Below are 230,686 nucleotides of genomic sequence, written 5' to 3' on the forward strand. Positions count from 1 at the left end.
ATGCGAGATCTTTTTAGATCCACCATAACCATTGTATTCAATAGTAGTAGGTCCGGTCACTCCTTTTTTTGTTGTGATTAAAATAACCCCGTTTGCACCTCTTGATCCATAAATGGCACATGACGCAGCGTCCTTCAAAATCTGAACACTGGCAATATTGTTTTCATCAGGCATCGCTCCGCCAATCATACCATCGACCACAAATAGCGGATCTGTATTATTAATGGAACCGACACCTCTAACACGTATACGGCCATTATTAATTTGAACCCCGGGCGCATCGCTTTGAAGTACTGCGGAAAAGCCTCCTGGCACTTCCGTCATTTTTTTAGGATCAACAGTTGTAATTGCAGATGTCAAATCTACCTTTTTCTGTTTTCCATATCCAATGACAACGACCTGATCCATTGTATTAGTTTCTTCTGGTTTTAATTCTATGGAAAGTGGTGAATTGTTTATTACTGTAATTTCCTGTGTAACAAATCCCAATGAGCTGATAACCAGGGTAGCGCCCATATTGACATTCAATGTAAACTTTCCATTTTCATCAGTCACCACACCTTGCTTTGTACCCTTTATTAAAACAGAAGCGCCTGGTACAGTAATTTCACTTTCATTATAAACCGTTCCGGTCACCTTGATGGCCTGCGTTTGAGCATATGCGACTTTCTCTGAAAGGCATAGCTGGACTAATATCAACATCATTATAATGCTGAAAATCCGTAGTCTAGAAATTTTTAAATAATTCATTTTCTGATTTTAATTTTTACTTCTTTTGAAATCTAATTCACCTAGTTTATGTAGATTAAACCATATCTCTGAATCAGACGATTTACGAAGTATCCATCTCGTTTTTAATTAACATAATCTCAATTTGTATTTGAATAAATGGGGGACCTTGTAATTAACAATAAATGGTTAATTGTGAATAGTACAATTTAATCTAAAACAAATGTAATGTTAATTTGTCGTAATTGCAACCGATTGCACACATTTTTTTATATTTTCTTTTGATTTCTATTATATTTTAATTTAGGAAATCGATTTCATAAATGTACGAATGACATTATAATGTACAATTCAGGCTAATCGTGCTTTATATGAGCAGAAAATGAAAATATTCAATGACTTAGGGTTGGTCATTGCAGGCAAATATTATTAATATTTTTAAAACATACTTGTTATCAATCATAAAAACCTTCCATGCAATCACCTTAACTAATAAATAAAAAAATCCGAAGAAATTAAATAACCTCACGGTTATAAACTTCCTCGGATTTTTAATAAACCAATTAACGTTCCAGTCTAATTCGCTATTCAGGTCATTGACCTGAAATTGTCACTTTGATGCGCAAGATGATGTTTACCATATTGATCCACTAATTATATAGGAGTAATCAAAAATCGATACCGATAATATTTACGACCTCTTTTTCCAGAACAGTTCTATTTCCTCCAAACTACGCCCTTTCGTTTCGGGGACAAGCCTCCATACAAAAATGGCAGATAATATAGACATTATCCCATATACCCAGTATGCAAAGCCGTGATGGAATTTATCCACCAGTGCAATGTTATCATTCATCATGGGGAAGGTAAAGGATACGACCCAGTTTGCGATCCATTGAACTGCTACGGCAATTGACATTGCGCCTCTGATTGAATTTGGAAATATCTCTGAAAGTAATACCCAACACACAGGCCCCCAGCTCATCGCAAAGGCTGCGGTATAGAGTAACATAAAGACCAGGGCCCAGATGCCTACGCTATTAAAATAGAAAGAGAGTCCCAATGCAATCATACTAATGGCCATGCCAAGGGAACCAATAATCATAAGTGGCTTTCGACCAAATTTATCCACTGTAAAAATGGCTAATACCGTAAATAACAAGTTAACAATCCCTACAATGATCGTTTGCAATAAAGAAGCATCAGTAGAGGACCCCATATTGCGAAAGATATTACCTGCATAGTAGAGCACAACGTTAATGCCGACAAATTGCTGGAAAACAGAAAGCAAAATACCAATTATAATAATTAATGACCCGTAGGATAGCCAAGGGCGGCTGTGGTCTTTTAGTGTGGCCTTGATGGCATTTAATACTTGTGGTGCTTCGGATTTACCTCCAATTTTCTCCAGAACTTTTAAAGCCTCAGACTCCTTTCCTTTCAACGCCAGGAATCTGGGGGTTTCCGGGATAAAAAATAAAAATATAAAAAATATACCTGCAGGTACAACACCTGACAAGAACATCCATCGCCAGCCGATCTCTATGAGCCAGGCTTCATCCCCTTGTGCGGCGATTCGATAATTTACAAAATAAATAACCAGCATTCCAAAGATGATCGCGAACTGATTAAAAGAAACCAGTTTCCCACGCGTCTTGGCTGGGGCAATCTCTGCGATATACATCGGAGAAATCATGGAAGCGAGCCCTACACCAACTCCTCCGATAATTCTGTATATCACAAAAGAGAACACATCCAAAGTTCCAAAAATATTGAATAGCTCAGGCCTCCAAGAACCTATTGCTGACAATATAAAACAAATTGCCGAAATAAACAGCCCAATCCTTCGACCAAGACTTTTTGAAACCATGCCAGCCATAGCCCCCCCCACAACACAACCAACAAGAGCACTGGCAATCACAAAGCCTTTTATCGTATCTGCCATTCCCTGGATAGCCAGGCTATCCGTAGGAATGGTTTCTCCAATAAAGGACCAACTCCAGATTGCCCAGCCAATTATTGCCACTGCGGTAAAAATACCACCGCGCTTTTTACCCAGCAATTTAAACATCTGAATGGAAATGATCACTGCCACAATCAGCAGAACAACCACCATCAGTATTCTATACTGCGTTATAATCGGATGGGTCAACGCTCCATAATTGGCGGGGTCCAGCATCGGGGTGATATAAAAATCCACCAATGATTTTTCTGCGCCATTTACCACCGCTGTATCATACCCAAATAACAGTCCGCCAAATGTGGCCACAAGAGTCAGCAGCACGATATAAAACTTACTTCCCTGTTGTATTCCTGTGTCGGTGGAACCACCCGTATTTATGAAAGCCATAAGTATGGTTTAATTGTTTGGTTTTAACTTAAAGGATGCTATTTCCCGAAAGATCTAGATATATTGATTGATGATGTTTTCATACAATTCCTGCTGTCCACTGATGATAGCAGGCTCACCGTTTGCTGCCGCATAATCGCGTAATGCCTCGAGATCCAGTTTGCCAGCCTCAAAATCCGCACCAGCCCCCTTATCAAATGAAGCATAACGTTCTTTTCGAAGTTTTGCAAAGTCAGAATGTTCTAAAATATCATCTGCGACCACTAAAGCTCTTGCAAAAGTATCCATACCTCCAATATGTGCATAGAATAAATCTGCAGGATCTGTTGAATTTCTTCTGATTTTTGCATCAAAGTTAATCCCACCTTTATCAAAGCCGCCTGCTTCCAGGATAATCAATAATGTTTCAACCAGTTCATTTACATTCGTTGGAAACTGATCAGTATCCCAGCCATTTTGATAATCCCCTCTGTTTGCATCCATGGAACCCAATAAGCCAGCCTGTGCCGCAACCTGAACTTCGTGTTGGAAGGTATGACCAGCCAGTGTGGCATGGTTCACCTCCAGGTTTAATTTAAAGTCATTTTGAAGTCCAAAATGCTCTAAAAACCCAATCACGGTTGCCGCATCATAATCATATTGATGTTTAGTCGGTTCACATGGTTTAGGTTCTATTAGGAAGGTACCGGTAAAACCAGCTGCGCGTGCATAGTCCTTCGCCACATGAAGGAACTTAGCCAAGTGTTCCTGCTCTCTTTTCATATTGGTATTCAGGAGACTCATATAGCCTTCTCTGCCACCCCAAAATACATAATTCGCACCTCCCAGCTTGATCGTAGCATCTAAAGCAGACTTCACCTGAGCTCCGCCATGGGCCAGTACATGAAAATCAGGATTGGTCGCTGCTCCATTCATATAACGGGTATGCGAAAACAAATTGGCTGTTCCCCAAAGCAATTCAACACCGCTAGCCGCCTGTTTTTCTTTGGCATAGTCCGTAATCTGAGACATACGCTTTTCATTTTCAACCACATCATTCGTATGGTCGATCAGATCCACATCATGGAAACAATAATAAGGCAAATTCACCTTAGTCATAAACTCAAATGCGGCATCCATTTTATCTTTAGCACGCTGCAGTGGATCACTATTGGTATCCCATGGGAAAAAATGCGTCCTTCCACCAAATGGATCTGAGCCATCTCCATTAAAAGAGTGCCAGTATGCACAAGCAAAGCGTAACCACTCCTTCATGGACTTACCTCTTACCACCCTATCAGCTTCGTACCACCTAAATGCAAGTGGATTTTTTGAATCACGTCCTTCGAACTTTATTTGTCCGACACCTTTAAAGAACTCTTTGTCTCCAGTAATAATTGACATATCTGTTTTTCTTTAATTATGAATGAATATTATTTTTTTCAAGTTTTGTTTCCAGCAGCGTTTTCCAATCCTGATAAATCTTTTCGTAGCTAGCCACCAACCGGGGATCGGGTACAAAGACTTCCAGTTTCTCCAACTTTTCAAAGGCTTCATTAGGAGACCCATAATATCCCTGACCGATACCGGCACCTAATGCCGCACCGACGGAACCATCTGTATTATATAACTCTAAAGTAAGGCCAGTTACGTTGACAAATGCCTGAATAAAAGTTTTATTCAGAAACATATTAGCCTTTCCTGCTTTAACAATTTTAGCAGCCGTTCCACCTTCCCGCATAATATCCAATCCATATCTAAAAGAAAAGGCAATACCTTCATGGACTGCACGATATAAATGAGGTTTATGATGCGTATTTAAATCAATATTTTCCATATGCGCCCCCAAATATGCATTACAAAGCACCCGTTCAGAACCATTACCAAAGGGGAGGAATAATAATCCTTTAGCCCCGACAGGGGTCGCATATGCCAAGTCATCCATTTGCCCATAAGACAGTCCAGGATCAGTCATTTGTTTAATCCAACGGTTACTGATACCGGTACCATTAATACAAAGTAAAATACCAAGTCTTCGATGATCCTTCCCATGATTTACATGAGCAAATGTGTTCACCCGTGAAAGAGGGTCAAAATAACGCTGATCTGTTACCGCATAAATTACACCACTTGTCCCGGCTGTGGTGGCGATTTCCCCCGGTTCCAATACACCCAGCGATAATGCATTATTAGGCTGATCTCCTGCCTTATAACTAATAGGAATCCCTGGTTGCAGTCCCAGTTCTGCTGCAACTGCTTCCAGCAAGACGCCGTGATTCGAAAAAACCGGTTGAACATCCGCGAGCAGCGATTTATCCAAACCCATCGCATTAAGCAATGCATCCGAGATCTCTTCCTTCTTGAAATCCCAGAAAACACCCTCAGAGAGCATAGAAGGACTTGCGGTGATTTGTCCGGTTAAGCGCATGGCGATATAATCGCCAGGTAACATCATTTTATAGACTTGTTCATAAATTTCAGGTTCATGAGCCTTGACCCATCCCAATTTGGCCGCCGTAAAATTCCCCGGAAAATTAAGTAGTTGAGTCAAACAATAGCTATCACTCAGCTGCTTGCGAGCTGCATTGCCCACATCAATAGCTCTGCCGTCACACCATATAATTGATGGACGCAATACTTTGCCGGCCTTATCCACGATTACCAGTCCATGCATCTGATATGTAATCCCAATTGCTACAATCTCTTTTGGATTAAATTGTGGAGTGCTTAGGAGCTGTTGAATCGCATTTTTAACATCGCTCCACCATAATTCCGGATCCTGTTCTGCCCAGCCATGTTCAGGAGATTGAATCTCTCGTTCCGTATCAGCAGGGTAACTTATAGATGCCACTGATCTTCGTGTGTCGGCATCCACAACGGACACCTTAATAGAAGATGTCCCTAAGTCAATTCCAAGTAAAAGCATACTCTATTTTAAAAGTTAAATGACAACATTTCTCCCAATCTGGCCACAATTTCTATACGCGCTGGAAGTCCTGACAGCTAAAGTAGTATTATTTTTTTATAAATTGCAATCGATTGCAACTTATTTTTAATTTTTTGAGATATTTTTGTAGGAACTATGCAAAAAGAAATAACCATTTATGACATTGCCGAACGCCTGAGCGTCTCTGCTACCACAGTAAGTCGGGCATTAAGTGACAATCCCCGAATCAATAAGAAAACCAGAGAGAAGGTCCATGCGCTGGCCCAGGAACTAGGCTACCGGCATAACACGCTGGCCGCAAATCTCAGAAAACAACAAACAAAAACCATTGGCGTCATATTGCATGAGGTCAACAGTTTCTTTGCCACTTCTGTGTTGGCGGGCATTGAGCACGTCACCACACCGGAAAACTTTGATATTCTGATTACCCACTCTGCAGAAACCGCGGATCGGGAAAAAGCCAATATCAAGAACCTGCTCAATAAAAGAGTGGATGGCATTATTGTATCACTGGCCATGCACTCCCATGATATTGAACACTTTTCTCCTGTTTTTGAAAGAGAAGTTCCACTGGTGTTTTTTGACCGTGTACTCCAAGGCGCTGAATGCACCAAGGTCGTAATCGATAATTTTCAGGGAGGGTACGATGCCACGAAGCATCTCATTAGTCAGGGATGTAAACGTATTGCCCATATTACAGGAGACCTGGATCTCAACGTATATTTGGATCGTTATAACGGTTATCAAAAGGCATTGAAAGACCAAAAGGTTAAATTTGACAAAAACCTGGTTAAAGTCTGTGGATTGAACAAAGCTGAGACAACACAGGCTGTAACAGAAATGTTAGAACAAAAACCCGACGCATTCTTTATCCCAAGTGACTTTGCAGCAGCCGTTTGTATGGAAATACTACGCAATAAAGGCCTTCGGATTCCGCAAGATATCGCCGTCTTTGGTTTTAACAACGATATGTTAAGTGATCTGATCACCCCTAAGTTATCGACTATTGACTATCCGGGATTTCTAATGGGAGAGATGGCTGCAAAAACCCTCATTGAACAAATCAAACTACGACGCAAAAATAAAAATGTAAAGGATCATACTATTGTAATTCCAACGGAAATCATTTTGCGGGAATCTTCTGTACGTAAAAAAGCAAACAACCCCGTTACAAAAAAGAAAAACTGACACTTGGGTAAAGGCGTGGATTTCAAACCAGTTTCATTTTAGCAACTGTCTTTAAAATCAATAAGAAGCCATCAGGATGGCACAGATCGAAAGTACTTTTCAGATTCAAATCATTGACCTTGAAAATTTGCCTTCTGAACTTGTGCTTTAATATAGAGATCTGGCTTGCATTTAGCACATTCTATCCTGTCGTAATATTTGACTGTAAATTGACGTCACTCTACATATATCAAGTACTTTTATTATATGATAATACAAAAAAGAAAAAATAACCGAGTTAGTCCTTTTATGCCTATTCTCTTGGCTACTTTTCATTGAAGCGCCAAAGGCATTTGATTCCAAAACAAAAAATCTACATTTGACAAAAAATTTCTGAATATATTACTAATTCAAAAAGCAGCCAATTCCCTTTTCCATTACTTTGTCACCTCAATTTCAAATGGGGAGGCCGGAAGGCCGTTCTCATTCTCTAAATTCGCCCTGATTGGATTATCACTCCAGCCGTAGCGAACTTTCTTGGGAGCCTTTACATCAGCACTATAAACCCAAACCTGAGCGCCTTTTATCCCTGCCTGCGCCCAACTGTATTTCCCATCCGCCCCTGCGATAGCAAAATGTTTCAGGCGATGATCTCCCTTTCTAACCTGTAAGATCTGACGGGGCCCAAAATCAATATAAACAGTGTCGCCATTCGCAATCGCTCTTTGAGCGACAGGACTGTGGTGGAATGGAATTAATTTAGGCCCACGTCCTGATAAACCCAGTGACCTGTTACCCTGATAACACATATCTTCTGCCAATAAAAACAACCGCTCTCCAACCGGCTTTTTATTCAAAGGGTGTATATCATTCCACTCTCCCAGTTCAAGGGTAACCGCCATAGCCGTATTAGGTATAGAAAGGATTTTACGCTGTTGTTCTCTTAATATGGCCCAGCCACTGTTCGCATTAGGATTCCAGCTCTGTTTCATAAAATTCGGCAGTTGAACGACTAAAAACGGTAAGGCTTCATTTTTCCAACCTTTTCTAACCGTTCCCAGTAAATCTTTCAGCTTTGTACCATATGTATTTGCATTATCAATATTAGACTCCCCTTGATACCAGATGAATCCTTTTGTACTATAGCTAAATGCTGGTGCCAGCATCCCATTATATAACCCACCAGGCATCCAGCGAATAAACGTCTGACCGGGTGCGGTCGGCATAAAGGCACCAACCTGATACTTCCATCTTCCAGCCAGAGAAACAGTATCTCTCCCTCTTACCAACGCATAGACCTTGTCGGACACAAAACCACCCTTCGCTGTTTGGCTAACCAGTCGGACTGTAATGGTATTTTCTCCCAGCCGAAGTAAATTCTCAGGAAAATCATATCTTCTTCTTGGATATTGATAGCCGGTACTTCCTATAAACTGACCATTCACAAAAACAGAATCTGCATCAACCATTCTGCCAAGAACAAGTCTGGCCGTATTTTGAGTATTTGCGGCCCGATCAATCGTGACAGACTTTTTCAGCCAGACCACACCATTCAATAAGCCCAGACCCTGATCTGCCCAGTAGCCAGGTACAGACATGGATGGCCAATTCACAACAGCGGGACTACTAACCGGCAGGCTCCGCCATCCAAATAACAGCCCTTGGTCATTGCTGTTCAATAAATGATTCCAGGTGGCCCATTTTTGCTGATCATTTTTTTCAACCGCTGCGACAGTGCTGTCATTTTTGAACTTTTGTAACTCGTTATATTCCTTCGGATATTTTTTAAGAATAGATTCCGGCAACCAGGCTTCGATGGGAGAACCCCCAAGACTGATATTTATGAGACCAACCGCTTCACCCGTTTTTTCATGCAACTTCTGCGCAAAGAAAAAACCGACAGCCGTGAAGGCGCCAATATTATCATGCGTGGCTGCCTTCCAGCTTCCACTGGCATAATCTACTTCCGTTTTTTTGAAATTATAATAGTTAGGAACTTTAAATTGTCGGATATCCGGGTAATTACCCTCGGCCAGCAATTTAGGATACTGCTCAACAACACTGGTAAGATCATGTTCCATATTAGACTGACCGCTACATACCCATACCTCACCAATCCGTATATCTTTCAGGTCAATTTTCTGAGAACCACTTATGATCTGCATGTCATAAGGGCCACCGGGTTTTTGTGCCGGCAATTTGATTTCCCAGTGGTTGGTATCAGTCGCTCTTGTTTTATAATTGTGTCCCTTAAATGCTACTTTAACGGTGCTGCCATTATCTGCCCAGCCCCAAATAGTCAAAGGCATTTCGCTTTGCAGTACCATTCCATTACTGATAAGCCTGGGTAGCTTTAATTGTGCTTTTAAAACGAAACAAGGTAATAGTAATAATAAGCCACCCACTATTTTTTTAATCATGATCAGGTTCTTAAGGGTTAAAATAAGAAACAGGTGCTCCTAGAAAACTCTGCTTTTCCATCCCAAAATCCAGCACCATTTTTTGCAATACGACGCCGGGGGAGATAGCCCAAATTTTTAAAGTATGCAACCCCCTTCGGCTCAATTGTACCGCCTGGCTGATCTTCTTGATGCTGGCAGCAACTTCTTTTCTCCATGTGGGTATTGATTCCGAACCTTTATTGATATTCACAATTTCAGGCTGTCCGTCATCTATTGAATAAGCAAATTTAAGCCCGTCGTTATTCCATATATTTAAAGTAGGAGACAGGTAAAAGCAGAGTTTTGCAGCACCTTCATCTCTTGTAAAAAAACGGTAGCAGATATTTGGATTTTTCCCATCTAATTTCAATTCCTTAAAAGTAACCGGCATTGGCGTTACTGCGCCATTCGTCTTGCCAAACCCCGGAAGTGCGACCCATCTGATTCCCTGTCCAATTTTGGAAGAATCGCCTGCAAAACCCAATGCATCGATACTAACGATATCACCCGATTGAATGAATGCCTGATGAGGCAAATCATTGATTAATTCAGGCCGCAGGATTACACAAATACGTTTAAACGTACCATCTGCACCTTTTATCTGTACAAATGCAGTTGGTATATTGCCCTTTATTTGATTTATTTTCTTCCAGTCCACGGACAAAGTAACCTTCAGGTCATCCATCTCTGGGCTGACCATCCCTTTATTCTGACTTATTTTCAGGTAATTGGCGGATGCCTTAAGCATATATTTCACAGGTTGAGCCCCTTTGGCAAATATAGAAATAACGCCCTGCCGCCCATAGCCAGTCGCGCCTTCAACTCCTTCTTCCAAAAACAAAGTATCTGGTGTTGCTATACCAAGTATTGCCTTATTATCCAGGTGAATCTGCTGAACAGCCGGAACACTATTGTGTTCAGGTTGTTGCCAGTAAGTATACCCAATATGGGTCTGATCCATAAAATGATTCCATTTTCCACCAGCATTGACTTTATTATACCTGTGACTCAACAGACTATCAACTTTATAATAATACAGAACGCTGTCTGCATACTTATTGGTGGTGGATCTATGCTGGCTCGCATATAAGTGATTTAGCGCCTGGGCGCGATATAACTTATATAAATTGGCACTGGCGGCTACTTGATAATCTACCAGTTCAAAATAAGCGGCCTTATAGGCTTCAGGAAGATTATCATATAGGGCATTGCTTTTAGCTGCCAGGGCATTATAATCGCGCACTACCAGATTCCACTCATCATAATTTTTAAGACTATATGTTTTGCTATCCAGGAGTTCTGGTTTAACCCGGGCATTGTATTTAGTATAGAGATGGATAATATTGGCAATCGGCTCAGCAAATAAGTCGCCAAATTGCTGTCTCGACCATTGAACGGTATAGGCAGGCAGATCACTATATCCCATCTGGTCAGGATTACGTGCGTAATCCAGAAAAAATGAGATCGGAAACTCCATCGGCTTTAAATCTCCCACATTTACAATCCAGATCTGGTTAGCCCCATAGGCGTATGCCATGTGCATTTGTTCCCAGGTTCTTTCTATCGTGTTTGTATTAATCCACTTATAATTCCTTGGGCCACCTACATAATCAAAATGGTAATAGATGCCATAACCTCCGCTTCTGTATGTATCGTCTAACCTGGGAAGTCTTCTTAAATTACCCCAGTTGTCATCGCAGAGCAGCAGAGTAACATCATCAGGCACGCGCATGCCTTTATCATAATAGTCCTGTACCTCCTTATAAAGAGCCCAAAGCTGGGGCGTTTTAGCAGCAGGCTTACCCGTTACCTCCTCTAATATCGTTCGCTGATCCTTAACAATATTCTCCAATAGAGCAATATTGCTTCCTTCAGTCATAGGCATGTCCCCGTCTCCACGCATTCCAATGGTCACAATGCTTTCATGCGTTCCCATATGCTCAATTCCCTTTTTCCAGAAGTCCTGCAAAACCCGCTTATTTTCTTGATAGTTCCAGGCACCTTTGCCATACCGTTTCCATTCCTGCTGAGCCCTCAGCATCGGTTCATGATGTGAGGTTCCCATCACTATCCCATATTGATCTGCCAAAACCGGGTTCAGTGTATCATCGTCATTAAAAGCATTTCCCCACATGGCTGGCCATAAATAATTAGCCTTCAACCGAAGCAATAATTCAAAGACTTTTGTATAGAACTTATGGTTAAATCCACCGAATTGCTCATGGACCCAGCCCGACAAAGCGGGCGCTTCATCATTTAAAAAAATGCCTCTGTATTTAACTTTTGGAGAAGGTAAGACCTGCGATCCCTCCAAACAGTAGATACGATCGTGTTGTACTACGGGAACATCTGCCCAATAATACCAGGGAGAAACTCCTATTTGCCTGGAAAGCTCATAAATACCATAGATAGTCCCTCTTTTATCACTGCCCGCAATGACTAGTGCTTTTTTAATACCAGGCAGTGGCGCTTCCACCACCTGCATTAGCGTGCTTTCCCATTTCCCGCCCACATCACTTACTTTGATAACACCTCGGCGTATCAATCCGTCAATAAGTGTGCTATGACCAATAGTTCCTGCAATTATAGCGTATTCATTATTTCCGGGCGTTTCGATACCATGCATTAGCGGTGCGGCAATTCCGGTTACTCTTTTAAAATCCTGACTCAGATTTTCACTTGCGATAGCCACGCCTTTCCAATCATCCGCCGAAATCATTATTGGCGTCACCCGGCTGTTATCCGCCAGCACAAACGCACCGTCTCCCTGAACACTCTTCATGGAAAAGCTAATCATCTGCTTTTGTGCTTTCAGGGTAGTCAAGAAGCCCCCTGCTACCGTCAACACTAAAAAACAAACCTTTAATGTTTTTGTCCTTACTCTTTCATGCTTCATAATGGATTCCAATTAAATTTAAAAGCAGGCATCCAGCTAACACCATTTTGACGTTCAACAACATAGGTATTAAAAATCAGTGACAGCCTGATAAGCAGCCTTTCTGTGAAGCGCACTGTCAAATAATAACGGATAATTTCTACGTCCAGGCACCGGATAGTTATTGAGCCAACTGTCATTATCTGATACATTCCAGAAGGTGACACTGGTAATTACGCCTTTATAATCCCTAAATACGTTAAACACCATTTTGTAAAAGGCGGCTTGTTTTTCTTCCAGTGCTCCCTCATATACCACCTTATCCTTGGGTAAGAGTGCCCGACGGTTTTTCTCCCAAGGAAATACAGAAACATCCAACTCCGTAATCTGTATTTTAAGTCCCAGACTCTTATACAAATCCAGTGCGGAGCGCAGCTCCGCTTCTGTCGGCTGATAAATTGACCAATGTGCCTGAATGCCAATACCAGTAATAGGAACGCCCCTGCTCTTCAATCCCTTAAGTAGTTTATAGATCCTTTTGGCCTTCTCCGGAATGACTGCATTATAATCATTATAATAAAGCGCTGCTTTCGGGTCCACCCTGTGCGCATACCAAAAGGCGCTATCAATGAATGAAGAGCCACAGATTTTGAGCCAGGGGCTGTTTCTTAAAAACTCAGAGGGATTATCACTGATGGCCTCATTGACCACATCCCAGGCGTAAATATCTTTATGGTAACGGCCTACAACCGTCTGTATATGGCTTTTTAACCGGGCAAATAAACTGTCTTTTGACACTTGCGCGCCTTGTGCATCTTTAAAAATCCACCTGGGCGTCTGCTCGTGCCAGCAGAGATTATGGCCCCTTATTTTCAATCCGTGCCCGCGGGCAAAGGCAACGATTTTATCAGCAGCACTAAAATTATACTGATCCTGTCTTGGATGGATAGGTCCCATCTTCATATCATTCTCTGGCGTAATGCTATTAAATTCCTTAAGAATCAGGGCCTGGGCCGGTCCATGGATATTATAACTATTTACGGCTACTCCAACAGGAAAATAGCCGCTGTAATAATCTTTAAGCCCTTTGGATGTTTTGGACTGGTTGTCCTTATTGTCCGTCCTGGATTCAGAAGCAGAAACGGCGCATCCAGTTAATACCAGACTCACAAATAGGGCTGAGGACACCGCTACAGTTATTGCCTGAGCTGCCCCCAAGAACCTATGCCGTATTGCAGGTCTCTTCAAATTTAAATATTGTCGCATATTAATTCGGTTAAGATCGCTTAAAAAGAAAGTTCGTTGTTAAATAATATGACCGAGGAATAGCCTTCCATCTCATCGCCGCTCAGCGACCCAATAAGGGAGCCTTCGCAATACAAATGGGATGTCAGCCAAGACGTCATTACGACATCCAAATGAAAAGATATTGATAAGGTTACTTTATAAGCCCCCTACCTGTTAATGATTCTCAGTGTTCTAAGGAATTACTTTACCTCAATAGTGAGGGTACGCAAAGCTGGTGCACCCAACTCCTGACTCCTGGCTATTGGTGAACTCCCGCCTACATAAATTTTATAAGTGCCTTTGGGCAATACTGATTTTCCCTCTTCGTTATAGACTTTTAAATCATCTGCCGTCAAGGTAAAGCTTACTTGCTGATTGGCGCCCCCGCCTACCTCAATGCGCTTAAAAGCTTTAAGTGAATAATTAGGTGTTTCAAATGACTGATCCGGAACTGCTACATATAATTGCACCACTTCATCACTCGCGGTCTTCGCTTCATTTTTCACATTCACTGTCAGGTTTATTTTTTGCTGCCCCTTGTTTAGGACTTTACGGTCTGCTTTTAAATCCTCATAAACAAACTGTCCGTAGCTCAAGCCAAACCCAAATGGATACATAGGTGCTTTTTCCATATACCGGTAGGTACGGCCGGTCATGTCATAATTTTTATAATCTGGCAAATCATCCAGGCTCATCGGAAAGGTTACCGGTAATTTCCCTGATGGTGATTGGTTGCCAAAGATAATATCGGCGACCGCATTTCCACCTTCTTCACCCGGATACCAGACCATCAAAACTGCGTCAGATAATTCATGCACTTCTTTTAAATTCATTGGGCTGCCACCTGTTACAATAGTGACAATTTTCCCTTTGTAACCTTTACGTAATTTCTCCAAAAATGCCACCTGATTCGCTGGAATATTATAATCCAGACGATCTCCAAAATGCTTAGAAGCAATGGCCTCTCCTTCTTCTCCTTCCAGCGTGCCATCAATACCCAAAACTACAAAAATAGCTTCCGCCTGCTGCGCATCACCTGTTGTCCAGTCAATGGGGTTATCATTGGGACGGTCCATCAGAATACCCTTGCGGTATTGCAGCTGACTGCCCTTGGCAATATGACCCGCGATACCTTCCAAAATGGTGCTCATTTGATTATTTACTCCATAATAATTGCCAATCAAGGCTTCCATATTAGTAGCATTAGGGCCAGTGATATAATATTTTTGCAGGTTATTTGCCAGTGGCAGCGTATGATCACTGTTTTTAAGCATCACCACAGACTCTACCGCTGCTTTATGCGCCAATTTACGATGGGCTTCACTATTTAATTCATCGGGGCTGATTTTATCATAAGGATTACTACCAGCGGGATCTAAAAGCCCGAGTTTAATGCGCGTGCGGGTAACAGCAGCCAGTGCACTATCCACCTTTGCTTCAGTAGTTAATCCCTGTTTAATGGCATCCACCAAAGCATAATAAGTCGTTCCACAATTTAGATCAAGCCCCTTATTAATGGCAAGTGCGGCGGCTTCAGCTGGCGTCTTCACTAAATGATGCCCAGTATAAAGATCTTGTACTGCGTCACAATCTGAAACGATATGTCCTTTAAAACCCCACCAGCCTCTGAGCACTGTATCTATTAAGAAGTCGCTGGCACTACATGCCTCACCGTTTACGCGGTTATAAGCTGACATAAATGACTCTACACCGGCCTTTGTCAGTGCATGAAAGGCGGGAAAATACGTTTCCTGCATGTCCTGCAAACTTACTTTAGCATCAAATTCATGACGTAGTTTTTCCGGTCCACTATGAATGGCATAATGCTTGGCACAGGCAGCGGCCATCAGGTGCGCTGGATCATTGCCTTGTAGTCCTTCAACAAAGGCCACTCCCATCTGTGAAGTCAGATACGGATCTTCTCCATAGGTCTCCTGACCGCGGCCCCATCTGGGGTCTCTAAATATATTAATATTGGGCGTCCAAAAGGACAATCCTCCATATTGTATCTCGTAGCCGTTTTTGCGATTGATATTAAATTGTGCCCTGGCCTCCTTGCCAATGGCGGTGGATATCTGTTTAAGCAGTTCTGGATCAAAGGTTGCCGCTTCCCCGATAGCCTGAGGAAAAATAGTCGCAACTCCTGATCGGCCCAAACCATGCAGCGCTTCATTCCACCAGTTATATGCAGGCACTCCCAAGCGTTGTATGGCGGGCGTATTATTCATTAATTGATCCACCTTTTCTTTTAGTGTCAATTGAGAAATGAAGTCGTTCACGCGGACATCGACAGATTTGGAAGGGTCCTTAAAATCCTGTCCACTGGCGGCTCCTGCCAGGATAATGGCTACTGTAAGAATACCCAGTTTAATGCTGATTCGTTTCATGACAAATGAATAATTTTAAGGGAAGGTAATAAATAATTTGAAATTGCAATCGATTGTAATAAATAAAATTAAACTTAATGCGTTTATGCATACGTTTGTATACCGTGAATATGAACTGTTTTACAAGATGTGGCAAACGGGATTTACTTTTACTTTTTTTTGGTTTACCTGTTTGTTTTCTCCTTAAAAATAAAATCGATTGCCCCTGTTTACACCCAAAGCCGCTGCGAAAAATAAGCAGCCGGCACCACAATAATTTGTATATTCGGGAAATAACCTGTCTTACTAAAATCAACTTCAATCATGTCCAACATTGATATCATATTACCCGAAAAAGCCGCGGATATCGGTAATTTTCTGGTCGGGAGGTTATTGCCTTTCCGGCAAAAACGCAGTGTAGGCCCTTTTGTGTTTATTGACCATATGGGACCGGCAAAAATGTCCGCCGCCGACAATCTGGATATAGGCCCGCATCCCCATATCGGCCTGTCAACACTGACTTACTTATTTGAGGGAGCTATTATGCATAGAGACAGCCTGGACAATGCGGTGGAGATCTATCCCGGGGATGTAAACTGGATGACCGCCGGCAAAGGAATCACCCATTCAGAAAGGACTCCCGACGGACTCCGTCACCAGGATAAATTTTTGCACGGCTTACAGATCTGGATCGCCCTCCCCAAAGACAAACAGGAAATGGATCCTTCTTTTGTACATATTAAGGGGGATAGCCTACCGGTCTGGGAGGAAGGCGGAGCAAGGCTAAAACTGATTGCCGGATCCATCGGGACACACAGATCTCCCGTTCCCGTTTACAGTCCGTTATATATGCTGGAAATCAAATCCGACCGTGATATGACCATTGATCTTACTGACCGCCTGTACGGAGAAAGCGGGCTGTATATCGTCAAGGGCAGTATCGAAAATCAGGGGCACAATTATGGACCCGGCCAGCTGTTAATTACCAAGGATGCCCATCTGTGCACCTTCAACATAACAGCGGGCAGCGATATATATCTATTTGGCGGCGAGCCTTTCCCGGAGGAACGGTTTATATACTGGAATTTTGTTTCTACTGACAAAGAAAGAATTGAGCAGGCCAAGGCAGACTGGACAGCAGGGCGTTTTCCCAAAGTCCCCCATGAAACGGGCTTTACACCCCTTCCCGGGACTAAACCTCCGGCAACTTAATCTAGGTTATTTTTCCCGGCCTGTACCCGACGTAACTTTGTCCTATTAAAAATCTGAATCATGAAAGAAAATCAAGTAATAGGACTGCACCATATAACGGCCATCGCAAATGAGGCTAAAAGAAACCTGGATTTCTATACCAAAGTATTAGGATTACGCATGGTCAAGAAAACCGTGAACTTTGACGACCCGGGTACATATCACTTTTATTACGGTAACGAGTCAGGCACTCCGGGAACCATTCTCACCTTCTTCCCCTGGGAAGGCATCGGCGCCGGCCGTAACGGTTCAGGCCTGGCCACTCATATTGGATACAGTGTGCCAAAAGGAGCCTTAAGCTTCTGGAAGCAAAGGCTGACACAGTTTAATGTACCCTTTGACGAGGGAGAAGTATTTGGCGAGCCCCTCATCTCATTTAAGGATCCGGACGGGCTGCAGTTGCAGTTTGTTGAAGCCGCGGATCCGGACAACCGCCCCCCCTGGCAGACACCTGAAATCAACGGTGATGTCGCACTAAAGGGGTTTTACAACGTGACCCTCACACTGGATAAAGCAGACGCCACAGCCAAAATACTGACCGACATCCTTGGTTATGATTTACAAAAACAGGAGGCGGGCAGACTCCGCTTCGGCACTTCAAACATCGATACCGCAAATATCGTCGATATACTGGAAACTCCGGACGGCCCCAGAGGGTATAATGCTGCCGGGACTAACCACCATATCGCTTTTAGGGTCAAGGACGACAATATCTTGATGGACTACCGGGAAAAAGTACTGGCTGCCGGTCTGAGCATCACACCTAAAATCGACCGGGATTATTTCTTTTCCCTTTACTTCAGGGAACCGGGAGGAATCCTGTTTGAGCTGGCCACCGACAACCCCGGATTTACAAAAGATGAACCCTTGTCCACTTTAGGCACGGAGCTCAAGCTACCTAAACAGTATGAAGGCTTGCGCTCAAAAATCGAAAAGGCATTGCCTCAACTTTAAAAAAAAGCAAAATGGAAACAACAAAAGTCGTATTAGATGACAATGGGTTTGGTGAGGTTGAGCTCTTCAGTGATGGCATCAAAGCGGGTAAAATGGATATTTCCGTGGAAGGCAACCTGCTTACCGTATACCACACCGAAGTAGACGAAACTTATTCGGGCAAAGGTTTTGGTAAAATATTACTGGCCAGTCTGGTCACCTATGCGAGATCCAACAATTTATTGATAAAACCGCTCTGCCCCTATGTACACCTCCAGTTCAGGCGTCATGGAGCGGATTATGCCGACATCTGGTATAAAGAAACCAAGCACTAAACAGCATGAAAGATCTAATCACCGGCATTCATCATGTAACCGCCGTTTCAGGCGACACCCAGGAAAATATAGATTTTTATACAGCCTTCCTGGGCTTGCGCCTGGTCAAAAAGACCGTCAACTTTGACGATCCAAAGGTGTATCACTTTTATTTTGGCAATGAGACCGGCACACCGGGCAGCATTTTTACCAGCTTTCCATACGGTAAAGGCCTCGCCCAGGGCCGCCACGGTAAAGGCAAAATCAACACTACCGCGTTTTCACTGGCACCGGACAGCCTGGATTTCTGGCAGCGGCGGCTGGACGCCTTTAACATTGCCTATAAACACCCTCAGCAGCGTTACGGCGGAGAGGTTTTTATCTACCTGGAAGATCCGGACGGGATGGGACTTGAGCTGGTTTTTACGGATAAGGAGATCAGGCCGGGAAACGGTTTTAATAAAAACATTCCTGAGGAGCATGCCATCCGTGGCATCCATCATGTAGAGCTCTGGCTGGAACACTTTGAAAAGACCGCCGCCCTGCTGACCACCGTCTTAAATCACCGGCTGATCCGGGAGAGTGCCGGGCGCTTCCGGTACGGAGTGGACGACAGGCCGGGCCAATATGTAGATATCCTTTGGGATATGGAGGGGCTAAGAGGCCTCGGCGGGCGCGGCATGGTTCACCACGTAGCCTTCGCCACGCCGGATGCCAGGTCTCAGTCAGACATCATGCAAAAACTGAGGGCCTTTGGACTAAAAACAACAGAGATCAGGGACCGGAAGTACTTTTCTTCCGTTTACTTTACAGAACCGGGTGGCGTTATTTTTGAGGTGGCGACCCTGAGCCCCGGATTCACAATCGATGAAGACAGCAGTGAACTCGGAATGCAGCTGCAACTTCCCGCACAGTTTGAACAGAACAGACCGGAGCTGGATGCACATCTCCCTGCTTTTAATTACCCGGTAGAAAATTTTAAATAATGACAAACAACACCCATACGCTGGACATACATAGGTCAGGCACAGCCTTAGAAAAAGCCGAAAAGGCACTGATTATGCTACACGGACGCGGCGGCTCTGCCGATGACATCCTGTCGCTGGCGCCGCATTTGAATGTCAGGGACTATGCATTAATCGCACCGCAGGCCACGGGCAATACCTGGTACCCGCTGTCATTTATGGCACCTGCCGCGCATAACGAGCCCTGGCTTAGTTCAGCAATCGAAATGGTCAGACAGACGGTCGAAAAAATAACGCAGGCCGGCATTTCCCCCGAAAACATATATTTCTTCGGCTTCTCCCAGGGCGCCTGCCTCACGCTCGAATTTCTGGCCAGATATGCGATGCGCTATGGCGGCGCTGTAGCTGTCATCGGCGGGTTAATCGGCGAGCAGATCAATTCCGTAAATTATAAGGGTGATTTTAAACAGACACCCGTCTTTATCGGCACCAGCAATCCTGATTTCCACGTACCGATAGCCCGGGTGTATGCCACTGAAAATATCCTGCAGGATATGAATGCCGACGTTCATCTGAAAGAGTATCCCGGTTTTGGACATTCGATCAATCGCGATGAGATCGATCAGGCCAACAAGATCGTTTTTAATACAGACGCCCGTTAAAAACTCGGGCCTGCAGGAACCGCAAACGAACTGAAGCGATGAAGTATATACTAGAGACACCGGTCAACGGATTAATCGGCGACCAGAAATATCAGACCCAGATCACCTGGAGAAATGGGAAGTTCATTACAGATGAGCCCGAAAGGCTCGGCGGCATGGACATCGGGCCGGATCCCTTCACTCTTTTGTTAAGTTCGCTGATTACCTGTACACTGGTAACGCTGCGGATGTATATAGATCATAAAGGATACCATATCCCGGAAATCAGTGCCCGGGCCAATATGTATTACCAGATGGATAATACCGACCGCAAAACCATTATCGAGCGGCAAATTGAATTTAACCAACCTTTAGACCCGGAGATTAGCGACAGATTGTTAAAAATTGCGGAGCAGTGCCCCATTTCTAAAATCCTGAAGCAGGAAGTTATTATCCGTACTGTTAAAGCCTGACTGATTTTCTAATTTAGAAGCGCATAGGTGACCAGGCTGCAGACATAGGCCAGCGCCGTCATGTAGACCAATTGAATAGCCGGCCATTTCCAGGACTTGGTTTCTCTTTTGACCACGGCGAGCGTACTCATGCACTGCATAGCCAGCACATAAAAGATAATCAGAGACATGGCAGTTGCCAACGTATACACTTTGGAGCCGTCAGGACGTTTCGCATTTTCCATTTTCTGCTGTAAAGTAGCCGTATTGTTCTCGTCCACACTATAGAGGGTGGCCATGGTTCCGACAAATACCTCCCTTGCGGCAAAGGAAGTAATCAATGCGATACCGATCTTCCAGTCATAGCCCAACGGGCGAATCACCGGCTCAATGGATTTGCCCAGAATACCGGCGTAGGAATTCTCCAGTTTTTCAGTGCCATGTTCTCTATCCAAAGCCGCCATCGCGGCTGCATTGTCGGTCCCGGTAGCCATGAGCGACGTTTTAGCCGTTTCATACTTTTGGTCAAGTGCATGCATTCTTTTCGAAGGGCCGTAGGAACTTAAGAACCAGATAAGCAGGCTGATAACAATAATGACCTTTCCGGCCTCCAGTACGAATATCTTTGCTTTTTCTACCATCGTTACCCCAACGTTCTTCCATCTGGGGGCCCTGTATACGGGTAGTTCCAGGATAAAGAAACTTTTCTCTTTGATTTTAATGATCCATTTAAGCACTAAACTTACAATGAGAGCCATCACCACTCCGAGTAAATACATGAACATCATGATCAGGCCTCTGGCCGAAAAGATACCCAGATAATAGGTATCCGGTACGACCAGACCGATAAGAATGGTATAAACCGGTAGCCGGGCGCTGCAACTCATGAGCGGTGTAATCATGATCGTCAGCAGCCGTTCCTTTTTATTTTCAATATTTCGGGTGCTCATAATACCGGGAATGGCACAGGCAAATCCACTGATCATCGGCATAACGCTCTTACCATTCAGGCCAACTTTGCGCATCAGCTTATCCATCAAAAAACTGATTCGGGCCATATAACCCGAGTCCTCCAATAAGGTGATCAACCCGAATAAAATCATGATCTGCGGCACAAATATGATGATTCCGCCTAAACCGGCCAATAACCCGTTACAGAGCAGATCACTCCACCAGGTATCGGGCAGCACAGAAGAGGCCCACCCTGTCAGCTCAGAAAAGCCCCAGTCGATGGCATCCATCGGATAGGAGGCCAGCCAGAAAATACTCTGGAATAAAATAAATAATACAGCCAGCAGGATCACATATCCCCATACTCTGTGAAGCAGAAGATTATCCAGTTTATCGGTAAAGATCTTTTTTTGCAGCGGGTCCGGCTCCACGACGAACTGCTGCATGATCTTATTGATCCGGGTATAGCGCTGCAGGATCTCATTTGCCTGCACTTTATTGGGTGAAAAATTGTTTCTAGCCTCTACTGCTGCCACCTGGCTTTTGACGGCTGCAGAAAACGGCAGATTTTTATAATTGGCTAAATAATGAATAGCCAGATAATCATTGACACCGGGCATCAGCTTTTGAAGATCTTCAATAGCACCGGGAGCCAATGCTTTATTATCAATAAAATCCGGAGCGGTTGCTGTTATTGTCTGGGAAAGTACGTGGCTGATCACTTTTTTTAGCTCTCCCAGCCCTTTATTGGTTCTGGGGTTGACAGGTACTACAGGAATATTCAATTCCCGGGAGAGCTCATCCACATCAATACGGATGCCCTTTTTCTGGGCCAGGTCATTCATGGTCAGTGCCACAACCACCGGACACTTAAGATCCACCAGCTGGGAGCAGAATAACAGATTTCTTTTCAGGTTACTGGCATCCATGACCAGTAAGAGCAAATCCAGATCCTGGATTTTCTCTACATCCATCATCACTTTATAGGCTACCCATTCATCTTCCCGTCTGGGATACAGACTATAGGTCCCCGGCAGATCAATGATCTTGGCCTGACCATGGCCGCTAAACTGCGTAGTGCCGGTTTTTTTATCTACCGTAACGCCTGGAAAATTACCCACCTTCTGATTAAGGCCAGTGAGGGCATTAAACAGAGATGTCTTTCCGCTATTGGGGTTGCCCGTCAGCGCGATCTGAATTGTCTTCTTTCCGGTTCTTAACATTGCGGGGCAAATTTACCATTCCTCAGCCGGATTCCATTTACGATTTTGGGAAACTATCCGTTTTGGGGCATTCTTTTAGCTTTTTAATGGGTTTTTTGTGAAAAGCCCCCGAACCTGCCTGGCCAAATATCAAACGGCCAAACGGGTTTTAGCGAATTGGTTCTGAATTCGTTGAAAATATACTGGCGCGTGTACACTCAAGTAAGCGGATTCTTTCGAAACATTGTGCGGTGACAGGCAGGCATGCTCATTTCCGGAGCCTGCAATTATTACTGTAAGCCTGGCGCATTGACGGGCCCTGAGGCCTGCCCCAATCAAGTCTCTTTTCTCATCTGGCAAAAGATCTTCTTTGCGGAGAATACAAAGAAGGCTTAACTTTGTCTGAGAAAGCGGACAGGCTGCTGTTTTTATACAGGCGAAGATGAGGATATCTGGTGCCTGGCGCCTTCCAATTACATTAAAACCGGCAGATGGCAGCTTTTATGCTTTGCCGGCTCTGAGCAGATACAACATCAGGTTATGAAACCGAGCAAAAGCTTTTTACTGGACACCACTGATTCCTACGATGAATTTTTCGAGGATAGCTGCCTGATCGGCCTGGTCACGTCCGTAAAGAGCTATAAATTTTGTCTGCAGGTCAATAAACTGCTCAATTTTGACTTCAGGCTGAATACAGACATTGAGATCCTGCTGAATAAAAAAAACAGAAATTATTATTTTCCGGTTTACCAGTCTAATGTAAAGCACAGTTTTACAAAGCATTATCTGTACAGTAATCGTAATGACGGGGAGGTTTTACTGCCTGAATTCAAACATATTGACTTTATCTGGCTGATCAAAGGCCAGGTAGGGGTTCATGAAGAGTTCGGCCATATGCTTTCGCTCGTCAAATCCATACAAGATGTGCAGCTGGCCACAGAGATCGATTATACTTATCTGGACCATAAAGAGCATCTGATCTTTTAACGGGCGATCCGGCGGCTGTCCGCACCTATTCAACCAATGATCCGGCTATTCCTTTCCTTTTCAAATCCTTTTCAAAAACGCGATCCGCATGTCTTTCCCTACTATCTCTTCGTTACCATCCATCGAGTTTTCTTTGGCGCAGTCCAGTGAACAATATGATCAGGGGCGTATATTATTCAGGGAATATGCAGCCTCTCTGGGATTTGGCCTGGAATTCCAGGACTTTGAAGGCGAACTGGCGGGCATTGAAAAAAAATACGGTCTTCCGGGTGGGGCGCTGATTCTTTGCCGGGAGATTTCCGAGGCACAATATATTGGCTGTGTAGCGATCAGACAGCTGGATAAACGGACAGCAGAGCTCAAACGATTGTATGTCCGGCCGGATTTCAGAAGATTAAAACTGGGCAGGCATTTACTTGAGGGGGCTTTTCAGCAAGCCCGGTATTTGGGCTATGAACGCATCAGGCTGGATACTTTGCCGACTTTTCAGGCGGCCTTGCAGCTCTATATTCAATACGGCTTTTATAAAATTCCGGCCTATTACAGCAACCCCATGGAAGGTGTTGTTTATATGGAAAAGTCACTGTAAATACGCCCTGTCCCATTGTAGCGCAGGCATTATCATTAAGATAGCAACAACAGTCTTAGCGACAACGTTCAAAGCCACCTGTGGACAGCCGGAGGCCGCTTTCCGGTTACACCGGAAAAATAGCCTTATTGCAATCGAAAGCCCATAAAACCGGCGCATTTGTCTGTCCCTTCTTTACTACAGCGTTAACAGTATGGTCTTTTTTAAGTCCTTAAAAAAGACCTATATTGCGGGCAATCAAACGCCCTTTTATGACGCAAAATGAGCAAATCCATGTTGAAACAGAAATCGGCAGACTAAAGAGACTTATTATACACAGCCCGGATGGTGGCATCGGCAAAGTCGTTCCCGCAAAATTCAAAGAGTGGCTATATGATGATACCGTACATCTGTCGCAGATGCGCCGGGAATACAACCAATATGTGAAGTTACTGCTGCATTTCACCGATCCGGAGAAGGCAGCGTATGTGATGGACTTCGAGAAAAGCCAGAAAGATAAAATACAACCTGATTGTTATAAACCGGACAATCCCGCCTATTTTAACAGCAAGAATGTTTTAGATACGCAATTTTTGCTTTCTGAACTTTTACAGGAAGATAGCCTTCGTCAGCGGCTGATCTCCGCCGTTTGCGGCTGGGAAGGCAGCAGTTCCAGGACTGAAAAGAAACTAATGGCTGTAGACCGGTCAGAAGACCTGGCCAAAGCGCTGATTACCGGTATTATTAAAGAAGGCGGTGAAGATACAGGCGAATTCATTTTTGCACCTTTACCTAATTTTATCTTTACCCGGGATATCGCCATTGCGGTGAATGATCATTTACTGCTCAGCAATGCCGCCAGCCCCGCCAGGGAAAGAGAATCCCTTTTAATGAAATTCATTGCGCAATATGCGTTATTCAAAAATCAAACGGAGAAACTGATCGAAATCTCTGAACCCAGTAATTTCTTTTTGCTGAGTCAGGAAGAACAGGCATTGCAAAAGACCAGCCTGGAAGGAGGGGATGTCATGATGATCTCACCCAATCACCTGCTGATCGGCTGTAGTGAACGCACCACGCCTGCAGGTATCAATGAGGCCATCCATAATATCTTCGCTGATGCCGGTACCGGTATTGAAAAGATCTCCGTCATTAAAATTCCGCAGCACAGGGCAATGATGCACATCGATACGGTATTTACACAAGTCAGAAAAGATACCTGGGTCCTGTTCGGCCCTTTCTCTGAGAAGATTATGAAACTGGACAAACGAAGCCAGTACAGCTATATTAAAAGATTACATCCTGATCACCATGAAGATAGCGGCTTTAAGATTGAGATACTGCGGTTTCAGAAACCACTCTCGGAGACCTATGCGCCTTATAAAAATTATGAAGTCAGCATCAAACCGCATATTACCGGCCTGGAATCCCTGCTCCGCGATATCAGTATCCATGACTTTGCCGTGGATCCGGACAAAGTACAGATCATCTACAGCGGAAATAACACTTTTCCATATGATGAGCGGGAACAATGGACGGATTCCTGTAACCTGCTGGCACTAAAAGACGGTGTCGTTGTCGGTTATGACCGCAATGAGCTTACGATTAATACTTTTAAAAAGAAAGGTTTTCAGATTAAAAATGCAGCTACACTCAATGAGGAGCTCGGCGCCGGCAAACTCAGTGTGGACGACATCGAAAACACCTTGATTTTACTACCTTCTGCGGAACTCTCCCGGGCCAGAGGCGGTTCCCATTGTATGAGCCAGCCTGTGCTCAGGGAAATACTTTAAACCGGACAACAAGATCCGCAGATTATTTTAACTTTATTGCGATTTAGATTTTTGAATTATGACAGATAGGCAGATCAGTGCTCAATTATTAATGGTGCGGCCCGCCAGTTTCGGCTATAACAGCGAAACTGCTAAAAACAATACGTATCAAAACAACCTGAATGAAGCAGCAGGAGCAGTACAAAAGCGCGCCGAGGCGGAATTTGACAGGTATGTAGAAAAATTAAGAGACCATCAGATAGAGGTATTGGTGATTGAAGACACCATCAGGCCGCCGAAGCCAGATGCAATTTTCCCGAATAACTGGTTCTGTACATTACCCAGCGGTAAAGTCATTATATTTCCCATGTATGCGCCCAACCGCCGGGAAGAAAAAAGAGACGAGATACTGCAGGAACTCTCGGTCAAATATAAAATTACGGATGTAGAAGACTGGAGCGAATATGAGGCAGAGAATTTCTTTCTGGAAGGAACAGGCTCTATGATCTTTGATCACGAAAACAAAATGGTATATGCCTGTCTGTCTGCCAGGACACATAAACCGTTACTGGAAACCTTTGCCCGCGCCCATGGCTACCGCCCTGTTTATTTCGAAGCCAGTGACGAAGCAGGAACGCCGATCTATCATACCAACGTCATGATGCATATTGGCACCACTTATGCGGTAATATGTCTGGAATCCATTAAAAACATGACTGAAAGGATCCGGGTCGCGGAGCAGTTGCGCAGCAGTGGTCATGAAGTGATCGCTATCAGCCTGGAGCAGGTCCGCCGTTTTGCCGGCAATATGATTCAGGTGAAAAGTACCGCCGGCAAGCCGTATACCATCATGAGCCAATCGGCATATGACTGCCTGAGCGAGGAACAAAAAGAGGCCTTGTCCATCCACTCAGAAGCGCTGCCGGTTGATATTTCTACTATTGAGACTGTTGGCGGGGGCAGTGCCCGTTGCATGGTCGCGGAGATCTTTCTGGAGAAACAATAATATTACATACAACAATATTACATACAACCGGCTCAAATACTATTATTATGAAATCACCTATCACCTCATCTAAACAAGTATCTGTTTACAGTACACTGATCTTCAGTCTGGTTTTGCTGATAGGCTGTACTTGCAACGGCAATAAACAAGGCCAGCATACAAAGGATAGTCTTGAGCGTTTAAAAGCGGACAGCCTCACAACAGAAGGAAGAATGGCTAGCCGTCAATTTGTCTTTGACAGCCTCACCACCGACTGGCTTTCCAGCGCCATGGGTGGCCGGAAAGTTGATACCGCCGCTTTTTCCAATGGCCATGCACCCGGCCATAATTTAGATAGTACGGTGGAGGGTAGCGCAGATGCCGCCGTTGGAACTTTTACGGATTCCTCAACCTTTCAGGCAGATGCTTCTTTTTATAAAGACTATGCGTCAGTTTTAAGATGGTCCCCCGACAGCAGTTATTTGCTGGATTTTGGCTCCTATGGCCATATCCCCGTTAAAGGCAAAGAAGGCAGGAGCTCCCTGGAAGGCGGCGAGCCGGATACTAAAATCATGATAGCGATACCAGGCGAACATAAACAGTGGCTTGTAATGTTTGCAGGCCCGGGTACGTCCATTTTAGATGCCAAATGGAAAAATGACCACCAGTTCATGCTATTATACGCCTTTCAGCAAGAACATAACGAGGCAGATACTACGTTAATTATGGGTGATATGAAGACCAGAACCCTTCATTGGTATGAACTAAACAACCAATAGGTAGTTTTTGCTGAAATTCCCCTATTTTTAGGAGGTGAAAAGACCTCTTTTTATACGAAATAGACGTTTAGCCATGCTATCCGGCATTTTGGTGCTGACTTTCAGTGGCTGTGCGTTAACAAGACCGGCTATTCAGGAAGATCAGGTAGCGGGCACCTACAGTGCCGTTACCGACTTTTCCAGAGATGTCCAGAATATGAATGGCGCTAAGGAAACAATGGTCTATAAAAACGGACGGGAAGAAAAGCTTAAATTCCTCCCCAGTCACAAGTTCATCAAGACCATCCATTACTCCAGCGACCGGGTGGCAGATCAGATTGTAATAGGTCAGTGGGAACTCGCTGATAACCAGCTGATCCATGCATTTGGCAATGAAGCTGCCGGAACTTTTTCTGAGTATTATCAGATAGAAGGTACTGCCCGCAACCTGATCCGGCTCGACGAACATAAGCAAAAACTGGCACCGGAATATGCACCATATTTTACTTATTACAGACAAACGACTGCCAGTTTACATGCGGAATCAAAATAATTTTGTTGATTACTCTGTTTATACATACCTTTGCAGTCCTTAAAATTTTTAAGCTATGAACGCAGCAGTGAACTATGTACACGAGCAATTGACACAAGTCAAAGAATTTCCGAAGTTTAAAGCTGGTGACAATGTTACCGTAAACTATAAAATTGTGGAAGGTGGTAAGGAAAGAATCCAGAGCTTCCGTGGCGATGTACTGAAAATCCAGGGCAACGGCGCTACTGCAACTTTCACTGTTCGCAAAATCTCCAACAGCATCGGCGTTGAAAGAACCTTCCCATTCTCTTCTCCAAACGTTGACTCCATCGTTTTGAACAAAGTCGGTAAGGTTCGCCGTGCAAAACTCTACTTCCTGCGTGAGCGTAGCGGTAAGAGTGCCAGAATTAAAGAAAAACGCTTCTCCAACATCTAATCTGACTTCGGTTCTTTGGCAAAGCATACCTACACTGCTGCATAAGCAGATTTGTTGAGCAAAGAAAAAAGCAGAAAGACCGGAAAGAAAATAGCGGCCAGGGCTGCTGTCTACATATCAGCGTTTCCATATACTAGAGAAACCGACCTGAATTACTTTACTCGTGTTCAGGTCGGTTTCTCTATTTGCGACAGTCCAACGAATAGATACGCAAAGATTATTCTTTCCGCATGATCAAATGACCGCTGTACTGGTTATCCACAATAAGTATCAAAAGCGGATGTATGGAGAAACTCATGTTCTCGCCCTCTGTTACCTTGTAATCAAAAATAATATCAGCACCGCTTCTTGTTAAGTGTACCGGAATAATTTCTGTTTTCTTCTGGGTGGTAGGGTGATCCACCACAATCACATACGCCTTGTCAAAATCTATCGGAGTAGGTTGACCACCTGCGCCCATAGTGGAGGCCATTCCAAAGTACTTGTCAAAATCAGCTTTGCTGGTAATTTTATGCGGAACTGAATCTTTTACGCTGTTATTGACAAAATAGTTTTCTGCTACCGTGTAGGGAACGCTTTGCTCCGCCTGGCTGTCAGCGTGGGGCACTTGCCCGCTTACCACAGAATCTTTGTTCTTATTTGTTTCATCAGATGAACTGTTACAGGCAGCCAGCACGAGACTGATTCCCCCAAGTGCAAAAACGACTGACTTGACGACTCTTTTCATATGTGTATTTTTTATTGAGTGTATCATATAAAGATACAAATTAATATTCAAAGATCGTGGCACAGCCGCTGACGCCCTTTAGTCAAACATAATACGCTTGTAAGATACAGAAACGAGAGGAGCGACTTGCTTTATTTTCTTAAAGCAAGTCGCTCCTCTCAATTTATGACGAATTTAATTAATACAATCCCATACCGGCTTAGGATACCAGATCCTGATACGCGGCTGCATCCAGCAGGCCTTCCAGGTCAGCCGGGTTTTCCAGTTCAATTTTAACCATCCAGCCCTTTTCATAAGGATCCGTATTCACCAGTTCAGGCTGATTTTCCAGGTCTGGGTTCACTTCCAGAATTTTTGCGTTAACAGGTAAAAACAGATCACTTACTGTTTTTACAGCCTCCACGGTACCAAATACATCATCCGCTTTCAGGGAATCCCCAACAGAATTAATATCAACAAATACAATATCTCCGAGCTCACCCTGGGCAAATTCAGTGATGCCTACCAACGCCTGATTACCATCCAGCGCTTTAATCCATTCATGGTCTTTCGTGTACCTTAATTCAGAAGGAAAATTCATAGTAATTGATTTTAATTGCACAAACGTACAGGAAATTTAAAAAAGATGGAGCGGAACAGGCAAAATATTTTTACCTGTTCCGCTTTCATTCATTTATTTCAGTTTCGCCAATGCCTCCTTGATCCTTGCCCAGCCTTTTTCAATATTCCCGATGCTATTGGCAAAAGAAAAGCGGACACAGTTCGGCTCTCCGAATGCGGCGCCCATCACAGAGGATACATGCGCGGTATTCAGCAGATACATAGAAAAATCTGCAGAATCCTTAATGGTGATATTCCCATCAGATTTGCCATAAAACGCATGTACATCCGGAAATATATAAAATGCCCCTTCAGGTTCCGCACAGCTAATTCCCGGAATTTCAGCGACGAGTTCCAATACTCTTTTCTTACGACGGGTAAATTCTGCTGTCATATCCCTGGAAGGCTGGAGATCTCCTGTTAAAGCGGCGATGGCGGCTCTCTGAGTGATAGAGCAGGTTCCACTGGTCGTTTGCCCCTGGATTTTTTCCATGGCTTTAGCCACCTGTACGTTGGAAGCTGTATAACCCAGCCGCCAGCCGGTCATGGCAAATCCCTTACTCAGACCGTTAACGATGATTACTCTGTCTTTCAGGTCATCAAACTGAGCAATACTCTGGTGCGCCCCGACATAATTGATATATTCATAGATTTCATCAGAGATGATAAAGATATCAGGATGGGCGCGGAATACCTCCGCCAGGGCTGTCAATTCTTCTTTACTATAGACTGCTCCGGAAGGATTACAGGGAGAAGAGAACAAAAACGCCTTCGTTTTAGGTGTAATAGCCGCCTCTAATTGCGCGGGCGAGATTTTAAACCCACTTTCAGGGCTGGTGCGCACTTCCACCACCTTACCCCTGGCAATTTTAACCAGTTCAGAATAGGTAACCCAGTAAGGAGTAGGGATGATCACCTCATCACCGTCATCTGCAATAGCAAGAATCGCATTGGCCAGACTTTGCTTGGCGCCGGTAGAGACAACGATCTGCGTAGGCTCATATTCAAGCTGATTATCTCTTTTCAATTTGGTCACAACAGCTTCCCGGAGATCCAGGAAACCCGGTACCGGGGTATAATGACTCCAGTTATCCTCAATGGCTTTAATGGCGGCATCCTTGACATGCTTAGGTGTATCGAAATCAGGTTCACCCAGGCTTAGATCAATGACATCGATCCCCTGAGCCCTTAACTCGCGGCCTAATTTGGCCATTTTGAGGGTTTCCGGTTCCGCAAACCGGTCCAAAAGAGAAGAAAGTTGCATAATTTTTATTTGCTTATTGATGATTGAAGCAAAGATATAGAATAATTGCGCTTCCCGGTGGTATTCCTGCTCCCATTTATTTTTATAGACCCCTTTGTAATTAAGTAAGACGGCATATGATAATTGCCCCCAGTTTGCCAGTCAGTATCGTGAATAAGCAAGCGGTCAGTACCCTTTAACACCGGTGAAAAGAGATAACGTGCCCCGTAACAGGCAGTATGCCTCACCTGGCCATCGGCCCTCTACAATTCAGATACCCGGACTTTCAGTTTCCGTCTGAATTCACCTGTCTCCAGGCTGTCGTATCCTTCAAAATAAAAGGTATAGAATTTTCCTTTCTCTATAGCTACAGACTTCGATTCAATGAGCACACCCGGATCATTGGTCTTTAAAAACTCAAATAAATAAGTATCGGTAAAAATAGTTGTATACTGCCCAAGCTGGCTGTTCAGGCTATTGTCCAGGTAGGTTCTTCCTACACCCAAATAAGGATAAATGGTATCATACCGATCGCTGGTCCCCCTTCTTTTCAGCCGAACAATGGACATAGAGGTTGTGTCCGGCGCAAAATTAAAAAACCTGAATTTTGCGGAATCAAATGAAGGGATTTCGTCATCGTCCGTCACAACGGACAGTTTCACCCCGTTGACCCGGTTGCTGCTATCCGGTATTAAAAACAGGGTATATTTTTCCCCTGCCTGAAGATACTGGTTACCATTGATCAAGGTATCATTACTACCATTCTCATGGATCAGCAATTTATAAAAGCCGGCCGGCCCGTTTAAAAATTCGGTGGCACTGTCATAAGCGATATTCTCCGCCAGGGTTTCATCATTCAGGATCAAATCAAAACTTTTACCCGGCATGGCATTAATCATACGGATACGTGTCGGCGCCTGGCTGCCGGTTACAGAAGATTTGGTGCAGGCCCAGATCGTTATGCCTATAAAAACAACAAGTATATAAAAGATGCGTTTCATCTGCCAGTTTTAATTTGCTTGAACTCAGCAAATATAAAGAGAGATACATAATATATAATGCTAACATTCACTCAACCCAAGTGGAATGTGGACCGCCAATCCACCATCCGAAGTCTCTTTGTATTTGCTGTTCATATCAAGTGCCGTGTCCCACATGGTTCTGACGACTTTATCCAGGGATACCTTAGCATAATCCGGACCGCTTTGCAGTGCCAGCTGCGAGGCGGTAATGGCCTTAATGGCCCCCATTGTATTTCGTTCAATACAGGGAATCTGAACCAATCCGCCGATCGGATCACAAGTCAGCCCCAGGTGATGCTCCATGGCGATCTCCGCCGCCATAAGGCTTTGTTTCTGGGTGCCGCCGAGCGCTTCAGCCATGGCAGCGGCGGCCATGGCTGAAGAGACGCCGATCTCTGCCTGGCAGCCGCCCATGGCGGCAGAAATCGTAGCGCCTTTTTTAAAAATACTTCCGATTTCCGAAGCGGTGAGCAAAAACTGGATGATTTTTTCTTCATCCACGTCTTCACAAAATGCGATATAATACATCAACACAGCAGGGATGACACCGGCTGCCCCGTTTGTCGGTGCTGTTACAACTCTGCCAAACGCGGCATTTTCCTCATTAACGGCCAACGCAAAGCAACTTAGCCAGTCCAGTATTTCATTAAAATTTCCTTTGGATCTCCTGACGATCTCCAGCCATTGGTCATAATTTTCGTATGCTTCTTTTTTAGTAAGCCGCCTGTTAAGCTCAAAAGCGCGGCGTTTAACACTCAGCCCCCCCGGTAAAATTCCCTGATGATGGCAGCCTCTGTAAATACAGGCCCTCATGGTTTCCCAGATGTGCAACACACCTTCTTTGGTCTCCTCTTCCGGGCGCCAGGCGGATTCATTTTCAAGGACCACGTCGTGGATCGGCATTCCTGTCTTCATGCACCAGAAAACCAGGTCCTTGGCATCCTGGATCGGAAAGGGCAATTCTACCAGTTGATGGGCATCCGGTCCCGTCTGACCTTCTTTTACAACAAAACCACCACCAATCGAATACCAGGTTTCACTCAGATTTTCTCCAGTTGTAAACTGAACCAGAAAAGTGAGCGCATTGGGGTGAAAAGGCAAGGATTCGCTAAATAGAAAAGCTACATCTACACTCGGGTCAAAATCAATACAATGACTCCCTGCCAGGTTTAATTTCTTTTCTGCCGCAATGGTGTCCATTTTTTCCGTAATCAAGCCCACATCAGTGGTCTCGGGGTCTTCTCCCAACAGGCCCATCTTAACAGCGATATCCGTTCCGTGCCCATGCCCTGTTTTGGCCAGGGATCCATAGAGTAAAACTTCTATATGACTAACCTGTTCCAGTAATCCACGGGAACGAATTTCCTCCAATACCCGCAGAGCCGCCCTCCAGGGACCTAAGGTGTGCGAGCTTGAAGGCCCTACGCCTATTTTAAACATATCAAATACCGATATTGCTTCGTTTGCCATATAATACCGAGATAAAATCTGTAAATGTAGGTTGTATCAACCATCAAAACTAACTATTGTTTTTGGTTTTCCTATCCGGGATCCGTTAAATTAATCCTCTGATACGCCGGTCGGCTCCTCCGTTGCCTTTCATGCTTGTCGGCTATCCAGATCCTGTAAAAACGCCAGCAGTTTCAGCCGGTCCACATGCTCCATTACAACAATTTTATACCAGTCAGCCGGGCTGTTATGCTTATCGGGAACCAGATAATATTTATCTGCGACTTTTTTTGGAACATCCACGGACCGGATTGTTACAATATTCATTTTCTCATGTCGATAAAACCGGATCCCTCTTTTTTCCAGCTGCCCGCAAAACCAGTCGGTGCGGTTAATCAGCACCTGTATCTTTTCCTGCCAGCCGTAATAACCGTAAGTCATCAAAATCATCCAGACAGCGACAGCGTTAGCACCGGACCTACTGCCGGAAAGGGTAATATCCATTCCATTCACATATTGTGCCTGCTCGGTATACACAAAATGCATCAGGTTCTTTCTTATCAGAAATATACCGGTCCCGTAAGGAGCCTGCAACATCTTATGAGCGTCCAGCGTGATGGAACTGATATCCGGATTGGTAAAATCCAATTGATTGTTTTGTTCTGTAATGGGATAAATAAACCCGCCAAAAGCGCCGTCTACATGCATTTTAAAAGGCCGGCCAACAGATTTCAAAATCCCGGCATATACATTCGGGTCGTCAATACTGCCAAACATCGTGGTAGCCATATTAGCCACCACGATAAAATAACCGATACCTTCTTTCACAGCGTTATGTACCAACGGCTCCAGGCGGTCCTGCTGTATTAAGCGGGTAGACTCCTCTACCGGCACTTCCAGCAATGGAAGCCCAAAGATACCGGCACCTTTAGCAATAGAGTAATGGGTGTCTGAAGAACAGATAAGCGCAATTTCTGACGGTTTCGCACTGAATTCTTTCTCGAAATAATTGCGGTAAATCCAGATCGCCTGCAAATTGGCCTCGGTTCCCCCGGCGGCTATGTAGCCATCGCAACCTGCCTCCGGCGCGCCCAGCATATCTTCACCTAAAAGCTGGATCACTTCTTTTTCCAGCGCCTGTGTGCCTTTAAAAAAAGGTTCGGAGTCACCCAGGGTGTGGCAACCGATATGATTCGGGTTCTGTACATAAAGCCTAAGCCAGGGCGAATCTTTTAAAAAGCTGGCCTGGCCATAAAAAACTTTATCGTCCAGTGTAGAGGCCGGTACCCCCAGCGAGCCGCCCTCTGCATAGTTGACATTCTGCTTCAGCGCATGACTAATGATCTCATCTTGCTGCAAAGCGCTTAGTTTTCTCCAGTATTTCATGGTCATACATTGATGTTCTTATGTTGTTAGTGATACTTGAGGTAAGGCGGTTTACACCAGATATGTGACCCCTTCCTGGCTCAGATCCGTGTAAGGAAAGACTTCTCTGGCTTGCTGCTCAAATAGCTGTACCTCTTTGAATTTGCTGCTAAAATGCCCCAGCAACAGCCTGCCTGCTTTTGCTTTGCCGGCAGTCATCGCAGCCTGCCGCGCCGTAGAATGGAACCGGCTCCTGGCCTGTTGTTCAAAATCATCCAGATAGGTGGATTCATGATAGAGTAAATCAACATGGTTGATATAGGGCAGAAAGCTATCCGTATACAGCGTGTCTGCACAATAGGCATAACTCAGATTCTTTTTACCTGGGGTGGTCAGATTTTCATTTTTAATAATTCGGCCATCTTTTGTCTGGTAATCTGCTCCCCATTGCAGCTTTTCATAATAGGCATGGGGAATTTCAAATGAGCTGGTCTTCTCCGGGTCGATTTTCCGGGGAGCATGGTTTTCCCGGATCAAAAAGCCATAACACTCAATCCGGTGCTCTACAGGAAAGACATCAATCCGGTATTTAGATCCCTGCACCAGCGTCGCTGCGCCACTAAGGGGATGAAAGATCAATTCATAAGGTAACACGCTATCGGAAACATGTAGCTGCAAGTCGATCAGCTCTTTTAATGCAGCCGGCCCATAGAGATGTAAGGGAGTATTACGATTGATGAGTGCCATAGAGCTCAGCAGGCCTATCAATCCGAAATAATGATCTCCGTGTAAATGAGAAATAAAGATGCGCGTGATGCGGCTGCGTTTAACATGGTAATTCTTTATCTGCAGTTGCGTACCCTCGCCGCAATCTAATAACAGCACTTCGCCTGCAATGGTTACAGCCTGTGCAGTAGGATGCCGGTCATGGGCCGGTACAGCAGAGTTATTCCCTAATATTGTTACGCCAAACATAATAATACTTATCTGCCTTCACAGGCTTTATTAATAATCTTCCTGATGCACCCGCTAAGATGCTCCTGTCGTCCTATTTGGCAGCCGGTGCATTGAGTTTTAACCAGAGCTGATCTTTAAGTTCTACCAAGCCGGCACCAGTAACAGAAGAGATAAAAATATGGGGAAGGTTTTCAGGCAGCTCTTTTTTGATCTCTGCTTTTAACTCTTCATCCAGCATATCTGATTTACTGATTGCAATCAGCATATCCTTTTGCAGAAGTTCGGGATTGTATTGCTCCAGTTCATTGTATAATATACCGAACTCCCTGGCATGGTCTTCACTATCGGCCGGAATTAAAAACAGCAATACCGCGTTGCGTTCGATATGACGCAGAAACCGGTGCCCCAGCCCCTTTCCTTCAGAAGCCCCTTCAATAATACCTGGCAGATCTGCCATACAAAAGGAGCGTCCGTCTCTGTAAGGAACCATCCCGAGATTAGGGATCAGGGTCGTAAACGCATAATTGGCGATTTTAGGCTTAGCCGCACTGATAACCGAGAGCAAAGTGGATTTACCTGCATTAGGAAATCCGACCAGCCCGACGTCAGCCAACACTTTTAATTCCAATAGCTTATACCCTTCTACCCCTTCTTCCCCCGGTTGAGAATGTTCCGGTACCTGGTTGGTCGGTGTCGCAAAATGCTGGTTGCCCAGCCCGCCACGCCCTCCTTTAAGCCAGATCACCTCTTGTCCATCTTCCAGGATTTCTGCTTCTACTTCTCCCGTCTCTTCGTCTTTAGCAATAGTACCCAGGGGTACTTCGATTATAACATCCTTGCCAAAGCGGCCGGTACAGTTATTTTTCATCCCGTTTTCCCCATCTTCAGCCACGACGTTTTTGAAATACCGCAGATGAAGCAAAGTCCACAATTGTTTATTGCCTTTCAGAATGATATGCCCTCCCCGGCCGCCATCACCACCGTCTGGTCCTGCTTTGGCATTAAATTTCGTACGCATAAAATGCGTAACGCCTCTACCGCCATTGCCGCTGTGACAGAAGACTCGGATATAGTCAATAAAATTCTTTTCTGACATAGACACACTTTCTATTGTAGCAGCGAAGATATATCAAAATAGGCGTTTTTGGCTTTTAGCGCCGGTTTTCGGTCGCACAGATGAGCATTTTACCACCATATGATCATAGCCTTTTTAGCAAAAAAAGAATTATTTTTAACACCTTCTACAATAAATGAATGATTAAGGGATATGCTGCACAAAGGCAAAATAGGCTATTTTTTTTTGGGAGGGTTTCTGTTGGTACACCTATCCTGTTTTGCATTGCAGCGACAACTCGGTTTTACCCGCCTGGATATTAGTGATGGCCTGATACACAACCAGGTCAACTGTATTATGAAAGATGCCAAAGGCTTTATCTGGCTGGGAACCCCTTCCGGGTTAAGCCGTTACGACGGCAGACATTTTATTGATTTCAGGCATAACAGTGCTGACAGCAACACGCTGGCAGACAACTATATAGAAGATATTTTTACCTTGCCGGGCGGCTGGCTCTGGATTAAATCCAGGTCGGCGAGCGATATATTTGATCCCCGAAAAATGGTGTTCAATCATGACGAAAATACGCTGCTCCGGGGACTTGGGCTTCCAAAGGGACAGGTGCTGCAAATCCGGCAACTCTCTGCAACCAAATATTTATTTGTCTATAAGGATCAGGGAATTGCGCTTTATGAGGCCCCGAGCATTCCCAGTATTTTACCGCGCGTCACCTGGTGGCCCCTGGCCGGTTCTTTTATCACTTCAGATGCGACAATGGACAGGGCAGGTAAGATCTGGGCAGTATCTCAGACCGGCGTCTTAAATTGTTTCGATCCGCAAACCGGCCATTGGCATACGGCCGTTTCCCTGTCTGGTCGTGACGGCAGAAAGAAGAACCTGCCAACAGATGCCTACCGTCTTTTTGCTGACAGTAAGGGGTCCCTCTGGGTATACACGGCAGGTCTTCCCGGTCCGCTTTTTTGCTTTCATCCTGCAACGAATTTACTGGCAGAATACCAAGAAGAAAAAAACCATCGGGAGCGTGCAATCGATCTCAATAATAATATTATTAATGCCATTACAGAAGATGAGCAGGGCAATATCTGGGTGGGCACGGACCATGGGGGCGTTAATATTATTGATCAGGGAAAACGGACTGTCCGATATCTGATGAATAACCCGGAAAACCAGAAATCGCTGGCACAGAACTGTATTTATGATCTTTACAAAGATGATAACGGCCTGATCTGGGTCGGGACATATAAAAAAGGCGTCTGCTATTATAATGAAAGAATGGACCGGTTTCCTCTATACAGCCATGACCCCAATACGCCGGATCAGCAACGTACATTACCTTATGAAGATGTCAACAGGTTTGTAGAAGATGAGCTCGGCAATTTATGGATCGGCACAAACGGAGGTGGCCTGATCTATTACAATCGAAAAGACTCAACATTCAAAAGATTTACCCACAACCCGGCAGACCCTTCCAGCCTATGTGCTGACGTGATCGTCGGACTTTGTTATGACAGCCAGCACCGGCTTTGGATCGGGACTTACTATGGGGGGCTGGATTGTTATCAGAACGGCCGGTTTACACATTATCGCCATCAGGCGGGCAATCCCGCAAGTCTCAGTGATAACCGGGTCTGGGATATTATTGAGGATCATAAGAAGGGTATCTGGGTCGGCACATTGGGTGGCGGCCTTCAGAAACTGGATCCTGCTACGGGCAAATTCACCACTTGGCCGCCCAGCCAAAACAGCATTGACGGTATTGAATATATCCTGACCATGGACCAACTGGAAAACGGGGATTTGTGGGTGGGTACGGCAGCTGGAATTGAAATCTATCCTGCCGGCGGGGCCCCTGCCCGGCATCTGGGTAGTGTACGCGGAGATCAGGCCTCACTCAGCAATGACAATATCAATGCCATATATGAGGATAAGAAAGGTTATGTCTGGGTAGGTACACGCGAAGGGCTGAATTGTATAGATACCCGTTCAGGACATATCAGACGATATACCACCCGGGAGGGGCTGCCGGATAATACCGTGCTTACCCTACTGGAAGATAAGACAGGTTATCTGTGGATGAGTACCCCCAGTGGACTCATCCGGTTTGATCCTCCGAAAACATTTTCCGGCAGCCTTTCGCCCGCGGCCTTTCGCAAATTTGATGAGTCTGATGGATTACAAGGCCGCGAGTTTAATGAAAAGTCTGCCTTTAAAACCAGATCAGGCGCACTGATATTTGGCGGGGCCGGCGGTTTTAATCTCTTTAACCCGGATTCCATCAGTATCGATTATCATACAGCTCCTATTGTCTTTACCGAACTGCAGATTGGCGGCAAACCGGCGAAGATCGGAGAAAAGTACAGCGGTCATATCATATTAAATCAGTCCGCCTCCTGGACCGGCAACCTCAAACTGCCCTATGGTGCCAGCGACTTCTCCCTTTCTTTTATGGCCCTGGGCTATGGTCACTCCCCCAGAATCAAATATGCCTACCGGTTAAAGAACTTTAATGATGAATGGATACTGATTGAGAGCAATGCCGATAACCGGGCCACCTATACGAATCTGGACCCGGGCGCATATACACTGGAGGTAAAGAGTTGTAATCAGGACGGCATCTGGAGTAAGCAGCCTGCAACCATGCAACTCAGTATCCTGCCGCCGTTCTGGAAATCTTCCTGGGCTTACCTGATCTATATCATATTATTGGCACTGCTGTTATACCTGGCCAGAAGTATTTTACTCTATAGGGCGCGGATGCGTTTCGCCTTAGAACAAGAACGGCAGCAGGCTAGTCATACACATGATATGGATATGCTTAAGATCCGGTTTCTCACCAATATCAGTCATGAGTTCAGAACACCACTCAGTCTGATCATTGCCCCACTGGATAAGCTCATGAAAGAGGCGCATGAACCTCATCTGAAAGGGCAGCTGGACATGGTCCGTCGCAATGCTAAACGATTATTGCATCTGGTCAGCCAACTGCTGGACTTCAGAAAAATGGAAGTACAGGAAATTCAGCTACATCCTACAGACGGAGATATCGTTTCTTTTGTGAGAGATACCGCTATTTCTTTTACAGATATTGCAGAAAAGAAAAATATCAATTTCTCCATTAAAAGTCAGGTGTCGTCATTGCAGGCCAGCTTTGATCCCGACAAGCTGGAAAGAATATTATTCAACTTATTGTCTAATGCCTTCAAATTTACCCCTGAGAGCGGTCAGATCACTTTGAGCATGCAGGAAGAAACCGACGCGCATCATAAAAAGTGGCTGAAGATCTGCGTTGAAGACAACGGCATAGGCATACCGGAAAATAAACTACATCAGATATTTGAACGTTTTTTCCAGCACGATCTCCCCTATCAAATGGTCAATGCCGGCAGTGGCATCGGACTTTCCATTACACAGGAGTTTGTGCGACTGCATGGAGGACGGATCGATGTCACCAGCAGCGAAGGACAAGGAAGTCGTTTTAATGTCTGGCTACCCGTTGTACCTGCTGCAACTGAACCTCAGGAAGGCACAGATGCAATAAAAGAAAAATCCGACACCTTTTTGCTTAATCCGGAAAAGAACAAAATACAAGTAACCGCTCTAAGCGCCTTTCCATCCACAGCCTACGCGCCTCAGGAAAAACCAGATGGCCGCAGGAAAACAATATTGCTCGTAGAAGATCATGAAGACTTTAGATTTTACCTGAAAGATAACCTCGGTGTGCAGTTTAATATACTGGAAGCTGCCGATGGACATAAAGGCTGGGAGTTCTGCCTGAACGCCAAACCGGATCTGGTCGTTAGTGACATTATGATGGAGGGGATGGATGGGCTGCAACTTTGCCGTAAAATCAAAAAAGACCCATGCACAGCTTCTATTCCGGTGATTCTGTTATCTGCGAAGGCCTCTCAGGAACAACAGGTGGAAGGGCTCCGGCAAGGAGCGAATGACTATATGACCAAACCTTTCAATTTTGAAGTATTGCAGGCGCGTATTTTAAATCTGCTGCATCAGGCAAAACAAACTAAAAAAGAAGCGCCTGCCAAAATTGAGATTGAACCCACACATACCACAATAGACAGCCAGCAGGATCAATTTTTACAGGCCGCCAGAGAAGCAGTGGAAACGGCCATGGACGACAGCGAATTTTCTGTCGAACAACTCAGCCAGGCATTATTTGTAAGTCGTGTCACCTTATATAAGAAGCTGGTAGCCATCACTGGCAAGACACCCATTGAGTTTATACGCACCCTTCGGATGAAGAGGGCGGCAGCCTATCTCCAAAAAGGCATGAATGTCGCCCAGGCAGCCTATGAAGTCGGTTATAATAATCCGAAGAATTTTACCAAACACTTTAAACAAGCGTTCGGGATCTTACCTTCTCAGTATAGCAAAGAACAACGGTTGGATGACCTGCTGGAAAAAGACAACGAATCTTAACCTGAAACAAAGCTCATGTTCCCCGCTTTCCCTTACATGACCGTCAGAATCATTTGTGACCGGATTTACATTTAGATCTTCTGTTGAGATCTACTGAAAGAAATAAGAGCCGGTAGGATTATTTCCAGAATTTTAAACAAACACCATAATAGCCAGCCATCGGCGGCCGGTGGCCCGGGGATCGATTTTCCGTCTAAAACGACCTTCTTTTTGCATAAAAAAGCCACGGTTAACAAATGTGACCCTTTATATCAACATGCGTATACCATCCCTTAACAAATGCAACCCCAATTCTGAACGCCAGATCTGACCGTTAGTGTATGTTAACGATAGCTTTGGATTGTTAATATAAATTTAATGCAAAGGCATTAAAGCCATTTATCATAACAATCTAAATAAAGCATGCGAGATATTGTACGTATCAACAAAAGGCAAAGCAGAAAACCTCCCGTCCTACAGCAAATTGGGCTATTGTTTTTAACAATCCTGGGATGTTATGGCGTCCGGGCACAATCAGTGACGCCTCCCTACAAGAAAATCCCCAATGGCATAGCAATTTGCCTCAACCAGTCCGGGACACCCCCTCAGTATCTGAGATTACAATTCGTAACACCATCCATACTACATGTGATCGTCAAGCCTGACAGCAATTTTATTACGGCACCCACCTTAATGATTCAGGCCAGACCCCTTGAAAACATCGATTATAAGGTATCTACACTTAAAAACGGAAGGGAACTGGAAATCAAATCCGGGCGTTTACAGGCGGTAGTAGACCTGATCACTGGTAAAATCAGTTATCTGGATCAAAACGACCATGCCTTACTGCGGGAAACCGGCAATGCCCGCAGCTTTAAACCCATAGAGATCGCGGCATCCGGGTATTACAATATCGTCCAGCAATTTGACAATGTGCAGAACAGCCCTTTATTTGGTCTGGGAGGCAATCAGCTAGGCTACACGGATCTCAGGGGAAAAGACCTGGAAATGATCCAATATAATTCCAATGTCTTTAATCCTTTTCTGGTTAGTACCGGTCATTTTGCCCTGCTCTGGAATAACAGCTCCATCACTTATTACGGTCACCCTGAGCAGTATAGAACATTGGCAGACTTAAAGCTATTTGATGTAGAGGGGAAGCCCGGCGCATTGACGGCTACCTATATAACAGACACCACCCATCCGGCCGGCATGTTCAGCCGGCGGGAAAAATCAATTGGCTACCAGTTCGCAAAAGATTCCGCGTTGTTACCGGGGCGCTTTAAAATGACTACCCGTTCTAAAGTCATTTGGGAGGGGGCAGTTTCATCCGATCAATCCACGGCGATGTATGACTTTATTCTTAAGTTCGGCGGCTATGTCAAGGTCTGGCTGGATCATCAACCGGTGGTTGACTGGTGGCGTCAAGCCTGGAATCCTGCAGAAGTGCCTTTTAAGCTCCAAATGGAGTCTGGCAAAAAATACGATATCAAGGTAGAGTGGGCTCCGGATGGAACCTCCTCCTTTGCTGCGCTACGGCAAAAAAGACAAATTAAGGATCAAGACCGTCAGATTCGCTTCCATTCCGAGGCCGGAAAACAGATCGATTACTATGTGCTCACCGGTCAGAAGATCGATAGCCTGATCAGCGGTTATCGTTATCTGACCGGCAAAGCTCCCATTATGCCAAAATGGGCGTACGGGTTCTGGCAGAGCAAAGAGCATTACAATAGCCAGAAAGAGATCCTTGCAACGGCCAAACAGTTCCGGCAAAAGCAAATCCCCATTGATAATATCGTACAAGACTGGTATTACTGGAAAAAAGATGACTGGGGTTCTCAGGAATTCGACCGTAGCCGTTATCCGGATCCGGCCGGTATGATCCGCCAGCTGCATAACGATTACGACTTGCGTTTTATGATCTCTGTCTGGCCAAAATTCTATGAGGGTTCCAAATATTTTAAACAGTTTTGGGACAATAACTGGCTGTATAAACAAAATGTGATTGAAAAACGCAAAGACTGGATGGGCTATGTCTCTACTTTCTATGACGCTTTTAATCCTGCCGCAGGCAGCGCCTTCTGGGATATTGTAAAAGAAAAGATTTACAGCAAAGGCGTAGATGCCTGGTGGCTGGATGCAACTGAACCGGATATCGTCGACAACATCACCAACGACCGCCGGATGGAGCTGATGACGCCGAGTTATGCAGGTGCGCCGCAGATTGATTTTAATGCTTATGCACTGGCCCAGGATAAGACCTTCTATACCGGGCAACGTGATGCGGATCCCAATAAACGTGTCTTTATCCTGACCCGTTCGGCCTTTACAGGTGCCCAGCGCTACGCCGCCGCCACCTGGAGTGGGGACATTGGCGCCACCTGGCAGGAAATGCATCGTCAGATCGCCACGGGCATCAGTTTCTCCATGGCAGGTATTCCCTATTGGAGCATGGACATCGGTGGCTTTGCGGTGGAAAGCAAATACCAGAAGCCCGGACCAAAATTAAAAGAAGCCTGGCGGGAACTGCAGACCCGTTGGTTCCAGTTTGGCGCCTTTAGTCCAATCTTCCGTTCCCATGGCCAGGCACCCGCCAGAGAAATGTTCAACATCGCGCCTGAAGGCCATCCTGCCTATAGCTCCATGTTATATTACGATCAGCTCAGGTACCGGCTGATGCCCTATATCTATTCGGTGGGAGCGGCTACTTATTTTAAAAATTATACACCTATGCGTGGCCTGGCCATGGATTTTCCCGAAGATCAGCAAGCCACCGCCATCACGGATGCTTATATGTTTGGCCCCGGTTTACTCATAGCGCCGGTGACCCGCCCCCATGTCACCACAAAAGCAGTCTACCTGCCTAAAGGCGTTCAATGGTACGGGTTCTATAACGGTAAGCACTTTAATGGCGGGCAGATTATTCAGGCAACGGCGCCTTACGGACGCATGCCGGTTTTTGTATCGGCAGGCACCATCCTGCCGACCGGTCCGGTTCGCCAACATACCGGCCCGCTGGCCGACACGCTGGACATTTATGTTTATGCGGGAAAAGACGGACAGTTTACCCTTTATGAGGATCAGGGAACCACCTATGATTATGAAAAAGGCCAGTTTCAGAAAATAGAGTTTAAGTACCGGGATACCACCGGCAACCTCGAAATCAGCGCACCGAAAGGGCGTTATAACGAAAAAGTACCGGGCCATAAAACTTTCAGAATATACTGGGTAAATCCTGCATCTGCGGTAGGAATAGATGCAAAAGCGGCACCAGCCAAAACAGTCATTTATAAAGACCGGCCCGTTAAGATATCACTTCATTAAATAAATACATAACGCTTTTTTTCACTATAGACCGACTAAGTGCAATATTCTACAGAACAAACATGCAAACATTTAATTCATTCAACTCATTTTAACTATTAAATCCCGATTCAATTATGCCTTATTCAAATTTAATCTTTAACCTGCTTACCAGGGGCGGCCAGCCCGGACAAAGATCCGGGGCAGCTGCTCCTGATCTGCATCTCAGCTTGCGGCGGCCACTCCTGATCCTGCTGATTCTCGCGCTGGGCATTTTTCCGGCTACGGCACAGACAGCCTTAAAAGGTAAAGTCGTGTCAAAGACAGATGGAGCTGCTTTGAGTGGCGTCTCGATTCAAGTGAAAGACGCCTCCGGCACTTTACATCAGGGTGTGATCACCAACGCAAATGGAGAATTTTCCCTGGAAGCGACAGCCGGCTCAACCATTCGCTTCTCCCGTATCGGCTTTTCCACACTGGAAGTGGCTGCTGCGTCCGTTCCGAAAATCGTTGAACTGACGGAGACCAGTCAGAATCTGGATGCTGTTGTCGTCGTGGGTTATGGCACGCAACGCAAAAAAGACCTGACCGGCGCTACCGTGCATCTTGGCGGTGACAACCTAAGCGAAAACCATACAATTAATACCTTACAGAACCTGCAGGGAAAAGCGCCCGGCGTACAGGTAACTTCTACCTCCGGTCAGCCAGGAGACGGGGTAAAGATCAGGATCCGCGGCATTGGCACCAATGGCAACACGAACCCGCTATATGTGGTAGATGGCATGCCCACTTCTGATATCTCTTACCTGAATCCCTCAGACATCGCTTCTCTGGACATCTTAAAAGATGCGGCTTCGGCGGCCATTTATGGCACCAGGGCAGCGAATGGCATTGTGCTCATTACAACTGTCAAAGGAGGAAAAGGCGGTATGCGCACAGCCCTGCATGGGTATTATGGTATACAGAATCCTTTGAAAAGGCAAAGTCTGCTAAATGCCAGACAATATGCTGTCATTATGAATGAGTCGGCACTTAATTCCGGTAAGGGGCCTTCTTATTTTTATACGCAGCAAGAAATTGATTCCATGGGCAAGGGAACCAATTGGCAGCAGGCCGCTACCAATAAAAATGCGCCGATCGAAAACTACGACCTAAGCTTTTCCGGTGGCAACGGCATTTCTACGTATGCCAGTTCGCTTTCTTATCAGAAGCAGGAAGGTATTATCGGACTCTCCGGCAAATCATATTATGAAAGATTTGGATTCAGGATCAATTCCGACCACAAAGTCTATAAAGATATTTTAAAGTTCGGGGAGAATTTATCTTATACACATTCCAATCAGAGCGGTATCGGAACGGGTAATATCTATGGGAATTCTATCAGAGGCCTGCTCAATACCAGCCCCACTTTCCCTGTCTATAATACGGACGGTAGTTATGGCACCTCCCAGATGAGTTCCGAAGAGGTGAATCCGGTAGCAGCCATGGCTACCCTCAATCAAAATAAAACGATCACGGACCGCTTCTTGGGGAACGCTTATCTGGAAGCAAAACTGCTGCAGCATTTTACCCTGAGATCCAGCTTTGGCATCGATTTATCCTTTTACTCCACCAATAGCTTCATTCCCATCTATGATCTGGCCGCCAATAGCTCTTCTACCACAACCACGGCCAATCAGGGCCTGTACCGCAACTTCACCTGGAACTGGGATAACACCCTGACCTATGACAATCAGTTCGGTCAGCATAAACTCAATGTACTGATCGGCACCAGCGCCCAGGAATTTGCAGGCTTCACCGTCAGCGGCAGTAAGCAAGACCTTTCCATTGAGGACTTTGAACATGCCATCATTGATAACGGAAAAGAAGGCACGCAGAAGGCCTACGGATCCAGAAGCGAGTACGCCCTGAACTCCTATATGGCCCGTGTCAATTACAGCTATGCAGAAAAATATCTCCTTACAGCGATTGTCAGAAGAGACGCTTCCATCAGTTTCGGAAGCAATCACCGCTGGGCAACCTTTCCCTCTTTCTCTGCCGGCTGGATTCTGACTAACGAAGCATTTTTGAAAAATACAGGCTGGCTGAACTTCCTGAAACTCCGTGCCGGCTGGGGCCAGAACGGCAATGACCAGATCCCTCACTTCGTTTATCTGGCCACCGTATCGTCTCTGAAAATGGGTTATTATTTTGGCGGGCAGGATGCATCGACGATCAGCGTGGGAGCAGCACCCGATTACATTGCCAACCCCGACCTGAAATGGGAGGCCTCAGAGCAGGAAGATATCGGATTTGATGCTACTTTGTTTGATCATTTTACACTGAACTTCGACTGGTTCCGCAAAACCAGTAAGGACTGGCTGGTCAGACCCCCCATTCCGGATATTGTAGGTACCGGCGCTCCTTATATCAATGGAGGAGACATCGTCAATCAGGGCGTGGAAATAGCCCTGAATTACAATGCGCAGATTGGCGATGTTAACCTCAGCGTCGGCGGTAATATTGCGTTTAATAAAAACAAGGCTGTGAGCGTCCCCAATACCGATGGCATTATCCATGGCGCCACCAATCTCATTTCCTCTAACACAGAAGAGTTCTACCGGATCCAGAACGGATTCCCCGTGGGCTATTTCTGGGGATACAAAACCGCCGGCATTTTTCAGACCCAGGCGGAGGTGGATGCCTACAGCGGGACAAATGGCCTCATACAGCCGAATGCCGTGGCAGGAGACGTCCGCTTTGTGGATCTGAACCGAGACGGTTCTATAACGACTGCAGATAAAACCATGATCGGCGATCCCAATCCCGACTTCACCTATGGCGGCAATATCACCGCCAGCTATAAAGGCTTTGACCTGAACCTGAATATTGCAGGCGTAAGCGGCAACCAGATCGTAGACGGCACCCATGCCAACGACAGGGCCTATAATAACTACAGTACAGCCATTCTGGACCGGTGGCATGGAGAAGCCACTTCCAATCGTATTCCAAGGGTGACCATGGGTGATGAAGCCAATAAGAATTATAAGAACTTCTCAGACCTCTACATCCAGAGCGGCTCTTTTATGCGCTTAAAAAGCCTGTCGCTTGGCTATGATCTCAAAAAAGGCTTTTTACCGAACCTGCCATTTGACCAGTTCAGGGTCTATATTTCTGCGACCAATCTGTTTACCATAACCGACTATACAGGTATTGATCCTGAAGTGGGCTATGGCAACACAGAAACGGATGGCAACAACTGGTCCTCGGGTATTGATCTGGGCTATTACCCCCAGCCCAGAACAGTGCTGTTTGGCCTGGATGTACGTTTTTAACCATGACCTATCACGATAAAACAGAAAAAATGAAAAAGATATATATGACGGCCGTACTGATCCTGGCGCTCCTGCAGCTATCCTGCTCCAAGAGCTTTCTGGATGACAAAAAGTCGATCAATAAAAAAGTAGAATCCGATTTTTATAAAACGCCGGAAGATGCCTTCCAGGCCTTGGTAGCGGCATACTCCATGCTGGATGTCAGTGGCAACGGAAATATCATGTTAAGCGCGGAGCTGGCCTCGGATGACTGTTTCGGCGGTGGCGGCACGGCCGATGATGGCGTGATTCAGTGGGACAGGTTCCAGTCCTATAATGATCATAATGCCGATGCCTGGAAAAAATACTATCAGGGGATTTATCGTGCCAACCAGTTTCTGAAAAAAGTAGACGGCGTAGATTTCAGTACGGAGCCGGATCTTAAAAAGCAATATACCGGCGAGGCAAAATTCCTCCGCGCTTATTTCTATTTTGACCTGGTGCGTATGTTCGGTCACATCCCTTTACTTACAGAGCCCATTGAGGGAGATAACTATCAGATCCCTCAGGCCAGTCCCGACAGCGTTTATGCCCTGATCAGCCGGGATCTGCAGGAAGCCATAACAGCACTGACGCCTTCTGCCGTCCCATATAGTCAGATTGCTTCAGAAGATTATGGCCGCGCGACCAAATGGGCTGCCGAGTCTTTGCTTGGGCGGGTCTTTCTATACTATACCGGCTATTACAGTAAAGCAACTTTGCCGGGCGGCTATACGAAAGATAATGCCACCGCTGCCATTGATGATGTAATCAAAAATAGTGGCTATGGCTTGGTACAGCACTTTAAAGATTTATGGCGCGCCGCCTCTCTTAATGATTTTGCCGGTCAAAATAACAAAGAGGCCGTTTTTGCCATCCAATACAGTGGCGCCGGCATGGGCAACTGGGACCTTCAGAACGGTAACCGCTTCCAGGTAATGATCGGCATACGCAACCAGGTCGTGGGGCCCTATTATAAAGGCTGGGGCTTTGGTCCGGTCAATCCCGGTTTATGGAATGACTACAAGGATGGCGACACCCGTAAAACGGCGACCATTATTTCTATTGATGGTGAAGGGCTCTCCGGTTCCTACAGTGTCTCCGACCAGGCACAGTATACCGGGTATTTCTGGAAGAAATACCAACCGGTCGGCGGCCCGGACAGACCGGATGCCAACGGTGGTGACTTTCAGATCGACAACTACGACAACTATGTCGTGATCCGCTTTGCAGACGTACTGCTGATGGGCGCGGAACTAAACCTGGACAAAAACCTCTCTAAAGCGCAAGGCTATCTCAATCAGGTCAGAGACCGCGCCTTTGAAGATGCCAGTCACCGCGTCACTCTTACTGCGGGTGCAGCGGGTTTAAAAACCATTATGGAAGAGCGCCGTTTAGAGTTAGCCCTTGAGGGGCAACGGTATTGGGACCTGCTGCGTCAGGGTATGACTGTCGCCAAAGCAGCCATTGACAATACTATCGGAGGGGCAGACTTCCTTGTCAACTTCCCTACAGAAACAAAAGGACTTTTTGAAATACCCCAGACGCAGATAGGCCTGTCCAATGGCACCTTGGTGCAAAACCCCGGCTATTAGTCTTTAACACTAAAACAATGATGATGCATTCATATAATAATATCAACAGTAAAATGAACCGGATGGTAAAAATCCGTCAAAACGCCGCAACACCATTGGGCTTGGTTGTCACTGCGGTCCTTTTTATTTCTTTGGCGGTGTTGGTTGGCTGTAACCCTTCCGAGAAAGAGGTTTCCCTGCCTCCTGCACTGAACAGTAAAGCGCTCAGCTATAAGGTCACACAGAATCCGGATAAAGACAATGAAGTCTATCTGGAAAGTCAAACTTCGCAGGCTATTCCTTTTTGGGATTATGGCAGCGGAACTTCTACCCGAAAACTGGATACCGTTATCTTTCCCTTTTCCGGCGATTATACCATCCATTACAGCGTCAGTTCTGCTGGGGGTTTTGTACCCGGTGATACTACCGTCATCCATGTAAGCAATACGGACCTGAGCTACCTGACAGATTCCAGCTGGGGGTATATTGCCGGAACAAACGGAAAAACCTGGGTTCTGGATATGGCAAAACCCATCGGCTGGTATGGACCTGATTACCCCAAACATAATGGTAGTGCAGATGACTGGTCCTGGCATCCTGATTATGCCGGCAATGAGTGGGTCATGCCGAACAGAGATTATGGCAATATGCATTTTGATCTGAACAATGGCAAAAATTATTCAGTGACGATGGTCGATGCTACCGGGCACGCCACCATTAAAACGGGAAGCTTCGACATCTCCACTTCAACCGGCATCATGAAGCTCTACGGCGCAGAACTCTTATATGGAGGTGATTATCATAGCCAGGCTTCTAACTGGCAATCCATATGCCTGCTTGACCTAAGCGAAACCTCTATAACGCTAGGTGTCTGGAGGGACCAGCCTAACCCCGGGGATGGCCCATGCTGGATCGGTTTTACGTTCAAATTAAAAAATTAGAATTCCACCCTGCACTTAACCTTTAGCCCATTCATGAACCAAGGGGCCGCCTGCCTGATGCCGGCGGCCCTTAGTTTTCTATAAAAGTCGTATTTCCGGCTAGCGTTGGCTATGATAGTGAATGGCAAATTCCTTTGAAAATTCAAGTAATGTCGTCCCTCCAGTCGAAAGTGATTTATTTTTATTGTAGTCTTCCATAAAACTGCCCTCCCTTAGCGCTTCACCTATCTCAATCATATAGACGGTGGCCATCTGCTCAGAAAAACCATTGTGCAACAAGGCCTGCAAAAGCTGCTCATCTGAAAATTCTACCCAGTTCAGATCAGGTCTGCCGATTGCCTTTCCCAATACCCGGGCAATCTCATTACCACTTTTTTCATCACTTACAATATACTGCACCCGTTTTCCGGCAAATGATAAATTCTTTAATGAAGTAAACGCCTCTTTGGCGATGTCTCTGGGATGTGTGAGCGGTATATTAACCAGTCCGCTGAAATTATTGCCCAGACTGTACTGATGCATTATCATCGGAATAGCCCCATAAAAGTTGGTAAAAAACATCCCCGGCCTCAGGTGTAACACATGTACGCCTTTCAGTCCGTTTAATGCCGATTCAACATAATAGTTGGAACCTGTCGGTCCTAGACCATTTTCCAGATGCGCACCGATGCTGCTTAAATTTACCACATAATTTACACCGGTTTCCTGAATAGCCTGTGCATACTGTATCCCGATTTTTTTAATGTAACCTTTCAGATCAGCCACCTGATGATTCGGCGGTATCATAAGATACACCGCATCACTTCCGGCGAAAGCCTTTTTTATAAATTCATAGTCTTCTACTGATCCGATAAAAGGCCTGGCACCTAAGCTAACAATTTCTTTTTCTCTTTCCGCTTTCGAGGTCACCGCCTTTACATCGTGCCCATCCAGGACCAGGGCCCTGACAAGAGTGCGGCTGATGTTTCCTAACGAGCCCGTTACTGTTATTTTCATATTTTTTGTGTTATTTAAGCCGTAAAATTAAATTAATACATACTTTTGTACAAGTACATACCCTAAAGTAAGTATACAATGACAGCTGTAAAAAAGGCATCGGTTATACAGGAAAATAAAAAAAATGCATTTGTAAACTGCCCGGTAACATTTGTGATGGAGAAAATCGGCGGCTACTGGAAACCCATTATTTTATTTAATTTGCTGGGAGGGGCCAAGCGATATAGTGAATTGAAAAAATCCATTCCCGCAATCACGGAAAAGGTCATGATACAGCATTTGAAACAGTTGGAAGCAGATGAGCTGATCATCAGAAAATCCAGGCCCGTTGTTCCCCCTTATGTCACGTATGAGCTTTCTAAAAAAGGAAAAGCGCTAAGACCTGTTTTGTACGCCATGGCTGAGTGGGCTGTCGCCAATGGAGGGAAGCAATCCAGACAATTTTCAAAACAAATGAAGGATTTTCCAAAAGTTGAATAAGAGAAGAGCCTGTCCATTGCTTAATTTGACTGACACGTCGTATTATAGCTATACAATCTAAAAAAACTGTACCACAGGGCTTTTGTCCTAATTTTCATTCCTCCTCTGACTTTGATTTTAATAACAGAAATCAGAACCAAAAACATTTTACTTTAATAACTGGCTATTATTATATGGCTATAAGATCAGTAATAATTAATGTTGAAAAAATGCCCTTTTATTATCGGCTCTAAAGGTAAATTTTCTTATACAAGAAAGGCTTTCTTTGCAAAAAGCAGTAAAGGCATACAACGAAAAGACCGGATAGCGGTCAATCATGAGCATAACGCTATCCGGTCCCAATTAAATATAGCTATACGGTTTTTCATTATTTATGCTCACTGCCCGCCATCTTCTCTGCATTTTCGGCGACCTGCAAGGCATCGATAAATTCATCCAGATCGCCACCGATAACGGCGTCCAGGTTATAAGAGGTAAGTCCGATCCTATGATCCGTCACGCGGCCCTGCGGCCAGTTGTAAGTCCGGATCTTAGCACTCCTGTCCCCGGTACTCACCAAGGTCTTTCTTTGCCGGGCGATCTCTTCTTCCTGCTTACGGACCTGCTCTTCATACAATTTGGTACGCATCATTTCCATCGCCTTCAGACGGTTACCCAGCTGCGTTCTTTCGGTTTGGCAGATGATAACCGTTCCGGTGGCAATATGTGTCAGCATCACCTTCGTTTCTACCTTGTTTACATTCTGCCCACCGGCGCCCCCACTTCGGGAAGTCTCCATCTTCACATCGCTATCCTTCAATTCAAAATCGATTTCTTCCGCTTCCGGCATCACGGCAACTGTTGCGGCAGAAGTATGCACCCGGCCTTGGGTCTCCGTGCTTGGCACACGTTGTACCCGGTGAACGCCACTTTCAAATTTCAAGGTTCCATAAACATCATCACCGATAACTTCGACCATCGCTTCTTTGTATCCACCCACAGTTCCTTCACTGGCACTGACGATGGATGTCTTCCAGCCACGTTTATTGCAATAGCGGATGTACATATCCAGCAGGTCTCCGGCAAACAAAGACGCCTCGTCGCCGCCGGTTCCGGCCCGGATTTCGATAATTGCATTTTTATTATCCTGAGGATCCTTCGGGATCAACAGCTGGGTCAATTCATCCTCAAGCTGATCCTTTTGCTCTTCGAGATCCGGCAATTCCATCTTAGCCAGCTCTCTGAGATCTTCATCCGAGCCATTAATAGCCTCCTTGGCAAAACTCAGGTTATCCAGCACATTCTGGTATTTTTTATATACCACGACGATCTTTTCCAGATCCCGGTATTCTTTACTAAGCTTGCTGAACTCCTTCTGATTACTGATAATCTCCGGATTGGTCAGCGCTACACCGAGCTGGTCAAATCTGGCACTTATGGCTTCTAATTGATCTAGCATATAAACTTTAACTGTAAAATAATCGTCCGGGCAGATTTGCTGCCCAGGCAGGGCGCAAAATTACTGTTTTGTTCCCTGAAAACAGCATCGCCTGACAATATTTCCTGTTTATGGCTGCCTTTATCTGCATATTCAGAGATAAGATCGTCCGGATCATTCAGGACTTTTATCAAAAATCCTGCGTTCATCTGCCGGAAGAATATCTATTTGTAACAGTAATGCGTCTTTCGGTAAAAGCAATGGGGCCCGTTCCGGCCATTCTACAAAGCAAAGATGGCCGCTGTTGAGCGTTTCCTCCACGCCTGCAGCCACGATCTCCTGTTCATCTGCCAGGCGGTACCAATCCATATGATAAATACTCCCCTCTTCGGGGCTGCTGTACTCATTAACGATGGCAAAAGTCGGGCTTGAAACAATATCCTTGCAGTGCAGCACGTTATTGCATAAAGTCTTGATTAGCGTTGTTTTACCGGCGCCCATCGGGGCATAAAAAGCCCAGATCTTTTTATCTTTATGTTCCCGCCACAGATGTTCGGCGACTTTGTCCAGTTGTGATATGTGATAGGTTATCTCCATAGGACAAATATCTGACAAAATCAGCATCAATTGATTAAATGTTAACAGATTTTCAATAGAAATATATATGTTTTCCTCATCTGATAACCTAATTTTTTTATATTTTTAGCACAGCAAAATTATTTCATCTAACAAAATCCAAAAAATATGCAGAGACGAGAGGCACTCAGAAATGTAGCACTGCTGGTCGGTGGCGGCATCGTTTTGTCCGGGACAACGATGAGCGTTTTATTCGACAGTTGCTCCAGCCCTAAAAAGAAAGCCGGCGCCCTGGTGACGGAGGATCAGCAAAAAGTCATCACGGAGGTCGCAGATATTATTATTCCTACCACCTCTTGTCCTGGCGCAAAAGCGGCCGGTGTAGGTCCGTTTGTCACCTTAATGATGAAGGACTGCTATCCGGAAGACGTACAGAAGGATTTTGTAAAGGGTCTGGAAGCCTTTATCAAAGATGCAAAATCTGAGCTGGGTAAGGATTTTCTCAAGGCCAGCCGCGCTGAACAGGAAAAAGCCGTGGCAAGTCTGAGAGAAAAAACCATTGCAAAGAAAAAACAGGACGATAAAGACCCTAACAACACCATTAAAATTGATGTTCCTACAGCGGGTAGCTTTGTCAAGACGGCTGCAGACACCAGTAAAAAGAAGAATCACTATTTCTTTGAATTGACAAGGGACCTGACAATTATGGGTTATTTCTCTTCTGAGATCGGTGCGACACAGGCCAGAGCATACGTAGCTGTTCCCGGCCATTATGACGGTTGTGTTGACTTAAAACCCGGCCAGAAAGCCTGGGCATAACAGACAGCTGCGATCATTTCACATCATTAATCATTTCTATCCCAGAAATAAAACCATTATTCAATGAATCTAAATACAGAAGCAAAAAAAGGCAGCACTTACGACGCAATCGTTGTCGGTTCCGGCATCAGTGGAGGATGGGCAGCCAAAGAACTAACAGAAAAAGGCTTGAAAGTATTGCAACTGGAACGCGGTCGCAATATTGAACATATTAAGGATTATACAACCGCCAACAAAGCACCATGGGAATTCCCGCACAGAGGTTGGCTGACAGAAGAAGAAAAAGCGTCTCATTACGTACAGTCCAGAGACTATCCCTACTCAGAACACAATGAGAGCTTCTGGGTGAACGACGAAGAATGTCCATATACAGAAATAAAGCGCTTTGACTGGTTCAGAGGTTATCATGTAGGAGGACGCTCCCTGATGTGGGGTCGCCAAAGCTATCGTCTGAGCGACATGAATTTTGAAGACAACTTAAAAGACGGTCATGGTTGCGACTGGCCCATCCGTTATAAAGATATTGCACCCTGGTATGACCATGCCGAAACTTTCGCTGGTATCAGCGGGCAGCCGGAAGGCTTCCCTGGTTTTCCGGACGGTAAATATATGCCGCCAATGGAGATGAACTGTGTGGAAAAGTCCGTTAAAAAACGCATTGACGAACATTATAAAAGAGCCAGAATTGTAACGATTGGCCGTACAGCCAATATCACGCAGGCGCATAATGGCCGCAGCGCCTGTCAGTACAGAAACCTTTGTAGCAGAGGCTGTCCGTTCGGCGCTTATTTCAGTACCCAGTCGGCAACGCTCCCGGCAGCAGTTGCCACTGGCAACCTCACCTTACGTCCCTTCTCAATTGTCAACAAGATCCTCTACGATAAAGACACAAAAAAGGCCACCGGCGTATTAGTGATCGATGCGGAGACGAATGAAACAATGGAGTATTATGCTAAGATCATATTTGTCAACGCTTCTACTTTAGGCACCACATTTATCCTGCTCAATTCTACTTCTGAGGCTCACCCTGAAGGACTGGGTAATGGCAGCGGTCAGCTGGGACACAATCTGATGGACCATCATTTTAGATGTGGTGCATCCGGAAGGGCAGAAGGGTTTGATGATAAATATTATTATGGACGCCGGGCCAATGGCATCTATGTTCCCCGTTATCGCAATATGGGCGGAGATAAGAGAGACTACGTACGTGGCTTTGGTTACCAGGGTGGCGCCAGCCGCGGAACCTGGCATGACAATATTCCGGAAATGGCCATCGGTGGCGATTTCAAGGACAAGATGAGTACCCCTGGCAATTGGAGTATGGGGCTCGGCGGGTTTGGAGAAATGCTCCCCTATTATGAAAACAAGGTCTATATTGATAAAAACAAAAAAGACAAATGGGGACAACCAGTACTTGCGATTGACTGCGAGTACAAGGAAAATGAGAAGAAAATGCGCGTAGATATGATCAATGATGCCGCAGAAATGCTGGAAGCAGCAGGCATTAAAGATGTTCATACTTATGACAGCGGTTGCGATCCCGGAATGGCCATCCATGAAATGGGTACTGCCAGAATGGGCAGAGATCCTAAAACTTCTGTACTGAACGGTTTCAATCAAATGCACGAGGTCAAGAACGTCTTTGTCACAGATGGTTCCTGCATGCCTTCAACGGCTTGCCAGAACCCGTCACTCACGTACATGGCCCTTACCGCAAGAGCCTGTGACTATGCCGTTAAGGAGCTGAAAAAGCAGAATATTTAATGTGTCATTCCATAAATTAGATTAAAACACCCCAGCGGGTATGGCAACATACCCGCTTTCAAATTACCGTATATTTTGAGTGAAAAACTAAGAATGGGTATGATCGGAGGCGGTCAGGGAGCTTTTATCGGCGCCATTCACAGAAAGGCAGCCGCTATGGATGGCCTCATTGAATTAAGCTGTGGTGCATTTAGTACTTCTGCAGAAAAATCAGTGGCCTCCGGCAAACAGCTCGGACTTCCCGATAACAGGATCTACCCCGACTTTAAGACCATGATCCAGACAGAGAAGCAGCTCCCGGCATCAGAGAGAATGCACTTTGTCTCAATCGTCACCCCCAATTTTGCCCACTTTGAGCCGGCAATGCTGGCTCTGGAAAATGGCTTCCATGTCGTGATTGAAAAACCCATGACCTTTACCTTGGATGAAGCCAGGCAGTTGGCCAGCAAAGTAAAAGAAACAGGGCTTCTATTATGCCTTACCCATACCTACGCCGGTTATCCGATGGTAAAGCAGGCACGTTATATGGTACACAAAGGACTGTTAGGAGCTATCCGTAAAATATACGTTGAATATCCCCAGGGCTGGCTAAGCGAGCTTTCCGAAAAGGAAGGCAATGCGCAGGCGGCCTGGCGCACCGATCCGTCAAAAAGCGGAAAGGCAGGCGCCATGGGCGATATCGGCACCCACGCAGCCCATTTGGCAGAATATATCACCGGCCAGAAAATCTCCAGCCTGTGCGCAGACATTCAAACCGTTGTTCCCGGCAGATTGCTGGACGATGACGGGGCTGCCTTGCTTAGATTCGATGGCGGAGCGAGCGGCGTATTGATCGCCACTCAGGTGGCAGCCGGAGAAGAAAACAGCCTCCATATTCGCGTTTATGGTGAAAAAGGCGGCTTAAGCTGGCATCAGATGGAGCCTAATACATTGGAAATTAATTGGCAGGATAAGCCAAAAGAGATATACAGAGCCGGTCAGGGCTACCTCTCGGAAGTAGCGCTCCATAACTGTCGGACCCCGGCAGGTCACCCTGAAGGCTATATAGAAGCCTTCGCCAATCTTTATCGCAATTTTGCCCTTGCCCTACAGGCCCGGCTCAAAGGAGAAACGCCGGATACCGATTTACTGGACTATCCTGATGTAGAGGACGGGGTCAGAGGCATGGCCTTTATTGATAATATTATTGCTTCCGGTAAATCGGAACAGAAATGGACAACATTTACGATCTAAAATTATTTACAAATGCAGACAATTAAAGGACCCGGTATATTTTTAGCCCAGTTTATTGGTGACGAGGCCCCCTTTAACAGCCTGGATGCCATTTGTGCCTGGGCAGCCGGACTTGGCTATAAGGCCATACAGTTACCTACAACAGACGATCGTTTTATCGATCTGCATAAGGCCGCCGAAAGCAAGACCTATGCCGATGAAATTAACGGTATCGTCCACAGCCATGGTCTGGAAATTTCAGAACTCTCTACACATATACAGGGTCAGCTGGTTGCAGTACATCCGGTATATGATGATTTGTTTGATGGATTTGCTCCACCAGCCTATCGCAAAAACCCTAAGGAAAGAACCAAATGGGCGGTCGGACAGTTGCACGACGCTGCAAAAGCCTCATATAATTTGGGCTTGAACGCCCATGCCACCTTCAGTGGCGCTTTACTCTGGCCACTGGTTTATCCCTGGCCGCAACGCCCGGCCGGTATCGTGGAAGACGGATTCAAGGAACTGGCCGCCAGATGGCTGCCGATCCTGGACAGTTTTGACAAGGCCGGTGTGGATCTTTGCTATGAAACCCATCCCGGAGAAGATCTGCATGATGGCATTACCTATGAGATGTTCCTGGAAAAAGTCAATAATCACCCCAGGGCCTGTTTGCTATATGATCCGTCACATTATATCCTGCAGGGATTAAAATACCTGGATTTTATTGATATCTACCACGAACGCATCAAAATGTTCCATGTCAAAGATGCCGAGTTTAATCCTACCGGCAAACAGGGCGCTTATGGTGGCTACCAGAACTGGGTAGACCGGGCAGGCCGGTTCCGCTCCCTGGGAGACGGACAGGTGGATTTTAAAAGTATATTCAGCAAGCTATCCCAGTATGATTTTAAAGGTTGGGCCGTACTCGAATGGGAATGCGCACTCAAAGATGCCCAGGTAGGCGCGGCTGAAGGTGCTGTATTTATCAAGGATCATATTATTCCGGTAACCAATAAAGTTTTCGATGATTTTGCCGCCGCAGGTACAGACGCAGGCTTCAACAAGTCTTTTTTGGGTTTATCTTAATCATATCCTTTCATCTTAAATCTGATATACGTTATGAACAACAAAGACGATAAAAGTATTCAGCGGAAAAACGCTGACTCCCGTCGAAAATTTATTAAAAATGCCGCCGCCATTGGCGCCGGCGTATGGATCGTACCCCGTCATGTACTCGGAGGCAAAGGGTTTATTGCTCCCAGTGATAAATTACGGGTAGCCGGTGTTGGCGCCGGAGGTAAAGGCCAGTCTGATATCGCTATGTTCGCCAAAAGCGGCAAAGCCGATATTGCTTTTTTATGCGATGTGGACGACCGCCGGGCAGCGAACAGTGTCAAAGCCTTTCCAAAAGCAAAATATTACAAAGACTGGCGTGAACTTTTTGAAAAAGAAGCCAACAATTTTGACGCAGTCTCTGTTTCTACCCCGGATCATAACCATGCGATTATTGCCCTGGGTGCCATGCAAAGAGGTAAGCATGTTTATGTACAAAAACCCCTTACGCATGACATTCATGAGGCACGGGTATTGACTGAAGCCGCTAAAAAGTATAAAGTTGTTACCCAGATGGGTAATCAGGGTGGGTCCAATGACGGGACACGCCTGTTGAGTGAATGGTACGATGCGGGGCTTATCGGAGATGTACATACGGTGTATGTATGGACAGACCGTCCGGTCTGGCCACAGGGAATTCCCTGGCCTTCAACGCCGGCAGCTGTTCCAAAAGAACTCAACTGGGATCTGTGGCTGGGGACTGCCCCCCAGGCTGATTATGTGGACAAACTGGTGCCCTTTAACTGGAGAGGTTGGTGGGATTACGGCACAGGCGCATTAGGCGACATGGGCTGCCATCTGATGGAAGCGGCCTTCCGTACACTAAACCTCGAATATGCTACAGAAGTGCAGGCAAGTGTGGGATCTGTCTATGTAGACGAGTTCAAGAGAGGGTATTTTCCTAAAAGCTGCCCCCCTTCCAGTCATGTAACCCTTAAATTTCCAAAAACGAATAAGACCAAGGGAGACATCGAAGTTCACTGGATGGATGGTGGTATCCAACCCACTCGCCCCGAAGAGCTCGGAGCCAATGAGCCATTTGGAGATGGCGGTAACGGAACGCTCTTTATCGGTACCAAAGGGAAAATGCTGGCAGATACCTACAGTGAAAATGCCCGGCTGTTGCCTTTGAGCCGCAATGAAGAGGTGAAGAAAATGAATATTCCGCAGAAATATAGCCGCGTTCCGGGTGGCGCCAATGGTCATTACAAACAATGGGTAGAAGCTGCAATTGCCGGTTATGGCAAAAAAGAAGTCAGTTCACCATTTGAGACTGCCGGGCCGCTGACTGAAGCCCTGCTGATGGCCAACCTGGCGATCCGTGGCTTTGATGTTCAGCGCAAAGTGGGCGACAAAACCACATTCCCCGGCCGTTATGTAAAACTTCTGTGGGACAATGACAACATGCGCATTACTAATTTTGATGAGGTCAATGCCTTTGTTAAACGCGATTACAGGGAGGGTTGGAAATTAGGTATGTAATATTTTATTGATTTTTACCAGTCATTTTGACAAGTAGAGGTCAAATAAAAGAAGTTTAATATTTAATATTTTCAATAATTATCAATAATTTAGCAGGGGGCCATGAGCCCCCTCGCTTATTCATTAGCTAAATAAAATTATTTTCATGAAATCATCGATCAGGTTTAAGCTTTCCTTTATGATGTTTCTGGAGTTCTTTGTCTGGGGTGGTTGGTTTGTGACCCTTGGTCTGTATCTGCCGCACAACCTCAGCGCGTCTGACGCGGAAATTTCCAGTGCCTTTGCTACCCAATGTTTCGGTGCGATCATCGCCCCTTTTATTATCGGATTAATTGCCGACCGCTACTTTAATGCTGAAAAGATCCTTGGCATATTACACATCCTGGGTGCGATCTTAATGTTTCAGATGTATAACGCCACTGATTTTGCAAGCTTCTATCCCTATGTGTTTATCTATATGATTTTATACATGCCCACACTGGCGCTTGTCAACTCTGTTTCTTTTAACCAGATGAGCAATCCTGAAAAGGATTTTGGCAATATTCGCGTATGGGGTACACTGGGATGGATCGTTGCAGGATTACTAATCAGTTATGCCTTCCATTGGGACAGCAAGGACTCACTGACGGCAGGGCTGCTGAAAAATACATTTCTGATGACGGCTATTGCGTCGCTGGTATTAGGCCTGTTCAGCTTTGTACTGCCTAAAACGCCACCCAAAGCCCGGAAAGGAGAAAAGGTCCGTCTGGGAGAAGTCTTGGGCCTGGATGCGCTTAAATTATTAAAGGACCGGAACTATTTGATCTTTTTTGTGTCCTCTGTCCTGATTTGTGTGCCGCTGGCATTTTATTACCAGTACGCCAGCCAGTTTCTGTCAGAGATCGGCCTGGCCAACCCTGCCGGTAAAATGACTTTTGGCCAGATGTCTGAAGTATTATTCATGCTGCTGCTTCCTGTTTTCTTTACCCGTTTTGGCCTCAAGAAAACTTTGGTGCTGGCCATGGCTGCCTGGGTCATCCGCTATCTTTGTTTTGCCTATGGCAATGCAGGAGAATTGTCCTTTATGCTGATCATAGGTATCGCGCTACATGGTGCCTGCTATGACTTCTTCTTTGTTACCGGTCAGATCTACACAGACAATAAAGCAGGAGAAAAATATAAAAGCGCCGCCCAGGGACTGATTACCCTGGCCACTTATGGCGTGGGAATGCTGGTCGGATTTTATATTGCCGGCATCATTTCCGAAATGTATAAAACCCAGGGAGGCGGAGTCGCTGAAGTCTGGAACCATATCTGGACCTTCCCGGCCATTTTTGCCTTTATCGTAATGGCTTTATTTGCTATTTTCTTTAAACCTGAAAAAAAAGTAACCATAGAGGAAACGGCTTAATCAATCTTACAAGCAACGATAACCCCTCTGACAATTTAGACACATCAAATTCACCATTATGCAAAATAGAAGAACCGCTTTAAAAAACATCGTTACAGGTACCGCTGCAATAGGCGCTGCCTCCATATTGCCCGGCCTGGTAAGCAGTGCCGGCGCAGCAACTTCCAAACAAATGAAGACAAATGATGCGACCGCCCTGAAAGGGAATATTCGTCACTCCGTCTGCGCCTGGTGTTATTCAGGAATTTCTTTGGATGAACTCTGTCAGTTTGCCAAAAAGATCGGGATTACGGGTATTGATTTAATGGGCCCCAAGCAGTGGCCTACACTTAAGAAATACGGACTGGACTCTCCCATGTGCAATGGCGCTGAGATCAACCTGACCGACGGATTTAATGACAAAAAATACCATGAGCAGTTGATCAAGAACTATACAGAAATGATTCCCAAAGTGGCCGCAGCGGGTTACAAAAACCTGATCTGCTTTAGTGGAAGTAAAAGGGGTATGGACGATGAGACCGGTTGGCAAAATTGTGTCGATGGTTTGTCAAAACTTCTCCCATTGGCGGAAAAGCACGGCGTCGTTCTTGTCATGGAGCTATTAAACTCTAAGGTAAATCACAAAGATTATCAATGCGACCGCACCAGTTGGGGTGCCGAACTCTGCAAAAGATTGGGCAGTGAGCACTTTAAACTCTTATATGACATCTATCATATGCAAATAGATGAGGGAGATGTTATTCATACCATCAATACCCATCATCAATTTATTGCCCATTACCATACAGGGGGCGTTCCTGGCCGCAATGAGATTGATGATACGCAGGAACTTTACTATCCTGCTATTATGCGTGCTATTGCTGCCACCGGATTTAAAGGCTATGTGGCTCAGGAGTTCGTGCCTAAAAACCCCGACAAGCTGGCTTCACTTCAAAAGGCGATCCAGATATGTGATATTTAAGTCAGCGCTGATAAGCATCTCACGTATATATCCAAACAAGCTCCTATAACTTCCGAAAAAATAAAATCATGACAACAAGAAGAAGTTTTCTGAAACAAGCCGGAATCGTTACCGCCGGCGCCTGGCTGATGCCTTCACTGGCCTGCAAGTCCGCTTCCCCCAAAGGAGAGGTCGGCATTCAGTTATTTACTGTACGGGATATTCTGACAAAAGATCAGAAAGGCGTACTCGCACAAATTGCCAAAGCAGGTTACACCAGTGTAGAACCTTTTGGCTTTTCTAAGGATAACGGCTATTTTGGCACCTCCACCAAAGATTTAAAGAAAATCCTGGATGACAATGGCCTGAAGGCTCCCAGTGGCCACTATGGGATCAATAGCTATTTTGATAACGGATCTACGGAAGATCTATATGCCTGTATCAAAGCCTGTCAGGACCTGGCCAGTGAATACCTGACCATTCCGAGCTTATCTGAGGAATCCAAAAAGGACCCGGATACCTGCAAAAAGACGGCAGAGACGATGACCAAAGTAGCTGAGATCTGTAAAAAAGAAGGTCTGAAGCTGGCCTATCATAACCACAATACAGAATTTACGCCCTTTGGCGATACTTATGGATATGAGATTTTCCTGAAAGAATCCGATCCTTCATTGGTCTTCTTTGAAATGGACCTCTACTGGCTGGTCAGGGCCGGCAAAAAACCGGATGATCTCTTCAAAGAGTTTCCGGGCCGTTTCCCTATGTGGCATGTAAAAGACATGGACAAAGCCAATCCTGAACAAAACACTGAGATCGGTAACGGCAGTATTAACTTCGGGGATATATTTGCGCACTCTGCGCAGTCGGGCATGAAGCATTTCTTCGTGGAACAGGAAAACAATTACAAACCGGATATTATCGGTTCTATTACAGCCAGCAATAAATATATCAGGGAAACCTTGCTGCCCAAACTGCCCAAAAGTTAACGGCACACGCGTTGGCGATATGTGATAAAAATCCGCACCCGGCAGTAAAATCGGCGTGCGGATTTTTATGTTACTAAAGCAGGCTGCTATTTCCCGTTGCCGCGGCCATAATCACCTTTGCCACGGCTTCCGGCTGTGAGATAAAAATCACATGATTTCCTTTGAGCTCCACGACTTTCGCACCTGCGCGTCTATACATCCTACGCTCGGTCACCGGACTGATCGCTTTATCTTCTGTAGCTACGATACCATAGCTGGGTTTGTCTTTCCAGGCCACATTCCCTACCGTTTCTTCAAAACACTTACCGGCAATCGGTGCCTGAGACCGGCACAGAAAGTCGCTTTCTTCCCGGCTTAGGTCACGGGCAAAACCACTATGAAATTTTGCCGGTTCAAAATACACCAGTCCATATTTATCCGGCTGCGTAAATCCGGCATCCCCGGTTAAAGGCACCTCCTGTTCCAGACCTCCTGCAGACTCTCCTTTATCAGGTGCGAAAGCGGCCACATAGACCAGAGAGGCTACTTTAGGATTGACTCCGGCTTCCGTTATCACCATTCCTCCCCAGGAATGACCTACCAGCACCACCGGACCATTCTGACGGTCAATAAGGCTATTAGCGCTATTGACGTCGTCTTTGAGTGAGGTCAGCGGGTTTTGAACAATACTGACATTATAATGATTTTTGACAAGAATGTCATAAACAGCTCTCCATCCGGAACCGTCCGCGAACGCGCCGTGGACAATTACGATATTTTTAACCGCCTTTTTGCCTGGCCGGGACGAAGGCTGTGCATCTAGCCGGCACACAGCGATTAAAAACATGGCGGCAAATGTCAGGAACATGGCTTTAATATATGAAAGCCTTACTGTTGATTTCATGATCTTTTGATTTTGAATGAATAATGTAAATTTTATTGAGTTAAAAGATATTGACAGGATATGAGCAGGCCCTTGTGCATTTGGCTACTATTGACTAATCATCTGTTTGGGCCGGCGATCTATCGTTTCATCATTTTTAATTGACAATTCAAAAGTAGGGGCTATCCCGTTGTATTAAAATGCGGTACTTCCTGAAGCAGACAACTTTAAACCTCAACCGGAAATTTCAGCGGGTGAATAGAGTGATAAGCCTTCCTTTAGGGCGGCGGGGCAAAGATCCAGGCACTAAAAAGAATTATAACGAATACTTGCTATTATGTAAACAAAAAATACCGGTTTTTAAGGATTGACAAAACTCGTGAACATGGCTATTTTTGTACCTGTCACCGTCTGGCATTTTAATATCAATTGTAGACATTGTTGTTAGCAGGCAAATGAAAAAGATAGGCTTAATATACTGAATGCGCCGGAAAATGACCTTGTACTCATGTAAAAACCCAATCAGGAGCCTGCGCTCATTTAACATATCACCCATGAAAGAGAAGCCAGAAACTTGCCGGCACAACTTGCAGCAACCGGTTCCGGTTGATTATTAGCCGGGCAAATCATCAGTCCTATGAAAAAGAAAAATAATATCCTAATATTCGCCTGTGTACTATGCTGGATGTCAAATGCGGGATGCAGTAAAAACAATGGCACACCCCAGGGTGGTGGCAGTAACAGAATTGATAGCGGGCTTCTATACTACAGTGCCGCCGACAAGCTGGTCCAATATGACTTTAGCGCCCGAAAAGAGACCACGATCTATTCGGATGGCGACCATTATCAGGTGTCTCCCCATGCAAAGCGTTTTATCTGGTACAGAAATGACTTTACTAGTGGCAGCACATACGTTCAGATACACAACCTTCTGCAACCAACACAATATCGTACCATTCTATTACCCTGTATACTGGAGGGAACGCCAAAATTCATCTCAGAAAGCAGCCATATTTACGCAGCACTTGCCAAAGCAGCGGACGGCGCGGTCAAACGGACAGATCTCATTGTGTTCAACGGTGACGACAGCAAAATAATAGGCCGCATTCCCCATGTCAAATCCTTCTGTGTGACCGCCACCGGAAAAGACCTGGTACTTTCTGCAGAAGCCTTCAGCAGCGATGGAACATCCATTGGCTACGCCCTGGCCGTCATTAAGAATTTTCAGTCTGCCAACGACCAGCAAAGTCTGACCATTCACGAATATCCGGACTATGGACAGTTACCGGAAGATATGGCCGCTTCACCTGCAGGAGAAGCGGAACAGGTTGTTTTTGTCCATCTTGATCATCTGTACAGTGTCAATATACAGGAAGGTGCTCAGCCCAGACAGTTGACCGGCTCAAGGTTCAGAGAGGCTGATCCGGGATGGAGCAAAGATGGAAAATATATTGTGTTTACCGCTAACACTCCAGACAGATCATTGGATTGCGGTGAGATCAGGATCATACCCGCCACAGCGCAAAACATCATATCTGTGCCGGAAGATCTGCCTGACAATGAACCGGCAGATTTACTTCAGCCCGTCGATATCAATGGAAAGTCAATCCACGGTTGTGGATCTGAATCCTATCTATGGCGCTAGCATACCTTACTAACCCTTTTATATATATCCATAAACAACAATATTCATAACGAAACAAATCGTCACGATGTTAAATGCAGCGAAAAAGATAAAGCGACAGACAAACGGGCCGGTTAATTAAGTTAACCCAGTAAGCTATGTAAAAACAACGGGCTGGCCGTAAATCGCCGGCAATTTCCGGCCGAATTTGCCGGCCATCACATTCAAAATTCTAAGATGAAAAAGATACTTATTTTGATGACAGGCGCTGTAATCTTCTTTGCCGCCTGCGGTAAAAGCGATTCTGATCCAGGGATACCAAAAGATCCGGCAATAAAGAATTTGCCGGGCACCATCTATTATCAATGGGCAGACGAAGGTGTTTATCAATACAATTTCACCTCTTTACACCGTAGTTCGTTGCTAGCGGATGACATCGCCCGAAACAGCTGGGATATTTCCGCCGATCAAAAATTAATCCTGGAATGTACGGATGTACCAGGCGATTATGAAGCCAGTCTGTTTACCGTGATAAATAGTGCAGATGGACATACAGTGAAACAATTTAAATATTATGCAACCGAGGGTGATATTGCGACAGGAACGCTTTCTCCGGACGGAAAACTAATCGCAATTAACCCCACTTTTAACGATGGCATCGTCGTCACCGATCTTAATGGACAGATGATCCAAAAAATACAGACTGTCAATGATGAGAAAATAACTGAGCCCCCTGTCTGGGCTGCTGACAACACATTGCTTTTCCCTTTTAAAAATTTATTGCTTAAAACCAATAAGACATTTACTGATGTAAGTGTGGTTAAACAATTTGAGTTTGCCAGTTGGGGTAAACCGGCAATTTCAAAAGACGGGAAGAAGATCTCTCTGGTAGCCGGCAATCATATCTGGCAGATGCAGGCGGACGGATCTAACTTAAAGCAGATTACCACCAGTTCCGGCGCAGAGACAAATCTGGCATTCTCTCCTGATGGCAGGTACTTGTTGATTGGTACCGATTATCATACATCCGGGCCTTTTGGAAAAATATTCTATCTAAAAGTAATCCCGGCAGACGGCAGGCAATATGCGGTAGACGATGGCGCCGAATCTAATGGCGTCATTCCAGTTACCGCGCCTGGTAAAGAGCAAATAGAAGCTGCAGACAGTAAGGCCGTCTGGCGTTAATGGACAAAAACGGAGTCCTCTTTTAAAAGCATTAAGAGAATGAGATCTGGCCACATGACTCATCTCCTGCAGAAAATGGAATAGCGTCAGAAACCGGGCTTCATAATTTACTCTTCGCCACCTCTGTCGAACCGGTAGGATATGCCCAAGGTTACAAATTGATCCCCGGCTCTTTCAGATCTAAAGATATCAGTCCCAAAAGCCAGATCTAACTACAGATTGTCTTTTAAGCGCCAGAATACGACAGGCAATATATGGCAGACGACGGAGCCGGATCTGATGGTGTCATTCCAACTACCGCACCCGGTAAAAAGCAAATAGAAGTGGCAGACAGTAAGGCAGTACCATCAATTAACGTATCGACTCAGAACAAACTTCCATTACTGCCTTTTCAACTGTACCTTTGTAACAGCTGTATACAATCGATATTCAACAATGGACAATCAAATAGAATGGAAAGTCCGCGGCATGACCTGTACGAATTGTGCCATGTCCGTTGACAAACAACTCAAATCATTAGGTGTCAAAGGGGTAGAAGTGGACTTCATGCAATCCCTGGTGCGTTTTCAGCATCCAGACCAGGACGGGGTTCCCTTAAAGAAAATCCGGGATGGCATACAAGGGCTGGGCTTCAGGATAGAGCAGGAGCCATCCGGTATGGCCGACGGATCGGCAAGCCTTTCAGAGCGCCTGCTGGGCACGCCATTTAAAAGGTTCATTGCCTGCCTGATATTTACCATTCCACTATGGCTGCATATGTGGCTAACGGCGCGTCTGCTACACCAGCCTGTATTTCAGCTGGTATTGTCCGTCATCGTGCTGATGATTGGCCTGGCTTATCTGGGGCGCAGCGCCTGGCATAGCCTTAAAAGCAGTGCGGCCAATATGAATGTGCTGGTTATTCTCGGCGCCTTAGCCGCTTTTGGCTATAGCCTTTACGGAACACTGACCGGCCAGCCGGAAAACTTTCTCTTTTATGAGACCAGTGCGACTATTATTACCCTCGTATTTATGGGTAACTGGCTGGAAGCCAGAACCGTTGCCAGGACCCAACAATCTATTAAAAGCCTTATGCTTCAGCAAAAGGTACAGGCTAATATGCTGACTTACGGCCCTGACGGTTCAGAAATGGTCTTTCAGGTGGAAAGTGAGGACCTGAAAGTCGGGGACCTTGTTCTTATAAAATCGGGGGAGCTCGTCCCCATGGATGCCAAAATTCTCTCCGGTGAAGCAGACATCGACGAATCTATTCTGACAGGTGAATCACTGCCCGTCCATAAAACAAAAGGAGAGGCTCTGATTGGCAATAGTCAGGTTCTGTCCGGTAATGTCAAAGCCTATATCACCGCCACCGGCAAAGACACGGTATTGCAGCATATGCTTCGCCTGGTAGAAAAGGCGCAGCAGCAAAAGGCGCCCATGCAGCTTCTGGCAGACAAGATCAGCGCCCTTTTTGTTCCCGCCATATTGGTATTAGCCGCGCTGGGCTTTACGCTGAATTTCTTTCTAGGAGGTGCCGGCTTTACGGCTTCTCTGATGCGGGCAATCGCCATGTTGGTGATTGCCTGCCCCTGTGCCATGGGGCTGGCCACGCCGGCCGGCATTGCCGTGGGCCTGGGCAGAGCCACTAAAAAAGGAATCCTGTTTAAAAATGCGCATGCCCTGGAAAATTTCCAACAAATTAAAAATATTGTCTTCGATAAAACAGGCACGCTTACGACTGGAAAATTGCAGATCGCTGATTTTCAGCACATAGCTTCAATGGAAACGAACACGTTTAAAACGCTTGTATTCAATCTTGAAAAATACTCAGGCCACCCGCTGGCGACCGCTATTATGCAGGCCTGGAAACCGGCAGCCGGCAGCTCAGCGAATAACGGCCCAGTCGCTTTTGCCAAAGTAGAAGAGATAAAAGGTGAAGGCATGAAGGGTATCACGAAAGAAGGCGTCATATACTTTGCGGTTTCTCCCCGCAAAGCGCAGGCGCTCCTGCAATCACAAGCCGGCCTGCAATCACAGGAAATGACTATAGAGCCCCATCATCATTTATATCTGATCCGGGAAAACCGAATTCTTGGGTGGGTCAGTTTTAAAGATACCATACGCCCTGAAGCACCCCAAACAATTACCCGGCTAAAAGAAGCGGGCTTTATAACATATCTGGTTAGCGGCGATAGCACTGTAAACTGTAAGGAAGTAGCCGGCGTCTTAGGTATAGATCATGTATATAGTGAGCAGACGCCGCAGCAAAAGCAGGCAACCATCAGAGATCTAAGACAAACGGGAGCGGTTGCCATGATAGGGGATGGCATTAACGACAGCCCTGCCCTGGCAGAAGCGACAGTAGGTGTTTCGCTCAGCAGCGCTACGCAGATCGCCATGCAAACGGCTGACGTGCTGCTGATTCGCGATGGTATCGGGCAGCTACCCCTGGCGCTTGGCCTCGGCAAGCATACCTATAAAACGATCAGACAAAACCTGCTTTGGGCCTTTGCTTATAATATCATTGCATTGCCTGTTGCAGGGCTCGGTTTGCTCAGCCCTTCCTTTGCCGCACTGGCCATGGGCCTTAGTGACGTTGTCCTGGGCTTTAACTCCATCCGCTTAAGCTGGAAAAAAGTTATATAGCCCCGGAAATGCGATTTTACCTGAAAAGCATTTTTCAAGGTTTTTAAGCAAACGTTTGTGTGAGGTAAATCAAGGCATTCCTCCTAAACATTTCTTATTTTCATGGGTCAGATATATTCATGAATTTAACATCAAAGTGAGCAGACGGCTGTCGCACCGATGACCGCCACCGGGCTTACTAAACCCATTTAACTATTTCGGATAACGATGAATCACAAAAAGAACTTTCTTGCCCTTGTTCTGGGCGTACTGCTGATCTGTGCAGCCGGCCAGTCCAGTCAGGCACAGCAACACAAGTCCAAACACAGTTTTGAAATCAAGAACGGCTCCTTTCTCTATGATGGCAAGCCTATCCAGATCCACTCTGGAGAAATGCACTTTGCCCGGGTACCTCATCAGTACTGGCGTCAGCGGCTGAAAATGATGAAAGCCATGGGCCTTAACACGGTTGCGACCTATGTCTTCTGGAATTTCCAGGAAACCGCCCCTGGCGTCTGGAACTTTGAAGGAGATCATGACCTGGCAGAGTTCGTTAAAACAGCCGGCCAGGAAGGCATGATGGTCATCTTGCGCCCGGGGCCGTATGCTTGCGCGGAGTGGGAGTTCGGCGGTTTCCCCTGGTGGCTGCAAAAAACCCCGGGAATGGTTGTCCGCACCGACAATCAACCCTTCTTAGATTCCTGTAAACTTTACTTCACCAAACTCGCAGAGCAGGTTGGTGATCTGCAAATCACGCACGGCGGCCCCATCATTATGGTGCAGGCAGAAAATGAGTTTGGCTCTTATGTGGCGCAACGCAAAGATATTCCGCTGGAGCAACACAAAGCCTATACTGCTGCCATTAAGAAAATCATCGATGAGGTTGGTTTCGATATCCCTAAATTTACCTCTGACGGCAGTTGGCTATTTAAGGGAGGAACCATTGAAGGCGCATTACCGACCGCCAATGGAGAAGGCAATATTCACAATCTGAAAAAAGTCGTTAATGAATACCATGGCGGCAAAGGTCCTTATATGGTCGCAGAATTCTATCCCGGATGGTTAGACCACTGGGCAGAGCCCTTTCCGAAGGTCTCCGCGGAATCCATTGTTAAACAAACAGAGAAATACCTGAAGGATACGGTCTCTTTTAATTACTATATGGTCCACGGTGGAACGAATTTCGGATTTACAGCCGGCGCCAATTACAATGGAGAACACGATATCCAGCCCGATCTGACCTCCTACGACTATGACGCGCCTATCAGTGAAGCCGGCTGGGCTACACCAAAATACAAAGCAATCCGCACATTAATGCAAAGATACGTGCATTACCCTGTGCCTGAGATTCCTCAACAAATCCCGGTCATAGAGATCCCGGCGATCCAACTTACCCAGTCTGCCAATCTTTTTGACCTGATCGGGAAAATGAAGCCTGTAGAGAATGATACGCCGATGACCTTTGAGGATCTGAATCAGGGTTACGGATATGTGGTCTATCAAAAAAAGTTTGTGCAGCCTATTCAGGGTAAGTTAAAAGTGGACGGACTGAGAGATTATGCCATAGTGTATGTCAACGGCAAACAGGTAGGGGAACTGAACCGCTATTTTAAAAACTACGAGATGGACATTGATATTCCATTTAATTCCACGCTGACGCTGGTCGTGGAAAATATGGGGCGCATCAATTACGGAGCAGAGATCGTACACAACCTTAAAGGCATTATCAGCCCGGTAACGATTAATGACATGGAGATCACGGGTAGCTGGCAGATGTATAAATTACCTATGACAAGCTTTCCGGAAATAACATCAGGCACTAGCCAGACCACAGGCAACCCCGCACTGTATAAAGGCAGCTTCGATGTCAAGGATGTAGGTGACACTTTCCTCGATATGCAGGACTGGGGTAAAGGGATTGTATTTGTCAACGGACACAACCTGGGCCGTTATTGGAAAGTAGGTCCTCAGCAGACATTATATCTGCCGGGTTGCTGGTTGAAAAAGGGCAAAAATACCATCGAGATCTTTGAGCAGCAGAATGATAAAAAACATACCGAACTCCACAGCATTAAAACACCTATTTTAGAGTCGCTCCGCCTGCCTGAGAAAAAAGGCGCGTAAGGCGTTTCTCATAAATAAAACTTATGGCCCGGCTACTGTACTAATCCAGTGGCCGGGCTTTTTTACGACCTGATTTTCAGACACTAGCAGACGCCATACTATGGACACAAGGCACTCTGAAAAAAATGATTAAATTTGGCTTATGCCACTTAGATTTATAAGACGGTTTACCAGAAGTATTCTACTAATCCCTACTATTTTAGTGGCCATACTCTTTGTGCTCGCCTGCCTCGCTTCGGAGCTCAATCCGGTGCGTTGGTGGTTTATAGGCGCACTCAGTCTGATGCTTCCTTATCTGGTGATCATCCTGGTCTTTGCCTTTATTTTCTGGCTGATCACAAAACCCAAAGCAGCGCTCATCCCTTTACTCGCGCTGCTGATTGGCTGGCGCCAGATCAAGGTAGTCTTTTCCTTCCATATTTTCAGCAGCTTTGAAACAGAGCAGAAAGCCCCGGAAACAATTCGTCTGGTTAGCTGGAATGTTGCCTCGATGTATGGCATCAGCCAGCAAAGCTCCAATAAGAAATACGACCGGAAAGAAATCGCCGCGACAATCCAGGGCCTGCATCCGGATATTATCTGTTTGCAGGAATTCAACCACAGTGAAACCCAGGGAGAGCATGCCAATAATATAGGGCTGTTTTCAGAGGCCTATCCTTATCATTTTTTCTCCAAAGATGTCAACCGCAGAAACGGGTTTTATCAGTCCGGCAGTATTATTTTCTCTAAATATCCTATTATCCGGACCCGTAAAATTCAATATCCGAGAGGTATTTCTGAAAGCTTTATCTACGCCGATATATTACACGGGATGGACACCGTGCGGGTTTTCAATGTCCATCTGCAGTCCTATAAATTTTCTGAGCAGGATTATCAGGATATAAGATCCATTAAACATCAAAGTGATTCCACTTTACAAGCTTCCTATAGTATTTTGAAAAAAATGCAGCTGGCCTACTCCAGAAGGGCGGTTCAGGCAGGTATGATCCGCCGTACTGCCGATAGCACCACCCTACCGAGTGTTATCTGCGGTGATTTTAATGATGTTCCCGCATCATATGCCTATTTTAAGATCCGCGGCCCAAGTCGCTATGACGCTTTCCTGAAGAAAAGCTGGGGGGTCGGCCGTACCTATTATGCCATCGCGCCAACACTCAGGATCGATTATATTCTTCCCGAAGACCGGTTTAAGGTAGAGCAGTTCGACCTGATCGATGAGAACCTGAGCGATCATTTACTCTTGGTAGCTGACCTTTCGCTAAAACCGGGAGAGAAAACTGTGCTTAAATAAGAAAAGACAAAGGCCAGCCGGCAAAAGTTCCGGCAAAACAACTGGTCCTGTGATCAATTCTCTGGAATAAAATTTACCTTCGCAGATATATAGCAGGCCTCCGGGTGGCGGGCCTGTCTTGATTAAATAGACCCTTCATGGAAGCATTACAGATATATAATTCGCTCACGCGTCAAAAAGAAGTATTTAAATCCATTACACCTGGCTATGTCGGCATGTACGTTTGCGGACCTACGGTAAGCGGAGAGTCCCATCTGGGGCACGCCAGGCCCTATATCACTTTTGATGTTGTCAATCGTTACCTCAGGCACTTAGACTATAAGGTGCGGTATGTCCGTAATATAACGGATGCCGGGCATTTTGAAGAAGAAGGGCGGCAGGCAGAAGACAAGATCGCCAACAAAGCTTTTCTGGAAAAGCTCGAGCCCATGGAACTGGTCAAAAAATACACAGATCTGTTCCATTGGGGCATGAAAGAGTTTAATACACTGTCTCCCAGCATTGAACCAACAGCCACCGGACATATCGTGGAACAGATAGAGATGATCAAAAAAATCATCGCTGATGGTTATGCCTATGAAGTAGACGGCTCTGTATATTTTGATGTGGAAAAATACAATCAGGACTTTTCCAAAAGAGACCTTCCTTATGGAATTCTGAGTGGCCGCGTATTGGAAGATATGCAGGAGAGCAGCCGTGAACTGGAAAATCAGGATGAAAAGAGAAACAAAGTAGATTTTGCGCTCTGGAAAAAAGCCCCTCCCAAACATATCATGCGCTGGATGAGCCCCTGGGGAGAAGGCTTTCCGGGCTGGCATATTGAATGCTCAGCCATGAGCACGAAGTACCTGGGTGCTGAATTTGATATTCACGGAGGCGGTATGGACCTGCAGTTCCCCCATCACGAATGTGAGATCGCCCAAAGCGCTGTCTGCAATGACAAGATACCGGCCCGTTACTGGATGCATAATAATATGATCACCATTAACGGCCGCAAAATGGGGAAAAGCTATAATAATATTATCAAATTCACCGAGCTGTTCAGCGGCAACCACCCCATGTTGGAGCAGGCCTATCATCCGATGGTTATCCGGTTCTTTATTTTACAGACACATTACCGCTCCACACTGGATTTCAGTAATGATGCCCTGAAGGCAGCCGAGAAGGGGTTACGCCGGCTGATGGAAGCATTTGAGACGCTTCAGCGCATGGATATAGAAAGCCCGGTTACAGCCACCGATAACACACTTGATAAAAAAGTAACGGATCTCGTTGCAGAACTGGATGATTTTATGAATGATGACTTTGGCACCGCTAAAGCGCTGGCCAATCTCTTTGAACTGGTTCCGGTGATCAATGGTATTAAAGACGGCCACATTAAGGCTGACGCTATCAGCAAAGCCACTATGGATACATTTAGGAAACAGATGCAGGTTTACGTAGAAGATATTTTTGGTTTGAAAAAAGTCTCAGAACATGCCGGAGAGCAACTCAATGGTGTGATTCAGGTATTAATAGAAATGCGCAAAGACGCCAAATCCAAAAAAGATTTTGTCACCAGTGACCGCATCAGAAATGAACTGGCAGCCCTGGGAATCTTGCTAAAAGACGAAAAAGGAGGAAACGTCAGTTATCAGTTTGAATAATTGCCAATTTTGAGCCATGCGTTATCCGGTAGACAAACACAATACAGAAACCTACGAGTGGGCATCCGGCTGTCAGGCCTGGGTGCTGAATGACAGTCCTGCGGCCACCGTCAAGGAAGAACGAATGGAAGCAGGTACCAGAGAGCAACTTCATCTGCATAAGCAGACGGAGCAGTTTTTCTATATTTTAGAAGGCCAGGCAATTATCTATATGGATGGTAACGCCACTGTATTAGATACGCAACAGGGACTTTGTGTCCCGGCGCTTACGACCCATTATATCGCAAACGAATCAGACGCGCCGGTGCGTTTTTTGGTGATTTCTGCGCCCGGTATGAACAACGCCGCGCCTGACAGAGAAAATATATCGTTATAAGTGACTTTCTGACCTTTCACGATACGGATAAGAACAGGGCATCCATCGTCAAGTCATTTTGAACAAATGTGTCCTTAAAACTGCGGCTTTTAACCCGAAACAAGTGATGCGTGTAAGAAAAAGTGCTTTGGATGTTTTTGTGGCCTCTCTGAATATTTCAATTTTTTGAAGAATTTCATCACCAACCTTTTTGGAGACCAAGATAAGGCGCCTTTGAAAACTTAACCTCACATACATTCACGGCTATCAATTAATAAGTTAATCTGACGCTCCTTTACATCTGCCTTCCCAGACCAGGTGACGGCGTGGGTCCGCAATTGCGTCAAAAATCGCCTATTTTTGGCGCAATTGACATTTTTCACCCCCTATTGCGCCAAAAATATTTAATTTGATACTGACTTTCAAGAAAGAAACTATAGAAATATATGCATATGCGCCATAACTGAATTGTGGCCTCATAAACCGGCAGGTTTGCCTCGCATGTTTCCGGCTCTTGGCAGATACAACCGTCCCTGCCAGTTATGCGTCTCCCCCGATGAATCAAACCGTTCAACCCGGTTGGCGCCCCCATCAAAAACGCCCCCGGCTGACAGATCAGCCGGGGGCGTTATATATACCGCTTTTTCTTCCCGTTTTTTATTAGAAGAAAGTAGAACGGTTATCTTCAATCTCTGCTGATTGCTGCAGGGCACTCAACATTCTGTTCTGGATCTGCTGAAACCAGGTTTGTTTCATTCTGTTCTTAACTGCATCGGGTCCTTCCAGCGAAGATTTGGCAGAAACACTTAAAGGCTTGATGGCAAATACCCCCATCGTTCCTGCAAAAGGCTTGCTTACCTTGTTCAACAGGTCTTTATTAAAGGCGGCACCTACCAGCGCGGGCTCATTGCCGAGAGAAGGCACAAACGAAGCTTCATAAGCTAAACTATCCAGGGTCTGTACTGCAACACCGGCGGATTTTGCGTAGTCCTCAAGAGAACTACCCTTGAATTTACTATCGATGATCATTTTCGCCTTTTTCTTGTTTTTCAGCATTTGCTCCAAATAAGGGCGTACAGTCGCCGCCGTTGGCAGGCCAGGTTTAGCGATATTGGTAATAGAAGCCACCACAAAGTTATCCCCGATTTCGACTGGTTGGGAAACGTCGCCGACTTTGTGCTCATAAATCCATTTTACCATATCTCTGCTCTCTCCGAGGTTGCCGACCTGGTAATCATTCTCCTTTATACCCTGCGCCGGCAAAACGGCTTTGTTTTCTTTCTTGGCGTTTTCTTCCATAGCCTTATAGGTCTGGCTGGAAGCTACAAAAGTAGCGGCTACATTGTTGACAGAATCGATGGTCTGCTGACTGGGTACGATCTGACGGCCAATGCTGGCGATCTTATATCCTTCTGTAGAACCTTTCTGACCCAGGATCTCAACATAATGGTACCCTACTGTCGTTTTAACGGTTTTCACTTCTCCTGTATGACCCGTAAAAGCAAAGTCATTAAAGGCAGGGAACATTTGACCGGAACCAAAATAATCTATGACACCGCCTTTCTGGGCAGAGCCGCCGTCATCAGAATATTTTAAGGCGACTGAATCAAAACTGGCACCGGCCTTAATTTCTGCGATTGCACTGTCCAGTCTTTTTAAAGCAGCAGAGTCATCCCGTACCGGATACAACTGTCCTGACCTTGGGTCCTGCTGATGAGTAGCGACCAGAATATGCCTTACTTTGGCGGAATCAGCCATGGAAGTTTTGGCCACCATTTTAGTAATCACATAATTGCCATTGGAAATATAAGGCGCACAAACGGAATCAACCGGCGTAGCAATGATTGCATCCTTATTCGGGAATTGCATAGCTTTACCGCTGACAAATCCATCATACATTTGATTGCTTCCATCTTTAGAAGCCACAAATGCAGCATTATCTGTAGCTGCCGCAAAATCTTTTTCCATTCCCTTTAAGGTGTTTTTGATTTCTGCGGAATCAGCAGCGCTGGGTGCCGCACTGAAAGTCACATAGCTGATATTACGGGTTTCTTCTTTTTGTTCGAATAATTTTTTATGATCCTGCACATAAGCATTGATATCCGCGTCACTGACGCTGACAGCACTGTCACTGATCGTTGTATACGGAACGGCAACATATTGTACCTGGGCGATGGCATTGTCATCAGCCATCGTTTTATTCAATAACCAGCCGGGTACATAAGCAGCGCCAAAAACCATCGACTGATACTTAGCCATCATAATCTGTTCTTGCTCCTGCGCCAGAAACTCATTAACCATTTGCTTTTGCTGTGCATTGGTGGACCTCTTAAGCTGAGCCAGCGCATTTCTGGCTGCGTTTACATCATACTGCCCTGTTTCAGGATTCACGAAGCCTTGTAAAAAAGAGGGCGGATTGGATCCGAATAAGGCAAAATCCAGGTCTTTGCTGGTGCAAACGAGACCCAATTGCTCATAGGCTTGTTTCAACAGCGTGGACTGCACAAAATAATTCCATACACCGGTCATTACCTGGGACCGGGGCATATTCTGTGTATTGGACATTTTTTCAACGGATGCCATTTTTGCATTGAAGTCTTCGATCTTGATCTGCTCACCATTCACTTTACCAATGGTGGTTTTGTTGCCAAAACCGCCCCTGACAGAAGAATCCATCATAATGAACGCGATAAGCGCCAGGGCAATTAGGATAAAAACGATCCAGGCGCCTTTCTCCTGGATTTTCTGAATTATGGACATAATAGTTACCTTTCTATTTCTGGTTTTAAAGATGGCAAAAATAACGGAATATATGATTGAAACAAATGTATAACAAAACTAATTTTATATTTTGGCAAAAATTTCGGGTAAATCAGACCGCCAAAGGATTACGCAGCTCCCAGGCCTGCCATTTGTCCCGAATGCAGGGACAAATGTTCATAATCAAGGGCTGCGGTCGTTTTTCCCTTTTTCAATAAGTCTCAATCGCTTTCCGCACGTGCATTTGTCGAATTTATAGCCCCCTACAATAGTTTTGTAAATGCCGGATCACTTGATTTATAGCCAATTAAGCTATTTTCGCCGGCTCTCTACATGAATAAAACCCTCACACGCAGTCCAACAAAAATCCCTGGCTGAATCATAAATTCAACCAGGGATCTCATTAACTTTCCAATAATGCGGCTATTTTCTGCCGGCGAAGCGGGAGAGTAATTTTAAAATCTCGAGGTAAAGCCAAACCATGGTAATCATCAGACCGAAGGCCCCATACCATTCCATGTATTTGGGGGCGCCCATTTCTGCTCCTTTTTCAATCATATCAAAATCCAGAATCAGATTCAGGGCAGCAATGGCCACCACGAATAGGGAAATCCCGATGCCGAGCAGACTGGAATCATACATAAAGGACACATTAACATGGAAAAGGCTTAGTATCCAGGAGATGGCATAGAAGATCAAAATACCCAGCGTCGCGGAAAAAACGATCGCCCTGAACTTCTGGGTTGCCCGGATGACCCTAAAAGCATATAAGGCGAGCATTCCCAGCGCTACCGCAAAGGTCAGGCCTACCGCCTGAAGCACGATACCCGGATATTTCTGGGCAAAAGCTGTCTGAATGATAACAGAAATACCCCCCAAGGCAAATCCTTCCAGTAAAGCATATAAGGGTGCCAGAAATTTCGCTAAATGCGGTTTAAAGATAATGATCATGGCAGTGATCAGGCCGCCAAAAATACCAATCATCATCATGGTCTGCAAAAGGGAAGTCTGTCCCTTAGCCAACAGGTTCCATGTATAAAACGCGCCGCCCATTACCATGAGCAACAAAAATCCAAATTTACCGATTGACCCCCCGATGGTCATTGTTCCCGCAGAGGCATCTGCGGAACCCAGGGAATTTTTAAAAACTTTCTCCGCTACAGTTGGATTACTTGATTTAAATAAAGCCATAATATTTGGTTTTTAACGTGATAAAGATACACGCAAAAATGCAATTCCCATGACCCCTTTCCCAAAGAAACTCCTAAATTTTTAGCGCTCTTCGCTACAATTAGTTCCTTTTAGCACCTGGGTAATTTTCTACCGTTTCAAAGACATATTCAGGATGGCGGGTTTTCAGCACATCAATGACTTTGTACAGAGAATCGGCATAGTTGTTCCGGTGAAACATCCGGTCGTGTGTGAGTAATACTAAGGCATTTCTTTTGTGTGTATGATGGCCGGCAAGGGCATTTTCCATCATCCGGATCATCCGGTCTGCCGATTGCACCGGTACGGAACCTGACCCGGACGGGTCTCTTTTAAAGGACCATTCCAGATCCCATCCAAATACAGAGTACCCGGCGGAGTCCAGCAACTTACACACCGGTCTGACCAGGTCATGCGCTTTGATGCCAGAGGATAGCACCCAACCGCTGTTTCCCGGCAAACGGATATATTTTCGTTCCACACCTAATGTTTTCTGTGCTTTCATGAAATCCTCAAAGCACTTTTCATGATGGTGATAAAAAGACATATAACGACCATTTGCATGCGTATAACTATGGTTGGCCAGCAAAATATCCGGATATCCGTCACGGACAGTATCAACTGTTTCACGCATTGTTTTACCATAAGTAGCGTGGAGGCCCACCATAAAAAAGGTCCCTTTGACGCCCAGCTTTTTCAATATATGGTAAACATTCATCGTCCCGGGCTGCGGACCGTCATCAAAGGTCAGATAGATATATTTTTTGGTCGTATCCTGCACAAAATCGGCAGCAGGCGGCAATTTGGACTGAGGTGAAGTCTCTTCGCCGTTAACCGAATGAACAGCATTGGCAGGAGTCGTATCCGCACTGTCTGCCGGAGGAATAACCGTCTCTGACTTAACAGTCTGGCTGTCCAGGTGTGCTTTGATCGCCGCATCCGTTGTATTATCAGTAATCACCAGTGAGTCCCTGGTGTTCTTATCCGCATCTGACCCCTTACACCCGTACTGCAGGGTGATAAAACATGCGGCAGCCATTACTAAAATGCCATTTCTAAGTGTTTTCAGGTACATACCAGACATTATTATTGTTATTTTAATCTGTAATGCTTTTTGTTATAACGAAAACGAAGTTAAATATTAATCAACAGGTGGCTGTTAATTTTGGTTAAGATTCAATGGCATTTCTTCCTTCTTTATAGCGGAATGGATTTGGCGGCCTCCATCACGGCCTGCTGGCCGGCATCCTTTTTATTATACCCTTTCCCTTCAGCGATCTTTACTCCATCCAGCAGGATCGCCACTGTAAAGACCCTTCTTTTACCTTCGGCAGATTCACCTACGGTTTCAAACTGAATGTCCTTATTATTGCGGCCGGCCCAGCCAATAAGCTTGTTTTTCAGGTTGATTTCTACCTGTTCGAGTTCATCTACCGATAAGTAGGGGTTTAAAATCTGGGTCATGATCCATCTGCGGGTCTTCTCATACCCTTTATCCAGGTAAATCGCTCCGACAAGCGCTTCCAGTGTATTACCAAAAATCTGGCTGTTACGCAAAGCGTTATCCGCTGTATTAAATCGGGTCAGCGTTTTAAGCCCCATTTTGACGGCTATATCATTGAGTTGATGGCGGTTAACCATCTTTGAACGCATTTCCGTCAAAAAGCCTTCGTCTTTATAGGGATATTTTTTAAATAGATAGTCAGCGATGATTGTCCCCAAAACAGCATCTCCCAAATATTCGAGGCGCTCATTATTCTCAGCAATCTCCTCAGAAATAGAGCGATGGCTCAATGCACGCTCATATAAGGCGATATGCCCGGGCTTAATGCCCAATATGAGTGAGATTTGTTTCTTTATACTGGGTTGCCGCTTTAGCGCACCAACAATATTTTGAACCGTTTTCTGCAAAATTATTAAGGGATATACTTTTTCACAATGACTGCCGCATTGTGCCCGCCAAAACCGAATGTATTACTCAGTGCCGCATTGACCGTGCGTTTCTGTGCCTTATTAAAAGTAAAGTTCAGTTTAGGGTCCAGGTTCTCATCGTCCGTAAAGTGGTTAATGGTTGGAGGAACAATATCGTGTACCACGCTCATAATGGAAGCAACAGCTTCGATAGCGCCGGCGGCACCCAGACAATGCCCCGTCATGGATTTAGTTGCACTGATATTAAGTTTATAAGCATGTTCACCGAATACGTTAACAATAGCCTTCACCTCTGCAATGTCTCCTAATGGTGTGGAAGTCCCGTGCGTATTAATATAGTCAATCTCCTCACTGTTCATTCCCGCATCTTTTAATACATCCAGCATCACGTTCTGTGCACCCAGGCCTTCAGGATGAGGGGCAGTAATATGGTGGGCATCCGCGGTGGCACCGCCGCCTGCGACTTCACAATAAATTTTAGCACCTCTGGCCAGTGCGTGATCCAGGGTTTCCAGAACAATGATAGCACCTGCCTCACCCATCACGAATCCGTCCCTGTCCTTATCATAAGGACGGCTCGCAGTTTTGGGATCATCATTTCTTTCACTCATGGCTTTCATAGCGTTAAATCCGCCAATCCCGGCTTCACTGATTACGGCCTCACTTCCTCCCGTCAACATGATGTCAGCCTTGCCCAACCGCAGCAGATCCAAAGACGTAATAATGGCGTGTGTGCTGCTTGCACACGCGCTTACCGTTGAGAAATTAGGGCCGCGTAAATTATGGCGCATGGATACCTGCCCGGGAGCAATATCCAGAATCATTTTCGGAATAAAGAAAGGATTGAAACGTGGTGTCCCGTCTCCTTTGGCAAAATCAATGACTTCGTTCTGGAATGTAATGAGTCCGCCAATCCCGCTTCCTAATACAACACCGGTGCGATCCGGGTCCACATTGTCACTGCTAAGCCCTGCATCATCCATGGCCTGCACACTGGCGGCAATAGCCAGCTGTGTAAAGCGGTCAATTTTCCGGGCCTCTTTACGATCCATATAATCGGTAGGCTCAAATCCTTTTACTTCACACGCAAAACGCGTACGGAACTTTGAAGCATCAAATAAAGTGATCATATCGGCACCAGAGACGCCATTAATTAACCCCTGCCAATAATCCTGTAGATTATTACCCAAAGGAGTGAGGCATCCGATTCCCGTTACTACGACACGTTTTGTTTGCATAATTAATGTGTAAAGTTACTTGTGTGATTGCTCAGCTAACATTTGACTTAGCATCCGCTTCAGACTTCACAGACTCTCCAACAGGAGACGCCTCCGCCTGTTTTTGTTTATAGTCCGACTGCGCACCACAGACAGACATTATTTTATTCCTTATCTTTAATTTAGTATTCCTTACTGGCATTACTTAATTATTATCCGGAAATAACATGAAAAAACAGGAATCCCAGCGCAGCTGCCTGGTCGATTCCATAGAATTAAATGAACTGATCCTCTTTTGCACGAGAATGATTGCCAAAGGTACTAACAACCATTCAATCCAACAAAACACGGAATGGTCCGCTGATTCCCTTTCTCCCGGTATAATAGCTGGGGATAAAGGCATTTGCCTGGATGTGCTGTTTAAATTTTTATAGTGCCTATACTTGCCGCATGGTCATCAGAACCGTTAAAAGAATGACCTGACTAAAGAACTTTTTAAGTTTACACTTCAGATAGCTGAGCATCGATCAGAATGGCCAGCACACAGGTTATAAACTTAAGATAAGCCCGCCCCGCGGTAATTTAAATTATCGGGAGACGGACTTAAATGTTGAAATATCGTAAGAATATTTTCTTCTAAAACTACTATTTGGCGTGCTCTTCTAAATAAGAAACGGCCTGACCTACTGTAGTGATAGTTTCGGCTTGTTCATCAGGGATAGAAATATTGAATTCCTTTTCAAATTCCATGATCAGCTCAACCGTATCCAGTGAATCGGCGCCTAAGTCGTTCGTGAAAGAGGCTTCAGAAGTTACCTCAGCTTCTTCAACACCTAATTTGTCAACAATAATTTTCTTTACTCTTGTTGCGATTTCTGACATTGTAAAAAATTTTTAGTTACGGGCACAAAAATATAATTTTTAATCAATTGGCAATGCAATATCTCAGTTTTGTTTTGATTTTTCGGTTGTAAAAAAGATCAAAACAAAGCATTTTCCATTGATTATCAGTACAAAATAAAGTAATTTTCTTCAAAGTTTTATTTTTGTGTTGAGAAAATAAGTTAATTTTAGTGATATCAACTGATTTAGATACCTTATAAGGATGGACGATGGCAATACAAATTATTGATTTTGGTAGTGAACCCTACCTGCAAATGCTCCAATTAAGGCATCAGATTTTACGAAAACCTTTAGGACTGGAACTCTCCAAAAGAGATACGGTGGAGGATGAATCCGATATACTGATTGGATGCTTTGAAAGCGATAAGATCATGGGCTGCTGCATGCTCAAAAAAATGGACCCCCATACAATGCGGCTTAGACAGATGGCCGTCAGCAGTGGACTGCAGGGTAAAGGTGTAGGCCGGGCGCTAGTTAGCTTTGCTGAAAATATTGCATTGGATTTTGGCTATACCCGTATGATTATGCATGCGCGTAACTCTGCCTTAGGGTTTTATAAAAAATTGGGATATGATGTGGTAGGAGAACCTTTTACCGAAGTCTCGCTGCCCCATCGGCTCATGGAAAAAAAGCTGGAGCGGCCTCTTTAACGGAAAACTGAACTTCCGTCAGGTCCGGCCTTTTCGGATGTGGGAAGCTAATAGCGCTCTCAGTTTAATAATAAAGTCAGCATTCATGGAAGATTTGGGGAATAAAAAGAAAGACCGCGGGCCAAAATACAGGTGAAAAAACTGGCCCGACTCAAAATAGTTGCTAAACTTATTCCAGTCCCAGCTCATCGACCCCCGCTCGTTTTCCAGACCAACACCCACCTCATTAAACGTGGCAATATACTGATCCTGGAATGTCCGAAGTGCTCTTTTATATACCATTCTGGGCATAATAAACCAAAAGATCAACATCAGGATAAACCAAAGCAGAGAACAAAGCAGAAAAGCCTGGGGCCGGATCTTTTCCATCCAAAAGAGTATCGCCGCTACAATCGCAAATATATTAACGGCATAAGCCATGACTTTTACCTCTGGCCTGGAAACAAAGTGTACCCTGAGTCCCTGCAGCACCTTGGGCTTCTCATATTGAAAACTATATTGCATAATGATAATTGCGCCAAATTTAGCGCAATAATCAGAAACATTGGCTCCCTGTAGAAAATTTCTGCCCCCTCAAAGCGAACTCTTGTAAGTTGTTTTGTACCTTGTGCCTGTAATAATTTAACAATCAAATCATATTTAAATCAATAACCCCATTTTCTGGTATAGCCTGGCAGATAATACTTATCGCTTATTGTAACTGCATGTCCAATTATTATAACCGGGCATTTCAAACCAGTAAACTCAAAACGCATTCGGATGAAAAAGTTCTATTTATGTGCCTTATCATTGCTACTGCTGCAGGGCGCATTTGCCCAAAACACGGAGAGCAAGTATAATCAGCACGAGGCATTTGCCCCTGATTTCTATACACAGTCCGGTAACATGTATCGCAGTGCAGATGGCACACCAGGTCCCGCCTATTGGCAAAACCGTGCCGATTACAATATTCAGGTCCGGTTGGATACCGCTGCCAAAACGATAAAGGGCTCCGTGGAGATCAGCTATACCAATAACAGCCCTGACGGACTACCTTATTTGTGGTTGTATGTCGACCAGAATATATACAGAGAAGACTCAAGAGCCACAGCGACCACTCTTATCAGCGGGGGACGCTGGGCTACCCCGGTTTATACCAAGGGGGATGAGATCAGCGCCATTACGCTTAAAATGGATGGCAAGTCTTATCAGCCTAAATATAGAATCACGGATACCCGGCTACAGATTCTTTTGCCAAAGGAACTTTCAGCTAAAGGAGGAAAAGCCTCCATCAAAATTGATTACGGCTTTACAATCCCGGAAAGGGGCACTGACCGAATGGGACGTTTACACACAAACAACGGCTGGATATATGAAATTGCACAATGGTATCCCAGAATGTGTGTCTATGATGATGTTGAAGGCTGGAACACCTTACCTTATTTAGGTGCAGGAGAATTCTATTTAGAATATGGTGACATCCATTATGCCATAACTGCGCCTTCCAATATGGTCATCGTTGGATCGGGGACACTGGATAACCCGGCCGAAGTATTAACTAAAAAACAGATTGCTCAGCTGGATAAAGCCAAAAACAGTGACGCAACTGTCATGATTCACTCATTAGAAGATGTAAAAAGCGGTAAGGATCACCTTCAAAAAAAGGAATTAACCTGGAAGTTCAGCTGTTTAAATACCCGCGATGTCGCCTGGGCGGCCTCCAAGGCTTTTATTTGGGATGCGGCACGCATTAAAATGCAAAGTGGAAACGAGATCCTGGCTCAGTCTGTATACCCTGAAGAATCTGCCACGGCCAACGGTTGGGACAGCTCAACCTATTATACCAAGCGTTCCATAGAGATCAACTCTTACTGGCACGACTTCCCTTATCCGGTTGCCACCAATGTAGCCGGGACCGTAGGTGGAATGGAGTACCCCGGCATTGTTTTTTGCAGTTCCCGTGCAACCGGCGCCTCATTATGGTTTGTAACGCTCCATGAGTTCGGCCACAACTGGTTCCCGATGCTGGTAGGTTCTAATGAGCGTAAATATGCCTGGATGGACGAGGGTTTTAACACCTTTACCAATTACTTCTCATCTCGTATTTTCCATGGCGGTGCTTATAATAATGAGCCGGATAAATACAGAGTAGCGAAACGCTTTTTCAAAGAAGGCGCAGAGGTCCCTATGACGATCCCCGATGTTATTCAGCCTCATAACCTGGGAGATGAGGGGTATTATAAACCGGCAGTAGGCCTGCTGATCCTCAGAGATGTTATTCTCGGACCAGAACGGTTTGACGCCGCCTTTAAACAATATATTAAAGACTGGGCATACAAGCATCCGACCCCGGCTGATTTCTTCCACAGTATGGAAAATACCGCAGGCGAAGACCTGGGCTGGTTCTGGAGAGGCTGGTTCTATAATAACTGGGCCATTGATCAGTCGGTCAAGAACGTCGATTATGTAGACGGCGATCCCACCAAAGGCGCATTGATCACCCTGGAGAATATCGGTCAGATGCCCTTGCCGGTTCAAATGGAGATCCAACAGGAAAATGGTCAGACACTCGAAATGAAGCTTCCCGTGGAAATCTGGCAGCGGGGCGGCCAGTGGACTTTACAGGCCAAGACCACTTCCAAAATCAAAAAGGTTACCTTGGATCCTAAAAAGCAATACCCGGATGTAGACGCTTCCAATAATGTCTGGCCGAATGCCGCATCCACTGCCATGGCGATCCCCTCAGGCATTAAAGCACAGGATATCATTAATAATTATATCCAGGCGATTGGCGGCAAAACGAAACTGGCCGCCGTAAAAACCTATCATGAAAAGCTCGAAGGGACCACCAGCGGGACAAAGGTCAATGTAGATATCTACTACAAATCTCCTGATAAATTTTCCGAGGTCGTCAACTTACCCGATATGAACATGGACGTAATGAAGGTCGTTCTGAATGGCAATAAAGGCACGATGACCCAACAGGGAAAAACACAGCCACTGGAAGGTAAAATGTTGGCTTCCTTTAAAAACTCCATGGGCATTTTCCCTGAGCTGAAGTACGGCCAGGCGGGTTATAAACTGGAGGCGAAAGACATCCAGGAGGTCGATGGCAAAAAGGCTTATCGTGTCATTGTAACCAATCCTCAGAGCTATGTAACCACTAACTACTATGACATCAATACCCATTTGAAAGTTAAGACGGAATCACCACAGGGCTCAGCCGTATTCAGTGACTACAGAGATGTCAAGGGTATAAAAATACCGTATGGCAACATAACAGATAACATGGGTCATCAGTCTAAAATGACTGCCACTCAAGTAGAGATCAATACACCGCTGGCAGACACGCTCTTCCAGTAACGGTAAGTTCTCCACGCGCAACGGTCATAAACAAAATCCCCGCCACGAAAAGTAAATCGCAGCGGGGATTTTTATTTATCTTACCATACCGTAAGTAACGGCGGGTCTGTTCGCTTAACCATTCATCGAAGCCAGGAATTCTTCGTTACTCTTCGTTCCACGCATTTGCTTCAAGAGGTCATTCATCGCTTCCTCCGTCTTCATATCTCCTAAGTAAACACGAAGTACATTGATACGGGAAAGCACTTCTTTGCTGATGAGTAAGTCATCTCTTCTGGTAGAAGAAGCAACAATATCAATGGCCGGGAAGATACGGCGATTGGCCAGCCTTCTATCCAGCAACAACTCCATATTACCAGTACCTTTAAACTCTTCGAAGATCACCTCGTCCATCTTACTGCCGGTATCAACCAGTGCTGTGGCCAGGATCGTCAGTGAACCGCCATGCTCAATTTTACGTGCGGCACCAAAGAATTGTTTAGGCTTTTGCATAGCATTACTTTCCACACCACCGGAAAGCACCTTACCGGAAGCAGGAGCTACTGTATTATGGGCTCTGGCCAGGCGGGTAATACTATCCAGTAATATCACTACGTCATGTCCGCATTCAACCAATCTCTTGGCTTTCTGGAGTGCCATAGCAGACACCTTTACATGTTTTTCAGCCGGCTCGTCAAAGGTAGAGGCGATGACTTCTGCCTTAACACTACGCTCCATATCTGTCACCTCTTCAGGGCGCTCGTCAATCAGGACGACCATCAGATAACATTCGGGATGATTGGCGGCGATGGCATTGGCAACTTCTTTCAACAGTACGGTTTTACCCACTTTTGGCGGAGCTACGATAAGACCGCGCTGTCCTTTACCAATCGGCGTAAACAAGTCCATGATACGTGTACTGTAATTGATCGGGCTTTGATACAGATTCAGTTTTTCGAACGGGAACAGCGGTGTCAGATAATCAAACGGAACTCTGTCACGCACTTCGTCCGGGCTCTTGCCATTAATAGTTTCAACTTTTAAGAGCGCAAAATATTTTTCTCCCTCTTTGGGAGGTCTAACGGAACCGTAAACCGTATCTCCTGTTTTCAGGCCAAATAATTTAATCTGTGAAGGAGAAACATATACGTCATCCGGAGATGACAGATAATTGTAGTCAGAAGACCGCAAAAATCCATACCCGTCAGGCATCATTTCCAGCACACCTTCACTTAAAATAATACCGTCAAATTCAATATTGAATACCGGTTCCTTTTTCTGAAACTTAGGACGCCGGTCATTTACCGTGGGAGGAATCAGATCAGCTTCATCAATCTTTTCCAGTTCTTCTACAGAAATATCTCCTTCATCATTGGACAATAAAGCCAAAAAGGCATCAGAGATCTTAGGAATATCGTTATCGTTTAGCAAGTCAGTATCTTTATTAGTGGAGGGTGTTTTTCCGGCGCTTTCTGTGGCAGCAGCAGTCGCTGTTTTTGTCTTGGAGGCCGGGGCTGAGGACTCTTCCTCTGTCTTTTTGGCTCCGGCAGGCCTGCTGGCAGGTGCTTTTGTTTCTTTTTTTGCTTCCAGTTTCACACCGACTTTTTCCTGGTGCTCTGCGTCTTCTTTCTTTTCCGCTTTAGCCACCGGAGCTTTCTTAACGGTTTTGCGTGCTCTCTTTCGTGGTTTGGCGTCCTGTTCAGGTTCATCGCTCATTACTTCAGCGTCTTCAGTAGTGTTTCCCGTTGTAGCTTTAACGGTTCTTTTTCTGCCGGGTTTTTTCTTTTCCCCTGCTTTTTTGTCTTCGCTCTCATCTACGGCCTGTTTGTCCAGGATTTTGTATATAAGATCTTGTTTGTCGTTTTTTTTCGAGGCAGGTACTTTTACTTTTAGTTGTTCCGCAATTTTGAGCAATTCCGGAACCAACATATCATTTAATTGCAAAATGTCGTACATAAAATATGTATAAATTGAAATGTGAGGTTCACTTGAGCGCGCATAAAAATAGTGGCGCTGTCGTTCTATGTATTAAAAAAAATTAAGGATAAGTTTGTGATCTTTTTTGAAAAAAACAAGCAAAGAAATGAACTGGTTGTTTTAACTTAAAGCCTGTTTCCGCTGCAATATTACAACAAATATTTTATTGGCAAATTTTTTTTCGCGTTAAAATTTTAGTGAAAATCAGGTATTTTTGAAGAAAACCCGCCATGTATCTAGACGATGTTCGTGATTTTACACTATCCCTTGATCCTGAAATAGATGAATGTTTTCCCTTTGGGCCGGAAACCTTTGTCTATAAAACAGGCGGGAAAATATTTTTGCTGATGGCCTTCGATGACGTAGATTTAAGGCTGAATCTGAAATGCGACCCGGACAGGGCCGTTGAACTCAGAGAAAGATATCCGGCAATTATCCCGGGTTATCACATGAATAAAAAACACTGGAATACCGTTATTTTGGATGGCAGTCTGCAAACAGATATGGTCAGAGAATTGATTCAGCATTCGTTCGGACTTGTTTATAAAAAGCCGGAAAAGCGAACAAAAGGAGCAGGCAAACCACGTAAAAAGAAATAATTATATGCAAAATCACGAAATAGATTACCGCGTCATCGGTGAAGAAATGCAGTATGTCGAGGTGGAACTCGATCCCGGAGAATCCGCCATTGCCGAGCCAGGCAGCTTTATGATGATGGAAGACGGCATCCAGATGCAAACCATTTTCAGCGATGGCAGCGCACAGAATGCCGGTATTCTGGGTAAGCTTTTCTCTGCCGGCAAACGGTTATTGGCAGGAGAGAACCTCTTTATGACGGCTTATACAAATATTGCCGGTGCACAGAAAAGACATGTGAGCTTTGCAGCTCCTTATCCCGGCAAGATCATACCCATCGACCTATATAACTTAGGGGGGAAAGTCATTTGTCAGAAAGACGCCTTTCTATGTGCAGCGAAGGGCGTTTCCGTAAGTATAGAATTTCAGCGTAAGCTAGGTACAGGCCTGTTTGGCGGGGAAGGGTTTATCATGGAGAAGCTGGAAGGAGACGGGATGGCCTTTATGCATGCCGGCGGTCATGTTGTTCAAAAAGAACTGCGGCCAGGGGAGGTGCTCAAGGTGGATACCGGCTGTATCGTCGGCTTTACCGGGCAGGTTAATTACGATATAGAATTCATCGGCGGCATCAAGAATACTTTGTTTGGCGGGGAAGGCGTCTTCTTTGCAACGCTGAGAGGGCCAGGCACCGTCTGGATCCAATCGCTGCCTGTTAGCCGCCTGGCAGGCAGGATCCTTGCCTATGGCACCTATAAACAAAAAGACGAAGGGAGCATTTTGGGGGCACTGGGCGGATGGCTGGATGGCGATAACAGCAGATGATACAACATTCAATCGACTGGTTTTTTAAAAAAATTAATGCCGGGGGAGCACTGTGGATCAACAAATAAATCTCGGACAAACGCAACTTTTACAGGAAATAGCCCGGGGCGATGAGCAAGCATTTAAGCAGCTGGTGGATACATACAGCGACCGGCTGGGTCTATTTATTGCCGCTATCACAAAAGACCATCAGTTGGCTCAGGAGGTTGTGCAAGACGTCTTTTTAAAAATCTGGCAGAACCGTGAATCATTAATTGCGGTAAATAACTTTCAAAACTGGCTCTTTGTGATATCGAAACACCGGGCCATAAACGCGCTAAGAAGAGCCATTTCCCTTCATTACACCCCGGACGAACAGATCATTGTTGAAACGGATAACCAGGACCTGCTACTCGAAAAAGAACGCAGGTTCTGCCTGTTGGACGAGGCGGTTGCAAACCTGCCTGAACAGCAGCGAAAAGTCTACTTACTAAGCAGAAGGGGCGGAAAAACTTATAAACAAATAGCTGCCGAACTGGAGCTCTCTCCAGGTACAGTCAAAAAATATCTTCAACTCGCTGTTGCTCAAATCATAAAGCAGGTAGAGAAAGGAGCCACGTTGACTTTTTTTATTTTTTTTCTAAAATAATGTAAAATCCATACCCCCTTTTTTTTATTTTTTGTGTCCTTTAAGTAAACGTTCTATTAATTTTTAAGGATACATGGACCCGAACACAGAAGATCTATTGAATAAATGGCTGGACGGAAGTCTTACCCGGCCTGAAGCAGACACCCTGCTTCAGGCCTGTAAGGATCCTGAGTTACAGTCAACGCTGGATAACTGGCTCTTCAATCAATACGATCACCCTGCAGACAAGGCTGTTTATTTTTCCAGGGAACAAAAAAGGGTTATTTATAATAAAGCGATCCGACCCGACACAGGAAGCGCCTCCGCTGTTCCTGCGATTGCCGAATCGTTAATGCAATTCCGCCGGCCGGCAGACGCTCCGGGGACGGCTTTCTCTTCTCGCAGAAAAAGCAGAAGGAGAAGGATGCTGAAAGCAGCAGCATCGATTTGCATTATCGGCTGTCTGGTATTTTTGTTTTTTAAACTGAACCATCCTCCGGCGCCTGTTAAGTCCCTGACACAAGCTACGGTCAGTGATATAGCTGCGCCCTTACTGGCCACACCTACCATTAGCTGGGGACAAAGCCATCAAGCTATCGCTATCGATCAGGCCTTAAAAGATCGTGCGGCCCGAATCAGCCAAGATAAGAATGGCTGTCTGGTATTTAATCCCGTCAGCCCAACGGCTCCTTCCGGCACAGTTTCCGTACCGAGAGGCAGCCGGCCGGTGCATATCCAGCTTCCGGACGGATCGCAGGTATGGATCAATACCGGCTCCTCATTAAGGTTCCCCGGTATGTTTGACGGCAGCAAGAGAACTGTGTATCTGACAGGTGAAGCTTATTTTGAGGTAGTGCACAACAAAAAACAAATCTTTGAAGTAAGGCAGGGAGATAACACCGTATCCGTATTAGGCACACATTTTAATATCAATGGCTATGCAGATAATCCCGCAACAAAAGTAACACTGCTGACAGGACTCGTTCAAGTCAACCACGCCTCCTATTTACATCCTGCCGAACAGGCCGTTGTAAAAGAAGGCAGCATACAAATACATAAAGATATAGATCTGCAACAGGTCATGGCCTGGAAAAATAATCAGTTTTATTTTAACGGAACCACAGCCCAGGACATTCTAAGGCAACTTGCCAGGTGGTATAATATAGAAATTGTTTATAAGGGGCAAGTGCCGCAGGGACATTACTCCGGCATCATCAGTAAAGACAATAGCCTGTCGCAGGTATTGACAATCCTGGAAACAGGTGGTATAAAATTCAAATTACATCAACAGTCATTATGGATCTATTAAAACAATGTTTTTTCGGATAATTGTTACCTGCCCCAGATAAAAAGGTCGAAACACTGCCATGTTTCGACCGGTTACGGGCTAGTAATAGACTTTTATTATTTCACCCCAAAACTTGATCAAAAGTATGACAAAGATTCCTAATCGCATCTGGCGAAAGTCCAGGTGCAAAATCTGGTTAACAATGAGACTCACAACCATTCTTGTTCTTGCCTTCAGTCTACAGCTGAGTGCGAGAGGCATTGCACAGAAAGTTTCTATCCAGGGTAAGCAGATTTCCGTTGAAAATTTCATCCGCGAAATCCACAGGCAGACCGGCTATCAATTCTTTTTCAATGATGCCTTGCTCAAAAATGCACCGGTAATTAAAGCCTTACCCTTCATCAATACCCCCTTAGAGCGGGCATTGCAAAAAGCATTTGAAAACCAAGGCTTTTCTTATAAAATAATTGAGAAAACGATTACACTTTTGCCTAAAAAAGAAGCAAAGAGCGCTCCCGAAAAGCAAGCCGAGCAACCAAAGCAGTGGCGTCTGACCGGAACTGTAACCGATTCCACAAACTCCCCATTATCAGGCGTTTCTGTCACCATAGAGGGAACCAGCCAGGGTACGGTGACCGATCAGGCCGGTCATTTTTCCCTTCTGGTCACCGAAGGCAATACCCTTCATTTTTCTTTTATTGGGTATAAGGCACACACCGTCACCATCCAAGCGTCTTCTCAATATAAAGAAGGACTACGGGTTCAATTGCTGCTCGATGAGACCAGCGCCCTAAATGACCTTGTCGTCGTCGGATTCGGGAAGCAAAAAAAGGCCAACCTGACAGGAGCGGTTTCACAGATTTCAGGTAAAGACCTGGAAAACCGGCCGGTTTCCAATATCGGACAGGCCTTACAAGGCCTGATGCCTAATGTTAATATCAATATTGCCAACGGTAGCCCCAATACCACACCCAGTATTAATGTGCGCGGGGGTACTTCCTTTTCTAAAAACGGTGAGGGCAAATTTGAGATCCAGACCGGCAGTCCCTATACTTTGGTAGACGGCGTGCCCATGGATATCAGTCAGGTGAACCCGGAAGATGTGGAAACTGTAACCGTTCTAAAAGATGCGGCCTCCTCTGCCATATATGGGGCGAGGGCAGCCTACGGTGTTATGCTGATCACGACTAAAAAAGGCAGAAAGTCCGAAAAGCCTGTGCTGACCTACTCCAATGACTTTCAGTGGAACCGGCCGGCAGCAAGGCCCGACCTGCTGAATGCTTATGAGATCCAAAAAGCAGAAAATGATGCCTATGCTTTTACAGACCAAAGCATCCCATCTGATAAATTGACAAAGCTGGAAGCGATCCAGGCCTACATGAAAGATCCGGCCCATGCGCCCGCCTATATTATGAGCATACCCGGCAATGACTCCAGTTCCATTATCTGGGTGGGGAACCAGAACCCCTATGATGAAGCGGTGAAAAGTGCAACGCCTATGATGAAACATAACCTGAGTCTTTCCGGAGGATCAGAGAAAACGACTTATTATGCTTCCGTCAGCTACCTGGGCCAGGATGGCATCTATAAGATGAATACCGATAAGTTCCAGAGATACAACGCCAATTTCAACTTAAGCTCCAAAATCACCGATTGGTTTACCATGGATTTCAAAACCAATTATTACAATACCCAATATAAACAACCGGTCTACCCTTCAGGAAAAGGGGGCTGGTGGCGTGCACTGGCACAGGAGCCCGGCCGTAATATCAACATGCCTTTAAAGACGCCGGCTGACGCGCCCTTTGGCATGGGTGGCCTGTATACGGATAATATCCTTTCTTTTATGGATTACGGTTCGCTTCAGCAGGAAAATACAGAGAACCTCCTGCTGGCGGCCTCCCCCACATTTCAGATCACAAAAGACTGGAAAATCAAAGGAGACGTCTCATTTACTTCCAATAATTTCAGAAGAAAGACCATCATTCCCGTACTGGACCGCGTAGAAAATTCATGGCTGAATACAGATAATGTCTACACCAGCCCAAGCTCCGTTGATAAATCCGCACAGCATTATAACCAGTACCTGATCAACCTGTATACGGATTATAGTTATCATATCGCGGGGCATAATTTTTATGCACTGGCCGGTTTTAATCAGGAATGGTATAGTTATGAAGAGCTGAATGGCAGCGGCAATGATATGATTACGCCTGAAGTCCCTGTGATTGATCAGACGACCGGAGAACGCAATGCCAGTGACGGAGCTTCCGCATGGGCCGTTCGGGGTGTATTCTATAGACTAACCTATAACTATAAAGGCAAATACCTGTTGGAATCAAATGGCCGCTATGACCTCACCAGTAAATTTCCGACCTATTCCAGGGGAAAGTTCTTTCCCTCTATTTCTGCCGGTTGGCGTATAAGTGAAGAGTCGTTTATGCAGCGCCTCAAACCAACGTTAACTGATCTAAAATTCAGGGGCTCCTATGGTAGCATTGGCAATCAGAATGTCATCAATTACATTTATATCCCTTCCTACGGGACAACCGCAAAAGTATCCCACCTGTTCGACGGCATCCGTCCGGTGGGCGTTTACCCTCCCGGACTTGTGGATCCGAATATTACCTGGGAAACCGCAGCTACCCTGGATTTTGGACTAGATATGACCCTGTTTCATAAACTGGATATCAGCTTTGACTGGTATAACAGGACCACAAGTGATATCCTGGTGGACGGAGACAAATATCCTGCTGTACTTGGAGCCGCTTCACCTACTAAAAATTCCGGCGAACTGAAAACGGTGGGTTGGGACCTTACTATTGGCTATAAGAATCAGACGGAATACGGGTTGAATTATAATATTAACCTTGTACTATCCGATTACCAGACGACGATCACCAAATTCGATAACAACCCCAATAACCTGCTCAACACATTGTATGTCGGTCAGAAAATGGGCGAGATCTGGGGTTATCAGTCTGTAGGTATCTTCCAGAACCAGGAGCAGATCGATGCCGCCACCAGCCAGAAACTCATCAACTCCGGCATCTGGTATCCGGGAGATATGCAATATGCCAACCTCAACGGGGATTCCGTTATCAGTTCCGGTGCCAATACACTGGCCGATCCCGGAGACCAGCGCATCATCGGTAACAGCACCCCCCGTTACCAGTTTGGTGTGAATTCAAATTTCTCCTGGAAGGGCTTTGATCTGAATATTTTCTTTCAGGGGGTAGGCAAAAGAGATGTATATATCAGCGATAATCTGTTCTGGGGAGCCATTATGGGAGCCACCGGTACCAGAGAAGTCTATGAAAACTCCTGGACCCCTGAGCGGCGTGACGCGCTTTATCCCGCCTACAGAAATGCCAGCAAAAATGTCATTAAACAGACGCGTTTTTTACAGAATGCAGCCTATATCCGTTTAAAGAACCTGACGCTGGGCTATACACTTCCCGCTGCAACAGTACATAAGCTGGGACTGCAGCGCCTTCGTGTATATGGAGCAGCCTATAACCTGTGGCAATACAGTAAAGTGCCGGACATCTTTGACCCTGAGTTGCTCAGCGCGAACTACCCGATGATCAAATCACTGGCCGTAGGCCTGCAGGTGAATTTCTAACAGCTCTTCTTATTACATGACAACGATTAAACTGAATCAAAATGAAACTTTATAAACTTAGTATTGCGCTGATGCTCTTTATTCTTGCCAGCTGCAATAATGATTTTCTGGAAAGATACCCGCTGGACAAACTCAGTGACGAGACCTTCTGGACGACACAGCAGGATCTGGAGCTTTATTGTAATGATGTATACCCTGACTACATCGTGGGTTTTGGTTACGGTTTTGGAGACGCCACCATTTATCCCTATGGCTATACGCAGGCTGCCATTGCCTATGGTGATGTGATCACGGACAACGCCGCGCCCAACAGCTACTCGAAAGTTGCCGCAAATGAATATATCCGGTACCTGACGAGTTCTTCAGGTACCGACGGCTGGAATTTTGAGAACATCCGTACCCTCAACTACTTTCTTCAGAATTACAGAAGAGGCAATGTTCCTGCCGATGTTCAGAATATGTATGGAGGGGAAATTCTTTTTTTCAAAGCCTGGGACTATTTTAAAAAGGTAAAGATGTTTGGCGATGTGCCCTGGCTGACAAAGCCTTTAAATGTTGATTCACCGGAACTCTTTGGCCCCAGAACACCCAGAAAAGAAGTCATGGACTCCGTCATGGCCTGCATAGATACGGCTATCAGCTGGCTGCCCGGCAGAGCAGATCCTTCTTACAAAACAGATCGTATCAGTAAAGAAATGGCGCTTTTCCTGAAAGCCCGTATCGGACTTTATGAAGGCACATTCCGCAAATACCATAAAGATTTACATCTTGACGGGACCGCTTTTCTGGAAGCCTCTAAGGAGGCCTGCGAGCGGTTGATGGCATCAGGCTACAGCCTATACACTACCGGCCATCCCGACCAGGATTATCATAACCTTTTCTCTCAGTACACCTATAAAGGCAATCCGGAAATCATCCTATCCAAAGAGTATTCTGCAGATCTGGAACTGGGTGTCGCCTTCAGCCGGTATTTCGCGCAGAACCTCAGACACCAGTTCGGCGTTACGCGTAACTTTATGGATGCCTACCTTTGTTCCGATGGCAAACCGATCAGCACCAGCGGCGTATTTTTAGGCAGGGACTCGATCCAGGAAGAAATGCAAATGCGGGATCCGAGACTCAGCCAGACGGTGGCTAATTTTGGCACTTATAACCTTGCAACCGGCGTCATGGGTGCAGACAATGCCCCCAAGCCAAATATACCCGGGCTTTCGGGCAATAAATGCCCAACAGGATATCGCCTGGCCAAATGGTTTTTGAATGATCCCGATGACTGGAGCCGTGTGACCAACGGCATGCAGGCAGCGCCTGTTTTCCGGTATGCGGAGATTCTTTTAGATTACGCAGAGGTTTCTTTTGAATTAGGAGAGATCAACCAGCAGATTATTGATGCCACCATCAATAAACTTCGTGACCGGGTAAACATGCCGCACCTGATAATAGGTGATGTCCCTAAAGATCCTGTTCTGGATGCCAACTACAGCAAATATTGCGGCTATGTTCCCGCAGCCTTGCTCAGAGAAATCAGAAGAGAGAGAAGGGTGGAAATGGCATTTGAAAATACCCGCTGGGATGATCTGATGCGCTGGAAAGCCGGTAAGTTTCTGGAGATCCCTGTGGAAGGTCTGAAGTTCGTTCAAAACCAGTTCCCCGGTGTCAAGGTCAATAGTGACGTATACCTGAGTGAAGACGGATATATACTGCCTTATTTCAAGACCTTACCTAACGGGCGGACTTTTGATGAGACGAAACAATATCTGTTCCCCATTCCGATTGAAGATTTAACCCTTAACAAAGCCCTGGTGCAAAATCCTGGCTGGGTCAGCAAGTAAACATCAAACTAGGGAAAATAAAGAAGGCCCGGTTGCTGAATCATCAATTCGGCATCCGGGCCTTCCTTTTTGGGGCTTATTTAGCTGTTGATCTCTTATTTACCCATTAGTTCAACACTTCTGTTGATGAAGTCTGTAAGACCGGCACCTTTGAGCAACCCTTGTGACAACAGCGCCAGATCTGCCAGATTACGGGTCTGTTTAAGTTGCTGATCTTTATCCTCAGTTTTTAATAATTGCTGATAGATCGGGTGGTTACCATTAACGGTGAGTGTTACTTCGTCGGGCATAGTGGCGTAGAAAGAAGCCATACCGCCTCCCATTGCCCCCATATCTTTCATTCTGCGCATAAACTCAGGGCGTGTCGCTATCACGGGTGCAGACTCTGGGCTAAGGCCTTTAATATCTACCGTTACATTAAGGCCCGGCACTTCCAGCTTAAATAAATCGGTAAGCGCTTCTTTTTCGGTCTCACTGAGCACACTTTCATTATTTTCCGCCTTATCGATCAGATTATCCACGATATCCGCGTCCACGCGGGTAAACTGGACATCACTCCATTTCATTTCCATGTTGTTGACAAAAGCAGCGTCGACGATGGTCTCAAAGCGGATCACTTTATATCCCTTATCTGTAGCCGCTTTAATGTACCCGTCCTGGCTTACCGGGTCAGTCGTATACAAAATAACGGTTTTACCGTCTTTGTTCTGTTGACTGGCCGCTGTCTCCGTTTTATATTCATCCAGCGTGAAAAACTTTTCGGCATCTACCGCATCCTGCATTAAAAAATACTTATTCGCCTTTTCCAGAAACTTGTCTTCAGTCATCATCCCATACTTGACAAACAGGCCGATGCTTTCCCATTTCTGTTCGAACGATTTGCGGTCGTTCTTAAATATCTCTTCCAGTTTATCGGATACTTTCTTGGTGATATGTGCATTGATCTTACGTACATTCGGATCTCCCTGCAGATAGCTACGGCTTACATTCAGTGGGATATCGGGAGAGTCGATCACACCGTGTAACAGCATTAAGAACTCCGGTACAATGTCTTTTACCTCATCTGTAACAAAAACCTGATTGCTGTAGAGCTGGATCTTATCCTTTTGGATCTCATAGCTCTGCTTGATCTTGGGGAAATATAATACTCCCGTCAGGTTGAAAGGATAATCAACATTCAAATGAATCCAGAAAAGTGGCGGCTCGCCAAACGGATATAATTCTTTATAGAAGTTTTTATAATCCTCATCAGTCAACTCTGATGGCTTTTTGATCCAGATGGGCTGGGTATTATTGATTTGCTTATCTTCAAAGAAAATGGCTATCGGCAAGAACTTACAGAACTTCTCCAGAATTCTCCGGATATTGTCTGCCTCCAGAAACTCTTCACTATCCGCGTTAATATGAAGAACGATCTTCGTTCCGCGCTCCGCTTTCTCAGTCTCACCCAGTTCAAAGGATGGGCTGCCATCACAGCTCCAGTAGGTTGCTGGTTTATCCTGATAACTTTTGGTGTACACCTCTACCCGGTCACTCACCATAAAAGCACTGTAAAAGCCCAATCCAAAATGTCCGATAATGTTGGCATCCTTATATTTACTCAGAAACTCCTCCGCACCGCTGAAAGCCACCTGGTTCAGATATTTATCGACCTCTTCCGCCGTCATACCCACACCCCGGTCTTCAATGGTTAATGTTTTGGCGTCCTTATCTATGGACACATCGATACGAAGCTCTCCTAATTCCCCTTTGGCCTCACCGATAGAAGACAGGGTTGTAATTTTCTGTGACGCATCGACTGCATTACTGATCAATTCACGCAGAAAGATATCATGCTCACTGTATAAGAATTTTTTAATAATGGGAAATATGTTCTCTGTCTGAACCCTGATTTGCCCTTTTTCCATATTTTTTTGTTTTTAATATTTTGTCAGTTTATAATCGCAAAAACCGCCATTTTTTCCGCTTATTGGCACAGAACGGCATTTCGCATTTTACAATTCATATAAGTGCAAAGTGGATACCAAAGCAATTTTGGGCCTGAATGCTGACAGTCTGTCAATTTTGGCTACATTGCAAGTATAATATCTATCGACAACCATGGAGATCTCTATTTGTGCCGCGACGCAGCTTGAATTAACCCCCTTACAATCCATGATTCCTTCCCTGGAAGCCACGGGGCACCGGTTTCGCTACTGTATAACCGGTATCGGCATGCTGCAGAGCTGTTTTTATATACAGAAACATATACTGCAATACCGTCCGCAGCTCTTGCTGCAGATCGGCATTGCCGGTTGCTTTGACCACATGGTTCCATTAGGTAGTGTGATCGCTGTTGAAAAAGAATATTTAGGCAGTTTAGGCGTGGTAGAAAATAATAAAACTGCGGTACCTGGCTGGCAGGACATCTTTGATTTAGGCCTGCAGGACGCTATGGAGACGCCCTTTGACCACAAAGCACTCGTCAATCCTTCCATCAGTGATTGGCGCTGGTTGCAACGGGCTGGCGTAATAACCGGGGCCGCGGTAACGATAGATGAGATTACAACCTCCGCCGAGAGAATTCTGACCCTGGAAGACCGGTATCAACCCACCCTGGAATCCATGGAAGGGGCAGCATTACACTTTAATGGCCTTATGTACCAGGTGCCTTTTTTACAAATTCGGGGCATTTCTAATTATACAGGCGAGCGGGACAAAACGAAATGGCAGATCGGACCCGCCCTCCAGGCAGTATCAAACCAGGCCGTCCAATTTATTCAGGGATTGTAGTTGTTGCATTAGTCTTGTGATATCAACACGCCGTGGAGCGCCGGCAGCTCTACAATAGGGCAGAAAAACTGTTGGAGCACACCCTCTTCAGTACCGCCTTCTTCGGTTTTGTACGAGCAAGACTGCAGGCAGGTACTGCTATGCATATGTTTCCCAGCCGCTACTCGATAGGCATTTATTCCCCAATTGCCTAAAATACAAAAAGTTAGCAAAAATGAAAATGCAATAAACACAGCTCTGGTAACCTTACCCCCGCTAGAACGTTTATGAGCGGATAATCGCTTTGCCTTAATCCCTGCACGGCTACCGTCTTTGTTGACAGGGACCTTCTTGCAGGGAGAAAGCGTATTGACAACAGGCGATAATGCTTTTTTCATGATATAAAACATAACAATTTACTTAAGCCAGGAATTTTATTACGCATTCTGCACCTTAAAGCCTGTGCCAAAACAATTATAGCTTGGTTTTTAACAACTTACAACTTTAACGGCACAACGCCGTGTGTCCGCTTTTGATACAGTTAATGTACGCTTACAGCACAACTTGACACGTCCTATTATAGCGATACAGCCATTGCGGAAGTTATATTTCTTCTTGTAGTCGGGCAATCGTGGCCTGTATGAGTGTCAGCTCATACCCTTTTTGCATCAAAAACCGGGTCGTCCTGGCAGCCTTCTCTATTTTCTTACCTTTCAGGTTTTCCCATTTTTTTCCGGCAAGTTTATCCAGTGTCGCCTGATAAGCATCAGGAGAAATTTCTTTCATAGCCGCCCGAATATTATAATCGCTGACTTTTCTAAGCCTGAGCTCTTGCGTGATCTTGATCCTGCCCCAGTCCTTCATGCGAAATTTGCCCCCGGCAAACAGCCGGGCAAAACGTTCCTCATTCAGGTAGTTTTCCTGAATAAGGTCTGCTATTAATTGATCTACCTCTTTGCTATAAAGGCCAAAACCGTATAATTTTTGCCTCACCTCATCATGACAGCGTTCCTGATAGGCACAATACGTTTTTATTTTGGCAGCCGCCTCTGGAAGAGATAACCTTTGCATGCGTACGCTTAATTTTCGTTTAACTTAGGTTTCAGGATCAGTATTTCCGGGTCAAAGATCCTCAATTATTATAAAATGTCCATAAATTTGGGTTTCGTGGGTAGTTTTTCAACATTGTTAGTTAATAATTTTTATCAATTGGCTACTAATTAGTAAAATTGCACCTGAAGGTATGTCGGCCAGCAGGAATACGCCCGACAAAAACGAAGCATATTCAGGGAGACCGGTAAGCGGGGGATTCTTAAAATGTGCTGAATTCAGGTTTATTCCGAATGGCAAATGGCTTTAACAGCCGTTGCCAGACATGACCGATCATTAAAAACAATTAAATTTTTACCGATGAAATTTATCGTTTCCTCTTCCACCTTACTGAAACAATTGCAACATATTGGGGGTGTGATCAGCAGCAACACAATCCTGCCGATTCTGGAGGACTTTCTCTTCGAGATCACTGACAAAAAATTGTCTGTGGTTGCCACTGACCTTGAAACTGTGATGCGCGTCCAGATTAATGTTGAAAGTAATGAAGACGGAAGGTTCTGTGTACCGGCAAAAATTCTGCTGGATACACTGAAGGCCCTGCCCGATCAACCGCTTACCTTTAGCATAGAAAGTAATTACGCTATTGAGATCACCAGCGACAGCGGTAAATACAAAATTCCCGGTGAAGATCCGGAAAACTTTCCCAAAGATCCTTCGGACGAAGAAGGGAATGCCTTTAAAATGCGCAGCGATGCCTTGCTGACCGCCATCAATAAGACACTTTTTGCCGTCTCTACCGATGACCTGCGGCCGGCCATGACAGGTGTATATTTTGAGCTGGGACTCAACGACATCCAGTTCGTCGCCACTGACGCACATCGCCTCGTTAAATACCGTCGCACCGACGTTTCTCCGGGAGAAACCAACAGTTTCATCGTACCACGTAAACCTTTAAACGTATTGAAGAATGTCCTTCCTGAAAATGAAGACCAGTTGGACATCAGTTATACAAATAATCACTTATTCGTCTCTCACGAAAATATCTCTCTGATTTGCCGGCTGATCGATGCCCGCTTCCCCGATTACAAAGTGGTGATTCCTACGGAAAACCCTTATGTGATGACCATTAACAAAGCAGCTTTCACCAGTGCGCTGAGGCGTGTCAATGTATTTGCCAACAAAAGCACCAACCTGGTTGGTCTATCTATTTCCGGCAGCGAACTGCAACTAAAGGCCCAGGACATTGACTATAATTTCGAGGGGGATGAGAGAATGGAATGCCAGTATGATGGCGAGCCCATTCAGATAGGTTTCAATGCAAAATTCCTCAGTGAAATGCTGGGTGCCGCTGATTCCAGTGATGTGAAGGTGGAACTCTCGACACCGGCGAAAGCTGGGTTGATCAAACCAACGGAGCAGGGAAACAATGAAGACCTGCTTTTGCTGATGATGCCGCTGATCTTATAAATTTTCGCTTTTTATAGCCAGGAGCACTCCATTAAATATTCAAAAAGGCCCGGACCGACTCCCCGATTAAAGCGGGAAATAAGTTCGGGCTTTTTATATGTACCTAACAGGCAGTTGATATAGTTTTTGATTATACGAAGTCCACGTACCATCCATCCGACAAACGCTTTGTCTTATATATTTTGATGTGATACCCCTCTCCGGAAGTGTCAAACCCGTTGGAAAGACTGAACCTGTAATTATGCAGGGGACAGACAATACAGTTCTTGGAATCCAGATAGCCGTCCGCCAGCTCATGGCCTGCATGCGGACAAATTCCGGAGAATGCAAATAACCGGTCACCTTTTCTTGCTAATGTAATTTTACGTCCTTCCAGTTCCATGGCGCATAAGCCATTTTTGGAAAAACGAATCTCTTGTAATCGATCAGCTAGTTTGTACAGCGACATAGTTCAAAAAAAATTGTTTAAGTAGTTAATAGTATTGCACTTTATAGGGATAGCGGATACTATATAGCTCCCGGACCCTGGTCAGTAAAAAATCCCTAAGGGTGTCTATGTTTTCTCTTCTGGCAGCGGAAATGAAGATGCTGTTCCCCTCCGTTATGTTGTGCCACTTTTGATTCAGCTCTTCCAGAATTTGTTTTTTAACCTCTTCGGGAAGCCACTCATCAAAATTCTTTTCCACGTAAAGGTCCATCTTATTGAATACCGTAATAATTGGTTTATCAGACGCGCCGAGCTCCTGAAGGGTTTTATTCACCACCTCGATCTGTTCCTCATGTTTCTCATGAGAAATGTCTACGACATGGACTAAAAGATCCGCTTCCCGGACCTCATCCAGTGTGCTTTTGAAACTTTCAATCAGATGATGAGGTAATTTTCGGATAAAGCCAACGGTATCGCTTAAAAGAAACGGGGTATTCTCCAACACCACTTTTCGGGTGGTGGTATCCAGCGTAGCAAATAACTTGTTCTCGGCAAATACATCGCTTTTACTTAGCAGGTTCATAATAGTGCTTTTCCCCACATTCGTATAACCGACTAAAGAAACCCTGATAAATTCCCCACGCTCTTTTCTTTGGGTGTAAGATTGTTTTTCAATCTCTTTGAGTCTTTTTCTAAGCAGAGAGATCTTGTCTTTTACAATACGGCGGTCGGTTTCTATTTCTGTTTCTCCCGGCCCCCGGGATCCGATGCCCGCCCCCTGTCTTTCCAGATGTGTCCACATGCCTCTAAGTCGGGGGAGAATATATTGATATTGTGCCAGCTCTACCTGTACTTTAGCCTGGGCGGTTCTTGCCCGCCGGGCAAATATATCAAGAATCAGGTCACTTCGGTCAATCGTTTTGACTTTAACCACTTCCTGGATATTCTTGATCTGGGATCCTGTAAGCTCATCATCAAATATGAGCAGGTCAACCTGACGACCTGCGATATATTGTCTGATCTCATCAAGTTTACCTTTCCCTACAAAAGTCCTGCTATCGGGGTTGGGCAGTCGTTGAATAAACCTTTTGACCGTTTTGGCTCCGGCCGTCTCCGCCAAAAAAGCTAATTCATCCAAATATTCATTTGCCAATGCTTCTGTCTGGTCCGGCTGCAGCACACTGACCAGAACCGCAACCTCATCTTCCGCTATTTTATTCTGCTTATCTATCAATGGAATTAACTTTTGGCAAAGATAGCATTTGTTAATCTATTTGTAATACATGTTATTAAGGCAGGTACGCAATTTTATCATAAAAATTGGCCTTTTGCGTCCTATAATCAAAAGAGCAGACCCGCGAATAAATCACTGATCTGCTCTTTAACGTAATTCTTTGTATTGATATTATGCCGCACCGGCACCTTCAGCGCATAACTTACATGACCCCCAGCGCCAATCCTACGCTGTAAGGATGTAAAGAAGGCCCCGCCCCGGTATTGAGTAACGGTGTCAGCTGATAAGTTCCAAATACGGAAAATAGACCATAACCCACTCTGATTGTACCACTTACGCGCGTATTTTTAAAAAATCTCTTGCTATATTCCTTGTCGATATAGCCTTTGCCATAAATAGTACTGCCATCGGCATTCATTTCATTCTTGCCTTTGCTGTGTGCACTTAACAAGAGTCCGCCTTTCAGGCCAACAGCCAACCTGAATCCTTTATTCGGATGTTCCATATTGGCGCTGTAACGCAGTTCCAGTGGAATCTCAAAATAGTTCAGTACAACTTTGAATTTATTGAATGAATTGGTTGTCCCGGTAATGTGGTCGGAAATTTGCAATTCACTTTCAGTAGATTTAATGTCCACATATTTTCCATTAAAAAACAAATTAGCGCTACTATAACCTATTCCAAATCCGAGGCTGTAGTGGGGATTACTTTTAAAAGGCTTATCTAACATGAAAGAGAAATTAAACTCCCGGCTAAAACCGTTCGTTTTAAAATCATCGGTGGCGCCTCCAAGCCCCATACCACCAAACTGGAACATAAAATGATCTGCGCCGCGATGGCTAAGATCTATATTGGCAAACTTTTTTCTTTTATCCGCAGCTTTTTGTGCAGATGCATCTGTCTCTACTTGCTGAGCCAGGGCAGGAGCACTGCTATCCTTGACGGCACTATTTGATTGAGCAGCAACAGGAGGAGTGACATCTGTAATCTGTGCCTTCAAAATACCCATGGAGCAGACTGCAATGGTAAAAAGGCCGATAAGTTTCTTCATTCTGTTTTGTTTTCCCTGTAATAAATTTATGAGGGGTGATTTCTTAATGGGCAAATATAAATGAATTGTTGTACCTGTCTGTTAAAAACTTAGTAAAAATGTCTGTTTTTCACCTGACTAGATTTACAATATTTTACTGCTTTTTAACCGGTCATGGCAGCCGGCAGGATAAAATTGCGCCTTATTGACCCCTTTGATTTAACATACAAAAAGAGTTGATATAACAAAAAAATGGTATTTTTAATGCCTGATTCCTTAACTTCTAACGATTTTTATTTTATGTCAATACCTGTTGTAGACCTCTCCGATTTCCTGGGGATTGAACCGCTTGAAAAAGACGCCTTTGTCCAAAAATTAGGGAAAGCCTATGAAGAAGTAGGCTTTGTCGCCGTCAAAAACCATGGCATTCCACAATCATTGATCAGTGACTTGTATACTTATGTCCAATCCTTCTTTAATCTCCCTACATCCGTCAAGGAGCATTACGAAAAACCCGAGCTTGCCGGCCAGCGAGGCTATACCAGTTTTGGGAAGGAGCATGCCAAGGGTTTTGACGCGCCGGACCTCAAGGAGTTTTTTCAGTATGGCCAGACCGTAGAGGGAGAGGAGCTCCCCGGTGAAAATTATCCGCCCAACGTTGCAGTCGATGAAGTACCGCAACTGGAACCGACCCTTTATGAAACCTACCGGCATTTTGAACAGAGCGGCAAAGCCTTACTGTCCGCCATTGCGCTTTACCTGGGACTGGATGAACATTATTTTGATGCATTTGTGCACAATGGCAATTCTATCATTCGCTGCATCCATTATCCGCCAATTACGCAGGAGCCTGCCTCCGCGATCCGCGCAGAACAGCATGAAGACATTAACCTGATTACCTTGCTGGTAGGCGCTTCAGCTGATGGACTGGAAGTAATGACTAAGGAAGGAAAATGGGTGCCGGCAACCGCCGCGCCCGATGAAATCGTCGTCAACGTCGGAGACATGCTCCAAAGACTCACCAATAATAAACTTAAGAGTACAACCCACAGAGTCGTAAATCCGCCCCGGGAAAAATGGAACACGAGCCGGTATTCCATCCCGTTCTTTCTGCACCCCCGCAGTGAAATGAGCCTGGATTGCCTGGAAAGCTGCATCGACAAAGACCATCCTAAGGCCTATGCGCCTATTACGGCAGGAGGCTATCTGGATGAACGCCTCCGGGAGATTGGTCTGAAAAAATAAAGGGCATTCAAAACATAAGAGAGCGGCTGCAGTTATCTGAGATAACCGCAGCCGCTCTCTTATGTACCGGTTATATGTTTATGTAAGACCCTATTTCGTCCAAACGTTGTTATTGCGGTCACCGTCCGGCAGATCATGTTTCGGATCCAATTCCACTTTGGTCACGGCGCTGGTCGTATTCACTTTAAAGGTCCAGCTGGCCCCTCTTTGCCATACTTCTACCGGCAGTTTTATATCCGTCACTTTCCCGTTCTCTTCGGTGACCTGAACCAAGACGGGCATGACCATTTTTTCTTTATTCAGGATCGTTACCAGGCAGCCATCCTTCAGATCATTACTGGCCTGACGCACCTCTGTAATCGCCTGATCCAGCTGCCAGGTCTTATAAACCCATTCTTTCCAGAACCAGTTCAGGTCTTCACCTGCCCCGTTATTCATGCTACGGAAAAAATCTTCGGGCTGTGGATGCTTAAAAGCCCAGTCGTGGATATATTGCTTAAAGGCATAATCGAACCTGTCACGGCCCAATACAACATTTCTGAGGATTTTAAGGCCTGCAGCAGTTTTAAAATAATACTGGCCATAATCGCTTAAGCCTATGTTCTCCGGAGCAGTGATCAGTGGGCTGGTACTGGATTTTATCACCTGTGCAATATGCATGATATCCTTATTGGTGGTATCTCCGTATTCGCCCCCGTTAAACCAGTTAGAAGCAAAACTATTGATAAAAGTATTCATCCCTTCATCCATCCACATAAACCTTCTTTCATTGGAGCCGACGATCATGGGAAACCAGTTGTGACCGATCTCGTGGGTAACATCATGGAAAAGGTTACCATCTTCAATATTATACATGCAGAAAACAATGCCCGGATATTCCATCCCAAGAGCCACACCGGCGACCGCAGTGGCATTGTCCCATGGGAACTCAAAATAATGCCTGGAATAAAACTCTATGCTTTGCTTCAGATATTGTGCAGCCCTCCCATAACGATGCACCCCTTTGCTTTCAACCGGATACACGGCGCTGGCCAGCCCTTTTCTGCCCGATGGATAGTTCACCCTTGCGGCATCCCATATAAAAGCGTTGGAGGCCGACCAGGCGATATCACGGGAATTGTTCATCTTAAAATGCCAGGTCAGGTTACCCTTTGCGGCAGGTCTGGAAGCTGCGGAGCCAACTTCTGATTCACTGACAATAGTCACTGTACTGTCTGAACCGGATGCTTTTTTTAGCCTTTGTTGCTGCGTTTTGGTAAGTACATCTTCAGGATTTTGTAATACGCCAGAACCGGCTACAATCATAGAAGCAGGTACGGTCACGTAATAATCAAAGTCGCCATATTCCAGATAAAATTCACCGAGTCCCATATATGGTAAGGTATTCCAGCCTTTAATATCATCATACACACACATTCTGGGATACCACTGAGCCAGTTCATACACCACTCCGTTCTTGGTATATAATCTGCCCATTCTATCGGCTCCGTATCGGGGGATAGAAAAAGAATAACTGACCTTTACATCAATGGCGTCTCCTTTTGGTGCCATGGTTACTGGCAGACGCAACTGCATTCTGGCATCTGAGATCACCGGCTCAATCTTATAGGTCCTGCCCTTATATACAACTTCGACCGCTTGAATGTGCTCCCCCCCTTTGGTATATCCTTTTACATCAAAGCGATCCCCCGAAATAGGCGTAGTCGCCGCCCCCCGGGAGCTCGGCTCAAATAGATTCTGGTCCAGCTGCAACCATAGATAATGAAGAGAATCGGGACTGTTATTCAGATAATGGATCTTGACTTCCCCCGTCAGTGTCGTATCCGGCTCATTGAGGGTGGCATGGATCTCATAATTAACCTTGTTCTGCCAATAGGCAGGTCCTGGGGCACCACTTGCACTTCTATACATATTACCTGACTGTGTAAAGAAACCTGGATCAAAGGCCTCATGCTGATTATAGTTCGTTTCAGGATGTTGCTCCTGTGCCTGAACCGCAAAAGGGCCGATAGCGCAGGTAACCAGTATAAAGGCCAACCGGGAAAAAGCTCTCATTATTATATTATTTGTATGTGTTATTACTTGCTCTAAGCCATTTACCCCGGAAAACGGGGCGTCAAAGCGGAAGCTTGAATGGACGAATATACGATAATCACAGATTTTGTGTGCAATGCGTGAAAATAATTCCTATTTAATGCGGCTGTTATCGCCTCCCGGAAGAATATACCCCGGAAAAAAGCTGCTAACTTCAAAACTACACTTATTTTTGCGCTATGATGATGTCGATGAGTCTGATAGGATGGATCGTTTTAGCAATATTAGCGTTAGTAGTCCTCATACAACTTGGGTATTACCTGTTCGTATTCAGGAAGCTGGCCTATTATACCCCCAAAGAAAAGAGTACCAGCCAGGAATATGCGGTGTCCACTATTATATGTGCCAAAAACGAGGCAGAGAACCTGGCCACCCACCTGCCCGGTGTGCTGGTGCAGGACTACCAGACAACGCATGAAATCATCGTGGTCAATGACAATTCCACCGATGAGACCAAATACCTTCTGGAAGAATTCCAGAAGCAGTTCAAAGTATTAAATATCCTCCCTCTGGTACAGGAGGCCCAGGGTATTCCGGGCAAGAAGTTTCCATTATCTATGGGGATCAAATCCGCCAAATACGAAATCCTGCTACTGACAGATGCTGATTGCGTACCAGCGTCAGAAAAATGGATGCAGCTTATGCAAAGCGGTTATGATACAGGTATTGACATTGTGCTGGGCTATGGTCCATACAACAAAAAGAAAGGCATGCTCAATCAGCTGATACGTTTTGAGACCTTTCATACCGCATTACAATATTTAAGCCTCGCCCTCTCGGGACATCCTTATATGGGAGTGGGGCGCAATCTTTCCTACAAAAGAGAGCTCTTTATTAAAAACAAAGGCTTTGCTTCCATCAATCATATTCCCAGCGGGGATGATGATCTTTTTATCAGCAAGGTTGCCAAAAAGGGAAACACGGCTATTATGATCGACCAGGCAGCCCACACGATCAGTGAGCCTCCGCTGACCTGGAGCGCCTGGATGAAACAAAAAAACAGGCATTATACCACGGCCAAATATTACAAGCCTAAAACAAAATTCTTACTGGGCCTTTATAGCGGCTCCGGCTTTTTGGTTTATCCGGCACTCATCGCAGCGATTATACTGGCTAACTGGTGGATGGCACTCAGTATTTACCTGGTCAGAATGCTGGTACTCGCCATTATCTGGAAAAAAGCTATGAAGCAGTTAAATGAACAGGACCTTTGGTCAAAATTCATTATTTTCGATTTGTGGATGTTCCTGTACTACTTTATTATGGCCCCTTCCCTCTGGAAAAAGCCGGCTAAAAAGTGGAAGTAACCGTTCCATGCAGCTAATTCTCCGTCAAAGCAGTAAATATTCATGAAAAAAGCGATTCCAGTCAGTCTGATTCTCGTGGCGTTGTCCTTAGTAGGTTTTGTTTTCCTGCAGGTGAACTGGGTCGTCAATATTGTCCAGACACAGGAACAGAAGATCATCTTCAGGGTTTTCAAAGCCGCCAGTGAGGCCGTTGATTCTCTAAGCAAATCCTCTGCCACCGCCATGCGGTTACGTGACCAGAGCCTCACCTTTCCGTATAATGGCAATATACTGCCCAGCATTAAAGTCAACCAACGCTTTTCAGAAGCAGAGGTCAATCAGATTATTTTAAAAGCCATGACCCGGAACGAGGCGGAGAAGTACCATATTGAATACGCGATCGTATTTGGACAGGGTTCCGCCGGCATCCCCGAACAAATGACGCCAAATTTTGCGCCGCTGGTTCAAAAATTTGTGACAGATTCTATATTAAGAGAGAATACCCCGAATCAGACTTTCCCCATTGATGCAAGACAGGAAGACGGTTATGTGACCGCCACAGAATTTATGACGGTATTGATCCCGGATTTGAACGGCCAGGCCTGGCGTTCACTGACCTGGATACTTTTTGGCTCTGCCCTTTTGACACTTATCACGATCTCCGCTTTCTATCTTACCGTGCGCACCATGCTGCAACAACGCAGGCTCAGTAAGATCAAGAGTGACTTTATCAATAACATGACCCATGAGTTCAAGACGCCACTGGCCACCATTTCGCTGGCCGTGGATGCTTTACAGAACCAAAAGGTACAGGGTGATAAAGAAAAGTCGGGATATTTCAGCGGCATCATTAAAGAAGAGAACCGACGCATGAATAAACATGTGGAAACTATATTGCAGGCTGCCCTTATGGAAAAACAGGAACTCAATCTTAAAAAAGACGACTTACATATACACGACCTGGTGCGCCACCTGGTAGACAACTTTACCCTGCAATTATATGATAAGTCGGGCGAGGTGGTGATGCACTTAAACGCAACCAATGACCTGATCCGGGGCGATGAAGTCCATATTAATAATTTATTGAACAACCTGATCGATAATGCGGTTAAGTACTCAAAATCTGATGTCCCGCCCCGTATCGTTATTACAACGACCAATTCTGCCAAATACCTGATCATACAGGTAAAGGACAATGGGATCGGGATGTCCAAAGAATCCGCCAAACGAGTGTTTGAAAAATTCTATCGCGCCCATACCGGCAATTTGCATAATGTAAAGGGCTTCGGATTGGGGATGACGTATGTGAAAGATATAGTAGAGGGTCATAACGGTAAAATTAAAGTAGACAGCACCCTTGGAAAAGGCACCACCTTCACCGTTGAACTGCCGCTTGCCTGAGCTTCATAATAGCCTTCAAAATACATTGAAATTAAATTAATGTGTATTTTTTTTGACTAACGGTTGTTATATACAGAAGAATAGTTTTAATTTTGCGATATTAATTTATTTTTAATTCAAAAAATTAATCAATGTCCCTGAGATTTGACGCTATTAGTGCTTTAACCAGTGATACCACCACCAAAGCAGGTATTGCTGATACAAAAGTGACCGGTATTTTTGGAGAAAACGTCTTTACACTGGAAAAAGCCAGATCCTTTCTGAGCGGTGAAGCTTATAAAAGCCTTTTAACCAGCGTCCAAGGCGGAAAAAAAATTGACCGCAATCTTGCCGGCCAGATTGCCATCGGCATTCGTGCCTGGGCAGAAAGCAAAGGAGTAACCCACTATACGCACTGGTTCCAGCCATTGACGGGTACTACTGCAGAAAAACATGATTCTTTCTTTACCTTAAAAGGAGATGGTACACCCATTGAAGAATTTGACGGTGGTACACTGATCCAGCAGGAGCCTGACGCTTCTTCTTTTCCTAATGGCGGGATCCGTGCTACATTTGAAGCCCGTGGTTATACGGCGTGGGACCCTTCTTCTCCTGCCTTCATCTATGAAATGGGTGCCGGTAAGACGCTGTGCATTCCTACTATATTTGTATCATATACAGGTGAATCCCTGGACTATAAGGCCCCGTTATTAAAAGCGGTTGAATCTGTCAGCAAGGCGGCTGTTGAAGTAGCCAACCTGTTTGACAAAAGCATCAGCAAAGTAACACCTACACTGGGCTGGGAACAGGAATATTTTGTCATTGACGAAGCGCTCGCCAATGCACGCCCTGACCTGATCCAGGCCGGCCGTACTGTATTTGGCGCCGCACCCGCCAAAGGGCAGCAGCTGGATGACCACTATTTCGGTTCTATTCCTGAGCGGGTATACGCCTTTATGCGTGACTTTGAAAATGAATCTTACAAGTTAGGCATTCCATTAAGAACAAGACATAACGAGGTAGCGCCTGCCCAGTTTGAGGCTGCGCCTATCTTTGAAGAAATCAATATCGCGGTTGACCACAACATTCTGTTGATGGATCTGATGACCCGGGTGGCCAAAAGGCACAAGCTGAAGGTTTTACTGCATGAAAAACCTTTCGCGGGTATTAATGGTAGCGGCAAACACAATAACTGGAGTCTGGCTACAGATACAGGCGTTAACCTGCTGGCGCCGGGCAAAACGCCGAAGACCAACCTGTTATTCCTGACATTCTTTATCAATATTATCAAAGCGGTACATGACCATGCGGACATTCTGAGAGCCTCTATCGCTTCTGCCAGCAATGATCACCGTCTGGGAGCCAACGAAGCGCCTCCTGCTATTATTTCTGTATTCGTCGGAGAATACCTGTCTCAGGTTTTAGGTGACCTGGAAAAACGCGTAGGAGATAAATTTGATGAGCAGGATGAAGCCATTCTCAAACTGGATCTGCACAGATCTATTCCTGAACTGCTGCTGGATAACACAGACAGAAACAGGACCTCTCCGTTTGCCTTCACGGGTAATAAATTTGAGTTCCGTGCCGTAGGTTCTTCTGCCAACTGCGCGAATGCAATGATCACCCTGAATACGATTATGGCGGATTCGCTGAAGAAATTCAAGGCAGAAGTGGATGAGCTGATCAAAGGTGGCAGCAAAAAAGAGATCGCCGTAATGCAGACCTTACAGAAGTATGTCGTAGAAAGTAAAAGTGTACTTTTTGAAGGGGATGGCTATAGTTTCGAGTGGGAAAAAGAGGCTGAAAAACGCGGACTCCCCAATGTTAAAACAACACCATTGGCGCTTGATGCACTCTCTACCGATAAAGCAAAAGAACTGTTTGAATCCAACGGTGTCTATACCCATCGCGAGCTGGAAGCCCGTCATGAGATTGAACTGGAGAACTATCTCAAAAAGGTGCAGATCGAAGGGCGCGTAATGGGCGACCTGGCCTTAAACCACATCATTCCGGTAGCCGTCAACTACCAAAATACCCTGGCTCAGAATATCAAGAACCTGAAAGACCTGGGTATGGACGAGGAGAGCTACGCCGGCCAGAAGGATCTGTTAACCCGTGTTTCCAAGCATATTCAGGTGATCTATACAAAGATCCATGAAATGACAGAAGCGCGTAAAGTAGCCAATAATATCGAGAACATCCGCACCCGAGCCATCGCATATGATAGCCAGGTGAAAGCGCAGTTCTTTGATGAGATCCGTTATCATGTCGATAAACTGGAACACTTGGTTGACAATGAAAACTGGACATTGCCTAAATACAGAGAAATGCTGTTACTGCGATAAGTGTAGTTGCTTAGCGTTAAATTCAACTTAACCATTCAATGCCGGCAGCCAAAAGCGCCGGCATTTTTGTAACTAATATTGGCAATCTATAACTTACCTTTGCGCCATGCAAGATTATACCCTCAAAAAAGCGCTGGGTCAGCATTTTCTCAAAGACGAAAAGGTTCTTGAGCAGATCATGGATGCGCTCGGCAAGACCACATTCAGCAGGTTGCTGGAAGTCGGTCCGGGAGGCGGCGCTTTAACCAGGCACTTGCTACAGCTTCGGGGTATCGAACTCAAGGCCGTGGAACTGGATGAAGAAAAAGTGGTATACCTGCATAAGACCTATCCCGAACTGGAAGGAAAGATCATCCACAAAAGTATATTGGAACTGGAACCGCCGTTTGAAAAGGACTTTACCATAATCGGCAATTTTCCTTATAATATCTCATCTCAGATTCTTTTTAAAGTACTGGACTGGAAAGATCAGGTCCCTTCTGTTTTTGGCATGTTCCAGAAGGAAGTGGCGGAGCGGATCGCCTCAAAGGGAGGCTCTAAGGACTACGGTATTCTAAGCGTTCTGATACAGGCCTACTATGACGTAACGTATCTTTTTGATGTGCCGGCCACTTGCTTTAACCCTCCGCCTAAAGTAATGAGTGGGGTTATTGAACTCACCAGAAGAACGACACCTGAAGAAGTGGCCAGTCACAAAAAATTCAGGTTGCTGGTAAAAACAGCCTTTAACCAGCGCAGAAAAATGCTGCGTAATGCGGTAAAAGGCTTATTCGATCCTGATTTTTTAAAAGACGACATCTTTAATAAACGCGCAGAACAGCTCAGTGTAGCTGACTTTGCACGCTTAAGTTTTAAAATGAAATAAACAATAAAGTGACAAAGAAAGTACTGATCACCGCGAAAACACATACTATCTTAAAAGAAACACTGGAAGCTCAGGGCTTTCAGGTTGATTATCAGCCAGCCATCACCGCCGCAGATTTATTGGATAAAATAGGAGAAACCGAAGGGCTGATCGTCACCACCCGTTTGAAAATTGACAAGGCAGTAATTGACGCAGCACCTCATTTGAAGTGGATCGGCCGCCTGGGCAGCGGAATGGAACTTATCGATGTTCCCTATGCAGAGTCTAAAGGCATCATTTGTGTCAGTAGCCCGGAAGGTAACCGGAATGCCGTTGCGGAACACAATCTCGGCCTCTTGTTAAACCTCCTCAATAAAATCAGCAGCAGCTTTGAAGAGGTCAGGGCGCATAAATGGATCCGTAATGCCAACAGGGGAACGGAACTGACAGGCAAAACAGTGGGCGTTATCGGCTATGGCAATACCGGACAGGCTTTTACGAGGCTACTGGCGCCTTTTAATGTGACCGTCCTGGCACATGATAAATATACGGAAGGATATGCCAGGGATTATGTGCACGAAGCGCAACCGGAGCAGATCTGCAAATATGCCGATATTGTATGCATGCATATCCCCCTGACAGAAGAAACCTTTCACTATGCCAATGATACGTTTTTTAACGCGATGGAAAACAAGCCGGTATATATCACCGCCTGCAGGGGGAAAGTAACGGACCTGGAAGCGCTCATCAGGGCCCTGGATACCGGTAAAATCTCTGCGGCCGGCGTGGATGTCCTGGAAAATGAAAAGCTGGACACATATACCCAAAAAGAGTGGGATATTCTGGACAACCTGGCCAGTCGGTCAAATGTAATTCTAACCCCTCATATTGCCGGATATAGCCATGAAGCCTTTTTTAAAATGTCACAGGTTATACTAGAAAAGTTAGGATTTTGGCCGAAAAAATAAGGCTTCATTTGCATATTTATTAACAAATATTCACTTAACTTCGTAGAAATAACATTTATGTACAGCGCCGCAGCTTGGTTGCGGCGTTGTATTTTTTTTGTGTATAATCAAAAATATGTCCCATGAGTGAAGTAATGTATGTCTCAAAAGAGAGCTTCGAAAAGATGAAGCAAGAGCTCCACGAAATGCTAACGGTGCAGCGCCCCGCAGCCTCCCGCGCCATTGCTGAGGCAAGGGAAAAAGGGGACCTCCGGGAAAACGCAGAATATGATGCCGCGAAAGAGGCACAGGGCATCCTGGAAGCGAAAATTGCAAAACTGGAGATACTGGTGCATAGCGCCAGAATTGTAGATGAAAGTCAGATCGATACCAGCAAAGTATCTGTACTGACCAAGGTGACCTTTACCAATATGTCGACCAAGAAAAAAAGTACTTTCCAGCTGGTCGCAGAGAAAGAAGCCAACCTTAAAGAGGGAAAATTGTCCGTATCCTCTCCCATTGGGCAGGGATTACTGGGCAAAGCTGTCGGAGACGTTGCTGAAGTCAGCGTACCTAACGGTAAAATGAAACTAAAAGTGGAATCAATCGCCCTCTGATCTCCGGGTCAAAGGGCTTAGGCATTTGTAAAAATAAAACAGAAAAGATTTGACAGTACCCCGATATTGTCAAATCTTTTTTTACATTTGCAATCCTAACCGGAAAACGGGATGTAGCGCAGCCCGGTAGCGCACACGTCTGGGGGGCGTGGGGTCGCAGGTTCAAATCCTGTCATCCCGACTGAGAAGCCTATAAAGGCGGTCAAAACCCCTCTAATCATATGATTAGAGGGGTTTTCTCTAGTTTGGCCTTTTTCTAGATAAGGCAAAAAAAAATAGCAATTTAGTTGGTTATATTGCTATTTTTTGTGATCTTTATATCTAGTTAAACGACTAGATATGGGATATCCAACTAAAATTCAGATAATAAAAAGAGCAAAGAGTGAGCAATGGTATGTAAATTTTCCAGCTGCCGTGGCTCAGGCAATAGAATTTAAGCAAGGAGAGATTGTTGAGTGGGTGATAGATGATCACCAGCGCCTAGTACTTCAGCGTAGTGATGAATCCGTAAAAGATCTTAAAAAAAAACTCCCCAAAAAGAAGGAGTAGTTGCTTGCTTTAATGAATTATTCGATAGATGTATAACAGCTTTCAAGCAATCCAGAACTTTTCAGAGAGCTCGCGATTTGTCTCACGGAGTTATTTCATGTATTGGACGTTGTACGATAACAGGGATGTTAACAGCAAGTGGGAATCAGTTTAAGGACTGGAGTGCGGCCTATCGAATATTTAAGGGTGAAAGAATGGATATGAATGCAATTTTTTCTGAAGTTAGAAAGGAGGTCGTGTATCAAAATAGAAAGAAAGGCGATTTTATTTATGCACACATGGACGATACCCTGTTAAGGAAGAGAGGGAAGAAAATATCAGGGACCGGATGGCTAAGGGATCCACTTGGCCCCCCGTTTTGTAATAATTTCATTTGGGGCCAACGATTTGTTCAACTCTCTTTATCGCTCATTGAAAAAGACCTCTGCGGTCCATCAAGGGCCATCCCGGTAGACTTCAAACATTGTCCTCCCACCAAGAAGCCGTCAAAAAATGCGACCGACCAGGAAGTAGCACTATACCGGGAAAGACAGAAGAAAGAAAAAATGAGCGAAGTAGGCGTCCAGCGTGTCATAGCCTTGAGAAAGTGCTTAGATGACGATGGCTATAAAAATAAAAAACTTATCCTGAGCGTGGACGGCAGTTACACGAATGGAACTGTTTTAAGGCAACTTCCAGAAAATGTAGAACTCATTGGCCGCATAAGGAAGGATTCAAAAATTTATGCTCTACCAGAAGAGCAACAATCAGGAAAGGGACGTAAACGATATTATGGAGAAGAGCTCCCCACACCAGAACAAATCCGACAAAGCGATGACTATCCTTATCAGCAGGTTGAAGCATGGGCTGCAGGAAAGATGCGTACATTCAATGTGAAAGTTGTAAAAGATATACGCTGGCGAAAATCAGGTAAGAGAGACTTAATGCTGATCATTATCAGGCCAGTTTCCTATAGGCTCACCAAAAAATCAAAATTACTGTATCGTGCTCCCGCCTATTTAATATCAACCAATCAAGAGATAGATATTTTCCTGCAGGTCCAGGCTTATATTAGAAGATGGGAGATAGAAGTCGGCTTTAGAGATCAGAAAACATTAATGGGATGTGGTCAGGCACAAATCCGGGAAAAAACTGCGGTAGCAAAAGTTCCGGCATTTGTATCCGCATGTTATGCTATGATGATACTGGCATCGCACAAACAGCAGCAGTCCAAATCAAAAAAACAACTCCCTGGGCCTAAATGGTACGTAAATATTAAAAAGCAAAGGGTTACTACTGGTGATATTATAAATAGATGTAGAGTTGAAAATTGGGCGCAAAGTGTAAATATTAATTTTTCCGACTTCGTGAACATTGAAAAAAAATTATCGAAGTGCGAAAAAATGGCAAATCCCTCATTTTCCTCCTTCTTTTATGCCAGAAATTAGCCAAACTAAAGAAAACCCCTCTAATCATATGATTAGAGGGGTTTTGCTTTTTTTCTTACCCCAATTTGTTCAAGTAAAACCAAAGAAAATGAGACTCATTCGGTTACCCATTTTCTATACCTAATTTTGAGTCACAGAAATGGGTTCAAATATCTAAAAATCAGCCTTTTGCACTTATTTGTTTTGTTGCTTTTTGTAGCCGTTTGATATAGGATTTTAACCGATTAGTGACCTTTTTCATATCAAGCCTTACTGAAAGAATCTATGGTAATGTCAAATCTAATCTCAACTTTTAAAGTGTCAAAAAGACTTAATGAAATGACCAAATTAATTTACTATTTAGGGCTTAAATTTCACTCTGCCTTGTTCATCCCTAGAGCCGTTTCTATCTCTTAGATTCTCATTCCTATTTCTTCTAAACCTATAATTGAACGAAATCATGATTGTTCGAGTGTCCCTTTGATTTTCAAAATACGTATCTGAACCATAAACGTTATAAATCCTACCTTTACTTTTTACACTATGAAATAGGTCATTCCCACTAATACTTATTGATCCCTTACCATTCAATAGTTGGTATCTTAAACCAGCTCGTAGACTTGCAACCCCCTCAGTCGAATTTTGCCCCGTAAATGTAGGACTGCCCGTATTTAGCACCAATTCTCCTATCAATCTTTTACCAATTGTAAAGCGATTAAACCAATTAAATGAATATGCAAAAAATGTAGTATCAACTCGGTTTTTATTTATTAGAATATTAAGATGAACTCTTTCAGGATTTATGCTAAAATCAGAATTCCACCATTTAAAAATATTTTGATTATAAGTCATCATCAAACCGACTAGCTTTAGAGCGCCGGTGTTTTCAGGTCTTCGTATATATACATCATTAGCAGCGTTCACAACATCCGTAGCTATATTATTAATTTTAGTTAAGTATAGACTTGAATTCAGTTTTTTCTTAAAAACATAAGTTATTTCTACATTATTTGAAAATTCGGGTTCTAAAAACGGATTGCCTATCGATTGGTCGTATCTCTGGACTAAACTGTAGAACGGGTTTAAACTGTTATAACTTGGACGATTAATTCTTCTTCCATAGGCAAGGAAGAATTGACTTAGATTTGTTGAATCTGGTTTATAAGATAAAAAAAAGGTAGGAAACACATTTAAGTAATCCCGTTTAAATAAAGCACTCTTTACCGATATATTTCCCATTTGGTGTCCGTCAGAAATTGTTCGTTCTATCCTTATCCCAGCTTGCACACCTATTTTGCCAAAATCTTTCTGGGATTCTAGGTAACCGCTTTGAATAATTTCATTATACAGAAACCGATTGCTAAGCGATTGGTCATATTTTTCATTAAGTCCATCTCCAGCAAAATACCCAGCAATATTATCCGTTTTTACTTTGCTAATTTTAACGCCAGAATTTATTTTAAATTTTTTGGACAACGGAAGTACAAGATCGGACCTTGCTGAGTATATGTTGATGAACCGTGGAAGAAATCCCCTGAGTAAGTCAGTTTTTATCAGGTTATCACCTATATAGCTTGAATTGCTGAAATTTTGTTCAGTACCTGTCTTATAATATCCATAATCAAGGTCGAAGCTTATTTCGGATCCTAGGGAATCAAATTTGCGGTTCATATTGAGGTTAAATAATTTGTTGTTAAGCTTGTTATTCGCAGTATTTGTTGATAAAATTGTTGAATCAAGTTTTCCATAGGAATTTAATGCTTCATTATAAACCTCACCCGCTTCATTTTCAAAGTTCCGAGAATTGGTGAATATTATGCCGAAAGTCGTTCTTTTATTGAGGTAATAATCTGCACCTAATTTTATTAAATTATTATTTTTAGTTGATACAGTTTCCCCTTTTTGATCAATAACAGAAAAAGGAGTAAAATCAGAATTTAGCACTCTTCTTACCGAATTCGTCTTTATAAAGTCTTTTAAGCTACCAATTCCAAAATCAGCAAAAAGGTTTAATTTATCAACTCTGTAATTCAGATTCAATGAGCCATTTATCTTTCTGTACAACCCTTCACCAATGTTTCCAGATAACCCTACATTGAATCCATCCTCTTTGTTTTTCTTGGTTATAATATTAACAACGCCCCCGTTTCCCGCAGCGTCATATTTTGAAGGAGGTTGAGGCATAAGTTCAATTTTGTCCAAAAGATCTGCCGGCAATGATTTCAAATATGCAATTAGGTCACTACCTGATAAATAGGTAGGTTTACCATCCACATAAATAGTAACTCCTTTTCCCATTAAATTTATACCTCCATCTTCATGTACTTTCATTCCTGGTAATTGACCAAGGAGATCAAATGAGTTATTCCCAGAAGTGGTTATAAAACTCCCAACATTAATTATCGTACGATCAATTTTTCTTTCAATTGCGTTTTTTCTTCCTATTACAACAACCTCTTGCAGTTGTCTAATATTTTTAATATCACTAACTGAGTCTTTTTTTAATGTATCAGAAGCAAGTTTAGGATTCTGCGCAAATGTTGAGGAACAGATGACTAATAAGATTATAGTTATGAACTTTTCCATAGAAATCAGTTTAAATTTATGCTAAACTAATTTTTGTAGGCTTGGTTGAAAAGCATAATCGATGAACAAGGAGAACATATAGACGAACGCATGATTTAGAAAATGTTTTCTATTCGATTTACTATAACTTTGAAAGACCTAAAAGAATTATAAATTTTTCTTTAAGAACTGGAAGGAATGAAAAAAAGAATAGGCTTATTAATTGTTGCATTTATAATATTTTATTCATTGATCCATTTGGGAAGATATGTTCCCGACCTTGTACGAGGGAAATTTAGTCTTGTAGACGAAAGAAGTTATGAAATCAGGTGCTTACATTTAATGTTGGACCTAGTCATTTCTTTCATGTTTATTCTTGGAACCTATCTTAGTTTACATAAGTTTAATCCTGGCCAAAAATATTTAAAGCTCACAATCTCTATTGGTTTCTCTTTCCTTTTATGCTTTGGATTACAATTTATAACGTCGAAAATACTTTCGAGTGATCCAGTAATAATCTCAAGGTTTTTTAGGAACGAAATTCTTTACAATGCTTTTTACGTTGTATTTTCTATGGTATTTTATTTTATCCAATATAGCCTATACAATGAATTCCAACAAAAGGAGTTGACCTTACAAAATAAATCGTCTGAGCTGTCCTTATTGCGGTCACAGATTAATCCCCATTTCCTTTTTAATAATCTCAACAATATATACTCACTGGTATATCACAATTCGAAACAATCTCTAAATGCAATATCTGGGCTGAGTGAATTACTTAGGTTTATGCTTTATGAGAAAAGTGAATTTATTCCATTAGAGAATGAGATTAATTATATTAAAAAGTATATTGAACTCGAACAATTACGTTTTGAACGTCCCAGTTTGATTAAATTTTGTGTTGAAAAAACAAAAAATGAGCCTTTAATACCCCCACTACTCTTAATACCTTTTATTGAAAATGCGTTCAAACATGGGAAAGTATCCTTCGAAGAACACTGGCTAGAAATTGACATTAAAGTTGAACATAATGGAGATATTGTCGTTAGGTGTATCAACAATGTCGGAATAAAGGCAAAAGCACCAATTGGAGGAATAGGATTGGAAAATGTTAAGAAAAGATTGGAAATATTATATCAAGGCGATTACAAATTTGAAATCCATCATATTGAGAATAAATTTGTTGTTAATCTTGAGATTAACAACAAATTTTAAATAAGATAAATTATAAAAACATGTCTAAACCATTATCATTTGTTATAGTCGATGATGAGTTTCAAGCAATTGAGCTCTTAGGGGACTATGTTATAAAAACCCCGGGTACTGAATTACTTCTCAAAACAACTTCAGCCTTAGAGGCATTGGACTTTATTCAAGAAAATCAAGTCGATGTTCTGTTATTAGATATCCAAATGCCGGAAATTACAGGTTTAGAACTTATTGATATTATAAAAAATAGAAATACAAAAGTAATTCTTACCACAGCGTACTCTGAATTTGCAGTAGATGGCTTTAATCAAGATGTTATAGATTTTTTACTGAAACCTATTACTTTTGAAAGATTCCTCACTAGTATTTCTAAAGCGAAGAAAAGAATTAATATCGATAGTTCGATTTCTGGTGCTTCTATTGAGACTAATTTGGATTACATTTTTATTAAAACGGAATATCGATTAAAGAAAATTATCCTCTCAACAGTTTTATATATAGAAGGGTTGGGAGATTACATCACTTTGTACACAACAGAAGGAAAAACATTGTCACTTGAAAGAATAAAATATATGGAAGAAATTCTCCCATCTTGTTTTTTGAGAATTCATAAGTCTTATATAATCAACATTAACAGCATTGATTTTATTGAAAAAAACCGAATAATAATCGGTAAGGAATATTTACCGATAGGTGCTTCTTTCAAAGAAAAGGTTAGAATTAAACTGAAACTTTAATTAACTTCTGTATCAAATGTCGGTTATATCTCTTCCCTAACTTGTGACTTGCGATAGTCCCGCGCTCATTTCTGGCCTGCGAAACCCCACCGCTCTTAACCTGCGCTGTTCTCACCTGGCTGTTTACGGAATTGGTTTGGCGACTAAATTCTATAAAAAAAGGATCGTTATTATCGTATCTTTATGACAACAAAGAACATTGACTGATTGTGGTGAAAGCGTTGGGAGGGGTGCGCCTCCCTCCATGATTTAAACTTGAGATCACAAATTGTGATTTCAAGTTGGCATATTCCTGATTCGTTAACGGAAAATGAAATTTTTCTTGAAATATTGACAGATTCCCCTCATCATTTATGTTTCAGCTTTCAAAGAAGGAATTTGAAAATTGGAGATCATGTAAGCTTCCCAAAAATAGAACCTTTAGAGATTAGATTTCTTCCCTCTCCTGGGGAAATTGATTGGGGGCGAGTGTAGCGGAGGCGTAGCCGGAGCGGAACGAGCCCCCAATCAATTTTTGGCCGCTTTCTTCCCGGTACCTCACCGGTGGAAGACCTCCTAATGAGTCGTGTGGCCGATCGTGGTTATAGTCTTTTACAAACTCATCTGTGATATCTCTTACATCATCCAACGATTCAAAGATATAAGCATCCAGTACATTTTCTCTGTAAGTCCTATTAAATCGCTCTATATAGCCATTCTGCATGGGTTTGCCAGGTTGGATGTACTGAAAAGTTATATCGTTTACTGCGCTCCAATGAGTCATTAACCCTGCTATTAATTCCGGGCCATTATCCATACGAATATTCTGTGGTTTACCGTAGCGGTTGATTAGGTGGTTTAACACCCACACTACACGGCTACTTTTTAAGCTGTAATCAACTTCTATGTACAATACTTCACGGTTATAGTCATCAATAACATTAAAACTTCTAAATTTAAGTCCATTGCTCAGAACGTCATTGGTGAAATCTATACTCCAGCTCTGTGTAAAGGTCTCCGGAACAACTAATGGCTGCTTCTCTCTATTGGGCAGGCGGCGCTTACATTTGCGACGAAGAGACAGGCCAGCTTCCCGGTAAATGCGAAAGAGTCGTTTATGATTTACTATGACACCCTGGTTGCGGATGCGGCCATAAGCCTTCCAGAAACCCTCACGAGGATGATCTTCAGCATGCTTACGAAGTAAATCCACGTAAGTGCTGTCATCTTTGATTGATTTATAGTGCAATACGCTTCGACTTAAACCGAGAACCCGACAAGCCTTGCTCACTGATTTTGGCAGTTCCTTACGTATTTCTTCTACCAAAGCCCTTTTGTGGCAAGGCTTTACAACTTTTTTTCGATTATGTATTTAGCGACATCAAGCTCCATTGCCAGATTGGCATACATACGTTTTAAGCGGGTATTTTCCTCCTCCAACTCCTTCACCCGTTTCATCTCACTAGCTTCCATGCCACCGTACTTTTTACGCCAATTATAGAGTGTGGCTTTGCTTACGCCACGTTCTCGACTTATTTCCTCGGCACTTTTGCCGCCATCAAGCTCCTTTAAAATACTAGCGATCTGAGTCGCGCTAAATTGATTCTTCTTCATATTTGAACGGTTTAAAATTAAACAATTTTGTCTAATTCTAACTCGTTCTATTTAAAGGGGAGCTTACAATCACAATTTGTGATGTCCAATAACGACAAAATGGGATTAAGGAGAGCGCCCTATGCATTCACCGAACAAGGAGTAGCAATGCTCTCTGCTGTTCTAAGAAGTGAGGTGGCTGTAAGAATTAGTGTGCAAATTATGAACACATTTGTTCAGATGCGTAAACTTATTGGACAGAGCACCATTCAACAATTAAGGTTTAACAATATTGAAAGTAAACTAATTGAACACGACCAAAAGTTTAATCAGTTATTTACGGCTTTAGAACAAAGCGCCCTGCCGCAAAAAGGGATTTTCTATGACGGAGAGGTGTTTGATGCCTATAACTTTGTGTCTGATGTAATCAGAAAAGCAAAGAAATCAATTATCCTAATAGATAATTATGTAGACGATTCTCTATTAACTTTTTTTACCAAACGTAAAACACAAGTTGGCTGTTTTATTTATACCAAAAAAATCAATAAAAGCCTGCGATTAGATGTTGACAAACACAACGCCCAGTATCCACCAATTGAATTAAGGGAGTTCACTGAAAGTCATGATCGCTTTTTAATTATTGACAGGAAAGAACTCTATCATATTGGAGCATCGCTGAAAGATTTGGGAAAGAAGTGGTTTGCTTTTTCAAGGATGGATAGTTTGTGTGATGAGGTCTTGGATAAATTGAAAGGAGGTAAAAATGAGTGAGCAGAAGGATACAATCTCACGACATGTCTGCAAAATATTTTAACAGGCAGAGCTCCGCTTACCAGTGATAAAGCGTGTTAAGACAGAGACAATGTCTCCTGGCTAAAAGACGAAAGAGATTAAATTTTAATAAAACACAACCAGAAGTGTTTGGTTAATTTAATTTTGAAAAGGATTTATTTTCTGCGCAATACCTTTGGTTGGATTTGCAGTTATTCGATATTCCAAAGAGGAATGCGTTTAAATCGAAAATCCAGGTTTGAAAATTTAAGTAGTTGAACTGTGTATCCCCAGCTAAATGGCCCGTCCTTTATGGAAAAACGCTCACGGCTATGAAGCGGATTATTAAAGGTCTGTTGCAGCCTACAATAATGTGAACATTTTCTTTTTATTTTGAAAGCTGGCGGCTTTTACAGCAGCTGTCCCCTTGAAGATATATTCTACCCCGACAATGCCTGAGGGTGAATTAGGAAATACCAGCGAGCAGGCTTCTTTGCCATTAACTATAAAACGAAGATGCTTATTAATTGCCACCACCTTCAATGTCGTCCATTTTGTCAGATCGCAACCAAATCCTGAAAGGTCTCTTTCTGAACTGGTGACTTTGCGCCCTGCAGCCAAGAATTGTAAATCGCCGACGCAGCCTGTTGCACAGAGGGGAATGGTGATCACATCATTTTTGCAAAGGATCCGAACACCTATCTTCTGGCAAACGGCGCTTCCTGTCTTAAAATCACTCTTTAAGGTTGTTTCAAAGGTAAAATTATCATTTCGAAGCCCCGGCAGATCCCGCACATTGAACAGGCAGATCACTGGCGGATGTGGCTGAAGTGTCAGGTGATAGGATTTAAGAAGCGAAGCAGACACCACCACCATACTGTCTTTCATATATTCTTCTTTTTTGAAATACAGCGGCACATCCTGTTGCGGCATGGCTGCCAGCCAGCCTTTGGTGGTGATCAAAAGATCATGATGTTTCACCACCCTGCTTCCCCGGATCAACTGCGCCCGGAAGAATCCCGGATAATAATAGATGGAAGAATAGGAATGATTGTTTTTAGACACCCGCTTTTTACGGCTGATATCCCAGCTTTGCGTTATAAACACAGAGTCCTCTCCCGATTGGCTGGCATCATAATCAAAAATAACAGAATTAGGCACGCCGGAAGTTAAAACTTTCCTACTGCTAAAAGCATAGGCTGCCGTGTCACGAGTTGATCTGGCAGGCCGCTTGGTCAGGCCGCTAAATAATGCAAATAGCAGCAGGGCCAGGGTGATACCTCCCGCCCACCAATATCTTCTTTTATGCAGAAGAGTAGTGGAAAAGGTGCGCATTTTCTTCGACATACCGGCAGTTTTACTGCTGGACGCAGCCTGCAATTTAAAGGTGCTCCAGTCCGCAAACCCTATATATTGCGCCAGTGTATTTAATGTAACCGTTGAAGGGACACTGTCATATTTAACTTTGCCAAAAATTCGTTTGAGCGTTGTTATACTCAACAATACGCCCGTTATCTCCTGTATTTCTTCGCTGAGTTTTTCAAAATCATAATTCGTCCATTCATGGCTGTCGCCCCGCTGAAACTGCTGTTCCACCAAAGACAGGCACTCTTTTATATAAATAAACGAATGATTATTACCCATTGATTGTCAATATAAAAACCGTTGAACAGGAATGAACCAATTTGAACGGCTCGTGAATAGCCTCTAAATTAAAGATTTTTAAGCTTTGGTCAACTTCTAAATTTTTAATACATATTTTTTATGAAAAAGATCATCGCCAAATTAGCCTTCTCCGCCTTAGCTATATTATTAGCGGCTCATCTGAAGGCACAGCAAACGTCAGCTAAAAATATCTTCGTGCAAATGCACCCAGACAACTGGCAATATGACCCGGGTACAGTCAGGTTTGAAAAAGTTGACGGGCAGCTCGCCATGAAAATTACCGATGCCAGGCATATGGCTACCGTTAAAGACGCCAGCCTCACTGATGGCATCATCGAATTTGATATCCAGCTGCCGTCAGAAGGGTTTTCCACTGTCTATTTTCGCCGGCAATCAACAAATGAGGCGGAGTGCTTTTATTTCCGTACCGGCAAAGGCCGCAACGGCCAGGCAGGCGATGCCCTCCAGTATGCGCCAATCATTAAAGGGATAAATCTATGGGATCTCTATCCGCAGTACCAGTCAGATGCATCAATTCAACCGGGAAAATGGAATCATGTAAAAGCCGTTATCTCAGGCAAACAGTTGCGGGTATTTGTCAACGATACCACGCGGCCCGCACTTATCGTTCCTTATCTGGAAGGCAATGTTCGTGGAGGTTCTGTCGCATTTGACGGCGCGGCAACCATTGCCAACCTGACCATCAGGCGAGGTGCGACCGACGGGCTTTTTTCTCTGGCCGGCGCAGATATCACAGATAATGATCCCCGTTATCTCCGCAATTGGCAGGTAAAGCAAAAAATGACTTCCATGCAACCAGGGATCGGATTGGATAACAGCGATATGCCAGACAGCAATACCCTGTGGGAACCGATCCGGGCAGAGAGGCGGGGCCTGATCAACCTCAGCCGCAAATTTGGTGGCGATCAAAAGCGAAAAATTGTATGGCTCAAAACCCATATCCAAGCAGACGCAAACCTGACCAGAAGACTGTTACTGGGGATCAGTGATGAAGTGTGGGTCTTTATTAACGGGCAACTGCTTTATGTTGATAAAAACTACTTCAATACCCCGACGATGAAAACACCTGGCGGGCGCATCTCACTGGAAAATGCATCTTTCGACTTACCATTAAAAAAAGGGCAGAACGAAATCCTTATCGGCGTGGCAAACGCTTTTTATGGTTGGGGAATCATCGCCCGGCTGGACGACAGTAAGGGTCTTTTATTGGAAAGATGACCTTTTTAGTTAGAGCTGTTTTGCCTTGTCTGAAGATCTGCCTGGCTTTTTTCAGCAGATCTCATGGCCGGGCTGTGCCTTTTCGGGCAACTGTATGCCGTTAAATATGTCTTTTCGGGACATTCAATTAACATTACTTTCAACATCTTTGCATCTGCTAGCTGCCTGGATTGAGAAAATTGAGGTGCCGCAATCAAAACAACCGCTATCACCTGACTGAAGGTCAATAGCTCAGGCATTACCACTCAAAAAGCTCTCTTTAAAGTGGTAATGCTTTTCCCAAAAATGGCTGACAGATGCCCGCGGATCCTTATACTCCGGTTTACCCGTCTTTCTGTTTTTTATTAAACAGGTTATCTACCTTTATAGGCTTTTTGTCAGCGCTGAGGGTGATGCGCCATGATATTTTTTAAATGCCACAGAAAACTTTCCGGCGCTTTCATAGCCAAATTTGAAGGCAATGTCTTTTATCAGTAACTGGTTTTCCAGGATCAGCTCCCGGGCCTTCTCCATTTGCCGGTCCTGAAAATACCGGTACAAGGGTTTGCCAAACACCTGCTTAAATTCTGTCTTAAGCTTAGTTTCTGATATACCAAATTTTCTGGCCAGGAAACTGACGCCCGGAAACCGTTCATATACATGCGCGCGAAGGTAGGCTTCCACCGTGTTCATGGTAAACCCCTCTTTATATTCAACTGCGATCGTCTTGTTGACAATATTCAGATCCTGGCAAAGCCGGCAAAAATCAAAAATCAGGTTCAGTGTCGTAAACTTTAAGCGAAGGAGGTCCACCCGTCTGGCATCGCCGCCAATATTCATTACCTGCTCAAACAAATCAAAACGATTCAATACTTCGTCTTCTGCTTTAAGCGGCCATACAATATATTCGGCATCGGATCCAATGAAGCGGTCCAATCCTGCTTCTGCAAAAAGCTGGTTAGGCATCAGATTTGTTTTCAGCCACCGCTCATTAAAGTACAGGGTAATAAATTTGCAGTCAGCACCTTTAAAATTGAGGTCACAGTGCCGTTTTTCAGGTTTAAAAAACGTCCAGCTGTATTGCGGAAAATATAGCGTTTCATGAGCATCTGCCTTTTTAATTCCAGGCACATTGCTGATACTATTTAAACTCAGGATATAGTAATCATCTTCTCTGTCAGATACAACAGTTCCTTTATCCCTATAAAGCAGATCATAGGCCACATTAGCGTTATAATAGGCCTTCGAATATACGATCCAGCAGCCCCGCTCTAATTCCTGATAATAGAAGCCTCCTTTGCAAAAGGGATTATTGGAATAAAGATGCTGTTTATCTTTAGCGTGTTCCACAAAAGGGAACCCCTCAAAACTTTCAATCATCGACCTGGGGGAATCTCCGTTATACGGCAAGTGGAAAAAGCCTTTACTATAGGTAAAATAATCTTGTTTAAACTGACTTAGCCAGGCTTTAAGTTTTTTGGTATACATAAGCGTCTCAAATAATGGTGCAGTACCTGTGTCGGTAGAGCAAAGCTACAGAAAATTGGAGAAATGGCGTCCCGCTTCAAGGCAACATATAAATAACGCTCAAATTAAAAAATATTTAAATTTTATTAAATATGTCAAAGATCCTCCCTTCCTGGAAATCCTATTAAACGCTCTTTTCATATATATTCGCAACTATTTGCCAGATATCGATCATGCCGGCATTTTGTCGCCATTACGATGTGGATTTGTCAATTTATTCTTTAGTTTCGTCTGGTAGGTAGGTTTGACGGCTCAAGATATTACAACAATATCACTAAGGTTCTTACACGCACCCTATTATTAGTTTAAATCAAAATCGTATTATGAAGTATTGTCTCTGGGGAGCATTCCTTGTCTGCATCCTGTCTTGTAATACATCCGTACAAAAAATTGACCGAAGGGCTGTCGTCAGCCGCCACAATGTACAACTTAAAAAAGCTGATACACTCGGTTCGCTCACGGTGGGCAATGGCAAATTTGCCTTTACAGTTGATGTTACTGGCCTGCAATCCTTTCCTGTAGCGTACGCAAACGGCGTTCCGTTAGGCACACAGGCTGAATGGGGCTGGCATAGCTTTCCCAATGACAAGCAGCTTACCTTCAGTGAAACGCTTAAGTCCTTTAACTTTAACGGAAACCATCCGGCTGTATACTCAGTCCAGAAAAAAACCGGGAGAGGTAAAGAAGCCTCCGATTATTTCAGGGCGAACCCCCAGCGCATTCAGCTTGGAAATGTCGGTCTGGTCATTTTGAAAAACAATGGCGATACGGCTACACTTTCCGATGTAAAAAATATTCAGCAACAGCTGGATCTCTGGACAGGTGTTATTACCAGTCAGTTTGAAGTAGAGGGCGTACCGGTTAAAGTCGTCACCTGTGCTGACAGCACAAAGGACCTGATCGCTTTCCGGGCCACTTCCGCCTTAATACAGCAAGGGCGCCTGAAGGTGCGCTTTCGTTTTCCTACGCCCATGACCTCCTTTTCAGACAAGGCCGTTAACTATACCGCTTATGCCGGCAATACGACTACGCTGACCCAGGGTAAAAGCCAGGCAGTATTTCACAGAAAAATAGATACCACCGTCTACTTTGTTCAGGCAGACTGGTCGGGAGCGGGTCAGGTTGTTCAGACGGGAAACAACGATTTTCTCTTAAACCCGGATGGGTCCCAAAAGCAGCTGGCCTGCAGTGTTCTTTTTATGCCGGGTAAGGGCCAGATACAAAAGCCGGACGGCTTTGAAGCCACCCGTCAAAGCAGCATCGCTGCCTGGGACAAGTTCTGGATGTCCGGTGCGGTCGTCGATTTCAGCCACTGCACGGATAAGCGCGCCTTCGAACTGGAACGCAGGGTCGTACTTTCCCAATATTTATTAAGGGTACAGGAAGCGGGCAGTAATCCTCCTCAGGAAACCGGTCTTACCTATAACAGCTGGTATGGCAAGCCTCATATGGAAATGATCTGGTGGCATATGGCACAATGGGTGCAGTGGGGCCGTCCGGAACTACTGGCGCCCGCGTTATCCTGGTATTTCAGGGCCTATCCTACCGCCAGAGATATCGCCCGGCGTCAAGGCTATAAAGGTATCCGCTGGCCCAAAATGACCGATAACCAGGGCAGGGAGACGTCCTCTAATGTGGGCTCCTTTCTGATCTGGCAACAACCTCACTTAATTTACCTGGCAGAATTGCTCTACCAGGATAGCCGCAATACGGAGGACTTAAAAAAATATCAGAAACTCGTCTTTGAAACCGCCGACTTTATGGCCTCCTTCGCCGCTTATGACAGCGTTAACCACCGGTTTAATCTGGGAAAAGGGTATATTCCAGCACAAGAGTGCTTCAAAGCGGCAGAGACCTTTAATTCTCCCTATGAACTGGCCTACTGGAAATGGGCCTTACAGACTGCGCAAACCTGGCGCAAAAGGCTTGGCTTAACGCCGGATCTGGCCTGGCAGCAGGTTATTGATCTCCTGGCACCACTGGCAGTACAAGACGGTTTATATAAAGGCGCTGAAGATGTAACAGATTCCTATTCGCCCAACAGCGCATATACCATCGACCATCCTGCCGTGCTGATGGCGCTCAGCACACTACCGGCAAACAAAGTTGTCGACACTGCCATAATGAGTCGGACATTTGACACAGTAGAAAAAGTCTGGCATTGGGAGCATACATGGGGCTGGGACTTTCCGATGGTCGCCATGACGGCAGCCCGGCTACACAAACCGGAAGCTGCTATTAACGCATTGTTTAAGGACGAACAGACCAATACTTACCTTATAAACGGCCATAACTATCAGGATGGCCGCCTGACCATATATCTGCCGGGCAATGGATCATTGCTTAGCGCCATTGCATTAATGTGCGCCGGCACCAAAGAAGACCCGGAACACAATCTTGGTTTTCCCAAGAATGGTAAATGGGATGTAAGATGGGAGGGGTTAGAACAACTACCCTAATACTGAAGTAATTCTGGCTTGAAGCGGCTGGCGTAAATGCCGGTAGCTTCAGCCAGATCTATATCAATAACGCGTAGGCCTTCAACACCATATTGTTGGTGACCCAGACAGTGGCCGTCAGGCGCAAAAAGCGCAGAGGCTGATTCCTGATATTTAGAAGCATAGTTGACGCTGGCAAAAAAGATCCCGTTTTCCAGCGCACGCATCATCATAGCCTTTTCATAATAAGGGTTTTCCTTCGCTAAAAAGGTAGTACAGGCACGTCCTTCCAGATTGCTTCCGTTGTAGTGTGGATGGAATACCAGATGAACTCCACGGTAAGCGGCCCACCGGACAGATTCCGGATACCGGAACCCTTCATGGCAAATGGTGATGCCGAATTTTAATCCCCGCACCTCAAATAGCTGCCTTTCTGTTCCGGGTCTCCAAAGCGCATCTTCGCTTGGGTCCAGTTGATTTTTCGTTTGCCAACCCTGCACCCCGCCATCCGCGTCGATCACATAGGCGAGATTCATCAGACAGCCGTCTACATACCCATCCATCGGCAATACCATGGCTATTTTATTTCTTTGCGCCACAGACTGAGCCTGGGCTAATGCTGTTTGCAGGGCCTCCGGCTTCCGATCTGAGGAGGGGTAGCCCATTCCGGGATAACCGGGTAAAAAAGATTCCGGAAAGCAGACTATAGCGGCGCCTCTGCCGGCAGCATCTGTCACATAGGTTTCCAGTATCGTAAGCCCTTCCTGTAACGACCCGGGGAATGGGGGAGATGCAAGTGCGATTTTCATCAGATGATTATTCAGTGAAATCAAAGGTACAATATCGTTATATTTTTACATCCCAATCAGACGCTTCATCAGGGAAAGATTACCGTAAAAATATAGGCCACCAGGTTCACTAACAATACGACGCCGTACAAAATATTGGTTTTCCCCTTACTCAGCGACAACATCACAGTAAAAACAGACAGCCCTAATAAGATCATAGACTTGGTATCCAATCCAAGTACAATATTTAAATCAAAGAAACGGCTGACGACCACCACTGATGGAATCGTCAGCCCGATACTGGCCAGCGCGGATCCCAACGCCAGGTTCAGGCTTGTCTGTAAATTGTTCTTCCTGGCAGCTATAATGGCAGCCATACCTTCCGGCAACAGAACAACCGCCGCGATTAATACACCGACAAGAGAGGTGGGCAACCCCGCCTCAATGACCGCAGATTCAATCGTTGGAGAAAAGGCCTTGGCCAGCAAAACAACGACGCCAAGGCTCAGTAATAAAAAAACAAGGCTCAGTGTTACTTTAAGATTCGTAGGGACCGGCCGGACTTCCTCTGCGCCCTTATGGCCTTCTGACAAAAAATAGTTTCTATGCCTGACGGTCTGGACAAGCAAAAACGTTCCATAGATCGTCAGGCAGGCAAAAGCAATAAAAATCAGCTGCGCTTCACTATATTGCGGGCCGCTGACACTTGTGGTATAATTAGGCAAGACCAGCGTCAGGACCAGGATTGCGATAAGGCTGACTAAGGCCGTATTTACCGATGCTTTTTGAAAAGACTGTTCAAAATGTTTCGCACTGCCGACCAAAATACAAATACCAATAATAGCATTCAGGATGAGCATTACAGCTGAAAATACGGTATCTCTGGCCAGATAAAGTGCTTTTTCTCCCCCGGATATCATTAGCGCAATAATCAGTGCCACTTCAATCACCGTGATTGCAATGGCTAGCAGTATGGTGCCATAAGGCTCGCCGACTTTTTCCGCAATCACTTCTGAATGATGCACTGCAGACAACACAGCGCCAATCAGAAATGCGCCGGTAAGAAGCTGCATTATCAGAGAACCGTTTGTCCACCCCAGAAAATAGGCCATCCAGGCGATAACAGGCAGCAGCAGAGACCAGTCTAAAAATTTCTTCATCGGGTTTTCGCTTTATAGATACAATAAGCGCAGTCTTACCCTTTAAAAATAAATAAATTCTGGCGAACAACAGGCCCTGCGAGCATAAATATTCCCCCTTATACGCCGTTGTAAGAATCAATGGTGCAGACGCCACAAATCACTTCATTATTATACCCCCGCCACCCGCCTTTTATATTCTGCCAGCGCCTCATCCAGGCGGACTTTGGTATCGACTGCGCCAGGCGCATTATGAGAGGGGTGAATGAATAACTTAACGCCCCTGTCTGCCAGGATCTCGGCCACAGTCGTTACGGTCATCCAGACCGCCGTGATAAACGCCATCGTAGAGACAGGGCCAATTTTATCAGGATGATTCTTTAGAGGGACAGAAGCGTCTTCTACCGGCGCACAGGTGTCTACCACCACATCGGCGATCTCAAAAATATTCTTACCACTGGAATGTCTGGTCTTTTTGCCTTCCGCTTCCGCAGCAGATCCGAAAACCACAAGCTTCATTCCCTTGTTTTTGGCCTCTAATGCCACATCTATATTAACACTATTTATGCCGGTATGCGAAAAGATCCACATTGTGTCGCGGGCATCAAAATCATACCCTTTCATGATTTCTTTTCCATAACCTTCTACTCTTTCCAAAAAAATAAACTGATGAACACCCATCTGGCCGGTTATATTGGTAAAGAATGTCAGCGGTAACTCTACAATCGGGTGAAATCCGACAAAGCCGCCAATACGCGGATACATTTCCTCAATGGGTAATGTGGCGTGTCCACATCCAAAGGTATGTACCCACCGGCCACATGCAATTGAATCGGCCATCACCTCGGCAGCCTTCTGAATATTCTCCATTTGAGAGGCCTCAATGTTTCCCATGACATTTCTGGCATTCTCCAACCAAATTTTTGCTAACATAGTCGTATTAATTTAAAGATAAAAATTTCAGGTTATTTGCCTTTATTAACCCGGCGCAGCACCGCTACGCAGAGAGTGACCATGACCATCCACTCCAGGCCAATGGCAATCGTCAGGTTCTGAATGCCGGATTTCTGTACGACAATACCCATCAGATAGTTGACCAACATATTACCTGTCAAAGCAACGACCAGCACAATACCAAAGGCAGTGGCAGACAGCTGGCTGAAGCGTTCTCCGACCATACCTAACATTAGGGGAAATCCTCCGGCCAGTCCACCTCCTATCAGCATCAACGCTATAATAACGACGGTGTAAGACGCGCTCCAGGTGAGTAAGCCCAACCCTGTGGCCAGTAGAACAAAAGCGATCAGCCAGAGCCGCCCAGAGGAAAGCTTTCTAAATACACTACCTAACAGCAGCCGCATGATGGTCATACCCACAACGGATAAAGAAAGCGCAAACAAAGCATGATTATTTGCAAACGCCTTAACGCCTATCAGATAAGTGGTTGTCCAATTGCTCATCAGCGCCTCCAGGCTACTTTGGCAAAAAAGAAAGAAAGCGATAAGAATAAGCACAGGGTCTTTCAATAACCGAATGGCTTCCCGCATTGGAAAACCCCGCCCTAGCTTAGCTACGGGAAAACGGATGCATACATAAAATACACCCAATAAAAAGCAGAGACCGCCGATAACGGCCAGGATAACCTCATAAGGAACCACTTTTTCCAGGGCGCCTGACACTAAGGGCATACCCAGGGCGCCTATACCAAAGAAAACGCCCAGCACGCTCAGATTCGCTCCTTTTTTCTCATCACTAAGGTCTGCCACCAAAGCGCTTGTCGCGCCGTTTACAGCACCGCCTCCCAGACCAAATAAAAAGACACTTAGCCTGAGCAAAGCCCAGGTCGGTGCAAACGCCACCCCTTCAAACCCCAAAAGCATACTGAAACAACAAGCCGTCAATATATATTTATATCCATATTTATCAGAAGCCGGTCCGAATAACAACGACCCCATAAGGATCCCTAAAGGAAGAATAGAAAATAATGTCCCTGCCCCGATTTCATCCAGCCCGAACCGGATCATCAGCGCCTGCTTCACTGAGCCTAATGTGGTGATGCCCGCACCAAACAAAAGGATGCCCATGCAAGCGCCACCAAAAACAAGTTTTTTATTATGCATAGATGGAGGCATTGTTTTGATAACTCAATTGGATGGCAGACCAGGCTGCACCATATAAACAGGCGTATCCTTTAAGTGCAGATCCGACCAAACGGACCCGTGCTCCGGCTATGGGCTGTGCCCATTTTAGCATTTCTGCCTCTATATCCTCCAAATACTGTAAAGCCGGGCCAAATACCCCTCCTCCAAAAATAATCACCTCCGGGTTCAGGATACTGACCAGGTTAGCAACAGCCCTCCCCCAGGATGCCGTACAATCAGTAAGCACACGCATCGCAATGGGGTCTTTCTTTTTTGCAGCTTTAAAAATTGCCGCACTATCCAGTGGCAGGGTATGGCGTAACATCCCGGAATATTCAGGTGTCTGCCGGATCAATTTCCCCGCGAGCCTCGCTATTCCATCCCCCGAACTATATGATTCAAAACATCCAAAAGACCGGTAGAGCTCCTCATAACCGTCTTCCATCGCCATCCATCCGACGGCACCGGCTGTTCCGGTCGAGCCACGGATGATTTTACCCTCAGATAGAATCCCCGCTCCGATCCCCGTGCCAACTGTGATAAAAACAGCGTTTTTAGCGGCTTTTGCTTTTCCTTGCCAAGCCTCTCCCAGAATGGAGCAAGTTCTGTCATCTTCAATACTAATCGGTATATCTCCCACTGATTCACGCAACTTTGCCTTTAACGGATAGGCTTCCCAACCGGGAATATTTGGCGCCCAGACTGTATCACAATTAGGGTCATACATCCCCGGTATAGCCACTCCGACGGCGCTGACCCGTTGCTGATTTTTTTCTTTGATCTCCTGGAGCTTTGCGCAAATGAATGCCCCCACCGCATCTCCTTCCCGCTGATCAAGCCCGAACCGCTCCTCCTGAAAGCAATCTCCATTTTCGGTAAAAAGGCCTATCCATAATTTCGTTCCGCCTAAATCAATACCAATCACCATACTATTTGATTTAAAGATAAAAAACGGATTGCGACTTTATGCTATAAAAATAATAATTAATGCATAAAACAGCAAACATTATTGCTTATTTATTTGCCGATGCCACCGACTGTTTTTAATGGGGTGCCGGCGTATTTCCTCAGTTGCCTGCTAAACCGGTAAAAGCCTGTATTCTCTGTATATAACAGCTTATAAATAGTCCTTTATTCTATCAAAATTATATATATCTTTGTTAAGCGCGCGGCTTTTTAAACAAAGATGCATGCAGTCAGACAGCATTATGTGTCCTTCATTACGCCCATTAAACTAGCGTTTTTATGCAGTTTTTAATTGTCCGTAATGGCTGGAGATAGGCCTGTAAATACTGTTCTCTGTATGCCTGTTTAATTCACCCCCATATTTTTATAAAAATAAGAAACATGGACGTACCCGTTACCAGCCTTTTTAAAAATGAAAGACACGCTTTTATCATCAAAGAGATCAGTTTACACAATAAGGTCCTATCCTCTGAGCTCAGCCAAAAATTAAATGTTTCCGAAGATACCATTCGACGGGATCTGGCAGAATTGGCGGATGCGGGAGAACTGATCAAAGTTCACGGCGGGGCCCTCTCCAAATCCTATCATTACCCCATTCAGCAAAATAAGACCTATGCCCATGAGGCCAAAAAAGCAATCGGCAAAAAGGCAATACAGCTTTTGCGCACGGGTGCCAATATACTGATTGGCACCGGCACAACGATGTTGGAACTGGTCCGCCAGATTCCCGAAGACCTGGAAGCAACATTCTTTACCGTAAGTCCGCTGATGGCCCTGGAACTGGCGACACATCCTTTACTCACCGTCATCTTAATCGGCGGCAAATTGGATATGTCCTCTCAAATCAATATTGGAGAAAAGCCGATCTCTGAGCTGGCAGAAATAAAGGTAGATATTTGTTTTCTAGGCGCCTACGGACTGGATGCCAAAGATGGATTAACAGAAAAGGACTGGGCCGTCGCACAAGTCAAAAAGGCCATGCTGCGCGCTGCCAGGCAGCTAGCCATTATCACGATCTCGGAGAAGCTGGACTCCTCCTTACCCATGAAGTTATGCCCACTATCCGGAATCGACTACCTGATCACTGAACTTTCTCCACAGGATCCGAAACTAGCGGCATACAGCACGGAAATCGCGCTGCTGTAATGCTTTCCGGCAGCTATTTTAAATGCTGCTTTGCCCACATTACCATCAACGGATTGACACTGCTGTTCCAGGCCTGCTGATACAACTTCCGGACAACAGTTAACCAACTTAACCGCCGGTCCGTCTTGTCGCCCACGTCCTGCGTACCTCCACCGGCCAGATAATCTTCCCGGGTGGTACTGCATATTCGCGCATATTGCCCGGTTTGTGACTTTATATCCTTATTCCCAATCTGAATGGCAAAATGTAGCTGTGCCTCTGATAATGGTCCATGTTCAGACCAACTTGCTATATCCTTGATATATACAGTTACTCCGTCCTTAAACAAATAGGGCTCCTGATAGCCTTTCACGTACTGATCCTCATACACGACGCCCTTTACCGGGAATTGCCCTCCCGATTGATGCATCACCCAGTTAAGCACCTGATCGGTATAGGAAGAAGAAGTGCTTTTTTTTACGATCCAGCAAGTCGTGGCCACCCACATGGCCAACTTTTCCGGGCTGGGGTCGAGCAGATAGACCAATGCTTTCTTCGGCCGCCCCGTCCTGCTATCAATGCCTGTTTTATAGGCATACAGCTGCACAGGAAATCCCTCCCATCCGGGGATCGTATCTGTAACGGCCATCAACGTTTGCGCCATATAGGCACTGGATAATACGTTTGCAGCTTTCTTAACAAGTGTAGGAAAACTGTCATGGAGATAATCCGCAGGCAGCTGCACCTGCTGCCCGGATCCAGCCATATAAGCCCCCAATAGCAATGCCAGCGTGTATAATCGTTTTGTCACTTCAGCACGGTTTTAGGTATACTAATTTTTCTTCCTTAATAGTTCGTCTACACGGACAAACCGGTATCCTCTTTTTTTCAGGCGGTCGATAAGTTCGCCCAGGCGATCATAAAATTTATCTGTCCGCCTGGGATCAGTCCCAAAGTGTGTCAGTAACAGAAACCCGTTAAGACCGGAGGCATGCTGCTGTTCATACCCTAAAATCCCACTCATTATCTGCTGGCTGCTTTTATATTTATCGCCCATCTCCGGAACTGTGTAGTCTGCGTTACTACCGGTCCCCGGCGTAAAATTCACCAATTGCAATCCTTCCGCTCTGGTCCAGGCGGCAATAGAATCATTATGCCATTCAAAAGGCGGCAGAAAATAATGTGCCTCGCTATCTTTTATTCCCCATTTGTCCAGCTTCTCATAAACGGCAGAAAGGTCTCTGACAAAACTATCCTTCGTAACAAGCAACCGGTGACGGTCTGCCCAGGAAGCATAGAGAAGGTGTTTGTCAGAATGCGCTCCTAAATAGAAACCCGCCTGTTTCAGTTGTCGGATAATAGGTGCGTTATCAGGATCTGCATAAAAATTCCCGGTAAAAAAGAAAGATCCCGGTACCTTTTCGGCCCGAAGTGTTTGAACGATAGTATGCCCTCCGTCCTTAAATGAGTCCGCGGTAAAAACCAATGCCATTTCTTTTTTCGTGCTATCTGCCCGAATGATCGCTCCTGCATCCAATGTATACGGCCTTACCGTTCGTCCATGGCTTTCTGACTCTTTTGCAGCCAGCAGATATACCAGTGATGCCGTTCCGTCCATAGTGGGTTCATTGGTACTATAATCGCCATAATCATCGTGATATACGGCCAGGTCGCTCTGAAATGCGGCATAATTATCCTCATGACTTAACCGGATCCCAATTAAATTCTTATAGATGCTACCATAAACGGGGCCATCCACCATGCCACCATCTATCGGATAATGGCCAATATGTGTAAAGGCTGAATGAGGATCTGTCGGGCTGTCTCCTGTGGCCGGAAGTCCATATACCATTGAGGTCCCCCAGGGATTCAGGCCAAAAAGCCAGTCAAAATTCGCTTGCTCAAGTGCAGCAAACTGCCTGTCCCCAGACAATTGCCGGTACCAGTAACACTGAATCGCAAAACTGGTGGTCAGGTTATTGCTGCACCAGATAAAGGGGACGCCTCTATAAAAAGCATTTTCCCGGGCCCTGATCCAGACATCTTCAATCCCCTGACGATAATCATCGATTAGGGCTTTTCGCCTGTGGCCTTTTAACTGTTTTGCCAGTTCATAATGACCCAGGTTGATAAATGGATAATACTGATAATGATTGGCTGTGTCGCGGTACATCCACGGCGTAACGGGTTCTTTTTTTGCATACCGGACCGCCGAATCCAACATCGCCATGTCAGCGTTATGCTGACCGTTCAGTTTTGCCAGTGAAGCAAATGCCAGCTCCATATCATCCACCCAGTTATCTTCTGCATAGATATACGGAGACACGACAGAGACCGTCTGCGTTACCCCCGGTATCCGCTGTCCATAGGCTAAAGAAGAATATGCATGCTTTTTGAGGATACCGGCGTAGGCCTGATCGCGTACGCTAAAAATCTTTGTACCCAGTGCAAATGCACCTGCAAATTTGCCGGCGGTTGAACTTGTTCCCGTAGTGGCATTCATAAACTTGCCACGCTGCTGCGGCTTACCATTGATAAAATACACCGGCCTTTCAATTCCTTTCCCATAAAAAGAATCTTCAGCAGGTATGCGCATTCCATGGTGGTCTCTGTCATCTGCCACCTGATTAAACATCCAGTCTGACCGCGGATGTAACTTGAGTAGAAAATCAAGACCCCACCTTGCCTCGTCCAGGACGTCGGGCACATCATTAGCGCCTTTAAGGCCGTTTGTCTGTACTTTATCCGTAAATACAGCAGGAAAGTCTCTGTAAGCTGCCAGTAAATGCCAAGTAGCATTAGCGGTTGTTGAACTGTATTGCAGATAATCAGATGCGTCATGCCAGCCACCCGTCATGTCAATATGTGTGCTGTCGGCCATGGGTCCGTAAAGCGTATAGCCGTCCGACTTGTGGCAGGAATCTTTTAAAAACGGATTGAAGCCACATCTTTGTTGCCGGAGGTAAAAAAGGCAAAAATCAGCTGCTCCCTTATAGACATCTGCACCAATTTTAAATACCGGAGAGATGGCACGCCCTGCCTGCAGATAATAACGGCCTTCTTTCGAAAACCCGGAAAAATCGAGCCGGGCACTACTCGCAAAAGGGCCGTATTTTCCAAAGACTTTCTCAACAGTTCCTTTATATACCTGCTTATGCGTAACGGCATCTATCAGCCGGAATACAGACACTGTTCTTCTAGCCTGGCTGCACCACACTGCTATTTTTATGCCGTCCGGCTGATAGCCGAGCTGATTTATCCGGATCCACTGAGTCACTGCTTCAGGGGTTTGCGCTGCCACCGGGGTTAGCCCATAAGTGGTCACCAAAAAGCTTACGAGGAACAACAACCTGATCATCCATTTCTCAGCCATTCCATTTACTTCATTTACTGAATACTTCATATCGGCTCCGCTGATTTTAAGAAAACGCATACCGCCCGGCTATATCCGGGCGGTGTTTTAATTACTCTTCCCAACCGGGGTTCTGTGCTAAAGTTACACCATGATCTTTATACAGCTGTATCTGGTCGAGGGGCAATGGCAACAGATAGATTCTGTCGTTATCAATAACGCGCAACACAGAAGCGGGCTTAATATACCCTTCATTGCCTCCGCCTTCTATAATTACACTGGCACTCAGATTAGGATAATCGGACTTTTTGATCCAGGCACCTCTGTTCAGATCCGGGTGCTTGACCATGTCCATATAATCTAATTTTTTCCACCTTCTCAGGTCATCATCACGGACGCCTTCCATACTCATCTCTACCCGTCTTTCTCTTCTGATCTCCCAAAGCATGGAAGAAACCGTCGGATCTCTTTTAGGATCATCATAAACATGGCCATTCACAGCCGGTTGCCCCCCTATAACCTCCAGCGGAGGCAGATTACCTCCAGGCCGGCTTCTGAGTTTATTGATGGACATATCCAGGTCTGCCTGCGTAACACCTCCCAATTCCTGAGCCGCTTCCGCATAATTGACCATTACTTCTCCAAGACGAATAATCGGTGCATCTGTAGGGTTCACATTAGATAAACCTCTGCCATCATTCATAATCTCTTCGTTGAGGAATTTCAGTGTTGCATAACCGGTAGACGACGCGCCAAAAAAAGTTCCCGCAGGGCGATCGTATCCGACCGGCCGCAGGTCCGGAGCAAAGGTTCCTGCCATTCTGGAATCTCTGTTAGCCATTACGTGACCAATTCCCTTATCCCCCTCATAGTCTCCTGAAAGTTCTATAGGCAACCCGTCTGAACACAGGTAGTCGTCAATAACGTCTTTATTCGGCCCGGTTTGCCCTTCTCTGTTGACATAGCTGACCAGGGTATGTGTCACTTGTCCTGACTCGTATTGTTTATACAGGATCATTTCCTGATTGGACGAAAGATCCAACGCGTTAAAGGATTCCCGGTAAGGATAATTAAAGGAAAACCCACCATTATTGATCACTTCTCCGGCAGCCCATTTTGCTGCTTCTAAGAAAGTCTTGGCGGCTTGCTGATCTACATTATGATACTTTTCCCAGGTACCCTCAAATAAAAAGACCTTAGACATAAACGCTAATACGACCCATTTATTCACCGTCAGACCTTTCTCTCCATCGGATTCCCTGACATGCGCTGCAGCATATTGAAAATCCTCCAGCACATGTTTCATGACCATTTGCCTGGGATCACGAGGAATGTATAGCGAATCTTCCTGCTCCGATGAAACCGCCTTGTCATACCAGGGCACATCACCAAAGCGCTCTACCAACAGGTAATAAGCCATGCCTCTGAAGAACCGGGCGACCCCTGTCCAATGGGCTTTGGCTTCTTCAGACATATCTGCCCGCTGCAGCCTGTCCAGAAAAATATTTGCCTTTCTGACATTGGTAAATGACCAGCCACCTCCCGTACTGGGTACCACTTTAGGGTATTGACTGGGACTTGTCTGCCCAAACTCATCATTGAGCGTTTCTCCTGTAAAATAATCCCCCCAGGTCCAGCCATGTCCATAGCCGGTAAAATAGGTCGGATAGAATCCGTAGGAGAAAGTCCGAACGTTCTTTTCGTTTGACCAAAAATTATCATCGGTCAGTTGGTCCAGTGGCGGCCTGTCTAAAAATCCTTTTTTACAACCGGAAAAAAGGCAGACAGTACTGAAAAGGAAAATAATTATGCGTTGCATTCTGAATATTTTTATTTTTTGAATAGGCCCGGATAAATCACTGTTAGATTTATATACCGGATTTTCTAATGAGCTATACTTTAGAATGTTACTTGTACCCCAAAGGAAATGGTCTTTCTATAAGGATAAACTCTGCCGAAGGCATTCCCGGCACCTGCCAGCTGCGCCTTTGTGTAATCGACTTCGGGATCAATCGGGATTTGCAGATTATCAAAGGTCAACAGATTCTCTCCACTGGCATACACCCTTACTTTTACCAGATTGAGCCTGGAAATCAGCCCCGCAGGCAGGCTGTAACCTAATTGTACATTCTTTAACCGGAGATAAGCCATATTCAAAAGGTAGCGGCTCTGCGGATAAAAATTAAATGAATTTAAGGGGTTTGAGGTAGAGCGGGGATAATAGGCATCGGTGTTCTCCGGTGTCCAATAGTCCAGTTGATGTTCATATCTTGCCTCTGCAACACTGAATCCGGGAATGAATACCGGACCACCTCCTGAAGGCCAGAGGTCTCTTTTGCCCACACCTTGCCAAAACATATCAAAATCAATTCCCCGCCAGGCTGTCCCCAGACGAATACTATACTGATAGCGGGGTGTCGTATTTCCGATGACCTTCATGTCGCCGTGATCATCCACCGTAGAATTACCCGGATCAATTTTCCCGTCGCCGTTCAAGTCCTTATAGTGAACATCTCCGGGGCCAAAATTGAACCAGTTGCTATTGCCTTCCAAAAATGACTGATCAGCGATACCGCTTTTAGGGATCCATCTGCCGGAACCGTCCTTACCCTCAAAATCAGATTCCTGGAAGAGTCCGACGGTTTCATAACCCCAGATCTCACCTAGCGTTTTGCCATTGTAAATGCTGGTAATTGTTTTGGTCACATTGGCATCTTTGGTAATCTCTTCCTTGAAATCACTAAGCGTAACAGCGGCATTAATACTGAAGTCGTTGCCAATATTCTGATGGTAATCCAGTGATAGTTCCCAACCGGTCGTGCGCATGGCGCCATAATTCCTTACCGGGCTATTGCCTCCGTAAGAACTGGGCAATGTAACCCCTGGCCGGATCATGTCACTGGTGGTTCTTTGATACCAGTCAAAAGTAAGGCCTAAGCGATCTTCCAGAAATCTGGCATCCAACCCAAAATCCAATGTGGCAATTTTCTCCCATGTCAGGCTGCTGCGCACCTCCTGGGGTGTACTGAAGGTGATTTCATTGTTATCGCCGATCCACCATCCGGAAGAAGATGAGGCCATCGTCGAAAGAAACCTGTATTCTCCTACACCCTGATTGCCCAATTGTCCCCAGGATCCCCTTACTTTTAAAAACGACAAGGTTTTTTTCAGCGGTTGCATAAAAGGCTCTTCTGTCAGCACATATCCCGCAGACATGGATGGAAAGAATGCCCATGCATCTTTTGTCGGAAAACGGGATGAGCCGTCACGGCGGCCATTAAGTTCCAGTAAATATTTATTCTTATAGCTGTAGTTAATTCTGGCAAAATACCCCAATGTAGACCATTGCGTAATCGGCCACTGCTCCCCCGGATCACGGCCAGGGCCGCCATAGGCAAATTGATCACCCGTTGTGAGCCCGATTTCTCCAAAGTCCGGATCGATAATATCTCTTCGCTCTGAATACTGCCCCCAGCTTTTATACAGATCCATATCAGAACCCACCATAAACTTGAACTGATGGTCGTTCAGGCCCAGATCATAAGTAGCAAAGGCCTTAGCGGTGTGCATTTTATCCCAATTGGAAATATATGTGACACTGTTATAAGAGCTGGACTGATAGTTGTCCAGATAGTTCAGCTGTCCGGCCCAAAAATCAATGCCAGAGGTTCCTCCACCTGTCGAATGGTAATGCTCATTATTCGTTGAGTAGCTATAATCGAAATTGATGCTCAAATGGTCGATAGGCCTAAGGGTTGCCCCCGCGGAAGCACGCAGATAGGCATTATTGTCGCGGTTCATTTTGGCCTGAGCGACCTCCGTCACAGCACTGCGAAACGGATGGCCATCAATCGTACCGTAAGGATAAATAGCTGGCCAACGCAGTAGATAATACCAGGGGCCAAAAGCGTCACTGCCGAATATAAACGGTGTTGTCGTAAGCGTCGAAGCGTAAATCAATTTTGATCGTACATCCAGCCATCCCGTCACAGAAGACTGTACGCCAACTGACGCATTGTAGCGATCGAACTGATCCGGGTTGACTTTCAGCACTCCCTTTTCTCCCAGATATCCCAATCCTATATCAAAGGTTGTTTTATCACTTCCTCCTGTTATTGAGATATCATGCTTTTGTTGTGGTGTCCAGTCGCGCATATACATCTTTAAAGGGTCCCAGGAGCGATAAAAGTATAAATTGCCGTTCCTGATCTCGTAGTCGCGGCCCTCCACCATCTCCGGTCCCAAATCCTGGCCACCATATTTTTCCGACCATTCCTTGATTTTCTGGTTACCAATGGAATCAAAGTACATACCCAATACGCCAAAACTTTGAATATCGGGATTATTGGCGGAACGGCGCAAAGCCTCAAGGACCATTTGCGCACCTTCATATGCCGGTGCAATCTTGGGCGTAGTCGTTGGTTGACTATAGGCAAAATTATTACGGTAGGATACACGTGTCGGCATATTTCTGTGCCCCGATTTTGTTTTAATCAAAATCACGCCCCATGCAGCCCTTGTCCCATAGATTGATGTAGACGCCGCATCTTTCAATACAGAGATCTGCTCAATATCCTCCGGATTGATCATCTGTAAATTGGGCATCTCTACATTATCCACCAATATCAAAGGTTGTGTACCTTCCGGGCTATTAAGTGACCCTGTGATGCCTCTTAACCGGATAGCGGGATTCTTCCCCAGTTCTCCGGAGGATGTGGTAATAGTCAGACCGGGAACGACGCCTTGCAGCCCTCTGGCCAAATCAGTAATTGGCCGGGCATCCAGTACTTTTGTGTCTACGGTGGTGACAGCACCCGTCAGATTGGATCTTTTCTGCGTGCCATATCCCACAATAACCACATCTGTGAGCGCCTTGTTGTCTTTCTGCAACACTACATGAAAAGATGTACTGTCACCAATAGCGACCTCTTTATCTACGAAACCTACATAACGAAAAATCAGGATCCTCGACTTTTCAGGCACTTTCAGGGAAAAGGAGCCATCCGTCCCTGTGGCCGTTCCTATAGTCGCTCCTTTTACCAGGATAGATACCCCTTGCAAGGGTATATGGCTTTCATCGGTAACGGTTCCTGTCAGGTCCCTGGACTGGGCAAAAACTGTCTGTACGCAAAAGCAGCAACACAACAGGATAGCCGAAAAGTTGATGTACTTTGTTTTCATCCGTTTCTTTTTATTTGGTTTATCAATGGCCGGATGGAAACGTGCAATCCCACCCCTTTTAACCCAAGGCTATCGCTTGATTTCATCCGTATTTATTTAAATCGTTGTATCCGTTTAGTGTTGGCCGTTCTTAACTTAGCAAAGCATTCTTCCCATTTTGGCCATATTTTCTCACAATCCACTCAACACTGTCAACCCGCACAAACCCGCATCGTTTTTTGTGTATCTACAACTAAATTAGCTTAAAATTGCATAAAAACGCAAATTATTTTAAAACTTTCTTAACATCGATAGCCGCTCCCACGGTTGCATTAACACATATCGCTGTCAGTCAATTGGTTTTCCTCGTTAAGGTCGCTCTGTTTTATTTCTTCAGGATATTGCCATATTATGAGCATTTACCTGTTTTTCTGGCAAAACAACGCAGTACTGGTGCTGTTCTCGATGCCCGCTTTTTTGTAAAGCTGCTTTTCCGAAAGGAGGAAGAAACCAGCGGCGGTGTAAAGCGCCACCCTGTTTTGGCTATCTGGAAATAACGGCTCTCCAACACCCAATATGCATTACTTTTGCGGCAATCAAAGATGACGATGAATGGAAGCAATGAATCGCGAAGATAGGATGACCGATACCGCACTGCTCGTTATGGATGTTCAAAAATATACCCTCAGATCTCTCAAAGATGCCAATTATTATATTCACGGTATTGCCAGGGCCCTTTCTGCCGCCAGGCAGGCAGGTATGCCTGTCATTTATATCGTTGTCGGGTTCAGACCAGGGTATCCGGAGGTGCATCCCGACAACCAGGCATTCATGAACATGAAAAAGCTAAATGTTGGGTTAGACGATCCGGATAACTACACAGTCCCGGCCTCTATCGGGCCGAAAGCCGATGATTTGGTGGTCATCAAAAAAAGATTCAGCGCATTTGCGGGTAGTGGCCTGGACTTAATTTTAAGATCGAAGCAAATCCGGCATTTGGTATTGGCGGGCATTTCCACAAGCGGCGTAGTGCTTTCCACATTAAGGGAAGCAAGCGATAAAGACTATAGGATAACAGTGCTGGCAGACGGCTGCGCAGATAAAGACGAAACCGTCCACCAGATGTTACTGGAAAGAATATTTCCCAGGCAGGCCCGGCTAACCACCATTGAAGACTGGTGTTCCGATATCCGGCCCTGACAGCTGATTTTTACTTATGATTCATTGCCTCCTCTCCACTACAGGAAAAGAAGATATCCTCAGTCGGGTGGCTCCCATCGGGATCAGGGTTACCTGCTCTTCCGGCGTCTGTACCGCTACCGGGCTCTGAGGTAATACACCGCAAAGACCATGTTCATCGATCTTCCAGTCAGGTATTTTCCGCGCGTTGACGACCATTTCGAGCGGTACAGATCCAGGGGTAAACGGCATAGAATCCTTTGGCCAGGGCTTTTGCCTGACTTTCCAGCCAGAGATGTCTCCGTTTGCAGGCAGTACCAATCCGTAATTCCAGGCACTGGCCGGATAAATATTATAGGCCGGCCACTTGGTGGGATCAGCATCTTTTTGCCAGTGAGAATCGCCGATAGCTGATTTGCGGCTGTCTTCCATTTCAAATTTTTCTTTGATCTTCAAAGAGAAGCTCAAAGGGCCGTAGTCGACACTAACGCTGTTTTTATTCTTCGCCCATTTCTTTAGCGTGGGTTTCATGGGAAGTTTCAAGGTGATCTTATCTCCGTTTTTCCATGTATGCGTGACCTTCGCATAACCACCAGCGGCCAGATCCGAGAAGACCGCTTTCCCATTCACCAGGACTTCCGCACGGTCGCACCATCCGGGTATTCTCAGGTATATCGGAAAAGCAATGGCTCCGGGTGTATTTACGATAAAACGAATTTCCTGTTCAAATGGATAATTCGTTTCTTCTTTGAGTGTCACAGTTGTACCGTCACCGACCTTGGCAGTAACCGAGCTGGCCGAATACAGCACTGCTGCAATGCCTTTATCAGGGGTGGCCATCCATAGATTCTCTGCGTAATAAGGCCAGCCCTGTGCATGATTGTGCTGGCAGCACCTGCTGCTAAAGGGGTTCATCATCAAAAACGGGCCATTGTTTTGGATACCCGGACTATGGTTTTTATTGTCACTAATCACCATATTGGGCGCAGTCAGATACCGGAGCGCCTTAAAATCCGGCATGACGGCTGCGGGATACGTATTGAAAGCCACATCTTCACAATTGTCAGCCCAAAAGGGATCTCCGGTAAACCGCAGCAGCATTTCATCGGAAGCCATCTGCTCGACCATCCCGCAGGTCTCGACTGCCTGGTGAGGATCAGCATATCCGGGCCGGGCATTCTCATCGGCACCGAACATACCTCCGGGCACCTGACCATACATACCGCGCACTAAATAAAAGTCACGGTATGTCGCTTTAAGATCTGAAGAATCTCTGGACAACATGTAATAAGTGGCCGGTTCCCTGAAACTCTGCGCTATGTTTACATTATGCCAATTGGGCAAATTGTTTTGCTGTTCCCAATCAGCCGTATTGCGATGGATCTTTTCTGCCAGCTTCAACAGATCCTGATCTCCGGTACGGTTATATAACCAATATACACTATACAGGTTGTCCCCTCCGCGGCTATTCTCCCAATAATCCTTTAAAAACAAGCTATCCGGCAGGTTTTGCTCCCACTTAAAATATTTGGTCATAAAGGGAATGACCCTGCTGTCTCTACTGTAATCATAGTAGGACTGCAGGCACCACAGCATAATCATATTCGGCCAGAGATCCGGCTTCCCGTCTCTCAGCGTAAGCGGACCAAAATAACCGTCCGGACGCTGGGTTTGCAAAACGGCGTCAATCCAGACCTTGGTCTCTTTAAGCATGGCTGGATCTTCCAGGATATAAGCCAGGTCTCCATATCCTTTGAGCCAATAAGGCACTTCTTCCCAACCATGACCCCCTTTGCCCTCCTTATCCAACCAGGCGTTGTCTTCTTTTTCCAGCCAGGCGCTGATTTCTCCAAGATGCCCCGTAAGACCATCGCGTTGCAGTTCCAGATACTTTTTCAGCCAGCCCGCCGGCTGAATGCTCCCAATCGGCAATTTCATAAAATGTGTCGGCTTCAGCGGCGCTTTATTCCCTATATAATAAGGATTTGTCAGTTGCGTGGCCGGCTGCGCAACCTGCTCAACAATCACAGGAGACTGAGCCTGAACCAGAGCCTGGCACAATAATAACCCTGCTACCCCCAAGACATATTTTTTAATTGAAAACATCATGAGATATCATTTTAGTTATTAAGAAGCTGTTTTTCCAATAACCGCATATAAAACCCGCCAACAACACTACGTGCCTGAAAGCCCACCTGATGGGCATCAGTTGTCTCATACCAATCACTCAGGGGAACGCGGTCAGGTGTTTCAGTGGCAAATTTGTAGACCGGATCTATAAAGAATTCAAAGTCTGATCTGGTTTTAGCCATGCTGGCTGTCCAAAGGATCCAGTCGGATTTTGTATAGGTTTTTCTACTATCCAGCGGGAGCCCAAATCTCAGCTGCTTTGTTTTATAAAAAGCCAGTTCTTTCGCAGCCACAGATTCAGGGAAAGCATTTATTCCAAGCATTTTATCCCATATCATATTATATTTCTGACTCCAGCTCTTCGCCGGCCCTCCGAAAGTGAGGGTATAATGATCGCCGGCACCCGCCATCTGCTGCCATTTATCAGCCATTTGCTTTGCCGTCCGGCCATACTTTTCGGCAATATCGCTTTTACCCAGCATGCCGGCCAACTTTCCATAGGCCCCTACGGCCTCAATCGCCTTGACAGAAAGATTGGCGTTTCTGGCTAAATGCCCTGCAAAGTCATCTGTACAAAGCTGATTGGTCGGATCCATGCCTTGTTCTACCAGGTAATTGGTCCAGGTTGTCAGTTCCTTCCAGTGCTTGGCTGCATAATCTGCATTCCCCTCAACGGTTGCAATGGCCGCAGTCAAGATTACCATGTTGCCGGCTTCTTCTACTGGCATGTCCTCTCCGTAGGTCTGACCATTGGCAAGGGGGTAGGTCCCCAGGTCATGTGCAGGGAAAGGTTTTTTCCATTTACCGCTTTCACTGTAATAGAAAATACCATTCATCATTCCCTTTAATAAATCAGGGTTATATAATAAATACAGGGGTGAAGACGGATAGGTTATGTCCACGGTATTGATTGATCCATTGCTGAAATTCTCTTTAGACATGAACAGCAGTTCTCCTTTAGGAGATTTTACAATACCGTGCGCTGCAATACTCTGACGATAGGCCAGCTCTAACAGTCGGGCGTATTTTTCTCCACCAGCCTTTAGGGCGCTATCTCTCAGGCTTTGGTCAAACCGGTTGCACAGAGATATTACCTGATCATGGTCATCAGCCGCATTTAGCAGCTGCTCTTCAATTGTATGTTTGCCGTCTTTATTCCACCAGGGTCTGAGATTTTCATGAAAAAACTGCACAGAAAATCTTTCATCGTAGGCCAGCTCTATATAGGTAGATGCATTACTGCTTACCTGACCCAGGTCCTGTACCGTATTCAGACTGAGCCCTTTGCCCTGCATAGAAGGTGCTTCGGTAGAAGTCCCGTTTAAAAAAGAACTGACACCTTCTATTCCTGATTTAGAAATATATTGTTTTAAGCTGGCAGACTGTTTGGCGCCGACATAAAAATAGCCCCAGTTGATCCGCACATTATCGCCTTTCTTTTGTAAGATCGCCTGGGCAGTCGTTCCTGTTTTAAGGAAAGAGAGCCCTCTTTCGTTTTTACGAAATGCAATTACCTGTTCAGAAGGCTGGTCAACGGCAATGTCTGAGCTCACGCCCAAATAAAGCTTAATGCGGTGTGCCTTGCCATCTAGCACCTTTACCTGATAGTCAATATAAGAAACAGGCCGGGAAAGAATATCCATTCTATCCAGTAACAGCGGAGAAACAAACTGCACAGAAAGGCCTACATTACCGGCTTTGAACTGATAAACTGTCTGGGTCGCTTTTACGGTTACGTCTGTCTGTTCAGCGGGCTGTACGGCTTTTATGACATCCTGACTGACGGCCTGCACCAGTCCGGCGTCCAGATAGGCTCCGCCCTTTGTATTAGCGCAATGAATGGCCAGTACATTTTTGCCTTTTTTAAGCAGGCTTCTTACATCAACGGATAAGGCCGGCTTTATATATTTTTCTGTCCAGCCCTCTTTTTGAAAGATCTCTTTTCCGTTAAGATACACTTCGACATTATCATCATGGCGAATACTCAACAAAACGGGAGCGTCTCCTAAAGTGGAGGGATCGGCCTCAAAGCTACGGCGCATCCAGATATCCTCTGACTTCCAGGCGGTTTTTGCATCATGGCTGTTATCTCCAAAAGGGGCTTGCCCTGCTGTCCACCTCATGTCATTGTAAGCGGCACTTGCCCAGTCTCCCAACGGCTTCTCGAAAGTATAACGGGCACTGTAGGGCTGATGCTGCGTTGTTGCCAATACATCTTTATAGGAGAGAGGCGTCTTTCCCAAAAATCGGTAAAACCGGTCATCCACCTGAATGATCCCAACAAGGGACTGCTCCGCGCCTGTCCAATGTCTGGTCGTGCTTTCGTTTAACTGATCAGAGGCTGACCAGATGCTGAAATAACTGTCATGCGTAATAAGCGGATAGGAGGGGGCCTTCTGCTGTGCAGAAAGAACAGTGAATGCTCCGGATAATAACAGAGCGCCGGTTAAGCGCCATTTCCTTTTGAATCCTGTGTTGCCCCGGGAAGGTACTTGATACATCGTTGCTAATACATCTTTTAAATGTTGGAAAATGAAAATCTGAAATGGGTGGTAGTGTAGTGGCAATAAAATTAAAACTATTGTCTAAGAATTCCTCTTTTCATACGCGCAATAACAATTGCTTTAATTTTTGCCTGCCAGGCCCCTTAAAGCCAATCGGGAACAACTTCTCAGCTCTTCCCGATCTACTAAAATGCTATTATTTCTGTATTGAAAATTTATACTCGGATGCTGTATGATAGGTCTGTCCCGGGTTTAAGACCGTACTTGGAAAATCAGGGTGGTTGGGCGCATCGGGAAAATGTTGTGTTTCCATAGCAAAAGCTGTTCTGAAACTGTCTTTAACACCGTTATTAAAAGTATTGGCAGCATTCATAAAGTTTCCGCTATATACCTGTAATCCCGGCTGATCTGTATAGACATCCATTCTAATGCCGCTTTTATCCCCTATAACTGTCGCGGCTAAATGATGACTGCCTGTACTATCCAGTACATAATTAATATCATATCCTTTCCCGTTTTTCAGTTGCACATTATCCTGATCAATTCTGGCGCCCATTGTGCGGGCCGTGAGAAAATCAAAAGGTGTCCCTTTCACGGAGGATATCTTACCCATAGGGATCAGTGTGCTGTCAACCGGTGTAATATGGCTGGCGTAGATAGTAAAGCTATGGTTCAGGATCGTGCCATTCCCTTCACCGTTAAGATTAAAGAAGGCATGGTTGGTCAGGTTGATTATGGTGGGTTTATCTGTAGAGGCATCATAGGTCATCTCCAGTCCGTTATCCGCATTTAGGTGATAGGTAACTTTTACCTGTAAGTTGCCGGGGAATCCTTCTTCCATATCCTTGGAAACACGGGTAAAAACTATAGTGCTGCTGTCTGGCTGGCTGGCATCAAATGTCTGGTATTGAAATCCCTTTTTTCCTCCATGCAGTGTATTGACTCCATTATTGGTAAATAATGTATACGTTTTTCCGTTCAGTGTGAATTTACCTCTGGCAATCCGGTTCCCGAATCTTCCGATCGTCGCGCCATAATAGGGTTCAGTGGCCCTTGCATAATCAGCAATGGAGGAAAACCCGCAGACAACATTCACTAATTTTCCCTCTTTATCCGGCACCTGCAGACTGACCAGCCGTCCGCCATAGTTCGTAAAAGTCGCGATCATTCCACTGGCGTTTTTCAACACGTAGAGATCCGTTTTAACACCGTCCAGCATCCCCTGAAACCCGGCCTTATTGAGCAAATTGACGGTGGTGTCTTTAGTTCCGTTTCCTTTGCCAGCTCTATCACTATTCCCGCTGTTGCAGGACAGCGACAGCGCCGCTGTTATCACAAAAGCCCCCATTGCTGCGAGGCGAAAGACTCTAGATCTTTGTTTCATAAATTTTCTTTTATTCGTCGGGAAGACCCCGACGATACGATATGTTTAGAATATGTTTTAACGGATCTGATTGTGTGCTGTTATTCGCCTGAGGGAACCGCCAGTTTTTCTCCCACCTTTACCGGCTTGCCAAAATCAGGCGTGCCGTCTGCTTTCCAGTGAACAGGTTGCATCCTGGGGCTTCTGAACCGTCCGCAACCCTGACCGGCCTTATCATTCGCGTGGTAGATGATCCAGTCCTCTTTACCATCGGGAGATTTAAAAAATCCATTGTGACCCGGCGCATATACACCAATTTCCGGCGCACTGGCAAAAACCGGTTGAGGGCTTTTGATCCAATCTGTCGCCTTCATGGGATTGCCTCTCTTTTTCAGGCTAAGCATTCCCAGGCAATAGTGGTCAGTCCAGCAACCGCTTGCCGAATACACAAGAAAAAGGCGCTCATTTGAACCCTTTAGGATCTCCGGGCCTTCATTAACTGTGGGCAAACTTCCTTTAACGCTTCCTCTTTTTTCCCAGTCATACACCGAGGTTGAAAGCATCACCCTTTCCCCCTGGACAGTCCAGGGGTTTTTAAGTCTTGCGATATAAATATTCTGATGTATATTCTGATCCCCTTCCCACCCAGACCAGATCATGTATAGTTTCTTCTTGTATTCAAAAACAGATCCATCGATCGCCCATTTATTCGTAGGATCAGTAACCTGCCCTTTAAAGACCCAGTTTTTGGAAAGCGGGTCAGCATTTGCGTTCTCTAGCACAAACATCCGGTGATGATCATTATTGCCATCATCGGCTGCAAAATAAATGTACCACTTATGATTGATGTAATGCATTTCCGGAGCCCACAGCTCTTTAGCATACATGCCTTCCGAAGGCGGTGTCCAGACGGTAACGGGTTTGGCCTCGCCTAACCGGGACATTTTTGTTGTCGCTAATAACTGAATATTGCGTCCGGTGGTGCGGCAAAAATAGTAAACCCCATTATGCTGAACTACCCAGGGGTCCGGCCCCGTCACCAAAAGCGGGTTAGCAAAACTGTCTTTCCCTGCCAGTGAACCGGCCGGCTGACCAATACCCGTCAGGGAAAAGAAGGTAACAAGGAAGCACGTTATAATACTCGTTAAGCCGCATGTCTTTTTAATCATATCAGATCAGATATAATGGGGTGATTAATCTTCTTAATCAAAAACAGATAACGCTTTGCTTTCGTCACGTAATCGTTTGCACAAAAGAACCCTTCAAAAAGTTAAAAACAAAATACGTTTCTGCAATATAGACATTAATTCTAAACAAGCACAGGCAATAGCGCTTATTTAGAATCTATTAAAGATTGGATGAATTCTTTGCTTTAGTGGCAGCTTTTAAAAAAGGGTTTCAACAGACTGTAAGAATGCAATCTGGCTGAATTATCATAGATGTGGCTCCCTACCATAATTTCATCAACATTTGTCTGCTCAACAAACGCCTCCAAGCCGGCCCGTACTGTCCCGGGACTACCGATAAAACTGTAACGCATCATTTGCAACACGGCCGCTTTTTCCATGTCATCCCAGATGCCGTCCATGGAATCCACAGGTGGCGGAAGCGGCTGACGTGCATTGGTAACAATCCCTCTGGCCATCTGATAAAAGGAAGTTGCCAATCGATCCGCTTCGCTGTCTGTATCAGCAGCGATCACATTAATACAGGCCATCGCATAAGGCGCATCCAGTTGAATAGAAGGCCGGAACTGCTCCCGGTATAATCGAAGCGCCTCGTGCAGGTAGGTCGGCGCAAAATGACTGGCAAACGCAAAGGGCAAACCCATTCTTGCCGCAAGCTGGGCACTAAATGTGCTGGACCCTAAAAGCCAGATGGGAACCTGCGTGCCTATCCCAGGAACTGCCTTTACGGGCGTGTTGCCATCTGCAGCCGCCAGATAACCTCTAAGCTCGGCCACGTCACCCGGAAACTGGTCTACACTGTGATGATACCTTCTGAGCGCCATCGAAGTCAGCTGGTCAGTGCCGGGCGCCCGGCCCAATCCAAGATCAATTCTGTCAGGAAACAGAGACTCAAGGGTTCCGAATTGTTCCGCCACAACCAGCGGCGCGTGGTTGGGCAACATAATCCCGCCGGATCCCACCCGGATATGCTCTGTATGCTCAGCAACATGCGAGATCAGCAAAACAGTAGCCGAACTGGCAATATTCTCCATATTATGATGTTCTGCGTACCAGACCCGCTTAAACCCTAATTGTTCAACATGTCTGGCCAGCGCAACACTTCTTTTAAAAGAATCAGCAGCGTTACCGCCCTGTACAATGGGCGCCAGGTCTAATACACTAAACGGGATATCTGTTAATTTTGCTGTCATTGAGGTCTCTATTTAATTGTGTTATTCAGCTGCCGGATTATTTAGCAGGCAACCGCTACATAAAAGTACGAAATAAGCAGGCCGGCCGTAACCTGCCCACCTGACCTCCATTTCTTGGCCTCAAAATTTTAACATCCTCAGCCGCATTTAAGCACCGCAAGCATAACGTTCATAGGTATCCAAGCCCAGTTATGCGTTAAGCCCAAATGGAAATATTTTAGCCTATCATAGGGTAAAGGACCTATCCTGCACCGGCAATTTTCGATCGAATCCCACCATCAAGGCTGTACGCCGTTTTGATTCGTGCTTATTTTATAAAGGTGAGTAGAAGCCGTTATAAACAGGATATTATGATTCTTTCCGCCAAAGCAAAGATTAGAAACCCAGGGTTCATCTACAGGTATATACTTAATGATTCTTCCCTGAGCATTAATAACCGTCACGCCATTGCCGCTAAGATAGAGGTGCCCCTTCTGATCTATCGTAATACCGTCTGCGACATGATGTAATATGACAAACGGGTTAGACAGCCGGCCACCATTGCCGATGTCAAATCTATAGATCTTCTTACCCTCAATATCTGCCACAAACAGATGCCGTCCATCCGCAGAACCGACGATCCCGTTGGGTTTTACCAACAGGTCACTTACGCGGATCGCCTTTGTTGCATTTTTGGGCAAATAATAAACGCAAGGCTTGTCTTGCTGTGTTTCCTTTCTGGCCCAATAATCTCTTTGGTAATAGGGATCCGTAAAAAAAATGCCTCCGTTCTCATCCATCCACAGATCATTAGGCCCATTGAGTAATTTGCCCTGATAGCCCGTGAGCAGTGTATCTACTTTTTTGCTCTTAATATCGATTTTCCAGAGCTGATTGCGTAAATCAGCGCAGGCAAACAGGTCGCCTTCTGCATCGATGATCATTCCGTTAGCCCGGCCTGCCGGTTGCATAAAAATTGAGAACCGGTCCTCTATATCATACTTCCAAATCGCATTATTGGGCTGATCTGTAAAGTATACATTTCCGGAGTCATCACTGACGGGCCCCTCTGTAAATGCGAAATTGTGCTTAAGCTGTGTGAGTTGGCCTGTCTGAATAGAGTCTGCGGCAGGCTGAGCGGATAGATTGTCAATAGTTAAAAGTACTAGCATGGCAAAAATGCAGAAAAGAGCCGGTTGGCCCGGCCTTAAGCGATACCACTTGGGAGCATTATCAGTGTTATACATAATGAAGATTTCTCTTTTAATTTTACTTTATTCTGTAATATTTGATTGCTTTTTATCAAAGTAGCGGCGCAATGAGCCTGACAGTTTTTTCCAGCAACTTTTGCAGCCAGAAACGCCGTTCCCATTGAAAAGCATCCAGCTTTACCGCCCCTTCTAAATCTTCATAAAAACTTTTAGCGAGCTCAGCTCCAAACGCTTCATCATAAATAATCGCATTGGCTTCAAAGTTTAAGTCAAAGCTCCTGTAATCCATATTCGCGGACCCAATAATAGAAAGGCTCTTGTCTGCTACAAGCGTTTTGGCATGAATAAACCCTTTTTGATAAAGATATATATCCACGCCAACATCCAGCAATTCTCCATAAAAAGACCTGGCGGCAGCGTTGACAATTCTTGAATCAGATTTGCCCGGCACAAGCAACTTCACCTTAATGCCTGACAAAGAGGCAATGCTAAGCGCATCTATTACTGCCTGTTCAGGAATAAAGTACGGTGTCGTAATTAATAGCTCATGGCTGGCCTGGTGAATCGCCTGCAAGAGAGAAAATAATATCGTGGGGTTGTCGGAATCCGGGCCGCTGGCAGCGATTTGTACATACTTCCCTTCGGGTCCGGTGTTGCCGTTCAGCCTCGGGAAATAGTCTCCATTAGGCGCAATAGTTTGCCCTGCACAAAAATTCCAATCACATAAAAACAAGTGCTGCAAATAATGCACGCCTGCACCTTCGATGCTCACATGAGAGTCTCGCCAGAAGCGTTTTCTCTTTCTTTGTCGCAGTTTCTCTGCTTTCGATGGATTAACATATCCGTCGCTGACATTAATACCACCAATAAACCCAATTCTTCCATCGACGACGATAATCTTGCGGTGGTTGCGATAGTTAAGGCGGTTGGCAAACGCCAGGAAAATAATTTCATAAAAAGGGTAGGCCTGCACCCCTGCCTCTTTTAACCGGGGCACGAGCTTCTTCCGAATGGACCTGCTGCCAAAATCATCATAGATCAGCCTGACCTCCACGCCCTCCCTTGCTTTTTGTTTCAAGACTTCCTCAATCGTCCTGCCGATCTCATCATCTTCATAAATATAATACTCCATATGGATATGATGTCGGGCAGCCTTAAGCACCTCCAATACCCTGGGAAACTTCAATTCACCATTAATCAGCAACTCCACTTTATTTCCCCCTGTCAAAGGGCTCATGTTTTCCTTCAACAGCAGCCTGGCGATCCCTTTGTGCAGCTGAACGGTCTCATTGCCCCCCTCGATTATGCTCAGCGATTTACGTTGAATAGCAGCCTCCAGTTTTTTAGACTGGTTATCATCAGCCAATAGCTTTCTGGAGTAAATTTTTCTTTTACGGTAATTGGTGCCAAACACAAAATAAAACACCATCCCGACAAAGGGTAAAAAAATAATGGATAATACGTAAGCGAGCGCCTTGGTGTTAGAGCCTGTATCATATATTGCTTTCAGGCACACGAATACCAAGAGTACACTATAGACAATCTCCCAAATAAGGATCCAATCCATATAATGATTTTATAGGCGGGCAAGATCAGTGCCTGCACTTCTACAAATATACAAAACATTCGCCCCCACATCTGACCGTATAAGATAACCGGCTACATTTATTTTCTGGCTGCCAGACTCATTCACCGCTTTATTGTTGATCGGTCAGTTTGCATGAACGATAAACAGCGAACGACCTGGCGCCGCCAGGCTGTGTTTCCAATATAATTTTGACAGCGACATTCCATCGAAAAGGACCTTCTGAATCGTAGCTATTCTCTGGTCAAAATCACGGTCAGTTGCGTGTCCGGCTACACGGTTTTATCTGTCAGGATCCTGTTATAACTGAATTTGAAGGTATACACCGCCATCCTGATGATCAAACTTTAATAATAAAGTCGAGGACGCCGCATCCCATTCGGTCTTTTTTGGCGGCACAGTCTTCCCGTTTTTATCCTTCAGCTGGATGCCTTTTGGCGCATTTTTCATTCGAATGCGCATGCTATTGACGGTTCCCACAGGCCCCTTTACCTGACAAGTGTATAGATTTTTTTCTGCCTGCCAGAGGCTATCATATACCCTTCCGGCAACAGCAATCACTTGGGGTGTATGCCCTGTAATCTTATCTAAATCATAGAGCAGCGCCTGCATACCGGGCTGCAGGGTGATTTTCTGCACGACCGGCAGATCGGGGTCATATAAACGAACAAAATGCCCTTTTAAGATCAACGGCTTTTGAGAGGGCCCGTCCGCCAAAACAGCAGCAACGATATAATTCCCTCTGTTTAGTGTAAAATAGTTTTGTCTGATTAGCTCCTTTTTATGTAGCGCCGTGTTTTTATACGCTGTCTGTACCACATCCAACAGACCAGCGCCACCTTTCTTTTGCATCACCAGCTCTTTAGGATCCTTTCTTATCACCCAGATCTGGCCTTTCCCTGCAGTATAGACCTCTTTTCCCGGTTTGTATTCAATGCCTAGTTGTTTAAATAGATCTTCCGAGGGCGTTTTATTGTGGGCGCCATCTGTATTCCACCATTCCCGGACAGACTGAAACGGATCGTCATCCCTTCCGTAATAAATTAACCGGCCGCCATGCTTAACCCAGGCAGCCAGGTATCGGTGTGTCTGGGAGGACGGCGGTTTCATATTGGCGTAACTCATGATAAGGACTTTGATATTCTTTAAGGTAGCCGGGTAGGTCAGGTTTTCCATATGTACCGTTTCTACCGGCACACCTTCCTCCAGCAGAGGCAGCGCCATTCCATAGAAATTGGATAACTGTGGGTCTTCATATCCGTCATGGGTCGGAAAACGCTGAAACATCATCGAATTGCTCAGTAATACGCCGATACCACCGCTGCCACTAACCTTGTTGGAAGAGCTGGGCATTTGCTGTAAAGCATTGATCATTATCTGCACCTGAGTCGCATAGTCAACAGGGATAGGTTGCTTTTCTTTTTCTCCTTCTACCTGAAACTTTCCTAAATAAATCCTGCTGGGCCATGGCATAACTTCGTAACTAGTCACACTGGGATACATCAGTTCGGCTGTAAAGGTCGCTTCATAATTTCTTTTATAATCATCCCAGCTTCGCTTTCTGTCTTCTATCGGATCTGTCAATAAAAAGATCTTGCGATGGGTCGGAGCTGTCATAGACACCATAGAGCCATATTCCAGAAAGGCATTTTCAAATACACGTTCCTTTTTCACGCCGTCATAATATACCGGCTCCCTTGAAGTTCCGGTCCATACTTGCGCAATATACCCGTCTACACTTTTAAGACTGGCGAGACTTGCTTCAGGGCTAACAATCTGCCAGGAAGAATAATTAACCAGCGAATGGGTAGGCACATAACAAGAGACCTCTCTTCCTTTACTTCGGCTGTACCTTTTTGCATAGGAGAACAGCGAATCCAGCGCCCGGTAATATAAATGATACTTAAGTTTTGAAGAAAGATACGTGGCTTCGGCACTGCTATCCTGCGGCTGCCAGGGAAATTTATAATAATCCAGCCACTCCTTTTTAAAAGCCGCACTATAACCCGCCCTGGCCCAAAACTCAGGCTCCTCGAGATATACTGCTGTAACGCCCGCGTCAATAGCCCTTTTAATATGTGTCTTTAGATAGCCTAAATAGTTTTGGGTCGGAACGATATAAGGTACATTATGACCATGCCAGATGATCTCCCCGTTTTTCATCGTCTGCCCTTCGTCAAAATGTTGCTTTCCATCATACTGACCCAGAAAATAATCTTTATACTGCCCCCAGGCAGATCCTGTCATAAACTGGACATTATATCCTTTATCCCGCCAGCCTTTTACACGCGCTTCAAAACGGCCGCCTGCATCATTAATGCCATATACCATGACAATATCAGCGCGAACATCGTAACGGGCATCCCAGGGGTCTGCGATCTGAAAAGAGGTTTTACCTCGTGGTTGCGCTGTTGGTTTTTCTGTTTGCCCGTATAGCCCTGACCATTGCAACAAACACAGGGTCAGTATAACACAGCAGCTACGAATGGAAAAAGACAGAACTTTCATAAGGAAATAATAGTTTTTGAGCCAGGGATAAACATTATTAATGACGACTGAAATAAAAGGCGTTTATTTCAGCCAGTCCTCGATCTTTTGCAATAAATATCCGACCTCTTCGGGTTGGTTATAAAAATGCATGCTGATTCTAAGTGTCCCTCCTCTATTTGTCACTACAATCCCTGCCGCCGCCAGGAAGGCACCTAAAGAGCCATGATGATTGATGACATCCTTTAATACAACAATGGAAGCTCTGTTGTCGATCGTATAGTCTCCGTAAATTTCAATTTTATCTCTATGGATCGCCAGTCCGTCTAAAAGCGTTTTGGTAAGGCGCATATTATGTGCATGGATCTGACTGGCGCCGAACATCTTTTTTTCCCGGATCGCCTGGTTGAGTAACGCCAGCCCATAGATATTTAATCCGCCCGGTTCATAACTTCTGGCTTGTCCCGCATACTCCAGGGATGCCGCACCAATGACGACTGGCGGATAAACCGCCAGAAAAGACGGATCGAAATAAATAATGCCATTGCCAAAACCGCTGTTCATCCATTTATAATTGCTGGCGATCAGTACATCAATATCCAGCTTTTGCATGGGAATGGGTATGGCACCCAGGCTTTGCGTCGCATCAACAATCAGTTTAACATGATGTTTTTTACAGAGCGCTGTCAGATCCGACAGGTCTATTTTAAATCCAGTCTGCCACTGTACATGGCCAATGGCCAGAATATCAATTTTTTGTTCTGTGAAAATCTGTGCGATCGTTTCAAGACGCAACGAAAATCCTTTTTCACTATCCATTGTATGTACAGCAAACCCATTTTGTACAAATGGAGCGATAATGGAAGGATAATCGTTTTTATAGACCAGGACCCGCTCATCGCCCCTTAAGGATTGAACCACCATATTCATGGCATAAGAGAAATTGGGAATATAACCCAACCTGCTTTCGTCCACCTCGAGAAAGCCCGCCAGCGTTTTTCTGTAGGCCGGATCCTCCGTCTCACGCCAGCGTTCAGATCTGGTCGAACTGTCTACCGCAAAGGCATTGTAAACATCCGCTCCGGCTTTCAGGCTGTCTGCAGAAATCAGTCCGCATCCCGCGGTATTCAGATATATCGTTCCATTGGAATCAGGTTGCATAAATAATATTTTAGTGGTGGCTTCTGTTCCACAAATTACAAAATATTCCTGCCGGACAGGATAAATTCACATTTGATTTAAGTTTGTTTTGTGTCGTTTACAGTCCGAAAGCAGCCTCAGGAGAAAGCGGCTCCATTGAGCTGGGTGCCCTTAATTCATTCCTGTATTGCAACGGTGTTCTGCCCATTACCTCTTTGAACTTTTTATTGAAGTGGCTATAGTTATTAAAGCCACATTCATAACAGATATCTGAGATGGCCAGTTTGCTTTCATGCAGCAATTTCGCTGCATGAATCAACCGGTATTCAATCAGATACTGTACAAATGTCTTATTCGTTATCTTTTTAAAGTACTTACAGAAAGAGGAAGGAGTCAGAAATACCTGTGCCGCAATATCCGACAGTGCGATTTCCTCATTGAAATTCTCTTTGACATAGTTGAAGATGCTATTAATTTTTTCCTGATCTTCCATCCTGGCTTCCAGCAAAATACGCCCTGCATTAAGGACCGTATACTGACTGGCGCCGGCCATCATTGTAAGCGCCTTTAAAAGCGTAAGAAACCTTTCCGGGCCCCTGTGGTACTCCATGGATTCCAGGACAGCGCCGATAGTTCTTTTGTCTTCTCCATGAAAGACCATTCCGCTTTTTGCCTGTTCAAATAAGCGCAATATGGGTTTTAATTCAGGAATCTGAAAAAAGCCTTCGCCGAAAGCTTCCATCCGCCACTGCACCAGGGTTTCCCTTTGCGTTCCGCTGAGGGTCCGGGTAAACCCGCAGTGGGGAAGGTTGGAGCCGATTAAGATTAAGTCTCCGTTACGATAATGGGACAAATGTGTTCCTACCTGCCTTTTACCGGCTCCTTCATTCACATATACTAATTCGAATTCAGGGTGATAATGCCAGGCAGCTGTAGTAGGATTGGGGTGTTGTGCATCATAGCGTTTATAAAAAAAAGAATATCCTACCTCAGGCTTTATTATTTCAATGCGGGGTTTAAACGTAGATTCCATATCAATAGACTTTTGTTATTATGATTTAACCAATGACCGGTTTCGTTAACAATATTGCAGCATCCAAGAATTCTTTTTGCTCTTTTTTAGCTAAAAATGGCCCTGTTTCAGGTTTTTTAGCCCCTTTAACAGGCGTCGTTAGCACTGCACCGCAGAACTTCACAATAAGATGTTAATAAACTAACGGATGGTTGTGCAATATTATCAAATTGTTACTACAAAACTAACGATAATTGAACAAAATACCATAGTTTTTGGATTAAATTCATGTTATAATCCGGTTGGCAGCACTCTACCTTTGCATCAGAAACAAAAGGAAGTAACCAACTAAAAAAATATAAAAATGAAAAAGTTCATTCAGTACAGTTTAACTGCAGTAGCTTTTACCTTAATGACTGCATTTGCCAAAGCCGGCAACATCAATGTTCTTTCTAATGGCATTGTAAAGGTAATGATCAGCGATGCGCCTAATCTGCATAACATCTCTGTTTCCGATGAAAATGGTAACAGCTTGTATGAATTAAGCGACATGAAAGCGGGCTCATTCAAAAACATCGACTTTTCAATGGTTCCGGATGGCACTTACTACATTAAAGTAGAAAATACAAGATCCATTGAAACCACGCAGGTACAAAAGATAGACGGACTTGTTACAATAGCTGACAAATCTGATCTGTTTGTAAAACCCATCTTTAGAAAACAAGGCGATATTTTAAACGTATTTTTCACCAATCCTGATCAGAAAGAAGTAGAAATCAATGTATACAACCAGAACGGTTCTGTTGTTAATACCGTTAAAACAGATGCCGCTTCCGTTGCTAAAGGTTTTGATTTCTCCAAGAGCCTTCACGGTAACTACAAAGTAGTTTTATCTCAGGATAATTATGTATTCAGCACTGATTTTGATTTTTAATATAACCCAAGGGACAACCTAATCATTTTCCAAGCCGGGCCTTTTACAAGGTCCGGCTTTTTTATGTCCTGTCAGTAATTGCTAAATTTTTCTTAATCCAACTCCAATTACGAAATTTTTCGTAGGTTTGTCTACGAAAACAATCGTAGATGAAGACAAACAGGAAAATAACTGACAGCGAACTGGAGATATTACAGATTCTCTGGGAAAAGGGTCCAAGCTCTGTAAGGACTGTACATGAGGCATTGGGGAATACCAAACAAACCGGCTATACAACTTCTCTTAAATTAATGCAGATCATGTTTGAAAAAGGTCTCTTGACCCGTGATGAATCTGCAAAGACACATATATATGCAGCAGCGATTTCTGAGGTGAATGGACAAAAACAGGCTGTAGATAAAATAATTGACTCTATGTTTAAGGGGTCCTCCACCAACTTGGTCATGCATGCTTTAGGTAACTATAATCCTTCTGATAAGGAAATTAATGAGATCAAAGCGTATTTGGAAGGGCTTCGGCAAAAAGAAAACTAATTCAAATATTTTTTATCCTTTAATCAGCGTTTATGCAAACATTATTTGACTGGTTATCCAATCCATCGTTTAGGTCGCTGGCATTAAGCCTGCTGGCCAGTTTATGGCAGGCGGGATTAATATTTATTGTTGTCTATGGATTATTGCGTCTCAATAAAAACGCTCCGGCCCGCATCAAATATAATATAGCCGCCGCCGGACAGCTGATCATTGCCTGCTGGTTTATTCAGACCTTTCTGCATCATCTGGCCACACAGGCAACGCTTTCCCAGTCATTAACGGCCCACGAAGCCGCCATGCTGTTTTATCCGGGAGAGTTCCCTTTATTATCTGGGTTATATACAGAAGAACTGGGAAGCGGAGGATTTCAGCTAAGCAAGTGTTTGCCACTGGCATTATGTGTATATATAATAGGGGTAGTGATTATGACCATTCGAATCATATTTGCTTATAAACAAACACGTGTACTCAAAACGAGGGGCATATTTGCGGCACCCCCGTCCTATATCGCCCATATGCAGCAGGTATGCGGACAACTTCATATCTATAATAATGTCAGGCTCTATTTATCAGACAAAGTGAACGTGCCTGTCATGATGGGATTTATTAAGCCCGTCATCCTCTTGCCTGTGTCAATCCTCACCCATCTGACAACCGCACAAATAGAAGCAATTATCACCCATGAGCTGGCCCATATCCGCCGTCAGGACTATCTGGTCAACTTTATCCAATCTGTCATTGAAGCCGTATTCTTCTTCAATCCTTTTGTATGGTTGCTTTCCAAGATCATGCGGGAAGAAAGGGAGAAAGCTTGTGATGAGCTCGTGATCCGTGAAGTATCTGCCTATACCTATGCAACCGCACTACTCGCTTTAGAGAAGATTAATGGGACAAAACAACTTACGCTTGCAGCCAATGGACATAGATCCTTTAAACTTTTAAACCGCATTAAACTATTTACCATGAAACAAAACCCCATTATGACCGTCAAACAAAAGGCGCTCTCTTTATTACTCATCGTCGTTGGCCTTGGCTGTATCGCCTGGTTAAGCCCTGACAATGCTGTTCAACAAAAAAAAGAAATCAAACAGATCACAACGCAAAATACACCAGAACTGACCGGAGGCACCTATAACAAGGAGGGTATAGCTAAAGACAGCGCTCCTCAGAGCAGGCACAGAACCGTTATTCACAGAGATTCTCTATCTCCTGAGATTCAAAAGCAGGTAGATGAGATCACAAAGTCTGCGCAACAGATTGCCCAGAAGTTTGCAAATGACACGAGTTGGAAAGAACGCTCCAGAGCTATTCAGCAGAAAGCACAGGCGCTCGCTCTAAAATTTGAACAAGACCCCTCCTGGAAAGAAGCGCTCGACAAAATTACCAAAGACGCAAAAGCGCTTTCTCATAAAATGCAAGAAAACCCCGAGCTTAAAAGACAAATGCGAGATTTGGAAAAAAGCGCGCAGGACATGGCAAAAGACTATAAGCCTTCTCCTGAAATGCAAAAACAACTGGAGGAAATCCGTAACAAAAGTATGGCTATTGCCCTTCAATTTAAAAATGATACGGCCTGGAAAAAACAGCTTACAGAAATTCGCTTAAAGGCCAGAGAGATGGCTAAACAAATGAAAGAGAATCCGGAAATGGCGCAAAAAATCAGGGAAATGGCGGAAAGGTCAAAAGACATGGCTTTCAAGGTATTAAATGATCCCAAGTTCAAAGCACAACTTGAAAAACTAAAAGCGGATATCCAGCAAATGAAATGGATGGATGAGGGTAGTGAAAAGTAATTCCTCAGCGCATTTGGCAATTCCAGGAAAAAGGGCAGCACTATGATGAGCTGCCCTTTTTAAGTAATTACCATAATTGCAATAAGTTTATATTTATGTGATTTTTGAGATGACAATTTTTAATCCCTTTTAGACGCTACTCTCTTGCATCATTTACTTCTATCCAGTAGCCATCGGGGTCAGTAAAATAAATCTGTTTAACGCCGTCAACTCTTACCGTGTATGTTTGCTTTTTCCCTTCCCAGCTCTCGAACTTAATATGATGCTTATCCAGATTATGGATAAAATCGCCAACAGAACTTACTGTAAAGCATAAATGACTGTTTTTGTCATGTTTTGTTTTGCCCGATGCACCCTGAATTAAATGCAACATAATTTTAGGTCCGACAGAAAACCAAGTATGCCGGCCATCATGAAATGGTTCCGGCATCGTATCCAGTCCGATTATTTGCCGGTAAAAGTCAGTGCTGATCTTCAGGTCCGAAACATATACTGCAATATGATTCAGCGAAGCCCCTGTTTTTAATGCCTGTGATTTAATGGATCCTGCCATCAAGAGAATAAAGACCAGTGTGACAATACTTTTGTTTTTCATTTAATATTTCTTTTAGTCAAATAAGTAATTTAAAATGAACTGTTCGTTAAAGATACCTTTTGTTTGTCGGATGGGAATAAACTTTTCATACAAAGTCCCTTTGACCGGTTATCCGCTACTCCGTTTTCCGGCTCCTTTAGTTCTATATACGGATAACGCTGAAAATTTCGGTGATAAGATCCCCAATGGAGCCCGGCAAAAAATGGTCTTGAAGATCCGTTAATAACGGACCTTCAAGACCATTATAACCGAGCCTGTTAGAAGTTATGGGAAGTGAATATTGCAGAACATATATGCCGCCCAGGATCACACAACGGCATTGCAGGCTTAGCAGTTCACCATCCAGCGGATTCCATATTTATCTATAGCATTCCCATGCCAAGCACCCCAAAATTGCTTTTCAAAAGGAACCAGTATTGTTCCTGCCTCAGCAAGATGATTGAATATCTTTATTCCGTTTTCCACATTAGAGACCTCCAGAGACAGGGCAACATCTCCACTGTTCTTTTTTGCAGGACTCTCCGGAGAAATATCGCTTGCAAATATTTCCAGATTCCCAAAGCTGAGCCTGCCGTGCAACACTTTGTCTTTAAAATTATCTGGAACAATTATTGGCGAATGATCATATCTAACCAGGATTTCTACTGTACCGCCCAGAATGTCCTTATAGTAATTCAATGCTTCTTCACAATTTCCTTCAAAATTCAGGTATGGAATAAGCTTATTTATTTTTGTCTTCATGGCTTTCTTTAAAATTATCTCTTTATCTATATATAAGGTTATCGTATGCGGTAACAATATTGTCATCGTCAATAAAGAATCACACGAATCTGCACGACCCTGCTAAGTCCTTTTTTAAACGCAAACAAACCGCAAGCCAAATATTTTCAACACCGCTGAAGCTTTCTATTTTAAGCCCCGGTCTATACTCCTCTTTATTTATCCGGCGGTGCGGGGATTAAGCCTGGAGGAATAAGTCCTATCTGCAGCAAGACACCCAGCCGGTCTCCCTGCATCCAGGCATTTATGACCTTCCCGTCCCGCAACTGGTATACAACAATTGCGTTGTCTGTTACAGTTTTACCACTGGCGGGAATACTTCTAAATGGCTGCGTATGAGCAGCGTTCCATGTCCAGCGTACAATGACCTTATCTCCATCTGCCATCATATCTAGAATATTCCATTGAATATCTGGAAAGGCATCTATGACTGCCTGTACTGTACTCCGAAAGCTTTCTACTCCTTTCCCGTTCGTATTTCCTATTCCGGTATACTCCGGTGAAATAACTCGGTCCAATAGTTCAAACTTTTTATTATTCAGGATATTTTCATACAGGAAGCGTATGGTCTTCTTGTTTTCTAATTCCTCTGCTGTAGGCGTTTTTATATCAGGCCTGGGTTGAACTTCCCTCACCTCTATTGTACCACCTTGCTCTAAAATGGGGCATTTTTTCGCTAATTGCAATGCGTCTTCGAACGCCGAGGCTCTTATAATAAGGCAACTGATAAGCCTTAAGCCATTGGCAACAACTTCCTCATTGACAACTTTGTCATTTGATGAAACCACGTAGCTTTCACTTGGGAAGACAAAGCTGGTTACAAAAATACCCTGCTCTTTCCAGTGATCCGTCAGCGCTGTCCACTTTGCTCTAACAGTTGTCGCCTCTTCAGCACCATAATGACGTGGTAAACGAATCAATAATATATACTCTTTCATTTTTTTTGTTTTAGTTAAATGGATTGATTTTCCCTGTGCAAATGCAAAACTGACTGAAAATAACAAAGCAATTATAAATGCCCTCCTGGCCCTTTTGTATCGCATAAGAATGATTTTAATTATAGATGTTTCATACCGCAAATTTGAGACACCCTGGCCTCTGAAACTTGTAAAAAATCATTGATTTACCGATTAGAGGCTGAGATAAAAACTAATAGAGAATATCCGGTAACAATTTAACATCTCCGGTTCAGTTTTTTGCCTTGCGAGAACTTTGACAAGCAAACGAACAGTAAGTGGTGTATAAAGCAAAAAATCCCATAAATCATTGATCTACGGGATTTATAATGTTTTCCTGGTGCGGAAGAGGAGATTCGAACTCCCAAGCCCTAACGGGCACTACCACCTCAAAGTAGCGCGTCTACCAATTTCGCCACCTCCGCATGGAGCGCAAAAATAAGGTATGTTTACATTATATCTTTATTTAGTGCAGAATAATTTTATGTGCTGCGGAATTTTTGTATTTTTAATTGCCGAAGCCCTAAAAAATGACATTGTAATATGGTACCCACACGATTATATGACGCAATTGATTATCAAGAGCGCAATTTCTCAAAAAAAGATATGTTGGTGCATAAAGAAGATGGTCTGTGGAAATCCATTTCTACGCTGGAAGTAGGAACAGCTTCTTTACATATGGCGGCGGGCCTTCATAAAATGGGTATCAACGCGGGCGATTTTACCGCGGAAGGAGCCGATAAGGTGGCTATTATTTCAGAGAACCGGCCGGAATGGATTATAGCCGATCTCGCTGTTCAACAAATTGGTGCCATTCTGGTGCCGATATACCCTACGACTCCTCCTGAAGAGCTCTTGTATATTTTTCAGGAATCAGCCGTTAAGATGGTATTTATATCTAATCAACTGTTACTTAAAAAATACAGCGCAATTCTGGAATCTGTTCCAAGCATTCAATTTGTGTATACTTTTAATGATACAGACAGCCCCAATTGGACCTCCATTCAGGATATGGCTGATGAAACCTCTATTGCTTCAGTACAAGAGATTAAAGCCAATATCACAGGTGATCACCTTGCAACGATTATTTATACTTCCGGCACCACCGGTCATCCCAAAGGGGTCATGCTGTCTCATCGAAATATTTTGAGTTGCGCGATGCTGGCCAAGGAGAGCTTCCCTTTTCCGGATAACCCTTCGCTCAGGGCACTTAGCTTTTTGCCGCTGAATCATATTTTTGAAAAATGTATCAGCTACGTATATCTGTTTAGCGGGATCAGTATTTATTTTGCGGAAGGGATGGAAATGATCGGACAGAATATTAAAGAAATAAAGCCTCATATCTTTATGACCGTTCCCCGGCTACTGGAAAAGGTTTTTGAAAAAATCAATAAAACCGGGCAGCAATTAAAAGGAGCGCAGAAGAAAGTATTTAACTGGTCCATTCGTGTGGGAGAACAATATGATAATAGAAAATGGAAAAGTCCTCTGTATAAGGCAGAACTAAAGCTGGCCCGCAAACTGGTTTTTTCAAAATGGCAGGAGGCGCTGGGAGGGGAGATATTGTATATAATTACAGGAGGCGCTGCCTGCCCGCAACGTTTACTAAGAATATTCAATGCGGCAGGGATTCCGGTATACGAAGGCTATGGCCCAACCGAAAACAGCCCGGTCATTTCTGTGAATCGTCATGTCCGTAACGAAAACATGATCGGAACCGTTGGTCCTGTAATGGACGGCCTTGAATTTAAATTAGAGGCAGATGGAGAAATCTGTGTAAAAGGGCCGACCGTCATGCAGGGCTATTATAAAAAACCGGAACTCACTGCAGCCACCATTATGGACGGCTGGTTACATACGGGCGATATCGGTACATTAATGGAAGGGATGTTCTTAAAAATCACAGACAGAAAAAAAGAGCTTTTCAAGACTTCGGGAGGTAAGTATGTGGCGCCTCAGCCCATAGAAAACAAATTAAAAGAGCTGGAGATTGTCGAGCAAGCCATAATTGTCGGGGCGGAACAAAAATATGTAGGTGCACTCATCGTGCCTCAGGCAGAAGCTCTTAAATCCTGGACAGAAAGAAACAATCTACCTTATAATAGTCTGGAACAGGCGATTGCTTTGCCGGAAGTAAAGAAACTCTATAAGGATCATATTCAAAAAATCAACCAGACCCTTAGTCAGACAGAGCAGATAAAAAAGCATATGTTGCTTTCCAAGCCCTGGGGAATCGATTCCGGAGAATTGACGCCTAAACTAAGCGTTCGTCGCAAAGTCGTAATACAAAAATATAAGGATTCTATTGATAAATTATTTGCCTAGATCAATCCTTTATTTAAATTCATAACCAATATCCTTTCTATACTGAATCCCGTCAAAATGAATGTCTTTTAGAAGCTGCCGGGATTTTTCCGCCGCCGCCTCAATGTTTTCCCCAAAAGAAGTAATGGCTAGCACTCGGCCTCCATTTGTCAGGATATCCGTTCCCTGCAATTGAGTGCCTGCGTGAAAGATCAGGCTTTCATTGTTTTGTTTTAATTCGGGAAGGGTGATTTTTTTCCCCTTCTCATAAGATCCGGGATAGCCTCCACTTACGGCTACTACAGTAACGCAAGACTGCACGGCCGGTTGTATATTTACCTCATTTAATCCTCCATAGTAGACAGCCAGGAACAGGTCTACTATATCTGCATTCAGACTAGGCATAATTACTTCCGTTTCCGGATCTCCCATGCGACAGTTATATTCAATGACCATTGGTTCCCCCTTGACGTTAATCAGGCCGAAGAATATAAATCCTTTATAGTCAATTTCCTCTTTAGCAATGCCTTCAACTGTCGGGCGTATAATCTGGTTCTCTACTTTCTCCATGAAAGAAGTATCCATAAAAGGGACCGGCGTAACACAACCCATTCCGCCGGTATTCAGCCCGGTGTCGCCTTCACCAATGCGCTTATAATCTTTTGCATGGCCAATAATCTTATAATCTTTGCCATCAGTTAATATAAAGACACTTACTTCGATGCCGTCCAGGAACTGCTCAATGACCACTTTGGAAGACGCTTCTCCAAATTGTTTGTTGAGTATCATTTCTTCAAACGTCTTGAGCGCTTCCTCGTGGGTTTGAGCGATGACGACACCTTTGCCTGCTGCCAGACCATCGGCTTTCAGGACAACAGGCAGGCTATGGCTTGCTATATAAGTTTTACCCTCCTGATAATTATCTGCATTAAACTCCGCATAAGAGGCTGTTGGAATCCGATGGCGTTCCATAAATTTTTTGGAAAAAGCCTTGCTGCCTTCCAGCTGAGCTCCAGCTCTGGAGGGCGCGATAACCATTCCCTTCCAATCCTGCTGCCCCTGAAAATAGTCATAGACGCCATTTACCAACGGGTCTTCAGGTCCTACCACCAACATGGTGACCTTGTTATCAATCACAAATTGTTTGATCGCATCAAAATCGTTTACGTCAATGGGGACATTCTGACCCACAGCAGCTGTTCCTGCATTACCGGGTGCAATAAACACCTTATCACAATGTTTACTTTCCTTGATTTTCCAGGCCAGGGCATGCTCTCTACCTCCAGACCCCAATATGAGTATATTCATATAACAGATTTTAATAAAACTCCCGCGAAATTAAAAAAGCCAGGGCATTTTTCCTTTCTTCTTTTAAAATTTAAGATAGGTCTAAAAACAAACAAAGCCGCTAATTGTTGAATTAGCGGCCTTTGCAACTTTTAAACCTTTCCTTTGTAGAGCGTACGGGAATCGAACCCGTGATTCCTCCGTGAAAGGGAGGTGTCTTAACCCCTTGACCAACGCTCCGTAATCGTTTGGGATTGCAAAGGTAATATAATTTAAATTTTGACCAAATATTTTTCAACATTTCTGAAAAACAAATGTTTGCAAACAAACGGTTATTCACGAGAAAAATGTTAATTCTTTATTATAACTCCAGTCTTTCCTGTAAATTCGCATCACATTATTCAAAACAAAAATAAATTCGATATGAGTTCAGTTAAAGTTGCGATCAACGGATTTGGTCGCATTGGTCGTCTCGTTTTCCGCCAAATTTATAATATGGAAGGGATCGATGTTGTGGCTGTTAATGACCTTACCAACCCATCAACGTTAGCCCACCTGCTTAAATATGACAGTGCCCAGGGCCGTTTTGAAGGTACCGTAACAAGCACTGACAAATCTATCATCGTCAATGGTGAAGAAATCAATATATATGCCCAAAGAGATCCATCTCAGATTCCGTGGGGAGAGCATGATGTAGATGTTGTTATTGAATCTACAGGCTTCTTTGCCGATAAAGATAAAGCAGCTGCACACTTAAAAGCAGGTGCGAAAAGAGTGGTGATCTCTGCTCCGGCAACCGGTGACCTGAAGACAATTGTTTTCAATGTTAACCATGAGATCCTGGATGGCAGTGAAACGATCATCAGCTGCGCATCTTGTACGACCAACTGTCTGGCTCCTATGGCTAAAGCGTTAAATGACGCTTTCAAAATTGAAGTAGGTAGCATGACCACTGTTCACGCTTATACCAACGACCAGAATACACTGGACGCACCACATCCGAAAAATGACCTGCGTCGTGCCCGCGCTGCTGCCCAGAACATTGTTCCAAATTCTACTGGTGCAGCTAAAGCAATCGGCCTGGTATTGCCAGAACTGAAAGGTGTATTAGACGGAGGTGCCCAGCGCGTTCCTGTTATCACCGGTTCATTAACAGAGCTTACCGCTGTTTTAGCTAAAAAGACCTCTGTTGAAGAAGTTAATGCCGCAATGAAAGCAGCGAGCAATGAAAGCTTCGGTTACAATGAAGATCCTATCGTCAGCTCCGATATCATCGGCATCCATTATGGTTCGTTGTTCGATGCGACACAAACTAAAGTGGTTGAATTCGGCGACAAACAGCTGGTAAAAGTCACCAGCTGGTATGACAATGAAATGAGTTATGTATCTCAACTGGTTCGTACTGTTCATTATTTCGCTGGCTTGATCTCTAAATAATTCTTCTTAATAGAATTCTGACATTTAAATAACAAAGGGGTATGTCGTTGAGACCTACCCTTTTGCTATTTAAGCCGGATATTTTGCAAGAACATTTTCTATTTATAAACAATTCTAACAATGAACTGGTTCATTCTAATTATTGCAGGGTTATTCGAAGTAGGCTTTGCTACTTGTCTGGAAAAAGGCAATCAGTCCAGTGGGTCAACCGCGGTCCTATGGTATAGCGGTTTTGTGATCAGTTTGACAGTCAGTATGTTATTACTGATTAAGGCAACGCAGGCGCTCCCTATCGGAACAGCTTACGCAGTCTGGACAGGAATTGGCGCTGTCGGCACTGTTTTGGTAGGTATATTATGGTTTAAAGAACCAGCCAGTTTTTGGCGGGTCTTTTTCCTATTCACGCTGATTGGTTCCATTGTGGGGCTTAAAGCAGTATCACATTAATTATGAATATAGTTACAAAAAAGACACTACTGGCCATTATTTCTTTACTGTTACTCTCCGGATGGGTAAGGGCCCAACCGGACCAACAGAAGGGCAATTCCGAAAAGGCGCTTTTATCCCTGTCATTTGACGAGCTTCCCAATACAATCCAAGTATTAGGTAATGATATCACTTATTCAAAATTCAGCAAAACATTAAAAATCAGCTGTATTGGTATCACGCAGTATAAAAATGCCAATATATCTTATACATTTAGCCTGACGCTTCCAGGATTTGACTTTAATAATGGAGCCAACAACAGTTACTCCAATGAAAAAAGCCACTTTTTTGATGCAAACAGTGATGCGGCACTAATGCTTCAATTAGGTAATAAGCAATTTGGTAATCTTTACAGATCAAAAGAAAAAGAAAATATACTTTCTAAGGTAGCCACGACAGATTATAAAATAAATTGTACAAACATTAAAGACAAAAATGGAAAATATATCATATTAATACGAATTAATAATGGGTCCGTTTTACAGGAAAGTTCTGAGAAGAAAAGCAAAACGGAGGAAGAAACCCTTCATATTTCTAAAGACCCGATGAGCCAGATTCGTGTAAGCAATCCACAGCCCGCATTACCTAAAGTAGAATCCTATAAATTCAAGAGTTCCAGTGAAGTCATCTATCCAAAGGATCGCTTAAATTAAATTCACCTATGGCCGAATAAGCCTGTAAGCGTTTTTAAGAATCTGAACATTAATTTCAGGCGCAAAATCAATGGGTTCTCCATCAATATGCATCGGGGCATTCAACAGATTTTTAATTTTAATTTCAGGGGTCTGAAAATACAGAATATTCTTATTGGTTACTTCCTCTACCAGTTGTTGTAACTTATTATTGCCACGTACTTGTTGAAGCACGGCAAAGGGTAATTTGGCTTTATTCATTTTCTGTACGACTACGATATCCAGTAAACCGTCATTTAATTTGGCTTCCGGTGCGATCGTGACGTTATTCCCGAACTGATTCGCATTCGCTACACTGATAAAAAAAGCATCAGAAAAAAATGAAAACTTATCCACTTCAATTTCGAACTGATAAGGCTGCGCCTTAAAATAATTGATAATACTTTGTTGTGTATAAGTAAGTAAACCCCGATTACTTTTTGTCGCAAAATCGTGAGCAACTTTCGCATCAAAACCGACACCGCTCAGCATGCAGGCAAAATGCCCGTTTACTTTAAAAGCATCTACATATTTCGCGTCGCCATCCAGGATCAGTTCAAAAGCCAGTTTGGGTTTAGAAGGAATACCTGCTGCTCTGGCCAGTCCATTTCCACTGCCGTAGGGAATTATTCCGAAAGTAACCGGTTCATTGTATAAAGCGCCTACCACATGGTTTACTGTTCCGTCACCTCCGATGATTACAATATCCGTAATATCTTCTTTTTGGATCTTATCAATCAGAAAATCATAGTTGCCTCGTTTATTCGTAGGCATAATCTCCGAATGAAGCCCTCTTTCTTTACTGATCTTTTCAATAAGTGTTACAAGGGTTTCTTTTTTAGCTGTTCCGGAGATCGGATTTACGAGATAGATTAGCTTACGCTCTTTTTTTTGAATGGCTACGCGCTGCACATTTGGCTGTTGTATCGTTTGTATATGCTCCATAATGATACCATTTGCATTCGTTAGGCAACAAAGATATTTGTTTAATCACATAAAATCTGTTAATAAATCCAGCAAATTAATAGGAATCAAAAGCCTCGAACCGAATTAAAATTTTAATTATCTTTAAGCCTCACAACGACAAAGCTTCATATATTATTTTGAAACTAATCAGGCACTTAAGCTTTCTAAAGGCCGTTCTATGGTATACTTTAACTGCATTCGGAGGGGCGCAGGGTCATTTTGCCATGATGCTTAAAACCTTTGTGCAGCAAAGGAAAGATATTACGGAAAATGAACTCCTGGAATACAATGCTTTTTGCCAGATGTTACCGGGTGCATCCTCTTCACAGACAATTACACTGATTGGCTATAAAAGGGGTGGTCTGATTCTGGCCATACTAGCTTTAATAACGTGGGTTTTACCAGCCAGTATCATTATGGGTAGTCTGTCGTTTTTACTGGACTATCTGGATAAAAGTGCCATTGATACCAAAGAGCTCTTCAAATACATCAAACCGATGGCTGTGGGGTTTATCGCATTTTCAGCAGTAAAATTGTGTAGAATATCCATCAATAACACCATTACTAAGGCCATCCTGGTTATCGGTACTGTTTTGACCTATAGTTTTTTTAAAACTCCCTGGATCTTTCCTGCCGTAATCATTGCTGCCGGCATTACCACCAATTTCAGCCATAAGCGTATTCCGCAAATAGAAACAGCAACCAAAAAGATCCGTTGGGGAAATATCTTAATATTTTTCGCCATTTTCATCCTGGCCGGTGTTCTTTCAGAAACAGCGCGTAAAAATAACTGGAGTCAACGCGGTAAATATAATCTTTTTGAAAACTGTTATCGCTTTGGTTCACTCACATTCGGGGGGGGAGATGTGCTGGCCCCGTTGATGTATGAACAGTATGTTGTACGTCCCACGACTAAAGGCGTTCAGGAAAAAAATATGGGGGTATTGAAAATGGACAATGATGCCTTTCTAACTGGCTATGGTATGCTGAAGGCCATTCCGGGGCCAACATTTACCATCAGTTCTTTTGTAGGAGGAATGGTCCTGAAAGACCGAGGGCCGTCAGCACAGTTTTGGGGTTGTGTTATCGCGACAGTTGCCATCTTTCTCCCCTCAACTTTGCTTATTCTTTTTTTCTTTCCCGTATGGAATAATTTAAAAAAATATGCAATTATTTACCGCTCACTTGAAGGCATTAATGCCGCCGTGGTTGCCATCATATCAGCTTCTTCTCTATATCTTATGAAAGATATTTCCGTAAATGTTATCGATGGAAATATAGAACATATTATTAATATAACAACTATTGCCGGAACGTTTTTATTACTTAAATATACCCGGGTTCCGGCTCCTTATATCGTAATTATTTGTCTCCTGTTAGGGGTTATATTTTAAGTAATAATAAATATTTTTAATATGTAATGTTATTCTATTTAAAGTAGTTATTTGTCTCGATATAGTCAACAACCCTTTCTGGCACTAGAAAACGGATGGATTTATTTTCTTGAATATTTTTCCGGATAAACGATGCAGATATATCCAGCATAGGTGCTTCCAGGATATGTGCATTTATGCCAGGGTTTAATCTTTCAACCGGAAAACCGGGCCTTAAATAAATCAAAAATAAATAATCACGTATTAACTGTTCATAATTTCGCCATTTGGGCAAATTATTAAAACTGTCAGACCCCATGATCACGGTAAATTCATCATCCGGATATTTTTCAGTCAGATAAGTAAGCGTTGTAATAGTATAAGAAGGTTTCGGCAATCGAAATTCTACGTCTACCGCTTTTAGTCGGCTACTGTTTTCAATAGCAAGATTAACCAAATGCAACCGGTCATATTCGCCCAACAAAGTGCTGGAAGGTTTGAGTGGATTCTGTGGCGATATTACCAACCATACCCTATCTAAATCAGTATAATTTAGTACGTGCTCGGCAATGATAAGATGACCAGTATGAATCGGATTAAAGGATCCAAAGTATAAACCTATCTTCATATTAAAAGAATGGAATAATATAACATTAAAGAAAAATCAGGAAGACATGCTAGACTACCTCTTCAACGAGTATATTCTCGGCTTCATTTATCCGCAAGCTTAAATTATAGCCCACTACAGAGATGGATATAGGATCACCCAATGGGGCAATTTGTTCTACTTTAATAATTTCACCTGGAATACAACCCATCTCCATTAACTTAATAAATATTTCATTATTAGAAAATTCCCTAATTACGACGGCTTTTCCAACACGGATTTCTGACAACTTCTTCATATATAGAAAATTATAAACGCAAAATTAACTGATTTCAACCATTAGGCAGGCTTTTTCGAGATAATTTCCGAATTTTGACAATTAAACAACAAACCATGCAAAGAGTATCCTTTAATTACTTAGACAAACAGCTTCATTTAAAGAATAAAACCGCAATTAAAGCTTTTATAGCAACAATTTTCAAATCTGAAAAGAAAGGCCTCAAATCAATTGACTACATATTCTGCTCTGACGATACACTGCTTGATATGAATAAGCAACAGCTAAAACATGATTATTACACAGATATCCTTACGTTTGAATTAAGTTCTACTAAAGATACAATAGCAGAGGTTTACATTAGTGTTGATAGGGTAAAAGACAATGCAAAGACCTTACAGGAGCCTTTTGAAAAGGAAATGCTTCGTGTTTTATTTCACGGTGCCCTACATCTTTGCCACTATAAAGATAAGACAGCAAAAGAAGCGGTATTGATGCGAAAAATGGAGGATTACTACATAAAAAAGTACTATAGGACAAGTGTTCCACGTGGAACTAAATTAAGATAGGTATTAATCACCATAAGATAGTAAGTAAAAAGGTTCCACGTGGAACCTTTTTACTTACTATCTTATGTATAACCAAAGCGCGCTAACGACAATATGGTAATTCAATATATAGTTTTAGTCTAATCAACTGTTTCACGTGAAACATCAATTTAATAATTAATCAACTACCTTTGCACCCTATAAATTTTAATTATGTTTCAGGAATATGATGTTATAGTGGCTGGAGCCGGACATGCCGGAAGTGAAGCTGCTGCCGCTGCCGCTAACTTAGGTAATAAAGTGCTCCTTATTACCATGAACATGAATACGATTGCTCAAATGAGCTGTAATCCAGCTATGGGAGGAATCGCTAAAGGTCAAATAGTCCGGGAAATAGATGCAATGGGGGGTTATAGTGGCATTGTCTCAGATAAGAGCATGATCCAGTTTAGAATGTTGAATAAAAGCAAAGGTCCCGCCATGTGGAGTCCCCGCACACAAAATGACCGCATGTTGTTCGCCTTAACATGGAGAGAAATGCTTGAACATACAGAGAATCTCGACTTCTATCAGGACACAGTGCAGGGTATTCTTGTAAAAGATCAGCAAGTTATAGGCGTAAAGACTAATCTAGGCCATGAAATCAAGGCTAAATCGGTTATACTTACAAGTGGAACCTTCTTAAATGGTATTATACATATTGGCGAAAAGCAATTTGGAGGGGGCAGGGTAGCTGAAAAAAGCGCGACTGGCATTACTGAACAACTGATAAGCCTGGGTTTTCAAAGTGACAGGCTTAAAACAGGTACTCCTCCCAGGGTAGATGCCAGAAGTCTGGACTATTCAAAAATGGAAATCCAAAAAGGAGACGATGTAATCACAGGATTTTCATACCTCGAGACAGTCAATAAATTAGACCCGGCCAAACAATTGCCTTGCCATATTACTTATACAAACACTGAGGTACATGACTTATTAAAAACAGGTTTTGATCGAAGTCCAATGTATACAGGGAGAATAGAAGGAACAGGCCCCAGATACTGCCCCAGTATCGAAGATAAGATAAACCGGTTTGCTGATAAGAACCGACACCAATTGTTTGTTGAACCCGAAGGGTTCAAAACAGTCGAAATCTATGTAAACGGGTTTTCAACTTCCCTACCGGAAGATGTACAATATAAGGCACTGTCAAAAGTACCAGGATTCGAAAATGTAAAAATGTTTCGCCCGGGTTATGCCATTGAATACGATTATTTTCCACCTACACAGTTAAAAGCAAATCTTGAAACAAAACTTATTAAAAATCTGTTCTTTGCCGGGCAGATAAATGGAACCACCGGATATGAAGAAGCTGCCTGTCAGGGATTAATGGCGGGTATCAATGCACATCTTGCCATATCAGAAAAGGAGCCATTAATTTTAAAAAGGAATGAAGCTTATATAGGTGTACTCATTGACGATCTGATCAATAAAGGCACTGATGAGCCCTATCGGATGTTCACCAGCAGAGCGGAATATCGAACATTATTACGGCAAGACAATGCCGATTTAAGGTTGACTGAGTTAAGCTACCAGTTAGGTTTGGCAAAAGAAGAGCGCTACCAAACAGTTCAACAGAAAAAAACGGACGTCGCAGCGATGATTGAACAGTTAAAGCAAACCTCCATTTCTCCTGAACAGATCAATCCCTATTTGGAAAAAATCGGTTCTACACCCATTAGTGAAAAGCAGAAATTTTCTAAGATAATTCTCCGCCCTGCAGTTTCACTGGAAGATATGATCAATGAAGTAGGTATATTGAAGGATATTATTAATATTAAAAATTTAAATAATATTCAACAATCTGAAATACAGATAAAATATGAAAGATATATAGAAAAAGAACAGGAAATTGTTGATAAAATCAATCAGATGGAATCTTTAGTAATACCCGATTCATTTGATTATAATAAAATAACCGCATTAGGCACAGAAGCTATCCAAAAATTCAATAAAATCCGTCCAAGAACCATTGGGCAGGCAGGCAGAATAAGCGGCGTAAATCCGGCTGATATTCAAATTCTGATGGTTCATATGGGCAGGTAAACATTTTACCATTAAATTAATGAAAGCTTAGGGAAAGATCAGTAATATTACCCTGATTTAATACGACCGCATTTGAAACCATTCGGCATTTTACTATTCATCTCTATCTGGGGCCTTTTTCCCGCTACTGTCTTATTTGCACAAATGACGGTAAAGGGGCATGTATACCAGGACAAGTATCGGACGCCGCTGGATTCAGTCGTTGTCATTACTCAATCCGGCAAGAGAGCCGTTTCGGATTCAACAGGCAGTTACCAGATCCAGATTGACCCTAAAAATGATTCTATTTGGTTCAAGTTCAGAGACAAAATCACACATAAGTACCCCGTAGACACGATTAAAAATACAAGAGATTTTGAGGTCCAGATTTATTTACCAAAAGCCTACACACAAACACCAAAAGGATACTTACCCACGGTTACGGTAAGAGCCAGGAATTATTATGAAGATTCTCTGGCTTTAAGGGAGGATTACGCAAAAATATTTAATTACAAAAAACCAAGTCAGGCACTGGGTGAAAGTTTCGGTGTAGGGGATAACGGTGGAATGGCCGTTGACCTGGATGCGATTGTCAATCTATTCCGGTTTGGTTATAACCGCAGGCAGAAAGTCTACCAGAAGTTTGCCCTCAGTGTGGAACAGGAAAGATACGTCAACCACCGTTTCACCAAAAAACTTGTAGAAGATATAACAGGGTTGTATGACGCTGAGCGGGATAAGTATATGGAAGTATACCGGCCATCTTATGAAGATCTCTCACGCATGAACGATGTACAGCTGGGTCAATACATTAAAATCACGTACAAAAAATTTCTCCATCAGAAAACAGAAGACAAGTATGAAAAGAATATTTTCCTCTCTCCTTATGAGCAAAGAAGAGGAAAATAAGCTATCTGTTATTTTATTAATCCTGCATTCCTGCTGATCTCCATCATACGGTCGATAGGCTTCTTGGCCGCCAGCCGCAGCGATTCATCCATTTTTATCTCCGGCAACTGGAACTTCATACACAAATACAGCTTCTCCAGCGTATTGAGTTTCATATAGGGGCAATCGTTACAGGCACAGGCATTATTGGGTGGCGCCGGAATAAAAGTTTTTGTCGGAGAATCCTTTTCCATCTGATGCAGAATCCCCGCTTCAGTCGCCACAATAAATTCCTGTGCAGGACTCTTTTTAGCAAAATTCAATATCTGGGTCGTACTGCCGATAAAATCAGCCTCTTTTAAAATAATCTCTTCACATTCAGGGTGCGCTAATAATAGTGCCTCTGGATGCCGCTCTTTAAGGCCTAAAATCTTCTCTAAACTGAAAATCTCATGAACCATGCAGGAACCGTCCCAAAGCAGCATATCGCGCCCCGTACGTTTGTTTATGTAAGCACCTAAATTTCTGTCCGGAGCAAATATGATCTTTTGTTCCTTAGGTACACTGTCAATGATCTTTTCCACATTGCCACTGGTACATATGATATCACTCAGCGCTTTAATCTCTGCAGTACAATTGATGTAAGAAATAACGATGTGGTCTGGATGGGCCTCTTTAAATTTTCTAAATGCTTCAGTCGGTGCACTGTCTGCCAGAGAACAACCCGCGTTTAAATCGGGCAATAATACTTTCTTAGTCGGATTCAGGATCTTTGCTGTTTCCGCCATAAAGTGTACACCGGCAAATACAATTACATCCGCACTAGTGGTCGCTGCTTGTTGCGCGAGGCCCAGGCTATCTCCAATATAATCTGCCAGATCCTGAATATCAGCCTCCTGATAGTAATGTGCTAAGATAATGGCGTTGGTCTCTTTCTTTAGTTTTTCAATCTCCGCAAATAGATCCAGGGAAGGATCCACAGGGAGATCTAAAAAACCTTTTTTATTTAAATGCGCTTTCGCTTCTATTATGTTCATAACTGCTGTAATAATTAATTATATAATTATTTATTTAAAAACCCTATTACTATTAAGGGTGTGAATATCTGAATAAATTGATTATTCACAATCATCAAAGTTAATTACTTTTCAGTTATCAACCGTTATCCACAAAATTATCCACTCCCTGAACCCTTTTAAATACTAGCTTTATCTACAATTATCCACACTGTGGATAAACAAAGTTCAGTTTATTCACATTCACTTATCCACAGCTATGCACTGTTAATTATGATAGGACAAAAAGTTAAGAAATAGACGTTCTTTTAACCGTCCATAAAATACCGTGTATTTGTTCTAAACTTATCCACATTCGTTTGGATAAAATCGAGAGTTATACACCATATTTATAGTTATCCAGATAGGTATGTGGATTAGCGTTCAATCAAGAATAGAGTGATCGACCCACTCACCATTAATCAAAATTCTTCATGCCATTTATGATAATCTTTCGGTTACGAAAGTAGAGCTATCTGATGCTATAGGTCAAGGTGTAATAGGGAACCACGAACAATGCACCATTTTCGGAAAATACAAGCACCCTGTTTCGGTAAACTACCGGCTAATATTGGTTCTATTCATTATAAAGGACAACCAGGATTTTTCTAATACCGACCCGTTTTTTTGACTGTTACTGTACCTGACTTCTTCATGGTCATATAACAATCAGGTAACTGCTATGAAGAAAAGGCAGTCAGAGATATTTTCTGGCTGCCTTTTAAAAATTAAAAAATGAAAACGGTTTTAATCTTCCCACTGTAACGCTCTCTTTTTAATAATATAGACAAACCCAATAAGAAATAAACCCACAAAAAGCAGTATTTCTATAAAACCTGTCCAGGAGAGGCTTTTAAAGTTAACAGCATAGGGATAGAAGAAAATAACTTCTACGTCAAATAAAACGAAAAGGATCGCAATCAAGAAGTATTTAATGGCCATCGGCTGCCGCGCGTTACCATGGGTCGTAATACCACTGGTAAAGTTAGCGAGCTTATCATTTGTTTTGCGTTTAGGGCCTAGTAAAGAAGACACGAAGATCATCAGCGCTACGAAACCTATTGCAAAAATGATCTGTAAGGCGATAGGTAAATAATCGGTCGCGTTTTCAACTACACCCGGAGCGGCACTTAAAATATGATTTAATGACATATTATACTCAGTTTGAATGGCAAAAATACGCTTTTCAGTCAAAAACAAAAAACTTCGTAATCCTGTCATGGATTACGAAGTTTTCTATATGATTATTCCTTTTCGGAATTACTTTCCACCAGTGGAATCAGTAGAGGTGGAGTCTGCATCACCTTTATGTTTTTCCAGATAACTTCTGATCTGATCGCCATATTGTTTAGCGGCCGCATTGGTTGGATCCAGCGCTAAAATCGCATCAAACATTTTCAGACCATTCGGATAGTCTCCTTTGGCGTTCACATAATAATTGGCCAGGAAACCGTACTGTGCCAGAATATAATCTTTATATTTTGCAGTATCCTTTTTCATAAAATCAATATAATCCATGATAGCGGGTACGGCTGCAGTAGTGTCTCCGGCTTTTAATTTAGAGTCTACCAGGTATTTGTAGCCATATATCTGTGTAGGATACTTGGTCTTATAAAGTGTGAACAGTGAGTCTGCAGTCGGATAATAGGTAGAGTCAGTCTGTGCCAACTCATATGCCGCATAACCTGCATTGAAAAGAGCAGTATTGTAACCATCAGATGTACTGTCTTTTTCATCATACAGTTTTCTTAACCATTGATATTTTTCAACTGGTTTATTGGCCTTTTCCAGTGCAAAGGCGATAGAGTCTGCATAAATGGACTTTTCTGCAGGAACAGTATCCATATCGTAGGCAATTTTCAGGTATTTAACCGCTGAATCTGCCATTTCAGGAACATCTTTGTAGATAAAACCACCGAATGCATAGTCATCTGCAGTCAGATTAGAGGGCGCAACCGTTGAGAAGAATTTCTTCGCATAAGTAACGGACTGCGTGGTATCGCCTAAGCGGTGATAGTTCATCGCCATAAGCAGGTTCAGATGAGAGAAATTGGCACAAGTACCGGCTTCCATTTCTTTACCTTTATTAATGGATTCCTGATAGCTACCTGACCGGAAAAGATAATCTGCCTGGAAATATTGTACGTTACAACCACCATCAGAATTTTTCACATATTGGTCTAAATAGGCTTTAGCCTTGTTGTAATCTGTATTTTTGAAATAATCAAAATAATCCAGATAGATAGGGGCATATGTTGCATCCGCAGCGATACCTTTTTTGTACCACTCATCCATCACGTCAAAGTTATTTTGAGAATGGAAGATTTTCCCCATGCGGTAATAGGCTGCTGCGTAGGCAGGGTTCCTTAAAATAGCATTGTTAAAAGCAACAAATGCATTACCACCCTGGTCTCCACCTAATTTTAAAAAGTTCATCCCTAAATACAGGCAAGGTTCCGGATTGGTTTTATCCAGATCCATAGCTTTCTGTAATATGGGAATAGCATAAGCGGGATCACCGATATCTCTGTTTCCATACACGCTGGCACGGCCAACAGCTGTCATGAGTTTAGCCTGCTCTTCTTCTTTATGTCTGCCCTTGAATTTATCAGCTGCAGCTAAAGCGGCCTCAAATTTCTGTTCAGCGGCCTGTTTGTTATGGTTGATAAAGTCTATTTCACCAAGACCGACCAATACCCATGGATCTTTACTCGCAGCGTATTTTTGATACAGCGCGTTGGCTTTAGCCACACCGTCTGCTTCACCATATGTGTTATCCAAATACACCTGGCCTAACCAATAAATGGCCTGGCCATCTGGTTCTTTTGCTTTGTTTACAACATCCTGCAAAATTTTCTCGGCGTTTGTATATTTTTGGTAATACAGTGCTTTAACGCCCTCTTCCAGGCTTTGCGCCGTGGCAAATGAAATTGCACTTACAACCGCGAGAAAACTAAAAACAACCTTCTTCATTTTCTTCATTTTTATTTTTTGTTTACCTGATTTCGATATGTAGGTTTATCGCTTTAAAAATTTTAATACCTCTATTTATCTTTGACTGATGAATCCTGATCCGGTTTGTTAATCACCTTTCGGACGACGAAATTCATCTTTGCGGGGACAAGCTCCCCCCTTCTGAAAATCAGTTGTCCTCTTTCAAAACTCATAAAATTGTAAAAGGAAGCGCCTAATCCGATATCAGCATTTTTCAGAATCCCATACAAAGGACGTACCAAAGGATACTGGACACTGTATATTGTTGCTTGCGAAGGCTTTGCAAAGGTTCCGTCATTGCATCGCTTACATTCCACATAAGCCAGTTTTACCCGGTCTCTGTATTTTTCTGCAATTTCTGACCCCAGTATCCAACTCGAGCCAACAAAACCAATAGCATTTTTATTATCTGCTACCTGCTTTAAGACATCTTCGTTGCCACTAGTCCCTTTTACGTTAACACCAAAGTTTTTTCCATTTGTGATAGAATCCATAATAAATCTGACTGAACTGGTAGCATTATCGCCATCTAATAGTACCTGATATTTGCCAGGGGTTTTATCAGTCAATAATTTCCGTAGCTGCTCAATTGAAAATGTACTATCATCAGCTGAACGGTTGACCACAAGTGCAACTGCATCATAGGCCAGTACGGAGTACAATAATGGATGACCCAAAACTTTTTTGTAATAATCACTTTCCTCTTCGTTCGGGGCCCTGGTTACAAGAATCATTTGCGTACTGTCGGATTGAAAATCTCGAAAACAGTCGGCTTCTGACTTATATTTAATTTCAATGTGCGCTTTTGGGAAAGAGGCTTCGAAAACCATGATTTGTTGATCAATTATGGGTTTAAAAGACTCGTCCACACTCACACGAAGGGTTCCTTCTTGAGGATGACTATCCTTTTTTATTTTGGATTCACAGGAAGTTAAATTCCAAAGAACGAGGCTAAAAATAAGTAGAAATTTTGTTGCACGAAAAAAAAACATAAACTTTTGTTTTTTAGAAATAATCCGGTTTCTAAATTTAACACATATTTACAAAATTAATAATCTTGTTTAATTCCCCTATATAGCCTGAATCCGCCATAAAGCGCGCATAGTCCGCCGAATAAATATTTGATGATCGGATCTTTATCAGCCATCATTGCCTGAGTCAGCTCAAATTTATCACCGAAGAACATTAGAACTCCTACGGTCAAAATTAAAACGGCCATGACGATGTCCTTAATTGACCGTACGTTATTATAGCGTTTTCTTTGTCTTTCCCTAACCTGACGACCCAGATCCGTATCCATAATATATCATTTTAATAATTGTACTACAACTAAGATGTTGATTTTGCTATATTCCATACCTGAATCTGTCAAAATACTCATAATTCCTCTGCTGTCTTGCGGATGACGTCCAGCGTTTCCTCCAGATCCGACTGACTCAGTGCGTTGCTAAGGAACCAACTTTCATAACCGGAGGGAGGTAAATGTACGCCTCTTTTTAAAAGCCCATGGAAGAACCGGGTAAACCTGCTCATGTCTGAACGGCTTGCGGAAGCAAAATCAGTTACCGGCTCCGTATTAAAAAAGAGGCTTAACATGCTACCAAATTGGTTAACCTGTACAGGAATATTCTTTTCTTTAAATATATCAATCAGCCCTTTTTGCAAAAAGGCTCCTTTTTCGTTCAATTCTGTATAGTATTCAGGATGATCCTTTAGTTCCGCAAGTAAGGTATAACCGGCAATCATTGCCAGCGGATTACCGCTAAGGGTCCCTGCCTGATAGATATTTCCTAACGGAGCCACCTGCTCCATAATTTCTTTTTTGCCGCCAAATGCGCCCACGGGAAGCCCTGCTCCGATCACTTTACCATAAGTGACGAGATCTGCATTAATATTGAGCCGCTCTTGTGCTCCTCCGGGCGCCAATCTGAAACCGGTCATGACCTCATCAAAGATAAGTAAGATATTTTCCTGATCACAGATCTGACGCAGCCCTTCCAGGAACCCCGCTGCAGGCAATACACAACCCATATTACCAGCTACCGGCTCTACAATAATTGCAGCAATTTCTCCTGCATATTGTTTTACCAGATTGCGGACCGCTTCCAGGTCGTTATAGGGAGCCGTGAGCGTATCCAGGGCAGTACCTGCTGTGACGCCCGGCACCTCCTGGATGCCAAAAGTGGCTACGCCACTGCCTGCTTTTACCAGAAACATGTCGGCATGTCCATGGTAGCAGCCCTCGAATTTGATAAATTTATTCTTACCAGTATACCCCCTGGCTACCCGAAGAGCAGACATGCACGCCTCTGTTCCGCTATTGACCATGCGGATCAGATCCACATTCCTGGTCAGGGATTTGATCAATTCAGCCATTTCTACCTCGAGTTCAGTCGGCGCGCCGAAAGAAGTAGAATTTGCTGCTTTTTTTTGTATTGCGTTTACGACTGGTAAATAACTATGACCCAGGATCATAGGCCCCCAGGAAGCTATATAATCTATGTATTTCTGGCCATCCGCGTCATAGAGATAGGCGCCTTTGGCTTTTTCTATAAATATAGGGGTACCTCCGACACTTTTAAAAGCCCTGACCGGAGAATTAACGCCGCCTGGTATGGAATTTTGTGCTCTTTCAAAGAGGCGTTTGCTGGACGTGTATTCGTACATAATATCTGAATCGTTGTCGTTCTAAATCGATTATAAGTCAGCAAATGTACGCTATAATTCAGGACAACCTATGCATCAGGCGCATCCTTCTGGTGTATTGTTATTCCGGTTTGGCTTCTTTTAACGCTTTTTCAATTCTTTTGTCGGGGACCAGCCAAATGATGGCGCTGAGCGCATAAAAGGCAATGGACAGCCATGGGATAAAAAAGGCACTGGCAATGCCGGCTATGTAGATAAACGGAGAGGCCTGTTCTTTAAGCGTTTTATTTTCGACTGCCTTGGCAAGCAGGCCGCTGCGGTCATTGGCATGGATCAGACAGTTCAGTAAGATGACCCAGGCAATTGCCGCCATAAACAGCACAAAGCCATATAAGGCCAGTGGCGCTGCTGATGTGTGGTTTTCACCGACCCACGCCGTGGTAAAAGGAAATAAAGATAACCAGAAGAGCAAATGCAGATTCGCCCAAAGGACCTTTCCATTTACAACTTTGCAGCATTGTAACATATGGTGGTGGTTATTCCAGTATATCCCCACATAGATAAAACTGAGTATATAGCTAAGGAATTTTGGAACCAATGGCAGCAGAGCGCTAAAATGGCCATCACCCGACTCAGGAATTTTGAGTTCCAGTACCATGATTGTGATGATAATGGCCAGCACACCATCGCTGAAGGCTTCCAGTCTATTCTTTTCCATGTATATTAATCACTTACGGTGAGGAATTTAACCCTAAATTAGCCGAAATATAGCAATATTGTATCTTTTGACAGAAGAATCTGGCCGCGGCGTTTACCATTTGTGCGGATCATCCTGCGGGTCTTCAGTTTCATCTTCCTGCAATAACCGGTCGAGTTTTGTTTGTAAGCTTTGCAGTTTTTCCTCGGTTTGCTGCATTTCAATGAGGAATTCTCCCGCTTTATTCTGTTCTGTCGCCAACCAGAGTAAGGCCATCGAAACATAATCTTGCATGTCCTTACCGGCAAACTTGCTTTTGTATTCCATGACTTTATCATTGACCATCTTAACCGTTTTACGAACGATCTCCTCATCGGCCTTTTTGGTTTTTAGCCGGAAGGTTCGATCTCCGATGAGGACATTAATGATAATGATATCAGTCATATTATCAGGCGTCTAAAAGTGTAAGGCATTTATTGATTTCTTTCAGGTACTGATCGATGCGGTTTTGTAGCAACTGTTGCTGGTGCTGGTCCATTGTTTTAGTAGTGCTGATAATACCCGCGTCGAGTTTTAACTGTAAGGCCTCACAAGCCTTCTGACTTTTAGCCAGTGCTGTTTCAGTTTCGGATAAGCTGTTTTTCAACTGCTTATTCTCTTTTTGCAACAACTGATACTTTTTAAGGAGTTGCTCCAGTTTATCTTCCAGATTTTTAAGCGTGGTCTGCTCCATGATAAAAAGTGTTTAAAGTTATTGCCTTATTTATATTCTGCAGTGCTTGAAGCACGCAGGCGCTATTTTCGGATTTCTGCTTCTAATTGTTTCTCGAACCCTGTTATGAGTTTGATCATCATATGATCAATTTCTTTATCTGTCAGCGTTTTTTGCTCATCCAGGAAGGCAAAGTTAATAGCCAGAGACTTCTTCCCTTTACCAAGTTTATCATTTTCAAAGACGTCAAATAAACGGGTCTCTTTAAGTAAAGGTAAGTTGGTTTTTTTAATAACCTCCAGAATCTGATCATAATGAACGCTATTATCCAATACCAAGGCCAAGTCTCTATAGACAGTCGGGAACTTAGAAACTTCTTTATAAGTAATCTTTTTATTTTCCTTTAATGAAATTAATGTGCCAAAATCCAGGTCCACAAAAAATACCGGGACCTTGATTCCAAACCGCTCTCTTTTAGCGGTACTGATGGTTTGGATTTCTATGACTTTCTTTTTGTCGGCCGCGACTTCAATGAAGCCGGATTCTGGCAGTATGGTGAATTTAATCTGGGTAAATCCGCATAACTGCAATAATGCATAAGCCAGGCCCTTTGCCTGATAAATAGTATAGGCCGTCCCTTTTTCAGACCAGAGATCCTCATGATCTTTACCGGTAATGTAGATGGCCAGGTGTTCTTTTTCCTGATACTGCCCTACGCCCGTGGTACTATAGGTTTTGCCAAACTCAAAAAACTGAAGATTATCATTTTTACGATTAATATTATATGAGAGAGACTCCAGACCGGTCTCAATCATAGACGGTCGCATGACATCCAGATCTGCACTAAGATTATTGATCATTTTGACCACCGACTGCAAGGTCTGTTCATTATAATACTTACTGTCTGTAATGGAATTGGTCATGATCTCATTAAAACCTCTTCCCACCAGAAACCCCGCTAACTTTTCTTTGAGATCTTCTTTAAGGCCATTGGCATCTATTGCCGGAGTAATTGTAATAGAGCTGGGAATATCAATATTATCCAGACCATCAATTCTCAGGATCTCCTCTACGATATCGGCCGGCAAGCTGATATCGGGCTTACTGTAAGGAACGGCCACCCAGACTTCATCCATGCCTTCCTTGATTTTTTCAAATCCGAGGGCTTCCAGAACATTAATAATGGTGTCTTGATGATAGTTTTTGCCACTTAATTTTTTAAGGTAATGGTATTTTAAAGCTACCTGCGTTTTTTCCTTCGGTGTAGGATACACATCTTTGATCTCTGAACTGATCTGGCCTCCGGCAATTTCCCTGATCATCATCGCAGCCCGTTTCAGGACGTATACTGTATTTGAAATATCTACGCCTTTTTCAAAACGGGAAGCGGCGTCAGTACGCAGTCCGTGGCGAACCGACGTTTTTCTGATCGAAGTAGGATTGAATACAGCGCTTTCCAGGAAAATCTCTGTAGTTGTTTCTTTTACGCCGCTTTTTTTACCGCCGAATACGCCGGCAATACACATAGGCGCCTCACTGTTGCAGATCATCAGGTCTTCATCAGACAAAGTACGGATCTTGCCATCCAGTGTTTCAAATGAATAGCCCTTATCCAGTGTTTTGACCTGGATCTGATTGCCGGTAACGGCCGCCAGGTCAAATGCGTGCAACGGCTGCCCGGTTTCATGCAAAATGAAGTTGGTAATATCAACGATGTTATTAATAGGCCTTTGACCGATGGCTTTCAGCTTTTGCTGCAACCACTCTGGTGATGGACCGACTTTGACACCAGACAGAACAATACCTGCGTACCGGGGACACAATTCAGGGTTGTCTATTTGAATATCAATATTGTGACTGTAACTGTCCGGTTTAAAACCATTCACAGAAGGTGTCTTTATCTTAAAGGTTCCGCTGTTGTGGCGGGTCAGGTAAGCGGTAACATCGCGGGCAACCCCCATATGACTCTGGGCGTCCATGCGGTTAGGTGTCAGGCCGATCTCATATATGTGATCGGTATAAACCGGAAAAATATCTGTTGCCGGAATGCCTATTTTGGTATCGGCAGGGAGCACCAGGATCCCATCATGGCTTTCTCCTAAACCGAGTTCGTCCTCTGCACAGAGCATGCCCATACTTTCCTCATCCCTGATCTTCGCCTTTTTTATGGTCAGCGCCTCTCCTTCTTTATTATATAAGGTGGTCCCGATGGTGGCGACCAATACTTTTTGGCCTGCCGCAACATTGGGTGCTCCGCAGACGATATTCAGCGGCGTTTCCTGTCCTATATTTACCGTAGTAAGCTTTAGCTTATCGGCCCCCGGATGCGGAACGCAGGTTAGCACCTCTCCTACTACGATTCCCTCAAGGCCGCCTTTGATGCTCTGGTAATCTTCCAGGCTTTCTACTTCCAGTCCGATGGAGGTTAAAATTCTGGAGAGTTTTTCAGGATCTAATTTTTCCGGTAAATATTCACTTAACCAATTATATGAAATCGTCATGGATCTAATAGCTTTAATTCGTGCGGCATGCCGCTGAAATAGTTTGCAAATATAAGTGTAATTCGTGAATGCCACCAGAAGTTCCTATAACCGGTCCTTCAGAATAAGTTGGTTTCTGAGGGCTTGAAATCGGACTTATTGTACCGCGCGTCCGACGTTTCACTGAAAAATTTCATAATTTCACAGCTCAAGACAATGTTCTACGATTAATCAAACAAAATAATAGGATGCAAAGATCATTATTAACCGCAATCAGCGGGTGCCTGTTGACGATGGGCAGCCTGTCACTCGCTGCTCAAGAGCTGTATGTTCCCAGAAACATAAAAAAAGCGATTGAAAAAGGGACGAGAACGCTTAACGGGCAGCCCGGTAAAAACTACTGGCAAAATAAAGGGGCCTATGATATTCAGGTTAAGGTAACGCCTGAAACGCGTCTGGTAACGGGTCAGGAAAAGATCAAATATACCAACAACAGCCCGGATACACTTAAAATGATTGCCATTCGATTTGTCAACAATTTACATAAGCCTACCTCTCCAAGGTCTCATGTAACAAGCCCCGACTTTCTGGATACCGGACTGGATATTACCCACTTGGTAATTGATAATCAAGTATATAACGTTGACGCTAAGGGCTGGGGTACTGTGGCGGGGATTCGGCTGAAGTCACCCGTTTTGCCACATCAGACAATAGATCTGGATATTAACTGGAACTACCCCCTGTCAAAACAAAGCGGCAGGGAAGGCCAGATTGATAGTACCACCTTTTATGTAGCCTATAGCTATCCCAGGGTTTCTGTCTATGATGATTATAACGGCTGGGACATGCTGGACCACTCTGACCGCCAGGAATTCTATAATGATTTTAATGATTATACATTAGCGGTAAGTGTCCCTAAAAACTATATCGTCTATGCGACGGGAGATTTATTGAATCCCGATGAAGTGCTTCAACCAGAGATCGCGATGCGGTTGAAAAAGTCCTATACGTCAGATGAAGTGATGCATATTGCTAATTTTCAGGAAGTTAAAAGCGGAAAGGTCACGAAGCAAAATGATTGGAACACCTGGAAATTTAAAGCGGATCATATTACAGATATGTGTTTCGGTACGAGTAAAAATTATGTATGGGATGCAGCAAGTGTTGTAGTTGATCCTAAAACAGGTAGGCGCGCCAGCGTGCAGGCCGCCTTTAATGATACCGCGACAGACTTTCACCATAATGTAGCCTGGGCCCAGCACTCACTTCATTATTTTTCTACCGAGTGGCCCGGCGTTCCCTATCCGTTTTCCAAAATGACTTCCTTCCAGGGATACGCCGATATGGAGTACCCCATGATGGTCAATGATGGAACAACGCCCGATCTGAAATTCTCTCAAATGGTACAGGACCATGAAATTGCGCATACCTATTTTCCGTTTTATATGGGGATTAACGAAACCCGCTACGCCTATATGGACGAAGGCTGGGCGACGACGTTTGAGTATTTAATTGGTCAGAAAGAATTTGGCAAAGCGCATGCTGATTCAGTATATAAGATGTTCAGGGTCGCCAGGTATATCAGGAACCCGGCAGCAGAAGAAGATCAGCCGATTATTTCTATGTCCAGTCAGGTAAGTGGTGCGGGATATGGACATAATTCTTATGGGAAGGCCTCTTTAAGTTATCTGGCACTCAAGGATTTACTAGGAGATCAGCTCTTCAAAAAAGCCTTACATTATTACATGGACACATGGAACGGCAAACATCCCATTCCCTGGGATTATTTTGGTGCGATGAACGCTGGTTCCGGCCGGAACTTGAACTGGTTTTTCCAGAACTGGTTTTTTACTAATAACTATATCGATATCCGGTTATCTAAAGTTGAGAAAGGGAATGGAACATATACTCTGACCATTGATAATCCCGGTGGATTTGCAATTCCATTTGATGTGGTTGTTACGTATACAGATGGTACAACCAGTACAAAACATCAGACGCCGATTACCTGGAAGGAAAATCAACTGGAACAGGTTTTAAAGATTACTACCAAAAAGGCCATCGCGAAAATCACATTAGACGGTAATCTCTTTATGGATTATACGCCGGCGGATAATGTTTGGACGGCTAAGTAGTTCAGGGGTTCCGGAGGATACCTACGGTAGGCAGAAAGAAAGCTGTCTTAAATTAAACAGACAATGCATTTCGCTATACAGAAATAGTAAAGCCATGCATTGTCTGTTTTTATTTGATTAAACTTATTTTTGGACCTATGCGAAGAAACTGGATCATTTTTGTAATGGCTTGTGTGGTATGCTATTTTGGCTGTAAAGCGGGCAAAAGGAAGGGGCCTAATATCCGGAAAGTCAAACTGGATATCAAGGTAGACCATTTTGAAAAGGATTTCTTTGCACTGGATACCAATACTCATTACATGAGTGAGGGGTTAAAAAGGCTTAAAACCCAATATGGTTATTTCTATGAAGGCTTTCTATATAATATCGCCGCATTTTCCATGGATGATGCTGTTCTGCCTGATGAGATGAACAAATTCATTGTTGAAAACCGTTATTTGTATGATAGTATAGACGATTATATCCCGCATTTAGACCGGCAGCTTAAGAAAATTGAAAATGCGCTAAAAAGGGCGAAGATCTATTTTCCTCACTTATCACTACCCGGTCGTATAATTACTTATATAGGGCCGGTTGACGGGTATGGATGTTTTGCCAGTAAAGCTGGTCTCGCCATTGGATTACAACAATTTTTAGGTCCGGGGTTTACCGGGTATCAATCTGATTATTTGTTGAGTTTATTTGGACAGCAGCGATTGCATCAATTTACACCCGATTATATTGCTCCTTCTGTCATAGGTAGTTGGATCGCGAAAATATTTCCGGATAAAGCTGAACAATATACCTTAAAAGACAAAATGATTGAAGAAGGCAGAAAATTATATGTTTTAAAAGCCTTACTGCCAGATCTGCCGGACTCTTTAATCTTTGGCTATTCGGGGAAACAAATGACGTGGTGTGCAAACAACACTTATTTAATAAAGAAGTATTTTGAACATGAAAAACTGCTACAAATCCAAAATCCTGAAATTATTGTTGAATATATGAGCGATAATCAAAGGCCCGACGACCTGCCAATGGAATATCCTAATAATATCGGGAAATACTTAGGGTTCCTGTATGTGAAAGAGTATATGAAAGACCATCCTAAAATTAATCTGCCACAATTGATGGGAGAAAAGGTGTGGGCTCTAAAATTTTAACGAAAGAAGAAAAAATATTTCATAGTTTAGCCTTTTTTGCAACAACTATTCAAATAAAAATAATCATAATGTTGTTTGTAGTCTACTTAATTTGTAGACTATTTAAAAGCATACTTTGTTGTTTATTAGCGTTTTATATACATGAAATTAAAAAACATATAAAATTTATATCATCTACCGTTAAAGTCTTTTAAAAAAAATCTTGCCAAAACGTTAATTGTGTTGAATGGTTTAATAACTTTACGCCGTTGTTACCCTTACAATGAGACCATAATAATTAACTAAAATCCAAATTGTAACTAACGACTCCAATCAGATTTATTAATCAATTTAAAAGTACATGAGACAAAAACTTTTATTAATTTTCTGTTTCGGGCTGTTCGTATTCGCGAACAAAGTATTTGCGCAAAATAAGGCAAATGTTGAAGGCACCGTACGGAACGAAAGAGGGGAAGCCATTCCATCGGCTTCGATCAAACTACAAGGAACCAATCAAGGAACCCTAACAAATGATGATGGGCATTTCACCATTAAAGCCGAAATCGGTCAAACATTGATCGTTTCTTCCATTGGCTATGATGACCTTTCTATTGTTATTGACAAAAGAGATTTGGACATTGAACTAAAATCGTCTAACAACAATCTAACAGATGTAGTCGTTACCGCAGGGGGTATTACAAGAAAGAAGATCGAATTAGGTGCGGCACAAACAATTGTTGCGGGCGAACAAATCACTCAGGCTAAAAGTGTAAATATTGCCGGAGGGCTGCAAGACAAGGTAGCAGGTTTACAGATCCAGGGAACAACAGGAGGCGTTAACCCGAACTATCGTATTATTTTAAGGGGTAACAGATCGCTTACCGGAAATAATGAAGCGTTGATCGTGTTGGATAATGTTATTGTGCCCAATGAGGTATTAGGTAATTTGAATCCGGAAGACGTTGCGTCAATTAACGTATTGCAAGGTGCTGGCGCGGCTGCGATCTATGGTTCTAAGGCGTCCAATGGAGCGATAATCGTAACCACTAAAAAAGGACGTGCTGGGAGTACTGCAGTAAAACTTTCTCAGACGGCAACCATTGAAAGTGTTGCTTATTTTCCGAAAATGCAGACAAAGTATGGTCAGGGAGGTAGTGCCTATGGCTATGATGCAAATGGGTTTCCTACTTTTTCCAGCATTGAGAATCAAAGCTATGGCCCTCCATTTGACGGGTCTACTGTACCTTTAGGAGATCCTCTGGAAGACGGCTCTCAAGAAACGATGACATATTCCGGAAATGATACAAGAAGAGATTTCTGGGATAAGGGCATGACCAATCAGACTGATTTCTCACTGACGAGTGGCGATGATGTTTCTACATTCTACATGTCAGGTCAATATGCTACTGTAAAAGGAACGACTCCTAAAGATAAATTCAATCGTGCCTCCCTTCGCATAAATGGAACGCGTAAGCTATTTGATGATAAAGTGAAAGCAACTTATTCACTGGGATTCACACAGAATAACTATGATATCACGACCAGAACAGCGGACATATATAACAACATGTTGAACATGCCGTCAGATATCAATATTACAAGATACAAGAATTGGCAGACAGACCCATTCGCAAATCCTAATGGCTACTATAATCCATGGTATCTGAACCCGTATTGGGAATTGGACAATTATCGCCAACACTCCCGTAACTCATATTTGGTCGGGAATGTGCAGGTGACTTACAACCCATTCTCCTGGTTAGAATTAACGGCTAGGCAGGGGATTACACACAGGAATTATTCCGATAAGACCTGGAATGGCTCATTTACCTATACTCAATATGCAAAAGACGTAAGTGGTAACTCAAAGTCCGACATCGCTGCGGCTGTATCTGATGGAGAGTTCTATAGCACGAACTTACTGAGTGACCTGTTTTTTCAAGCCCATTTCAAAGCAAATGATTTTAGCTTTAATTTCCTAGGAGGTGGGCAATGGAATCAGGATGAATATAAAGGCGTTAATGTTTCAGCGTCACCACTGGTTGTGCCAGAATTATATAACGTTGGAAACCTTGTCGGTATCCCCGGCGCAAGTGAAAGTAATTATAAAGCCCGTACCATGGGCTTCTATGGAGATTTCCGTATTGGGTACAGAAACTACCTTTTCTTACATATGACCGGAAGAAATGACTGGACCTCTATTTTACCCGTAAATACAAGAAACTTCTTCTACCCTTCTGCGGATATATCTTTTATAGCAACTTCGGCGATAGATTTCTTAAAAGAAAGTCCGGTTATTCACTTCCTGAAGATTCGTGGAGGTATCTCAAAAGTGGGTGAAGTTAACTTGCCGGGCACTTACGGTGCTTATCAGTTGCAGAGAACCTACTCTCAACAGGCAGGCTTTCCATATGGAAGTTTACCCGGATTTGGGCTGGATAACAGAATCGTTTCAGACGATCTGAAACCGGAAATGACCAACCAATATGAGTTTGGTTTTGATATGAACTTGTTTGAACGAGATTTAGTAACAGCAGCTTTTACATACTATCACTCTACCACATCTGACCAAACGGTTAGCACAGGGATTTCTTCTGCTTCCGGTGGAAGCTCCTACCTGACTAATGTTGGTGAAACAATGAGCCAGGGTATCGAAACCGAATTGAAAGTAACTCCGATCAGAAATGACGATTGGGATGTAACTTTTGGTGTTAACTATACCTATCTGGATAACAAAGTCGTAAGTATCAATGGAGACTTGATCAACCAGATTGCGTTATCGTCCTATGGAGATGGATCGGGGTCCTATGCTAAAGCAGGATATGCATTTCCTGTGATCATGGGTCTGGATTATTACAGGGATCCAGAAGGTCATGTCATTGTAGACAGAGAATCTGGATTGCCAACAAAAGATCCAAATCTTAAAGTGTTGGGGAATGCTGTAGCGAAAAACAGATTGGGATTGGACTTTAATGTTAGCTATAAGGGAATAACCCTTGCGGGATTATTTGAATACAGAGGCGGATATGATATGTATTTCGGAGGCGGTAATACTTATGACTGGGCAGGTACCGGTATTCAAACAACAATTTTTAACAGAGGAAGATTTGTATTCCCGAATTCTGTTTATGAAGATCCAGATAATCCGGGAACATATATTAAAAACACGAACATAACCATTACAGACGGAAATGGTAACTCCGGGTATTGGACAGACGATTTAAACAGAGCAGTTTCTTCAAACTATGTTTCATCCGGTGCATTTTGGAAATTGCGTGAATTGAGCCTTTCTTATGATTTGCCAAGAAGCTTATTAAAGAAAACTAAGGCAATTAAGAAGTTGACTATAAGTTTACAAGGGCGCAACCTCTTTATTTGGTTGCCTAAAACCAACTTATATACAGACCCTGAATATAGTGAAGTGGCAAGTACAAGTAACGGTGTAGGTATTACCGGAATCAGCTCTGCACCTCCTTCAAGATATTATGGTGGAACAATTTCAATCACATTCTAAGAAAGGAAACAAATACTAAGATATGAAAAGAATACTATATATAACAATATTGAGCTGTGCGTTGATGTTCGGTATGACGTCCTGCCAGAAGTATCTCAATATTAATGACAATCCAAATTCAGCGACCAACTCAACTCCTGAGCTAATGTTATCACAGGCATTGACGTCTACAGGAGCTGTGGTAAACACCTACAATACCATGGGTGCGCAGCTGGTGGGGTACATGGCTAATGCTGGCGGGTATGGTGGTTTTGGGCCAGCCGTCACCTACAGTTTCGGAAATGGAAATTTTCAGGGGTGTTGGAATGATGCCTATAATAATTTGACGGATTACCAATGGATTATTACTCATACCAATGGCGATTTAAGTTATGCCTATTATAATGGAGCCGCTAAGATTATGAAGGCGTTGGTTTTCCAGTTATTAGTAGATACCTATAATAACGTACCCTATACTGATGCCTTTAAAGAGAAAGAGAATTTAACGCCCAAATATGACGATGCAAAGGTGGTATATGACAGCATCTATGCGCTGTTAGACGGGGCCATCGCTTCTATTAATGAGGGTCAGCACGACTTAGAAACCAATGGTTCCAGTAATGTGCAGGAATTTGGGGACAATGATGTTCTTTTTGGTGGTGATATGGACGATTGGAAAAAGCTGGCAAATACGCTTAAATTGAGGATTGCATTACGCTCAAAAGGAACCCTGACCTTTAATAATAATTATGATGCTGTCGGATTTTTAGATAAGGATGCTATGGTAAATCCGGGGTATCAGCAAGCTGACGGTAAGCAAAATCCATTGTACAACAGTTGGGGTTATACCTATACAGGATCCACCGCAAATAGGGCATGGATGACTTGCACGTTTGTTTCTGCATTCTATGATGGAAATAAATTAGATGACTACAGAGGGTATGCTATCTTTAATAATTTCGGAGGCTCATCCTATGGAATAAATCAGTTAGGCTATGAGAGCAATAGTGTGCCTTCTGCACCATCAGCAGGCAGTTGGATTACGCCTTATCAAGACAAGAATAATAATATCGGCGTATTAAAAGGCCCGGGCGCCAGTATGCCAATCCTGACGCTCGCTGAAGCTGATTTTATGCAGGCTGAAGCGGCGCTTGTTGGTGGTCTCGGAGTGAGCGGCGACGTTAAGACATATTTTGACGCTGGCGTATTAGATTCCTATAAGTATATTTATAGGTTAAGTGATGGAAACTATGATTTGACCAATTGGAATCCTGAAACGGACTATCAGGCCTACTTAGATATGAATCCAGACAGTTATCTTGTTCATATTGATCTTGCTGAGAACAATGCTCAAAAACTGGAAGCAATTATTACACAAAAGTATATTGCTCTTAATATGGTCAACTCTGATCAATCTTGGAATGATTTTAGAAGAACCGGATATCCGAAAATTGTAAATGGCTCTTCAAACGGTGTTTTAACTTTTGCCTCTTTACAATCGACCAGTTCCCGGACGGATAAACTGCCTTCAAGAATTCTTTATCCCACCAGTGAACTCTCATACAATAATGAGAATGTACCAAAGGATATCAATCAATTTACGTCAAGGATATTTTGGGATCCAGAATAATGACGAACTTTTAATTTCAATATAAATCTAATATATGAAAAAAATAACGATATTCAGTGTATTTGTTCTTCTTTTATCTTTGGGACTAACCTCATGTTTAAAAGATGAATCTTTAACACTCGACACCAACAAATCAAACAATGTTACTGAATTTGCCAACACGGGTACTCCGGCGGCTCTCCCGTCAGGTGGGGCTGCTGTAAGGTTTGCGATTGACCTGGGTTCATTAAAGTCCGGAGATACTGCTTCATTTAATGTGAATGTGGATTATGCCGGACATGACATGGCACCTCAGGACATCAAGGTAACAATCGATATCGACGAGTCTTTATTAGCAACGTATAATGAGGCTCATGCGGCAGATGAAGCGAATTATGAAATGCCGGTATCCGGATTGATACAATCAACATTTCCATTGACCCTTACAATACCCAAAGGAAAACAATATGCCCAATCGGTGATTAAAGTAAAGCTGCCGGCCAATTATGACTTTAATGCCAGCTATGCACTTCCCCTCAAGATTTCCAGTACTTCTGTCGGCGAGGTTAGTGGCAATTTTGGCGAAGCGTTATATTCTTTGAATGTACGTAATATTTTCGATGGCAGATTCACGGTGACGGGTACTTTTGTTGACCTTACAAATGCATCTTTCCATGATGTATATCCTAAAACCATCGATCTGGTGACCACAGGGGCATTTACAAATGCTTATTGGGATAAGGATTTGAATGGAGGAACATTCGGCTACAGATTTGATGCCGATGGTTCAGGATCATATTTTGGTAATTTTGACCCGGTATTCAAGTTCGATAACGAGGGTACTGTTGTCAGCGTTTCAAATTACTATGGAGATGCTAATTCAAATTCCAGTCATCGTGATGCCCAACTGGACCCAGATGGCGTGAATAAACTTACCTTCGATGAGAACGGCGTTCCTAAAGAGTTGAACGTAAGCTACTTTATGTTACAATCAGGCGCAATTCGTTTAAAAATAACGGAGAAGTTCGTTTATCAGGAGCCCAGACCATAGAGTTGCTGAATACGACCTTCTTGAAAAAGGACCCGGCCCGAGGCTGGGTCCTTTTTGTTAGCGGGAAGGGATATGTCTGAGGTTTGAAGATTTTCAAAATGTATATTAGGGACGAAGATGTGTCAGCATGAAGTACGCGTCAGTTTCGGTCGCAAGAGCCCCGGCGTTAGTGTATTGCCACAGGCTTTCGACTGCAAGGATTCTCCTCATGCCTATTTAATAGACGCATTATTATATGCGATCACCTTTGGTCGTCATGCCCAGTCTTTCGCCTGAAGCTCCTAATGAATTCTTAAACTTTTTATAAAGACTGTTAAGTTTCCATTATCTTAAACTACTTTTGCAGCGTCGGATTCTCTGTAGCAATCTTTAGCCCTAAACTTAAGGTTGTTTACTCATTCTATTGGCGTTCTATACTGCCAACAGGATACTATTGTATTTTAACTAATTAATAAACAAGTACATGAGAAAAAAGTTGTTCTTACTTTTCTGTGTTAGCTGCTTATTTGCATTAAACGCTGTTTTTGGGCAGACCATTATCGTGCATGGAAAAGTACAAAACGAGAAAGGAGAAGCTGTTGCTGCGGCTTCTGTAAAAATTAAACTAACCAGCAAAGGGACCTTAACAAACGATCAGGGTGAATTTACCTTGAATGTTGAAAAAGGAAAGATTTTAATAATTTCTGCAATTGGTTATGAAGAGCAGGATGTAAAAGCAGAAGAAAGTCTTACGATCACATTAAAAGACGCGGAAGCCGCAACTGCGGGCTCTGATGTTGTCGTAACAGCGAATGCGATCCGTCGTGAAAAAAGAACACTTGGTTATTCGGCTCCCATTATTAAAAGCGATGAGTTGATGCAGGGGCAAAGTACCAGCCCATTGGCTGCCCTTGCCGGAAGGGTTCCAGGCGTGAATGTTACCTCATCCACCGGTGCACCAGGTAGCTCAACCAGAGTGGTACTTCGTGGAGGATCCTCTATCACGGGGAATAACCAGGCATTAATTGTCGTAGACGGAGTGGTTATGGATAACTCAAGCGAAATCGGAGGTGGCGCACTTACCGCAGTAGATTTTGGAAACAGAGGTAATGACATTAATCCGGATGATATTGCGTCTGTAACAGTCCTTAAAGGACCTGCTGCCGCAGCCTTATACGGATCAAGAGCTTCTAATGGTGCACTGATCTATACAACTAAAAGCGGTTCTTCTCATAAAAAACAGGAAATTACTTTTAGTTCTTCAAATACTTTTTCTTCTATCCTTAAATTGCCGGACTTTCAAAACGAATATGGCCAGGGATACTGGAGCAATAAGCTGGATAAAGATGGTAATTTGATTTATACATTAGACCCCCGTGAAAACGGAAGCTGGGGCCCGGCTTTTACCGGAGAGGTCCAGGAATGGGGCCAGGAAGTTGATGGAAAAAGGTTAACCAAGCCTTTCTCTGCTTTACCGGATAACATTCGTAATTTCTTTTCTACAGGATTTGTTACAGATAATAACGTGTCAATTGCCTCCGGAAACGAAAAAGCCAGCTATTATCTGGGGCTGAATTCCGTTAATTCCAACGGGATCTATCCAGGCGACTATGATACGTATAATAAGTATAATGTAAGATTTAATGGCAAGGCGCAGCTTTCCAATAAATTTTATTCCGCTATCTCATTCAATTACAGTAAAATTCACCAGAATCAAATCGGTGGCGGTCAAGGCGGCGGATCGGTTTTAAGCAATTTATATCAGACTCCGCGAGATATTCCTATTGATAAAATGGGAGATCTGAATAATAAGTATTACGGTTATGGATATACAGATGCGAATGGTGTTCCTCACAATGATGAGTTTGGATACTATGGGGTATATACGATGAGCCCTTACTACCTTTTGAAAAATTATAAAAACTACGATGATGTGGATCGCATCAGTGGTAGCTTTACAATTGGGTATAATCCAACGGACTGGCTGAATATCGTTGAAAGGGTAGGAACTGACTTTTATTCGGACAGAAGAAGACTTCTTGAGCCTAAGTATGAATTTTATCCGATCGATCCCGGGACAACCGGATGGTATTCTGCCGGTGATCTACAAAACAGCAATGGTTCCTACGCAGAAAATAACATCACTGTTGGAGAGGTTAACCATGATCTGATGATCACGGCATCCCATGAATTCAATAAAGATTTCAGTGGATCTTTAATGGTAGGCAATAATATCAGGCAGCGTTCTTATACGAATGATTATACATCAACCAATCAGAGTTCCGGATTGGTGGTCCCGGGATGGTATAACTTTGGAAATACAAATGGTCCCATTTACGCCACCAATGAAACTTCCACCAAAAGGTTGGTGGGTGTCTATGCAGATTTAAACCTGGCATATAAAAACATGTTGTTTTTGGATGCGACTGCCCGTAATGACTGGTCTTCTACACTTCCAAAAGAACATAATTCTTTTTTCTATCCAAGTGTGAGCGGCTCGTTCATATTTACCGAACTACTTAAGAGCTCCAGCATTACGAATGTATTAAACTATGGTAAACTGAGAGCTAGCTGGGCGCAAGTGGGTAATGACGCGGACCCTTATCTGTTGACTACCACTTATGGGGCTACCTCTATTTCTGACGGTTTTGCTTCAACACAATTTCCATTCAATGGAATCCCTGGCCTGCAGGTGGGTTCGACTATTGGAAATCCAAATTTAAAACCTGAAATCACCACTTCGTATGAGGTTGGTACAGAGTTGTCTTTCCTGCACAATAGATTGTCACTGGATTTCAGTTATTATACCAATAAATCCAAAAATCAAATACTGAAAATCCCCATTCCTAACTCCACGGGTTATGGGTTCAAAGTTGTCAATGCTGGCGTTATCCGTAACAGAGGAATTGAGTTGAGCCTGAGAGGAACTCCTATAAAAACGAATAATTTCAGCCTGGAGCTATACGGTACTTATTACAAGAACAACAGTATGGTATTGTCCTTGATGGATGGCGTTTCTCAGGTGACTATCGGAGGATTCAATGGTATGGCAATCGTTGCGGCAGTAGGTCATCCATATGGAGAATTCTATGCAGTGACCAATCAGACGGATGGCCAGGGACATACTGTCGTAAGTGCCAAAAACGGTATTCCATTGCAGACATCAGAAGCGCAATATCTGGGAAGTTATAATCCAGATTATCAGGCATCATTTGGTGGCAAGGCGCAGTATAAAAACTGGACTTTGGGATTCTTGTTTGATACAAAACAAGGCGGTGTATTTTATAGTCAAACCAAGAGTTATATAGACTTTAATGGTACGGCTCTTGAAACAGGAGGAAACCGCAATCCACAAATTTGGCCAAATTCTGTTATCAATACAGGAACTGCAGAAAATCCGGTATATGAAACAAATACCTCTGCTAAATATATCAAGCAAACTTATTTTGGCAGCTATATCCCTGCGGGTATGAATGTTATTGATGGCTCTTTTGTCAAATTGCGTACATTATCGTTAGATTATCGTGTGCCGACAGCAGCACTTGAACACACTCCATTCGGCTCTTTGAGTGTTGGCCTCTACGGAAATAATCTCTTTATCTGGACACCTTCCTCTAATCAGTTTGTAGATCCGGAAATGAACTCTACCGGTTCTGGTAACGAGCAGGGTTTCGATTTTGCAGCACAGCCTTCTGTGCGCAACTATGGTGTAAATATTAAGGTAACTTTCTAAACAAGAAAAAAATGAATAAGTTTCAAAATAAAATCCGGTATATCCTTGCAGTCGTTTGCAGCCTGGTTGTTCTGGGCGCCGTGACAGGCTGTAGCAAGTTTCTGGACGTCAATGAAAACCCGAATAATCCTGAGAGTGCATCACCTGATTTACTTTTACCTACGGCACAGGTTTCTTTGGGTATAACTGTCGGCAATAGTTTCCAAATCTATGGGAGCATGTTGAGCCAATATTGGACACAAAGTCCCAGTTCAAGTCAATATAAGACAATTGATCAGTATGCATTCACGAATGCAAACTTTAATTATCCCTGGATATTCCTCTACCGTGATGCCTTGATTAATTTGCAATTGATCATAGACAATTCAAATGAATATCAACAGCAGTATGCAGCTATCGCTTATATATTAAAGGCCTATAGTTTACAACTAGCAACAGATGCTTTTGGTGACGTGCCTAATAGTTCGGCGTTACAGGGTGCGGAGGGAGAAACAAGCCCGACTTATGATAAACAGGAACTTGTTTACGACAGCATTTTCCAGTATCTGAAGAAAGGGAAATCAATGATTGATGCAGGTAGTGAACTTGCACCAGGCTCTGAGGATTTACTTTTTGCAGGAGACATGCAAAAATGGGAGCAATTTGCCAATACACTGGAATTAAGAGCCTACTTAAGGTTATCCCAAATAGATCCTGCAAAAGCAAAAGCTGGTGTGGCAAAACTGTATTCAGAGAAGGCGGCTTTTCTGGAAGAAGATGCAGCATTGCAGTATTCTACAACAGGAGGAAACCAAAACCCGTTATATATTAACATGGTAGGTCTTGGAAAAACCCAGAATCTGGTTGCCAGCGGAACGATCATTCATGCATTTAAAAGAAATGATGACCCCAGGATGAATGTACTTTTTGATAAAATTAGTGGCCAGGACACGATTGCATATATTTCACAAGGAGATTATGAGAATAATTCTACGAAGAAAGTTTCTCCCCCGTCAGCGCTTGTGGCTGGCAATGCGCAAGATGATAACTCTGCTTTGGCTCCTGTACGGCTGATCTCTGCTTCAGAAAGCTATTTTTTACAGGCCGAAGTGGTTGCCAGAGGTTGGGGCAAAGGAAGTTTGTCCGCTGAGGCTCTTTTCAAAAAAGGAATCGAAGCTAGTTTTGACGCAGATGGCATCAGTAGTGACGCTGCGGACTACATTAAGGAGGCCCCTGATGCTGTTTTCCCAACAGGCACCTCTGATCAGATCAAAGCAATTATTACGCAAAAGTATTATGCGATGTGTGGAAGCCAGGGATTTGAGGCATGGACCGAATGGAGAAGAACGGGATTCCCGGATTTCTTTACTGAATCGGTAGCGGCGCAAGGGCTTGATTTTCCAAAGCGTTTTCTGTATCCGAATTCTGAGGTTACCAGCAACCTGAATTATCCGGGAACTGTATCTATGGATAAGCCAGTTTGGTGGGATAAATAGGCCATTTTAAGAAATTCTCTGAAAAAAGTGCAAATTGTTTACTCAATTTTTCTGAGCAGACAGTTTGCACTTTTTTTTAAAGATTAAAGAATTTAAGATATAAAAATAAATGGCATAACTTCCTACTAAACAATAGCATACGGCTTCTCTTTTTATACATATGTGAAAAATACATATTAATAATGTGCTTTATATCATTGCTTTAAATCAGAAAATCATAAGGAAAGGTCAAAAAGAAATGACTAATCGTTAAATAAAATAAAATAATTGTCTTAATTTCACCTCGAGAAGAGGTTCCAAAACAGCAATTTAAGCACATTCTTAGATTGTTTTTTTGTTTCAAATTCTCATTACTAACTATTGTTGGTTTGTAATTTTAAAAGAACAAAAATAAAAGTACATGAGACAAAAACTTTTATTACTGTTCTGTTTCGGTTTTTTCTTTTTTGCGAATACGCTATTTGCACAAGAGAAATTAGTTACAGGTACAGTAAAAAATGAAGCTGGCGATGCCATCCCATCCGCATCGGTAAAAATCATTGGATCGGATAAAGGCACCATTACTGATGCTAATGGAGCTTTTAAAATCGGAGTAACTGCTGAAGATAAGTTGGAATTCAGCGCAATCAATTACCAAACACAGCAAATCACAGTCGGAGATCAAAGTATTATTCAAGTGGTCATGGTCGCTACTGAAGGAAGCAATCTGAGTGATGTCGTTGTAACAGCCTTGGGAATTAAAAGATCAAAATCCAATTTGCCTTATGCCGTTCAGGAAGTTGGCGGAGATCAATTCACAGAAACCAGGGCCAGTAATTTTACAAATGCCCTTTCTGGACAAGTAGCCGGTTTGCAGATTACTCAGAATAACAACTTGGGAGGATCCACAAACGTGGTTCTCAGAGGTTTTAAGTCCCTTACAGGCAACAACCAGGCACTGTTTGTTATTGACGGAGTGCCAATTAATAACAGTAATACCAATAGTGCCAGCCAAAAACGCGGCTTTGCAGGATATGACTATGGAAATGCGGCGGCAGATATCAACCCTGATGATATTGCTTCTGTTACTGTATTAAAAGGTGCTGCTGCAACAGCTCTTTACGGATCCAGAGCTGCGAATGGCGTAATCCTGATTAATACCAAAAAGGCGACAAAAGCCGGGATTGGCGTTTCCGTCAACTTTGGGGTGACCACCGGGTCGATGGACAGGTCTACCTTTGTCCATTATCAGGATCAATATGGTGGAGGTTATTTTAATCCTGGGTTCTATTCTTATGATGTTGACGGCGACGGGAAAAAGGATATTGTTGCCCCTACGGGAGACGATGCGTCTTTCGGCAGCAAGTTTGATCCGAACCTGATGGTTTTTCAGTGGTATTCTCAGGATCCGACAAACCCCAATTATAATAAGGCAACTCCCTGGGTGGCCGCTAAGAATGGCGCTGAGACCTTTTTCATAAATCCATGGTCCAACAGTTCAAGTGTATTGGTGAGTGGCTCTAATGAAAAAGGCGGGTTTAAAATGGGCTATACTAGAAATCAGGATAAAGGAATTATGGTCAATTCCAAAATAATCAAAGACCTGCTGAACTTCGGCGCTCATTACAAACTTTTGGACAACCTAACCGTAGAAGGCGCTGTTGATTATTCAAGAGTAAGAGGACGCGGCCGGTATGGCAATGGTTATGGAGATCCGTCCAGTATCGCGTCTAATTTCAGAGAATGGTGGCAGACAAATGTGGATATGGAGGACCTTAAAAATGCCTACTTTAATAATAACAAAACCAATATGACTTGGAACCTAAAGCGTATTGGTACTAATAATGTGCCGGCCTATTGGGACAATCCATATTTTTCCCGTTATGAAAACTATGAGACCGATGAGAGAAATCGTTACATAGGCCATGTGTCGGTAAATTATCAGGCAACTCCTTGGCTAAATATAATGGGACGAGTGTCCTTAGATCATTATGATGAGTTACAGGAAGAAAGAACCGCTACAGGATCACTGAATCCAGATGGTTATACAAGGTATAACCACGCATTCAGTGAGTTCAATTATGATCTATTGGCAACAGTGAATAAGGATTTAAATGAAGACCTTTCCTTAAATGCATTATTGGGAGGCAATATCCGGAAAACCCATAATTCTTCAATATTCGCCGCAACAAACGGCGGCCTGGTCGTCCCTAATTGGTTTGCACTTTCAAATTCGTTGAATCCGATCGAGGCGCCCACTGAAACAGACGAGAATATAAGAGTGAATGGTGTGTTTGCCGGAGCGACATTGACCTATCGTAATTTCCTGAGTCTTGATTTGTCTGGAAGAAATGATATTTCTTCAACTCTACCAGAGGGCAATAATAGCTACTTCTATGGTTCAGTTTCCGGGTCATTTATTTTTTCCGAGTTGTTAAAGAATGCTAACTGGCTTAATCATGGTAAATTGAGAATTAACTATGCATCGGTTGGTAATGATGCGCCGTTTGCCTCAACCAATGATGTTTATACCAAACCGACTGGCTTTGGTTCTATTCCTATTTTCACTTTACCTAATACAAAGAATAATGAAGATCTTGTTCCCGAAAGGACGAACAGCTTTGAGTTAGGCTTAAATATGCAAATGCTGAACAATAGAATAGGCTTTGATGTCACTTATTATAATACACATACGATTAATCAGATCATGCCTGTGGCAATTTCTGATGCGACAGGATATGGATTTAAATATGTAAATGCTGGTGATCTACAGAATAAGGGCCTTGAAGTAAGTTTGAATCTGACTCCGGTTCGAAACAGAGACTTCAGTTGGGACATGAATATTAACTGGACACGTAACAGAAGCAAGGTATTGGAACTTTTTGGAGAAAATACAAACCTTCAACTAGGTGGAGGAGGATTCCAGGGTGGCGTCTCTGTAAACGCAACAATAGGCCAGCCTTATGGAACGCTCAGAGGAAGCGACTTTGTTTATTATGGATCTGAAGAAGGCCAGACAGTTGCATCAGCCATCGGAAAACATATCATCCTTGAAAACGGGGATCCTATGGTTTCCGGAAGTAATGAAGTTATTGGTAATATTAACCCAGACTGGATTGGCGGCATAAACAATACATTTAAATATAAAAACCTTTCGCTTAGCTTCTTAATTGATATGAAGCAAGGTGGAGATGTGTTTTCTATCGACCAATGGTATGGACAGGGAACAGGGCTATATGAAAGCACTGTCGCGACTAATGCGAATGGTAAAAATATAAGAGACGCCGTGGAAGATGGTGGCGGTATCCTGAATCCAGGCGTTACCGCGGATGGCCAGCCTAATACGACATATGCTACTGTTTCTGGTATTCAGGGCTTAGGTTATAACGCAATGCCAAATAAAGCTTTTGTCTATGATGCAAGCTATATCAAACTGCGCAGTGTTTCTATCGCTTATAATTTTCCTCAAAAATGGTTTGAAGATAAGGCTATTAAAGGGGCAACATTCTCCTTATTTGGCAGAAACCTTTGGATCATTCATAAGAATCTACCAGATGCAGATCCGGAAGACGCGGCGAGCTCTGGAAACGTACAGGGGTTTCAGGTGGGATCCTATCCAACATATAGAATGTACGGGTTTAATTTAAATGTGCGGTTTTAATTTCTAAAACAGAAGACAATGAAAAAAATAATAATAGCCATTGGTATCGTAGTGTCGCTATTTACATATAGCTGCTCGAAGGATTTTGGCGATATGAATACGAATAAAAAGGCAGCGACAACCGCTATTCCTGAAGCCGAGTTCACCAATGCACAAAAGGCATATGTGGATTTAATGGCGACGCCCAATGTGAATACGAATATCTTTGAATTGATCACACAGTACTGGGCAGAAACACAATATCCGCAAGAAAGCCAATATGAACTCACAGAGAGGAATATACCAAGGAACTGGTGGGCAACGCTGTATAAAGATGTTATTGCTAATATAGAGGACGCCCAGAAAGGGATTTCAGCAAAACAGACTCCTCTACCTGAAGATGTAAAAGCGCAGTCCAATTCGTTAGCTATTTGCAAGATTCTAAATGTGAAAGCCTATACTGACTTGGTAGTCACTTTTGGAGATATCCCGTTTAGTGAGGCGGTGGATATAAATGCTACAACAACACCAAAATATGATGATCAAAAAGACATCTATTATGCCCTTGTAGATTCTTTAGACGCAGCTTTAAATATGCTGGATGCCAATTATGGAAGTACATTGGGAGACCAGGATCTCTTCTATCAGGGAGATGTTGCAAGTTGGGCGAAATTGGGTAACTCGATTAAATTGTATCTGGGGTTATTGATTGCTGATATAGATCCGACTAAGGCCGGCGCCATGGTTAAAGCTGCGTCACCGCTCGCTTTCACATCTAGTAGTGATAATGCAACACTGCGGTATTTATCGGCACCTCCAAATACAAACCCTATCTGGGTGAATCTGGTGCAGGGAGGAAGAGATGACTTTATCCCTACTTCAACAATTGTTAACGAAATGGAGGATCTTAATGACCCTAGAATGGATATTTATTTTGCCAACAAAATTGACGGTAAATATGTGGGCGGTGTGACTGGAACGGGAAACTCTTACAGCGAGTTCAGCCATCCGGGAGACGGATTGAAAGAGCCAAATTATCCATTTACCATATTTGATTATGCACAGGTGGAATTCTTAAGAGCAGAAGCAGTGGAGAGAGGCTTTAATGTTGGTGGTACTGCCATGTCCCATTACAATAAGGCTGTTACTGCGTCTATCCTGCAATGGGGTGGGTCTGCCAGCCAGGCAGCGGTTTATCTTCTACAACCTTCTGTCGCATATCTTACAGCAGCCGGGACTTGGAAACAAAAAATTGGCATTCAGTCTTGGATTCATTTCTACCTAAGAGGGTTTGACTCATGGACGCAGCAAAGAAAGCTCGATTTCCCCAAACTTGTGGCACCTCCATTGGCCGTTTCTGGCTATCCGGTTCGCTATACTTATCCTCAAAATGAGTATACGCTTAATCAGGAGAATGTGGAAGCTGCTGCCAGCAAGATTGGTGGCGATAAAGTGGAAACCAAACTGTTTTGGGATAAGAACTAAAGATCCTTTACTGTATGTTAACAGAATGAATAACCCGCTCTTAATATTTAGGAGCGGGTTTTTTAATCTGAAAAAACCATAGTATCTTGCCTTCTATTGTATTTTCAAGCGTTTTAACCCTAAATCATGGCAGAATCCGTCATTTCGATCAGTAATGCAAATATTTACCAGGGCAATAATCTCATATTGCAGGATGTAAATTTTAAAATTGAGAAAGGAGAGTTTGTATATCTGGTGGGTAAAACCGGAACGGGTAAATCCTCTCTGCTAAAAACGCTCTACGGAGAAATTCCGCTTAAAGAAGGAGAGGCGACGGTGGCGGGAACTGAGATCCGTGGCCTGAACTGGAAAAGTGTACCTTTTTTGCGTCGTAAACTAGGCGTGGTTTTTCAGGACTTTCATTTGTTGACGGATCGTAATGTTTATGAGAACCTGCGCTTTGTACTCAGGGCAACCGGGTGGAAAGAAAAGCATTTGATCGATGAGAAGATCAATGATTCGTTGGAGAAAGTAGGCCTGAAAGGAAAAGGGTTCAAAATGCCTTTCGAGATGAGTGGTGGGGAACAACAACGGGTGGATATTGCCAGAGCTTTACTGAACTCACCAAAACTGATTCTGGCCGATGAGCCAACTGGTAACCTGGACCCCGAAACCAGTAATGGCATAATGCAATTACTGTTGAGCATCAGCAAAGACCTCGGGACTACCGTGTTGATGGCTACCCATGATTATGTGGTGATTAACAGATATCCTTCCAGAATCCTTAAAACTGAATTAGGAAAGGTGCTGGACAGTGATGTTGTGTTGGCTGCCAATAAATCGGAATGAGTCCCAAACCCGTAATAGTTATTTCTGCGACCCGTTTTTTTCAGGGCGGAACACTGGTGGTCGTAGGTGAGTGCCTTAAGTTTTTATCGGCTCAATATAGTGCAACGCACACCATAAAAGCCCTCGTTCATAAAAAGCATCTTTATGAACCGATATCGAATATCGAATGGATTGAGTTTCCAGACTCCCGAAAATCGGTAGTGAACAGGTTATATGATGAGTATATCCGCTTTAATCGACTTTCAAAAAAATGGCAACCTGTCCTATGGCTATCCCTGCAGGATAGCACGCCGAGAGTAAAAGCGAAAGTAAGAGCGGTGTATTTTCATAACCCCCTGTTATTAAAGCCCCGATGGCTGCAGTTATGGAAGCATCAACCCCGACTGGAAGTGTTGCGGCTGCTATATAGATACGTTTATACCCGCGGCATAAACCGTAATGATTTCGTTATTGCTCAACAGGAAAGTATTGCCAGTTATTTATGGCGGTCTTACCATTTAGAAAAAGAGAAAGTCTGGGTATTCCCGCCAACAGCCTATTTATTTAAATCTGAAAAGCGTAATAACGCCGGTTCTGGAAAGATCGGTTTCGACGCTGAAACGGCTGTGCAGCCTTACACCTTCATATATCCGGCCACAGCTTTTTATTATAAAAACCATACGTTACTCCTAAATGCCTGCCGCCTGGTGGGTGAGCGGGGCCTCAATTTTCGAATATGGCTCACCATTGACGGAACTGAAAACAGATATATAAAAAAGCTGGTGGTAATCGCTCAAAAAGAGCTGCCACAAATTCAATTTCTGGGGTTTCTAAATAGAGAAGATTTGTTCGGCTATTATGACCAGGCAGATTGTTTGGTATTTCCTTCTTTACTGGAAAGTTGGGGACTGCCGTTAACAGAGTTTGCTACCTACGGCAAACCTGTACTGTGTGCAGACCTGGCTTATGGCAGGTCGACGATGTCTGCGGTTAATTATACAGGTGTTGCATATTTCGATCCGGTTGACGCACAGGAGCTGGCGAGGAAAATGACCGAAGCGATAGAAGGTAGGCTTGTATTTGACAACGAGCAAGGCCAATCGAAAATAGCGTTTCAGCAGATGACGAACTGGGCCGATTGTTTTAATGAACTATTGTCTGGCGGTTAGTAGCCCTCTTCAATATGATGCCTACGGTTTCAGTCCATGATAAAACTGAATCAATTTTTTCTCCTCTGTATTCCAATTATAGATTTCCCGGGCCTTTAAGCAATTTGCCTGTAATCTTGCATATAGATTCTTGTCCGACAGTAAAGCGTTTAGGGCATCGGCAATTGTCTCAGGAGACAGGTCATCTATTAAAACGCCTATTTCAAATTGATCGTTGATCTTTTTATTTTCAGGATAATTCATGGTGAGCTGCGGGATACCGGCATGCATATAATCAAAGAACCGGTTGGATAGAGAAAGGTAAAAACTGGCGCCCAGGTTATCATTTAGATTTAGTCCAATATAGGCCTGCCGGGTATATTGACTGAGCTGTTCAGGCAATACAAAACCCTTAAAGTCAAATTTTTCCGTAAGATTTCTTTTTTGCACTTCTGCCTTAACTTCTGTCAGATAAGAGCCGTTCCCGCAAACAGTAACGTGGGCGGAAACCTCTTGCATCGCAGGTACCAGCCCTTCAAATCCTCTGCCCTTTTCAATGACGCCCTGATAAATCAAACTGTGTTCGTCCTTTTGTTGTGGCGATGTCAGTTCTTTGAGGTAGGGGCTGTTCATGACAATAAAATAGTTAACCCCATACATTTTATGATAGGCGGCCGCATATCCTTCGTTCTCGGTGTAACCAAGCGGAAAACGGGGTTGGCAAAAGCGCTCAATCCTTTTCCAGAACTTGTAAATGCGTGGGCGGCTGATAATATCATGCATTTCACAGAAAAGCTCATGCGCATCAAATACACGGACGGTTCTACGGAATACTGAAGCAAATAATACAGGCAAGGCTGTATCCAGATCATTGGCAACCAGAATATCCGCTTTATGTGACAACAGGTAAAAAAAGAGGCGGATATTGGTCTCTATAAAGAATAAAGGTCCTCTCTGGAAAATCAACCCGAGCCTGCGTTGTTTAAACTTTTTTTGCCCCAGAGGGTTGCAGTTTTTTTTATTAAAGCCCAGGAGTAATATATCAAAACCATTCATAGCAAGAGATGTGCAGATCTTTTGCATACGCTGGTCATAGACCAGGTCATTTGTCACAGAGAAAATAATTTTTTTCAAAATCAGTTGTTAAGGAGTGACGGATGTTGGACTACGTTAGCGTTTATGTTTCTTATATTTGATCTGAACCGGGACGACACCATCTTCCAACATATCTAATTTTTTGGCGGCCTTCCAGCTAAGATCGATAATTCTGCCGGGAACAAAAGGACCCCGGTCATTAATCCGGACTTTAACGGTATGGCCGTTTTTCAGGTTTTTGACCTTGACATGCGTGCCAAAGGGCAGCGTCTTGCTGGCTGCGGTCAATTTATGTTTTCTAAATGTCTCTCCATTAGCGGTTTTACGTCCAATGAATTTACCCGCATAATAGGAGGCTTTACCGGTTTCCTTTATAGTGCGTCCACAACCAGCAACAAAACCAATCATACCTACTAATAATATCCAATAAAATAATTTACGCATACAATACTATTATATGTAAAACGGCTGAAAAGAGTATTTATTTCTTTCAGCCGTTTAGGTTTAACTTTATTTGTAAAGAAGCCGTCGCTTCAACAATGGCATTCTTTATTTAGAAGTTTATTATTCAAAAGGGGTTTTTACCACCTTTGCTTTCACGCCTTTATTTCTGATTGAGATAAAAATTTCTTTATCCAGACTGGCATGGCTTATTTCCACGTAACCCAGACCGATGGCTTTTCCCAGGGAGGGAGACTGTGTGCCACTGGTAACTTGTCCGATCTGACGGCCCTCACTATCCATAATTGGATAATGGTGTCGGGGAATCCCTCTCTCTATCATTTCAAAGCCGACCAGTTTTTTCTGAATGCCCGCGGCTTTTTGGTCGATGAGTGTGTTTTTAGAAGGGAAATCTACTGCTTTTTTGAGCTTAGTGATCCATCCGAGACCCGCTTCCAGTGGGGAAGTCGTATCGTCGATATCATTGCCATAAAGGCAATAGCCCATTTCCAGGCGGAGTGTGTCTCTGGCGCCTAATCCGCATGGCTTGATATTCCCGGCTTTCCCGGCTCCAAAAATGGCGTCCCAGATCTTATCTGCATGGCCATCTTTGTTTTCAAAATAGATCTCAATACCTCCGGCACCTGTATAACCGGTGGCGCTGATCAGCACATTATCCACACCGGCAAAGCTGTTCTTTTCAAACGTATAATATTTTAGCTTCTGGAGATCAGTTGGCGTTAAAGGCTCCATGAGTTTACAGGCATTGGGTCCCTGGATGGCCAGCAGGCAAGTCTGATCACTGATGTTCTCCATGTCGACGCCTTTGTCATTATGGCCAGCAATCCAGTTCCAGTCTTTTTCAATGTTGGAGGCATTGACAACCAATAAATAAGTCTTGTTTTGTTCCAGACAATAAACGATCAGGTCGTCTACGATACCGCCATTATCATTAGGCAGGCAGCTGTACTGGGCCTGGCCGTTGATCAGTTTGGAGGCGTCATTACTGGTGACCCGCTGAATCAGATCCAGCGCATGCTCCCCTTTTAAAATAAACTCTCCCATGTGGCTGACATCAAAAACGCCTATACTATTACGCACGGCAAAATGTTCATCATTGATTCCGGAGTAGCTGATAGGCATGTTATAGCCGGCAAATTCAGCCATTTTCGCGCCTAAGGCCTCATGTTTATTGACAAAGGGCGTATTTTTCATCCTCAAGAGTTATTAGAATTAATAGTTGATTGTTAATGGACTAGAACGCTGCTTCGTAACACAAGATACTTGCAGCGGTTGATCTTTATCCGGGTGCAAAAGTAACATATGTTAGTCGATATCAGAAATATTTCCGCGGCCATTTACCTGACAGCACAAACGTTTTCGTGGGCAAGAGGCGATGCTGCATACCTACTCATCTGTATAGATACGGAAGCGGCTAGATCGCTTCAAGAATGAATACAGCACTTTGTTCTTTCCTTTTTAAAAACCATTTTAATCCTTGGTGAATCAGGGACTCCCCACTAAACACCCGGCCATCTTCCTTAAACGAGGAATGGACGCTGTCCGGAAGATTGATCTCCTTTATCCGGTAGCTTTTTTGGGGGTCCAGTCCGTAAAGCTTCCATTCGGGCCAGGTATCCTGCTGCATGGTTTCCATACTATAAGCAAAGAGTATGGCAGTGGACTTAGTACTGTCCACATACATTAGTGAGGAGAAATTGGTGGTATAAGGAGAGACCAGACGGTACAGGTCGCCATAATTAATCACTGGCTGATACTGGAGGTAATTATCCACGGTTTGCCTTGCAAGCGCCAATTGGTCTGATGATAGCTTTTGTACATCTATGTCGAATCCCAGTTTGCCGGACATGGCGACATCCATTTTGTATTTGAGCGATTCTCTGCCGGCGGCTGTTACATGCGCGCAGATGGTCAATGCCGGATAGAATATAGATGTAGCCCATTGCAGGCGTATTCTGTCTACCGGATAGGTATTATCGCTGGGCCAGAATTCCTGAAAATACTTAAGTGCTCCATATTCTACCCGGCCTCCGCCGCTGGCACAAAGCATCATCTGCAAATCCGGATATTTTTTGCGAATCCGATCCAGGACTTTGTAATAAGCCTGAGTGTACCGGATATAGAGTGCATTTTGTTCTTTGCCCAGATAAGGGCTATAGGCATTATCCATGGATCGGTTACAGTCCCATTTCATGTAGGCGATTGAAGGCGCCTGTTGCATCAGAGAATCGATCACTCCGAATACAAAATCCTGGACGGCCGGATTGATTAAATCCAGTACCAGTTGTGTCCGGTATAGGTGCTTCGGGCGGTTGGGGGCTGCAAGCACCCAGTCCGGGTGCTTTTTGTAAAGTTCACTGGACGGGTTGATCATCTCCGGCTCGATCCAGATACCGAATTTCAATCCTTTCGCTGTCGCCTGCCTGGAAAGGTAGCCGATGCCTGACGGCAGTTTCTTCTTATTCGCCTGCCAGTCACCCAGTCCGGCAGAGGAATTGTTTCTGGGATAGGTATTACCGAACCAGCCATCATCCAGGAGGAACATATCCACGCCCAGTTTTTTAGCACCGTCAAATAAATTAACCAGTTTATCCTGATTATAATCAAAATAGGTGGCTTCCCAGTTATTGAGCAGAGTCAGTCTTTTCTGACGCCCGTTATAGATTCCGTAGTTAATGGCCCAACGATGAAAATTACGGGAAATCTGTCCCAAGCCTTTTTGTGTGTAGGAGAAAACGAACTTTGGCGTTTCAAAAACTTCTCCCCGCTGTAGGCGATAGTGGGAGGCATAGGCATTGATGCCTGGAATGATTCTCAGGGAATTGCCCATGTCAATATTCAACTGTAGCTGCTCGAACTGGATATTGAAATTGCCGCTGTAAGCCAGTGTTCCGGCAAAAACCGCTCCCTCATTCTCTTTTACGGCTTGTTGTGGTGTAATAAAAAAAGAAGGATTATAGTTACAGGCTGTGCGTACGCCAAGCTTAGACTGGATGGAAAAGATACCCGGCTGTAATTTAGCTGTGCTCATTTCCATTTCTTTCTCATATTCTCCATAGAAATGCGTCAGATAGGGATTGTTCCAATCGATATTGATGAAGGCGGATGCGAACCGGTCCAAAATGACGGGCGCATCTTCGTTGTGGTGGATCGTTGTCCGGGTTGTAATAACATCTTCTTTTGCATAAGACTCGAAATGTAATGTGATCCAGAATGGGTAAACAGGATCTTTCATTTGGATATCTGTGCGGGTGATATCATCGTTTATTTTTTTTACCTGCACATGCTCGACGTTTAATACCAGCGACATATTTCCATCTGCATGCTGTACTTCCATGGCCGGCTCATTCAGATAAGTTGCACCGCCTGTAGGAAAGCCCATGCCAAGCGTTGGATTTTCATTTCTGAAATCTGCATTGACATCCCTGTAGGCAGCCTGGCTAATGAGCTTTGTGCCGATATAGATCTGTTGTAACTGTCGGTTCGTATCTATTTGGTATACCAGTGCACAATGATCAGTGGAAATAGTGATGTTTTGTTGTGCAACGGCCGCGGGTCCGGCGATCAAGACACAAAGTATGCAGGAGATCAGTGTATGAAATTTACTTGTCATGAATGAAATATTTGGTAATTGAAGAGATGAGATTTGTTAAAGATACGGCAGCCTTCCAATTTAATGCCCGGGCGGGAAAAGGTTCGTCCCTTCAAGTTTGACAGCGTAGGGCCATTCACAATAGCAGACCGCCTTTTTTTCGTGATGCAACACAGGTGGTACATATAATCCGGGGGCGCCCATGACCACCAGCCAGAGGTAGGCTGTTCCTTTAGGAACCACATAAGAGAGGCGGCCATGGCTGTTACGGCCTATGTCACTGTAATAGGTCTCGCCTTCTCTGGTATAAGCAACAAAACCATAACGCCATCCCGCGGGTATTTTCTTGCCTCCGGCAATATCGGTAGTCACCAATCCTTTAAATTGTAGAGTAATATCATTAAGGTTGTTATCAGGGACCTGAAGCCTGATGGCGTTATAACCGTAGTTCTGCGGGACGTGTATAGTATCGACTCTATACCATCCTGCTGCTCCAGGCGCCATTCTGGTGCCATGCGGATTGGCATACGGCACGGCGATTGATCTGATCCTGGGCAAGTCCCAGGTGATAAAATGACGGACACCGGCAAACATATCGTCATTGAACGCTTCTTGATCCATCTGCCGGACCCGTTTGAATACCGCTACAATATCTTCCCCTTTTTTAGCCTGGTGCAGCAATTGACTGTAGAATGTCTTTCCATACTTCTCTGACCAGTATTCCAGCACAAAAGGACTGTGATACATATTGGCCGGGTGCTCAAAGGCCAGATGGGTTTGCTGCATGAATGCTTTTAAATGGTAATTTTCGAAGGTCAGCCAGCCAGGGTAAACCTGCCAGAGCAGGTATTGAGCCGCCATTTCTGTAATAGGACCACCCAGCGTCCCAGTATAGTCGAGCGAGGAAAGATATTGAAAGGCATGTCCCAGTTCATGGGCCAGGACGCCATAGGGATAGTGGCTCATTCTGGAGGCCGGTGTCCATAGAACACCAACGCTGTCCTGGCCCCAGCCGTAGGCCGTATTATCGGTGCCTCCCACGACCAGAAAAATCACTTTATATTTATCAATGACTCCGCCTTTTTTCTGAACCACTTGTAATGAATCCACATAAAACCGGTAGAACCGTTCGCATTCTTTGAGGGCTCTTTTGGCGTCGAATCTTCTGAGGGTATCCGGATTGGTCAGCGGATCCTGCCCATACTGTTTGGACCAGAAGATGATAATGTCTTTGCCTTCTATACTGCGCTGATAGCAATATTCACTGGCGGTATCATGGAAATCATTATTGTCCGGGACGGTACTTAAGTGAGCCGGGATCCGAATTTCTTTACTGTGGCCGGATTTGCCGGTCGTATCAGAAAACGGTGTATGCGCGGAGGTTACAAAAGCCTGGAAAAGTAAGGCACATAGAAACAAAGCTCTGTAAGAAGCTAAAACGAAAGCGCATTTATATTTTAATATCACACGATAAACGGCCATTCTGTTTGGTTTAGACGCAAAAAGCTGAAACAAGATGAAGGAAGCCCGTGCAATAAAAACAAAATTCAACAAATAACCTGACGCCGGTTAAAATCGGGCCATAAATGGTTAATTCAAAAGAAAGGAGTACGGCTAACGCGATTAAATTTCAAATAATGCATACAGATGCGCATTCCGGTAATACTACAATCCTACGAAAGAATTACCCTTTTGTTGAAGAGCCAGAGGTCAACGAAAGCGTCCGGCAAGGACTTTTAAATCAAGGCATATTTGATTCGATGAAGGGCAGATCTTCATCCCCTTTGGTGAGACACGGGCATTTCAAAATGGAATAATTGTTATATGTTTGTTCAGGATTATACTGTCACATGAACACAAAGACATATTTTAAAAAGAAACCCCAGCTATTATGAAAGACCAAGCTGTTCAGGACCCTCCTGATCAAGGAGATGTGCCTCTTCATCCTTGCCCCAACTGCGGCTTTGACGCTTCGGGGCATTACTGTGCTAATTGCGGTCAGCAAACCCATCTACATAAGGACACTTTTTGGGGGCTTATCAGCCATTTTGTGGCGCACTATTTCCACTATGACAGCAAATTCTGGCGGACGCTCAGCGCCCTGGTGACTGCTCCCGGTAAACTGACAGTGGCCTATCAGCAGAAGAAAAGGCAAAGTTATATTCCTCCGATTTCTCTCTATATTTTTGTGAGCATCGTATTTTTTTTATTATTGCCGATGTTCCAGCAATCCCTCTTTAGTGTCAAGTATGGGGATGCAAAACAGCAGAAAGTAGAAGAGGCAAAACCGGATTCTATTAAAGACGTCTCCATTCAGAAGCTACTTCAGGAGGATGCGAAGAAAAACGGAAGAGAAATCAATGCCGCAGAAAAATATACCAGTGAAGTGGGGGACGACCTGCTTTCTGAACTAAGGGAAAATCCGAAAGAATTTAAGGAGCGCCTAATGCATTCCTTTCCCAAGATCTTTTTCTTTATGATCCCGGTTCTGGCGGGCCTATTGAAGCTATTTCTGATACGACAAAAAAAGTATTATTTTGTCGATCACGCCGTGTTCGCATTACATATGCATAGCTTTGTTTTTATTATCTGCATTATTCCTTTAATAAATCCATTTGATTCGCTTCAGACCAATTTAAGTAATATCGCATTAATAGCCTGTATCCTTTATTACATTATTGCAATCCATCGGGTATATAAAAGCGGCTGGATAAAGTCAACGATTATCGGACTTAGTACAGCCGCCTTGTATTTCATTGCGCTTTTGTTAGTCACACTTCTGGATCTTTGGCTCTTATTTTCTCTACAAAGATAGCGAATGCCTACCCCAGCAGTTCCGCCACGTCCTTGGCAAAATACGTCGCAATCAGATCAGCGCCGGCCCTCTTAATGGAGGTCAGACTTTCCAGCACCGCTTTCTGCTCATCCAGCCAGCCCATTTTCGCGGCGGCCTTGATCATCGCATACTCACCGCTGACATGGTAGGCGCTGACAGGTACCGTTACCGCATTTCTGACTTCTCTTATAACATCCAGGTAGGCCATGGCTGGCTTTACCATTACGATATCCGCTCCTTGTTCTATGTCCTGCAGGGTTTCGTTAATGGCTTCTATGCGGTTGGCATAATTCATCTGATAGGTCTTCTTGTCCCCGAAGCCCGGAGCACTGTCCAGCGCATCTCTGAAGGGACCATAAAAACAGCTGGCATATTTGGCGCTGTATGAAAGAATGCCAACCCCGGTATTGCCGTTGTCTTCCAGCGCTTTTCTAAAGGCACCAATACGCCCATCCATCATATCACTGGGCGCGATAAAATCCGCACCGGCCTCTGCATGGGAGATGCTCATTCTGGTCAAGGCCTCTACGGTTTCGTCATTTAAGATATAACCGCTTTTGATATCAACGATACCGTCATGGCCGTATTGAGAATAAGGGTCGAGTGCCACATCGGTCATTACAATCATTTCGGGAACGGCGTCTTTGATCGCCTTGATGGCTCTTTGCATCAGCCCGTCCGGATTCCAGCTCTCTTTTCCGGTATTGTCTTTGACATTGTCATCGCATTTGACAAACAGCAGGACGCTTTTAATACCGAGGCCCCAGAGCGTCCGGACTTCTTCTATCGTCTTATCCAGGGAGCGACGGTAATAACCCGGCATGGAAGGGATTTCATGGACAATTTCTTTGCCTTCGTCGATGAATATAGGTAAAATAAAATCGTTGGGTGTGAGTGTTGTCTCCGCTACCAGGCTACGGATGGCATCCGTACGCCGGGTAATTCTGTTTCTTCTTTGTAAATACATATCACTTGTAAATTTATGGTGAGCCAGCAGATACCGCCGGCAATTGGGTTACTTATTTGCGGCCTACGCCCAGTCCCTGGGATGCCGGCACACGTCCAGAAGGGCGGCTTCGGGTGATCCTTCCGCAGGCTGGTAATTATAGTCGAAACGAACTTGTGGCGGCAGGCTCATAAGAATGCTCTCAGTCCGGCCATTGGTTTTAAGGCCGAATAAAGTTCCGCGGTCATGGATCAGGTTAAACTCGACATACCTGCCGCGCCGGATTTGTTGCCAGTAGGTGTTTTGGTCAGTATAGGGTTCGTCTGCTCTTCTTTCTATAATCGGCAGGTACGCCGCCATAAACTGATTCCCTACTGCTCTTTGAAAGGCGAAGGCTTCTTCCAGGGTAAAGGAAACGGGATGCTGTTTGCTCATCTCTCCCGGAACCAAGTGGTCATAGAAGACGCCGCCAATGCCACGCATCTCAAATCCTCTGTGCGCATTATTAAAATATCGGTCGCACCAGGCTTTGTAAGCCGGATACAGTGTGCTGCCAAAAGGAGCCATGGCGTTTTTAAAACAGCCATGAAAATGGCGGGCATCCTCCTCAAATAAATAATAAGGAGTTAAGTCTGCGCCACCGCCAAACCAGTTTCGAATTACTTTTCCTTTCTCGTCATATAATTCAAAATAACGCCAGTTGGCATGCGAAGTCGGCACAAAAGGGTTTTTAGGATGCAGCACAAGGCTAATCCCTGCCGCAAACCAACGGTCACCATCCATTCCGAGCTGCACGCGCATTGGGTCAGTGACTTTTCCATGAACAATAGAGGTATTGACCCCTCCTTTTTCAAAAATGCTTCCACCGGAGATGATGCGGGTGCGCCCTCCGCCCTCTGCCTTTGAGTCCGTTCCGGATCTGGCCCATTGTTCATCTGTAAAACGGGAGATCCCGTCCTTTGCTTCAAGGCCCGTACAGATTGACTGCTGCAGTTCCAGTATATAGCTGGCCCAGCGTTCCCTGAATCCATTGGCAGAGGGTCCCATTTCCCTGGTAACATCTGCTATTGAAAATACTTTTTCCATCACAATTGCTTTGCTGTTATACGCTAGGCTTTCCGCTCAAATGTCTGTACTGTTTCCACAAATGCCCGGGCATGATCCACAGGTATATTGGGCAAAATACCATGACCGAGATTGGCAATCCAGCTATCATCGCCAAAGCTCAGCAACATTGCCTCTACTTCTTTTTTGAGCGCCGCAATCGGCAAAAGGAGCTTTGAAGGATCCAGATGCCCTTGCAAAGTAATGTCTTTTCCTGCAAGATCTCTGGCAGTCGCAGCTTCAATACACCAGTCTATTCCCAACCCGCTGGCACCGGTTTTGGCCATAGCGGGCAAGGACTGCCAGGCGCCCTTGGCAAACAAGATCACCGGCGCTTCATCGGCGATGGCAGCCGTGATCTGTTGAAGGTAGGGAAGTGACCAGGTTTCAAAATCTGATTTACCCAGCAGTCCGCCCCAACTGTCAAAGACTTGAATCAGGTCTGCTCCGGCTGCAATCTGTGCTTTCAGGTAAAGAATAGTGCTGTCGGTGATCTTTTGTAAAAGCTTTGCTGCGAGCGCCGGATTTTGATAACAAAACGCTTTTGCCTCGTCAAAAGTCTTGGAGCCCTTACCCTGAACCATATAACATAATAATGTCCATGGGGCACCTGCAAATCCAATCAAAGGCACGCGTCCATTTAATTCTTGTTTGATCAACCGGATCGCATCAGTGACATATCCCAGTTTTTCCTCAATATCCGGCACCTGAAGACGCTCAATATCTTTGGCTGCCTTAATCGGATCCGGCAATAAGGGGCCTATCTTTTCTACCAATTGCACTTCCATCCCCATCGCCTGTGGAATGACCAGGATATCAGAAAATAAGATGGCGGCATCGACACCGATAATATCAACCGGTTGGAGGGTGATCTCTGCGGCCAGTTCCGGGGTCTGGACCCTTTCAAAAAAGGAGTATTTATTTCTGAGCCGGATATACTCTGGCAGATAACGGCCTGCCTGACGCATCATCCATACCGGAAATCGTTCGGTAGGAGCGCCATTTAGCGCCCTTAATATTAAATCGTTTTTTATGGCGGCAGAAGATGTATTAATAGTTGTTGTCATAAAAAGTGGGAACTATTTTTCAAGTTTTTTTAAAGCTTCAAAATATATTTTTACTTCATTTAAGAGCGCTGCCTCGCTAGGCTCAGGCGCCACAATAATTTCGTTGGCACAATGTGCTTTGATAGACTCAGCTGTTGTTTCCCCAATAGCAAACAAAACAGACTTATCAGAAACCTGCGGATTATGCGTGAAAAAACAGTCAACAGCAGAGGGACTGAAAAATAAAAAGCCATGAATGTCTCCGCGAATGGTTGAGGGTGCGCAGGACGTATTATAACTGATTATTTCTTCTAAAGGGATTCCGAGCTGCTGAAAAGTCAGGGGTAGCGTAGGCATTCTGCGGTTTCCGCAGAAGAAGACCGCCGGCCTTTCTTTCAAGGGGTCCGGATGTGCTTTGATTATAACGGAAAGATCCGAACTGTTGCGCCCCATTGCGGCGATCAGAGTCTCTGGAATAAACTTTAAAAGCGTTGTTCTGGTCTTGCCGCTTAAGCAATAGATATTCCAATCCGGTTGTTGTTCAAGTCTTTCAAATACCGATCTCACAGCAACCTCACTGGTAAATATTGCGTTGATCTTTTCTCTTCCCCGTTGAAATATCAACTGTTCCACTTCACTGTCATAGGAAAGTTCCTTTCGTATTAAAGGAAAGGTATACAGTCTGTACGAGAACTCCCAGCTATCAATAGCGCTCGAATCTGAAATTTCTGCTGTAGTAATTATACATTTGATCATGACGGTACAATTTTAAGACTTCTGAGCATCTGATGAGCCTGTCTCTTGTTTGATCTGGCGTACGATTTTATCAGCCCCCTGGTCCAGTAAGGCCTTCGCAGCCGTTATTCCCAGATCCTGACAGGAGCTGAGTGCGGCCACTTCCCGGCATTCAAATTTTTGCCGGCCATCCGGCGACAGGATACTGCCGGCGAATAGGACCTGGCCATCTTTTATCCGGGCATAGGCGCTGATCGGGGTGGAACACCCTCCCATCAGTGTACTTAAAAAGTCGCGTTCTATCTGTACGGCTTTTTCTGTATGTACATCATTAAGTGGGCGAACAGCTTCCAATGCCGTGGTATCATCTGTGCGGGCAACCACTACTATAGCCCCTTGAGCCGGAGCCGGCAGCATCCAGGGAATCGCTGAAGCATTTACGGGACGTTCACCTATGCGCTCTAATCCTGCCGCGGCAAAGATGGCGCCGTCCCACCCGTGATGGTGAAGTTTTTGCATGCGGGTCTGTACGTTGCCGCGAAGGTTCTCTATTTTAAGTAAGGGGAATTTTTGCAGGATCTGCGCTTTGCGCCTTACAGAACCGGTGGCAATAGTTCCGGAAAGCTGACTGTCTTCTCCTTTAAGAAAAGCCTCGGCGAAGGCCGGTTCTTTAAACACCAGAAGGTCTTTTTCGCTGGCCCTGGGCAGCACGGCTCCCTGGGCGATGCCAGCCGCCAACTGTGTAGGAACGTCCTTAAAAGAATGCACGACAATATCTATTTTGCGGCTCAGTAAGAAAGCGTCGAGGGTTTTGGTAAAAACCCCCTGAACACCCATGGCATATAGCGGCGTTACCAAATCTAAATCACCTTCACTTTTTACGGGCACTAATTCAGTTTGAATGCCGAGTCGTTGGAGTAAGCCCTGAACAGTTGTTGCCTGCCACATGGCTAACCGACTATCTCTGGTTCCTATTTTTAATACACGGGATCTGTCCATCAGTGCTTTTTTTATTCAGAAGATCTCTAAAGGGCAAGAGAAAGAGACCGGTTATAAAAGATTCAATAAGGTTGCCTGGATTATCCCAGCTCGGATGCCAGCGACTCCGGGTTGTCCTTTCTTTTACGGGCAAGGCCGGTCGAAGCCGTAAAGTTGACAAAATCATGAAGGGTCTCTATATAGGCGCATCCCGGCGTTTGTTCCTGGCTGCGCATTTTGACTGCAAGGTTTTTAATAGCCGTCTTGATGGCGTCTTCCTGTTGTGCGGCATTTTCGGGGGCCTCCATCTGGAGGGACTGAAACCAGGCGCAGTGATGGATATCCATGAGCGACTGCTTGGCAGCGCGGATGATGGGTACATTTTTGCGCATCTGGTACCACTGTTTAAATTCCTCCAGATAGCTATCGATAATGGAAAGAGCTTTAGGGACTTCTGCCTGTCTTGTTTTTAACGTGGCATCACCCAATTTGGAAAGGTCGTCAACATTGACCAAAATAGTCTGTGCTCTGTTTTTCACCGATATATCAATATTACGGGGAACAGAAAGGTCAATCAGTATTTTTTTACCTGTGGTGTTCAGGTCTTCTTTGAATAGAATAGGCCCTGGGGCGTTCGTTGCCACTATGACAATATCAGCATGTGCGGATGCTTGTTGAAGCTGTTCAAAAGGAGCGATTTTAAGACCCAGTTCATCTGCAATAACTTGCGCTTTTTCCTGACTCCTGTTGATCAGGGTAATATCCTTTGCTCCCAAATAATCAATCAGGTTTTTGCAGGTGTTGTAACCGATTTTGCCGGTACCGATGAGCACAAACTTTTTGTGACTGATATCTGAACAGTGTAATTTCAGGAACTGGATGGCTGCAAACGCTACCGAAACAGTGCCACCGCTCAGGGACGTCTGGTTTTTTATAGCTTTAGATGTCTGGAAGGCGGTATTGGATAACCTTTCTAAAAAGGCATTGATGCAATTGTGTGCCTTTGCGAATTTTACGGCCTGCCTGATCTGGCCGACGATTTCATAATCCCCTAAAATCTGTGAATCCAGTCCACAGGCAACGTGAAAATAATGTTCGATAGCGGCTTTGCCTCTTTTGTGATAAGCCAGCGGTTTAAAGGTGGCGATATCCCCCTGCGTTTCGGAGCAAAGCAGATCTGCCAATAGTTCTGCAGATGGGGCAATACCATAGATTTCTGTGCGGTTACAAGTAGAAAGTACAAATAAACTATTGATACCCAGCCCCTGCGCTTTCATTAATAGATTAGCATATCCTTCGTTGTTTAAGGCAAATTGCCCCCTGATCGATGTATCTGTCTTTTTATAATTTATGCCAACTATATGAAACTGTTCAATTTCCATGTCCTTATCAATGTCAATGTCCCTGTTTGTTAATTGCGAGACCTGCGGTAATTGTTTCGGATTGCCATAGCGATAAAAATATTAGAGACCGCTGAATGCCATATGAATACAAAGTTTAATACCACGGGATTTCACTCGGCAAAGGTACTCACAGGCTCTGTTGAAAAAAAATGATTTTGGTCATGCAAGTGTCATATTTAGGCTCGCTTCTTTTCCAAACAAATTGATAATGAGTTATTTATTCTTTTCCGGGCATTATTTGATTTTATATCTGTTGTCTGAATCAATGTCACGGCACTAAAGATTGTGCTCAATAAATAACAAAGGAATGATTTTACTTGCAGGAATCTATGTTGCTACCTGCTGCTTTTTGCATAATAGCTTGCTCACCGTTATTATTAAATTGCTAATAAACTAACGAATTTTTCATAAAGTTTCAGAAAATTGACGGAGCAAATACATAGTGGGTGTAATCCGTAAGCGATTAATTATTATTAAATTGTGACTTATTTTAAAAAAAAATTAAAAAAAATACAATTCTTATCATAAAAAATTAAAAGTTTATTCTACTTTCATGCTTTCAATTGGTCTTTTTTAAAGCGATGGTCAATGGCAACCAAAACAATCCTAAATAAGAAAAATATCATCAAAGCCCTCTTTTTGTCTGATGGGTTATCTTTTTCCGAGATCAGCGAACAAATCGGGAAAAGCCATTCCCTGACCATGAAGCTGGTTGCAGAATTGGTGGAAGACGGAATTCTTATAGAAAAAGGATTGGCGCCTTCAAGCGGAGGACGGCGGCCACAGACACATTCCCTTAGGCCGGACACTTTTTATTTAGTAGCCGTTGCAATGGACCAATTTGTTTCACGGATCGTGATATTAGATGCGAATAGAGGCGCGATCGCGCCTGTACATCAGATTGAACTCCATTTGGCAGACAATCTCCAATCTTTGGATGTGCTTACCAAGGCCATTCAACAATATATCGCAGAAGCCCCGATTGACAGAAGTAAAATTCTCGGTATCGGTATCGGAATGCCAGGATTTATCAATGCGGAAAAGGGCGCCAATTTTACTTTTTTAGGAACAAACGTTGGTACGCATATTAAAGAGCAAACTGGTTACCCCACATTTATTGAAAATGACTCTTCAACCATCGCTATCGCAGAAATCAAATATGGGCAGGCTACCGAAGAGAAAAACGCCATGATATTAAACCTGAGTTGGGGAATCGGGTTGGGGATGATCCTGGAAGGAAAGCTTTTTAG

Annotated in this window: 176 protein-coding genes, 3 tRNA genes and 1 pseudogene (2 of these 180 only partly in view); 89 read left to right on the top strand and 91 right to left on the bottom strand. The window is 44.1% G+C overall.

The features are described 5' to 3' along the window. The 4 genes from K9M52_RS08620 to K9M52_RS08635 form a co-directional block, all read right to left on the bottom strand. Positions 1-750: the 5' portion of a SusC/RagA family TonB-linked outer membrane protein gene (locus K9M52_RS08620; protein WP_224071653.1), read on the bottom strand. 2,352 nt of this gene lie to the left of the window's left edge; only the first 750 of its 3,102 coding nucleotides appear in the window; its start codon is at positions 748-750; its stop codon lies off the left edge, out of view. Between the two features lie 670 nt (positions 751-1,420). Then, positions 1,421-3,079: a D-xylose transporter XylE gene (gene xylE, locus K9M52_RS08625; protein ID WP_224071654.1), complete on the bottom strand. Its 1,659-nt coding sequence runs from the start codon at positions 3,077-3,079 to the stop codon at positions 1,421-1,423. Between the two features lie 54 nt (positions 3,080-3,133). Then, positions 3,134-4,462, bottom strand: coding sequence for a xylose isomerase (xylA, locus tag K9M52_RS08630; RefSeq protein WP_224071655.1), 1,329 nt, complete (start codon positions 4,460-4,462; stop codon positions 3,134-3,136). A gap of 16 nt (positions 4,463-4,478) precedes the next feature. Next, positions 4,479-5,984 carry a xylulokinase gene (locus tag K9M52_RS08635; protein ID WP_224071656.1) on the bottom strand — a complete coding sequence of 502 codons (1,506 nt, stop codon included), beginning with the start codon at positions 5,982-5,984 and terminating at the stop codon, positions 4,479-4,481. A 156-nt stretch (positions 5,985-6,140) separates the two neighbouring features. Between K9M52_RS08635 and K9M52_RS08640 the strand changes: the two genes are divergently transcribed. Continuing rightward, positions 6,141-7,193 carry a LacI family DNA-binding transcriptional regulator gene (locus K9M52_RS08640; RefSeq protein WP_224071657.1) on the top strand — a complete coding sequence of 351 codons (1,053 nt, stop codon included), beginning with the start codon at positions 6,141-6,143 and terminating at the stop codon, positions 7,191-7,193. A 416-nt stretch (positions 7,194-7,609) separates the two neighbouring features. Here K9M52_RS08640 and K9M52_RS08645 read toward each other — a convergent pair whose 3' ends face one another. The 4 genes from K9M52_RS08645 to K9M52_RS08660 all read right to left on the bottom strand — a co-directional run bounded on the left by K9M52_RS08645 (position 7,610) and on the right by K9M52_RS08660 (position 16,162). After that, positions 7,610-9,592: a sialate O-acetylesterase gene (locus K9M52_RS08645; protein ID WP_224071658.1), complete on the bottom strand. Its 1,983-nt coding sequence runs from the start codon at positions 9,590-9,592 to the stop codon at positions 7,610-7,612. A gap of 10 nt (positions 9,593-9,602) precedes the next feature. Continuing rightward, positions 9,603-12,509, bottom strand: a complete 2,907-nt coding sequence (locus tag K9M52_RS08650) for a glycosyl hydrolase 115 family protein (RefSeq protein ID WP_224071659.1) — start codon at positions 12,507-12,509, stop codon at positions 9,603-9,605. A 69-nt stretch (positions 12,510-12,578) separates the two neighbouring features. After that, positions 12,579-13,754, bottom strand: coding sequence for an endo-1,4-beta-xylanase (locus K9M52_RS08655; RefSeq protein WP_224071660.1), 1,176 nt, complete (start codon positions 13,752-13,754; stop codon positions 12,579-12,581). 221 nt (positions 13,755-13,975) lie between these two features. Further along, entirely contained in the window at positions 13,976-16,162 is a 2,187-nt protein-coding gene (locus K9M52_RS08660) for a glycoside hydrolase family 3 C-terminal domain-containing protein (protein WP_224071661.1), read from the bottom strand. A 303-nt stretch (positions 16,163-16,465) separates the two neighbouring features. Here K9M52_RS08660 and K9M52_RS08665 point away from each other — a divergent pair, with 303 nt between their 5' ends. Genes K9M52_RS08665 through K9M52_RS08690 form a run of 6 tightly spaced genes read left to right on the top strand, consistent with a single transcriptional unit; the run spans position 16,466 to position 20,718 of the window. Continuing rightward, positions 16,466-17,353 (top strand): pirin family protein, encoded by an 888-nt coding sequence (locus K9M52_RS08665; protein WP_224071662.1) that lies wholly within the window; start codon positions 16,466-16,468, stop codon positions 17,351-17,353. Positions 17,354-17,413: 60 nt separating this feature from the next. After that, on the top strand, positions 17,414-18,346 hold the full coding sequence (locus K9M52_RS08670; protein ID WP_224071663.1) for a ring-cleaving dioxygenase: 933 nt from the start codon (positions 17,414-17,416) through the stop codon (positions 18,344-18,346). Between the two features lie 11 nt (positions 18,347-18,357). Further along, positions 18,358-18,660 carry a GNAT family N-acetyltransferase gene (locus K9M52_RS08675; protein WP_224071664.1) on the top strand — a complete coding sequence of 101 codons (303 nt, stop codon included), beginning with the start codon at positions 18,358-18,360 and terminating at the stop codon, positions 18,658-18,660. A 5-nt stretch (positions 18,661-18,665) separates the two neighbouring features. Beyond that, entirely contained in the window at positions 18,666-19,625 is a 960-nt protein-coding gene (locus K9M52_RS08680) for a VOC family protein (RefSeq protein WP_224071665.1), read from the top strand. Then, entirely contained in the window at positions 19,625-20,266 is a 642-nt protein-coding gene (locus K9M52_RS08685) for an alpha/beta hydrolase (protein WP_224071666.1), read from the top strand. Before K9M52_RS08680 ends, K9M52_RS08685 begins: the two co-directional genes overlap by 1 nt. A gap of 38 nt (positions 20,267-20,304) precedes the next feature. Further along, complete coding sequence (locus tag K9M52_RS08690) at positions 20,305-20,718, top strand: OsmC family protein (RefSeq protein ID WP_224071667.1); 414 nt, start codon at positions 20,305-20,307, stop codon at positions 20,716-20,718. 8 nt (positions 20,719-20,726) lie between these two features. Here the strand turns inward: K9M52_RS08690 and feoB are convergent, their stop codons facing one another. Next, entirely contained in the window at positions 20,727-22,871 is a 2,145-nt protein-coding gene (feoB, locus tag K9M52_RS08695; RefSeq protein WP_224071668.1) for a ferrous iron transport protein B, read from the bottom strand. Between the two features lie 519 nt (positions 22,872-23,390). Here feoB and K9M52_RS08700 point away from each other — a divergent pair. From K9M52_RS08700 to rplS, 7 genes are all read left to right on the top strand, one after another. After that, positions 23,391-23,837 carry an IPExxxVDY family protein gene (locus K9M52_RS08700; RefSeq protein WP_224071669.1) on the top strand — a complete coding sequence of 149 codons (447 nt, stop codon included), beginning with the start codon at positions 23,391-23,393 and terminating at the stop codon, positions 23,835-23,837. Positions 23,838-23,925: 88 nt separating this feature from the next. Next, a complete protein-coding gene (locus tag K9M52_RS08705) occupies positions 23,926-24,426 on the top strand; it encodes a GNAT family N-acetyltransferase (RefSeq protein WP_224071670.1) in 501 nt (166 codons plus the stop codon). Positions 24,427-24,677: 251 nt separating this feature from the next. Beyond that, positions 24,678-26,198: an arginine deiminase family protein gene (locus K9M52_RS08710; protein WP_224071671.1), complete on the top strand. Its 1,521-nt coding sequence runs from the start codon at positions 24,678-24,680 to the stop codon at positions 26,196-26,198. Positions 26,199-26,256: 58 nt separating this feature from the next. Next, the gene (gene ctlX / locus K9M52_RS08715) at positions 26,257-27,183 is read left to right on the top strand and encodes a citrulline utilization hydrolase CtlX (RefSeq protein WP_224071672.1); all 927 of its coding nucleotides are present in this window, start codon (positions 26,257-26,259) and stop codon (positions 27,181-27,183) included. 47 nt (positions 27,184-27,230) lie between these two features. Further along, positions 27,231-27,941 carry a hypothetical protein gene (locus K9M52_RS08720; RefSeq protein ID WP_224071673.1) on the top strand — a complete coding sequence of 237 codons (711 nt, stop codon included), beginning with the start codon at positions 27,231-27,233 and terminating at the stop codon, positions 27,939-27,941. A gap of 34 nt (positions 27,942-27,975) precedes the next feature. Beyond that, positions 27,976-28,473 carry a hypothetical protein gene (locus K9M52_RS08725; RefSeq protein ID WP_224071674.1) on the top strand — a complete coding sequence of 166 codons (498 nt, stop codon included), beginning with the start codon at positions 27,976-27,978 and terminating at the stop codon, positions 28,471-28,473. 55 nt (positions 28,474-28,528) lie between these two features. Further along, positions 28,529-28,888 carry a 50S ribosomal protein L19 gene (gene rplS / locus K9M52_RS08730; RefSeq protein WP_394369852.1) on the top strand — a complete coding sequence of 120 codons (360 nt, stop codon included), beginning with the start codon at positions 28,529-28,531 and terminating at the stop codon, positions 28,886-28,888. 217 nt (positions 28,889-29,105) lie between these two features. Here the strand turns inward: rplS and K9M52_RS08735 are convergent, their stop codons facing one another. From K9M52_RS08735 to obgE, 8 genes are all read right to left on the bottom strand, one after another. Then, the gene (locus K9M52_RS08735; protein ID WP_224071675.1) at positions 29,106-29,615 is read right to left on the bottom strand and encodes a hypothetical protein; all 510 of its coding nucleotides are present in this window, start codon (positions 29,613-29,615) and stop codon (positions 29,106-29,108) included. Between the two features lie 199 nt (positions 29,616-29,814). Continuing rightward, positions 29,815-30,195 carry a glycine cleavage system protein GcvH gene (gene gcvH, locus K9M52_RS08740; protein ID WP_224071676.1) on the bottom strand — a complete coding sequence of 127 codons (381 nt, stop codon included), beginning with the start codon at positions 30,193-30,195 and terminating at the stop codon, positions 29,815-29,817. 93 nt (positions 30,196-30,288) lie between these two features. Further along, entirely contained in the window at positions 30,289-31,479 is a 1,191-nt protein-coding gene (locus K9M52_RS08745; protein ID WP_224071677.1) for a pyridoxal phosphate-dependent aminotransferase, read from the bottom strand. 242 nt (positions 31,480-31,721) lie between these two features. Continuing rightward, a complete protein-coding gene (locus K9M52_RS08750) occupies positions 31,722-32,459 on the bottom strand; it encodes a DUF4397 domain-containing protein (protein WP_224071678.1) in 738 nt (245 codons plus the stop codon). 60 nt (positions 32,460-32,519) lie between these two features. Continuing rightward, entirely contained in the window at positions 32,520-33,950 is a 1,431-nt protein-coding gene (locus K9M52_RS08755) for an L-serine ammonia-lyase (RefSeq protein WP_224071679.1), read from the bottom strand. Between the two features lie 129 nt (positions 33,951-34,079). Then, on the bottom strand, positions 34,080-35,321 hold the full coding sequence (locus K9M52_RS08760; RefSeq protein WP_224071680.1) for a pyridoxal phosphate-dependent decarboxylase family protein: 1,242 nt from the start codon (positions 35,319-35,321) through the stop codon (positions 34,080-34,082). Positions 35,322-35,366: 45 nt separating this feature from the next. Continuing rightward, complete coding sequence (locus tag K9M52_RS08765; protein ID WP_224071681.1) at positions 35,367-36,269, bottom strand: ribonuclease Z; 903 nt, start codon at positions 36,267-36,269, stop codon at positions 35,367-35,369. Positions 36,270-36,342: 73 nt separating this feature from the next. Further along, positions 36,343-37,347 carry a GTPase ObgE gene (obgE, locus tag K9M52_RS08770; protein WP_224071682.1) on the bottom strand — a complete coding sequence of 335 codons (1,005 nt, stop codon included), beginning with the start codon at positions 37,345-37,347 and terminating at the stop codon, positions 36,343-36,345. Positions 37,348-37,518: 171 nt separating this feature from the next. On the opposite strand from obgE, the gene K9M52_RS08775 reads away from it, so the two are divergent. From K9M52_RS08775 to K9M52_RS08795, 5 genes are all read left to right on the top strand, one after another. Further along, positions 37,519-41,763 carry a hybrid sensor histidine kinase/response regulator transcription factor gene (locus K9M52_RS08775; RefSeq protein WP_224071683.1) on the top strand — a complete coding sequence of 1,415 codons (4,245 nt, stop codon included), beginning with the start codon at positions 37,519-37,521 and terminating at the stop codon, positions 41,761-41,763. Positions 41,764-42,165: 402 nt separating this feature from the next. Beyond that, the gene (locus K9M52_RS08780) at positions 42,166-45,066 is read left to right on the top strand and encodes a TIM-barrel domain-containing protein (RefSeq protein ID WP_224071684.1); all 2,901 of its coding nucleotides are present in this window, start codon (positions 42,166-42,168) and stop codon (positions 45,064-45,066) included. Positions 45,067-45,182: 116 nt separating this feature from the next. Continuing rightward, entirely contained in the window at positions 45,183-48,359 is a 3,177-nt protein-coding gene (locus K9M52_RS08785) for a SusC/RagA family TonB-linked outer membrane protein (protein ID WP_224071685.1), read from the top strand. A gap of 29 nt (positions 48,360-48,388) precedes the next feature. After that, positions 48,389-49,972 carry a RagB/SusD family nutrient uptake outer membrane protein gene (locus K9M52_RS08790; RefSeq protein ID WP_224071686.1) on the top strand — a complete coding sequence of 528 codons (1,584 nt, stop codon included), beginning with the start codon at positions 48,389-48,391 and terminating at the stop codon, positions 49,970-49,972. A gap of 17 nt (positions 49,973-49,989) precedes the next feature. Then, positions 49,990-50,892 carry a hypothetical protein gene (locus tag K9M52_RS08795; protein ID WP_224071687.1) on the top strand — a complete coding sequence of 301 codons (903 nt, stop codon included), beginning with the start codon at positions 49,990-49,992 and terminating at the stop codon, positions 50,890-50,892. Positions 50,893-50,991: 99 nt separating this feature from the next. Here K9M52_RS08795 and K9M52_RS08800 read toward each other — a convergent pair whose 3' ends face one another. Further along, positions 50,992-51,888 (bottom strand): NmrA family NAD(P)-binding protein, encoded by an 897-nt coding sequence (locus K9M52_RS08800; protein ID WP_224071688.1) that lies wholly within the window; start codon positions 51,886-51,888, stop codon positions 50,992-50,994. Between the two features lie 78 nt (positions 51,889-51,966). Between K9M52_RS08800 and K9M52_RS08805 the strand changes: the two genes are divergently transcribed. Beyond that, on the top strand, positions 51,967-52,368 hold the full coding sequence (locus K9M52_RS08805; RefSeq protein ID WP_224071689.1) for a winged helix-turn-helix transcriptional regulator: 402 nt from the start codon (positions 51,967-51,969) through the stop codon (positions 52,366-52,368). 367 nt (positions 52,369-52,735) lie between these two features. Here K9M52_RS08805 and prfA read toward each other — a convergent pair whose 3' ends face one another. Genes prfA through tsaE form a run of 3 tightly spaced genes read right to left on the bottom strand, consistent with a single transcriptional unit; the run spans position 52,736 to position 54,382 of the window. Then, positions 52,736-53,806 carry a peptide chain release factor 1 gene (gene prfA, locus K9M52_RS08810; protein ID WP_224071690.1) on the bottom strand — a complete coding sequence of 357 codons (1,071 nt, stop codon included), beginning with the start codon at positions 53,804-53,806 and terminating at the stop codon, positions 52,736-52,738. Then, complete coding sequence (locus K9M52_RS08815) at positions 53,800-53,994, bottom strand: hypothetical protein (protein WP_224071691.1); 195 nt, start codon at positions 53,992-53,994, stop codon at positions 53,800-53,802. The genes prfA and K9M52_RS08815 overlap by 7 nt, the downstream gene beginning before the upstream one ends. Beyond that, on the bottom strand, positions 53,960-54,382 hold the full coding sequence (gene tsaE, locus K9M52_RS08820) for a tRNA (adenosine(37)-N6)-threonylcarbamoyltransferase complex ATPase subunit type 1 TsaE (protein ID WP_224071692.1): 423 nt from the start codon (positions 54,380-54,382) through the stop codon (positions 53,960-53,962). The genes K9M52_RS08815 and tsaE overlap by 35 nt, the downstream gene beginning before the upstream one ends. Before the next feature lie 147 nt (positions 54,383-54,529). On the opposite strand from tsaE, the gene K9M52_RS08825 reads away from it, so the two are divergent. The 8 genes from K9M52_RS08825 (at position 54,530) to K9M52_RS08860 (ending at position 64,070) form a co-directional block, all read left to right on the top strand. Then, entirely contained in the window at positions 54,530-55,180 is a 651-nt protein-coding gene (locus tag K9M52_RS08825) for a gluconate 2-dehydrogenase subunit 3 family protein (RefSeq protein WP_224071693.1), read from the top strand. A 63-nt stretch (positions 55,181-55,243) separates the two neighbouring features. Beyond that, positions 55,244-56,944 (top strand): GMC oxidoreductase, encoded by a 1,701-nt coding sequence (locus K9M52_RS08830; protein WP_224071694.1) that lies wholly within the window; start codon positions 55,244-55,246, stop codon positions 56,942-56,944. Between the two features lie 75 nt (positions 56,945-57,019). Then, entirely contained in the window at positions 57,020-58,177 is a 1,158-nt protein-coding gene (locus tag K9M52_RS08835) for a Gfo/Idh/MocA family protein (RefSeq protein ID WP_224071695.1), read from the top strand. 12 nt (positions 58,178-58,189) lie between these two features. Then, positions 58,190-59,245 (top strand): sugar phosphate isomerase/epimerase family protein, encoded by a 1,056-nt coding sequence (locus K9M52_RS08840; RefSeq protein ID WP_224071696.1) that lies wholly within the window; start codon positions 58,190-58,192, stop codon positions 59,243-59,245. A 33-nt stretch (positions 59,246-59,278) separates the two neighbouring features. Beyond that, entirely contained in the window at positions 59,279-60,754 is a 1,476-nt protein-coding gene (locus K9M52_RS08845; protein WP_224071697.1) for a Gfo/Idh/MocA family protein, read from the top strand. A 145-nt stretch (positions 60,755-60,899) separates the two neighbouring features. Continuing rightward, on the top strand, positions 60,900-62,144 hold the full coding sequence (locus K9M52_RS08850; RefSeq protein WP_224071698.1) for a nucleoside permease: 1,245 nt from the start codon (positions 60,900-60,902) through the stop codon (positions 62,142-62,144). Positions 62,145-62,202: 58 nt separating this feature from the next. Further along, a complete protein-coding gene (locus tag K9M52_RS08855) occupies positions 62,203-63,105 on the top strand; it encodes a hydroxypyruvate isomerase family protein (protein WP_224071699.1) in 903 nt (300 codons plus the stop codon). Between the two features lie 68 nt (positions 63,106-63,173). Further along, positions 63,174-64,070 carry a sugar phosphate isomerase/epimerase family protein gene (locus tag K9M52_RS08860; protein WP_224071700.1) on the top strand — a complete coding sequence of 299 codons (897 nt, stop codon included), beginning with the start codon at positions 63,174-63,176 and terminating at the stop codon, positions 64,068-64,070. A 73-nt stretch (positions 64,071-64,143) separates the two neighbouring features. Here K9M52_RS08860 and K9M52_RS08865 read toward each other — a convergent pair whose 3' ends face one another. Next, the gene (locus K9M52_RS08865) at positions 64,144-64,953 is read right to left on the bottom strand and encodes an alpha/beta hydrolase (RefSeq protein ID WP_224071701.1); all 810 of its coding nucleotides are present in this window, start codon (positions 64,951-64,953) and stop codon (positions 64,144-64,146) included. Between the two features lie 616 nt (positions 64,954-65,569). Here K9M52_RS08865 and K9M52_RS08870 point away from each other — a divergent pair. The 7 genes from K9M52_RS08870 (at position 65,570) to K9M52_RS08900 (ending at position 75,785) form a co-directional block, all read left to right on the top strand. Beyond that, positions 65,570-66,577 carry a TolB family protein gene (locus K9M52_RS08870; RefSeq protein WP_224071702.1) on the top strand — a complete coding sequence of 336 codons (1,008 nt, stop codon included), beginning with the start codon at positions 65,570-65,572 and terminating at the stop codon, positions 66,575-66,577. 216 nt (positions 66,578-66,793) lie between these two features. Beyond that, on the top strand, positions 66,794-67,741 hold the full coding sequence (locus K9M52_RS08875) for a TolB family protein (RefSeq protein WP_224071703.1): 948 nt from the start codon (positions 66,794-66,796) through the stop codon (positions 67,739-67,741). 435 nt (positions 67,742-68,176) lie between these two features. Further along, complete coding sequence (locus K9M52_RS08880; RefSeq protein ID WP_224071704.1) at positions 68,177-70,369, top strand: heavy metal translocating P-type ATPase; 2,193 nt, start codon at positions 68,177-68,179, stop codon at positions 70,367-70,369. A gap of 207 nt (positions 70,370-70,576) precedes the next feature. After that, entirely contained in the window at positions 70,577-72,472 is a 1,896-nt protein-coding gene (locus tag K9M52_RS08885) for a glycoside hydrolase family 35 protein (protein ID WP_224071705.1), read from the top strand. A 142-nt stretch (positions 72,473-72,614) separates the two neighbouring features. Beyond that, on the top strand, positions 72,615-73,763 hold the full coding sequence (locus K9M52_RS08890; protein WP_224071706.1) for an endonuclease/exonuclease/phosphatase family protein: 1,149 nt from the start codon (positions 72,615-72,617) through the stop codon (positions 73,761-73,763). A gap of 137 nt (positions 73,764-73,900) precedes the next feature. Continuing rightward, the gene (cysS, locus tag K9M52_RS08895; RefSeq protein ID WP_224071707.1) at positions 73,901-75,409 is read left to right on the top strand and encodes a cysteine--tRNA ligase; all 1,509 of its coding nucleotides are present in this window, start codon (positions 73,901-73,903) and stop codon (positions 75,407-75,409) included. Between the two features lie 16 nt (positions 75,410-75,425). After that, entirely contained in the window at positions 75,426-75,785 is a 360-nt protein-coding gene (locus K9M52_RS08900) for a cupin domain-containing protein (RefSeq protein ID WP_224071708.1), read from the top strand. 639 nt (positions 75,786-76,424) lie between these two features. On the opposite strand, the gene K9M52_RS08905 is transcribed toward K9M52_RS08900, so the two are convergent. The 5 genes from K9M52_RS08905 to fabF all read right to left on the bottom strand — a co-directional run bounded on the left by K9M52_RS08905 (position 76,425) and on the right by fabF (position 82,903). Beyond that, on the bottom strand, positions 76,425-78,524 hold the full coding sequence (locus tag K9M52_RS08905) for a peptidylprolyl isomerase (protein ID WP_224071709.1): 2,100 nt from the start codon (positions 78,522-78,524) through the stop codon (positions 76,425-76,427). A 423-nt stretch (positions 78,525-78,947) separates the two neighbouring features. Beyond that, positions 78,948-79,715 carry a Bax inhibitor-1/YccA family protein gene (locus tag K9M52_RS08910; protein WP_224071710.1) on the bottom strand — a complete coding sequence of 256 codons (768 nt, stop codon included), beginning with the start codon at positions 79,713-79,715 and terminating at the stop codon, positions 78,948-78,950. A gap of 100 nt (positions 79,716-79,815) precedes the next feature. Beyond that, positions 79,816-80,817 (bottom strand): polysaccharide deacetylase family protein, encoded by a 1,002-nt coding sequence (locus tag K9M52_RS08915; protein WP_224071711.1) that lies wholly within the window; start codon positions 80,815-80,817, stop codon positions 79,816-79,818. A gap of 113 nt (positions 80,818-80,930) precedes the next feature. Further along, the gene (gene rnc, locus K9M52_RS08920; protein ID WP_224071712.1) at positions 80,931-81,644 is read right to left on the bottom strand and encodes a ribonuclease III; all 714 of its coding nucleotides are present in this window, start codon (positions 81,642-81,644) and stop codon (positions 80,931-80,933) included. A 5-nt stretch (positions 81,645-81,649) separates the two neighbouring features. Continuing rightward, positions 81,650-82,903 carry a beta-ketoacyl-ACP synthase II gene (fabF, locus tag K9M52_RS08925; RefSeq protein ID WP_224071713.1) on the bottom strand — a complete coding sequence of 418 codons (1,254 nt, stop codon included), beginning with the start codon at positions 82,901-82,903 and terminating at the stop codon, positions 81,650-81,652. 206 nt (positions 82,904-83,109) lie between these two features. On the opposite strand from fabF, the gene K9M52_RS08930 reads away from it, so the two are divergent. After that, positions 83,110-83,316, top strand: coding sequence for a hypothetical protein (locus K9M52_RS08930; RefSeq protein ID WP_224071714.1), 207 nt, complete (start codon positions 83,110-83,112; stop codon positions 83,314-83,316). Positions 83,317-83,527: 211 nt separating this feature from the next. On the opposite strand, the gene K9M52_RS08935 is transcribed toward K9M52_RS08930, so the two are convergent. Beyond that, positions 83,528-83,764 carry an acyl carrier protein gene (locus K9M52_RS08935; protein WP_091392032.1) on the bottom strand — a complete coding sequence of 79 codons (237 nt, stop codon included), beginning with the start codon at positions 83,762-83,764 and terminating at the stop codon, positions 83,528-83,530. Between the two features lie 230 nt (positions 83,765-83,994). On the opposite strand from K9M52_RS08935, the gene K9M52_RS08940 reads away from it, so the two are divergent. After that, complete coding sequence (locus tag K9M52_RS08940; protein WP_224071715.1) at positions 83,995-84,435, top strand: GNAT family N-acetyltransferase; 441 nt, start codon at positions 83,995-83,997, stop codon at positions 84,433-84,435. 18 nt (positions 84,436-84,453) lie between these two features. Here K9M52_RS08940 and K9M52_RS08945 read toward each other — a convergent pair whose 3' ends face one another. Then, the gene (locus K9M52_RS08945) at positions 84,454-84,939 is read right to left on the bottom strand and encodes a YcxB family protein (protein WP_224071716.1); all 486 of its coding nucleotides are present in this window, start codon (positions 84,937-84,939) and stop codon (positions 84,454-84,456) included. Positions 84,940-85,194: 255 nt separating this feature from the next. Here K9M52_RS08945 and K9M52_RS08950 point away from each other — a divergent pair, with 255 nt between their 5' ends. Beyond that, the gene (locus tag K9M52_RS08950; protein WP_224071717.1) at positions 85,195-87,777 is read left to right on the top strand and encodes a M1 family metallopeptidase; all 2,583 of its coding nucleotides are present in this window, start codon (positions 85,195-85,197) and stop codon (positions 87,775-87,777) included. Between the two features lie 114 nt (positions 87,778-87,891). Here K9M52_RS08950 and rho read toward each other — a convergent pair whose 3' ends face one another. After that, positions 87,892-89,712, bottom strand: a complete 1,821-nt coding sequence (gene rho, locus K9M52_RS08955) for a transcription termination factor Rho (protein ID WP_224071718.1) — start codon at positions 89,710-89,712, stop codon at positions 87,892-87,894. A 251-nt stretch (positions 89,713-89,963) separates the two neighbouring features. Here rho and K9M52_RS08960 point away from each other — a divergent pair, with 251 nt between their 5' ends. From K9M52_RS08960 to K9M52_RS08985, 6 genes are all read left to right on the top strand, one after another. After that, complete coding sequence (locus K9M52_RS08960) at positions 89,964-90,332, top strand: MmcQ/YjbR family DNA-binding protein (protein WP_224071719.1); 369 nt, start codon at positions 89,964-89,966, stop codon at positions 90,330-90,332. Between the two features lie 4 nt (positions 90,333-90,336). Further along, on the top strand, positions 90,337-91,131 hold the full coding sequence (locus K9M52_RS08965) for a TIGR00266 family protein (RefSeq protein WP_224071720.1): 795 nt from the start codon (positions 90,337-90,339) through the stop codon (positions 91,129-91,131). 52 nt (positions 91,132-91,183) lie between these two features. Further along, positions 91,184-91,759, top strand: a complete 576-nt coding sequence (locus tag K9M52_RS08970) for an RNA polymerase sigma factor (protein WP_224071721.1) — start codon at positions 91,184-91,186, stop codon at positions 91,757-91,759. A gap of 73 nt (positions 91,760-91,832) precedes the next feature. Then, positions 91,833-93,047, top strand: a complete 1,215-nt coding sequence (locus K9M52_RS08975) for a FecR family protein (RefSeq protein WP_224071722.1) — start codon at positions 91,833-91,835, stop codon at positions 93,045-93,047. 181 nt (positions 93,048-93,228) lie between these two features. Further along, positions 93,229-96,651 carry a TonB-dependent receptor gene (locus tag K9M52_RS08980; RefSeq protein WP_224071723.1) on the top strand — a complete coding sequence of 1,141 codons (3,423 nt, stop codon included), beginning with the start codon at positions 93,229-93,231 and terminating at the stop codon, positions 96,649-96,651. A gap of 41 nt (positions 96,652-96,692) precedes the next feature. Continuing rightward, the gene (locus K9M52_RS08985) at positions 96,693-98,483 is read left to right on the top strand and encodes a RagB/SusD family nutrient uptake outer membrane protein (protein ID WP_224071724.1); all 1,791 of its coding nucleotides are present in this window, start codon (positions 96,693-96,695) and stop codon (positions 98,481-98,483) included. A gap of 95 nt (positions 98,484-98,578) precedes the next feature. On the opposite strand, the gene htpG is transcribed toward K9M52_RS08985, so the two are convergent. Continuing rightward, positions 98,579-100,390 carry a molecular chaperone HtpG gene (htpG, locus tag K9M52_RS08990; protein ID WP_224071725.1) on the bottom strand — a complete coding sequence of 604 codons (1,812 nt, stop codon included), beginning with the start codon at positions 100,388-100,390 and terminating at the stop codon, positions 98,579-98,581. A gap of 193 nt (positions 100,391-100,583) precedes the next feature. Here htpG and mqnB point away from each other — a divergent pair, with 193 nt between their 5' ends. After that, positions 100,584-101,255 carry a futalosine hydrolase gene (mqnB, locus tag K9M52_RS08995; RefSeq protein ID WP_224071726.1) on the top strand — a complete coding sequence of 224 codons (672 nt, stop codon included), beginning with the start codon at positions 100,584-100,586 and terminating at the stop codon, positions 101,253-101,255. 8 nt (positions 101,256-101,263) lie between these two features. Here mqnB and K9M52_RS09000 read toward each other — a convergent pair whose 3' ends face one another. Both K9M52_RS09000 and K9M52_RS09005 read right to left on the bottom strand, forming a co-directional pair. After that, entirely contained in the window at positions 101,264-101,644 is a 381-nt protein-coding gene (locus tag K9M52_RS09000) for a hypothetical protein (protein WP_224071727.1), read from the bottom strand. 193 nt (positions 101,645-101,837) lie between these two features. Further along, a complete protein-coding gene (locus tag K9M52_RS09005; RefSeq protein WP_224071728.1) occupies positions 101,838-102,305 on the bottom strand; it encodes a regulatory protein RecX in 468 nt (155 codons plus the stop codon). 339 nt (positions 102,306-102,644) lie between these two features. Here K9M52_RS09005 and dnaN point away from each other — a divergent pair, with 339 nt between their 5' ends. Beyond that, the gene (gene dnaN / locus K9M52_RS09010; RefSeq protein WP_224071729.1) at positions 102,645-103,754 is read left to right on the top strand and encodes a DNA polymerase III subunit beta; all 1,110 of its coding nucleotides are present in this window, start codon (positions 102,645-102,647) and stop codon (positions 103,752-103,754) included. A 130-nt stretch (positions 103,755-103,884) separates the two neighbouring features. Here the strand turns inward: dnaN and K9M52_RS09015 are convergent, their stop codons facing one another. The 3 genes from K9M52_RS09015 to K9M52_RS09025 form a co-directional block, all read right to left on the bottom strand. Continuing rightward, positions 103,885-104,202, bottom strand: a complete 318-nt coding sequence (locus K9M52_RS09015; RefSeq protein WP_224071730.1) for a Rieske (2Fe-2S) protein — start codon at positions 104,200-104,202, stop codon at positions 103,885-103,887. A 25-nt stretch (positions 104,203-104,227) separates the two neighbouring features. Then, a complete protein-coding gene (gene hflX / locus K9M52_RS09020) occupies positions 104,228-105,415 on the bottom strand; it encodes a GTPase HflX (RefSeq protein WP_224071731.1) in 1,188 nt (395 codons plus the stop codon). A gap of 202 nt (positions 105,416-105,617) precedes the next feature. Next, a complete protein-coding gene (locus K9M52_RS09025) occupies positions 105,618-106,466 on the bottom strand; it encodes a porin family protein (protein ID WP_224071732.1) in 849 nt (282 codons plus the stop codon). A gap of 243 nt (positions 106,467-106,709) precedes the next feature. Between K9M52_RS09025 and K9M52_RS09030 the strand changes: the two genes are divergently transcribed. Then, complete coding sequence (locus K9M52_RS09030; RefSeq protein ID WP_224071733.1) at positions 106,710-107,690, top strand: isopenicillin N synthase family dioxygenase; 981 nt, start codon at positions 106,710-106,712, stop codon at positions 107,688-107,690. 90 nt (positions 107,691-107,780) lie between these two features. On the opposite strand, the gene K9M52_RS09035 is transcribed toward K9M52_RS09030, so the two are convergent. Next, complete coding sequence (locus K9M52_RS09035; RefSeq protein WP_224071734.1) at positions 107,781-109,745, bottom strand: M1 family metallopeptidase; 1,965 nt, start codon at positions 109,743-109,745, stop codon at positions 107,781-107,783. Positions 109,746-110,026: 281 nt separating this feature from the next. Between K9M52_RS09035 and K9M52_RS09040 the strand changes: the two genes are divergently transcribed. The 9 genes from K9M52_RS09040 (at position 110,027) to K9M52_RS09080 (ending at position 119,179) form a co-directional block, all read left to right on the top strand. Continuing rightward, complete coding sequence (locus K9M52_RS09040) at positions 110,027-111,091, top strand: glycosyltransferase (RefSeq protein WP_394369862.1); 1,065 nt, start codon at positions 110,027-110,029, stop codon at positions 111,089-111,091. Between the two features lie 42 nt (positions 111,092-111,133). After that, entirely contained in the window at positions 111,134-112,471 is a 1,338-nt protein-coding gene (locus tag K9M52_RS09045; protein WP_224071736.1) for a sensor histidine kinase, read from the top strand. A gap of 131 nt (positions 112,472-112,602) precedes the next feature. After that, a complete protein-coding gene (locus K9M52_RS09050; RefSeq protein ID WP_224071737.1) occupies positions 112,603-114,795 on the top strand; it encodes a glutamine synthetase III family protein in 2,193 nt (730 codons plus the stop codon). Positions 114,796-114,901: 106 nt separating this feature from the next. Then, positions 114,902-115,660 carry a 16S rRNA (adenine(1518)-N(6)/adenine(1519)-N(6))-dimethyltransferase RsmA gene (rsmA, locus tag K9M52_RS09055; RefSeq protein WP_224071738.1) on the top strand — a complete coding sequence of 253 codons (759 nt, stop codon included), beginning with the start codon at positions 114,902-114,904 and terminating at the stop codon, positions 115,658-115,660. Between the two features lie 8 nt (positions 115,661-115,668). Beyond that, positions 115,669-116,607, top strand: a complete 939-nt coding sequence (locus K9M52_RS09060; RefSeq protein WP_224071739.1) for an NAD(P)-dependent oxidoreductase — start codon at positions 115,669-115,671, stop codon at positions 116,605-116,607. Between the two features lie 122 nt (positions 116,608-116,729). After that, a complete protein-coding gene (gene greA / locus K9M52_RS09065) occupies positions 116,730-117,203 on the top strand; it encodes a transcription elongation factor GreA (RefSeq protein WP_224071740.1) in 474 nt (157 codons plus the stop codon). Positions 117,204-117,310: 107 nt separating this feature from the next. Beyond that, a tRNA-Pro gene (locus tag K9M52_RS09070) sits at positions 117,311-117,384 on the top strand. A 158-nt stretch (positions 117,385-117,542) separates the two neighbouring features. After that, positions 117,543-117,752, top strand: a complete 210-nt coding sequence (locus tag K9M52_RS09075; RefSeq protein WP_119986438.1) for a hypothetical protein — start codon at positions 117,543-117,545, stop codon at positions 117,750-117,752. Between the two features lie 32 nt (positions 117,753-117,784). Then, positions 117,785-119,179, top strand: coding sequence for an IS701 family transposase (locus K9M52_RS09080; protein ID WP_224071853.1), 1,395 nt, complete (start codon positions 117,785-117,787; stop codon positions 119,177-119,179). 339 nt (positions 119,180-119,518) lie between these two features. Here the strand turns inward: K9M52_RS09080 and K9M52_RS09085 are convergent, their stop codons facing one another. Further along, entirely contained in the window at positions 119,519-121,744 is a 2,226-nt protein-coding gene (locus K9M52_RS09085) for an outer membrane beta-barrel family protein (protein ID WP_224071741.1), read from the bottom strand. Between the two features lie 552 nt (positions 121,745-122,296). On the opposite strand from K9M52_RS09085, the gene K9M52_RS09090 reads away from it, so the two are divergent. Further along, a complete protein-coding gene (locus K9M52_RS09090; RefSeq protein ID WP_224071865.1) occupies positions 122,297-122,938 on the top strand; it encodes a sensor histidine kinase in 642 nt (213 codons plus the stop codon). A gap of 20 nt (positions 122,939-122,958) precedes the next feature. Next, positions 122,959-123,669: a LytR/AlgR family response regulator transcription factor gene (locus K9M52_RS09095; RefSeq protein ID WP_224071742.1), complete on the top strand. Its 711-nt coding sequence runs from the start codon at positions 122,959-122,961 to the stop codon at positions 123,667-123,669. Positions 123,670-123,850: 181 nt separating this feature from the next. Here the strand turns inward: K9M52_RS09095 and K9M52_RS19190 are convergent, their stop codons facing one another. Together K9M52_RS19190 and K9M52_RS09100 are read right to left on the bottom strand one after the other, a co-directional pair. Continuing rightward, complete coding sequence (locus K9M52_RS19190; RefSeq protein ID WP_394369863.1) at positions 123,851-124,024, bottom strand: ORF6N domain-containing protein; 174 nt, start codon at positions 124,022-124,024, stop codon at positions 123,851-123,853. 177 nt (positions 124,025-124,201) lie between these two features. After that, positions 124,202-125,262 (bottom strand): annotated as a pseudogene (locus K9M52_RS09100) (IS3 family transposase); the annotation flags it as partial. A 27-nt stretch (positions 125,263-125,289) separates the two neighbouring features. Here K9M52_RS09100 and K9M52_RS09105 point away from each other — a divergent pair. After that, positions 125,290-126,012 carry an ORF6N domain-containing protein gene (locus K9M52_RS09105; protein WP_224071743.1) on the top strand — a complete coding sequence of 241 codons (723 nt, stop codon included), beginning with the start codon at positions 125,290-125,292 and terminating at the stop codon, positions 126,010-126,012. A gap of 363 nt (positions 126,013-126,375) precedes the next feature. Here the strand turns inward: K9M52_RS09105 and K9M52_RS09110 are convergent, their stop codons facing one another. Beyond that, positions 126,376-127,656, bottom strand: coding sequence for a hypothetical protein (locus K9M52_RS09110; protein ID WP_224071744.1), 1,281 nt, complete (start codon positions 127,654-127,656; stop codon positions 126,376-126,378). A 120-nt stretch (positions 127,657-127,776) separates the two neighbouring features. Between K9M52_RS09110 and K9M52_RS09115 the strand changes: the two genes are divergently transcribed. Continuing rightward, the gene (locus K9M52_RS09115; RefSeq protein ID WP_224071745.1) at positions 127,777-128,916 is read left to right on the top strand and encodes a family 16 glycoside hydrolase; all 1,140 of its coding nucleotides are present in this window, start codon (positions 127,777-127,779) and stop codon (positions 128,914-128,916) included. Between the two features lie 363 nt (positions 128,917-129,279). On the opposite strand, the gene K9M52_RS09120 is transcribed toward K9M52_RS09115, so the two are convergent. After that, the gene (locus K9M52_RS09120; RefSeq protein WP_224071746.1) at positions 129,280-130,383 is read right to left on the bottom strand and encodes a helix-turn-helix domain-containing protein; all 1,104 of its coding nucleotides are present in this window, start codon (positions 130,381-130,383) and stop codon (positions 129,280-129,282) included. Between the two features lie 362 nt (positions 130,384-130,745). Here K9M52_RS09120 and K9M52_RS09125 point away from each other — a divergent pair, with 362 nt between their 5' ends. Further along, complete coding sequence (locus K9M52_RS09125; RefSeq protein WP_224071747.1) at positions 130,746-132,881, top strand: hypothetical protein; 2,136 nt, start codon at positions 130,746-130,748, stop codon at positions 132,879-132,881. Here the strand turns inward: K9M52_RS09125 and K9M52_RS09130 are convergent. The 5 genes from K9M52_RS09130 to K9M52_RS09150 form a co-directional block, all read right to left on the bottom strand. Then, positions 132,878-133,669, bottom strand: coding sequence for a carbon-nitrogen hydrolase family protein (locus tag K9M52_RS09130; protein WP_224071748.1), 792 nt, complete (start codon positions 133,667-133,669; stop codon positions 132,878-132,880). The genes K9M52_RS09125 and K9M52_RS09130 overlap by 4 nt on opposite strands. 68 nt (positions 133,670-133,737) lie before the next feature. After that, entirely contained in the window at positions 133,738-134,808 is a 1,071-nt protein-coding gene (locus K9M52_RS09135; protein ID WP_224071749.1) for a calcium:proton antiporter, read from the bottom strand. A gap of 150 nt (positions 134,809-134,958) precedes the next feature. After that, a complete protein-coding gene (locus tag K9M52_RS09140) occupies positions 134,959-135,720 on the bottom strand; it encodes a sugar isomerase domain-containing protein (protein ID WP_224071750.1) in 762 nt (253 codons plus the stop codon). Positions 135,721-135,752: 32 nt separating this feature from the next. Further along, entirely contained in the window at positions 135,753-136,907 is a 1,155-nt protein-coding gene (locus K9M52_RS09145; protein WP_224071751.1) for an MFS transporter, read from the bottom strand. Next, a complete protein-coding gene (locus tag K9M52_RS09150) occupies positions 136,900-137,856 on the bottom strand; it encodes an ROK family protein (RefSeq protein WP_224071752.1) in 957 nt (318 codons plus the stop codon). Before K9M52_RS09150 ends, K9M52_RS09145 begins: the two co-directional genes overlap by 8 nt. Before the next feature lie 419 nt (positions 137,857-138,275). Here K9M52_RS09150 and K9M52_RS09155 point away from each other — a divergent pair, with 419 nt between their 5' ends. After that, positions 138,276-139,040: a DeoR/GlpR family DNA-binding transcription regulator gene (locus K9M52_RS09155; protein ID WP_224071753.1), complete on the top strand. Its 765-nt coding sequence runs from the start codon at positions 138,276-138,278 to the stop codon at positions 139,038-139,040. Positions 139,041-139,053: 13 nt separating this feature from the next. Here K9M52_RS09155 and K9M52_RS09160 read toward each other — a convergent pair whose 3' ends face one another. From K9M52_RS09160 to K9M52_RS09175, 4 genes are all read right to left on the bottom strand, one after another. Beyond that, entirely contained in the window at positions 139,054-139,830 is a 777-nt protein-coding gene (locus K9M52_RS09160; protein WP_224071754.1) for a cellulase, read from the bottom strand. 21 nt (positions 139,831-139,851) lie between these two features. Next, positions 139,852-142,422: a glycoside hydrolase family 9 protein gene (locus K9M52_RS09165; RefSeq protein WP_224071755.1), complete on the bottom strand. Its 2,571-nt coding sequence runs from the start codon at positions 142,420-142,422 to the stop codon at positions 139,852-139,854. 61 nt (positions 142,423-142,483) lie between these two features. Continuing rightward, the gene (locus K9M52_RS09170) at positions 142,484-144,190 is read right to left on the bottom strand and encodes a RagB/SusD family nutrient uptake outer membrane protein (RefSeq protein ID WP_224071756.1); all 1,707 of its coding nucleotides are present in this window, start codon (positions 144,188-144,190) and stop codon (positions 142,484-142,486) included. A gap of 80 nt (positions 144,191-144,270) precedes the next feature. Beyond that, positions 144,271-147,552, bottom strand: coding sequence for a SusC/RagA family TonB-linked outer membrane protein (locus K9M52_RS09175; RefSeq protein ID WP_224071757.1), 3,282 nt, complete (start codon positions 147,550-147,552; stop codon positions 144,271-144,273). Positions 147,553-147,800: 248 nt separating this feature from the next. Between K9M52_RS09175 and K9M52_RS09180 the strand changes: the two genes are divergently transcribed. Both K9M52_RS09180 and K9M52_RS09185 read left to right on the top strand, forming a co-directional pair. Continuing rightward, complete coding sequence (locus K9M52_RS09180) at positions 147,801-148,088, top strand: hypothetical protein (protein WP_224071758.1); 288 nt, start codon at positions 147,801-147,803, stop codon at positions 148,086-148,088. A 64-nt stretch (positions 148,089-148,152) separates the two neighbouring features. Continuing rightward, the gene (locus K9M52_RS09185) at positions 148,153-148,731 is read left to right on the top strand and encodes a cysteine hydrolase family protein (RefSeq protein ID WP_224071759.1); all 579 of its coding nucleotides are present in this window, start codon (positions 148,153-148,155) and stop codon (positions 148,729-148,731) included. A gap of 21 nt (positions 148,732-148,752) precedes the next feature. Here the strand turns inward: K9M52_RS09185 and K9M52_RS09190 are convergent, their stop codons facing one another. From K9M52_RS09190 to K9M52_RS09235, 10 genes are all read right to left on the bottom strand, one after another. After that, positions 148,753-150,819 carry a beta-L-arabinofuranosidase domain-containing protein gene (locus tag K9M52_RS09190; RefSeq protein WP_224071760.1) on the bottom strand — a complete coding sequence of 689 codons (2,067 nt, stop codon included), beginning with the start codon at positions 150,817-150,819 and terminating at the stop codon, positions 148,753-148,755. 11 nt (positions 150,820-150,830) lie between these two features. Then, positions 150,831-153,341, bottom strand: coding sequence for a glutaminase family protein (locus K9M52_RS09195; protein WP_224071761.1), 2,511 nt, complete (start codon positions 153,339-153,341; stop codon positions 150,831-150,833). Between the two features lie 199 nt (positions 153,342-153,540). Next, positions 153,541-154,728 (bottom strand): aldose epimerase family protein, encoded by a 1,188-nt coding sequence (locus K9M52_RS09200; RefSeq protein WP_224071762.1) that lies wholly within the window; start codon positions 154,726-154,728, stop codon positions 153,541-153,543. 80 nt (positions 154,729-154,808) lie between these two features. Continuing rightward, the gene (locus K9M52_RS09205; protein ID WP_224071763.1) at positions 154,809-155,876 is read right to left on the bottom strand and encodes a glycoside hydrolase family 43 protein; all 1,068 of its coding nucleotides are present in this window, start codon (positions 155,874-155,876) and stop codon (positions 154,809-154,811) included. A gap of 203 nt (positions 155,877-156,079) precedes the next feature. After that, positions 156,080-157,087 (bottom strand): LLM class flavin-dependent oxidoreductase, encoded by a 1,008-nt coding sequence (locus K9M52_RS09210; protein WP_224071764.1) that lies wholly within the window; start codon positions 157,085-157,087, stop codon positions 156,080-156,082. Positions 157,088-157,365: 278 nt separating this feature from the next. Beyond that, entirely contained in the window at positions 157,366-158,313 is a 948-nt protein-coding gene (locus K9M52_RS09215) for an SMP-30/gluconolactonase/LRE family protein (RefSeq protein WP_224071765.1), read from the bottom strand. A gap of 55 nt (positions 158,314-158,368) precedes the next feature. After that, the gene (cls, locus tag K9M52_RS09220) at positions 158,369-159,844 is read right to left on the bottom strand and encodes a cardiolipin synthase (protein ID WP_224071766.1); all 1,476 of its coding nucleotides are present in this window, start codon (positions 159,842-159,844) and stop codon (positions 158,369-158,371) included. A 318-nt stretch (positions 159,845-160,162) separates the two neighbouring features. Continuing rightward, positions 160,163-162,370, bottom strand: coding sequence for a hypothetical protein (locus K9M52_RS09225; protein WP_224071767.1), 2,208 nt, complete (start codon positions 162,368-162,370; stop codon positions 160,163-160,165). A 63-nt stretch (positions 162,371-162,433) separates the two neighbouring features. Beyond that, the gene (locus K9M52_RS09230; protein WP_224071768.1) at positions 162,434-163,510 is read right to left on the bottom strand and encodes an aminotransferase class V-fold PLP-dependent enzyme; all 1,077 of its coding nucleotides are present in this window, start codon (positions 163,508-163,510) and stop codon (positions 162,434-162,436) included. Positions 163,511-163,607: 97 nt separating this feature from the next. Further along, positions 163,608-164,522, bottom strand: coding sequence for an AraC family transcriptional regulator (locus K9M52_RS09235; protein WP_224071769.1), 915 nt, complete (start codon positions 164,520-164,522; stop codon positions 163,608-163,610). Positions 164,523-164,865: 343 nt separating this feature from the next. Here K9M52_RS09235 and K9M52_RS09240 point away from each other — a divergent pair, with 343 nt between their 5' ends. The 3 genes from K9M52_RS09240 (at position 164,866) to K9M52_RS09250 (ending at position 167,761) form a co-directional block, all read left to right on the top strand. After that, complete coding sequence (locus tag K9M52_RS09240) at positions 164,866-165,435, top strand: hypothetical protein (protein WP_224071770.1); 570 nt, start codon at positions 164,866-164,868, stop codon at positions 165,433-165,435. Positions 165,436-165,584: 149 nt separating this feature from the next. Further along, on the top strand, positions 165,585-165,968 hold the full coding sequence (locus K9M52_RS09245) for a BlaI/MecI/CopY family transcriptional regulator (RefSeq protein ID WP_224071771.1): 384 nt from the start codon (positions 165,585-165,587) through the stop codon (positions 165,966-165,968). A gap of 32 nt (positions 165,969-166,000) precedes the next feature. Next, positions 166,001-167,761, top strand: a complete 1,761-nt coding sequence (locus tag K9M52_RS09250) for a M56 family metallopeptidase (protein ID WP_224071772.1) — start codon at positions 166,001-166,003, stop codon at positions 167,759-167,761. Between the two features lie 136 nt (positions 167,762-167,897). On the opposite strand, the gene K9M52_RS09255 is transcribed toward K9M52_RS09250, so the two are convergent. From K9M52_RS09255 to K9M52_RS09270, 4 genes are all read right to left on the bottom strand, one after another. After that, a complete protein-coding gene (locus K9M52_RS09255) occupies positions 167,898-168,356 on the bottom strand; it encodes a VOC family protein (RefSeq protein ID WP_224071773.1) in 459 nt (152 codons plus the stop codon). A gap of 327 nt (positions 168,357-168,683) precedes the next feature. Next, positions 168,684-169,097 carry a VOC family protein gene (locus tag K9M52_RS09260; protein WP_224071774.1) on the bottom strand — a complete coding sequence of 138 codons (414 nt, stop codon included), beginning with the start codon at positions 169,095-169,097 and terminating at the stop codon, positions 168,684-168,686. A 194-nt stretch (positions 169,098-169,291) separates the two neighbouring features. Continuing rightward, a complete protein-coding gene (locus K9M52_RS09265) occupies positions 169,292-170,074 on the bottom strand; it encodes an ester cyclase (RefSeq protein WP_224071775.1) in 783 nt (260 codons plus the stop codon). A gap of 356 nt (positions 170,075-170,430) precedes the next feature. After that, positions 170,431-170,517, bottom strand: a tRNA-Leu gene (locus tag K9M52_RS09270). A gap of 118 nt (positions 170,518-170,635) precedes the next feature. Between K9M52_RS09270 and K9M52_RS09275 the strand changes: the two genes are divergently transcribed. Next, on the top strand, positions 170,636-172,417 hold the full coding sequence (locus K9M52_RS09275; protein WP_224071776.1) for an AMP-dependent synthetase/ligase: 1,782 nt from the start codon (positions 170,636-170,638) through the stop codon (positions 172,415-172,417). Between the two features lie 9 nt (positions 172,418-172,426). Here K9M52_RS09275 and purD read toward each other — a convergent pair whose 3' ends face one another. Both purD and K9M52_RS09285 read right to left on the bottom strand, forming a co-directional pair. Beyond that, the gene (purD, locus tag K9M52_RS09280; protein WP_224071777.1) at positions 172,427-173,704 is read right to left on the bottom strand and encodes a phosphoribosylamine--glycine ligase; all 1,278 of its coding nucleotides are present in this window, start codon (positions 173,702-173,704) and stop codon (positions 172,427-172,429) included. Positions 173,705-173,851: 147 nt separating this feature from the next. Beyond that, positions 173,852-173,923, bottom strand: a tRNA-Glu gene (locus K9M52_RS09285). A gap of 183 nt (positions 173,924-174,106) precedes the next feature. Here K9M52_RS09285 and gap point away from each other — a divergent pair. The 3 genes from gap to K9M52_RS09300 all read left to right on the top strand — a co-directional run bounded on the left by gap (position 174,107) and on the right by K9M52_RS09300 (position 176,259). After that, on the top strand, positions 174,107-175,120 hold the full coding sequence (gene gap, locus K9M52_RS09290; protein WP_224071778.1) for a type I glyceraldehyde-3-phosphate dehydrogenase: 1,014 nt from the start codon (positions 174,107-174,109) through the stop codon (positions 175,118-175,120). 120 nt (positions 175,121-175,240) lie between these two features. After that, positions 175,241-175,567: a DMT family transporter gene (locus K9M52_RS09295; RefSeq protein ID WP_224071779.1), complete on the top strand. Its 327-nt coding sequence runs from the start codon at positions 175,241-175,243 to the stop codon at positions 175,565-175,567. Between the two features lie 2 nt (positions 175,568-175,569). Then, the gene (locus K9M52_RS09300) at positions 175,570-176,259 is read left to right on the top strand and encodes a hypothetical protein (RefSeq protein WP_224071780.1); all 690 of its coding nucleotides are present in this window, start codon (positions 175,570-175,572) and stop codon (positions 176,257-176,259) included. A gap of 6 nt (positions 176,260-176,265) precedes the next feature. Here the strand turns inward: K9M52_RS09300 and K9M52_RS09305 are convergent, their stop codons facing one another. Next, positions 176,266-177,222: a diacylglycerol/lipid kinase family protein gene (locus K9M52_RS09305; protein ID WP_224071781.1), complete on the bottom strand. Its 957-nt coding sequence runs from the start codon at positions 177,220-177,222 to the stop codon at positions 176,266-176,268. Between the two features lie 158 nt (positions 177,223-177,380). Here K9M52_RS09305 and chrA point away from each other — a divergent pair, with 158 nt between their 5' ends. Continuing rightward, positions 177,381-178,637: a chromate efflux transporter gene (gene chrA / locus K9M52_RS09310; protein WP_224071782.1), complete on the top strand. Its 1,257-nt coding sequence runs from the start codon at positions 177,381-177,383 to the stop codon at positions 178,635-178,637. A 34-nt stretch (positions 178,638-178,671) separates the two neighbouring features. On the opposite strand, the gene nadD is transcribed toward chrA, so the two are convergent. Then, positions 178,672-179,244 (bottom strand): nicotinate (nicotinamide) nucleotide adenylyltransferase, encoded by a 573-nt coding sequence (gene nadD, locus K9M52_RS09315; RefSeq protein ID WP_224071783.1) that lies wholly within the window; start codon positions 179,242-179,244, stop codon positions 178,672-178,674. Positions 179,245-179,293: 49 nt separating this feature from the next. Next, complete coding sequence (locus tag K9M52_RS09320) at positions 179,294-179,521, bottom strand: FeoA family protein (protein WP_224071784.1); 228 nt, start codon at positions 179,519-179,521, stop codon at positions 179,294-179,296. 95 nt (positions 179,522-179,616) lie between these two features. On the opposite strand from K9M52_RS09320, the gene ybeY reads away from it, so the two are divergent. The 3 genes from ybeY (at position 179,617) to K9M52_RS09335 (ending at position 183,021) form a co-directional block, all read left to right on the top strand. After that, entirely contained in the window at positions 179,617-180,069 is a 453-nt protein-coding gene (gene ybeY, locus K9M52_RS09325; protein ID WP_224071785.1) for an rRNA maturation RNase YbeY, read from the top strand. A 192-nt stretch (positions 180,070-180,261) separates the two neighbouring features. Further along, positions 180,262-182,133 carry a tRNA uridine-5-carboxymethylaminomethyl(34) synthesis enzyme MnmG gene (mnmG, locus tag K9M52_RS09330; protein ID WP_224071786.1) on the top strand — a complete coding sequence of 624 codons (1,872 nt, stop codon included), beginning with the start codon at positions 180,262-180,264 and terminating at the stop codon, positions 182,131-182,133. 72 nt (positions 182,134-182,205) lie between these two features. Next, positions 182,206-183,021, top strand: a complete 816-nt coding sequence (locus tag K9M52_RS09335) for a hypothetical protein (protein ID WP_224071787.1) — start codon at positions 182,206-182,208, stop codon at positions 183,019-183,021. An 8-nt stretch (positions 183,022-183,029) separates the two neighbouring features. On the opposite strand, the gene nadA is transcribed toward K9M52_RS09335, so the two are convergent. From nadA to pheT, 10 genes are all read right to left on the bottom strand, one after another. Continuing rightward, positions 183,030-184,037, bottom strand: coding sequence for a quinolinate synthase NadA (gene nadA / locus K9M52_RS09340; RefSeq protein ID WP_224071788.1), 1,008 nt, complete (start codon positions 184,035-184,037; stop codon positions 183,030-183,032). A gap of 765 nt (positions 184,038-184,802) precedes the next feature. After that, positions 184,803-185,207: an NADH-quinone oxidoreductase subunit A gene (locus K9M52_RS09345; protein ID WP_224071789.1), complete on the bottom strand. Its 405-nt coding sequence runs from the start codon at positions 185,205-185,207 to the stop codon at positions 184,803-184,805. Between the two features lie 108 nt (positions 185,208-185,315). Beyond that, complete coding sequence (locus K9M52_RS09350) at positions 185,316-187,028, bottom strand: tetratricopeptide repeat protein (RefSeq protein ID WP_224071790.1); 1,713 nt, start codon at positions 187,026-187,028, stop codon at positions 185,316-185,318. A gap of 71 nt (positions 187,029-187,099) precedes the next feature. Next, the gene (locus tag K9M52_RS09355) at positions 187,100-188,041 is read right to left on the bottom strand and encodes a PstS family phosphate ABC transporter substrate-binding protein (protein WP_224071791.1); all 942 of its coding nucleotides are present in this window, start codon (positions 188,039-188,041) and stop codon (positions 187,100-187,102) included. Between the two features lie 56 nt (positions 188,042-188,097). Continuing rightward, positions 188,098-188,349 carry a hypothetical protein gene (locus K9M52_RS09360; protein ID WP_224071792.1) on the bottom strand — a complete coding sequence of 84 codons (252 nt, stop codon included), beginning with the start codon at positions 188,347-188,349 and terminating at the stop codon, positions 188,098-188,100. A 77-nt stretch (positions 188,350-188,426) separates the two neighbouring features. After that, a complete protein-coding gene (gene hemL, locus K9M52_RS09365; RefSeq protein WP_224071793.1) occupies positions 188,427-189,716 on the bottom strand; it encodes a glutamate-1-semialdehyde 2,1-aminomutase in 1,290 nt (429 codons plus the stop codon). Positions 189,717-189,816: 100 nt separating this feature from the next. Beyond that, complete coding sequence (locus K9M52_RS09370; RefSeq protein ID WP_224071794.1) at positions 189,817-190,413, bottom strand: TMEM175 family protein; 597 nt, start codon at positions 190,411-190,413, stop codon at positions 189,817-189,819. Between the two features lie 93 nt (positions 190,414-190,506). Beyond that, positions 190,507-190,836: a cell division protein ZapA gene (locus K9M52_RS09375; RefSeq protein WP_224071795.1), complete on the bottom strand. Its 330-nt coding sequence runs from the start codon at positions 190,834-190,836 to the stop codon at positions 190,507-190,509. A gap of 4 nt (positions 190,837-190,840) precedes the next feature. Beyond that, positions 190,841-191,125, bottom strand: a complete 285-nt coding sequence (locus tag K9M52_RS09380; protein WP_224071796.1) for a hypothetical protein — start codon at positions 191,123-191,125, stop codon at positions 190,841-190,843. Positions 191,126-191,187: 62 nt separating this feature from the next. Continuing rightward, positions 191,188-193,605 (bottom strand): phenylalanine--tRNA ligase subunit beta, encoded by a 2,418-nt coding sequence (gene pheT, locus K9M52_RS09385; RefSeq protein ID WP_224071797.1) that lies wholly within the window; start codon positions 193,603-193,605, stop codon positions 191,188-191,190. 227 nt (positions 193,606-193,832) lie between these two features. On the opposite strand from pheT, the gene K9M52_RS09390 reads away from it, so the two are divergent. The 12 genes from K9M52_RS09390 (at position 193,833) to K9M52_RS09445 (ending at position 215,260) form a co-directional block, all read left to right on the top strand. Next, positions 193,833-195,719, top strand: a complete 1,887-nt coding sequence (locus tag K9M52_RS09390; RefSeq protein WP_224071798.1) for a M1 family metallopeptidase — start codon at positions 193,833-193,835, stop codon at positions 195,717-195,719. A 137-nt stretch (positions 195,720-195,856) separates the two neighbouring features. Then, entirely contained in the window at positions 195,857-196,861 is a 1,005-nt protein-coding gene (locus K9M52_RS09395; RefSeq protein WP_224071799.1) for a gliding motility protein GldB-related protein, read from the top strand. 340 nt (positions 196,862-197,201) lie between these two features. Next, positions 197,202-200,354 carry a SusC/RagA family TonB-linked outer membrane protein gene (locus K9M52_RS09400; protein WP_224071800.1) on the top strand — a complete coding sequence of 1,051 codons (3,153 nt, stop codon included), beginning with the start codon at positions 197,202-197,204 and terminating at the stop codon, positions 200,352-200,354. A 22-nt stretch (positions 200,355-200,376) separates the two neighbouring features. Beyond that, entirely contained in the window at positions 200,377-201,963 is a 1,587-nt protein-coding gene (locus K9M52_RS09405) for a SusD/RagB family nutrient-binding outer membrane lipoprotein (protein ID WP_224071801.1), read from the top strand. A 34-nt stretch (positions 201,964-201,997) separates the two neighbouring features. Beyond that, positions 201,998-202,993 carry a DUF1735 domain-containing protein gene (locus tag K9M52_RS09410; RefSeq protein ID WP_224071802.1) on the top strand — a complete coding sequence of 332 codons (996 nt, stop codon included), beginning with the start codon at positions 201,998-202,000 and terminating at the stop codon, positions 202,991-202,993. Between the two features lie 117 nt (positions 202,994-203,110). Further along, a complete protein-coding gene (locus tag K9M52_RS09415; RefSeq protein WP_224071803.1) occupies positions 203,111-203,269 on the top strand; it encodes a hypothetical protein in 159 nt (52 codons plus the stop codon). A 187-nt stretch (positions 203,270-203,456) separates the two neighbouring features. Further along, positions 203,457-206,705, top strand: a complete 3,249-nt coding sequence (locus K9M52_RS09420) for a SusC/RagA family TonB-linked outer membrane protein (RefSeq protein ID WP_224071804.1) — start codon at positions 203,457-203,459, stop codon at positions 206,703-206,705. 11 nt (positions 206,706-206,716) lie between these two features. Next, a complete protein-coding gene (locus K9M52_RS09425) occupies positions 206,717-208,180 on the top strand; it encodes a SusD/RagB family nutrient-binding outer membrane lipoprotein (RefSeq protein WP_224071805.1) in 1,464 nt (487 codons plus the stop codon). Positions 208,181-208,580: 400 nt separating this feature from the next. After that, positions 208,581-211,820 carry a SusC/RagA family TonB-linked outer membrane protein gene (locus tag K9M52_RS09430; RefSeq protein ID WP_224071806.1) on the top strand — a complete coding sequence of 1,080 codons (3,240 nt, stop codon included), beginning with the start codon at positions 208,581-208,583 and terminating at the stop codon, positions 211,818-211,820. 18 nt (positions 211,821-211,838) lie between these two features. After that, entirely contained in the window at positions 211,839-213,284 is a 1,446-nt protein-coding gene (locus K9M52_RS09435; RefSeq protein WP_224071807.1) for a SusD/RagB family nutrient-binding outer membrane lipoprotein, read from the top strand. Positions 213,285-213,410: 126 nt separating this feature from the next. After that, complete coding sequence (locus K9M52_RS09440) at positions 213,411-214,112, top strand: cell division ATP-binding protein FtsE (RefSeq protein ID WP_224071808.1); 702 nt, start codon at positions 213,411-213,413, stop codon at positions 214,110-214,112. Next, the gene (locus K9M52_RS09445; protein WP_224071809.1) at positions 214,109-215,260 is read left to right on the top strand and encodes a glycosyltransferase; all 1,152 of its coding nucleotides are present in this window, start codon (positions 214,109-214,111) and stop codon (positions 215,258-215,260) included. The genes K9M52_RS09440 and K9M52_RS09445 overlap by 4 nt, the downstream gene beginning before the upstream one ends. Before the next feature lie 21 nt (positions 215,261-215,281). Here the strand turns inward: K9M52_RS09445 and K9M52_RS09450 are convergent, their stop codons facing one another. The 5 genes from K9M52_RS09450 to K9M52_RS09470 form a co-directional block, all read right to left on the bottom strand. Further along, positions 215,282-216,373: a glycosyltransferase gene (locus K9M52_RS09450; RefSeq protein WP_224071810.1), complete on the bottom strand. Its 1,092-nt coding sequence runs from the start codon at positions 216,371-216,373 to the stop codon at positions 215,282-215,284. Between the two features lie 36 nt (positions 216,374-216,409). Beyond that, the gene (locus K9M52_RS09455; RefSeq protein WP_224071811.1) at positions 216,410-216,778 is read right to left on the bottom strand and encodes a septal ring lytic transglycosylase RlpA family protein; all 369 of its coding nucleotides are present in this window, start codon (positions 216,776-216,778) and stop codon (positions 216,410-216,412) included. Between the two features lie 120 nt (positions 216,779-216,898). Beyond that, positions 216,899-217,990, bottom strand: coding sequence for a glycine cleavage system aminomethyltransferase GcvT (gcvT, locus tag K9M52_RS09460; protein ID WP_224071812.1), 1,092 nt, complete (start codon positions 217,988-217,990; stop codon positions 216,899-216,901). Between the two features lie 220 nt (positions 217,991-218,210). Further along, positions 218,211-220,409 (bottom strand): alpha-galactosidase, encoded by a 2,199-nt coding sequence (locus tag K9M52_RS09465; RefSeq protein WP_224071813.1) that lies wholly within the window; start codon positions 220,407-220,409, stop codon positions 218,211-218,213. A gap of 60 nt (positions 220,410-220,469) precedes the next feature. Further along, positions 220,470-221,870, bottom strand: a complete 1,401-nt coding sequence (locus K9M52_RS09470) for a DUF6055 domain-containing protein (protein ID WP_224071814.1) — start codon at positions 221,868-221,870, stop codon at positions 220,470-220,472. Positions 221,871-222,279: 409 nt separating this feature from the next. On the opposite strand from K9M52_RS09470, the gene K9M52_RS09475 reads away from it, so the two are divergent. Further along, a complete protein-coding gene (locus K9M52_RS09475; RefSeq protein WP_224071815.1) occupies positions 222,280-223,203 on the top strand; it encodes a DUF3667 domain-containing protein in 924 nt (307 codons plus the stop codon). Positions 223,204-223,210: 7 nt separating this feature from the next. On the opposite strand, the gene hemB is transcribed toward K9M52_RS09475, so the two are convergent. The 6 genes from hemB to hemA all read right to left on the bottom strand — a co-directional run bounded on the left by hemB (position 223,211) and on the right by hemA (position 229,415). After that, positions 223,211-224,191, bottom strand: coding sequence for a porphobilinogen synthase (gene hemB, locus K9M52_RS09480; RefSeq protein ID WP_224071816.1), 981 nt, complete (start codon positions 224,189-224,191; stop codon positions 223,211-223,213). Between the two features lie 63 nt (positions 224,192-224,254). After that, positions 224,255-225,256 carry an oxygen-dependent coproporphyrinogen oxidase gene (gene hemF, locus K9M52_RS09485; protein WP_224071817.1) on the bottom strand — a complete coding sequence of 334 codons (1,002 nt, stop codon included), beginning with the start codon at positions 225,254-225,256 and terminating at the stop codon, positions 224,255-224,257. A gap of 23 nt (positions 225,257-225,279) precedes the next feature. Next, the gene (gene hemE / locus K9M52_RS09490; RefSeq protein WP_224071818.1) at positions 225,280-226,341 is read right to left on the bottom strand and encodes a uroporphyrinogen decarboxylase; all 1,062 of its coding nucleotides are present in this window, start codon (positions 226,339-226,341) and stop codon (positions 225,280-225,282) included. Positions 226,342-226,353: 12 nt separating this feature from the next. Further along, a complete protein-coding gene (locus tag K9M52_RS09495; protein WP_224071819.1) occupies positions 226,354-227,076 on the bottom strand; it encodes a uroporphyrinogen-III synthase in 723 nt (240 codons plus the stop codon). Positions 227,077-227,088: 12 nt separating this feature from the next. Continuing rightward, a complete protein-coding gene (hemC, locus tag K9M52_RS09500; RefSeq protein ID WP_224071820.1) occupies positions 227,089-228,054 on the bottom strand; it encodes a hydroxymethylbilane synthase in 966 nt (321 codons plus the stop codon). 80 nt (positions 228,055-228,134) lie between these two features. Next, a complete protein-coding gene (gene hemA, locus K9M52_RS09505) occupies positions 228,135-229,415 on the bottom strand; it encodes a glutamyl-tRNA reductase (protein ID WP_224071821.1) in 1,281 nt (426 codons plus the stop codon). Positions 229,416-230,024: 609 nt separating this feature from the next. On the opposite strand from hemA, the gene K9M52_RS09510 reads away from it, so the two are divergent. Further along, on the top strand, positions 230,025-230,686 hold the 5' portion of the coding sequence (locus K9M52_RS09510; RefSeq protein WP_224071822.1) for an ROK family protein. 556 nt of this gene lie beyond the right edge of the window; 662 of the gene's 1,218 nt are visible here — the first part of the coding sequence; it begins with the start codon at positions 230,025-230,027; the stop codon falls past the right edge of the window.

This window comes from Arachidicoccus terrestris (assembly GCF_020042345.1).
Taxonomy (GTDB): Bacteria; Bacteroidota; Bacteroidia; order Chitinophagales; family Chitinophagaceae; genus Arachidicoccus; species Arachidicoccus terrestris.

Excerpts from the sequence above, each read along its gene's own strand:
- K9M52_RS09470 (WP_224071814.1), bottom strand. The coding sequence starts at position 221,870 with ATGGCCGTTTATCGTGTGATATTAAAATATAAATGCGCTTTCGTTTTA.
- K9M52_RS09360 (WP_224071792.1), bottom strand. The coding sequence starts at position 188,349 with ATGGATACGGATCTGGGTCGTCAGGTTAGGGAAAGACAAAGAAAACGC.
- K9M52_RS09350 (WP_224071790.1), bottom strand. The coding sequence starts at position 187,028 with ATGAAGAAGGTTGTTTTTAGTTTTCTCGCGGTTGTAAGTGCAATTTCA.
- K9M52_RS08750 (WP_224071678.1), bottom strand. The coding sequence starts at position 32,459 with ATGAAACGCATCTTTTATATACTTGTTGTTTTTATAGGCATAACGATC.
- K9M52_RS09245 (WP_224071771.1), top strand. The coding sequence starts at position 165,585 with ATGAAGACAAACAGGAAAATAACTGACAGCGAACTGGAGATATTACAG.
- K9M52_RS09260 (WP_224071774.1), bottom strand. The coding sequence starts at position 169,097 with ATGAAGACAAAAATAAATAAGCTTATTCCATACCTGAATTTTGAAGGA.
- purD (WP_224071777.1), bottom strand. The coding sequence starts at position 173,704 with ATGAATATACTCATATTGGGGTCTGGAGGTAGAGAGCATGCCCTGGCC.
- K9M52_RS08845 (WP_224071697.1), top strand. The coding sequence starts at position 59,279 with ATGAACAACAAAGACGATAAAAGTATTCAGCGGAAAAACGCTGACTCC.
- mnmG (WP_224071786.1), top strand. The coding sequence starts at position 180,262 with ATGTTTCAGGAATATGATGTTATAGTGGCTGGAGCCGGACATGCCGGA.
- K9M52_RS08890 (WP_224071706.1), top strand. The coding sequence starts at position 72,615 with ATGCCACTTAGATTTATAAGACGGTTTACCAGAAGTATTCTACTAATC.
- K9M52_RS09030 (WP_224071733.1), top strand. The coding sequence starts at position 106,710 with ATGCCTGATTCCTTAACTTCTAACGATTTTTATTTTATGTCAATACCT.
- K9M52_RS09250 (WP_224071772.1), top strand. The coding sequence starts at position 166,001 with ATGCAAACATTATTTGACTGGTTATCCAATCCATCGTTTAGGTCGCTG.
- K9M52_RS09190 (WP_224071760.1), bottom strand. The coding sequence starts at position 150,819 with ATGATGTTTTCAATTAAAAAATATGTCTTGGGGGTAGCAGGGTTATTA.
- K9M52_RS09405 (WP_224071801.1), top strand. The coding sequence starts at position 200,377 with ATGAAAAGAATACTATATATAACAATATTGAGCTGTGCGTTGATGTTC.
- gcvT (WP_224071812.1), bottom strand. The coding sequence starts at position 217,990 with ATGAAAAATACGCCCTTTGTCAATAAACATGAGGCCTTAGGCGCGAAA.
- K9M52_RS09415 (WP_224071803.1), top strand. The coding sequence starts at position 203,111 with ATGTGTCAGCATGAAGTACGCGTCAGTTTCGGTCGCAAGAGCCCCGGC.
- K9M52_RS09495 (WP_224071819.1), bottom strand. The coding sequence starts at position 227,076 with ATGATCAAATGTATAATTACTACAGCAGAAATTTCAGATTCGAGCGCT.
- K9M52_RS08675 (WP_224071664.1), top strand. The coding sequence starts at position 18,358 with ATGGAAACAACAAAAGTCGTATTAGATGACAATGGGTTTGGTGAGGTT.
- ybeY (WP_224071785.1), top strand. The coding sequence starts at position 179,617 with ATGCAAAGAGTATCCTTTAATTACTTAGACAAACAGCTTCATTTAAAG.
- K9M52_RS09455 (WP_224071811.1), bottom strand. The coding sequence starts at position 216,778 with ATGCGTAAATTATTTTATTGGATATTATTAGTAGGTATGATTGGTTTT.
- cysS (WP_224071707.1), top strand. The coding sequence starts at position 73,901 with ATGGAAGCATTACAGATATATAATTCGCTCACGCGTCAAAAAGAAGTA.
- K9M52_RS09380 (WP_224071796.1), bottom strand. The coding sequence starts at position 191,125 with ATGGAGCAGACCACGCTTAAAAATCTGGAAGATAAACTGGAGCAACTC.
- K9M52_RS09210 (WP_224071764.1), bottom strand. The coding sequence starts at position 157,087 with ATGACAGCAAAATTAACAGATATCCCGTTTAGTGTATTAGACCTGGCG.
- K9M52_RS08795 (WP_224071687.1), top strand. The coding sequence starts at position 49,990 with ATGATGATGCATTCATATAATAATATCAACAGTAAAATGAACCGGATG.
- xylE (WP_224071654.1), bottom strand. The coding sequence starts at position 3,079 with ATGGCTTTCATAAATACGGGTGGTTCCACCGACACAGGAATACAACAG.
- K9M52_RS09240 (WP_224071770.1), top strand. The coding sequence starts at position 164,866 with ATGAAAAAGTTCATTCAGTACAGTTTAACTGCAGTAGCTTTTACCTTA.
- K9M52_RS09300 (WP_224071780.1), top strand. The coding sequence starts at position 175,570 with ATGAATATAGTTACAAAAAAGACACTACTGGCCATTATTTCTTTACTG.
- K9M52_RS08910 (WP_224071710.1), bottom strand. The coding sequence starts at position 79,715 with ATGGCTTTATTTAAATCAAGTAATCCAACTGTAGCGGAGAAAGTTTTT.
- K9M52_RS08680 (WP_224071665.1), top strand. The coding sequence starts at position 18,666 with ATGAAAGATCTAATCACCGGCATTCATCATGTAACCGCCGTTTCAGGC.
- rho (WP_224071718.1), bottom strand. The coding sequence starts at position 89,712 with ATGTACGACATTTTGCAATTAAATGATATGTTGGTTCCGGAATTGCTC.
- hemA (WP_224071821.1), bottom strand. The coding sequence starts at position 229,415 with ATGGAAATTGAACAGTTTCATATAGTTGGCATAAATTATAAAAAGACA.
- fabF (WP_224071713.1), bottom strand. The coding sequence starts at position 82,903 with ATGCAAACAAAACGTGTCGTAGTAACGGGAATCGGATGCCTCACTCCT.
- hemL (WP_224071793.1), bottom strand. The coding sequence starts at position 189,716 with ATGTACGAATACACGTCCAGCAAACGCCTCTTTGAAAGAGCACAAAAT.
- K9M52_RS08720 (WP_224071673.1), top strand. The coding sequence starts at position 27,231 with ATGAAATCACCTATCACCTCATCTAAACAAGTATCTGTTTACAGTACA.
- K9M52_RS08785 (WP_224071685.1), top strand. The coding sequence starts at position 45,183 with ATGCCTTATTCAAATTTAATCTTTAACCTGCTTACCAGGGGCGGCCAG.
- nadD (WP_224071783.1), bottom strand. The coding sequence starts at position 179,244 with ATGAAGATAGGTTTATACTTTGGATCCTTTAATCCGATTCATACTGGT.
- K9M52_RS09420 (WP_224071804.1), top strand. The coding sequence starts at position 203,457 with ATGAGAAAAAAGTTGTTCTTACTTTTCTGTGTTAGCTGCTTATTTGCA.
- gcvH (WP_224071676.1), bottom strand. The coding sequence starts at position 30,195 with ATGAATTTTCCTTCTGAATTAAGGTACACGAAAGACCATGAATGGATT.
- prfA (WP_224071690.1), bottom strand. The coding sequence starts at position 53,806 with ATGCTAGATCAATTAGAAGCCATAAGTGCCAGATTTGACCAGCTCGGT.
- K9M52_RS09045 (WP_224071736.1), top strand. The coding sequence starts at position 111,134 with ATGAAAAAAGCGATTCCAGTCAGTCTGATTCTCGTGGCGTTGTCCTTA.
- K9M52_RS09440 (WP_224071808.1), top strand. The coding sequence starts at position 213,411 with ATGGCAGAATCCGTCATTTCGATCAGTAATGCAAATATTTACCAGGGC.
- K9M52_RS09475 (WP_224071815.1), top strand. The coding sequence starts at position 222,280 with ATGAAAGACCAAGCTGTTCAGGACCCTCCTGATCAAGGAGATGTGCCT.
- K9M52_RS08830 (WP_224071694.1), top strand. The coding sequence starts at position 55,244 with ATGAATCTAAATACAGAAGCAAAAAAAGGCAGCACTTACGACGCAATC.
- K9M52_RS08960 (WP_224071719.1), top strand. The coding sequence starts at position 89,964 with ATGTATCTAGACGATGTTCGTGATTTTACACTATCCCTTGATCCTGAA.
- K9M52_RS09345 (WP_224071789.1), bottom strand. The coding sequence starts at position 185,207 with ATGTCATTAAATCATATTTTAAGTGCCGCTCCGGGTGTAGTTGAAAAC.
- K9M52_RS09005 (WP_224071728.1), bottom strand. The coding sequence starts at position 102,305 with ATGCAAAGGTTATCTCTTCCAGAGGCGGCTGCCAAAATAAAAACGTAT.
- K9M52_RS08905 (WP_224071709.1), bottom strand. The coding sequence starts at position 78,524 with ATGTCCATAATTCAGAAAATCCAGGAGAAAGGCGCCTGGATCGTTTTT.
- K9M52_RS08980 (WP_224071723.1), top strand. The coding sequence starts at position 93,229 with ATGAGACTCACAACCATTCTTGTTCTTGCCTTCAGTCTACAGCTGAGT.
- feoB (WP_224071668.1), bottom strand. The coding sequence starts at position 22,871 with ATGTTAAGAACCGGAAAGAAGACAATTCAGATCGCGCTGACGGGCAAC.
- K9M52_RS08865 (WP_224071701.1), bottom strand. The coding sequence starts at position 64,953 with ATGAAATCAACAGTAAGGCTTTCATATATTAAAGCCATGTTCCTGACA.
- K9M52_RS09075 (WP_119986438.1), top strand. The coding sequence starts at position 117,543 with ATGGGATATCCAACTAAAATTCAGATAATAAAAAGAGCAAAGAGTGAG.
- K9M52_RS08780 (WP_224071684.1), top strand. The coding sequence starts at position 42,166 with ATGCGAGATATTGTACGTATCAACAAAAGGCAAAGCAGAAAACCTCCC.
- K9M52_RS09430 (WP_224071806.1), top strand. The coding sequence starts at position 208,581 with ATGAGACAAAAACTTTTATTACTGTTCTGTTTCGGTTTTTTCTTTTTT.
- K9M52_RS09155 (WP_224071753.1), top strand. The coding sequence starts at position 138,276 with ATGGACGTACCCGTTACCAGCCTTTTTAAAAATGAAAGACACGCTTTT.
- tsaE (WP_224071692.1), bottom strand. The coding sequence starts at position 54,382 with ATGGAGATAACCTATCACATATCACAACTGGACAAAGTCGCCGAACAT.
- K9M52_RS08690 (WP_224071667.1), top strand. The coding sequence starts at position 20,305 with ATGAAGTATATACTAGAGACACCGGTCAACGGATTAATCGGCGACCAG.
- K9M52_RS09215 (WP_224071765.1), bottom strand. The coding sequence starts at position 158,313 with ATGTATAACACTGATAATGCTCCCAAGTGGTATCGCTTAAGGCCGGGC.
- K9M52_RS09130 (WP_224071748.1), bottom strand. The coding sequence starts at position 133,669 with ATGAAAATCGCACTTGCATCTCCCCCATTCCCCGGGTCGTTACAGGAA.
- K9M52_RS08915 (WP_224071711.1), bottom strand. The coding sequence starts at position 80,817 with ATGTCTGGTATGTACCTGAAAACACTTAGAAATGGCATTTTAGTAATG.
- K9M52_RS09205 (WP_224071763.1), bottom strand. The coding sequence starts at position 155,876 with ATGATTAAAAAGACATGCGGCTTAACGAGTATTATAACGTGCTTCCTT.
- K9M52_RS08855 (WP_224071699.1), top strand. The coding sequence starts at position 62,203 with ATGCAAAATAGAAGAACCGCTTTAAAAAACATCGTTACAGGTACCGCT.
- K9M52_RS08965 (WP_224071720.1), top strand. The coding sequence starts at position 90,337 with ATGCAAAATCACGAAATAGATTACCGCGTCATCGGTGAAGAAATGCAG.
- K9M52_RS08800 (WP_224071688.1), bottom strand. The coding sequence starts at position 51,888 with ATGAAAATAACAGTAACGGGCTCGTTAGGAAACATCAGCCGCACTCTT.
- K9M52_RS08705 (WP_224071670.1), top strand. The coding sequence starts at position 23,926 with ATGTCTTTCCCTACTATCTCTTCGTTACCATCCATCGAGTTTTCTTTG.
- K9M52_RS09185 (WP_224071759.1), top strand. The coding sequence starts at position 148,153 with ATGAATCGCGAAGATAGGATGACCGATACCGCACTGCTCGTTATGGAT.
- K9M52_RS09145 (WP_224071751.1), bottom strand. The coding sequence starts at position 136,907 with ATGCATAATAAAAAACTTGTTTTTGGTGGCGCTTGCATGGGCATCCTT.
- greA (WP_224071740.1), top strand. The coding sequence starts at position 116,730 with ATGAGTGAAGTAATGTATGTCTCAAAAGAGAGCTTCGAAAAGATGAAG.
- K9M52_RS08660 (WP_224071661.1), bottom strand. The coding sequence starts at position 16,162 with ATGAAACGAATCAGCATTAAACTGGGTATTCTTACAGTAGCCATTATC.
- K9M52_RS08930 (WP_224071714.1), top strand. The coding sequence starts at position 83,110 with ATGAAAAAACAGGAATCCCAGCGCAGCTGCCTGGTCGATTCCATAGAA.
- K9M52_RS09435 (WP_224071807.1), top strand. The coding sequence starts at position 211,839 with ATGAAAAAAATAATAATAGCCATTGGTATCGTAGTGTCGCTATTTACA.
- K9M52_RS08825 (WP_224071693.1), top strand. The coding sequence starts at position 54,530 with ATGCAGAGACGAGAGGCACTCAGAAATGTAGCACTGCTGGTCGGTGGC.
- ctlX (WP_224071672.1), top strand. The coding sequence starts at position 26,257 with ATGACAGATAGGCAGATCAGTGCTCAATTATTAATGGTGCGGCCCGCC.
- K9M52_RS09095 (WP_224071742.1), top strand. The coding sequence starts at position 122,959 with ATGTCTAAACCATTATCATTTGTTATAGTCGATGATGAGTTTCAAGCA.
- K9M52_RS08900 (WP_224071708.1), top strand. The coding sequence starts at position 75,426 with ATGCGTTATCCGGTAGACAAACACAATACAGAAACCTACGAGTGGGCA.
- K9M52_RS08790 (WP_224071686.1), top strand. The coding sequence starts at position 48,389 with ATGAAAAAGATATATATGACGGCCGTACTGATCCTGGCGCTCCTGCAG.
- K9M52_RS08685 (WP_224071666.1), top strand. The coding sequence starts at position 19,625 with ATGACAAACAACACCCATACGCTGGACATACATAGGTCAGGCACAGCC.
- K9M52_RS09125 (WP_224071747.1), top strand. The coding sequence starts at position 130,746 with ATGAAGTATTGTCTCTGGGGAGCATTCCTTGTCTGCATCCTGTCTTGT.
- hemC (WP_224071820.1), bottom strand. The coding sequence starts at position 228,054 with ATGGACAGATCCCGTGTATTAAAAATAGGAACCAGAGATAGTCGGTTA.
- K9M52_RS08885 (WP_224071705.1), top strand. The coding sequence starts at position 70,577 with ATGAATCACAAAAAGAACTTTCTTGCCCTTGTTCTGGGCGTACTGCTG.
- K9M52_RS09320 (WP_224071784.1), bottom strand. The coding sequence starts at position 179,521 with ATGAAGAAGTTGTCAGAAATCCGTGTTGGAAAAGCCGTCGTAATTAGG.
- cls (WP_224071766.1), bottom strand. The coding sequence starts at position 159,844 with ATGGATTGGATCCTTATTTGGGAGATTGTCTATAGTGTACTCTTGGTA.
- K9M52_RS08935 (WP_091392032.1), bottom strand. The coding sequence starts at position 83,764 with ATGTCAGAAATCGCAACAAGAGTAAAGAAAATTATTGTTGACAAATTA.
- K9M52_RS09120 (WP_224071746.1), bottom strand. The coding sequence starts at position 130,383 with ATGTATACCAAAAAACTTAAAGCCTGGCTAAGTCAGTTTAAACAAGAT.
- K9M52_RS09110 (WP_224071744.1), bottom strand. The coding sequence starts at position 127,656 with ATGGGTAATAATCATTCGTTTATTTATATAAAAGAGTGCCTGTCTTTG.
- K9M52_RS08635 (WP_224071656.1), bottom strand. The coding sequence starts at position 5,984 with ATGCTTTTACTTGGAATTGACTTAGGGACATCTTCTATTAAGGTGTCC.
- K9M52_RS08710 (WP_224071671.1), top strand. The coding sequence starts at position 24,678 with ATGACGCAAAATGAGCAAATCCATGTTGAAACAGAAATCGGCAGACTA.
- K9M52_RS09265 (WP_224071775.1), bottom strand. The coding sequence starts at position 170,074 with ATGAAAGAGTATATATTATTGATTCGTTTACCACGTCATTATGGTGCT.
- K9M52_RS09150 (WP_224071752.1), bottom strand. The coding sequence starts at position 137,856 with ATGGTGATTGGTATTGATTTAGGCGGAACGAAATTATGGATAGGCCTT.
- K9M52_RS09410 (WP_224071802.1), top strand. The coding sequence starts at position 201,998 with ATGAAAAAAATAACGATATTCAGTGTATTTGTTCTTCTTTTATCTTTG.
- nadA (WP_224071788.1), bottom strand. The coding sequence starts at position 184,037 with ATGAACATAATAGAAGCGAAAGCGCATTTAAATAAAAAAGGTTTTTTA.
- K9M52_RS08670 (WP_224071663.1), top strand. The coding sequence starts at position 17,414 with ATGAAAGAAAATCAAGTAATAGGACTGCACCATATAACGGCCATCGCA.
- K9M52_RS08805 (WP_224071689.1), top strand. The coding sequence starts at position 51,967 with ATGACAGCTGTAAAAAAGGCATCGGTTATACAGGAAAATAAAAAAAAT.
- K9M52_RS09200 (WP_224071762.1), bottom strand. The coding sequence starts at position 154,728 with ATGAAACAAAGATCTAGAGTCTTTCGCCTCGCAGCAATGGGGGCTTTT.
- K9M52_RS08645 (WP_224071658.1), bottom strand. The coding sequence starts at position 9,592 with ATGATTAAAAAAATAGTGGGTGGCTTATTATTACTATTACCTTGTTTC.
- mqnB (WP_224071726.1), top strand. The coding sequence starts at position 100,584 with ATGGAGATCTCTATTTGTGCCGCGACGCAGCTTGAATTAACCCCCTTA.
- K9M52_RS08745 (WP_224071677.1), bottom strand. The coding sequence starts at position 31,479 with ATGCAACTTTCTTCTCTTTTGGACCGGTTTGCGGAACCGGAAACCCTC.
- htpG (WP_224071725.1), bottom strand. The coding sequence starts at position 100,390 with ATGGAAAAAGGGCAAATCAGGGTTCAGACAGAGAACATATTTCCCATT.
- K9M52_RS09235 (WP_224071769.1), bottom strand. The coding sequence starts at position 164,522 with ATGGAATCTACGTTTAAACCCCGCATTGAAATAATAAAGCCTGAGGTA.
- hemF (WP_224071817.1), bottom strand. The coding sequence starts at position 225,256 with ATGGAAAAAGTATTTTCAATAGCAGATGTTACCAGGGAAATGGGACCC.
- K9M52_RS08700 (WP_224071669.1), top strand. The coding sequence starts at position 23,391 with ATGAAACCGAGCAAAAGCTTTTTACTGGACACCACTGATTCCTACGAT.
- K9M52_RS09085 (WP_224071741.1), bottom strand. The coding sequence starts at position 121,744 with ATGGAAAAGTTCATAACTATAATCTTATTAGTCATCTGTTCCTCAACA.
- xylA (WP_224071655.1), bottom strand. The coding sequence starts at position 4,462 with ATGTCAATTATTACTGGAGACAAAGAGTTCTTTAAAGGTGTCGGACAA.
- K9M52_RS09015 (WP_224071730.1), bottom strand. The coding sequence starts at position 104,202 with ATGTCGCTGTACAAACTAGCTGATCGATTACAAGAGATTCGTTTTTCC.
- rsmA (WP_224071738.1), top strand. The coding sequence starts at position 114,902 with ATGCAAGATTATACCCTCAAAAAAGCGCTGGGTCAGCATTTTCTCAAA.
- K9M52_RS08950 (WP_224071717.1), top strand. The coding sequence starts at position 85,195 with ATGAAAAAGTTCTATTTATGTGCCTTATCATTGCTACTGCTGCAGGGC.
- K9M52_RS09375 (WP_224071795.1), bottom strand. The coding sequence starts at position 190,836 with ATGACTGATATCATTATCATTAATGTCCTCATCGGAGATCGAACCTTC.
- K9M52_RS09425 (WP_224071805.1), top strand. The coding sequence starts at position 206,717 with ATGAATAAGTTTCAAAATAAAATCCGGTATATCCTTGCAGTCGTTTGC.
- K9M52_RS09225 (WP_224071767.1), bottom strand. The coding sequence starts at position 162,370 with ATGAAAGTTCTGTCTTTTTCCATTCGTAGCTGCTGTGTTATACTGACC.
- K9M52_RS08945 (WP_224071716.1), bottom strand. The coding sequence starts at position 84,939 with ATGCAATATAGTTTTCAATATGAGAAGCCCAAGGTGCTGCAGGGACTC.
- K9M52_RS08875 (WP_224071703.1), top strand. The coding sequence starts at position 66,794 with ATGAAAAAGATACTTATTTTGATGACAGGCGCTGTAATCTTCTTTGCC.
- gap (WP_224071778.1), top strand. The coding sequence starts at position 174,107 with ATGAGTTCAGTTAAAGTTGCGATCAACGGATTTGGTCGCATTGGTCGT.
- K9M52_RS09295 (WP_224071779.1), top strand. The coding sequence starts at position 175,241 with ATGAACTGGTTCATTCTAATTATTGCAGGGTTATTCGAAGTAGGCTTT.
- K9M52_RS09305 (WP_224071781.1), bottom strand. The coding sequence starts at position 177,222 with ATGGAGCATATACAAACGATACAACAGCCAAATGTGCAGCGCGTAGCC.
- K9M52_RS09140 (WP_224071750.1), bottom strand. The coding sequence starts at position 135,720 with ATGTTAGCAAAAATTTGGTTGGAGAATGCCAGAAATGTCATGGGAAAC.
- K9M52_RS08975 (WP_224071722.1), top strand. The coding sequence starts at position 91,833 with ATGGACCCGAACACAGAAGATCTATTGAATAAATGGCTGGACGGAAGT.
- dnaN (WP_224071729.1), top strand. The coding sequence starts at position 102,645 with ATGAAATTTATCGTTTCCTCTTCCACCTTACTGAAACAATTGCAACAT.
- K9M52_RS08985 (WP_224071724.1), top strand. The coding sequence starts at position 96,693 with ATGAAACTTTATAAACTTAGTATTGCGCTGATGCTCTTTATTCTTGCC.
- K9M52_RS08860 (WP_224071700.1), top strand. The coding sequence starts at position 63,174 with ATGACAACAAGAAGAAGTTTTCTGAAACAAGCCGGAATCGTTACCGCC.
- K9M52_RS09195 (WP_224071761.1), bottom strand. The coding sequence starts at position 153,341 with ATGTATCAAGTACCTTCCCGGGGCAACACAGGATTCAAAAGGAAATGG.
- K9M52_RS09050 (WP_224071737.1), top strand. The coding sequence starts at position 112,603 with ATGTCCCTGAGATTTGACGCTATTAGTGCTTTAACCAGTGATACCACC.
- rplS (WP_394369852.1), top strand. The coding sequence starts at position 28,529 with ATGAACGCAGCAGTGAACTATGTACACGAGCAATTGACACAAGTCAAA.
- K9M52_RS09170 (WP_224071756.1), bottom strand. The coding sequence starts at position 144,190 with ATGCAACGCATAATTATTTTCCTTTTCAGTACTGTCTGCCTTTTTTCC.
- K9M52_RS08735 (WP_224071675.1), bottom strand. The coding sequence starts at position 29,615 with ATGAAAAGAGTCGTCAAGTCAGTCGTTTTTGCACTTGGGGGAATCAGT.
- K9M52_RS08760 (WP_224071680.1), bottom strand. The coding sequence starts at position 35,321 with ATGACCATGAAATACTGGAGAAAACTAAGCGCTTTGCAGCAAGATGAG.
- K9M52_RS09175 (WP_224071757.1), bottom strand. The coding sequence starts at position 147,552 with ATGAAAACAAAGTACATCAACTTTTCGGCTATCCTGTTGTGTTGCTGC.
- K9M52_RS08850 (WP_224071698.1), top strand. The coding sequence starts at position 60,900 with ATGAAATCATCGATCAGGTTTAAGCTTTCCTTTATGATGTTTCTGGAG.
- K9M52_RS08815 (WP_224071691.1), bottom strand. The coding sequence starts at position 53,994 with ATGAACGCAGGATTTTTGATAAAAGTCCTGAATGATCCGGACGATCTT.
- K9M52_RS09115 (WP_224071745.1), top strand. The coding sequence starts at position 127,777 with ATGAAAAAGATCATCGCCAAATTAGCCTTCTCCGCCTTAGCTATATTA.
- K9M52_RS09230 (WP_224071768.1), bottom strand. The coding sequence starts at position 163,510 with ATGCAACCTGATTCCAATGGAACGATATATCTGAATACCGCGGGATGC.
- pheT (WP_224071797.1), bottom strand. The coding sequence starts at position 193,605 with ATGACGATTTCATATAATTGGTTAAGTGAATATTTACCGGAAAAATTA.
- K9M52_RS08940 (WP_224071715.1), top strand. The coding sequence starts at position 83,995 with ATGGCAATACAAATTATTGATTTTGGTAGTGAACCCTACCTGCAAATG.
- K9M52_RS08840 (WP_224071696.1), top strand. The coding sequence starts at position 58,190 with ATGCAGACAATTAAAGGACCCGGTATATTTTTAGCCCAGTTTATTGGT.
- K9M52_RS09465 (WP_224071813.1), bottom strand. The coding sequence starts at position 220,409 with ATGACAAGTAAATTTCATACACTGATCTCCTGCATACTTTGTGTCTTG.
- K9M52_RS08640 (WP_224071657.1), top strand. The coding sequence starts at position 6,141 with ATGCAAAAAGAAATAACCATTTATGACATTGCCGAACGCCTGAGCGTC.
- K9M52_RS08755 (WP_224071679.1), bottom strand. The coding sequence starts at position 33,950 with ATGGCAAACGAAGCAATATCGGTATTTGATATGTTTAAAATAGGCGTA.
- K9M52_RS08775 (WP_224071683.1), top strand. The coding sequence starts at position 37,519 with ATGCTGCACAAAGGCAAAATAGGCTATTTTTTTTTGGGAGGGTTTCTG.
- K9M52_RS08880 (WP_224071704.1), top strand. The coding sequence starts at position 68,177 with ATGGACAATCAAATAGAATGGAAAGTCCGCGGCATGACCTGTACGAAT.
- K9M52_RS08765 (WP_224071681.1), bottom strand. The coding sequence starts at position 36,269 with ATGTTTGGCGTAACAATATTAGGGAATAACTCTGCTGTACCGGCCCAT.
- K9M52_RS08655 (WP_224071660.1), bottom strand. The coding sequence starts at position 13,754 with ATGCGACAATATTTAAATTTGAAGAGACCTGCAATACGGCATAGGTTC.
- hemE (WP_224071818.1), bottom strand. The coding sequence starts at position 226,341 with ATGACAACAACTATTAATACATCTTCTGCCGCCATAAAAAACGATTTA.
- K9M52_RS09395 (WP_224071799.1), top strand. The coding sequence starts at position 195,857 with ATGCGAAGAAACTGGATCATTTTTGTAATGGCTTGTGTGGTATGCTAT.
- K9M52_RS09400 (WP_224071800.1), top strand. The coding sequence starts at position 197,202 with ATGAGACAAAAACTTTTATTAATTTTCTGTTTCGGGCTGTTCGTATTC.
- obgE (WP_224071682.1), bottom strand. The coding sequence starts at position 37,347 with ATGTCAGAAAAGAATTTTATTGACTATATCCGAGTCTTCTGTCACAGC.
- K9M52_RS09135 (WP_224071749.1), bottom strand. The coding sequence starts at position 134,808 with ATGAAGAAATTTTTAGACTGGTCTCTGCTGCTGCCTGTTATCGCCTGG.
- K9M52_RS09035 (WP_224071734.1), bottom strand. The coding sequence starts at position 109,745 with ATGAGAGCTTTTTCCCGGTTGGCCTTTATACTGGTTACCTGCGCTATC.
- K9M52_RS09445 (WP_224071809.1), top strand. The coding sequence starts at position 214,109 with ATGAGTCCCAAACCCGTAATAGTTATTTCTGCGACCCGTTTTTTTCAG.
- K9M52_RS09255 (WP_224071773.1), bottom strand. The coding sequence starts at position 168,356 with ATGAAAAACAAAAGTATTGTCACACTGGTCTTTATTCTCTTGATGGCA.
- K9M52_RS09090 (WP_224071865.1), top strand. The coding sequence starts at position 122,297 with ATGGTATTTTATTTTATCCAATATAGCCTATACAATGAATTCCAACAA.
- K9M52_RS09355 (WP_224071791.1), bottom strand. The coding sequence starts at position 188,041 with ATGTTTTTTTTTCGTGCAACAAAATTTCTACTTATTTTTAGCCTCGTT.
- K9M52_RS09000 (WP_224071727.1), bottom strand. The coding sequence starts at position 101,644 with ATGTTTTATATCATGAAAAAAGCATTATCGCCTGTTGTCAATACGCTT.
- K9M52_RS09390 (WP_224071798.1), top strand. The coding sequence starts at position 193,833 with ATGCAAAGATCATTATTAACCGCAATCAGCGGGTGCCTGTTGACGATG.
- hemB (WP_224071816.1), bottom strand. The coding sequence starts at position 224,191 with ATGTATTTACAAAGAAGAAACAGAATTACCCGGCGTACGGATGCCATC.
- K9M52_RS09025 (WP_224071732.1), bottom strand. The coding sequence starts at position 106,466 with ATGAAGAAACTTATCGGCCTTTTTACCATTGCAGTCTGCTCCATGGGT.
- K9M52_RS09165 (WP_224071755.1), bottom strand. The coding sequence starts at position 142,422 with ATGAAGTATTCAGTAAATGAAGTAAATGGAATGGCTGAGAAATGGATG.
- K9M52_RS09275 (WP_224071776.1), top strand. The coding sequence starts at position 170,636 with ATGGTACCCACACGATTATATGACGCAATTGATTATCAAGAGCGCAAT.
- K9M52_RS08870 (WP_224071702.1), top strand. The coding sequence starts at position 65,570 with ATGAAAAAGAAAAATAATATCCTAATATTCGCCTGTGTACTATGCTGG.
- K9M52_RS08650 (WP_224071659.1), bottom strand. The coding sequence starts at position 12,509 with ATGAAGCATGAAAGAGTAAGGACAAAAACATTAAAGGTTTGTTTTTTA.
- K9M52_RS08665 (WP_224071662.1), top strand. The coding sequence starts at position 16,466 with ATGTCCAACATTGATATCATATTACCCGAAAAAGCCGCGGATATCGGT.
- K9M52_RS09370 (WP_224071794.1), bottom strand. The coding sequence starts at position 190,413 with ATGGAAAAGAATAGACTGGAAGCCTTCAGCGATGGTGTGCTGGCCATT.